This is a genomic window from Klebsiella sp. PK01 (assembly GCF_057624675.1).
This window is the reverse complement of record NZ_JBYEZM010000009.1, coordinates 1-166,119: the sequence shown is the minus strand read 5'-3', so window position 1 is coordinate 166,119 and position 166,119 is coordinate 1. Positions and strand designations below refer to the sequence as shown.

Here is a 166,119-nt window from a genome sequence, read left to right as displayed (position 1 = left end):
CGCGCTTTAGCGCTCTGTCGCGAGGTGGCGTATATTACGCTTTCCTCTTTCAGAGTCAACCCTGAATTTCAGAATTTTTCTCTTCAACCGAACCGGCTGTTTGTGTGAAGTGATTCACATCCGCCGTGTCGATGGAGGCGCATTATAGGGAGCCCGCCGGGAATGACAAGCGGAAAAATACATTTTTATTTCAACCGCTCATCTTTTATACGTAACGCTTATTTTTGCTGCTTTTTGATAGCCGCAGGCAGGTCCGCCAGGCTATTTAGCACCCAATCCGCGGCGCTTTCCGCTTCTGCGGTAACCGGCTTACCGGTACGCACCAGCACTTTCGTTCCGACATTCGCCGCCGCAGCCGCCTGCATGTCTTCGAGTTTATCGCCCACCATATAAGAAGCAGCCATATCAATATGCAGGAAATCGCGTGCGGAAATGAGCATCCCCGGATGCGGCTTGCGGCAATCGCAGGTCTGGCGGAACTCTTCAACGCTCCCCTGCGGGTGATGCGGACAATAATAGATACCGTCGAGATCCACGCCGCGGTCTGCCAGCGACCAGTCCATCCATTCGGTGAGGGTCTCAAATTGCGCTTCCGTGAATTTACCGCGCGCGATGCCTGACTGGTTGGTCACCAGCACTAACGCAAATCCCATCGCTTTTAGTTCACGCATGGCATCAATGACGCCGTCGATAAACTCAAAGTTGTCGATTTCGTGGACGTAACCATGATCGATATTAATCGTGCCGTCACGGTCGAGAAAAATTGCGGGTACAGACTTTGCCACCGGTTTGCTCCTGATAAAGGCTAATGCCGTTAGTATCGCATGTTTCGCCATGCAAGAAAGTGCTCATTATAAAGAGTCAGATTGATTTAGACGTCTGGATGCCTTAACATCCATTTCATTGACAGGCATCGCCTGCACACGGCAGAAGAAAATGCCACGGCAAACGGCTAAACGATAATAAATAACTGATGATTAAACTTTCGAATATTACCAAAGTGTTCCAGCAGGGGAACCGCACCATACAGGCGCTGAACAATGTCAGCCTGCATGTCCCTGCCGGGCAAATTTACGGCGTGATCGGCGCTTCCGGCGCAGGTAAAAGTACGCTGATTCGCTGCGTTAACCTGCTGGAACGCCCAACCGAAGGCAGCGTGCAGGTAGATAACCAGGAACTCACCGCGCTGACTGAAAAAGAACTGACTCGCGCGCGCCGTCAGATTGGCATGATCTTCCAGCACTTTAATCTGCTCGCTTCACGTACCGTTTTCGGCAACGTGGCGCTGCCGCTTGAGCTGGATAACACACCGCCGGCGGAAATCAAACGCCGTGTTAATGAACTGCTTGACCTGGTTGGTCTTGGCGATAAGCATGACAGCTATCCGGCAAACCTCTCCGGCGGCCAGAAACAGCGCGTGGCGATTGCCCGCGCGCTGGCCAGCAATCCAAAGGTGCTGCTGTGCGATGAAGCCACCAGCGCGCTGGACCCGGCAACGACCCGTTCGATCCTCGAACTGCTGAAAGACATTAACCGTCGTCTGGGGCTGACCATTCTGTTGATCACCCATGAAATGGACGTAGTTAAACGTATCTGCGACTGTGTGGCGGTCATTAGCAATGGTCAACTGATCGAGCAGGACACCGTGAGCGAAGTCTTCTCCCATCCTAAGACGCCGCTCGCCCAACAGTTCATTCAATCTACCCTGCATCTGGATATTCCGGATGACTATCAGGCGCGCCTGAAGCCCACGCAGCTGCCTGACAGCGTGCCGATGCTGCGTATGGAGTTTACCGGCCATTCCGTCGATGCGCCGCTGCTGTCGGAAACCGCCCGCCGCTTTAATGTGAATAACAACATTATTAGCGCGCAGATGGATTACGCCGGCGGAGTGAAGTTCGGCATCATGCTGACCGAAATGCACGGCACACAGGAAGATACCCAGGCGGCGATCGCCTGGCTGCAGGAACATCATGTAAAAGTAGAGGTACTGGGATATGTCTGAACCAATGATCTGGCTGCTGGTTCGCGGCGTGTGGGAAACGCTGGCTATGACGTTTGTCTCCGGCTTCTTTGGCTTTGTGCTCGGCCTGCCGGTCGGCGTACTGCTGTACGTTACCCGTCCGGGGCAGATTGCCGCCAGCGCCCGGCTGTATCGTACGCTATCGGCGCTGGTTAATATCTTCCGCTCGATTCCATTTATTATTCTGCTGGTGTGGATGATTCCATTTACCCGCGTGATCGTCGGTACCTCTATCGGCCTACAGGCAGCGATTGTGCCATTAACGGTTGGCGCCGCGCCGTTTATCGCACGTATGGTGGAAAACGCGCTGTTGGAGATCCCGACCGGGCTTATCGAAGCCTCACGCGCGATGGGCGCAACGCCAATGCAGATCGTGCGTAAAGTCCTGCTCCCTGAAGCGCTGCCGGGTCTGGTGAACGCCGCCACTATTACGCTCATCACCCTGGTGGGTTATTCCGCAATGGGCGGTGCGGTCGGTGCCGGTGGCTTGGGTCAGATTGGCTATCAGTACGGCTACATCGGCTATAACGCGACAGTAATGAACACCGTACTGGTATTGCTGGTTATTCTGGTTTATTTAATTCAATTCTCTGGCGATCGTATCGTCCGGGCTGTGACTCACAAATAACGTTATTGACACACAACACTAATTCTTACAGGAAGGAAATAACATGGCCTTTAATTTCAAAACCTTTGCGGCAGTTGGCGCATTAATCGGTTCTCTGGCTCTGGTGGGTTGCGGTCAGGATGAAAAAGATCCTAACCATATTAAAGTCGGCGTGATCGTCGGTGCGGAACAGCAGGTTGCTGAAGTCGCGCAGAAAGTGGCAAAAGAGAAGTATGGCCTTGACGTTGAGCTGGTGACCTTCAACGACTACGTGTTGCCGAACGAAGCGCTGAGCAAAGGCGACATCGACGTTAACGCCTTCCAGCACAAACCGTATCTCGACCAGCAGATTAAAGACCGCGGTTATAAGCTGGTTTCCGTCGGCAACACCTTCGTCTATCCGATTGCAGGCTACTCGAAGAAAATCAAATCTCTGGACGAACTGCAGCCGGGCTCACAGATTGCCGTACCGAACGATCCGACCAACCTCGGCCGTTCCCTGCTGCTGCTGCAGCAAGTGGGTCTGATTAAACTGAAAGAAGGCGTAGGTCTGCTGCCGACATCTCTGGATGTGGTTGAGAACCCGAAAAACCTGAAGATCGTTGAGCTGGAAGCACCGCAGCTGCCGCGTTCTCTGGACGACGCGCAGATCGCTCTGGCAGTCATCAACACCACCTACGCCAGCCAGATTGGCCTGACGCCGGCGAAAGACGGTATCTTTGTTGAAGACAAAAACTCGCCGTACGTAAACCTGATCGTCGCCCGCGAAGATAATAAAGACGCGGAAAATGTTAAGAAATTTGTTCAGGCTTACCAAAGCGATGAAGTTTACGAAGCCGCTAACAAAATCTTTAACGGCGGCGCAGTGAAAGGCTGGTAATCTGCTTTCAGCGTAATATCATTCAGGACGGGCTTTATGCCCGTCTTGTCATTTTTGCAAGCACCTGATTCAATAGCGCCCTGTTTTATAATTCATTGAGGAAATACTATGCGTGCTTTACCGGTCTGTTTGTTAGCACTCATGTTAAGCGGTTGTTCTATGCTAAGCAGATCCCCCGTTGAGCCTGTTAAAAGCACCGCAACCACGCCAGTCCAGACGGAAACGGCTAAACCAAAAGTCTCACGTCCCGCGCCGGTCAGAATCTATACCGATGCCGCCGCGCTGGTTGGAAAACCCTTCCGCGATCTGGGTGAAGTGAGCGGCGAATCATGTCAGGCTTCAAACCAGGACTCCCCGCCGAATATCCCGACCGCCCGTAAACGCATGCAAATCAACGCGGCCAAAATGAAGGCCAACGCCGTGCTGCTGCACAGCTGCGAAGTGACCAGCGGTACGCCAGGCTGCTACCGTCAGGCCGTTTGCCTGGGTTCAGCGCTTAACGTCTCGGCACAATGAGTGCATTTCAGTTCGCGCAGATAGGCGTCATCCGCTCGCCGTATAAAGAGAAGTTTGCCGTTCCTCGCCAGCCAGGCCTGGTTGAACACGGCGGCGGAGAGCTGCATCTGCTCGCGCCTTATAACCAGGCTGACGCCGTGCGTGGGCTGGAAAACTTCAGCCATCTGTGGGTCCTGTTTGTCTTTCATCAGACCATGGCTGGCGGCTGGCGTCCGACCGTGCGCCCTCCCCGCCTTGGCGGCAACGCGCGCATGGGCGTCTTTGCAACCCGCTCGACGTTTCGCCCCAACCCTATCGGCATGTCGCTGGTTGAACTAAAAGGCGTTCGCTGCCAGAAGGATCAGGTGATACTGGAACTTGGCAGCCTCGATCTCGTAGACGGTACGCCGGTGGTTGATATCAAACCTTATCTTCCCTTTGCCGAAGCCCTGCCGGACGCCAGCGCCAGCTATGCGCAGCAGGCGCCGCTGGCTGGCATGAATGTCAGCTTTACGCCGGAAATAGAAGCACAGTTACTGACGCTGGAAAAACGCTACCCGCATATCAAAGCGTTTATCCGTGAAGTACTGGCGCAGGATCCGCGTCCGGCTTATCGCAAAGAGGAAGAAGCAGGGAAAACCTACGCCGTCTGGCTGCTCGATTTCAACGTGCGCTGGCGGGTAATCCCCTACGGTTTTGAAGTCTTTTCTCTCGAACCGCGCTAATTTTATTTTCCTCTCTTTTGGCATCTTTGCCACACTGGTAAACTAAACCACTTTTTTTGTTTCAGGCTGGCTCTCCAGCCTGTTCCGATCGTCCAAATGGAACCGTAACAACATGCGTACTAGCCAATATCTGCTCTCCACTCTGAAGGAGACACCTGCCGACGCCGAAGTCATCAGCCATCAGCTGATGCTGCGCGCCGGGATGATCCGCAAGCTGGCCTCAGGGTTGTACACCTGGCTGCCGACCGGCGTGCGCGTTCTGAAAAAAGTCGAGAACATCGTGCGTGAAGAGATGAACAACGCCGGTGCTATCGAGGTGTTAATGCCGGTAGTTCAGCCTTCTGAACTGTGGCAGGAGAGCGGTCGCTGGGAGCAATATGGCCCTGAGCTGCTGCGCATTGCCGATCGTGGCGATCGCCCGTTCGTTCTCGGCCCGACTCACGAAGAGGTCATTACCGACCTGATTCGCAACGAGCTGAACTCTTATAAACAGCTGCCGCTGAACTTCTATCAGATTCAGACCAAGTTCCGCGATGAAGTCCGCCCGCGTTTCGGCGTGATGCGCTCCCGTGAGTTCCTGATGAAAGATGCTTACTCTTTCCATACCTCTCAGGAATCGCTGCAGGAAACCTACGACGCGATGTATACCGCTTACAGCAAAATCTTCAGCCGTATGGGGCTGGATTTCCGCGCGGTACAGGCTGACACCGGTTCGATCGGCGGTAGCGCTTCCCATGAGTTCCAGGTGCTGGCGCAGAGCGGCGAAGATGACGTGATCTTCTCTGACAGCTCCGACTACGCGGCGAACATTGAGTTTGCCGAAGCCGTCGCGCCGAAAGAGCCGCGCGCCGCCGCGACGCAAGAAATGACGCTGGTAGACACGCCGAACGCGAAAACCATCGCCGAGCTGGTTGAGCAGTTCAATCTGCCAATCGAAAAAACCGTGAAGACCCTGCTGGTGAAAGCGGTGGAAGATAGCAGCTACCCGCTGGTCGCCCTGCTGGTACGCGGCGATCACGAGCTCAACGAAGTGAAAGCGGAAAAACTGCCGCAGGTCGCGAGCCCGCTGACCTTCGCCAGCGAAGAAGAGATCCGCGCTATCGTTAACGCGGGACCTGGTTCTCTCGGTCCGGTTAACATGCCGATTCCGGTGGTTATCGACCGTACCGTCGCGGCCATGAGCGATTTCGCCGCCGGCGCTAACATCGATGGCAAACACTATTTCGGCATTAACTGGGATCGCGACGTCGCCACTCCGGAAGTTGCTGATATTCGTAATGTCGTTGCCGGCGACCCGAGCCCGGACGGCAAAGGTACCCTGCTTATCAAACGCGGTATCGAAGTCGGCCACATCTTCCAGCTGGGCACCAAGTACTCTCAGGCAATGAATGCCGCGGTGCAGGGCGAAGATGGCCGTAACCAGATTCTGACCATGGGTTGCTACGGTATTGGGGTGACCCGCGTAGTGGCCGCCGCTATTGAGCAGAACTTTGACGATCGCGGGATTATCTGGCCGGACGCCATCGCGCCGTTCCAGGTCGCTATTCTGCCGATGAACATGCACAAGTCCTATCGCGTGCAGGAGCTGGCCGAGAAGCTGTACGCCGAGCTGCGTGCGCATGGCATCGACGTGCTGATGGACGACCGTAAAGAGCGTCCGGGCGTGATGTTCGCCGATATGGAGCTGATCGGTATTCCTCACACCATCGTGCTCGGCGACCGTAACCTCGACAACGATGATATCGAATACAAACATCGTCGCAACGGCGAGAAGCAGCTGATTAAGACCGGGGATATCGTGAATTACCTGGTGCAGCAGATTAAGGGTTAATTTCCCCTTAAAAGCTAAAAGGCCTCGCAATAGCGAGGCCTTTTTTATAGCAACTGCAAGAATTAATTACCGCAGTCTTTACCCGGAATAAATTTACTGTCTTTATCCGTCATTAGCGTTTTCATCATCTCGCCGGTATCCGGGTTTGCTTCGAGAGTGAAGTGCCCTTCTACCACCAGCAGGACCGGACGAGTATCGGTACCGCGCGCGGCGGCATAATCGCGTTCAAGCTGGGCGTTATTCGCGACCGCGATCGTTTTACCGGTCACGCAATCGGTAAAGGTTGCCGCATCCGCCATATAGAAATACATCCCGCGCATCGCCATTGGCGTCGTCGGCAGGCTGGCCTTCACAGGCTCAAGCGTATAATTTAGCGTTGAATTAATCGGATTGCCGTCGCGATCGAGCATTTCCAGCTTGTCGCCTTTCGCCCGATAGTAAGATTTCTCGCCTTTGCTGTTGGTCAATACCAGTTTATCGGCGGTACGCGCCCAGGTACCATATGAAGCGAAAGATGACGGCTCGCGGCTAACGCCCTGATAACGTTCGTTCATAACCCAGGTGCCATCTTTCTCAAGGAACAAAGAGGTCTCAATCCCTTCGCAATCCGCGCAAGGCAAAATACCGCGCCAGCTTTGCTGCATCGGTTTCAGCTCTTCCATCGCCGCCGGCTGAACCGTCTCCATCTCAGCGCGATGATTGCAGCCAAACAGCGCAAAGAGCGAACAGGCCGCTGCGAGCGAAAATACAATTTTCTTCACTGTGAATTCCTTATAATCCATTCCACCCGTCCGCCACGCCGCTCAATGGCGAACCTTCCCACGCAGCGCTTTGACTGAGGACTTTTGCGCCTTGGAGGCAAGTCGTCGCTCTTTTGACGCCCGAGTCGGTCGCGTCTCCCGGCGGCTTTTTTGCACTGCGGTTAATTCTTTTATCAGCGTAACCAGCCGCGAGATCGCCGCTTCGCGGTTCATCTCCTGGCTACGATATTCCTGAGCCTTAATGATAACCACACCGTCAGCAGAAATTAAGTGGTGACTGGCGGCGAGCAGGCGTTCTTTATAAAACTCAGGCAGGCTCGATGCTTTAATATCAAAACGTAAGTGAATCGCCGTCGAGGCCTTATTCACATGCTGACCGCCCGCCCCCTGTGCGCGGACCCCGGTAAGCGAGATCTCCTCATCCGGGATGGAAACGCTGCGGCTAATCGTTATCATGCCGGCTGCTGCCAGGCCGTTAAATGAATTTCCAGATTATTCCGATCGTCAGATAACCAGATACCGCCGTCCTGCAGGGTTGCCTGCAGCGTCATAGTGCGATCGGCAAAAGCGCTTAGCTGCGCCAGCTGCGTATCATCAAGATACCAGATAGTCAGCTTCGGATACGCCGCAAGCTTGTTCTGATTTTGCTGCCACCAGATTTCAGCCGCCCGGCTATTATAGGCAAACAGCGCCACCTCCTGCGCCCGCGAGCAGGCTTTCTTGAGGCGCTTCTCGTCCGGCAGCCCCAGCTCAATCCACAGATCAACACCCAAATGGTCGTTCAACTGCCACAGCTCCGGTTCATCATCCGAGGACAACCCGCGGGTAAACTGCAGACGTTCGTTGGCATATTTAATCCACGCCAGCAGACGCAGCATCATACGCTCCTGGGTTTCTGAGGGATGTTGCGCCAGCGTCAGGTTAGCATCCAGAAACTGGTTGCGATCTAAATCGGCAACATTAACCACAGCTTTATAAATCGTCGCTTTCAGCGCCATGAATAAACTCCTGAAAAAAATGGCGTACATTGTAGCGAAACTGGCGACAAAAGACTGTCGGCAATCGCAGGTACTCCTTTCATCCTGCTGATATTGCTTAGATGACTATGGTATAGTCACCTTGCTAAACAGAGTTTATCTTCGTAGGCTTAAACTTGCATCCCACGGTTAAGTCAGAACGCTGACAGGAGGGCATGTGGATCAATATTGTGAGTTAATACGCAAGCGGTATGCGGAAATAGCCAGCGGAGACTTAGGGTATATCCCGGATGCGCTGGGCTGCGTGTTGAAAGTATTAAATGAGGTTGCGGCGGATCAGGCCCTTTCGGAGTCAGTCAGGGAAAAGGCCGCTTATGCGGCGGCAAACTTATTGGTGAGCGATTATGTCAATGAATGATACTTATCAACCCATTAACTGCGATGATTATGACAACCTCGAACTTGCCTGCCAGCATCACCTGGTGCTGGCGCTGGCCCTGAAAGATGGTGAACAGCTACAGGCCAAAGCGAGCGATCTTATCTCGCGTAAAAATGTCGAGTATCTGGTGGTAGAACTTGCCGGTAACGTCCGCGAGCTACGCCTGGATAAAATCGCCAGTTTCAGCCACCCGGAAATCGGCACCGTGGTGGTCAGCGAATCCTGAAGCCCACCGGGCGGCTTAGCCGCCCGTTTTCCGCCATATCAGCTGTAACCCTTCGCCTTCCTGTACTTGCCCCTCTCTGGTGACAAACAGCCCATCGGCTGCGGCAATCAAGGTTTCGCCATAAAACAGCAGCGGCGTGGCGTCGCGACGCCAGGGCGCGACCGCCATTTCCTGCCAGATTTTCTTAAGCTTACGGCCACCCTGACGCCCAACAATGTGCAGATTACCGCTGGCGCGAAAACGTATCGATACCGGCTCATCCGCGCGTGGCGCGCGTAGCGGCCCGCCGGACTGCAATGCCAGTTCTCCCAGCGCTTCCGGTAGCGTCAGCGCTTTAGTCGCATCGCCCCAGGGTATTTCCCGTTCCGCCAGGCTTGCCAGATGCTTTACCCAAAACAGGCGCTGCTGGTAGCGCCGGACGGCAAAACCGCCTAACCGCAGGCAAGGCGCGGCGTCTTCACGCGCCAGCGCCACTTCCTGCCAGATGCGCTCCGGCATTTCGCGCGACGGCATCGGCGCCTGTTGGGATGCCAGCCAGCGGCGCAGCAACGCCGCACGACGCGGCGCGCTCATCGCGCTCAGCGGTTCTATCGCCAGAGAACCACGCTCATCAACCAGCGCGGCAAGTTCTGCCGACAGCATTTCATCGAGCAACTGTTCCTGTTCGCCACATAAGCTGGCACTGCGGGCGACAGCCTCGGCAAAATGCGGCCAGCGCTCGCTCAGCAGCGGTACCACCCGCAGACGCAGAAAGTTACGATCGTACGCATCGTCCTGATTACTTTCGTCTTCAATCCACCGCAGTTGATGAGTCAGCGCCCATTGATGCAGGGATTCACGGCTCTCACTGAGCAGCGGACGCAGCAATTTTCCGCCAGCGAACTCGCTACTGGCGGCCATCGCCGACAAGCCGGTCGGGCCGCTACCGCGCTTAAGCGCCAGCAGGAAGGTCTCGCATTGGTCGTCGAGATGTTGTGCCGTCAATAACGCCTCGCCTGGCAGCAGCGCCTCACGGAAAGCCTGATAGCGCGCCTGGCGAGCATGCGCTTCGATCCCCAACCCCTCATCCGCCAGCGTCACGCGCACCACCTGTAACGGTACCTGCCATTGCTGGCAAATCTGTTCGCAATGCTCAACCCAATGGTCAGCGTTGGCACTCAGGCCGTGGTGAATGTGAATCGCGCGCAGCTGAATCGCTGGCTCGCGCTGGCGCCAGCGTACCAGTCGGTGCAGTAGGACGGTTGAGTCCAGGCCGCCGCTGAAGGCCAGCAGAAACTGACGATGTGGTCGAAGCGATGAGGCAATATCCGGCATCATGATCGTGCGTACGCAGCTAAGAAGAGATAGCCCGGCACGTTACGCGCCAGGGCTGGTTCTGGCAAGTATTACTGTTGGTAAATCTCCAGCGGCAGGCCGTCGGGATCGTTGAAGAAGGTGAAGCGCTTATCGGTAAACGGATCGATGCGGATAGCCTCGCAGGCGACGCCGTGCGCCTGCAGATGCGCAACCGCGGCATCAATATCGTCGACGCTAAACGCCAGGTGGCGCAGACCACAGGCCTCCGGACGGCTGGGGCGCGCAGGAGGGAACGGGAACGAAAACAGCTCGATGACATACTCGCCGTTCAGCGCCAGGTCGCCCTTCCACGAATCACGCTCGGCGCGGTAGAACTCGCTCTGCAGCGTAAACCCGAGGATGTCGCAATAGAACGCTTTGCTCTTCGCGTAGTCTGTCGCGATGATGGCAATATGGTGAACTCGTTTTAAACCCAGCATGGTTGCTCTCCTCCTGTTGAAGCCCAACACGTTACTCGCGCCGCCCGCCGCCGCGCAAGCCCCTAATTATTTTTTAAGACTCGTACACGGTAGACGCCGTCTTCGTCGCGTTTGGCCCCGTGGATATCGGTTTCAAAACCTGGGTAGTGGCGACCGATCGAACAGAGCATCAACAGGAAGTCGAGCACCGCGCGGCTCTCTTCGGTGATCATCTCCCCCGGCATCAGCAGCGGCACGCCAGGCGGATACGGCAGGATCATGTTTGCCGAAATACGCCCCACCAGATTCTCCAGTTCGATGGTTTCGACTTCGCCCTTAATCTGTCGCTGCCAGGCCTGATGCGGAGTCATTTTCATCTCCGGCAGCACGTCAAAGGCCCGCAGCATCAGCTGTGAGAGCTGATGCTGGCGGATCAGGCGGTGGATCCCCTGCGCCAGATCCTGGATGCGCATATTGCGGTAGAAGTCCGGATCCTCAGCATAGAGATCCGGCAACATATTTTTCACCCGCAGGTTGAGATCGTAGGCGCGTTTAAACTCGGTCAGGCCGCGCAGCAGGCCCATCGCCCGGGTTTTATCGATACCGATACTGAACAAGAACAGCAGATTGTACGGCCCGGTTTTCTCCACCACTACGCCGCGCTCGTCGAGGAATTTCGCCACCAGCGCCGCCGGGATCCCCTCTTCCGCCATATTGCCCTGCTCGTCCATCCCCGGCGTAAGAATGGTAACTTTGACCGGATCGAGGAACATATGGTCGGCATCGGCGTCCTGGAAACCGTGCCACGTTTCTCCCGGCGAAACCGGCCAGCACTGCGCCTCCTCAACCTCTTCCGGTTGCCAGATATCAAAGAACCAGCCGTCGGCCTCTTCACGCAGGCGCTGCACCTCCTTACGGAAGTGCAGCGCACGCTCGATGGAGCGCTGAATCAGGCGTTTTCCGGAGTTACCGCGCAGCATCGCCGCCGCGGTCTCTATCGAGGCGACGATCGGATAGCTTGGCGAGGTAGAGGTATGCATCATAAAGGCTTCATTGAAGGTATCTTCATCGTAGCTGCCTTTAATATGGATAAGCGAAGCCTGCGACAGCGCCGCCAGCATTTTATGCGTCGACTGGGTTTCGAAGATCACTTTCCCCGGTACGCGGTCGCCGCTCATGCCGCTTTTGCCCTGATAAATCGGGTGGAAGTGAGTGTAAGGCACCCAGGCGGAATCAAAGTGGATCGACGGCACGTCGAGAGTCTGTTTAATCCAGGTGGTGTTATACAACAGGCCGTCATAGGTGGAGTTGGTGATCACCGCATGCACCGGCCACTGCGCGCCGCGAGTTGTCTCTACTTTGCGCTGGACGCTGTCGCGGGTAAATTCCCGTTTCGGAATACCGCCGAGGATCCCCAGCGCGTTACGCGTCGGTTTTAGCCATAGCGGCACGATATCGCTCATCATCAGCAGATGCGCCAGCGATTTATGACAGTTACGATCGATAAGCAGCGTACTGCCGGCAGGCGCCGAATACATGCCGACAATTTTATTTGAAGTCGAGGTACCGTTGGTCACCATGTAGCTCTGCTCGGCGCCAAAGGCGCGGGCGATATACTCTTCCGCTTCCAGATGCGGGCCGGTATGGTCCAGCAGCGACCCCAGTTCGGTAACGGAGATAGAGACATCGGCCTTCAGCGTATTACCGCCGAAGAAATCATAAAACAGGCAGCCGACCGGGCTTTTCTGGTAGGCGGTTCCCGCCATGTGTCCGGGAGTGCAAAAGGTATATTTCCCCTCCTGCACATAGTTAAATAACGCTTTGGTAAATGGCGGCGTGATGTTGTCCAGATACTCGTTGGTATACTGACGAATACGAGTAGCGATATCTTCCGCCAGCCCCAGCGCATATTCAAAGAACCATAGCGCCATGCGCAGGTCCTGGCTGCTGACGTCCATCGTCGAGTGCGTATTAATAAAAGCATACAGCGGCAGGTATTCGTTCAGACGATTGATATCGCTACATAAATCAACGCTGTACTCATCCCAATCGAAGATAACGCCGCAGATGCGCGGATTGTGTTCGATAAACTGCAGCAGGTCGGCGCTGTTTTGCGGCCAGATAGTCTGAAATCCTTGCTTCCGCAGAGCGGCTTCCAGCTCTTTGATCGGTTCGTCTTTATGGTAGACGCCGTGGGGCCCCATGATGGCGATGATATTCACGCTTTCCTCCTGGATTTACCTAAGGTAAGCATAATATCAATCGCGCCAGTGCTTAGCACTGGCGGATTTATCTTAGTCCAGAATCAGAGTAAAACGATAATTACAGCGCCTTCCACGCATCCCCCCAGGCCAGACCTGCGCCCGGTTCGTAGTAGGTTGGCGCCACGTTGCACCAGGCCCCTTCCGGCAGCGGTTTACACTGGAAAAGCGCGCCGTGGTTATTGACGATATCACCCGGTTTCCAGCTCTGGCTGGCGCTCCATGCCGGATAACTGATGGCGCCGCTGTCGCCAGCCGGCTCATCCTTCGCTTCATCCGCCGCCTTCGCCTTCACATTGAGAGTATAGGTGGCCGTACTGGATAAACTGCCATCGCTAACGGTCAGGCTAACCACATACTGGGCATCTTTATCGCTCTGTGGGGCGCTGAAATTGATCACCGCTTTATCCGCGCCGCTTAACGTCTGTCCATCCTGCGACATCCAGCGATAGTTCAGCTTGTCGCCGTTAGCATCGGTAGACCCTTCCCCGCTCAGCGACACCAGGCTGCCAGCTTCAACAGCGCCCACCGGGCCGGCAATACGCGCCACCGGCGCGACGTTCACTTGAGGCGCTGGTGTCGTGTCATCTGTCTTATCAGACGCGCCATCGCTGCCCGCATCATCAACCACGGTCACGTTGAAGTAATGCTGAACGCATTTGCTGTAATCCCCCTCTTTGAACGCGCTGTACGGTGTCTGATAGCTCACCAGCTGGCAGGCATTGGTTTTGCCGTCTGCGCTGTTCGGATCCCATCCCCAATCCTGTTCCCAGTAGATGGGCAGCGCGCCGGCTCCGCCTTCATCAAACTGCTTCATGTTCTTACAACCCAGCACTTCATCATCGGCAATAGGCACTTTGAGGTAGTTGGCGAACTCTTTGTAATAGGCAATACGGTTAAGCGACTGGGCGTTTTCCGTTGCGCCGCCGCACTCGACGCCGCCGTTGATGATCTGGATGCTCACGCCAAACCCCGGCACCAGGCCATTGCTCTTATCACGATCGTTCGGCTGCCAGGTGCCGTCAATGACGTGCAGCATGGAAGGTTTCGGCGGCTGCGGATAAACAAAGAAAAAGACCGCGCTGGCGAGGTTCATCCATGAGTCCGCCACCAGCTCAGGTTTATCCAGCAACGGGCGGACGTCGCCATACATTGCCTCGGAGAACGGGCCGTAGTTGTAGTTATAGGAGAGCTGTTTAGCCCCTCGGCCAAAGTAGCTGAGGAAATCACCATCGGCATCTTTACCGCAAGGCCAGGTCTGTCCCTGCCAGACATCCGGGTTACATTCGCCGTTATAGCCGCCTTTTTGTCCTTCGGTCCAGCCAACTTCGCGCAGATAGACCAGCGCCTGCCGCCATTCCGGGATATCGCGCCAGCTTTCGTGGCCGCCGGTTTCCTGGGCGAAGTGGGCAAACATGGTGGCCAGCGATTTACGACAGATAGCATCGCTGTCACGGCCATCGGTGTAGGTGCCGCAGACCGCCGGGAATTTACCGATCGCCTTCAGGAAGTTGCTGTAGGTATATTCCGGCGCGCGCATCGGGAACAGATAATCCCAATCCTGCTCGCTGAGCATGCCTTCGACGCGTTTAACGTTTTCCGGGTTAGCCGCCCTGCCAGGCTCAATCTTTTCGACTGAATCGTTATCGAGGGTACGAATGGAAGACTTCACCGCATCCATTAACGGAAAATCGGTTAATGCTTTTTCTTTCGCCGCCAGCTCGCTGGCTGTCATGGTGGTGGCTTCAGTGGCGCTGAGCAGCGGCGCGGCCTGTGCGGCGCTTAGACTTAACATGATCCCTGCGGCCACGGCGCTCAAGGCGACAGTTTTATGAATTGCCATAATATTATTCTCCTTTTCCTTGTGAACGGTCTGCCCAGGCGTTGTCCCCGGCAGTTAGCGCAGTGTCGCGGGAGAAGGACATCATCGGCTAATCACATCACCTCATTGGCGCATCATCTTGCCTCAGTAAAAAAATGATAAAAAAAGGGGCCGGAAATCCGGCCCCTTAGAGAAAATATGATGCTGAATAATCAGGCGTAGCCGTAGCTCATCAGACGCTGATAGCGGCGGTTACGCAGCTCTTCTTCGCTGAGAGTATCCAGGTCAGCCAGGTCGGCCAACAGCTGTGCCTTCAGGCTCGCCGCCATCGCTTCCGGGTTACGGTGGGCGCCGCCCAGCGGTTCCGGAATGATGGAATCAATCAGCTTCAGCTCTTTGAGGCGCGGCGCAACGATACCCATCGCTTCCGCGGCCAGCGGCGCTTTATCCGCGCTTTTCCACAGAATAGACGCGCAGCCTTCCGGCGAGATAACCGAATAGGTGCTGTACTGCAGCATGTTGACCTTATCACCTACGCCAATCGCCAGCGCGCCGCCGGAGCCGCCTTCGCCGATGACGGTGCAGATAACCGGCACGCTCAGACGCGACATTTCACGCAGGTTGCGGGCAATCGCTTCCGACTGGCCGCGCTCTTCCGCGCCAACGCCCGGATAGGCGCCAGGGGTGTCGATGAAGGTAATGATCGGCATTTTGAAACGCTCAGCCATTTCCATCAGACGCAGCGCTTTGCGGTAGCCTTCCGGTGCCGGCATACCAAAGTTACGACGGATCTTCTCTTTGGTCTCACGGCCTTTCTGATGGCCGATGATCATCACCGGGCGACCATCAAGACGCGCAATACCGCCAACGATAGCTTTATCGTCAGCGTAGGCGCGATCGCCTGCCAGCTCGTCAAACTCGTCGAAAGCCAGGCGGACATAATCCAGGGTATAGGGACGACGTGGATGGCGCGCCAGCTGGGCTACCTGCCATGCGCCAAGATCGGCGAAGATTTTGCGCGTCAGCTCTACGCTTTTTTCGCGCAGACGATGCACTTCTTCATCGATGTTAATATCCAGTTTCTCATCCTGACGGCTTACTGCAGTCAGGGAATCGATTTTCGCTTCCAGCTCTGCGATAGGCTGTTCAAAATCTAGGAAATTCAGACTCATAGTATTCCTGTATTAGTCAAACTCCAGTTCCACCTGCTCCGAGCCGATAAGGCCACGCAGATCGTTGAGTAAACGATCGCTCGGAGAGACGCGCCATGTTGCGCCAAAACGCAACCGCGCGCGCGCATCCGCCCTCTGATAATAGAGGTGTACTGGAATGGTTCCCGAACGGTGGGGTTCCAGAGACTGACGGAGTCGGTTTAAAAGCTGGTCATCAATTTGCCTGTCCGTCAGCGAGATAGCAAGCCCGCGAGCATATTTTTCCCGGGCTTCGTCAATATCCATGACTTCACGGGCGGTCATTTTAAGGCCCCCGCTGAAGTCATCAAAGCTGACCTGTCCGCTGACGATAAGTATGCGGTCTTTTTCCAGCAACTGCTGGTATTTATCCAGCGCGTCGGTGAATAACATCACCTCCAGACGCCCGGAACGGTCATCCAGCGTACAGATGCCGATACGATTGCCGCGCTTGGTGACCATTACCCGCGCAGCAATAACCAGACCCGCCGCCGTGGTCACTTTACCACGATCGGTCGGGTGCATGTCTTTGAGTCTCACGCCGCCAACGTAGCGTTCGATCTCTTTCAGGTATTGGTTAATCGGGTGGCCGGTCAGATACAGCCCCAGCGTTTCCCTTTCACCATCCAGCACCACCTGCTCCGGCCACGGCTGGCAGCTGGCGTAGGATTGCTCAATTTGTTCCGGCTCTTCCGCCAGCACGCCGAACATATCCGCCTGGCCGATGGCTTCGGCTTTGGCGTGCTGATCGGCGGCTTTCAGCGCATCGTTCAGCGAGTTCATCAGCGCCGCGCGATGCGGGCCGAGGCGGTCGAACGCCCCGGACATAATCAGCTTTTCCAGTACCCGGCGATTGAGTTTTTTAATATCGGTACGGGCGCACAGATCAAACAGCTCGCGGAAATAGCCGCCATTGTTACGTGCTTCAATGATCGCTTCAATCGGGCCTTCGCCGACACCTTTAATGGCGCCGATACCATACACGATTTCCCCGTCATCATTGACGTGGAAATGATACAGGCCGGAGTTAATGTCCGGCGGCAGGATTTTCAGGCCCATCCGCCAGCATTCATCGACCAGACCCACCACCTTCTCGGTGTTGTCCATATCGGCGGTCATCACCGCCGCCATAAACTCGGCCGGATAGTGCGCCTTCAGCCACAGCGTCTGGTAGGAGACCAGCGCATAGGCGGCGGAGTGAGACTTGTTAAATCCGTAACCGGCGAATTTTTCCACCAGGTCAAAGATTTTCATCGCCAGTTCGCCGTCAACGCCGCGCTTTTTCGCCCCTTCTTCGAAGGTGCCGCGCTGCTTGGCCATCTCTTCCGGCTTTTTCTTACCCATCGCACGACGCAGCATATCCGCGCCGCCGAGGGTATAACCGGAGAGCTCCTGGGCTATCTGCATGACCTGTTCCTGGTACAGGATGATGCCGTAAGTCGGCTCCAGTACAGGTTTCAGACATTCATGCTGCCACTGGACGTCCGGGTAGGAAATCTCTTCACGGCCGTGCTTACGGTCGATAAAGTTATCTACCATCCCCGACTGCAGCGGGCCCGGACGGAACAGCGCCACCAGCGCGATCATATCTTCGAAGCAGTCAGGCTGCAGACGCTTAATCAGATCTTTCATGCCGCGCGATTCAAGCTGGAAGACCGCGGTGGTTTCCGAGCGCTGCAGCATGTCGAAGCTTTTCTTGTCATCCAGCGGGATCGCGGCGATGTCCAGCGGCCCTTCGCCGTTCTTCGCCCGCCGCTTGTTGATCATCTCCAGCGCCCAGTTGATGATGGTCAGCGTACGCAGGCCGAGGAAGTCGAATTTTACCAGCCCGGCGTATTCGACGTCGTTCTTATCAAACTGGGTAACCGGGTGTAGCCCCTGCTCATCGCAGTACAGCGGCGCGAAATCGGTGATTTTGGTCGGCGCGATAACCACGCCGCCCGCGTGCTTACCGGCGTTACGCGTCACGCCTTCCAGCTTACGCGCCATATCAATCAGCGCTTTAACTTCTTCGTCCGCTTCGTAGATTTCCGGCAGCTGTGGTTCCGCTTCAAAGGCTTTCGCCAGCGTCATGCCAGGATCCGGCGGCACCAGCTTGGAGATACGGTCAACAAAGCCGTACGGGTGACCCAGCACGCGGCCCACGTCGCGAATAACCGCCTTCGCCGCCATGGTACCGAAGGTGATGATCTGCGAGACCGCGTCGCGGCCATACATATCCGCAACGTGCTCAATAACCTGGTCGCGTTTCTCCATGCAGAAGTCGACGTCGAAGTCGGGCATCGACACACGTTCCGGGTTAAGGAAACGTTCGAACAGCAGGTCAAACTCCAGCGGGTCAAGGTCGGTAATTTTCAGCGCGTAGGCCACCAGCGAGCCGGCGCCGGAACCACGTCCCGGCCCTACCGGCACGCCGTTATCCTTCGACCACTGGATAAATTCCATGACGATCAGGAAGTAGCCCGGGAACCCCATCTGGTTGATAACCTGCAGTTCGACATCCAGACGTTGGTCATATTCCGGGCGACGCTTAGCGCGCTCTTCGGGATCCGGGAACAGGAATTCGAGACGTTCCTCCAGCCCCTCTTTCGACTTCATTACCAGGAAGTCTTCGGTGGTCATGTCGCCAGTCGGGAACTGCGGCAGGAAGTATTCGCCAAGGCGCACGGTAACGTTGCAGCGTTTGGCGATCTCAACGGTGTTTTCCAGCGCTTCCGGGATATCGGCAAATAGCTCGCACATCTCCTCTTCGCTACGCATATATTGCTGCGGCGAGTAGTTGCGCGGTCGCTTCGGATCGTCGAGGGTGAAGCCATCGTGAATGGCGACGCGAATTTCATGGGCGTCGAAGTCGCCGGTTTCCAGGAAACGCACATCGTTGGTCGCCACTACCGGCAAACCATGCTCCTCCGCCAGTTGAACCGCGGCGTGAAGATAGCTTTCTTCGTCCTGACGACCAGTACGGATCAGCTCCAGATAGTAGCGATCCGGGAAATGTTGTTCATAGAAGGCGAGACACTGCTCCACCAGCGGCATATTTCCGCGGATCAGGCTGACGCCAACATCGCCTTTACGGCCGCCGGACAGCAGAATCAGCCCTTCCTGATGCTCAACCAGCCAGTCGCGATCGATCCACGGCCCCAGCGCGCCATAGCCGCGCTGATAGGCGCGAGAAATGAGCAGAGTCAGATTCTGATAGCCGGTATTGTTGGCCGCTAAAACCGTCAGTTCGGTGAATTCATCGCCCAGCAGATCGCACTGAACATGGAAGTCAGCGCCGACAATGGGCTTAATCCCGGCGCCATGGCCCGTTCCGTAGAACTTAACCAGACCGCAGAGGTTGGTAAAATCGGTGATCGCCAGCGCAGGCATGCCCAAAGCGGCCGCCTTTTTCACCAGCGGCCCGGTTTTCGCCAGCCCATCGATCATGGAATAGTCGCTGTGCACCCGCAGGTGTACGAAACGTGGTTCAGACATCTTTAGATCCCAGTGACTTAGTTGGACGCCAGACCCAGCGCGCGTTTCACCGGGCCGAAGCTACGCCGGTGGTGCTCTGTTGCGCCGTGTTCCTGCAGCTTTTGCAGATGTACAACGGTAGGATAGCCTTTGTGCTGGGCAAAGCCGTATTGCGGAAATGCGATATCCAGCGTAGCCATTTCGGCGTCGCGTGTGACTTTAGCCAGAATAGACGCTGCGCTGATTTCCGCCACCCGGCTATCACCTTTCACCACCGCCTGCGACGGCATCGGTAGCGATGGACAGCGATTGCCATCGATAAGCACGAACTCGGGGGTAATACTCAGGCCAGCGACGGCGCGCTGCATTGCCAGCATCGTGGCATGCAGGATGTTCAGCTCGTCAATTTCATGCGGCTCGGCGCGGCCCAGGCTCCAGCATAGCGCTTTGTCTTTGATTTCATCGAACAGCGCCAGGCGGCGCTTTTCGCTCAATTTCTTTGAGTCATTCAGCCCAACAATCGGCTTGCGCGGATCAAGGATCACCGCCGCAGTGACCACTGCGCCGACCAGCGGCCCACGGCCAACCTCATCGACGCCGGCGACCAGATGGGTATGTGGATAGACGAACTCCATCATTTTGCTAACTCCAGTACTGCGTCCGCCGCCTGCTCATCCGCGTTGCAGCGGATCTGCTGATGCAGCGCGCGGAAAGTATCATGCATATCGTGGCTGGTTTTGCCGTCGGCCAGCAGCGGCTTCAACGCGGCGGCCAGCGCCTGCGGCTCGCATTCATCCTGCAGCAGCTCTTTCACCAGCTCGCGCCCGGCCAGCAGATTTGGCAAGGAGACATAATCGGTTTTCACCAGCCGCTTCGCCAGCCAGAAGGTAAACGGCTTCATGCGGTAGCCAACGACCATCGGGCATTTCGCCAGCATGCACTCCAGCGCCGCCGTCCCCGAGGCCAGCAGCGCGGCATCGCTGGCGATCATCGCATCGCGCGCCTGACCATCCAGCATATGCACCGTCATGTCGGGCGCCGTTTCAGCTTTAATTCGCTCAAACTGTTCCCGCCGTTTGGCGTTGACCAGCGGCACCACGACCTGCAGGTCGGGATAGGTGTTACGCAGAAGCTGCGCGGTTTTCAGGAAGTCGGCGCTGAGCATTTCGACCTCCGCGCCGCGGCTACCGGGCAGTAAAGCCAGACACTGAACGTCATGCGGGATGCCCAGACGATCGCGCGCCGCGCCTTTATCAGGATCCAGCGGCATCGCATCCGCCATGGTATGGCCGATAAAGCGGCAGGGGACGTTAAATCTGTCGTAAAACGCTTTTTCGAAAGGCAGGAATGCCAGAACCAGATCGGTGGATCTGCCAATTTTGAAAACGCGTTTTTGTCGCCATGCCCAAACGGACGGGCTGACGTAATGAATGGTTTTGATGCCCTGCTTTTTCAGATTACCTTCGAGGGTAATATTGAAATCAGGGGCGTCGATGCCAACGAAGACATCGGGACGCAGCTCGCCGAAGCGGCGCGTTAAATCGGCGCGAATATGCAGTAAGCGGCGCAGGCGACCAAGCACTTCAACAATGCCCATCACCGCCAGCTCTTCCATTTCGTACCAGGCTTCACATCCTTCCGCCTGCATCAGCGGCCCCGCCACGCCGACAAAGCGCGCATCAGGGATGCGAGCTTTGAGGGCGCGAATGAGACCAGCGCCAAGAATATCGCCGGAAGTTTCTCCGGCGACCAGGGCAATCGTCAGGGGACGCTGTTCGGCCATTAACGAATCAAGCCGCGAGTTGAACGGGCGAAGAAATCGACAAACGGCTGAACTTCAGGGTGCTGAGCCGCCAGTTCGGCAATTTCCGGTTTGGCTTCGTCCAGCGTTTTGCCGCTGCGGTACAGCAGTTTATAGGCGTTACGAATCGCGGTAATCGCTTCACGGCTAAAGCCGCGGCGTTTCAGCCCTTCGATGTTGACGCCAAACGGCGTGGCGTGGTTGCCCTGGGCAATCACGAACGGCGGAACGTCCTGAGCGACGCCGGAGCAGCCGCCAACCATTACGTGCGCGCCGATGATGCAGAACTGATGTACTGCAGTCATGCCGCCGATGATGACGAAATCATCCAGAGATACGTGACCGGCCAGCGTCGCGTTGTTGGCCAGAATACAGCGGTCGCCAAGCGTGCAATCATGCGCCACGTGGGCGTTGATCATCAGCAGGTTATCGCTGCCCACCTTCGTTAATCCACCGCCCTGTACTGTACCGCGATGAATGGTCACGCTTTCGCGAATGCGGTTGCGATCGCCAATTTCCACTCGGGTCGGCTCGCCAGCATATTTCAGATCCTGGTTGACTTCGCCGATAGAAGCGAACTGATAGATCTCATTGTCGCGACCAATTTTAGTGTGGCCATTCACAACGACATGAGACTTCAGTACGGTGCCCTCGCCAATTTCGACGTTGGCGCCCACGATACAAAACGGACCAATGTGAACGTTAGCGCCAATAACGGCGCCTTCTTCTACAATGGCGGTAGGATGAATAAAGGCGGTTTTATCAATCACGTATCAGGCCTCCCGGCTACGCGCACACATCATCGTCGCTTCGCAAACCACTTTACCGTCAACCAGCGCAACGCCTTTGAAACGGGTCAGGCCGCGGCGGGTTTTCTCGAAAGTGACTTCCATAATCATCTGATCGCCTGGTACTACCGGACGTTTGAAACGCGCTTCATCGATACCCGCGAAGTAGTACAACTCGCCCGGCTCAAGTTTTCCAACGCTTTTAAATGCCAGAATACCGGTGGCCTGCGCCATCGCTTCCAGAATCAGAACGCCAGGTAAAATCGGCTTACCAGGGAAATGCCCCTGGAAAAACGGCTCGTTTACGGAAACATTTTTTACTGCGCGCAGAAAACGACCTTCTTCAAAATCCAGCACGCGGTCTACCAGCAGGAACGGGTAACGGTGAGGCAGAAGTTCCAGAATCTCTTCAATGTGCAGAGTATGAGTGTCAGTAGTCAAAATACTCTTCCTGTCTAAATATACTAAAAGGCAATAATAACACGGCCTGCGGCAATCTTATTAACGAATGCAACAGGCCGGGAATGTACGTGACCAAATGAGAAATTAGTCTTGTTGATTAACCTTGCGCTCAACGGCTTTCAGGCGCTTGCTCATCTCGTCAATATTCATCACCAGCGCCGCGGTTTTACGCCACGCCTTGTTCGGCTGTAGCGGAATACCTGAGGAATAGACGCCAGGTTCAGAGATAGGACGCATAACCATCCCCATCCCGGTAACGGTGACTTTATCGCAGATTTCCATATGGCCGTTAATCACGCTGGCGCCGCCAATCATGCAGTAACGGCCAATTTTCAGGCTGCCGGCCATAATCACGCCGCCAGCGACGGCGGTATTGTCGCCAATCACCACGTTATGCGCAATCTGACACTGGTTATCAATGATAACGCCGTTACCGATCACGGTATCGTCCAGCGCGCCGCGATCGATAGTGGTACAGGCGCCGATCTCCACGTGATCGCCAATAATAACGCGACCAAGCTGCGGGATCTTCACCCAGTTACCGCGATCGTTAGCGTAACCGAAACCGTCCGCGCCGATCACCGTACTGGACTGGATCAGGCAATTTTCACCGATCTCAATCTCATGGTAAACGGCAACGTTAGCCCACAAACGCGAGCCGGCGCCGATTTTACTATTTTTGCCAACGAAGCAGCCCGCGCCGATAACCACGTTATCGCCCAGCACCACGCCGGATTCGATAACGGCGTTCGCGCCAACGGAGACGTTGTTACCCAGCTTCGCCGTGGGATCGATCACCGCGCTTGGCGCGATGTCTTTCGCCGGCTGCGGCGTGGTATCTAAAATTTGAGCCATGCGCGCGTAGGTCAGGTAGGGATTACGCACTACCAGCGCGGCGCTATGGGCAAAGGGTAAATCGTCCGGCGTCATCACAACGGCGGAGGCCTGGCAAGCGGCCAGGTGTTCACGGTATTTAGGATTTACCATGAAAGTAATTTGGCCTGCTTTAGCGCTCTGCATGGACGCAACGCCGGTGATGACGATATCGCCATCACCGTGTAACTCTGCATCCAACTGCTGTGCTAAGTCAGCCAGTCGAATTGAAGGCATTACTTATTTAACCTGTTTCAGTACATCAGCGGTAATGTCTTTAACATCGCTGCTGTTGTATGCCACGGCATTAGAGTCAACAACCAGATCGATGCTCTGATCTTTCGCTACGCTCTGAACGGCGGTCTGGATACGGGTAACCAGTTTGCCACGTTCTTCGTTGGAACGACGTGCGCGATCCTGCTCAAAAGCCTGTGCTTTCTGCGCGAAGGACTGACGCTGAGACATCACGTCTTTTTCCAGCTTGCTACGATCTGCGCCCGGTTTCATAGACTGCAGACGCTGCATTTTGGACTGCAGATCGCCTTCCATACGCTGCAGTTCGCTAGCGCGGCCTTTGAACTCGTTTTCCAGCGTGTTGGAAACGCCAGTTTTCTGGGCTACCTGTTGGAACAGGTTGTTCATGTTAACCATTGCAATTTTATCTGCCGCCTGAGCGGAAGTTACCATTGCTAAACCCAGACCTGCAGCTAATAACCACTTTTTCACAATTGACTCCTTACCATCCCATGAGTACCCAGGGGTACCGTTATTTGCGTGGCCAGGCGATAGCATCCGCTATCGCCTACAGTCAGCGCTATACTGCACTTACATTCCGTTGTTGCCAACAATTACCAGGTTTTACCAATGTTAAACTGGAACTGCTCGGCTTTGTCTCCATCGTACTTTTTAAACGGTTGGGCGTAGGAGAAGACCAACGGCCCCAACGGCGACATCCACTGTACCGCGATACCCGCAGACATACGAATGTTGTTCGGATCGCTGTAGTCAGGCACGCCTGCTGCTCGAGTCGCCGCAGTATTTTCCCAGTTTGTATCCCATACGGTACCCATATCCCAGAAAATGGAGGTACGTACCGAGTTCGCGTATTTATCACTGATAAACGGCGTCGGGGTAATCAGCTCAAGACTGGCGACCGCCATGGCGTTACCGCCGACCGCATCGTCTGATTTACAGTATGAACCGTCAGAGTTGGAACATTCTTCGTAGTCGTTATTATCTCCGGCATAAGCCCCGGATTTATAGACCGCTTTCGGACCGATGGTGTTCGACTGGAAGCCACGCACGGTACTTGAACCACCGGCGTAGAAGTTCTCATAGAACGGCATCTCTTTGCTGCCGATACCATCGCCATAACCCAGTCGGGTACGTCCCAGCACAACCCACTGGTGATCGTCATCGATCGGCACGTACGTCGCGGTATCCAACGTCGCTTTGTAGTATTCGTTGTCAGACCCCGGAATGGTCACTTTGCCGTTCAGGTTGACGCGCGAACCTTCCGTCGGGAAGTAACCACGGTCCAGCTTGTTATAGGTCCAGCCGTAGTTAAAGGTGAAGTCATTCGCGGTAAAGCTGCCGGTGCTGTCTGAACCTACAGAGTCAAGGTAACGATCCATCGCCACCTGCGGCTGCATGTTGGACAGGGAGTTATGAACATAACCTAAGCCTGCGCGCAGCGAGTTGTATTCGTTGATCGGGAAGCCGAGGGTGACGTCTGTACCATAGCTTTTGTTGGTATAGTCAGACAGATCCGCGTCATTCGCATCAAAGTCGTTATAGAAGAGGCGGCCGCCGAGGCTCACGCCGTCTACGGTGAAGTACGGGTTGGTGACCGACAGTTCAGCGTAGGTCTGGTAGTCGTTTTTGGTCCCGTTGATGCCGACGGAGTAGCCGGTACCTAACCAGTTATCCTGCTGTACGCCCGCCTGGAAGCTGACGCCGCTTTCGGTACCGTAACCGATACCGAAGTTCAGGCTACCGGTGTTACGCTCTTTCACCTTGTAAACGACATCGACCTGATCCGGGCTACCCGGCACGCGCTGGGTATCGGTATCGACGGTTTCGAAATAACCTAAACGGTTAAGACGGTCTTTACCCTGGTCAACCAGGTCGCTGCCCAGCCACGCCCCTTCCATCTGGCGCATTTCGCGGCGCAGAACGGAATCTTTGGAGGTGTCGTTACCTTCGAAGCGAATTTTACGCACGTAGTAACGGTTACCAGCATCAACGTTAATGTGCAGCTTCACGGTTTTATCCGTGTCGTTGATTTCCGGCTGCGACTGGACGCGTGGATAAGCGTAACCATAGCGACCGAGGAGTTTCTTAATGTCATTCTCCATTTTGGTCACTTTGGTGCCGTTATACAGCTCGCCCGGCTCAATTTTGGTCAGCGATTCGATTTCCGCAGAATGGCCCGCCAAATCGCCCGTTATCTGCACGCCGGAGAGCTTGTACTGCTCGCCTTCGGTGATGTTAACGGTGATGTAGATGCCTTTCTTGTCCGGCGTCAGGCTAACCTGCGTCGAATCGATGTTGAAACGCGCGTAACCGCGATCCAGATAGTAGCTGCGCAGGGTTTCAAGGTCGCCCGCCAGTTTCTGTTTCTGGTATTTGCGATCGCCGACCACGTTCCACCACGGCACTTCATCGCGCAGTTGGAAGTGAGAGATCAGTTCGTCAGTGGTGAACGCGTGGTTACCGACAATGTTAATCTGCTGGATTTTCGCCGAGACGCCTTCCTGGAACACCAGTTTCAGGTCGACGCGGTTCCGCGGCAGCGGCGTCACGACAGCTTTTACGCTGGCGCTATATTTACCGACGCTGTAGTAGAAATCTTCCAGCCCTTTTTCGATATCGGCAAGCTTGGTGCGATCGAGAGATTCCCCAACGCGAACGCCGGATGCCTCAAGGTTTTGCTTGAGCATGTCATCCTTCACCGACTTGTTGCCGGAGAAGGTAATGCTCGCAATTGTTGGGCGCTCTTTCACCTGCACCAGCAGGGTATCACCATCGCGCAGGACGCGGACGTCCTCAAAGTTGCCAGTGGCAAACAGAGCGCGAATGGTGTTACTGATATCATCATCGGTCACCGTATCGCCAGGACGCACTGGCATGCTGAGGAGGGCCGCACCAACAGCGACACGCTGCAAGCCTTCGAAATGAATGTCCTTCACCACGAACCCTTCAGCACCGTATACAGTCGCGCTGCTAAACAGCAGCGACGCTATGAGCAACTTTTTCATCGCCATCGTTATTATGCGTTCTTCCTAACAAACTCTCTTACAACCGAGAGAAATCATTGAAAAGTGCAAGCCCCATTAACAGCACCAGCAGTATTGAGCCAATGCGATAACTAAAGTCTTGAACTCGCTCGGATACCGGCCCGCCCTTCAGCTTTTCAATCGCCAAAAACAGCAGATGCCCCCCGTCGAGGACGGGTAACGGGAACAAGTTGATTATTCCAAGGTTCACGCTAATCAGCGCAAGGAACATCAGATAGTAAATCAACCCAAATTCCGCTGACATTCCAGCCCCCTGAGCGATAGAAATCGGCCCACTGAGGTTGTTCAGTTTGACATCACCGGTTATCAATTTGCCCAGCATCCTGACCGTTAACGACATCAGTTGCCAGGTTTTATCCGTGGCTTCGGCGATGGCGGCAAACGGCCCGTACTGACGCACTGTCTTGTATTCATCAGGTAGCGGGATAACTTTTGGCACTACCCCTGCAAACCCTTCAGCCTTGCCTTTCACCGACTTCGTATCCGGAGTCAGGGTCAACGACAGCGGCGTACCTTGTCTGTCGACCTCCAGAGCCAGCGCCTTGCCCGGATTATCACGCACCAGATTAACAAACGTCATCCACTGCGTTAACGGTTGACCATCGACTTTAACGATCCTGTCTCCCGCTTGCAAACCTGCTTTCTGCGCGGCCGACTGAGATTGAACCTCAGCCAGCGCGGTATCAATCTGCGCGCTACGCGGCTTGATGCCTAACGAGGCCACCGGATCTTGCTTATCCGGCTCAAACGCCCAGTGCCGCAGATCGAGGATTTTATCCTGACGTTGGTTCGTCCCGAAAGGGGCGACGGTAAGTATTGTTTGTTGGTCGCCAATCTTCGCGACTAACGCCATACGTACTGCATCCCAATCAGGCGTTTCGATGCCATCTATCGCTTTAAGTTCCATTCCTTTTGCAATTTGTGCTTGCGCAGCGATGGAATTGGGCGATATTTCATCAACAACCGGACGCACGCCAGGGACGCCGATGATAAACACCAGCCAGTAGGCAAAGATGGCAAAAATGAAGTTGGCAATAGGGCCTGCGGCGATGATGGCCGCGCGCTGACCGACGGTTTTATTATTGAAAGCGTAGTGACGCATTTCCGGCGCCACCGGTTCGACGCGTTCGTCGAGCATCTTCACATAACCGCCGAGCGGGATCAGCGCGATAACAAACTCGGTCCCCTGCTTATCCACGCGGCGCCACAGCGCTTTACCAAAACCAATGGAGAATCGTTCAACGCGCACGCCGCAGCGACGAGCCACCCAGAAATGGCCGAACTCGTGCACGGTGATCAGTACGCCAAGCGCAATAATAAAAGCGGCCAAATTCCAGAGAACGCTCAGCATAAAACCTTCCGTCAAATCGTCCTGAAGACTAACAACAGCAGACAAGCGAACACCGGTACCGCAGCCGTCAGGCTGTCGATACGGTCTAAAATACCGCCATGTCCAGGGATCAGATGCCCGCTATCCTTGATGCCGGCTTCACGCTTAAACATACTTTCCGTCAAATCACCCAGCACTGAAGCCAGCGCCGCCACCACCGAGCAGATCAGCAACACGGTTGGGGTGACATCAAGATGAGCCCACACGCCATAAGCCCAGGAGATAACAGCTGCCGTCAACAGGCCGCCGAAGAAACCCTGCCAGGTTTTACCCGGAGAAACCTTCGGCGCCAGCTTATGCTTACCGAACATTTTACCAAACATGTAGGCGCCGGAATCCGCGCCCCACACCAGAATCATGACGTACAGCAGCCACACCGCGCCGCTGTAGTGGTTATCGGCATAATGCCATGCGCGCAGCGCCAGCATGCCCCAGAAAAACGGGACGATAGTCAGCAGGCCGAAGATCAGACGTAACGCTTTGGAATGACGCCACAGCGCCGCCGAGGCCGGATAAGAGAGCACCAGCAACAGCGCGACAATCCACCAGCCAAATGAGGCCCATAACGATCCTTCAACCATCGGTTGATGCGCGTCATAGTGGTATTCAGGCAACATAAAGAGCATCAGCGCCAGCAGCAGGCCGCAAAGCACCGCAAGCCACACGCGCTGCGTCGTTGAGGTAAAACCGCTTAATTGCCCCCACTCCCACGCGGCGAGCATACAAACGACCAGGGTGACGATGGCAAAACCCGCGGGCGGCAATAGAAAAAGCGCCGCAATAACGACGGGAATTAAAACGAAAGCGGAAATCAGGCGATACTTCAGCAAAAGTGACCCCCATCAGGCATGACTGCCACCCGGCTCTTCTGTGCCGCCAAAACGACGCTCTCGACTAACGAATGCATGGAGTGCACCTTCAAAGTCCTGTTCAGCAAAATCGGGCCAAAGAACATCCGTAAAGTAAAGTTCGGCATAGGCAATTTGCCAAATCAAAAAGTTACTTATTCGGTGCTCTCCCCCGGTCCTAATAACTAAATCAACGGGAGCCAGTTCATGCATACACACCCGCTGGCTAAGCATCTCTTCCGTGATCTCTTCAGGTTTTAACAACCCGTTTTGTACCTGTTCGGCCAGTTGACGCGCGCCCTGGACAATATCCCAGCGGCCGCCGTAATTAGCGGCGATATTCAGCGTTAACCCGGTATTGTTTGCCGTTAGCGCTTCCGCCTTACGGATACGCTCCTGCAGCCGAGCATTAAAGCGCGTCGTCTCGCCGATAATCCGCAGGCGGACATTGTGACGATGCAGGCTTTTGACTTCGCTATCCAGCGCCCAGACAAACAGTTCCATCAGCGCGCTCACTTCCTGCGCCGGACGGTTCCAGTTTTCACTACTGAATGCGTAAAGCGTTAATGCTTCAATACCATTATTCGCCGCGAAGGAGACCGCGCGACGAACAGATTTCGCTCCAGCTTTATGGCCAAAGGCGCGAATTTTACCTTGTTGTTTCGCCCAACGACCGTTGCCGTCCATGATAATGGCGACATGGCGACAACCATGTGCAGGCGACATTTTGCTGACAGTTTGATTAGCAGACAACATAACGCGTTTTAAGTCCATAATAAGGATTAGCTAAGCCACATCACACACGCCGCCGGGCAGCGCTGAATACGCATTTTTATCCGGCGCCGGAGCTACAGCCAATCGCAGAGAACAACCAAAAGCTTTACGCAAAAAAGCCGTGTCTTGCCACGGCCACCGTAATCTTTCACAACAAAATGCAACGATCGGGTGGCGCAGACTATATCACTGAAGCCCAGCGCCCACAAATATCACAACGCGTTGTAGGGGCTCCCCTGCGCCATGTGTTATCGAAGTTGTCGCTGTGCGGCGACGCGCGCTTCGGCATCAATTGCAACCACTTCATCAATACTTTGCGGTTCATTGAGCGCCATACTATCCAGCACTGCCTGGTTCACCGCCGCAATATCGGTAAAGCGGATTTCACTATTCAGAAACGCCGCCACTGAGACTTCGTTAGCGGCATTCAACGCCGTCGTCGCCGCCTGGCCGACATCAAAAGCGTCCATCGCCAGCTTGAGGCACGGATAGCGGTCGTAATCCGGCGCCGAGAAGCTCAGGTTGCTCAACTGGCAGAAATCCAGCGGTTTAACGCCAGAGTTCAGGCGCTGCGGCCAGCCCATGGTATGGGCGATCGGCGTGCGCATATCCGGCTCGCCCAATTGCGCCAGCACGCTGCCGTCTTGATAGCGAACCATGGAGTGAATCACCGATTGCGGATGAATTATGACTTCCATCTGCCGAGCAGAAGCATTAAACAGCCAGCGGGCTTCGATATACTCCAGCCCTTTATTCATCATCGTGGCGGAATCAACGGAAATTTTGCGTCCCATTGACCAGTTCGGATGGCGGCAAGCCTGATCCGGCGTCATTGCCGCCAGCTCAGAAATCGCCGTTTCCCGGAAAGGACCACCGGAACCGGTCAGCAGAATCGACGAGACGCCGTTCTGCGTCAGGTCAGCGTATCCCAGATGATTTTGAATTGTTTCCGGCATACTCTGAAAAATCGCGTTATGTTCGCTATCAACCGGCAACAGGCGAGCGCCATACTGCTGAACCGCATCCATAAACAGGCGGCCGCAGGTCACCAGAGACTCTTTGTTCGCCAGCAATACCGTTTTGCCGGCGCGAATTGCCGCCAGCGTCGGCGCCAGGCCTGCCGCGCCAACGATGGCCGCCATCACCTGATCGACCTCATCCAGCGCCGCGACGTCGGCCGCCGCCTGCTTGCCGCTCAGCACTTCCGTGCGGCAGCCCTGTTCGCGCAGCAGCGTACGTAAACGCTCAGCGCTTTGCGCGTCATCCATCACCGCGAATCGGGGGGAAAATTCCAGACATTGTTCAACCATACGGTCGACATTTTTCCCCGCGACCAGCGCGGCGACGGAAAAGCTTTCGGGATTATGGCGCACCACGTCCAGCGTGCTGCAGCCGATTGAACCGGTCGAACCGAGAACGGTTAATTGCTTCATGAGACGTCCAGAAGAATTGTGACAGGATAAAAAGCAAAACGCCGCCAGCAAGCCCTTTACGCATCAATTCTCGGGGCTAAAACGGCGGCGAATGACCTTCGGTATAAACCTGAAGGCTACAAGGCCAGCTATTTTAACGCAATCCCAAATATTGAGCGTACGGTCTTCTGTACAGCGTTTCAGACTTTACGCAGCCCCGAATGCCCCGGGCCTGCGTAGCGGCAGAAAATCAGAACTGCATCAGTTCCGCTTCTTTCTCTGCCAGCGCCGCATCAACTTTCTTAATGGCGGCGTCAGTCATTTTCTGCACGTCGTCCTGAGAACGGCGATCGTCATCTTCGCTGATCTCTTTCTCTTTGAGCAGAGCTTTAACTTTGTCGTTCGCGTCACGACGAACGTTACGCACGGCAACACGCGCCTGCTCAGCTTCGCCACGCACGATCTTAGTCAGATCTTTACGACGTTCTTCAGTCAGCGGCGGCAGCGGAACGCGGATATCGCTACCCGCAGAGCTCGGGTTCAGACCCAGGTCAGACGCCATAATCGCTTTTTCAACGGCCGGGCTCATGGAGCGGTCGAAGACGTTGATTTTCAGCGTACGGGAATCTTCTACCGTAACGCTTGCCAGCTGGCGCAGCGGGGTCGGCGTGCCGTAGTATTCCACGATGATGCCATCCAGCAGGCTTGGAGAAGCACGGCCCGTGCGAATTTTGCTGATTTGGTTTTTGAATGCTTCTACGCATTTTTCCATGCGTACTTCAGCATCTTTTCTGATATCGCTAATCACGTTACGAATCCTTGAAAACTTGTCTCAGACAGACCACACGGTCGCCCACTGCAAAAGTGAGCTAAGTATAGTCCGGATTAATTCTATTAACCGGGCAACTTCCCCGCTAAAGTAAAGCGGAATATTACCCGGAATTAGCGCCGACGGGAATTATTCCGTAATCAATGTGCCTTCTTTTTCGCCCATGACCACGCGACGCAGCGCGCCTGGCTTGTTCATGTTAAATACGCGAATCGGCAGTTTGTGGTCGCGCGCCAGGGTAAAGGCGGCAAGATCCATCACTTTCAGCTCTTTATCCAGCACTTCGCTGTAGGTGAGCTGATCGTACATGGTAGCGGAAGGATCTTTCGCCGGGTCAGCGGTAAACACACCGTCAACCTTGGTCGCTTTCAGTACCACGTCGGCTTCGATTTCAATACCGCGCAGGCAGGCTGCGGAGTCGGTGGTAAAGAATGGGTTGCCGGTACCCGCGGAGAGGATCACCACGCGATTGTTACGCAGCAGGCTAATCGCCTCCGCCCAGCTGTAGTTGTCGCACACGCCGTTCAGCGGGATTGCGGACATCAGGCGAGCGTTCACATAGGCGCGATGGAGCGCATCACGCATTGCCAGGCCGTTCATGACCGTTGCCAGCATGCCCATGTGGTCGCCCACAACGCGGTTCATACCCGCTTTCGCCAGACCAGCACCACGGAACAGGTTACCGCCACCAATCACTACGCCAACCTGAATACCCAGTTCAACCAGTTCTTTGATTTCCTGAGCCATACGGTCAAGTATGCTTGCATCAATACCGAAGCCTTCTGAACCCTGCAGAGCTTCGCCACTTAACTTCAGCAGAATACGTTTGTAGACGGGTTTTGCATTGGTAGCCATGTTTCTTTCCTGAGACTGTCAACGATTGAGATGAGTTAATTCTGACGACATTGTATGTCATCGTTCAGCGCAGTCACTATAAGCGATTGGCTGATTTTACAAGAGAGGCGCAAAAAGAAGCCGCCCTCAGGCGGCTCCTTTTTTTAAAAATTAAGACTGCTTGGACATCGCAGCAACTTCTGCTGCAAAGTCAGTCTCAACTTTCTCAATGCCTTCGCCCACTTCAAAGCGGATGAAGCCAGTAACGTCGGCGTTGTGCTCTTTCAGCAGCTGACCAACAGATTTGCTCGGTTCCATAACGAAAGGCTGACCAGTCAGAGAAACTTCGCCGGTGAATTTCTTCATGCGGCCTTCAACCATTTTCTCTGCGATTTCTTTCGGCTTACCGGACTGCATCGCGATGTCCAGCTGAACCTGGTACTCTTTTTCTACTACTTCAGCAGAAACGTCTTCCGGCTTAACGAATTCCGGCTTGCTTGCAGCAACGTGCATTGCCAGCTGCTTAACCAGCTCTTCGTCAGCGCCTTTAGCGGCAACCAGAACGCCGATGCGAGCACCGTGCTGGTAGCTGCCCAGAACGTCGCCTTCCAGGATAGCGATACGACGGATGTTGATGTTCTCGCCGATTTTAGCAACCAGGGCAACACGTTCTTCTTCGAACTGCGCTTTCAGAACTTCAACGTCGGAGATTTTACCAGCAACAGCGGCGTCCAGTACTTTGTCAGCAAATGCCTGGAAACCACCATCTTTAGCAACGAAGTCAGTCTGGCAGTTAACTTCCAGGATGTAACCGTAGTTGCCGTCGATTTTGGTTTTGATCACGCCGTCAGCAGCAACGTTGCCTGCTTTTTTCGCCGCTTTGATCGCGCCGGATTTACGCATGTTTTCGATTGCCAGCTCGATGTCGCCATTAGCTTCAGTCAGTGCTTTTTTGCAATCCATCATGCCTGCGCCAGTACGTTCGCGCAGCTCTTTTACCAGGGAAGCGGTAATTTCAGCCATTCTAAAATCCTCGGGAGATGTGGAAACTGCCCGGCCTGCGGCCAAACAGCATAAATTGAAAAAAGGGGCCTAAAATTGGCCCCTATTCATACACGGTACTAATAAGGGCTTAAACCTTATTATTCAGCTTCTACGAAGCTTTCTTCCGCCTGAGAAGCCAGGTCCTGAGAGCGACCTTCACGAACGGTAGCAGCAACAGCGCCCAGGTACAGGCTAACTGCGCGGATTGCATCGTCGTTACCCGGGATAACGAAGTCTACGCCGTCCGGATCAGAGTTGGTATCAACGATAGCAAATACCGGGATACCCAGGTTGTTTGCTTCTTTGATAGCGATGTGCTCGTGGTCAGCGTCGATAACGAACAGTGCGTCCGGCAGGCCGCCCATGTCTTTGATACCGCCCAGGCTGTTTTCCAGCTTGTCCAGCTCACGAGTGCGCATCAGCGCTTCTTTCTTGGTCAGCTTCTCGAAAGTACCGTCCTGGGACTGAGTTTCCAGGTCTTTCAGACGTTTGATGGACTGACGAACGGTTTTCCAGTTAGTCAGCATACCGCCCAGCCAGCGATGGTTCACGAAGAACTGGTCGCAGCTGTTAGCAGCTTCTTTTACCGCTTCGCTTGCAGCGCGCTTAGTACCAACGAACAGGATCTTGCCTTTACGGGCAGAGATTTTGTTCAGCTCAGCCAGAGCTTCGTTGAACATCGGTACAGTTTTCTCAAGGTTGATGATGTGAACTTTGTTACGCGCGCCGAAGATGAAAGGCTTCATTTTCGGGTTCCAGTAACGGGTCTGGTGACCGAAGTGAACACCAGCCTTGAGCATGTCGCGCATGGAAACAGTTGCCATGTTTAAAACCTCTATAGATTAAATTGGGGTTATGCCTCCACGTATCCCATATTACCGACCCCAAAGGGCACCCCGGAATATGTGCCGATACGTGTGTGTTATTTACACAATATGAGTATGTCGCTTACGTCCATCCTTGTGTATCTGAGATGGAACGGAAGTCCGGCGCGCTTTATACCACAAAACCTGGCCAGACACCAACTCTTGTTGACGTCGCGTGCTGTTAATGATTCTCAATTTGGCACCAGCGTACCCGGACTGTTACCATTGACAGGACTTAATCTATTATTGTCGAAAAAATCGACACTGCTGGACATATTCCATGGCTATCTCTATCAAGACATCTGAAGACATCGAAAAAATGCGCGTTGCCGGCCGCCTGGCCGCCGAAGTGCTGGAAATGATCGAACCCTACGTTAAACCGGGCGTCAGCACCGGCGAACTGGATCGCATCTGCAACGACTACATCGTTAATGAACAGAAAGCGGTCTCCGCCTGCCTTGGCTATCACGGCTTCCCGAAATCGGTCTGTATCTCTATTAATGAAGTGGTGTGCCACGGCATCCCGGATGACGGCAAACTGCTGAAAGACGGCGACATCGTCAATATCGACGTAACCGTGATTAAAGATGAATTCCACGGCGATACCTCAAAAATGTTCATCGTCGGCAAACCGACTATCCTCGGCGAGCGCCTGTGCCGCATCACCCAGGAAAGCCTCTATCTGGCGCTGAAGATGGTCAAGCCGGGGATTAACCTGCGCGCGATCGGCGCGGCGATCCAGAAATTCGTCGAAGCGGAAGGTTTTTCCGTGGTACGTGAATACTGTGGCCACGGTATCGGCCGCGGCTTCCATGAGGAACCACAGGTACTGCACTATGATTCGCCGGAAACCGACGTGGTGCTCAAGCCGGGTATGACCTTCACTATCGAACCGATGGTCAACGCCGGTAAGAAAGAGATCCGCAGCATGAAGGACGGCTGGACGGTGAAAACCAAAGACCGTAGCTTGTCTGCGCAGTATGAGCATACTATTGTGGTAACTGATAACGGCTGCGAAATTCTGACGCTACGCAAGGATGACACCATCCCGGCGATAATCTCGCACGAAGCATAATGAAAAGCCGGCGCCCGCCGGCTTTTTTATTAGATAGTTTTTTCTTATGGTGACGCGATGAGCAACTCTTTACCTGACACAGCCTCCCCTCTTCTGCCCATCCCGCCGGAACATCCCGTGAGCTGGCCGCAGGGCGATCTGAACTGTGCCGCCATCAAGACGCATCTCGATACCTTCCAACACTGGCTGGGCGAGGCTTTCGATCGCGGTATCGCCGCGGAACGGCTGATAGCAGCACGCACCGAGTTTATCGACCAGTTGCTGCAGCGGCTGTGGGTCGACTACGGTTTTGGCGCGCAGAGCGATATGGCGCTGGTAGCCGTCGGCGGCTATGGGCGCGGCGAGCTGCACCCGCTCTCCGACGTCGACCTGCTGATTCTGAGCCGTAAAAAGCTGCCGGACGAGCAGGCGCAAAAGGTCGGCGAACTGCTGACGCTATTGTGGGACGTCAAGCTGGAGGTGGGCCATAGCGTGCGCACCCTCGAAGAGTGTCTGCTAGAAGGGCTTTCGGATCTCACCGTCGCCACCAACTTAATCGAATCCCGCCTGCTGATCGGCGACGTCGCGCTGTTCCTTGAACTGCAAAAACATATTTTTAGCGACGGCTTCTGGCCGTCGGAGAAGTTCTTCGCCGCCAAGGTTGAAGAGCAGAATGTCCGCCACCAGCGCTACCACGGCACCAGTTACAACCTGGAGCCGGACGTCAAAAGCAGCCCCGGCGGCCTGCGCGATATACATACCCTGCAGTGGGTGGCTCGCCGCCACTTCGGCGCAACCTCGCTTGATGAAATGGTCGGTTTCGGCTTCCTCACCGAAGCCGAGCGCAACGAGCTTAACGAGTGCCTGCACCAGCTCTGGCGCATCCGTTTTGCCCTGCATCTTGAAGTGAATCGCTACGATAACCGCCTGCTTTTCGATCGTCAGCTGAATGTCGCCCATCGCCTCGGCTATGAAGGCGAAGGCAATCAGCCGATCGAACATATGATGAAGGATTTCTTCCGCGTTACCCGTCGGGTAAGCGAACTCAACAATATGCTGCTGCAGCTGTTTGATGAGGCGATCCTCGCTCTCACCGAGAATGAAAAGCCGCGGCCTATTGATGATGATTTCCAACTGCGCGGTACTCTGATAGACCTGCGCGACGACACCCTGTTTATTCGCGAGCCGCAGGCGATTCTGCGGATGTTCTTTATCATGGTGCGTAACAGCAGCATCACCGGTATTTACTCCACCACCCTGCGCCACCTGCGCCACGCGCGCCGCCACCTGACGCAGCCGCTGTGCTATATCCCGGAGGCACGAACCCTCTTCCTCAGCATGCTCCGTCATCAGGGCGCGGTGAGTCGTGGTCTGCTGCCGATGCATCGCCACAGCGTACTGTGGGCCTATATGCCGCAGTGGTCGCATATTGTCGGTCAGATGCAGTTCGACCTGTTTCACGCCTATACCGTCGACGAACACACCATACGGGTCTTGTTAAAACTGGAAAGCTTCGCGAAAGAAGAGACCCGCAGCCGCCATCCGCTGTGCGTTGAGCTGTGGCCGCGGCTGGCCCATCCTGAACTTATCCTCATCGCCGCCTTGTTTCACGATATCGCTAAAGGCCGCGGCGGCGACCATTCGATTCTCGGCGCCGAAGACGTGCTGAAATTCGCCGAGCTCCACGGGCTCAATTCGCGTGAGACGCAGCTGGTCGCCTGGCTGGTACGCCAGCATCTATTGATGTCGGTAACCGCCCAGCGCCGCGACATTCAGGACCCGGAGGTCATTAAGCAGTTCGCCGAAGAGGTACAGACGGAAAATCGCCTGCGCTATCTGGTATGCCTGACCGTCGCCGATATCTGCGCCACCAACGAAACGCTGTGGAATAGCTGGAAGCAAAGCCTGCTACGCGAGCTCTATTTCGCCACCGAAAAACAGCTGCGTCGCGGTATGCAGAGCACGCCGGATATGCGCGAACGCGTACGCCACCATCAGCTGCAGGCGCTGGCGCTGTTGCGCATGGACAATATCAATGAAGAGGCGCTGCATCAGATCTGGAACCGCTGCCGGGCGAACTACTTTGTGCGGCATACGCCGAATCAGCTCGCCTGGCACGCCCGCAACCTGCTGAAACACGATCTCAGTAAACCGATGATCCTGCTGAGTTCGCGGGCCACCCGCGGCGGCACCGAGATCTTCATCTGGAGCCCGGACCGCCCTTACCTGTTCGCCGCCGTCTGCGGCGAACTGGACCGCCGCAACCTCAGCGTTCATGATGCGCAGATATTTACTACCCGCGACGGCATGGCGATGGATACCTTTATCGTCCTTGAACCCGACGGCAGCCCGCTTTCCGCCGATCGCCACGAGGCTATTCGCCACGGTCTGGAGCAGACGATAACGCAGCGCAGCTGGGAGCCGCCGGCCCCGCGTCGTCAGGCGGCGAAACTGCGTCACTTTTCTGTCGCTACTGAGGTGAATTTCCTGCCGACCCACACCGACCGGAAATCATTTCTTGAGCTCATTGCGCTCGATCAGCCGGGGCTGCTCGCCCGCGTCGGTCAGGTGTTCGCCGACCTCGGAATATCGCTTCACGGAGCGCGAATTACGACAATTGGTGAGCGAGTAGAAGATTTATTTATAATCGCCACCGCCGACCGGCGTGCCCTTAATAATGAGCTGCAACAAGAAGTGCAACAACGGTTGACAGAGGCCCTCAATCCAAACGATAAAGGGTAACGTATTTTTTTTAAGTGAATGGAAAGAAACAATGCAGCAGTTACAGAACGTTATTGAGTCCGCCTTTGAGCGTCGCGCCGACATCACGCCGGCAAATGTGGATACCGTCACCCGCGAAGCGGTGAACCAGGTTATTGCCCTGCTGGATTCCGGCGCGCTGCGCGTCGCTGAGAAGATCGATGGTCAATGGGTGACGCATCAATGGCTGAAGAAAGCGGTACTGCTCTCTTTCCGTATTAACGATAACCAGGTTATCGATGGTGCGGAAAGCCGCTACTTCGATAAAGTTCCGATGAAATTCGCCGACTACGACGAAGCGCGCTTCCAGAAAGAAGGCTTCCGCGTAGTGCCGCCGGCGGCCGTTCGCCAGGGCGCGTTCATCGCGCGCAATACCGTGCTGATGCCGTCCTACGTCAACATCGGCGCTTACGTTGATGAAGGCACCATGGTTGATACCTGGGCCACCGTCGGTTCTTGCGCGCAGATCGGTAAAAACGTTCACCTGTCCGGCGGCGTCGGCATCGGCGGCGTTCTCGAACCGCTGCAGGCTAACCCGACCATCATCGAAGATAACTGCTTCATCGGCGCGCGCTCTGAAATCGTTGAAGGCGTTATCGTTGAAGAAGGCGCGGTGATCTCCATGGGCGTGTACATCGGCCAGAGCACCAAAATTTACGATCGCGAAACCGGCGAAGTCCATTACGGCCGCGTGCCGGCGGGCTCGGTTGTCGTTTCCGGCAACCTGCCGTCGAAAGATGGCAAATACAGCCTGTACTGTGCGGTGATCGTGAAAAAGGTTGATGCGAAGACCCGCGGTAAGGTCGGCATCAACGAACTGCTGCGTACCATCGACTAAGCAGAACAAAAAGCGGGAGATATCCCGCTTTTTTTATATCTGACGCTGGCGAAGATGGATTTTTTCGTTAATTATTCAATGGTTATGATGATATCAAAGGTACCGTTATGTACGATAATCTGAAAAGTCTTGGCATTACCAATCCTGATGAAATCGATCGCTATAGCCTGCGCCAGGAAGCTAACAACGACATCCTGAAGATCTATTTCCAGAAAGATAAGGGCGAGTTCTTCGCCAAAAGCGTGAAGTTTAAATACCCACGCCAGCGTAAAACCGTGGTCGCCGACGGCGTCGGTCAGGGTTACAAAGAAGTGCAGGAGATAAGCCCAAACCTGCGCTATGTGATCGACGAGCTGGACCAGCTCTGCCAGCGCGACCGTACCGAAATCGACCTCAAGCGTAAGATCCTTGACGATTTACGCCATCTGGAAAGCGTCGTCACCAATAAGATCAGCGAAATTGAAGCCGATCTGGAAAAACTGACGCGTAAATAACCCAGACTGCTACGGGCCAGCTACTGGCCCTCTTCCCCTGCCCCAACCTCTATTTCCTCAGCCATAGATCATCTTCGCCATCAGCAAACCTCAGTTATCCCTCACTGATATCATTTCACATCACAACCCTATCCATATGAATTACTTACTATTTTATTTCGTTTATGTTCAGTTTCCGCGAAAAAGGAGATAGCTCTATGACACAGGAAATTGAACAAAAATGTTATACCCTGCAATCCGCAACCTGGCTGGATAACGCAGGCTTTGAAAAAGGACGAAAACACGATCGTCAGGCGCTTGGCTTTATTCTGCCCGCCAACACGGTGCTGAAAATTCGGCAAACGGACCTCAGTAACGGCATCTCGACCCTGCGCCTGATGTGTGATGATAGCGCTCTGGAGAAAACCAGCGCTCTGACCACCTCCTGGACAACGATTAGCACCACCGTCGATTCTGTGCCGTTTGTCGATACGTTGTTTACCGACAGCCCCTGCGAGTTCTCCGTGATTTACCAACAACCTGCGGCGACGAAACCGCTCCCCTGCTGGAAATCAGGACAGTCTGAAGAAACGTTTTTCCTCGACTGGGAGAATAATAAATCGTCGTTCGCACTGGTGGATCTGGATGTTATCAACCTGCTGCTGCCTTATGCCGACCGCGACAATGCGATGAAAGCGGGATTAGCGTCGTTACACCGTTTTTATAACCACCTTTTCACCTGCTATAACGATTGGGCCGGATTAAGCGATAATTCAGATTCGCAATGGAATCAGAATGTTGCAAACCGTTATTTTCTACGGCCGGATAAACATGGCGTCGGATCAGCTTATTACAATAGCACCTGGTGCGCGCAAACTGCCGCCACGGTTGGCGAAGGCTGGCTGGATAACGTTGCCACGCAGTGGGTTATCCTGCATGAAATTGGCCACGGTTATCAGGGTAAATTTATGCAGGACTCCACCCTGTCCGTCAGCGAAGTGTGGAACAATATCTACGCCTCTTTCTATCAGCAGCTCACGCTAAGCCAGGATAATCATCTGTATACCGATGGCTGGTTATACAACTATGGCAAGCTGGCCGCCCAGGAAGCACAGCTGGTAAACTACATTACCGAGCAGACGCCGGTCACCAGCTGGGGTTTACGTCCTCGCCTGCAATTCCTGATGCTGATGTTATTGAAAGCTGGTGTCGCATCCTTCCGCGTCTTTAACCAGAATTATCGCCAACTCGCCAATAGCGAGGGCTTCCAGCCGACCGATCATCAGCTTGCCGATATGCTGGCAACCGCTATTGCTACCTCTGCGGGATATGACGTCACGCCGTTTATCGAGCTCTGCGGCTTAACGCTGAAACATGCCACCCGGGAAAATATCGTCTCGCTGACGACAAAACCACTCTATCCACTGTATCGTTTTCTGCCACAAAGCGAATGGGATAGCGCGCGCCAGCAGTTAGGGCTGGATTCCTTCTTCTGGCTGGTGGATAACAGCGAACTGGCGAAATTGAACAAAACGGGTAACCTGACCCTGACGTTGAATATCGACCAGCTGCAACAAATTTACGGACAAACGCTGACTATTCAGGATAATTGCGGTACGCATTATTCACTGATTGTTGATGGTGACACTTTTGTCCTGAATAACATGCCAATGGGTGTATACCAGCTCGTACTGCCTAAAGGTCGTTCGCAAAAATATCGCCCGGATATCAACTATATCACCGTAAAAGAAGGCGCCAATGCGGTTGCCGTTAACTACGCTCGGCAAAACGATACCAGCGAACGTAACGTGACGATCACCTTTTTAGGGCTGAATGATGCGCCTTTCGCGCGCCTTGATATCGACTACGAAAATCAGCAGCTTATTCTTAATGTCACCAGCGCCACGCCGCACACCTACTACCCAGGCGCGTTGTATGCCGCAGTAAACGTACTTTCCGCCAGTGGGGAAAAAGTATTTGAACGCAAAATGACCGGCACCAATTGCGCTACCGGAAAAGTGGTCATTCCATTCAGCCCCCACTATCACCTATACATCACTCACGTGGAGCCTGGCCGGCTGAAAGCCTCTCTCGGATATTTAACGTTAGTCGCACGTGAGAAATACCAGCTGATGCGCATTGATGATAATGGCGTGTATAACTTTATCCTCAATAATAATCCGGCGGCTGATTTACAGGCTATTTTCGAGCATAACGCTCAGGCGATCCGTAACCAACCCTCGCTGCTTGCGCAGGAAGAGTGCGTCTGTAAAAACGACCTCTGGCTGATGCTCCCCCATATTGAAGAAGCCCAACGCAGCAGCTTGCTGAAAACCTATGCCGATGTCCTGCCTCAGGATAATAGCGATCCGGGGGAGTTGACGGGCAAGAGCGTAACCCTCAATCTCCGCGGTCAGGGCAATAACGAGTTTTGCCAGATCGTTATTGATAATCAACAACGTGCGATGACGGTCGCCACGCGCGCCGGCACGCCGCACTCGTATTACACCTCCCATACCTACGCCAGCATTATGGTTACCGGCGCGGACGATACGGTTGTTTATCAACGCAGCTACGCCGGCGCCACCAGCAATCTGGCAAACAGTGAAACTATCGCCCTCGCAGAGGGAATGATCATCGATATCTTCCATGATGAACCATTCCGCTCCAGCGCCACGAATGGCACGAGCCAAAACGCCGTTCCCCTTAAGCAGCACAACCGCTGGCGCGTGGTGAAAACGGGCCTCGAAGCCTTTGCGCTCGCGCCTGATGAACCGGATGAGGAAGCCGCTGATACAGAAGAGGACACTCAGGAGGCCACCGCACTGTATGGCGATAGCTTCAGTTGGCAACTGCTTGGCGATGGCGATGTTCGCTTTGCCGCGATGGAGATGGATATTGGCAGCGGCGCGTTGACCTTTACCGCGAGTCCAGTGGTGCCGAACAAGCACTTCACGACCACTTACGCCACGGTCAATGTCTACAATACGCGTGGTTCGGTGGTGTATCGCCAGTCGATTAAAGGATCGTCGCAGCTTGGCGACTATATTGATACCGCTATCCTGGATGAGGGCTATACCATTGAAGTCTTCCATGCCGAAGCGGGGAATCGCTCCGTCATTATTAATCCGCTCAATGGCAATAGCTGGCACCAGCCCAATACTGTTACCTGGCAAGTGACCGCTCGCGGACTACAGCGCCTGTAGCCCGCCATTTCCTCTCCCGCCGCCTGCGGCGGGAGTTTTAGCGTTGCTCATCCAGCTGCAGCGCAATGTACAGCAACAAGCGGTCGTCAAAACTACCGAGGTCTAACCCGGTCAGTTCCGAAATCCGATTGAGCCGATACTCCAGCGTATTACGATGAATAAACAACGCCTTTGAGGTCGCCAGCGGCTGCACGTTATGGCGAAACCACGCCTGCAGAGTACGCCGTAGCAGACCATTGTTATCCATCGCCTTTAGCCGCGTCAGCGGGCGCGCCAGCTCGTTAGCCTGCCAGCCGCCCCGTAGACTATCCAGCAGCACAGGCAGCATCAGATCCTGATAAAAATAGCAGCGGCTCTCCGGCATCCGCTGCTTACCAACCATCATTGTCGTACGCGCGGTCCGGTAAGAACGCGCAATACTGCCGGGGCCGGTGAAGAAATTGCCTAACGCAACGCGGAACTGCAGTTGGCCATTCTCTTTCATACGGGCAATCAGTTGCTCAACGCGTCTGCAGTGGTCATCGGCATCCCAGCGACCAAAGGCGTTTAACGCCGGTTTCAGCACCACCATTTCGGTCAACGAGACAATCGCCACCAGGTTGTTGCGATCCGGCGTGGTCAGCGCCGTCTGCAGCTGCTGCAGCTCCGCCATCGCGCTATCGACGCCGAGCTGACCGCTATCGACCTCAATCATCGCCACCACCCGCGGTTGATTGAGATCGATACCCAGTCGCTGCGCCCATTCGTTCAGCGCCGGGGTATTCTCTTCCGCCTGAATCAGGTTCATAACCAGTTCTTCACGCAGGCGGCTATCCTGGGCCAGCAAATGCATCAGCCGCGACTGCTCGAGCATCATCTCAGCGGTCATACACACCAGCTCACCGTACTTGCGCAGCGATTCGGGCTCGCCGGTTAACCCGATTACGCCGACGATTTCCCCTTCGAGACGCAGCGGCAGGTTGATCCCCTGGCGCACGCCGTGCAGATGGCGAGCAACCGCATCATCGATATCAACCACCCGTCCCTGCGACAGCACCAGCAGCGCGCCTTCGTGCAATTCACCAATACGCTCACGATCGCCGCTGCCGATAATGCGCCCGCGGGCATCCATTACGTTAATATTGGTATCAATGATGCGCATCGTACGCGCCACGATATCCTGCGCCATTTTGGTATCAAGATGCCAGCCAGCCATAAACCCCTCCCCTGAGCAGGGCATCAGCATAAAAGAGTGACGAAGAGGACGCACTGTGCATATGCACAAAGCATGACAAAGAAGTATGGAGTTGTGGCGGGAATCACAGAACCGGCGGGCAGAATAAAAAAGCCCCCTTCCCTTACCGGGAAAGGGGCATTCACGCTAGTATCAGTTATTGCATCAGCAGATAGATAGAAGTATCACCACGCTGAATATTCAGCGCCAGCACGGACGGTTTCGCGTCGAAGATTTTGCGCAGGTCGGCGATATTTTTCACCGGCTGCTGGTTAGCGCCGACAATAATGTCGCCTTTCTTCAGACCAATTTGCGCCGCCGGGGTGCCCGCTTTCACGTTGCTCACCACGACGCCTTTATCCTGGCCTTTATTGCTCATTTCCGCGCCTTCAATACCGTTAAAGATGCTGCTGGAGTCAACCTGGTTCTGGTTGCTCTGCTGTAGTTCAACGGTAACGTTAACCGGCTTGCCGTCGCGCAGCAGTCCCAGCTCGACTTTGCTGCCGATAGGCATCGTACCAACCTGCGCACGCAGCGCCGCAAAGCTACTGATCGCCTTACCGTTGAGGGTAGTAATCACGTCGCCGGCTTTAATACCCGCTTTCGCCGCCGCCGAGCCCGGCATCACCTGGCTTACGAACGCGCCGCGCTGGGCATCGACTTTCATCGCCTTCGCCAGCTCGGAGTTCAGCTCGGTACCCATGATCCCCAGTTCGCCGCGTTTCACCTGGCCGAACTTGACCATCTGCTCGGTCAGGTTTTTCACCATGTTGCTCGGAATAGCAAAACCGATACCGATGTTGCCGCCGTCCGGAGCAAGGATCGCGGTGTTGATACCGATCAACTCACCGTTGAGATTCACCAGCGCGCCGCCGGAGTTACCGCGGTTAATAGCCGCATCGGTCTGGATAAAGTTTTCATAGTTTTCCACGTTCAGGCCGCTGCGGCCCAATGCGGAGACGATACCAGAAGTCACGGTTTCGCCGAGGCCGAACGGGTTACCGATCGCCACGGTATAGTCGCCGACGCGCAGCGCGTCAGAGTCGGCAAGCTTAATCGCCGTCAGGTTTTTCGGATCCTGAATTTGAATCAGCGCGATATCGGAGCGCGGATCTTTACCTACGACTTTCGCGTCAAACTTACGACCATCGCTCAGTTGAACTTTAATCGTGGTGGCATTATCGACCACGTGGTTGTTGGTCACTACGTAGCCTTTGGCCGCATCAATGATGACCCCGGAACCGAGCGCCATAAATTTCTGCTGCTGCGCATTATCGCCAGGCGCGCCCTGGCCGCCGCCCTGACAGAATGGGGAGCTCTGGAATGGCGAACCGTCCTGGCAGAACGGCGAGTTGTCACCGAAGAACTGCTGGAAGTTACGCGGCATCCGCGGCGTGTTAACAGTCGTGCTGCCTTCAACGTTGATGCTCACCACCGACGGCATCACTTTTTCCAGCATCGGCGCCAGGCTCGGCATCTGCTGCGCAGTGGTCGCCGAGGAAGCCGTTTCAGCCGCGCTCGCAGAGAGCGGGGACAACGCCAGACCTAAACTCAGAGCCAGAGCACTCATTGCTAACGTGGTTTTTTTCATAGGTTTCAATCTCAATTTCAAATTTCGGATAACGAAAAAGTTGCTGTGTACGCACTCTCAGAGTCATTTTATAGCGCGAAGTTCCAGAGTTAAGTTTCGGTAAAAGTAAAAATTTATTGTCCGTCTTTACAAAACTCAGACTTATTCCACCGCCATCAGACGACGATATTCATCCCACGCATACAAATCCGTCATTCCGCTGATATAGTCCTGAATCAATCGACAACGGTAATAATACTCCAGCACGGGATATTCTTCGGTATCGCGCGAAAGCTTATTTACCGCCTCCACATAGGCCAACCGATGTCGGGTCGAGAGTTTCTGGAACAACCTCGAGGCAATAGGTAAACTGCGTACCCGCTCTTGTTCCACCAATTGGCTGAACTCCTCCAGCGATAATTTCAGTAGCGGCTCGTAGATATCAAGCAGCCCGCTGATAACGCGGTAACCCTGCAATTCCAGCTGTTCAACATCAGGATGGCTAAACACCTGTTTTATGGCGACGTTTTTATAAAGTTCAAGTAGCTGACTACAATCGCTATCATCCTCTAACAGCGCGTGATTAAAGTCGCCGCTAAAAATGGCCGGTAAGTTTTCGATAAATCGATGCGCCGCATAAGGCACCAGTTTATTCAGCGTATTGACCCGTAAATACATAAAGAACTGATCTTCAGTGCTGCGGCTGAGTGAATTAGCGCGCGATTTCTCCCAGGCATTTTCTACGACTTGAGCGAACAACGATCCTTTTTCATGAGCGCCCCATGCGTCATACAGATGCTGATACAATTGTTCCGCGCTGAATATCCGTTTTTCTACCGCATCTTCGAGGTCAGCAACGCAATATGAGATATCATCGGCAGCTTCCATAATCCACGTTAATGGAAAGCGATTGTAAGGCGCCAGATCCAATTCTTTACGCAGCCGCGCGATATACTCTTCTTCGGCTAAATAATAACCAGGCTTTTTCATTAAATAGCTATGGCTGGCTGGCGTCTCTCCCCGCCACCACGCCGGTCGCGTATATTTCAGAATGCAGCCGACCTGGGTCCAGGTCAGGTTCATACGCATCAGCGTGTGCACCAGACGGATCCCCTGCGCATTGCCTTCAAAGCAGCACAAATCCTGACGCACTTTACGCCGCAGTTCGTTGAGCAACCCTTCGCCATCGTGCAGACGCAGCGCGTCAACCTGGCAGCGATCCTGACTTAACGGCTGGCTGGCGGCATCTTTCGGCGCCAGCCGTTTGCTGAACCAATCGTTAATTGCCGCTTCGCCAAAATGGCCAAATGGCGGATTGCCGATATCGTGCATCAGGCAGGCCATCTCCACGACGCTTTCAAACGGGCCGCTCAGTTCATCCAGTCCGTAGCGTTCCAGCAGCTTTTGCTCCTTTAGACGGCTTAACACCTCTTTGGCGATGTAGCGCCCGACCTGCTGGACTTCGAGCGAATGGGTGAGCCGGGTGCGGACCGCCGCGTTGCGCTCAAGTGGAAAGACCTGGGTTTTTTGCTGCAGGCGGCGGATGGCCGGTGAATTGATAATGCGTCCGCGATCGCTTTCAAACACCCGCAGGATCTCGCGTTCCGTCTCTACCCCCTGCGGCGAACGGTAGCGCCGACGCCAGTGAATCTTGTTGCGAAAATCAATATTTGCCATAGCCTCTCCCGCGCGAGCAATACGCTTCCCCTTAAGCGCATGATAGACTATGCAGCTAATCCTGACACATCGCGAGTAAATCTATGAAAATTGGCATTATTGGCGCCATGGAAGAAGAAGTTACCCTTCTGCGCGACAAAATCGAGAACCGCCAGACTATCTCTATCGGCGGTAGCGAAATCTATACCGGCCAACTTCACGGTACCGAGGTTGCTCTGCTGAAATCCGGCATTGGTAAAGTGGCCGCCGCCATGGGTGCCACCCTGTTGCTGGAGCGCTGCAAGCCGGATGTGATTATCAATACCGGTTCCGCCGGCGGGCTGGCGCCGACGCTGAAAGTCGGCGACATCGTGGTCTCTGACGAAGCGCGCTACCACGATGCCGACGTCACCGCGTTTGGCTACGAATACGGCCAACTGCCGGGCTGTCCGGCCGGTTTCAAAGCTGACGACAAACTGATTGCCGCGGCGGAAACCTGCATCAAAGCGCTGAACCTCAACGCCGTTCGCGGCCTGATCGTCAGCGGCGACGCTTTCATCAACGGCTCGGTAGGGCTGGCGAAAATTCGCCATAACTTCCCGCAGGCCGTTGCCGTTGAAATGGAAGCCACCGCCATCGCCCACGTCTGCCATAACTTCAGCATTCCTTTTGTGGTGGTGCGCGCAATCTCTGACGTCGCTGACCAGCAGTCGCATCTCAGCTTCGACGAGTTCCTCGCCGTCGCCGCCAAGCAGTCCACCCTGATGGTGGAAAATCTGGTGCAGAACCTGGCGCGTGGCTAAGTCGTTACAGAAGGCGTTAACCGCCCTGCTGTTGCTCGCCCCGGCGTGGCTTTTCGCCGCGCCGCGGGTGGTGACGCTCTCCCCGGCCAACACTGAATTGGCCTTTGCTGCCGGCATTACGCCGGTCGGCGTCAGCAGTTATTCCGATTACCCTCCCGCCGCGGCTAAAATCGAACAAGTCGCCAGCTGGCAGGGAATGAACCTTGAACGTATCGTCGCCCTGAAACCCGATCTGGTACTGGCGTGGCGCGGCGGCAATGCCGAACGCCAGGTGAATCAGCTCAGCTCGCTGGGAATCAAGGTTATCTGGGTTGAAACCGGTTCGATTGAGCAAATCATCCATGCTTTGCAGATGCTTGCGCCGTGGAGCCCGCAGCCGGAAACAGCCCGGCAGGCTGCGCAGGCGATGCAAGACGATTACGAGGCGCTAAAAGCCCGCTATGCCAACGCGCCAAAAAAACGCGTATTTCTGCAGTTTGGCGCCAACCCGCTGTTCACCAGCAACAGCGCCTCGATCCAGAATCAAGTATTACGCCTGTGCGGCGGAGAGAATATTTTTGCCGCCAGCCGCGTTCCCTGGCCGCAGGTTAGCCGCGAACAGGTGCTGTCACGGCATCCGCAGGCAATCGTCATCACCGGCGATCCGGATAAAATTCCCGCCGTGGACCGCTATTGGCAAAATCAGCTCACAATTTCGCTCATCGCCTTACATAGCGACTGGTTTGAACGCGCGGGCCCACGTATTATCCTTGCCGCAAAACAACTCTGTACTGCGCTTGAGCAGGTAAAATAACCGCCTGGCAGCAGGCTTTTAGCGGGAACTGACGATGCTTGTCTATTGGCTGGATATTATTGGCACAGCCGTATTTGCTATCTCCGGCGTATTGCTGGCGGGGAAATTACGCATGGACCCTTTCGGCGTGCTGGTATTAGGCGTAGTGACCGCCGTGGGCGGCGGGACGATTCGCGATATGGCGCTGGCCAACGGCCCGGTGTTCTGGGTTAAGGACCCTACCGATTTGGTCGTGGCGATGGTCACCAGTATGTTAACGATTCTGCTGGTCCGCCAACCGCGGCGCATGCCGAAATGGGTACTGCTGGTACTGGATGCCGTCGGCCTGGCGGTGTTTGTCGGCATCGGCGTGAATAAAGCCTTTATTGCCCATACCGGCCCGCTGGTGGCTATTTGCATGGGCGTGGTCACCGGCGTCGGCGGCGGGATTATCCGCGACGTGCTGGCGCGAGAAGTACCGATGATTCTGCGCACCGAAATCTACGCCACCGCCTGCATTGTCGGCGGTATCGTGCACGCAACGGCGCACTACACCTTTCAGCTGTCGCTGGAAAACTCGGCGATGTTAGGCATGGTGGTGACGCTGGGGATACGCCTGGCGGCGATTCGCTGGCACCTGAAGCTGCCTACCTTTGCGTTGGATGATAACGGACGGTCATAAAAGCAAAACGGTAACCCTGAGGTTACCGTTTTTCGTGTTTGCCGCTCTCTTTGTGGAAGAGGGCTGGAGTCGCTTGCGTTAAACGCTGAACGAGGAGCCGCAGCCGCAGGTGCTTTTCGCGTTCGGGTTAGTCACGATGAAACGTGACCCTTCCAGGCCTTCGGTATAATCGACGGCGCCGCCAACCAGATACTGCAGGCTCATTGGGTCAACCACCAGGCCGACGCCCTGTTTCTCGATGGTCATATCGCCTTCGTTGACCTGATCGTCAAAGGTGAAGCCATACTGGAAACCGCTGCAACCGCCGCCGGTGATGTACACGCGCAGTTTCAGGTTCGGATTGTCTTCATCCGCAATCAGATGTTTTACTTTGTTCGCTGCGGCTTCGGTGAACTCCAGCGGCAACGCTACGTCATCACTCATTTTTTGCTCCCATTGATACTTCCGGCCGATTAAAGAATAACCGGACCTTTTGAGCCATTATCTAATACCCTGGTAAATCGTTCAAGTATTCTCCCGGGGTACCTGCTGCGCTTTCGCCGCCTCTTCGGCCTTCTGCTTTGCCAGGGTACGCTGCAGAATGGTCGAATACAAAGGTTTACCGCCGAGGAACTGTGCCAATAGTGTTGCCCCAAGGCAGGTAATAATCATTGGCAAAATGAGCTGATAGTTATCGGTCATCTCCAGCACCAGCACAATCCCGGTGAGCGGCGCGCGCACCGAAGCCGCCAGCAGCGCCCCCATCCCGGCGATAGCGAAGGTACCGGCATCCAGATGATAGGACGGAAACAGCGGAATGGCAGCCATGCCGAATGCCGTCCCCAGCAGCGTGCCGAGCGCCAGCATCGGGGCAAAAATCCCCCCCGGCGCGCCGGAAGAGAAGCACAGCAGCGTGGTGATGACGCGGGCAATAAAAATGAACAGCAGCAGCCCAACCGAGAAGTTGCCGGCAGCGGCGATCGGGATAAGGTTAAAACCGCCGCCCACCGCGGTCGGCTGCATCAGACCCAGCAGGCCGCACAGCCCGCCGATAAGCCCGCCAATCAACACCCATTTTTTGATATTGCCGCCGTGGAGGCGCTGGAACATATCCTGCGTCCGCAGCACCAGGGTATTAAACAATGGCCCGAAACAGCCGAAAATCATGCCCAGCACCAGGTACAACCACAGGGTATTCACCGGCGCATTGCTCAGCTTGCCGACTTCGATAATCGCCCCTTCGCCGTTAAAAATACGGAACACGATGCTCGACATGATCACGCCGGTAAACACGGCTTTAATCGAAATCAGGTTGTAGCGGAACTGCGGGCGCATCTCTTCGATGATAAACAGAATGCCCGCCAGCGGCGCGTTGAAGGCAGCGGAGAGGCCCGATGCCGCACCGGTGGCCAACAGTGTATGCCGCGCTTCCGGGCTACGCAGACGAAACACATCCACCACCATGCGCCCGATATTACCGCCAAGCTGTACCATCGGCCCTTCGCGCCCCAGCACCATCCCGGCGCCCAGCGTCCCCATGCCGCCGATGAATTTTACCGGCAGCACGCGCCACCAGCGTACCGGACGCAGCTCTTCCAGCGCGCCTTCGATTTCCGGGATCCCGGAACCGCCGGCTTCCGGCGCAAAGCGGCGCACCAGAAAATAGCCGACCATCGCCAGCAGCGCCGACAGGATGAAGGCCAGCGGCCAGACGAGATACCAGTGGTCCGCCACCTGCACCAGGGCGCCAATTCGCTGGTTCTGCACCCAGTTCACGCTCTTTTCAAACGCCACGCCCACCAGCCCGGCCAGCGTGCCGACCACCGCCGCCATCAACAATACCGCCAGCGGCGTTTTATCGCGTTGAATTAAACGGCGGACCGCATCGCTACGGCGCACGCGAACGAACTGATGTGCTTCAAAAGAGGGAGTTTCTGATTTCATGCCATTATCATTTATTGGTAATACAAATGAGAAGAGAGGCATTCTAGCCGCCTCCGCGCCGCGCGTCGTCAAAAAATTGTTTCGTCTGCTTAATGTTTCAATTGGGCAAAACTTTCATAACCTTCATGGAATAACTTAGAATAGCCCGATAACTTTATTCACGAACCAGGATCCTGGCCATGAGCAAATCTGAAAATCTGTATAACGCCGCCCGCGAACTTATCCCCGGCGGCGTCAACTCGCCGGTCCGCGCCTTTACGGGCGTCGGCGGCACCCCGCTGTTTATTGAACGTGCGGATGGCGCCTACCTGTACGATGTCGATGGTAAAGCTTATATCGATTATGTCGGTTCCTGGGGGCCAATGGTGCTGGGTCACAACCATCCGGCCATTCGTAACGCGGTGATTGAAGCGGCAGAGCGCGGGTTAAGCTTCGGCGCGCCAACCGAAATGGAAGTCAAAATGGCGGAACTGGTTACTGAACTGGTACCGACCATGGATATGGTGCGCATGGTGAACTCCGGCACCGAAGCCACCATGAGCGCCATTCGCCTGGCGCGCGGCTTCACCGGCCGCGACAAAATCATCAAGTTCGAAGGATGCTACCACGGTCACGCCGACTGCCTGCTGGTGAAAGCCGGTTCCGGCGCGCTGACTCTCGGCCAGCCGAACTCGCCGGGCGTACCGGCCGATTTCGCGAAGCATACCCTGACCTGCACCTATAACGATCTTGCCTCGGTACGCGCGGCGTTTGAACAGTATCCGCAGGATATCGCCTGTATCATCGTCGAACCGGTGGCCGGCAATATGAACTGCATTCCGCCACAGCCGGAGTTCCTGCCGGGCCTGCGCGCGCTGTGCGACGAGTTTGGCGCGCTGCTGATTATTGACGAAGTGATGACCGGCTTCCGCGTCGCGCTGGCGGGCGCTCAGTCCTATTACGGCGTGGAGCCGGATCTGACCTGTCTGGGTAAAATCATCGGCGGCGGTATGCCGGTGGGCGCTTTCGGTGGTCGCCGCGAGGTCATGGACGCGCTGGCGCCGACTGGTCCGGTGTACCAGGCCGGTACGCTGTCAGGCAACCCTATCGCCATGGCCGCAGGCTTCGCCTGCTTAAGCGAAGTGGCGCAGCCGGGCGTGCATGAAACCCTGACCGAGCTGACCAATCAACTGGCGGATGGCCTGCTGAACGCGGCGCGCGAAACCGGGATCCCGCTGGTGGTGAATAATGTCGGCGGCATGTTCGGTATCTTCTTTACCGATGCCGAAACCGTCACCTGCTATCAGGACGTGGTGAAGTGCGATGTTGAACGTTTCAAGCGTTTCTTCCACCTGATGCTGGAAGAAGGGGTTTACCTCGCCCCGTCGGCGTTTGAAGCCGGCTTTATGTCCGTCGCCCATAGCGAAGAGGATATCAACAACACTATCGACGCCGCGCGTCGGGTGTTTGCCAAACTGTAAGGTACTTGAATGCCTGGTGGCGCAGGGATTTTCCCGGAGGCGGCGCATTGCGCCTTGTCCGGGCTAGCAAATCGCGCAGCCTTGTAGCCCCGGTAAGCGCTAGCGCCACCGGGGATTTTCCCGGAGGCGGCGCATTGCGCCTTGTCCGGGCTACCAAATCGCGCGGCGCTGTAGCCCCGGTAAGCGCTGGCGCCACCGGGGATTTTCCCGGTGGCGGCGCATTGCGCCTTGTCCGGGCTAGCAAATCGAGCAGCACTGTAGCCCCGGTAAGCGCTGGCGCCACCGGGGATTTTCCCGGAGGCGGCGCATTGCGCCTTGTCCGGGCTACCAAATCGCACAGCCTTGTAGCCCCGGTAAGCGCTGGCGCCACCGGGGATTTTCCCGGAGGCGGCGCATTGCGCCTTATCCGGGCTAGCAAATCGAGCAGCACTGTAGCCCCGGTAAGCGCTGGCGCCACCGGGGATTTTCCCGGAGGCGGCGCGCTGCGCCTTGTCCGGGCTACCAAATCGCGCAGCCTTGTAGCCCCGGTAAGCGCTGGCGCCACCGGGGATTTTCCCGGAGGCGGCGCATTGCGCCTTGTCCGGGCTACCAAATCGCACAGCCTTGTAGCCCCGGTAAGCGCTAGCGCCACCGGGGATTTTCCCTGAGGCGGCGCATTGCGCCTTGTCCGGGCTAGCAAATCGCGCAGCCTTGTAGCCCCGGTAAGCGCTAGCGCCACCGGGGATGTTGAGGCCATCCGGGATCGTTAGCGGCTCTGCTTTCTCAGCAAATAGATAAAGTACGGCGCGCCGATAAACGTCGATAACAGCCCCGCCGGGATTTGGTAGGGGAACATGATCATTCGCCCGCACCAGTCGGCGAACACCAGCAGCATCCCGCCAATTAGTCCGGAAATGACCATATGCGGCATCGTCCGGCGGAATCCCATCATCCTCGCAATATGCGGCGCCATTAAACCAACGAAACTTAACGGCCCAATGGTTAGCGTCGCCGTTGCCGTCAGGCTCGCCGCCAGCAGCAGCAACCCAATACGCGATGGCGTTAATGCCATTCCCACCGCCCGCGCCGCCTCGCCGCCGAGCGGCAGGATGGTCAGCCAGCGGCGACAGAGCGGCGCCAGCGCCAATAGCGCCAACATTACCACCCCGCTACGCAGCACCATCTCCGGCGTCGCGCTATAGGTCGAACCGGACATCCACGTCAGGATTTGCGCCATTCGCGGATCGCCGCTGGCCTGTAGCATCATCAATAGCATGGTGAAAGCGGTGCTCAGCGCCATCCCCGCCAGCAGCATCCGGTGCGGCGAGAACCCCCCGCGCCCGGCGGCGACCAGGATGACCAGCAGCGTCGCCGCCGCGCCAAGACTGCCGGCTGGCAGCAGCCAGACAAAAGCGTTGCCCGGTACGAAGAATAGCATCAACACCACGCCGAACGCCGCGCCAGAGCTGATACCCAGCACTTCCGGGCTGGCCATCGGGTTACCGGTCAGGCGTTGAATAATGCAACCCGCGACGGCCAGCATCACCCCGGCGAACAGCGCCGAGAGCACCCGCGGCCAGCGCCATGGCATTAATTGCTCCAGCAGATCGCCGCTGGCCCATTGCCACCCCTGCGCATCACGGCCAAAGGTCAGCGCGGCGGTTACCGCCAACAACATCAGCGCCAGTCCGCCCAGCGCGAACCACTGCACGTTGCGGCGCTCAATCAACGCCTTATCGCCGCCGTTCATCACCGGCGCGCTGATACTACGCAGCCGCGGCAGTAGCCACAGTAATAAAGGCGCGCCAATCAGCGCGGTGACTGACCCGGTCGACACTTCCCGCCATACCCGGCTGAGCCAGAGAATAATTTGGTCGGAAAGCCACAGGATCAGCGCGCCAAGTAGCGCCGCCAGTACCAGCCGCGATAGCAGGCGGCGGGCGCCGAGCATTTTCGCCAGCAGCGGCGCGAACAGACCGATAAAGCCGATAATGCCGACCGCGTTGACCAGCAGCGCGCTTATTACTATCGCCAGAGTCAAGACGCCAAGGCGCGCCAGAGAAAGCGCCAGCCCGAGATTTCGCGCCACGCCATCATCCAGCCCCATCAACGTTAACGGGCGTAGCAACAGCAGCGTCAATATTGCGCCGCCAAGCAGCTGCGGCCACAGGCGCTGCGCCACGCTCCAGTCGGTCTGCGTCAACGTCCCGGTACTCCACAGGAACATGCTTTGCAGCTGGTCGTGATGGAAAATCACCATCAGCTGATTGACCGCGCCGCAATAGAGACTCACCACCAGACCGGCCAGGATCAGCGTCACCGGCGACAGACGTTTGCCCCACGAGACGCCGAACACCAGCGCGCCGACCAGACAAGCGCCTGCCAGCGCGGCAAACTGCGACGCCAGCACGCCGGGAATCGCCCATAGCGTCGTCACCGTCATTCCGAGCTGCGCGCCGGTGGCAACGCCGAGCGTGGTCGGCTCCGCCAGCGGGTTACGCAGCACCTGCTGGAACAGTACGCCGACGAGCCCCAGCCCGGCGCCGACCAGCAACGATACAGCCAGCCTCGGCAGCAAGCTGTAATGGAACAACATCTGGGCGATATTATCGCTATCCGGCTGCCACAGCGCCTGACGCCACTGCGCGTAAGGTAAAGCAACCTGAAGGTTGATGATGCTCAGCGCGAAAGCGGCAACCAGCAACACGACCAACAGGATAATGGCTAACGGCGAGAAACGCGCGTTCATACCGCCCTCCCCTGCGCATCGGCCAGTACGCGGGCGAAATGCATCGCCGACAGCGTCGCGCCATAGAACCATACCGCCGGAAGGCGCTGGAAACGCCCGGCGCGCACGAAAGGCATCGCCTGCCACAGCGGGGTCGCCATCATCTGGGCCATCTCCCGATCGTTGCCGTGATCGAAACAGATAACATCGGCCTCTTTAAATTCCGCCAGCCGATCGATGCCTACGGTGATACTGCCCCAGAATGCCGCTTCACCGCGCCAGGCGTTTTTGATGCCAAAACGATCGAGCACTTCCTGGAACAGGCAGTTCTCGCCGAAGACCAGCACATGGCGAGCATCAAGTAGCGAAATCATCAGCAGCGGGCGATCGCCACGCTCGGCAAATCGCGGACGCAGGCTTTCCATCAACGCGTCGAACTCCGCCAGATGGCGCTTCGCCTGCTGTTGCTTACCCAGCAGGTCGGCCATTTCCAGCAGCGAACGCTGGGCCATCGCCAGCGGCCGTTTGCCGTCGCTGAAGGTGAAGCCGCGACCGGGCGCAATGCGCGCCAGCTTTTCCGGCGACGGGCCATAGCCTGCCGACCAGACGATAAACGACGGTTTCATCTGCGTCAGTAATTCAAGATTGGGTTCAGTGCGCAGGCCGACATCAATCACCGAAGCGGGTAACGCCGGCTCATTGACCCACAGGTTGTAGTTGGGAATATCGGCTACGCCGTAGGGCGTAACGCCGAGCGCCAGCAGCAGCTCGGCCGGTAGCCACTCCAGCGCGACGACGCGCTGCGGGTCAACGTTCGCCGCCTGCGCGCCGCGCATCTGCCACAGCAGCGGCGACAGCGCCATTGCCGTCAACAGGCGTCGGCGTGAGAAGAAGTTCGAATTTTCCATCAATAGACAAAACTTACCGGCGCTGCGCCCGCCGGATGCGGCAGGATCCCCATCGGGATGCCGTAGATTTGTTCCAGCGTTTCGCTGCGCATCAGTTCCGCCGGCGTCCCCTGGGCGATCATTTCGCCGCCGCGCAGCGCCACCAGATAATCGCAATAGCGGGCGGCCATATTAATATCGTGCAGGACCGCGATCACCGTCAGGCCACGCTGCTGGCTGAGACGATGCACCAGCGCCAGCACATCGACCTGGTGGGCGATATCCAGCGCCGACGTCGGTTCATCGAGCAGCAGACAGCGGCTATCCTGCGCCACCAGCATGGCGATCCACGCGCGCTGGCGTTCGCCGCCGGAAAGGCTGTCCACCAGCCGATGCGCCAGCGGTTTCAGCCCCACCAGCGCAATGGCCTCTTCTACTTTTTCGCGATCCGCCACGCCGAAGCGCCCCAGCGCGCCGTGCCACGGATAGCGGCCAATCGCCACCAGTTCGCGCACCGTCATCCCTTCCGCCGCCGGCAGTTGTTGCGGCAGATAGGCCACTTTGCGGGCAAACGCCTTGCTGCTCCAGCTGTCCAGCGGCTGGCCGTCCAGCAGCACATCGCCTTCGGAAGGCGGCTGATGGCGGCCAAGCATTTTGAGTAACGTGGATTTGCCGGAACCGTTATGGCCAATCAGGCCAGTGACTTTTCCTGCCGGGAAGGTCAACGAGAGGGGATGAAGCAGCGTGCGGCCAGGCACGCGAAAGGTCACGCGATTTAACGCAAACGTCGTCTCAGAATGCGGAGTCTGTTCCTGCATAGCAACAACCTGATATTGGGCGCGGCGAACCGCGCCCGTGAGTAGTTAGAAGCGGAAGGTTGCGGTAGCAACAACCTGACGTTCCGCCCCCCAGTAGCATGCGTACTCGCTATAGCAGCTGGAGACATATTCGCGGTCAAACAGGTTGTTGACGTTGACGCCGACCGAGGACCCCGGCAGGCCAAAGCGCGCCAGATCGTATTTCACCGTCGCATCCATCAGCGCATAACCGGCCACATTGAAGGAGTCATTCTTCTTACCGGTACTGGTGTCATTTTTGTAGTAGCTGACCGTCGAACCGATATAACGCGCGCCCGCGCCAATGGTCAGCCCGCTAAGCGCGGTTTCGTGGAAGGTGTAATCCGCCCACAGTGACGCCATGTTACGCGGCACTTCCGCCGGACGCTTGCCTTCGAAGACGGTGTCGTGAGTGTATTCGGCATCGGTATAGCTGTATGCCGCGGTCAGGTTGATATTGGCATTGACCGCCGCCTTCGCCTCCAGCTCAAAGCCGCGGGAGCGGATTTCGCCGGTTTGTACGCTGAACAGTCCGGTCGGATCGTTCGGGTCTGCCGTCAGGTTCTTATCTTTAGTCAGCTGATAGACCGCCGCGGTCACCACCACCGGCATATCTTTCGGCACGTATTTCACGCCGGCTTCATACTGCTTACCGCGCGACGGATCGAACGGCTTGCCGGTGCTATTGGAACCCGATACCGGTTCGAACGATTCGCTGTAGCTGAAGTACGGGGAGATACCGTTATCGAACAGATAGTTGATCCCGCCGCGCCAGCTGAACTGCTGGTCGTGATTTTCCGCCATGCTGCTGGTGGAACGGGTGAAGGTAGACGTGGTGGCGTAATCGTAGCGGCCGCCTAAGGTCATCACCCATTTGTCCCACTCCATCTGATCCTGCGCGTACAGGCCCGTCTGCTCCATACGGTTAAGGACCGCGTACGGGAAGTTGACGTTCACGTTCGGGTTGCCGTACTGCGGATTGGTCATGCTAATGGCATCGGCTGTACCGTAGTCCGCATCAACGTCGTTACGCATCCGCGAGTAGTCCACGCCGGTCAGCAGCGTGTGGTTCACCGCGCCGGTAGCAAAATCAGACTGCAGTTGCGTATCAACGGTAAAGGTATTCAGGTGCTCATCGGAACGCACGTAGGCACGATTGATTTTCCCCGGCTCCTGGTAACCATTGCCGTAGACCGAACGATACAGCGTATGCACATCGGCATAGCGCAGGTTCTGACGCACGGTAAAGGTGTCATCGAACTGATGGGAGAAGCTATAGCCAACCATCTGCTGGCGACGCGACATCTTGTTATCGGACTCGCCTTCGTTGAAGTCGGTTGGCAGCTTGTGGGCCTTGCCGTTGGCATCGTAATACGGCACCACGGTGCCTTCGCGCGGCAGCCAGCCGTAGTAACCCGCATCCGGGTCATTCTGGAAGTTGCTCAGGAAGGTGAAATCGGTTTTATCATCCGGACGCCAGCTGAAGGACGGAGCGACGGCGTAACGGGTCGATTTCGCCATCTGCTGCTGCGCATCCTGGCTGCGGCCTAAACCGGTCAGACGGTATGACCACACGCCGTCATCATCAATGGCGTCGCTGAAGTCGAAACCGGTTTGCCACAGGTTATCGGTGCCCATTTTAAACTGTACTTCTTTCAGCGGCTCGGTGGTCGGACGCTTGCTGACCATGCTGACGATACCGCCCGGGTTGCTGTTGCCGTACAGTACCGAGGTTGGCCCGCGCATCACTTCCACGCGTTCCAGGAAATACGGGTCCATCGAGACTTCAGAGTAGTTGTTACCCTGCAGCTTCATGCCATCCAGATACTGGTTGGTGTTCACCGTGCTGGAGGTGGTGAATCCACGAATGGTGACCACATCATAGGTGGTCGAGCTACCGCGAGTGGAGAAAACGCTCGGCGTGTAAGAGAGCGCTTCTTTGACCGTTGTCGGCTGCTTCATGTCCATCTCTTCGCGGGTCACCACGGAGATAGACTGCGGCGTTTTTTCAATGGGAGTATCGGTTTTGGTGGCCGTGGCGGAACGCTTCGCGGCGATAGTCGGTGCCGGTCCCCAGGCGCTCTCCTGGCTGGCTGGCGCCGCGGTAACGACGAGGGTTTCTTCTTTCGGTTGTTCCGCAGCCTGTGCATAAACAGACATGCCGCTAACCGCCGTGGCTACTACGACTGCGATTTTACGCAGCGAGTGATTTGGCTGAGCAGTTTTAAGACGCGCCATTGGTATATCTCTGATGAAAGTGAATGATAACGTAAACGAGAATTATTATTATGACGGGTGACATAATAGGCGAAACGCGGAATCCAAGGCAAGCGCTATGCCGAACAGGAAGCGCCAAGGGATTAATAAATAACCAGACGGTTATTAAGGAGTTATCACCGTGTTAAGCAGATACCCTAAATAAAAAAGCCCCCTAATACCTTCGTATTAAGGGGCTGTTCAGACGTTCAGCTTAAACGGTTTTAGTTGCCGCCAAACATATCTTTAATCCAGCCGGCCACGCCATCGCTCTTTTCCTGCTTCGCAGGCTGCTGCTGTTGCTGCTGCGGTTGGTTAGCAGGCTGCTGCTGCCCGGACTGGTTGAACGGGTTATTGGCTTCCTGCTGCTGTTGCTGCTGTTGCTGCAGGGCTTCGCCCTGGCGGCACAGCGCATCCGGCGAGGTAGTCCACACCGGCAGCGTACGCATACCGCCGCTACACTGGAAGTAACCGTTGCTGTCCACGCCCATATCCACGACGTCTTCCGGCGGCGTCAGCGCCAGCGGCGTCGGGGTCTGGTTAGCCAGGTAGCGCTGATAAATCGACATCGCGCCGCTGGCCCCGTACAGCTTGGTCGGCTGGTTGTTATCGCGGCCAACCCAGGTAATCGTCACCTGGCTGCCATCGATACCGGCAAACCAGGTATCCACATTGTTGTTGGTGGTCCCGGTTTTACCCGCCAGATGCAGGCCAGGATACTTGGCGCCAAGCTGACGGCCGGTACCGCGCTGCACCACCTGCTGCATGGTCCACAGGGTCATATAGGCTGCCTGCGCCGGAACGGCGCGTTCCGCCTGCGGGTAGCTCTGGTACAGCACCGTACCATCTTCAGCAATAACGGAACGCAGCGCCGACAGCGTTGCGCGGTTACCGCCGCTGGCGATGGTCTGGAATGCCTGCGCGACTTCAATTGGCGTCAGGTTAAGGGCGCCAAGGATCATCGCAGGAACCGCATTCAACTGGTCTTTCGGCACGCCCAGCTTCTGCCAGGTATCGGTGATCGCCGGCAGACCCAGCGACATCCCGAGGTTAACCGTCGGCACGTTCATCGAACGGGTCAGGGCATCCACCAGCATCACCTGACCGCTAAAGCGACGATCGTCGTTCTGCGGCGACCAGGTCTGGCCGTTCGACAAGCGAATCGTCACCGGCGCATCGGCAATCCACGTATTCAACCGATACTGATTCGGCTGGCTCAGCGCGGTCAGATAAGTGGCCGGTTTTGCCAACGAACCAATCGAACGACGCGCCTGCATCGCGCGGTTGTAGCCGGCAAACTGCGGCTCCGCGCCGCCGACCATCGCCCGGACTTCGCCGGTGAAGCGATCGACCACCACCATGGCGGTTTCCAGATCCGGCAGCTTACGCTGTTTCTTCAGTGCCGGGATACCTTCGATGGCCGCTTTTTCCGCCGCATCCTGAGCCACCGGGTCAAAGGTGGTGAAGATCTTCACGCCGGAGAGATCTTTTACTTTATCGCCCAGTTTCGCCTGCAGCTCCTGGCGCACCATCTGCATGAACGCCGGCTGCGGAGAAATCACCCCGCCGCGCGGCTGCACGCCCAGCGGACGGGCGCTCAGCATATCGTACAGCTCCTGGTCGATAATGTTCTGCTGCTGCAGCAGACGCAGCACCAGGTTACGCCGCTCCAGCGCCAGTTTCGGGTTACGCCACGGGTTATAGATTGACGCCCCTTTGACCATCCCGACCAGCAGCGCCTGCTGATCGAGGCTCAGCTCTTCTACCGGGCGGCCAAAGTAGTACAGGCTCGCCAGCGGGAAGCCGCGGATTTCGTTGTCGCCGCTCTGGCCGAGATACACTTCGTTCATGTACAGCTCAAGGATACGATCCTTGCTGTAACGGGCGTCAACGATCAGCGCCATATAGGCTTCGTTGGCCTTACGCCAGTAGGAACGCTCGCTGGACAGGAACAGGTTCTTCACCAGCTGCTGGGTCAGGGTACTTGCCCCCTGCACCGTACGCCCCGCCGTCAGGTTCGCCAGCACCGCACGGCCCATTGAGTACAGGCTGATACCGTCATGCTCATAGAAGTGGCGGTCTTCGGTCGCCAGCAGCGTATCCACCAGCAGATCCGGGAAACCGCTACGCTTAACGAACAGGCGCTGCTCGCCGTTCGCCGACTGCAGCATGGTGATCAGGCGCGGATCAAGACGGAAGAAACCGAACTGACGGTTGTTATCCATATTCTCGATGGTATCCAGATGATCGCCATCGAAGGTCAGACGCGCGCGCACCTGCCCCTCTTTGCTATCCGGGAAATCGAACGGACGACGGATCATCTCGATGCTGTTAGCCTGTACGGTGTATTCGCCAGGACGCGTCATTGCGCTGACCTGACGGTACTGGGTCGCATTAAGCAGGCGCACCATCTCGTTTTTGCTGATCTGCATATCCGGCTCAAGGTTGACCATCCGGCCATACACTGCCGCCGGCAGTTCCCAGACTTTACCGTCAATGCGGCTGCGAATTTTCTGGTCGAGGTAGACGCCATAGGCGGCGATAATTACCGCAAAGACAATCCCCAGCTTAACCAGCAGCCACAGCCAGCTGCGCTTACGACGAGGCTTATTGCCTTTGCCCTTTCCTTTCTTCGGCATCGGTCGTTCATCCTCATAATCGTCATCGTAATCATCGTCGTAGTCCTCTTCCCGGACCCGGCGACGGGTGACTTTTTGTTTTGCCGGGCGTGAAGGTCTCCCTTTACGTCCGATAGGCTCGCGGTCATCTCCCGCCATGCTTTTTCTCCGCAACTTTCAGGCGTAAAGGCCTGATTCTCAATACTTCCTCTTGAAGGAGGAAGAAGATATCTCTCAATTTAACACCCGCCGCGCTGCCGCGGCCGACGTCTTTCATATCATCTTCGAAGAATAATTCATTAAACAAATCATATAATTATCTGTTTAAGCTGAAGAATATCTCCGGACATAGCACGAATTGTCCAGGCCACAGAGAATAGCACTAATCCGCGACATTCTTAACCAGCATTTTACAACCGCAAAACGCGATAAACGGTAAAATATGATGTTTTTTAATAACATAAATATTGCGCCGTGTGACTCAGGCCGCCGATTTTCAGAACTGCCTCGGCCGGCGCTGCATCTCAGGAATATTTTTTCGTCCGCCGGGTCGGCGCGGTATTCGCCGGGTCATCCGGCCAGACATGTTTCGGGTAGCGCCCCTTCATCTCTTTTTGCACCTCGCGGTACGCCCCTTGCCAGAAGGCGCTCAAATCGCGGGTAATTTGTAACGGTCGCTGCGCCGGCGAAAGTAATTCCAGCACCAGGGGAACCCGCCCTTCGGCAATGCGCGGCGTCGTCGCCTCGCCAAACATCTCCTGCATCCGTACCGCCAGCGCCGGCGGGTTATCTTCATGATAGCGAATAGCGATACGGCTGCCGGTCGGCACCGTGTAATGGGTCGGCAGCTCGCTATCCAGCTTCTGGCGTAACGTCCACGACAGCCAGTTTTGCAACGCCTGTCGCAGGTCTACCGCCTTGAGCGCCCGAAGCGAATGCACCCCGGTCATCTGCGGCAACAGCCACGCCTCCAGCGAAGCTAACAGCGATGCGTCATCAACGGCGGGCCAGTCCGCTTCCGGCAGCCACTGCGCGGCGCAGTGCAGCCGCAGGCGCAGTTGTTCAGCCTCCGGCGTCCAGTTCAATACCCCGAGCCCCTTATCGCGGATACCGTTGAGCATCGCCTGGTGCAGCTCCGCCTCCGACGGTTTCGCCAACGGCTGAGTTTTTATCACCAGCTGGCCAATGCAGCTACGCCGCCAGGCTTTTAGCGTCCCCTGCGCTTCATCCCACTCCACGGTATCGGAGCGTTGTATCAGCTCAGGACGCTGCGCCACCAGTTGGTCAATATCCAGCGGCAGCGCCAGCAAAATTCGCGCATCGGGCGCCGAACTGCCCTGTAGTAGCAGCGGCGCAATTAGCCATTCGTGACGGCCGAGCGCGTCATCGGCATCCAGCATCGCCCCCATGCCGTTAGCCAACTGATAGCGCCCTTCCTGGCCGCGTCGACGGGCGATCCGGTCGGCAAACGCTGGGGCCAGCAACGCCGCCATCCGCTCAGCATCAGGCTGACCGCCGCGGCTGGCCAGCCGCTTCAATAACTGCTGCGCCCGCTGCTGCCAGTTGCCCTGCTGGCGCGCAAACGCGGCGCCTAAGTCACTATTGCCGCCGCGCGGCGGCTCCTCAAGAATAGCCGCCAGTTTCGCCGCCGTCGCCGCGTCATCCGCGGAATCGGCCGCCGTCAGCATGGCTGCCAGACGCGGGTCGTTACCCAGCGCCGCCATTTGGCGCCCGTGAGCCGAAAGGCGTTCGCCCTCCAGCGCCGATAGCGCCGTCAACAGACGCCGCGCCGCCGCCAGATTGATCGCCGGCGGTAGGTCCAGCCAGCGAAGCTCGGCCGGATCGCGGCAGCCCCACTGCAACAACTCCAGCAGCAGAGCCGATAGATCGCTTTGCAGAATTTCCGGATCGCTCTGCGCCGCCGCGCGCTCCGCCTGCTCTTTCGCCAGCAGATGCAGGCAGATCCCCGGCTCCAGACGCCCGGCACGACCGGCGCGCTGGGTCATTGACGCCTGGCTTATCCGCTGGGTGATTAGCCGGGTCAGGCCGGTGCGCGGATCGAAGCGCGCGACCCGCTCCTGAGCGCTGTCGACCACCAGGCGAATGCCTTCGATCGTCAAACTGGTTTCAGCGATATTGGTCGCCAGCACCACTTTGCGCATCCCGGCGGGCGCCGGGAGAATCGCTTTGCGCTGTTCGCTCAGCGGCAGCGCGCCGTACAGCGGGCATAACAGCACATCGCTGGCCACACGCTCGCTTAATTGTTCCTGTACGCGCTGAATTTCGCCAACGCCCGGCAGGAATAACAGCATCGAGCCCTGCTCCTCACGCAGCAGATCCGCGGCGGCGATCGCTACCGCTTCGGCAAAACGCTGATGGCTCGCCAGCGGCGTAAAGCGACGTTCAACCGGGAATGCACGCCCTTCGGAAACTACCACCGGCGCTTCCGGCAACAGGCGCTGCAGACGATCGTTATCCAAGGTCGCCGACATGATCAATAACTTGAGATCGTCACGCAGCCCCTGCTGAACGTCCAACAACAACGCCAGCGCCAGATCGGCCTGCAGGCTACGTTCATGAAATTCATCGAGGATCACCAGTCCCACGCCGGAAAGTTCCGGATCGTGCTGCAAAGTACGGGTTAAGATCCCTTCGGTGACCACTTCCAGACGGGTATTTGGCCCAACGCAGCTTTCGGCGCGCATCCGGTAGCCTACCGTTTCTCCCGGTTTTTCTCCCAGCAGCTCCGCCAGACGCTGAGCGACGTTACGCGCCGCCAGCCGCCGCGGCTCCAGCAGAATAATCCGGCCATCAATGTTGCCATCGGCGAGGATCTGTAGCGGCAGCCAGGTTGATTTACCCGCGCCGGTAGGCGCGTTAAGCAGCACCTGCGGCGCCTGCTGCAGGGCGGAAAGAAGTTCGGGAAGAATTGCGGCAACCGGCAATGAGGACACGAAAGGCTCCGGAGGTTAACATTCGAGGGCAAGCATTGTAGCATCCCCGTAATTCATTACCGAGTCTCTATCATGTCCGAGCCGAAACGGCTGTTTTTCGCTCTTGAACTGCCGAAAGCGATACAGAAACAGATTATTCACTGGCGCGCCGCCCATTTTGCCGACGATGCCGGAAGGCCGGTCGCCGCCGATAACCTACATCTGACGCTGGCGTTTCTCGGCGACGTCAGCGCTGAAAAACAGCGCGCGCTGTCGGCAATGGCCGGACGCATTCAACAACCGCCCTTTACCCTGACGCTCGACGACGCCGGCCAGTGGCTGCGTTCGCGCGTAGTGTGGCTCGGTACCCGCCAGCCGCCGCGCGGCATGCTGCAGCTGGCAAATATGCTGCGCGCTCAGGCAGCGCGCAGCGGCTGCTATCAAAGCCCGCAGCCGTTTCATCCGCATATCACCCTCCTGCGCGACGCCCGCCACGCGGTGCCAATCCCGCCGCCGGGTTTTTGCTGGCAGGTGCCGCTCAACGAATTTGTGCTTTATGAGTCCAGCTTTCTCCGCGGACGCACCCGCTACAACGTGCTGGAACGTTATCCATTTACCAGGGAACTCTGATGCTGTTCACTCCGCCTTTGCAGTCCGCCACTTTAATTAAACGTTACAAACGGTTTCTGGCCGATGTCGTCACGCCGGAGGGCCAGGAGCTGACGCTGCACTGCCCGAATACTGGCGCCATGACCGGCTGCGCCGCGCCGGGCGATACCGTCTGGTATTCCACTTCCGATAATCCTAAACGTAAATATGCGCATACCTGGGAATTAACTGAAACCCAACAGGGCGCGGTCATCTGCGTCAACACGCTGCGGGCCAATACCCTCGCGAAAGAGGCGGTACTCGCCGGAAATATCCCTGAGCTTGCCGGGTATAACATTCTGAAAAGCGAAGTAAAATATGGCGAAGAAAATAGCCGAATCGACCTTATGTTACAGGCAGAAGGCCGCCGTAACTGCTATATTGAAGTGAAATCGGTTACGTTGGCGGAAAAAGAGTACGGTTATTTTCCCGATGCCGTTACCGCACGCGGTCAGAAGCACCTGCGGGAACTCATGAGCGTCGCGGCCGCGGGCCATCGGGCCGTGATTTTATTCGCCGTGCTGCATTCGGCGATAGACCGTTTCTCACCCGCGCATCATATTGATGCCAAATACGCACAGCTGTTGATAGAGGCGCAGGAAAAGGGGGTAGAAATTCTCGCCTGGAAAGCGGAACTTTCTACCAAAATGATGACTCTGAATAAGCCGATTGCCGTGGCGTTAACCCCCGGTAATTAAAAGGCTAAATTGTGTCCGGTTCGCGAGCGCAAATACGCTTTTCTTCACAGCGTTGTCAAGTGTAACGTTTAGATAATTGCTATCCGGAAAAGCATCTGCTATTTATAGCGGCCTGATTTTTCCCCCACATGGGGATCGATAGTGCGTGTTAAGGAGAAGCAACATGCAAGAAGGGCAAAACCGTAAAACATCGTCCCTGAGTATTCTCGCCATCGCTGGGGTGGAGCCGTACCAAGAGAAGCCGGGCGAAGAGTATATGAACGAAGCCCAGCTGGCGCACTTCAAGCGCATTCTTGAAGCATGGCGTAATCAACTCAGGGATGAAGTGGATCGCACCGTAACGCATATGCAGGATGAAGCAGCTAACTTCCCGGACCCGGTCGACCGTGCCGCGCAGGAAGAAGAGTTCAGCCTGGAGCTGCGTAACCGCGACCGCGAACGTAAACTCATCAAGAAGATTGAGAAAACACTGAAAAAAGTCGAAGACGAAGACTTCGGCTTCTGCGAATCCTGTGGCGTGGAGATTGGCATTCGCCGTCTGGAAGCGCGTCCAACAGCTGACCTGTGCATCGACTGCAAGACGCTGGCGGAAATTCGCGAAAAACAGATGGCGGGTTAATTCCCAGCTACCTCACTCTCTGGCGGGAGTTTCTCCCGCCTGATTCCCCTTGTGTTTAACATGACCGACTCAGACTATATCGGGCGCTTTGCTCCCTCACCTTCCGGCGAACTCCACTTCGGCTCATTAATCGCCGCCCTCGGCAGCTATCTACAGGCGCGGGCGAAAGGCGGTATCTGGCGCGTACGCATTGAAGATATCGACCCGCCGCGGGAAGTTCCCGGCGCCGCCGACACTATTTTGCGACAGCTCGATCGCTACGGTCTGCACTGGGACGGCGAGGTACTGTGGCAATCCCAGCGGCACGAAGCCTATCGCGAGCGCCTCGCCTGGCTGCGCGATCGGGATCTCTGCTACTACTGCACCTGCACCCGCGCGCGCATTCATAGCGTCGGCGGGATCTACGACGGCCACTGTCGCGATTTGCGCCTTGGCGGCGAAAACGCCGCGCTGCGCCTGCGTCAGACCCGTCCGGTACTGGAATTTTATGACCAGTTGCGCGGAACCATCGTCGCCGACGAACCGCTGGCGCGGGAAGATTTCATCATCCATCGTCGCGACGGGCTGTTCGCCTATAACCTGGCGGTAGTGGTTGACGACCATTTTCAGGGGGTCAGCGAAATCGTCCGCGGCGCCGATCTCATCGAGCCAACGGTACGACAAATTTCATTGTATCAGCACTTTGGCTGGCCTGTGCCAGACTACGTGCACCTGCCGCTGGCGCTGAATGCCGAAGGTAATAAGCTCTCAAAACAAAACCACGCCCCGGCCCTGCCGGAGGGCGATCCGCGCCCGGAAATTGTGCGGGCATTAACATTTTTGAATCAGGATGTCGTCGAGGATTGGCAAGCGCTGAGTATTGAAGATTTACTCAAACAAGCGGTAGCCAACTGGCAGCCTGCAAAAATCCAGCATTCTCAAATGGCTCCCGCTGAGCTATGATTAGCCGCTATTTTTGCTCGTCGCCCTTCAGGTTGCCCCTGAATTTGCCGTTTAAATGCAACCTGAAGCCCATAGAGTAATGTTTTATCCGAAGTTCGTCTGACACTACGAGGTGCACCATTTTTACCCGAGTCGCTAATTTTTGCCGCAAGGTGCTAAGCCGTGAAGAGCGCGAGGCAGAGGCTGCCGCCGTCGAACAAACGCATATGACGGTGATCCCGCGTGAACAGCATGCAATTTCCCGCAAAGATATCAGTGAAAACGCGCTCAAGGTGCTCTATCGACTGAACAAGGCGGGCTACGAAGCTTACCTGGTTGGCGGCGGCGTTCGCGACCTGCTGCTGGGCAAGAAGCCAAAAGATTTTGACGTCACCACCAGCGCGACCCCGGACCAGGTACGTAAACTGTTCCGCAACTGCCGCCTGGTTGGCCGTCGCTTCCGCCTGGCGCACGTGATGTTCGGGCCGGAAATCATTGAGGTCGCCACCTTCCGCGGCCATCACGAAGGCCACACCAACGACCGCGTCACCTCCCAGCGCGGCCAGAACGGCATGCTGCTGCGCGATAACATCTTCGGTTCTATCGAAGAAGATGCCCAGCGCCGCGACTTCACCATCAATAGCCTTTATTACAGCGTGGCGGACTTCACCGTACGCGACTACGTTGGTGGAATGCGCGATCTGCAGGAAGGGGTGATTCGCCTGATTGGCGACCCGGAAACCCGTTACCGTGAAGATCCGGTGCGCATGCTGCGCGCGGTACGTTTCGCCGCCAAACTCCATATGCGCATCAGCGCCGAAAGTGCCGAGCCAATTCCGCGTCTGGCCCCCCTTCTTCACGACGTCCCCCCGGCGCGTCTGTTTGAAGAAGTGCTGAAACTGCTGCAGGCGGGTTATGGTTATGAAACCTACCAGCTGCTGCGCGAATACAGCCTGTTCCAGCCGCTGTTCCCGACGATCACCCGCTACTTCACCGAGCGCGGCGATAGCCCGATGGAACGTATCATTATCCAGGTGCTGAAGAATACCGATAACCGCCTGCATAACGACATGCGCGTTAACCCGGCGTTCCTGTTCGCGGTCATGTTCTGGTATCCGCTGCTGGAAATGGCGCAGAAAATCGCGCAGGAGAGCGGGCTGGCCTATTACGACGCCTTCGCGCTGGCAATGAATGACGTGCTGGATGAAGCCTGCCGGACGCTGGCGATCCCTAAACGCATCACCACCCTGGTGCGCGATATCTGGCAGCTGCAGTTGCGCATGTCCCGTCGTCAGGGCAAACGCGCGTGGAAACTCATGGAGCATCCGAAGTTCCGCGCCGCCTATGACCTGCTTGAACTGCGCGCAGGCGCCGAGAACAATCACGAACTGCAGCGCCTGACCAAATGGTGGGGCGAGTTCCAGGTAGCCGCGCCGCCGGAACAGAAAGATATGCTCAACGACCTCGGCGACGATCCGGCTCCGCGCCGCCGCCATCGCCGCCCGCGTAAACGCGCGCCGCGTCAGGGTAACGCATGACCCTGGTCTATATCGCCATTGGCAGTAATCTCGCCTCGCCGCTCGAGCAGGTGAATGCGGCTATCCGCGCGCTGGCCGACATTCCGGACAGCCGCGTGGCGAGCGTGTCTTCGCTGTACCGTACGCCGCCGCTGGGGCCGCAGGATCAGCCCGACTATCTCAATGCCGCCGTCGCGCTTGAAACCGCGCTCGCGCCGGAAGCGCTGCTCGATCACACTCAGCGCATCGAACTGCAGCAGGGACGGGAGCGGAAAGCCGAACGCTGGGGACCGCGAACGCTGGACCTCGATATTATGTTGTTTGGCGATGCGGTCATTAACAGCGAGCGTCTGACGGTGCCGCACTACGATATGAAAAATCGCGGTTTTATGCTCTGGCCGCTGTTTGAAATCGCCCCACAGCTTCACTTCCCCGATGGCCTCGCCCTTCGCGCCGCGCTGGAAAATCTGGGCGCCGAAAAACCCGCTCTCTGGTAACCCCTACTCCCTTTTTTAGCATTTCCGGCGATAGTGGTAATCGGTTGCCCAAAATCATTGCCCCCCTGAATGCTGCTGTTAGAATGCCGGTTAATATGACTTTCATCATCAGGAAACGTTATGAAACCGACCACCATTGCCCTGCTGCAGAAATGCAAACAGGAGAAAAAGCGCTTCGCCACTATCACCGCCTACGACTACAGTTTCGCTAAGCTTTTTGCCGACGAAGGCATTAACGTTCTGCTGGTGGGCGATTCGCTGGGGATGACGGTACAGGGCCACGACTCCACGCTACCGGTGACCGTTGACGATATCGCTTACCACACCCGCGCGGTGCGCCGCGGCGCGCCGAACAGTCTGCTGCTCGCCGACCTGCCGTTTATGGCCTACGCCACGCCGGAACAAACCTTCGAAAATGCCGCCGTCGTGATGCGCGCCGGCGCCAATATGGTCAAGCTCGAAGGCGGCGCCTGGCTGGCTGATACCGTCAGGATGCTGGCGGAGCGTGCGGTACCGGTTTGCGGTCACCTCGGTCTGACGCCGCAATCGGTGAACGTGTTCGGCGGCTATAAAGTACAAGGTCGCGGCGATGCGGCGCAGGCGCTGTTTGATGACGCATTAGCCCTGGAAGCCGCCGGCGCCCAGCTGCTGGTGCTGGAGTGCGTGCCGGTAGAGCTGGCAAAACGCATTACCGAAGCGCTGACGATCCCGGTTATCGGCATCGGCGCAGGCAACGTGACCGACGGGCAAATTCTGGTGATGCATGACGCTTTCGGGATCACCGGCGGCCACATTCCTAAATTCGCGAAAAATTTCCTCGCAGAAGCGGGCGACATCCGCGCCGCGGTACGGCAGTATATTGCCGAAGTCGAATCCGGGACCTATCCGGGCGAAGAACATAGTTTCCATTAAGGAGTCTTGTTGTGCTGATAATTGAAACCCTGCCGCTGCTGCGCCAGCATATCCGTCGTTTACGCCAGGAAGGCAAGCGCATTGCGCTGGTTCCCACCATGGGCAACCTGCACGATGGTCATATGAAGCTGGTTGATGAAGCCAAAGCCTGCGCGGATGTCGTGGTGGTCAGTATCTTCGTGAATCCCATGCAATTTGACCGTCCGGACGATCTGGCGCGCTATCCGCGTACCCTGCAGGAAGATTGCGAAAAGCTGAACAAGCGCAAGGTCGATTTTGTCTTTGCTCCGGCGCCGGCGGAAATTTATCCGCAGGGTACCGAAGGGCAAACCTTCGTTGATGTCCCGGGCCTGTCGACCATGCTGGAAGGCGCCAGCCGCCCTGGCCACTTCCGCGGCGTCTCGACCATTGTCAGCAAGCTGTTCAACCTGGTGCAGCCGGATGTCGCCTGCTTCGGCGAGAAAGATTTCCAGCAGTTGGCGCTGATCCGCAAAATGGTCGCCGATATGGGTTATGACATCGAGATCGTCGGCGTGCCGATTATCCGCGCGAAAGACGGCCTGGCGCTGAGTTCGCGTAATGGTTATCTGACCGCCGAGCAGCGTAAAATCGCCCCGGGTCTGTATAAAGTGCTGAGCTCGGTGGCGGAAAAACTTGCCGCGGGCGAACGTCATCTTGAGGAAATCATCGCCATCGCCGAGCAGGAGCTCAACGAATCAGGTTTTCGCGCCGACGATATCCAGATCCGCGATGCCGACACCCTGCTGGAGCTCACGGATGCCAGCAAACGCGCGGTGATCCTGATGGCGGCATGGCTGGGCCAGGCGCGTCTGATTGATAACAAAATCGTCGAGCTGGGCCAGTAGTCCGGAACGAAAAATCGGGTTATTTTCTCAAAGCGGATGCCGTGTCCGCTTTGCTACTTAAAGGTTGGAAGGTAGAAGTTATGATGCGTAATATGCTGCAGGGCAAGCTCCACCGCGTTAAAGTCACGCAGGCTGACCTGCATTACGAAGGTTCCTGCGCTATTGACCAGGATTTCCTCGAAGCGGCCGGTATTCTGGAAAATGAAGCCATTCATCTGTGGAACGTGACCAACGGAAACCGTTTCTCGACTTATGCGATCGCCGCCGAGCGTGGTTCGAAGATTATCTCCGTCAACGGCGCTGCGGCGCACTGCGCTAGCGTCGGCGATATCCTCATTATCGCCAGCTTCGTGACCATGTCTGACGAAGAAGCCCGCACCTGGCAGCCGAAAGTGGCCTATTTCGAAGGCGATAACGAAATGAAGCGCCAGGCGAAAGCCATCCCGGTGCAGGTCGCCTGATTCTTACGGCGCTGCGCTCAGCCGCAGCGCCGGTTTATCCCTGCGGCTGGTTGCTGATAAGCCGCGACATCGTCTCCAGCGAATCGGTGCGTAAGATATACAACCGCTTCAGCAAGAACGGATTATCCCCCGGTTTCACCTTCCCTCTCACCGTCGTTACCGCCAGATGAAAACCGGCATCGTTCGCCGCTTTGACCGCCGTGGCGTTATAGCCGCCGAATGGATACGAAAGATACAGCACATGTGGATTAAACTGGCTCAGCGCCCGCCGTGAACGCTCGAAATCAAAGAGAATATTGTGGTAATTACGGCTAAGTAATATCGGGTGACGGGCGGCATCGACCCGGTGCAGAAAATGGGTATGCGACTGCACATCAAACACGTCCTGAATCTGTCTGAGCTCAGAGATACTCATAAACTGCAGCGATTTCGGATCCCACTTTTGCGGATGACGTTTGATCCGCGATGAGATAATAAATGCCGTAGCGTGGAAGCCGTACTGCTTGAGGATCGGATAAGCGTAGCGATTCACCGACTTGAGGCCGTCATCAAAGGTAATCACCACCGAGCGCGCAGGCAGATTAACCTTGTTACGTAAATACCCTTCCAGTTGATACATCGTCAGCGTGGTATAGCCCTGGTCACGCAGCCAGGTCATCTGGTTACTGAAAGCGCGCACCGAGGTGGTGGTCGAGGTATGGCGGAAACGGCTATTTTCTTCATCACGCAGAATATGGTGATAAGTCAGTACCGGAATGCCGTTATCTTCCTGCGCGTCCAGGCTGCTTACCCACGCCAGCCGGTTGCCGATACGAATTTGATACCAGGTCTGATTAAGACGGTCTTTCAGCTTGCTGATAATGGGATAGCGCAGGTTATTGGCTAATGTGCCAAACGGCGGGCTGCCCGCTGACGGCGCATCGTAAACCGGCGTATCTTTCCAGGTCAGCAGGTTCTGGTTGCTCAATGGCTGGTGTAAATCGCCCAGGTTATCCTCAACCCGCTTTGCGCCCTGCACCGGCCCCAGGTGCCCTTTATCAATAAAGCCGGTACCGAAACCAAAATTGAATTCGTAATAGTCTGCGGTAGTCGGTACCACGGCAAGGATTTGCCCGGCGCGAACGTTGCCGACGCTCACTACATGGTTGCCGACCTGCGCCCAGATATCGGCATCTTCCGTGATTTGCATATAGCGTGCGGGGACGCCCTGTTGGCTGAGCAGGCTGGCGGAAACGCTGACTGACGTCAGCAAAAGGAATAGTGTTATGACTCGGGCAAACATGCGCATCGAACCGGTAAACCTGAATGCCGCCATTGTAACAAAAGCGGCATCAATGCTAATGCCTAATTTCCGAACGTGTCATGCAGGAGACGAAAAGGCGGATTTTTTTGCTGCTGATGCCACAGGCTGCTCACCGTGGGGCCTCCAGCGCGAACAATAGCATTACGGAAGGCGTCGCTGCTGAGGGTATAGCGCTGTAAATACATTTCTTCCAGCAATGGATAGCGAATGCCGGAAATGACTTCACAGTGAGTATGCTTGTGGCTCATCAGCGCGGCGGCGCGATACGGCGCGGCACCGGTTTTATCGGTGAGAAAAATCACCCCATCGCCGCAGTCTGTGGCATGCAGCGCGTCGCACATCATGCGGCTCAGCATATTGACGCTCAGATTACGCCAGTAATTCACCGCCCGGCATTGCGCCAGCGGGCCAAACTTTTTCTCCAGACGATCCAGCATCTCCTGCGCCAGCTCATCATGGCAGGTAATTACCCAACCTAACATCGCCTACCTCCTTAGCAGGCAAACAATTTAGCAGGGCAAGCGTTGAGGTAGGGTGATGGGTATCAAAAATTACCGCATAGCGCCCCGGCAAAGTGAAATTAGCGGGGGCGCTAACAGAGAGGATTAGCTACGCAGGCCGCGCCCGCGCTGGATCAGGTACCAGCACAGAATATAGAAGACCACGATGAACACCACCAGTACGCCAAAGGTGGTCGCCAGCGGGACGTCATGAATGCCGAGGAAACCAAAACGGAAGCCGCTAATCATGTAGACGATGGGGTTGAGATGCGACAGCGCTTGCCAGAACGGCGGCAGCAGCGTCAACGAATAGAACACCCCGCCAAGGTAGGTCAGCGGCGTCAGCACGAAAGTCGGGATCAGGCTGATATCGTCGAAGGTTTTCGCAAACACCGCATTGAGCAGGCCCGCCAGCGAGAACAGAATTGCCGTCAAAATCAGCGTCAGGGCGACAAACAGCCAGGAATGAACCTGGAACGGGACGAAGAACAGCGAGATTGCCGTCACCAGAATCCCGACACACAGCCCGCGCGCCACCCCGCCGCCGACGTAACCGGCGATCACCACGTGGGTTGGCACCGGCGCCACCAGCAGTTCCTCAATATTGCGCTGGAACTTGGCGCTAAAGAATGACGAGGCGACGTTGGCGTAGGCGTTGGTGATCACCGCCATCATAATCAGCCCCGGCACGATAAACTGCATGTAGGTAAAACCGTGCATCTCGCCGATCCGCGAGCCGATCAGGTTGCCAAAGATGACGAAATAGAGGGTCATGGTGATCACCGGCGGCACCAGCGTCTGAACCCAGATACGCATAAACCGGTGGATCTCTTTGGTCCAGATGCTTTTCAGCGCGACCCAGTAAAGCTGCATCATGCTGATTCTCCTTTTTTGTCGTGCACCAGCGTGACAAACAACTCTTCCAGACGGTTGGCCTTGTTACGCATACTTAATACCTGCACGCCCTGGGCGCTTAGCTGGGCGAAAACGCTGTTAATCCCCTGCTCGCGCAACACTTCAACTTCCAGCGTCGAGGTATCAACCAGCCGGTACTGATACCCGTCGAGGGTTGGCAGCGGGCTTTTCGGCGCTAGATCGAGGATAAAGGTTTCCGATTTCAGCTTAGCCAACAGCGCCTTCATTGAGGTGTTTTCCACCAGCTCGCCGCTCTGGATAATACCGATATTACGACACAGCATTTCCGCCTCTTCCAGATAGTGGGTCGTGAGGATAATGGTGGTGCCTTTATCGTTCAGATCTTTGAGGAAACCCCACATCGAGCGACGTAGTTCAATATCAACGCCAGCGGTGGGTTCATCAAGAATGAGCAGCTTCGGCTCATGCATCAGCGCGCGGGCAATCATCAGGCGGCGCTTCATCCCGCCGGAGAGCATACGCGCGCGTTCATTGCGCTTTTCCCACAGATCGAGCTGTTTCAGATACTTTTCGCTACGCAAAATTGCTTCTTTACGCTCAACGCCATAGTAACCCGCCTGGTTAACCACGATCTGCTGTACGGTTTCGAATGGGTTGAAGTTGAACTCCTGCGGCACCAGCCCTAACTGGCGCTTGGCGTTCACCACATCTTTTTCCAGGTCGTAGCCAAATACGTTAACCTGGCCGGAGGTTTTATTAACCAGCGAACTAATGATGCCGATAGTCGTGGATTTCCCCGCGCCGTTAGGGCCCAGCAGCGCATAAAAGTCGCCGGCTTCAACCTGCAGGTCAATGCCTTTCAGCGCCTGAACCCCGCCGGGATAGGTTTTCTTGAGCTGTTTTAATTCCAGAGCAATGGTCATTAAATATCTCTTCTCGTGTCATCACACGTGATGTAATGTTTTCAAAAAGGTGAGCTTACCCTATATTAGCGCAACGCACTTACTTGGTTACAGGCCGTAAACGTCCATGAATGATATAGATACACTCATCAGCAATAATGCACTATGGTCAAAAATGCTGGTGGAAGAGGACCCCGGCTTCTTTGCGAAATTGTCGCAGGCGCAGAAACCGCGCTTTCTGTGGATTGGCTGCTCCGATAGCCGCGTCCCCGCGGAGCGCTTAACCGGCCTGGAACCCGGTGAGTTATTCGTACACCGTAACGTCGCCAATCTGGTGATCCATACCGACCTGAACTGCCTGTCGGTGGTGCAATACGCCGTCGACGTGCTGGAAGTCGAACACATTATTATCTGCGGCCACTACGGCTGCGGCGGCGTACAGGCGGCGGTCGAGAACCCGGAACTGGGGCTCATTGATAACTGGCTGCTGCACATTCGCGATATCTGGTTTAAACACAGCTCGCTGCTCGGTGAGATGCCGGAAGATCGGCGTCTGGATACGCTTTGCGAACTGAACGTGATGGAGCAGGTATACAACCTGGGACACTCGACGATCATGCAGTCGGCGTGGAAACGTGGCCAAAAGGTGACGATCCACGGCTGGGCTTATGGTATTCACGACGGACTGCTGCGCGATCTTGATGTCACCGCCGTCAGCCGGGAAACCCTCGAGCAGCGCTATCGCCACGGGATTTCCAATCTCAAGAGCAAGCACGCCAACCATAAATAGCCGCCGCGCTCACCGCCCCGGATAAGGCGCTCACCCTATCCGGGACCGCAACAATAATTACTCGTCCAGCAGGATCACTTTACCGACGTACGGCAGGTGGCGATAGCGCTGAGCGTAGTCGATGCCGTAGCCCACCACGAACTCATCCGGAATGGCAAAACCGACAAACTCAACCGGGACGTTCACTTCACGACGGCTTGGTTTATCCAGCAGCGTACAGATAGCCAGCGATTTCGGCTCGCGCAGGCTGAGGATTTCGCGCACTTTAGACAGGGTGTTGCCGGAATCGATGATGTCTTCGACGATCAATACGTCCTTACCGCGAATGTCTTCATCAAGATCTTTAAGGATTTTGACATCACGGGTGGTGGACATGCCGCTGCCATAGCTGGAGGCGGTCATAAAGTCGACCTCATGCGGCACCTGAACCTCACGGCACAGGTCAGCCATAAACATAAATGAACCGCGCAACAGACCCACCAGCACCATTTCGCTGCCGCTGTCTTTGTAGCGTTCATTAATTTGACGACCCAGTTCGGCGATACGCGCTTTGATCTCGGCTTCCGGGATCATCACTTCTACAGTATGTTTCATTAAACTAACCATTTGATTCTTAGGATAAATCTTCAAAGCCGCTGCTTTCACACCGACGTTGACCGGCAAGCGATACAGTATACCAGCAAAACGAAATCTTCGGTGCAGTGAATAATAAAGCCATATTTGTGATTCCGATCACAGTTGTTAAATCCTATAATTAATTGCAGTTAAAAAATTAACAACTGAAGAGTGTCTTTCTATGGCAGAAACAAAATCTCAACAATCACGGTTACTTGTCACGCTGACGGCGCTGTTTGCCGCCTTCTGTGGCCTGTATCTGTTAATCGGTGGGGTATGGCTGGCCGCTATCGGCGGTTCCTGGTACTACCCTATCGCAGGCCTGGTGATGCTGGCCGTCACCGTCATGCTGTTCCGCGGCAAGCGCGCAGCGCTGTGGCTGTATGCCGCCCTGTTGCTGGCAACCATGATTTGGGGGGTATGGGAAGTCGGCTTCGACTTCTGGGCGCTGACGCCGCGCAGCGACATCCTGGTCTTCTTCGGCATTTGGCTGATTCTGCCATTTGTCTGGCGTCGCCTGCCGGTACCCTCCGCTGGCGCCGTGGGCGGTCTGGTTATCGCCCTGTTGATTAGCGGCGGGATCCTGACCTGGGCCGGTTTCAACGATCCGCAGGAAGTGAACGGTACGTTGAGCGCTGACGCGACGCCGGCCGCGCCGATTTCTACCGTCGCCGATAGCGACTGGCCGGCCTATGGCCGTAACCAGGAAGGCCAGCGTTATTCGCCGCTGAAACAGATTAACGCTGACAACGTGAAGAACCTGAAGGAAGCCTGGGTATTCCGCACCGGCGACCTGAAGCAGCCGAACGATCCGGGTGAAATCACTAATGAAGTGACGCCGATTAAAGTTGGCGACACGCTGTATCTGTGTACCGCGCACCAGCGTCTGTTCGCGCTCGACGCGGCCACCGGTAAAGAGAAGTGGCATTTTGACCCGCAGCTGAACGCCGATCCGTCGTTCCAGCACGTGACCTGCCGTGGCGTCTCCTATCATGAAGCGAAAGCGGATAACGCCCCTGCCGACGTCGTCGCCGACTGCCCGCGCCGTATTATTCTGCCGGTCAACGATGGCCGTCTGTTCGCGGTGAACGCCGACAACGGTAAGCTGTGCGAAACCTTTGCTAATAAAGGCATTCTCAACCTGCAGACCAACATGCCGGTGACCACGCCGGGCATGTATGAACCGACGTCGCCGCCGATTATCACCGACAAGACTATCGTCATTGCCGGCGCGGTAACCGATAACTTCTCCACCCGCGAGCCATCAGGCGTGATCCGCGGCTTTGATGTGAATACCGGTAAACTGCTGTGGGCCTTCGACCCGGGTGCGAAAGACCCTAATGCGATCCCGAGCGATGAGCATCACTTCACACTCAATTCACCTAACTCCTGGGCGCCTGCCGCCTATGACGCGAAGCTGGATTTAGTCTATCTGCCGATGGGCGTTACCACGCCGGATATCTGGGGCGGCAACCGCACACCGGAACAGGAACGTTACGCCAGCTCTATCGTGGCGCTGAACGCAACCACCGGTAAACTGGCGTGGAGCTACCAAACCGTACACCACGATCTGTGGGATATGGATATGCCGTCGCAGCCGACATTGGCCGACATTGATGTGAACGGTAAAACCGTACCGGTGATTTACGCTCCGGCCAAAACCGGCAACATCTTCGTGCTGGATCGTCGTAATGGCGAACTGGTGGTCCCGGCGCCGGAAAAACCGGTTCCGCAGGGTGCGGCGAAAGGCGACTATGTTGCTAAAACCCAGCCGTTCTCCGAGCTGAGTTTCCGTCCGAAGAAAGACCTGACCGGCGCGGATATGTGGGGCGCCACCATGTTTGACCAGCTGGTGTGCCGCGTTATCTTCCATCAGATGCGCTATGAAGGTATCTTCACGCCGCCGTCCGAACAGGGCACGCTGGTATTCCCGGGTAACCTGGGGATGTTTGAGTGGGGCGGCATCTCCGTCGATCCTAACCGTCAGGTGGCTATCGCCAACCCGATGGCGCTGCCGTTCGTCTCTAAACTGATCCCACGCGGCCCGGGCAACCCGATGGAACCGCCAAAAGACGCGAAAGGCTCCGGTACCGAGTCCGGCGTTCAGCCGCAATATGGCGTGCCGTTCGGCGTTACGCTGAACCCGTTCCTGTCGCCGTTTGGCCTGCCGTGTAAACAACCGGCATGGGGTTATATCTCGGCGCTGGATCTGAAGACCAACGAAGTGGTGTGGAAAAAACGCATCGGTACGCCGCAGGATAGTCTGCCGTTCCCGCTGCCTGTCCCGCTGCCGTTCAATATGGGTATGCCGATGCTGGGCGGTCCGATCTCAACCGCCGGTAACGTGCTGTTTATCGCCGCCACCGCCGATAACTATCTGCGCGCTTACAACATGAGCAATGGCGAAAAACTGTGGCAGGCGCGTCTGCCGGCAGGTGGCCAGGCGACGCCGATGACCTATGAAGTGAATGGCAAGCAGTACGTTGTCATCTCTGCCGGCGGTCATGGCTCGTTCGGTACGAAAATGGGCGACTACATCGTTGCCTACGCGTTACCGGATGACGCGAAGTAAAACGCAAAACGGCAACGAAAGTTGCCGTTTTTTTTGCCCCTCTCCCCATGGGAGTGGGCGGCAGGCTGTACAGTCCTACACGGTGAACCCCAACATCATCCCGGTATCTTCATGCTCCAGCAGATGACAGTGTGCCATATAGGCGAACTCCTTTGGCGCCTGATGATCGAACTTCACCAGCACTTCGCTCACCCCGCCCTCCACTCTTACCGTATCCTTCCAGCCGCGCCGATGCGCCGCCGGCGCCTGGCCATTTTCACTCAGAATACGGAATTGCGTGCCATGAATATGGAAAGGATGCAGCATCATGTCGCCCTTACCGGAGATCAGCCAGCGCTCGTACTGCCCCCTGGCCGCGGCAAACATCGGCACATTCATATCAAAGGCCTTGCCGTTGATGCGGTTGGCGTTATGGAAATCAAAACCCTTGTCTGATGAAGCGCCATGCCCCATGCCGCCGCCGTGGTTCATATTCTTCATTTCACCATGATTCATATTTCCCATATTGTTCATGTCGCCATGCCCCATCATTCCATGATTCATACCGGACATCGCCTGGTCGCCATATTTCTTCATTAGCGCCTGCATACCCATCATGTCGAGCATAGGATCCATCGACAGCTGCAGCGTGCGCTGCGTCAGCCCCTCCAGTGACGGCAGCGCGGGTATCGCGGCCAAAGTATCGGGTAACTTACCGGAGGCCGGGATCAATAGCGGCTGTATACGGAGAACCGGCTGCGGCTTATCAAATGGCGCAATCGCCATCCCCATTTGGCTCACCGGCATCGTCAGGAGATCAAATGCCTTCCCGTCGCGGGTATCAATTAAAACCTCAAAGCGCTCGCCCATCAGCACCGGCAGTTCGCTCACTTTGACCGGTTCCGCCAACAGGCCGCCGTCGCTTGCTATTACGTACATTGGGCGGCGATCGCTGGTAGCGAAATTCAACGAGCGGGCATTACAGCCATTAAGCAGACGCAGGCGTAACCAACCGCGCGGCGGAGCGTGTTCGGGATACAGCGCGCCGTTCGTCAACAGGGTATCGCCAAACCAGCCAACGGCGGCGCTCATGATATCGAGCTGATAATCTATTTCGCCATTGGCATTGAATCTTTTGTCCTGCACGATCACCGGAACATCATCGATTCCCCACTGCTTCGGAAGCAGTAATTGCCCGCTTTCGACATCTTCAATCAGCACCAAACCCGCCAGCCCCATGGCAACCTGACGGCCGGTTTTACCATGCTGATGAGGATGGAACCAGCAGGTCGCCGCTCGCTGCGTCGGCGTAAAACTCACCGTCCTTGAGGCTCCTGCGGCGATGACGCCCTGCGGACCGCCATCGACTTCGCCTGGCACTTCCAGCCCGTGCCAGTGGACCGTGGTCTCCTCCGCCAGGCGGTTGTGAATATCTACCGTCACCGCTTCACCTTGCTTCAGCTTCAACGCGGGCCCGAGGAGGTTGCCGTTATAGCCCCAGGTCGTCGCAAGATGCGGGCCAAACTGCGTCTTTCCGGCTTGAATCGTCAGCGTAATGCGATTGCGCGCGTCAGCGGTCAATAAATCCGGAACCGGCAAAGCCGGACGGCCGGCAGCGAATACCGCACGGCTCCAGAGCGGTAAGGCGCTGACCGCGCCAAGCGCGGCGCCTAATTTGATAAACTCACGACGTTGCATTTTCACATCCTTTTATTCTGCTGGTGAATATTTAAGCTTAAACCCTCCCGCAACGGGAAGGTCAAGCAGAAGCTTGTGAATAAAGCTCTGCGTGGTGTAAAGAAGTATGCTAACTTTGATTGTCCGTGTTTCAATGGTAGAAAAAATGAAGACGTTTTTCAGAACAATGCTGTTTGGCAGCCTGCTCGCCCTCTCCGCCAATAGCTATGCATTAAGCGAGTCCGAAGCGGAAGATATGGCTGATTTAACGGCGGTATTTGTATTCCTGAAAAATGATTGCGGCTATCAAAATTTGCCAAATACGCAAATTCGCCGCGCGCTGGTCTTTTTTGCCCAGCAAAACCAATGGGACCTCAGCAACTACGATAGCTTTAATATGAAAGCATTAGGTGAGGACAGCTATCGCGATCTCAGCGGTATCAAAATCCCAACCGCCAAAAAGTGCAAAGCTCTGGCGCGTGACTCCCTTAGCCTGCTGGCCTATGTGAAGTAAACGTATCTGCAGCCGCCGCGATGCGGTTGCAGAATGCTATATTATTCTTTTCCCCTGTGATTCATTTACTATGAATTCATTGCGCGATACTTTTATTTCACATGCAGCTAATATGCTTTATATTCATTAATTAGACGACGGCTTAATTTATCAAAAAAAATCATATTCAGGAGAGAATAATTCAACTCATCGTTTATTGCAAAGACCTGCTGGCTAATTAAAATCGCCTGCAACCTCTCTTATTGCAATGGAATGACATTTTGAATATCTCACCTGTTTTTCGCTTACTTCCGTTCGCTGTTCTCATGTTAGCTGGCTGCCAGGCGCATCGTCAGGCTAACGCACCCATAACGCCACCAATCGCCATTGCCACCGACGCGCAACAGAATGAAAAGCTGCGACTGGCCGCTGAGCAGGAGCGACTTAATGCCTGTCGCCAGGCGTTGGATTCGTTAAAAGAAGTCAATCCGAAAGAAGCCTCAAGACTGGGTAGTGAATTCACCGCTCTGATAGGCGCGGCGTCGCAATATAACTCAGTGCGTACGAAAGTCGCCGATCCCACCCGTCAGGGCATAGATTCTATGTATCAATTTAAATCTATTAAGCTTTGCGCCGATATTGAAAAGTCGCTGATCGATAGCCTGGTCATGCGCGGCGATAATGCGGTGAAGTGACAGGCGCCATGATAAATCGCCTTAATATATTGACGCTGGCCTTCATTTTGCTGGCGTCCCTTTTTATTGCTTATGCGCAAGCGGATGACGATGCGCCTGCATTTCTCAACTATGTCCAGCAGCAGGAGAAAAAAGAGAAGAAAGAGATATCTCCGGCGCCGGAGGTCAGTAAACCCTCCAGAGCCCGCGAGAACAACACCGCAGCGCTGCAAAAAAAGCTGGCCGCGCAAAAAAGTCTCATCGCCGACAAAGATAAGATCATCCGCCAACTGCAGGCACAGCTGAAATCGCCACCTCCCGCCACGATGCCAGCGCCGGTAGATAATGCAGCGTTGAATAAAACCATCGCACAACTCCAGAGCCGGATCGTTGCTTTGGACACGGAAAACAAGCGGCTTGTGCAGCAAGTCGGTACCGTTCAGCAGGAAAAAGCCGACGGCGCGGATAATCTCAAACGCTCTGCCGCCGCTCTGCAGGCGCAAACGGTAAAGCTCAACGCGCTGGAGAGAGACAAGCAGGCCCTGAGCGATAAGCTGGCTGCGGCAATGGCGGAGCAGCAGAAACTGAGCGCCGAACTCACCGGCGTAAAAACCACCGCCGCCACGACAGCCAAATCACCCACGCTAAACCTCAGCAGCGCTCCACAGCAGCAGGCATATTCGGTTGGCGTGTCGATAGGGCAAGATGCGCTTAAAACGCTGTCCAGTCAGGCAGCGAAAGGGTTAAACCTGCAACAGGAAACCGTTCTTAAGGGGATTAACGATGTTTTTGCCGGTCAGCCGGCGCTGGATGAAAAAGCACGCAATAAGGCGCTTTTCGACGTCTCACAGCGGTTATACAAAAACATTGATAAGCTTGAGCAGCAAACTCTCCGTGAAGGTAAAAAGTATCAGCAGCAATTCGCCGCGCAGAAAGGCGCAGTGCTTAAAGAGGGTATTTATAGCCGTATAGACTACCCCGGTAAAGGTAAGGTCGCTGATAACGATATCGTCACCGTCGTTATCAAAGAAAGCTTGATCGACGGTACCGTGATAAACGATATGGAAGCCGAAGATAAGGTCTGGACCCAGGCGCTAAGTCAATATCCCGAAACCTTCCGTGAACCGCTTAAACGTCTTAGTAATCATGGCGCCATCACTATTGTTGTTCCGCCGGAGCGGGCCTACGGCAGCAAAGGAATCCCTGGAAAAATTCCGCCTGGCGCGACGATGGTGTATAGCGTGCGAATTGTTGACGCCAGACCCAACAGCGACCAACAATCCAGAGCATCTGCGCCGAAAACCTCACGCTAAGCGAGAGTTCATCTAAACAATAGAAGGTTTACTATTCGCCATATCAATCTCTATCTATAGTTGGCTATGATGTGGTGCCCGCGTTGCGGGCGCGACAGAAGTTAACAAAGGAGGAGTAAGCCATGGCCGAGAGTAATCACTGGCATGAGACGCTGCACGACCATTTTGGTCAATATTTTACCGTTGATAACGTGCTGTACCATGAGAAGACCGATCATCAGGATTTAATCATCTTCGAAAATGCGGCATTTGGCCGCGTGATGGCGCTTGATGGCGTGGTGCAAACCACCGAGCGCGATGAGTTTATTTATCATGAAATGATGACCCACGTTCCGCTGCTGGCGCATGGTCACGCAAAGCACGTGCTGATCATCGGCGGCGGCGATGGCGCGATGCTGCGTGAAGTCTCCCGCCACCAACATATCGAAACCATTACCATGGTGGAAATCGACGCCGGGGTGGTCTCGTTCTGCCGTCAGTATCTACCAAACCATAACGCCGGCGCCTATGACGACCCGCGCTTTACGCTGGTGATTGATGACGGCGTGAACTTCGTCAACCAAACGTCACAAACCTTTGATGTCATTATCTCCGACTGTACCGACCCGATCGGCCCCGGTGAGAGCCTGTTTACCTCGGCGTTTTATGCCGGTTGTAAACGTTGCCTGAATCCCGGCGGAATTTTCGTTGCCCAGAACGGCGTAAGCTTCCTGCAGCAGGATGAAGCGGTCGGCAGCCATCGCAAGCTCAGCCACTATTTCACCGATGTCAGTTTCTACCAGGCGGCGATCCCGACCTACTATGGCGGCATCATGACCTTTGCCTGGGCGACCGATAATGAAGCACTGCGTCATTTGTCGACGGAAATTATTCAGGCCCGCTTCCATAGCGCCGGGCTGAAATGCCGTTATTACAATCCGGCAATTCATACCGCGGCTTTCGCGCTACCGCAGTACCTGCTGGATGCGCTGACCGCCAGCTAACCTGAAACGAGGAGGTGAACCAAATTGAAAAAGCTTAAGCTGCACGGCTTCAACAACCTGACTAAAAGCCTGAGTTTTTGTATTTACGATATCTGCTACGCTAAAACCGCCGAAGAGCGCGATGGCTATATCGCCTATATCGATGAACTCTATAATGCCAATCGCCTGACGGAAATCCTTTCCGAGACCTGTTCAATCATTGGCGCCAACATACTCAACATCGCACGCCAGGATTATGAACCGCAGGGCGCAAGCGTCACCATTTTGGTTAGCGAAGAGCCTATCGACCCGCAGCTTATCGATCAGAGCGAGCATCCGGGCCCGTTGCCTGAGACCGTGGTCGCACATCTCGATAAAAGCCACATCTGCGTACATACCTATCCGGAAAGCCATCCGGAAGGCGGCCTGTGCACCTTCCGCGCCGATATTGAAGTCTCCACCTGTGGCGTGATTTCACCGCTGAAGGCGCTGAACTACCTGATTCACCAACTGGAATCCGATATCGTAACCATTGATTATCGCGTGCGTGGGTTCACTCGTGATATCAACGGCATGAAGCATTTTATCGATCATGAGATCAACTCTATTCAGAACTTCATGTCAGAAGATATGAAGTCGCTCTATGACATGGTGGACGTGAACGTCTATCAGGAAAATATGTTCCATACCAAAATGATGCTGAAAGAGTTCGATCTGAAGCACTACATGTTCCATACCAAACCGGAAGAGTTAAGCGAACAAGAGCGCAAGGTGATTACCGACCTGTTGTGGAAAGAGATGCGGGAAATTTATTACGCCCGCAATATACCTGCGGTGTAACATCTGAAATGCCCGGCGGCGCTTTTGCCTGCCGGGCCTACGGTTCCGCGCCGCCCGGCACAAAACGAATCATTAACGCTGCTGCATAAATTCACGGTATGCGGCAACCACCTGCAGGAAATCCTCCACGCCGCAAAGAGAGAGGCTCTCTTCGTCGTAGTAGTTCATCCCCTCTTCCATTTCATCGCCGGAAAATTCCAGTTGGTTGGCGCGGATCATCACTTCTTCGCCATCCAGCCACAACGTATATTCATGGCCGGCCCGCTGCCAGGAACGTTCACTGCCTTTCACGGTGCGCGCTGCCTGCTCCACTTCATCCAGAAGGGCCAGGTTATCTTTCACCTCTTCGTTGAACCAGTGACCAATCGCCTCGTGGTCCATCGACATACGCACCTTTACCACACCGGTAATATCGCGCAGAAATTCGTAATCCATAATCTTTTCCTCTGCAAGGGCAATGCGTCACCGCTGCACTGTACCCATGGAGTAATTATCGCAGCAGACAGGAAGAAAAAAAGCGCAACGGGTGGGAGGTTTAAAAATAAAAATGCCCGCTGATGCAATGTTCAGCGGGCATTGGAGAGTTTGTAGCCAAACGGTCAGCCAGGCTGACCGAACGGATTACACAGCAGTCTGGAAGATCACGCCGTCAGCTTTTTCGGTGTACTGATCCAGCTGGTTAAAGTTCAGATAGCGATAGGTATCTTCCGCCGTCTTATCAACCTGAGCGACGAAGGTCTGGTACTCTTCCGGCGTCGGCAGTTTGCCCAGCAGAGAAGCGACCGCCGCCAGTTCGGCAGAGGCCAGATAAACGTTGGCGCCGGTACCTAAACGGTTCGGGAAGTTACGGGTAGAGGTCGACACGACGGTCGCGCCGTCAGCCACGCGCGCCTGGTTGCCCATACACAGGGAACAGCCAGGGATTTCGATACGCGCGCCGCTCTTACCAAACACGCTGTAGTAGCCTTCTTCAGTCAACTGCGCGGCATCCATACGGGTTGGCGGCGCCACCCACAGGCGAGTCGGCAGTTGGCCTTTGTGGCTGTCTAGCAGTTTACCTGCAGCACGGAAGTGGCCAATGTTGGTCATGCAGGAACCGATAAACACTTCGTCGATCTTCTCACCCTGCACGTCCGACAGCAGACGCGCATCGTCCGGATCGTTCGGCGCGCACAGAATAGGCTCTTTGATATCCGCCAGATCGATGTCGATCACTGCCGCGTATTCCGCATCAGCGTCGGCTTCCAGCAGCTGCGGATCCGCCAGCCATTTTTCCATGCCCTGGATACGGCGCTCCAGCGTACGGCGATCGCCGTAACCTTCCGCGATCATCCACTTCAGCAGGACGATGTTGGAGTTCAGATACTCAACGATCGGCTCTTTGTTCAGCTTGATGGTACAACCAGCAGCAGAACGCTCAGCGGAAGCATCGGTCAGTTCAAACGCCTGCTCGACTTTCAGATCCGGCAGACCTTCGATTTCAAGGATGCGGCCAGAGAAGATGTTTTTCTTACCTTTCTTCTCAACGGTCAGCAGGCCCTGCTTAATGGCATACAGCGGGATGGCGTGAACCAGGTCGCGCAGGGTAATACCCGGCTGCATTTTACCTTTGAAGCGCACCAGTACTGATTCCGGCATATCCAGCGGCATCACGCCGGTCGCGGCGGCGAAAGCCACCAGACCAGAACCCGCCGGGAAGGAGATACCGATTGGGAAACGGGTATGGGAGTCGCCGCCGGTACCTACGGTATCAGGCAGCAGCATACGGTTCAGCCAGGAGTGGATAACGCCATCGCCCGGACGCAGTGAAACACCGCCGCGGTTCATGATGAAGTCCGGCAGAGTGTGGTGCGTGGTGACGTCAACCGGCTTCGGATAAGCCGCAGTGTGGCAGAAGGACTGCATCACCAGGTCCGCGGAGAAGCCCAGGCACGCCAGGTCTTTCAGCTCATCGCGGGTCATTGGACCGGTGGTGTCCTGAGAACCGACGGAGGTCATTTTCGGCTCGCAATAAGCGCCCGGACGGATACCGGCAACGCCGCAGGCGCGGCCAACCATTTTCTGCGCCAGAGAGAAGCCGCGGTTGCTTTCCGCCACATCTTTCGCATGACGGAAAACGTCGCTGTGCGGCAGCCCCAGCGCTTCGCGCGCTTTGGTCGTCAGGCCGCGACCGATGATCAGCGGAATACGGCCGCCGGCGCGCACTTCGTCGATCAGTACATCGGTTTTCAGTTCAAAGCTTGCCAACAGCTCGTTGGTTTCGTGGTTACGCACTTCGCCTTTGAACGGGTAAACGTCAATGACGTCGCCCATGTTGAGGTTGCTCACGTCCACTTCGATAGGCAGCGCGCCCGCATCTTCCATGGTATTGAAGAAGATAGGCGCGATTTTGCCGCCCAGGCACAGGCCGCCGCCGCGCTTGTTCGGTACGTTCGGGATATCGTCGCCCATGAACCACAGCACCGAGTTGGTGGCGGATTTACGCGAAGAACCGGTACCAACAACGTCGCCAACGTAGGCCAGCGGGAAGCCTTTCTGCTGCAGCGCTTCAATTTGTTTAATCGGGCCGACCGCGCCCGGCTGATCCGGCTCAATTCCTTCGCGAGCGTTTTTCAGCATCGCCAGAGCGTGCAGTGGGATATCCGGACGGGACCAGGCATCAGGTGCCGGAGACAAGTCATCGGTATTGGTTTCGCCGGTAACTTTGAAGACGGTAACGGTGATTTTTTCCGCCAGTTGCGGACGGTTCAGGAACCACTCGGCATCAGCCCAGGATTGCATAACCTGTTTAGCGTACTCATTACCCGCTTTGGCTTTCTCTTCTACGTCATAGAAGTTATCGAACATCAGCAGGGTATGGGACAGCGCTTTCGCGGCAATCGGCGCCAGTTTGGCATCGTCCAGCGCTTCAATCAGGGGGTGAATATTGTAACCGCCCTGCATGGTGCCCAGCAGTTCAACGGCTTTTTCAGGGGTAACCAGTGGGGAGGTCGCTTCGCCTTTGGCGATAGCGGCAAGGAATCCGGCTTTAACATAGGCGGCTTCATCGACGCCCGGCGGTACACGGTTGGTAAGCAGATCTAACAGGAATTCATCTTCACCCGCTGGCGGGTTTTTCAGCAGTTCTACCAGCGCGGCCATTTGGGTTGCGTCTAAGGGTTTGGCAACAATCCCCATGGCGGCACGCTCAGCTACGTGCTTACGGTATTCTTCTAGCACGACGGTTCTCCTCGCTCTCATTGTAAAATGCGGTAGGCGATTTTCTTCACGCTCCTGTGAGACAGCAGTTTGTAGGGTAAATGCCCGATACCGCGAGGGCAGCATAGCAGGATTTTTGAAGGGTGTTAATCTGTTTACAAAAAAGCAACATTAAAATTTAGCTGAATCGTTAAGGGCAGGATATTGCAGGCTTTCTGTTCAAATGCTGGTAGATAAATTTATTTCTGTTACAGATTTAATGTCAGGATCCCAACAAAAATCAAAAAAAACAATATCGTCTTCATATACTCCCCTAACGTACCGTTTTCGCCGATACTTTAGCGAGATGGGTAACATTTCTGTGTCAGGAGCTTCCATGTCACTACCGTTCAAACCCCATATTATCGCCCTGCTCTGCAGCGCAGGCTTACTCGCAGCGGCAGGAACGCTCTATGTTAAAAGTCGTACCCCAGAGACTATCGCGGAAGCGCCGGTGACGGCACAGCCCACAACGGTACCCGCGCCGGCGTCCCCGACTGCGCCGGCGGCGGGACAAGCGGTCACAGCCACCTACACACAGGCGCAAATCGACCAATGGGTCGCGCCAATCGCGCTCTATCCGGACAGTTTACTCTCGCAGGTACTGATGGCCTCCACCTATCCGGACAACGTTATGCAGGCGGTACAGTGGTCGCAGGATAACCCGTCGATGAAAGGCGACGCGGCCGTTCAGGCCGTTGCCAGCCAGCCGTGGGATCCGAGCGTCAAATCCCTCGTCGCCTTTCCCGCCCTGCTGGCAATGATGGGCGAAAATCCGCCGTGGGTGGAAAACCTTGGCGACGCATTTTTAGCCCAGCCGCACGACGTCATGGACTCCGTACAGCGCCTGCGTGCCATTGCCCAGCAAACCGGGACATTAAAATCCACGCCGCAACAGAAAGTGACCGTCACGGCCGCGGCGCCAGCCTCTTCGAGGTCAACGAATAGCGGCGCGGTATCAACCTCGACAACCTCAACGGCTTCGCCAGCGCCTTCGCAGATCATCAAAATTGAACCGACCAACCCGCAAGTGGTATACGTTCCAAGCTATAACCCTTCGACCGTCTACGGCAGTTGGCCGAATAGCGCCTATCCCCCGGTCTATCTGCCGCCGCCTCCCGGAGAGCAGTTCACCGATAGCTTCGTCAAAGGTTTTGGCTACAGCCTTGGCGTCGCCACCACCTGGGCACTCTTCAGCAGCATCGACTGGGATGATGATGACCATCATCATGATGACGATTACCATCACGGCGGTTACCAGCATAATGGCGATAACATCAATATTAATGTGAATAATTTCAACCACATTACCGGTCAGAACCTACCGGGTAACCGCGTAAACTGGCAGCATAACCCCGCCTATCGCGGCAACGTGCCTTATCCGAATAATAATGTCGCCCAGCGCTATCATCAGACCAATGTTCCCGGCGGACTCAGCGCGACCCAGCATGCGCCGGTCGATCGCAGCGCTCAACGGCAAGCGGCGATGACGCAGCTTCAGCATCCCAACGCGCCAGCAGCCAGCGCAGGCACGCTGGCTGCCACTAGCGCCTCGCGCGATGCGCAGCGTCAGGCGGCTTCTCAACAATTGAAGCAGGCCACCCAGCGCAGCAGCTACCGTGGCTACGACAGCACGCCGACACCTGCCAAACAGCAGCGTCGCGAAGCGGCGAAAACGCAGTTGCAACACCCAACGCCGCAGCAGCAACAGCATCGCGAGGCCGTGAAGAGCCACGTGCAAAATCCTACGCCTCAGCAACAACAGCGCCGTCAGCAGATTCACTCCGCGACGCCGGCCCAGCGTCAGCAGGCGGTGAGCACGGCACGCGCCAATGCCTTAAGCGGCAACGAAAGTCGCTCCCCCTCCTGGCAATCGCAGCAGGCGCGCGGGCTGCAAAGCCGTAATATTTCCGGCTTGAGTAGCGAACAGCGCGGCGCCGCCAGAGAGCGCCTTTCCGAACACCATGAATTGCGTCGTCGCTGAGGATGAGCAGATGAGAAAACCATTACAGATCGCCCTATTAACGCTAATGCTGTCGCCGCTCGCCGCCTTCGCCCAGCAACAGTTTCCCACGCCGGAGAAAGCCGCAAGCGCGCTGGCCGATGCGCTCAATCATCGTGATAAAGCCGCGCTCAATAATCTGCTCGGCGATAACTGGCAGCAGTTTTTACCCACCAATGGTATTGATCCCAATGCCGTCGACCGCTTTCAGCGCGACTGGCAGGTGAAACACGTCATTGTGCAGCAGGGTAATAACGCCTGGCTTGATGTCGGCAGTGAAGCGTGGCGATTGCCAATTCCGATTGTCAAAGATGAACAGGGCTGGCGATTTGATATGGCGGCCGGGGAAGATGAAATTCTCACACGCGCCATCGGCCGCAATGAACTGTCGGCAATTGCCGCCATGCACGCCTACGTTGATGCCCAGCAGGATTACTATCAAATGAATCATCGCTGGGCGCAAAAAATCATCAGCAGCGAAGGCAAAAAAGATGGTCTGTACTGGCCAACCTCACCGGGCGAAACGCCAAGCCCGCTGGGGCCGGCCTTTAGCCCGACGGAGCCCGGCGCCGGTTATCATGGCTACCGTTTCCGCATTATCGCCGATAACGATAGCCAAGGCGTCGCCTTACTGGCATGGCCGGTAGAGTGGGGAGAAACCGGGGTGATGAGCTTTATGATCGATCAGAACGATAAGGTCTGGCAGGCGAACCTGGGCGAAGAGAGCGCGACGAAAGCGCAGGCAATTACGCATTTTGCCCCCGATTCAGCGGCGGGATGGCAGCCGGTCAATCAATAAAAAAATGCCCGGTTGCGCAATAGCAACCGGGCACTCTCTGGTGCTTAGCCCTGGTGCGGCATCAGCTCCGGATAACCGGCAAAAGCAGGTTTCTGACTGGTCAGCGCCGCTTCATCCGAGCTGATGCTCCCGGAATTCGCCGCCCACACCCCTTCATTGGTCTTTGTCACCAACTGATGCTGCGCATTCAGATCCTGACCCATCGCCGCAATATGGGTACTTTCGGTACCGCCGCTGTTCGCCGCCCATGGAATTGTCGCATCAGCCGCGCAGGCCATACCGGATACTAACGTCGTGGCTAACAGCGCCGTGGTCAATAAGCGTTTCATCTCACACCTCAGATACATAATTAACTACCTATTAGTTTACTGAGTGACTATTTTCAAAGTATGTATGAGGTGTAGCGGTTTGTGAACAGGGACATAGTTCTAAACATTAGCGATAAAAAAAGCGGCTCTTAGAGCCGCTTACGCATTTTTAGCTGAAAGAAAAAGTTACTTTTTCTTCGCTTTCGCGTTTGGCAGGTCGGTAATGCTACCTTCGAAGACTTCTGCCGCCAGGCCAACGGACTCGTGCAGAGTCGGGTGAGCGTGGATAGTCAGCGCGATGTCTTCCGCGTCGCAGCCCATTTCGATAGCCAGACCGATTTCACCCAGCAGCTCGCCGCCGTTGGTGCCGACAATCGCGCCGCCGATAACACGGTGGGTCTCTTTGTCGAAGATCAGTTTGGTCATACCGTCTGCGCAGTCGGAAGCGATAGCACGGCCGGAAGCAGCCCACGGGAAGGTGGCGGTTTCGTAGCTGATGCCTTTCTCTTTCGCTTCTTTCTCAGTCAGGCCAACCCATGCCACTTCTGGCTCGGTGTAGGCGATGGACGGGATCACTTTCGGATCGAAGTAGTGTTTCAGGCCGGAGATAACTTCTGCGGCAACGTGACCTTCGTGTACGCCTTTGTGCGCCAGCATCGGCTGACCGACGATATCGCCGATAGCAAAGATGTGCGGCACGTTGGTGCGCATTTGTTTGTCAACGCGAATGAAGCCGCGATCGTCAACTTCCACGCCGGCTTTGCCTGCGTCGAGGTTTTTACCGTTCGGCACGCGGCCGATAGCTACCAGCACCGCGTCGTAACGCTGCGCTTCCGCCGGGGCTTTTTTGCCTTCCATGGAAACGTAAATACCGTCTTCTTTTGCTTCAACGGCAGTCACTTTGGTTTCCAGCATCAGGTTGAATTTCTTGCTGATACGCTTGGTGAAGACTTTAACCACGTCTTTGTCGGCAGCCGGGATAACCTGGTCGAACATTTCAACCACGTCAATCTCTGAACCCAGCGCATGGTATACGGTACCCATTTCCAGACCGATGATACCGCCGCCCATAACCAGCATGCGTTTCGGTACAGATTTCAGTTCCAGAGCGTCGGTGGAATCCCAAACGCGCGGATCTTCATGCGGGATAAACGGCAGCTGAATCGGACGGGAGCCCGCCGCGATGATCGCGTTGTCGAAGTTAATCACGGTTTTGCCGTTTTCGCCTTCAACTTCCAGGGTGTTAGCGCCGGTGAATTTACCCAGACCGTTAACCACCTTCACTTTACGACCTTTGGCCATGCCAGCCAGACCACCGGTCAGCTGAGTGATGACTTTTTCTTTCCAGGTGCGGATCTTGTCAATGTCGGTTTTCGGTTCGCCGAAAACGATGCCGTGTTCGGCCAGCGCTTTCGCTTCTTCGATAACTTTTGCAACGTGCAGCAGTGCTTTAGAAGGGATACAACCCACGTTCAGGCAAACGCCGCCCAGCGAGCTGTAACGTTCTACGATGACGGTTTCCAGACCTAAATCAGCGCAACGGAAGGCTGCAGAGTAGCCTGCAGGACCTGCCCCAAGTACCACGACCTGAGTTTTGATTTCAGTACTCATCATGACCTCTGTAATTTATATCCGGCGGGTCTGACGCTTTTATTATTACGCCCAAGTCCACCGGGACGTTCTATCCGCGTGTATTTTACAAAATTGTTAACAATTTTTAAACAACAAACGGCAAACGATTTTGTCCTTTGTTGCTGATAATCCCCAACAGCCTGAGGTTATCAGAAAAAAGCCGGCCGTCAGGCCGGCTTTTTCGCTTACATCACCAGGCGGCGAATGTCGCTCAAGGTGTTGTTAATGATGGTAATGAAGCGGGCACCATCAGCACCGTCGATGACGCGGTGGTCGAAGGACAGAGAGATCGGCATCATCAGACGCGGAACGAACTCTTTACCATTCCATACCGGCTCCATCGCGGACTTAGACACGCCCAGGATGGCCACTTCCGGCGCGTTAACAATCGGCGCGAAGTGGGTAGTACCCAGGCCGCCGATGCTGGAGATGGTGAAGCAACCGCCCTGCATTTCGCCAGCAGTCAGCTTGCCATCGCGCGCTTTCTTCGAGATGGTGGTCAGCTCGCGAGACAGCTCGGTGATGCTCTTCTTGTTCACGTCTTTAAAGACCGGAACCACCAGACCGTTCGGAGTATCTACCGCCACACCGATGTTGATGTATTTCTTCAGCGTCAGGCGCTGACCGTCTTCGGACAGCGAGCTGTTGAAGCGCGGCATCTGCTCAAGCGCAGCGGCAACGGCTTTCATGATGAAGACCACTGGGGTGAATTTCACGTCCAGTTTGCGCTTCTCAGCTTCGGCATTCTGCTGCTTACGGAACGCTTCCAGATCGGTGATATCGGTTTTGTCGAAGTGCGTAACGTGCGGGATCATCACCCAGTTACGGCTCAGGTTAGCACCAGAGATTTTCTGGATACGACCCAGTTCCACTTCTTCGATTTCGCCAAACTTGCTGAAGTCAACTTTCGGCCATGGCAGCATGCCCGGCAGACCGCCGCCTGCGGCAGCAGCCGGTGCGGATTCAGCGCGTTTAACCGCTTCTTTCACGTAAGCCTGAACGTCTTCGCGCAGGATACGACCTTTACGGCCGGTCCCTTTCACTTTCGCCAGGTTTACGCCGAACTCGCGCGCCAGGCGGCGAATCAGCGGAGTCGCGTGAACGTAAGCTTCGTTTTCAGCGAATTCGGTTTTACCTTCTGCTTTCGCAGCCGGCGCGGCAGCTTTCTGAGCCGGTGCAGGTGCAGCAGCCGGTGCCGCAGCCTGAGCCGGAGCAGCAGCAGGCGCTGCGCCTTCCACTTCGAAGACCATGATCAGAGAGCCGGTAGACACTTTGTCACCGGTGCTGATTTTGATCTCTTTAACGGTACCCGCGAACGGCGCCGGAACTTCCATAGAAGCTTTGTCGCCTTCGACGGTGATCAGTGACTGCTCAGCGGCAACTTTATCGCCGACTTTTACCATCACTTCGGTGACTTCAACTTCGTCGCCGCCGATATCCGGTACGTTAACATCTTTCACGCCAGCCGCAGCAGCCGGTGCCGCTGCAGCCGGAGCGGCAGCCTGTGCCGGAGCGGCTGCAGGCGCAGCGCCCGCCACTTCGAAGATCATGATCAAGGAGCCGGTGGACACTTTGTCGCCGGTGTTGATTTTGATCTCTTTAACGGTACCCGCGAACGGCGCCGGAACTTCCATAGAAGCTTTGTCGCCTTCGACGGTGATCAGGGATTGCTCAGCGGCGATGGTGTCGCCCACTTTAACCATGATCTCGGTGACTTCAACTTCATCGCCGCCGATATCCGGTACGTGAACTTCTTTCGCTGCGCTTGCCGCCGGCGCTGCTGCCGGTGCCGGAGCAGCTGCTTTCTCTTCCTGCGCAGGTGCAGCGGCTGCTGCACCCTCGGCGGAATCGAAAATCATGATCAGTTTGCCAGTCTCGGTTTTGTCGCCGACGGAGACTTTAATCTCTTTCACGACGCCAGCCTGCGGAGACGGAACTTCCATAGAGGCCTTGTCGCCTTCTACGGTGATCAGCGACTGTTCAGCTTCCACTTTGTCGCCAACTTTGACCAGGATCTCGGTGATTTCAACTTCATCAGCCCCGATGTCCGGTACTTTGATTTCGATAGCCATTATTCTCTTACCTCTTACGCCAGACGCGGGTTAACTTTTTCTGCATCGATGTCGAATTTAGCAATGGCGTCAGCCACAACTTTCTTATCGATTTCACCACGTTTAGCCAGTTCGCCCAGCGCCGCAACGACCACATAGGAAGCATCGACTTCGAAGTGGTGACGCAGGTTTTCACGGCTGTCGGAACGACCGAAGCCATCGGTACCCAGTACGCGGTAGTCATCAGCCGGTACGTAAGTACGAACCTGCTCGGCGAACAGTTTCATATAGTCAGTGGATGCCACAGCCGGAGCGTCGTTCATCACCTGAGCGATGTACGGTACGCGCGGAGTTTCCAGCGGGTGCAGCATGTTCCAGCGTTCGCAATCCTGGCCATCACGCGCCAGTTCGGTGAAGGAAGTGACGCTATACACGTCAGAACCCACGCCGTAGTCTTTCGCCAGGATCTGCGCTGCTTCACGAACGTGACGCAGGATAGAACCGGAGCCCAGCAGCTGAACTTTACCTTTGCTACCTTCGAGGGTTTCGAGTTTGTAGATACCTTTACGGATACCTTCCTCGGCGCCTTCCGGCATGGCCGGCATGTGGTAGTTTTCGTTCAGCGTAGTGATGTAGTAGTAAACGTTCTCTTGCGCTTCGCCGTACATACGAACCAGACCGTCATGCATGATGACAGCGACTTCGTACGCGTAAGACGGGTCGTAGGAGATGCAGTTCGGGATAGTCAGCGACTGAATGTGGCTGTGACCATCTTCGTGCTGCAGACCTTCGCCGTTAAGCGTAGTACGACCGGAAGTCCCGCCGATCAGGAAGCCGCGAGCCTGCTGATCGCCAGCCGCCCAGCACAGATCGCCGATACGCTGGAAGCCGAACATCGAGTAGTAGATGTAGAACGGAATCATCGGCAGGTCGTTGGTGCTGTAGGAGGTCGCAGCAGCCAGCCAGGATGCGCCTGCGCCCAGCTCGTTAATACCTTCCTGCAGAATCTGGCCTTTCTCGTCTTCTTTGTAGTATGCAACCTGCTCACGGTCCTGTGGGGTGTACTGCTGGCCGTTCGGGCTGTAGATACCGATCTGACGGAACAGACCTTCCATACCGAAAGTACGCGCTTCATCGGCGATGATCGGCACCAGACGATCTTTGATCGACTTGTTCTTCAGCATCACGTTCAGGGCGCGAACGAAAGCGATAGTGGTAGAGATTTCTTTGTTTTGCTCTTCCAGCAGCGCGCTGAAGTCGGCCAGGGTCGGCAGCTCCAGTTTCTCAGTGAATTTCGGCTGACGAGTCGGCAGGTAGCCGTTCAGCTTTTCACGTTGAGCGTGCAGGTAAGTGTGCTCTTCGGAACCTTCCGGGAAGGTCACGTACGGCAGTTTTTCGATATCGGCATCAGCCACCGGCACGTTGAAACGATCGCGGACGTAGCGAACGCCGTCCATGTTCATTTTCTTAACCTGGTGCGCGATGTTTTTACCTTCCGCGGTGTCGCCCATACCATAACCTTTAATGGTATGCGCCAGAATCACGGTCGGCTGGCCTTTGGTTTCCTGCGCTTTTTTCAGTGCAGCGTAGACTTTCTTCGGATCGTGACCGCCACGGTTCAGGGCCCAGATCTGCTCGTCAGTCCAGTCGGCAACCAGTGCGGCGGTTTCCGGATATTTACCGAAGAAGTGCTCACGAACGTAGGCGCCGTCTTTGGATTTGAAGGTCTGGTAGTCGCCGTCAACGGTTTCGTTCATCAGCTGAATCAGCTTACCGCTGGTGTCTTTACGCAGCAGCTCATCCCAACGACCGCCCCAGATAACCTTGATAACGTTCCAGCCAGCACCACCGAAGATGCCTTCCAGTTCGTTAATGATTTTACCGTTACCGGTGACCGGGCCGTCCAGACGCTGCAGGTTGCAGTTGATGACGAAGACCAGGTTATCCAGTTTTTCACGGGTCGCGATGGTGATAGCGCCTTTAGATTCCGGCTCATCCATCTCGCCATCGCCCAGGAAGGCGTAAACAGTTTGCGCAGAGGTGTCTTTCAGACCACGGTGTTCCAGATATTTCAGGAATTTAGCCTGATAGATAGCGCCCAACGGCCCCAGACCCATCGATACGGTCGGGAACTGCCAGAATTCCGGCATCAGTTTCGGGTGCGGATAAGAGGACAGACCATTACCGTGAACTTCCTGACGGAAGTTGTTCATCTGCTCTTCAGTCAGACGACCTTCCAGGAAGGCACGTGCATATACGCCCGGAGAGATGTGGCCCTGGAAGTAAACCAGGTCGCCGCCGTCTTTCTCAGTGCGCGCACGGAAGAAGTGGTTGAAGCAGACTTCGTAGAAGGTAGCGGAAGACTGGTAGGATGCCATGTGGCCACCCAGTTCCAGATCTTTCTTCGATGCGCGCAGAACGGTCATGATGGCGTTCCAACGGATCGCTGAACGAATACGGCGTTCCAGCTCCAGATTGCCCGGGTATTCCGGTTCATCTTCAACGGCAATAGTGTTGACGTAATTATGCGCTGCCGCACCGGCCGCTACTTTCACGCCGCCTTTGCGGGCCTCAGAAAGAAGCTGGTCGATCAGATACTGAGCACGCTCAACACCTTCTTCACGGATGACCGATTCGATCGCCTGTTGCCAGTCGCGAGTTTCGATCGGATCCACGTCATTCTGGAAACGTTCTGACATGGGGGTATTCCTTATCTATCTAATCGTTGATTTAACTGGAACCTGTCCCATTGAACTCTTTAGCGTTTCACTCTGATGAACAACCAAAAATTCAATAAGACAGGTTCTGCGTTTAGTTGCCGCGCTCTAAAAAATGGCGCTTAAGAACCGGAGTTCTCGTCCTTTCGTTGCTGTAAACGACGCAATGAACGTTCTCTACGACTCTGTTCACGGCTACGATCCAGCAAAATTTCCTCAATGAACGCCAGGTGACGGTGCGACGCCTCACGCGCCTGCTCCGGCTCCCCGGCCATTATCGCCTCGAAAATGCGAGTACGATGGTTGCTGACCAACGGGAGCATTTCCCGGCGGGCATACAGCAATTCAAAGTTCTGACGAACGTTCTGTGCCAGCATCGGCTCCATACACCTTAGCAGATGGAGCAACACCACATTGTGCGCCGCTTCGGTGACGGCGATTTGGTACTGGACGACAGCGCCGGATTCGGCGTCGAGGTCGCCGGACTGTTGGGCCCGCTCAATGGCTTGATGCAGTTCGCGAATACGGTCGCGATCTTCATCATTGCTGCGCAGCGCCGCGTAATAAGCCGCGATGCCTTCCAGCGCGTGACGGGTTTCCAGCAAATCGAATTGGGATTCAGGGTGGTCGGACAGGAGCTCGACCAACGGGTCGCTAAAGCTCTGCCACAGGCTGCTTTGTACAAAGGTTCCACCGCCCTGGCGACGAAGCAACAGGCCCTTGGCTTCGAGGCGTTGAATCGCCTCACGGAGCGAGGGACGGGAAACGTCGAACTGTTTTGCCAGTTCGCGTTCAGGCGGGAGTTTTTCACCGGGGCGCAACGTCCCCTCAAGAATCAGAAACTCCAGCTGCTGCTCTATCACATCAGAAAGTTTTGGTTGGCGGATCTTGCTGTAGGCCATATTCCCTGTCTCTGCCATTCGCCCGGAGTCAATTGGTCTTACCAATTTAAAGTTCGTAGCGCTAAAGTAACAAAGTATTCACCTCCTGTCCATACAGGTTTTGATTGAAATCAGTAAACCTGGCCTTTTTTAACAACCTTACAGAAATAACGTTTCAGAAATGTAACCTTGCACAAAACTTACATTTACCCAGCAAGGGGTAGCATTAACTTTATATAAACGAAAAATTACGCTTTCTGAACCGATTCAAGAAGCAAAAAAGTGCATTTATAAACCAATAAAGTGAATAGATAACCAATTAAGGGTAGCGGCGGCGGTGGTAAGAAAAAATGACAAACGGTGTCTTTTTGTTCGTTCCGTCATCATCCCTTCATAAAGCAGGTGCATTCGCACGCCCTTACCATTATTCTTCATCAGGCGAAAGGTCTTTGAGGGAATTTCCGCTTTGCTTTCCGTAAAGAAATAAATACAAAAATGGAATTTCATAATTACACAAACACAACAATGTGTGCGTTGCGTCACTCGGGTAAAAACTGGCCTCAAACGCCTTGAAATTAGCTAACTATGCTATTTGGCAGAGACGGACAGCAAAGCAGCAACCTGAAGGATGAAGCGTATAAACATAATAACCACACACGAGGTTTCATGATGGAAGGTCAACAGCATGGCGATCGACTCAAGCGCGGCTTGAAGAACCGCCATATACAGCTCATTGCGCTAGGAGGCGCTATCGGTACGGGCTTATTCCTGGGTAGTGCGTCAGTGATTCAATCTGCAGGTCCTGGTATTATTCTCGGCTATGCTATCGCCGGGTTTATCGCCTTCCTGATCATGCGTCAACTCGGCGAAATGGTCGTCGAAGAACCGGTAGCCGGTTCATTCAGCCATTTTGCGTATAAGTACTGGGGCGGCTTTGCAGGCTTTGCCTCCGGCTGGAACTATTGGGTGCTGTATGTGCTTGTCGCCATGGCGGAGCTGACCGCCGTCGGCAAATATATCCAGTTCTGGTGGCCGGAAATCCCTACCTGGGCTTCGGCAGCAGTCTTCTTCATCGCTATTAACGCCATTAACCTGACCAACGTAAAAGTGTTCGGCGAAATGGAATTCTGGTTCGCGATTATTAAAGTCGTCGCGGTAGTGGCCATGATTCTGTTCGGCGCCTGGCTGCTGTTCAGCGGCAACGGCGGCCCGCAGGCGACGGTCAGTAACCTGTGGGATCAGGGCGGTTTCCTGCCGCACGGCTTCACCGGGCTGGTAATGATGATGGCGATCATTATGTTCTCCTTCGGTGGCCTGGAACTGGTGGGTATCACCGCGGCGGAAGCGGACAACCCGGAAAAGAGCATCCCGAAAGCCACCAACCAGGTTATCTACCGTATCCTTATTTTCTATGTAGGCTCCCTGGCCGTGCTGCTCTCACTGCTGCCGTGGACGCGCGTCACCGCCGATACCAGCCCGTTCGTCCTGATCTTCCACGAACTCGGCGACACGCTGGTGGCAAACGCCCTCAACATCGTGGTGCTGACCGCCGCGCTCTCGGTTTACAACAGCTGCGTATACTGTAACAGCCGTATGCTGTTCGGCCTGGCGCAGCAGGGTAATGCGCCGAAAGCGCTGCTGACTCTCGATAAACGCGGCGTACCAGTCAACACCATTATGGTATCCGCCGTAGTCACCGCGCTGTGCGTGCTGATCAACTACCTGGCGCCGGAATCGGCGTTCGGACTGCTGATGGCGCTGGTTGTCTCCGCGCTAGTGATTAACTGGGCGATGATTAGCCTCGCGCACATCAAATTCCGTCGCGCCAAGCAGCAGGAAGGCGTGAAAACACGTTTCCCGGCGCTGTTCTACCCCTTGGGTAACTGGGTATGCCTGCTGTTTATGGTCGCGGTACTGGCCATCATGCTGATGACCCCGGGGATGGCGATTTCGGTGTGGCTGATACCGGTATGGATTGCCGTTCTCGGCGTTGGCTATCTGTTTAAACAGAAAAGCGCCGGCGTCGTAAAAGCACAATAATACATCTCGTCACGCCGTGTCCGTCCTTTAGCGACGGGCACGGCGCATTGTTATCTGCTTCACACTTTCCTTCCTGTAACAGTTTTATCCATATCGATGACGGATTACTGCAACGTAATTCCCGACGCTAAGACCAATAATTCTCTCCAGACTGCAATGGAGAGTTCCAGGATGACAGGCAATAAACTTTCGCTGAAAGAAAAGATTGGCTACGGGATGGGCGATGCCGGATGTAACATTATCTTTGGCGCCATCATGTTGTTCGTTAACTATTTTTATACGGATATTTTTGGTCTTGCCCCGGCGCTGGTTGGGGTGTTGCTGCTTTCGGTGCGCGTCATCGACGCCGTCACCGACCCGATCATGGGGGCGATGGCCGACCGCACACGCAGTAAATATGGCCGCTTTCGCCCATGGCTGCTGTGGATGGCCTTCCCCTACGCCCTGTTCAGCGTGCTGATGTTCACCACCCCGGAATGGACCTACAACAGCAAGGTTATCTATGCCTTCGTCACCTACTTCCTGCTGTCGATAACCTATACCGCGATTAACATCCCCTACTGCTCTTTGGGGACGGTGATGACATCCGACCCGCAAGAACGTGTCGCCTGCCAGTCATACCGCTTTGTGCTGGTCGGTATCGCGACGCTTCTGCTCTCTCTGACTCTGCTGCCTATGGCGGAGTGGTTCGGCGGCGCTGATAAAGCCAAAGGTTATCAACTGGCGATGACCGTATTGGCATTCATCGGCATGTGTATGTTTTTGTTCTGCTTCGCCACCGTACGCGAGCGCATCCGCCCGGCGGTCCAAACCAACGACGAGCTGAAAAAAGATCTCAAAGACGTGTGGAAAAACGACCAGTGGGTTCGCATTTTGCTCTTAACCCTGTGCAACGTTTGCCCCGGCTTTATCCGCATGGCCGCCACCATGTACTACGTCACCTGGGTGATGGGGCAAACTACCCACTTCGCCACCCTGTTTATCAGCCTTGGCGTGGTCGGCATGATGATCGGCAGCATGCTGGCGAAAGTGCTGACCGACCGCTGGTGTAAACTGCAGGTCTTTTTCTGGACCAACATTGTACTGGCGGTCTTCTCCTGCGCGTTCTACTTCTTTAATCCGCATGCCACGACGCTGATTCTGGCACTCTACTTCCTGCTCAATATCCTGCATCAAATCCCGTCGCCGCTGCACTGGTCGCTGATGTCCGACGTTGATGACTACGGCGAGTGGAAAACCGGTAAACGGATCACCGGCATCAGCTTCTCCGGCAATCTGTTCTTCCTGAAAGTGGGGCTGGCGGTCGCCGGGGCCATGGTGGGTTTCCTGCTGTCGTGGTACGGCTACGATGCCGGCGCGAAGCAGCAAAGCGCCTCGGCGCTAAACGGTATCGTGCTGCTGTTCTCTGTGATCCCCGGCGTTGGCTACCTGATTACCGCAGGCGTCGTACGCCTGCTGAAAGTTGACCGCAATCTGATGCGCCAAATCCAGAGCGATCTGGAAAAACGCCGCAGTAACTACAGCGAACTGAATGAACTCCAGGAATTGAAAACCAGTGAACACGTAAGGAAAGCCTGATGAACAACTGGCCTAACCCCTTTATTGAACAACGCGCGGACCCTTTTATCCTGCGCCATCAAGACCACTACTATTTTATTGCCTCCGTACCGGAATACGATCGGCTGGAGATCCGCCGCGCCGCTACGCTGGAAGGCCTGCGTGAAGCCGAGCCGGTGACCGTCTGGCGCAAGCCGCAAAGCGGGCCGATGAGCCAGCTGATCTGGGCGCCGGAGCTCCACCCCATCGACGGCAAGTGGTATATCTATTTCGCCGCCGCCCCGACCCATGACCTCGACGCCCAGGGGATGTTCCAGCACCGGATGTTCGCCCTTGAGTGTACCGACAGCGATCCGCTCAGCGGCCGCTGGCAGGAAAAAGGACAAATCGTCACCCCGTTCGATACCTTCGCCCTCGACGCCACCACTTTCTGCCATCAAGGGAAACGCTGGTATTTATGGGCGCAGAAAGACCCGCAGATCGCCGGCAATACCAATCTCTATCTGGCGGAGCTGGAAAACCCGTGGACGCTAAAAGGCGCGCCGCTCATGCTGAGCAAGCCGGAGTTCGCCTGGGAATGCCGGGGATTTATGGTCAATGAGGGACCTGCGGTGCTGGTACACGGCGATAAGCTGTTTATCAGCTATTCCGCCAGCGCGACCGATGAAAACTACTGCATGGGATTATTATGGATCGACCGTGAAGCCGACCCGCGGATGCCTGAAAACTGGCATAAATCCCCACAGCCGGTATTTCGTACCAGCTATGAAAACCGCCAGTATGGTCCCGGCCATAATAGCTTTACGCAAACGCCGGAGGGGGAAGATGTGCTGGTGTACCACGCGCGCAACTACACCGAAATCGAAGGCGACCCGCTGTACGATCCTAACCGTCACACCCGGCTAAAGCTGGTACGTTGGCAAGAAAACGGGATGCCCGATTTCGGCATCCCGCCTGCTGATACGCTGTAGAGAATGAACAGCAAGCCGTCCGGGATCCAACGCCACCGCTGGGATTTTCCCTGCTTGCGCTGCGCTTAGCAGGGCTACCGCTTCTGGCTTACCGGGCCGCGGACCGTAGGCCGGATAAGCGCAGCGCCATCCGGCGACATGAGTGCGCCAAGCCCGGCAGCGCCTGGCTTCGGGCTGTTAAATCAAAGTCCCGTAGATGGTCAGCAGCGCCATAATCACCACCACCACCAGCGAAGTTTTCTTCGCCATGGAAACCGCCGCTTTTGGCGTCTCAACCGCATCGACGTGCGGCTCGCGGGCCAGCGAGAACTGGGCCAGACGAGTTAATACCTGATACTGTGAAGAGTGACGGTCGCCTAACGAGGCAAACCACGCTGGCAGCGCTTTTTCGCCGTGACCCAGCAGCGCGTATACCACGCCAACCAGGCGCACCGGCACCCAATCGATAATATGCAGAATACCGTCAATGCCGGACTGTAAACGATGGCGCGGCGTCTGATAGCGCGCAAGCCAGGTCTGCCAGGCGCGCAGGACGCTATAGGCCGTCAGCGTCAATAACCCCCACGGGCCGCCGACCACCAGCCAGAACAGCGGCGCGAGATAGTAGCGATAGTTGATCCATAGCAGCGCGTTCTGCAGTTCACGAAGATACTCCTGGCGATCGCAGCCCGGCGGCACGCCGTGAATCAGCGTTAGCTCGCTGGCCATCGAATCGCAGGCGTGGCTATCGTTGTTCGCCGCCGCCTTCAGATAGGCATGATAATGCAGGCGCACCTTACCCGCGCCAATACACAGCAGGCCAAGCAAAATCCAGAACACCAGCAGCGGTACGTTAAATAGCTGCCCTTGTAGCAGGCGTTGAATAACATATACCACCGCCACCGCGACGACGGTCATCAGCACGGTGCCGAACAGCGAGAAATGCTTCACGCGGCGGAACAGTACCTCCAGGCGATGATCGAGCTGCCAGTGCTCGCCAAGCTTGAACAGACGCTCGGCGATGAGAACCAGCAGCGTAGTAAACAACGTCATGGTATCTCCTTATGTGACGATGCGGCCAACATACCGCGATATTTTGCCCAATCAAAGGCCGGGCCGGGATCCGTTTTGCGTACCGGCGCGATATCGCAATGGCCGGTAATATTATCAGCAATACCAGGATAACGCTGGATAAGCCCCCGGGTAATCGCCGCTAGCTGCTGGTACTGCGCCTCGGTGTAGGCCTGAGTATCCGTCCCTTCCAGCTCAATGCCTATCGAAAAATCATTGCAGCGCTCGCGGCCGTGATAGCTTGAGACGCCAGCATGCCATGCGCGCTTATCAAAGGGCACATATTGGACTATTTCGCCATCGCGGCGAATCAGACAATGCGCCGAAACGCGCAGATGAGCAATCCCGGCGAAGTAAGGATGCGCGTCGGCATCCAACGTACCGGTAAATAGCGCGTCAATCCACGGGCCGCCAAACTCCCCCGGCGGCAGGCTGATATTGTGTACCACCAGTAAAGAAGGGTTTTCATCGTCCGGACGGCAATCGTGATGCGGCGAAGGCACCCGACGCGCGCCCACCAGCCATCCGCCATTCAACTGCATGGGGAATCTCCTTTCGCAAACGTGGATCCCGGCGGCCCCACAGGCGACGCGAAATCCATTGGGTATGTGTGGTACAGAAACGTGGTTCAGGTTAGCATGTTTCCCACTTCTGAATCTTATCTATCTGGAGCTTTATCATGACGCCTCGTCGCTACAGCCCCGACCGCCGCCGTGACGCGCTGCTGGAACGTATTAATCTCGATATTACCGACGCCGTCGCGCAATCACTACGCGAAGATCTGGGCGGCGAAGTTGACGCTAACAACGATATTAGCGCGCAATTATTGCCATCGGACGCGCGCTCTCACGCCGTCGTCATCACCCGCGAAGATGGGGTATTCTGCGGTAAGCGTTGGGTAGAAGAAGTTTTCATTCAGCTTGCCGGCGACGATGTCAGCATCACCTGGCACGTGGCTGACGGCGATACGGTTAAAGCCGATCAGCCGCTGTTCGAACTGGACGGCCCGTCGCGGGTGCTGCTGACCGGCGAGCGCACCGCGCTAAATTTCGTGCAGACCCTCTCTGGGGTAGCAAGCGAAGTGCGCCGCTACGTCGACCTGCTCAAAGGCACCAAAACGCAGCTGCTTGATACGCGTAAAACGTTACCAGGCCTGCGTACCGCGCTGAAGTATGCGGTGCTGTGCGGCGGCGGCGCGAACCACCGTCTGGGCCTCTTTGACGCCTTCCTGATCAAAGAAAACCACATCATCGCCTCCGGTTCGGTACGCCAGGCGGTGGAAAAAGCCTTCTGGCTGCACCCGGACGTACCGGTGGAAGTCGAAGTCGAAACGCTGGATGAGCTGGACGAAGCGTTAAAAGCCGGCGCTGATATCATCATGCTCGACAATTTCACCACCGACCTGATGCGCGAGGCGGTGAAACGTACCAACGGCCAGGCGGCGCTGGAAGTCTCCGGCAACGTCACCTTCGATACCATTCGCGAATTCGCGGAAACCGGCGTTGACTATATTTCCGTCGGCGCACTCACTAAGCACGTGCGGGCGCTCGACCTGTCCATGCGTTTTCGTTAATTCTCTCCCCGATATCCGCCGGGTATCGGGGCTATTTTTGCGAGACGCCTCGCACGCTTCGCATGCATCTTTGAAAGCACTACCGAAAAGCTGGATGCCTGCATCCTAAGCGTATTTTTCCTCCTCGCCGCCGCAACGTAATCGCGCCAAAGTCACCCCACAACCAACAAGGAGTGACTTATGGATAAGCAACGTGGTTTTACCCTGATCGAATTAATGGTGGTTATCGGCATTATCGCCATCCTCAGCGCCATCGGCATCCCTGCCTACCAGAACTACCTACGCAAAGCCGCCCTCACCGATATGCTGCAAACCTTTGTGCCCTACCGTACGGCAATAGAACTGTGCGCGTTGGACCACGGCGGACTAACCAGCTGCGATGGCGGCAGCAACGGTATCCCCTCGCCGTCGACTACCCGCTATGTATCGGCGATGAGCGTCGCCCAGGGCGTGGTCACCCTGACCGGGCAGGAGAGTCTGAACGGACTGGCCGTCACCCTGACCCCTTCCTGGGATAATGCCAACGGCATCACCGGCTGGCAGCGCGTCTGCGCCATCGGCGATGACAGCGCGCTAAAGCAGGCCTGCGAAGATGTCTTCCGCTTTAAATGAGGTGACAGCCATGAAAAGCGAACAGCTACTCTCACTCTGTCAGCGCCATCACGCCATTTTGTTGAAGAGCGATGGGCAGACCATCGTTATCGCCGTCGTGGATACGCCGGCGCCAGAACTGATGGAAGCGCTGCGCTTCGCTACCCAAAAGCGTATCGATATTGAATGCTGGAGCCAGGATCGAATGGATAAGCATCAGCACGAGGCGCAACAGTCAGCATCAGAGTCCGCCACGGGTAACACCCGGGGCGTAACCGATCTGCTGAATCAAATTCTGGAGCAGGCGCTGCGCCAGCGTGCCTCTGATATTCATATTGAGCCGGCGGAAAAACAGCTGCGGATACGCCTACGTGTCGATGGCGTGTTGCATGCCCTGCCGTTACTTGAGGCCGCGCTGGCTGCGCCAATGGCCGCACGGCTTAAGGTGCTGGGCAACCTCGATATTGCCGAGCATCGTCTCCCGCAGGATGGACAGTTCACTCTGACGCTGGCCGGGCGCACGGTCTCCTTTCGCATTGCAACCCTCCCCTGCCGCGGCGGGGAGAAAATCGTCCTGCGTTTATTACACCAGGTGGAACAGGCGCTGGATCTGGAAGCTCTGGGGCTCTCCTCTCGTCAGCTGGCTTTTTTCCGCGCCGCATTGAACCAGCCGCAGGGGTTGCTACTGGTTACCGGGCCGACAGGTAGCGGCAAAACCGTCACCCTGTATAGCGCGCTGCAGGCGCGGAATCGCGAAGAGGTTAATATCTGCAGCGTGGAAGATCCGCTGGAGATCCCGCTAATCGGTCTCAACCAAACGCAGATCAATCCGCGATCCGGCCTCACCTTCCAGAGCGTCCTGCGGGCGCTACTGCGTCAGGATCCGGACATCGTCATGGTTGGAGAAATTCGCGATGCCGAGACCGCGGAAATCGCCATTAAGGCCGCACAAACCGGGCATCTGGTGCTCTCTACATTACATACTAACTCCACCAGCGAAACGCTGATTCGCCTGCAACAAATGGGCGTGGCGCGCTGGATGATCTCCTCAGCGCTTTCGCTGGTGGTCGCCCAGCGGCTGGTGCGAAAACTGTGTCCCCACTGCCGGCGCGATGGCGGCCGCCCTACCGAAGTGCCGCACAGTCTTTGGCCACGCCCATTGCCCGGCTGGCTGGCGGTTGGCTGTCCGCAGTGCTACCACGGTTACTACGGCCGCCTGGCCTTATTCGAACTGCTGCCGGTGGATAGCGCGCTACGCGAGGCCATTAATCGCGATCTCAGCGCGGCGGAAATCGAAACGCTGGCCCGCGAAGCTGGCATGATGACGCTGTTTGAAAGCGGCTGTGAAGCGGTGGAGCGCGGGTTGACCAGCCTGGAAGAAGTCGTGCGCGTTCTGGGGATCCCACATGGCGACTAAGCAGCTTTGGCAGTGGCGCGGGATGGATAAGCAAGGAATGCCGTGCGAAGGGGCACTCTGGCAAGAGACGCGCGCACAGGCGCTGGCATCACTGGAACAGCAGCGGATACTGCTGCTGGCGCTGCGGCGCCAAACGGTACAGGGTTCACTGTGGCGTCCGCGCTATAGCTGCGAGATTATCCGCCAGCTTGCCACGCTGCTGCAGGCTGGCTTACCGTTGGCCGAAGGGCTGGAGCTGCTGGCCCAACAACAGCCGTACAAACAGTGGCAGGCGCTGCTGCGAATGCTGGCGCAGGAACTGGCGCAGGGTGTTTCTCTCTCCAGCGCCCTGACGCAATGGCCGCGGGTCTTTCCGCCGCTCTATCTGACGATGATCCGCACCGGCGAGCTCACCGGTAAGCTGGAACGTTGCTGCTTTCAGCTCGCGCTACAGCAGCAGGAACAGCAGCGTCTGACAGAAAAGGTAAAGAAGGCGCTGCGCTACCCAATGGTGATTCTGACTTTGGCGCTGGCGGTGGTCATGGCAATGTTGTTTTTCGTGCTGCCGGAATTCACCGCTATCTATCGGACCTTCAATACGCCGCTCCCCTTGCTGACGCAAATGGTCATTCACATCGGCGATGCATTGGCCCGCTACTGGCCGTTGCTGCCGCCGCTTTTTGCTATTCCGCTATTTCTCAACCGACTGGCCCGGCATCGGCCACGCTGGCTGCTGTTAAGGCAAAAGTTACTACACGCGATTCCGATTGCCGGTCGGCTAATCAACGGCCAACAGCTGAGCCAGATATTTACCATTCTTTCACTGACCCAAAGCGCGGGCATCAGCTTTGTACAAGGGCTGGAGAGCGTGGAGGAAACCATGGGGTGCCCGCTGTGGCGGCAGCGGATTGCACAGGCGCGCGCAGATATCATCCACGGCCAACCAATCTGGCAGGCGCTAACGAATTGCGGCGGATTCACCTTACTGTGTCTGCAGCTCATTCGTACCGGCGAGGCATCGGGATCGCTGGATACGATGCTCGATAACCTGGCGCGCCATCATAGCGAGCAAACTCATCAACAGGCGGATAATCTGGCGACGCTGCTGGAGCCATTACTGCTGGCGGTGACCGGAACGATCGTTGGCGTACTGGTGGTAGCGATGTATCTCCCCATTTTTCATTTGGGAGACGCGCTCGGCGGGATGGGAAGTTAATGGCTGGCGCTAAAGCGCCAGCCATCGTCCTTACAGGCTGTTGAACACGCGGTTCTCTTGTTCCTGGACGCGGATAAAGGTTGTGCGTTTGGTCAGCTCTTTCAGGCGGGAAGCGCCGACATAGGTGCATGCTGAACGCAGGCCGCCGAGGATGTCGCGCGCGGTATTATCAACCGGGCCGCGCAGCGGCAGCTTAACGGTTTTGCCTTCCGCCGCGCGGTACTTCGCGACGCCGCCGACGTGGCGAGTCATCGCCGATTCAGAGCTCATACCGTAAAACAGCATGAATTTTTCGCCGTTCTCTTCAACCACGGTACCGCCGCTCTCTTCGTGGCCCGCCAGCATCCCGCCGAGCATCACGAAATCGGCGCCGCCGCCAAAAGCTTTCGCGACATCGCCCGGCATAGTGCAGCCGCCATCGCTGATGATCTGGCCGCCGAGACCGTGCGCGGCATCGGCGCATTCAATCACCGCAGACAGCTGCGGGTAGCCAACGCCGGTTTTCACGCGGGTAGTACAGACGGAGCCAGGGCCGATGCCGACTTTAACGATATCAGCGCCGGAAAGAATCAGTTCCTCACACATCTCACCGGTCACTACGTTGCCGGCAATAATGGTTTTTTGCGGCCAGGCGGCGCGGGCTTTCGCCACGAACTGAACAAAGTGCTCAGAGTAGCCGTTAGCCACGTCGATGCATACGAAATTCAGTTGAGGGTTCTGTGTCAGGATCTGCTGAGTTTTTTCAAAGTCCGCGTCAGAGGTGCCGGTGGAAACCATCACATGCTGCAGCACTTCTGCGGATTCGCTCTGCGCAAACGCCTGCCATTCTTCAACGCTGTAGTGCTTGTGCACGGCGGTCAGGATTCCAAAAGCGGACAGGGCTTTCGCCATGCTGAAGGTGCCGACGGTATCCATGTTAGCGGCGATAATCGGTACGCCGGACCAGGTCTGGCCTGAATGCTTAAAGGTGAATTCACGTTCCAGCTGAACATCAGAACGGCTTTTGAGGGTAGAGCGCTTCGGGCGGATAAGAACGTCTTTAAAACCTAGCTTCAGATCTTCTTCAATACGCATGTGCGAATTCCTGGGGTTAATTGCATTAATGTGAGAGCACAACTCCAGTGACGCTATCATACGCACGAATCATAGCCGCGCAAGACTGCGATTTTCACTTTTTTTACGCTACAATCGTTTAAATTTACCTGGTGAATAGCGAAAAACACGCTCGTGTGCTTTCCTTACCAGTGCATCATTTTTAACCAATTGATTTTCATATATAAAGAAAGTAACGATTCACATTATGGATACTTTTTCGATTTAGCAAAATCTCGATTAAGCTATCCCCGGCGCCTGACGGGCGTGATGAATCGCCAGGGTTTTGAACAATAATGTGACATCGGGATTGAAGTGTATGGGGTATACGGTAGCGTTAACAGGCGGCATCGGTAGCGGTAAAAGTACCGTTGCCGACGAATTTGCTCACCTGGGCGTAACCGTTATCGACGCCGATATTATTGCGCGCCAGGTTGTAGAACCCGGTACACCTGCCCTGCTCGCCATCGCCGAAAGATTTGGTCCACAGATGATCAACGACGATGGCTGCCTGAATCGCCGCCGCTTGCGCGAGCGTATTTTTGCTCATAGCGAGGACAAGGCCTGGCTTAACGCGCTGCTGCATCCGCTGATTCAGCAAGAAACGCGCCGTCAGATGCAGGCCTCAACCTCGCCTTATCTCCTCTGGGTCGTACCCTTGCTGGTCGAAAACCGCCTGACCGATAAAGCCGATCGCGTGCTGGTTGTCGATGTGCCGAAAGAGACGCAAATCGAGCGCACCATGCGCCGCGATGGGGTCAGTCGCGAACACGCTGAACATATTCTTGCCGCCCAGGCGACGCGCGAACAGCGTCTTGCCGCAGCGGATGATGTTATTGAAAACATGGGCTCCGCGGATGCCGTCGCATCCCACGTCGCCCGCCTGCATGAAAAGTATTTAATGCTGGCATCGCAGGCCGCCTCACAGGAAAAATCGTAATGCATACCCCTGTTCTCTTCGAACATCCGCTCAATGAGAAAATGCGCACCTGGCTGCGCATTGAATTTTTATTTCAGCAGCTCTCTTCTCGCCCCACCATCGCCAGTTACGCGGACGCCCTCCATTTTTTCCGCAATACCGGCGATCTCCTGGACGTGCTGGAACGCGGTGAAGTGCGTACCGATCTGCTGAAAGAGCTGGAGCGACAACAGCGGAAATTACAAACCTGGGCCGAAGTGCCCGGTGTCGACCAGCAGCGTATTGATGCTCTGCGTCAGCAGCTTAAACAGTCCGGCAGCACCTTGATTTCCGCTCCGCGCATTGGCCAGTTTCTTCGTGAAGATCGATTGATTGGCCTGGTGCGCCAGCGTCTGAGCATCCCCGGCGGCTGTTGCGGCTTTGATTTACCAACGCTACATATCTGGCTGCATATGCCGCAGGAATATCGTGATGAGCAGGTGGCGAGATGGTTAGCGAGCCTGACGCCGCTGATGCAGTCGCTGGAGTTGATCCTTGATTTGATTCGTAACTCTGCGCCTTTCCGTAAGCAAACCAGCCTCAATGGCTTTTATCAGGATAACGGCGACGATGCCGATCTGCTGCGCCTGCGCCTGGATCTCGCAAGCCAGCTGTATCCGCAAATTTCCGGCCATAAAAGCCGCTTCGCTATCCGTTTCCTGCCGCTGGACAGCGAGCATGGCATCGTGCCGGAACGCTTTGATTTTGAACTGGCTTGTTGCTAAGGAGATACTATGTCAGAAGAGACTATCGTTAACTGCCCAACCTGCGGTAAAAACGTCGTCTGGAGCGAACAAAGCCCGTTTCGCCCGTTTTGCTCGAAGCGTTGCCAGCTTATCGATCTTGGCGAGTGGGCGGCGGAAGAGAAACGTATACCCAGTTCCGGCGACTTGTCTGATAGCGATGACTGGAGCGAGCCGCAGCAGTAACCTTCCCTATCGCTAATCCGGGACGATCCGGATTAGCATTTCAGGCCGGCGCCGGGTTGCACGGCGCTCAGGCAAGCGTAATAAGTTTATTGATAATCGGCTCGTTCGCCGGCGGAAATGCCTGCGGATCCAGCGCCTGCTGCGCCATCCACTGCCCCGGTTGCCCTTCTTTGCCCCACGGCTCGCCTTGCCAGTTTTCCACCAGGAAGAACCATAGCGTGATATGGCGGTCAGGGAACTGATAATCCAGTTTGTCGAACAACGTGGACGTCGTCACCGTAATCCCGACCTCTTCCTGCAGTTCACGTACCAGCGCCTGTTCCGGCGTCTCACCTGATTCTATTTTGCCGCCGGGGAATTCCAGTTTATTAGCCATATGCGCGTCTGCGGCACGCTGGGTAATAAAAATTTCGCCTTGCGGATTGCGAATTATCCCGACGGCGATTTGCAGTTTTTTCATTAAATCAGCTCCATAAAAAAGGCGCAGAAATCTGCGCCCTGGTTTGCTTTTTATCAGCCCTTAGCTCAGACGGCCGTGGCACTGTTTATATTTTTTACCGGAACCGCACGGGCACGGATCGTTGCGCCCAACTTTACGGTCGCCGGTCTGTTCCGCCAGCGAAGCGGCAGCCAGAGTATCGTCATCCTGGTGGCTCAGCTGCTGCATCTGCGCGAGACGCTCTGCCTCTTCGCGACGTTGCTGTTCCATCTCTTCGACTTCTTCCGGCATCCGCACCTGTACCTTGCTCAGGGTGCTGATGACTTCATACTTCAGCGATTCGAGCATGGCTGCGAACATTGAGAAGGATTCGCGCTTGTACTCCTGCTTCGGATCTTTCTGCGCATAGCCGCGCAGATGAATACCCTGGCGCAGGTAGTCCATCGCCGCCAGGTGCTCTTTCCACAGGGAATCCAGCGTTTGCAGCATGACGCCTTTCTCGAAGTGACGCATCATTTCGGCGCCGACCACTTCTTCTTTACGCTGGTAGGTTTCTACCGCGCTCTGCAGAATACGTTCGCGCAGGGTCTCTTCGTGCAGCTCCGGCTCTTTATCCAGCCACTCTTTGATTGGCAGATCAAGGTCGAAGTCGTTTTTCAGACGTTCCTGCAGGCCTTCGATATCCCACATCTCTTCCAGCGACTGCGGCGGAATGTGCGCATCGATAGTGGCTTTGAAGACATCTTCGCGGATGCTGTTGATGGTTTCGCTCACGTCGGAGATATCCAGCAGCTCGTTACGCTGGGTGTAAATAGCGCGACGCTGATCGTTGGCGACGTCATCATATTCCAGCAGCTGTTTACGGATATCGAAGTTGCGGCTTTCCACTTTACGCTGAGCGTTGGCAATCGCTTTGGTCACCCACGGGTGCTCGATAGCTTCGCCCGGCTTCATCCCCAGTTTACGCATCATGCCGGATACGCGATCGGAGGCGAAGATACGCATCAGGGCATCTTCCATCGACAGGTAGAAGCGGGAAGAACCGGCATCACCCTGACGGCCAGCACGGCCACGCAGCTGGTTATCGATACGGCGGGATTCATGACGCTCGGTACCAATGATGTGCAGACCGCCTGCGGCCAGTACCGCATCGTGGCGCACCTGCCAGTCAGCTTTGATTTTTTCAATCTGCTCCGGCGTTGGATTTTCCAGCGCGGCGACTTCTGCCTGCCAGCTACCGCCGAGCATAATATCGGTACCACGACCCGCCATGTTGGTAGCGATGGTGACCGCAGCCGGATAACCCGCCTGGGCGACGATATCCGCTTCGCTGGCGTGGAACTTGGCGTTCAGGACGTTGTGCTTGATGCCGGCTTTCGTCAGTTCGCGGGAAACCACTTCAGATTTTTCGATTGAGATAGTACCGACCAGCACCGGCTGACCGGCGGCGGTACGATCTTTAATATCTTCGATAATCGCCTGAATTTTTTCCGCTTCGGTCATATAGACCAGATCCGCCATATCCTTACGGATCATCGGACGGTTAGTCGGGACGACAACGGTATCCAGTTTATAGATTGAGCTGAATTCAAAGGCTTCGGTATCCGCGGTACCGGTCATCCCCGCCAGCTTCTCGTACAGACGGAAGTAGTTCTGGAAGGTGATGGATGCCAGAGTCTGGTTCTCGTTCTGGATCTCCACGCCTTCTTTGGCTTCTACCGCCTGGTGCAGGCCATCGGACCAGCGACGCCCCTGCATCGTACGGCCGGTGTGTTCATCGACGATGATGACTTCGCCATCTTTCACGATGTAGTCAACGTCGCGGGTAAACAGCGCGTGGGCGCGCAGCGCGGCGGTAACATGGTGCATCAGCATAATGTTGGTCGGAGAATACAGCGATTCGCCTTCCTCCATGATGCCTTCCTGCACCAGCAGCTCTTCGATCAGTACCAGACCGCGTTCGGTCAGGTTAACCTGGCGAGCTTTCTCATCCACGGAGAAGTGGCCTTCACCGGTAAAGGTGTCGGAGTCTTCCTTTTCCTGGCGGATCAGGTGCGGAATAATTTTGTTCACCTTGCGATACATTTCGGAGCTGTCTTCAGCCGGGCCGGAAATGATAAGCGGGGTACGCGCTTCGTCGATCAGGATGGAGTCCACCTCATCCACCAGCGCATAGTGCAGTTTACGCTGTACGCGCTCTTCCGGACTGAACGCCATGTTATCGCGCAGATAATCGAAGCCGTATTCGTTGTTGGTACCGTAGGTGATGTCGGCCGCGTAGGCTTCACGCTTCGCCGGCGCAGGCAGGCCGGACATATTGATGCCCACGCTCATACCGAGGAATTCGAACAGCGGACGGTTGTTTTCGGCGTCACGCTGCGCCAGATAGTCGTTGACGGTAACGACGTGAACGCCTTTACCGGTCAGCGCGTTAAGGTAGGCAGGCAGGGTCGCGGTCAGGGTTTTACCTTCACCAGTACGCATTTCCGCGATGCAGCGGTCGTTCAATACCATACCGCCCAGCAGCTGCACGTCGAAGTGACGCATACCGAAGACGCGTTTACTCGCTTCGCGCACCACGGCAAAAGCTTCCGGGATCAGGCTTTCCAGGCTTTCGCCTTTCTCCAGACGCGCGCGGAATTCTCCGGTTTTGGCTTTCAGCTCATCATCAGAGAGCTTTTCCATCGCCGGTTCCATACCGTTGATGATATTGACGACTTTGCGCATACGACGCAGCGTACGGTCGTTACGGCTACCGAACACCTTAGTTAACATTTTAATTAGCATAATAAAATCTCAAACGCCCCGCTGTGCGGAGTAAAAAAATAGGATGGTCCGTGTTTATTTTCAGCTGAGACGTTGAGGCCCTGCGCGGATCCCCGCTACCTGGCTTATCCAGGCGCTGACGCGGAAGACAGAATAAGAGGAAGGGATATAAGCTGCCTGGCGGATAACCACCGGCGGTCTGCTGTCCTGGGTCAGCAGCGCGCTGAGCGTATCGAGCAGGGCCAGATGCTGAGCCTGAAGCGGCGACGATTCTTCCGCCACCGGCAAAGCCTGCGGCGCCATCGCGAACGACAGATGGCGAATAACGGTGCGAATCGCATGCTGATGCCAGTAATCGACGGTAAAGTTCGGCCGACGGTTGGCCTCCAGCAGCGCCAGCTGGGAGAAGTTAACTTTATTCGGGTTATGGTTGCTGGCCGTGGCTTTCGCCGGCGTAGTGGTTTCGTGGCTGTTGTTAAGCGCAGGCAGGCCGAGGCTAGCCGCGACCATCCCCAACAGGAGATGCGGCCAAAAATACCGTCTGCCAAACTGTCGCCAACGCGTCAGCAATCCACTCACTTTCTTTACCTTTAGTTGGTATTCCTGCGTCCTTTCAGGCGGTCCATTTTATTGGCGGTCTTCGCAGTACAGCCTGAAATCGACAGGATAAAGCAACCCAGAGAAAAATTTTGCGCCCAAATACTAACATTAATACCGCGCCGAGACAGCAGGAATGAACGCTAATGCTGCGGTAAAACGCTTAATAAAGCAGCGAACGCGCACAGGTTATTGCCAGCGAAACGCAGTGAAAAGCGGTTTGGGGAGGCTAAAAAGAAAAACGACTGGTTCCCTGGACGGAGAGAGTACCAGGTTACCAGTCGAATTTACTGAATGGTCAGGCTTACGCCAGAACCATTGACGGTGCGCGGAATGCCAGCGGCAGTTTTGCGTCGTCTTCGAAGGTCACATACTCCCAGGCTTCCTGTTTTGCCAGAACAGCCTGCAGCAGTTTGTTATTTAACGCGTGACCGGATTTGAACGCCGTGAATGCGCCGATAATGTTGTGACCACACATAAACAGGTCACCGATCGCATCCAGCATTTTGTGGCGTACAAACTCATCTTCAAAGCGCAGACCGTCTTCGTTCAGTACGCGATAATCGTCAACAACGATGGCACAATCGAAGCTGCCGCCCAGGCACAGACCACGGGACTGCAGATATTCGATATCACGCATGAAACCGAAAGTACGAGCACGGCTAATCTGACGCATGAACGCATCGGCCGAGAAGTTCAGCGCATAGCGTTGGGTGCTGGAGTCAATCGCCGGATGGTTAAAGTCGATGGTAAAGTCCAACGAAAAACCATTGTACGGCTTAAACTCAGCCCATTTGTCGCCATCTTCAACGCGAACCGTCTCTTTGATACGCACAAATTTCTTGGCGCTGTTCAGTTCATCGATGCCGGCATCCAGCAACAGATAAACGAACGGAGCGGCGCTACCGTCCATAATCGGGATTTCCGGCGCATCGACTTCAACAATAATGTTGTCGATGCCCAGGCCAGCCAGTGCAGCATTTAAGTGCTCGACTGTAGAAATCCGCACGTCATGCTCGTTCACCAGGCAAGTACAGAGCATGGTATCACGCACAGATTTGGCATCAGCCGGAAAATCAACCGGTGGATTCAAGTCGGTGCGACGATAGATGACCCCGGTATTTGCCGGCGCAGGGCGTAAAGTCAGCGTGACTTTCTTGCCGGTATGCAAACCGACACCAGTCGCCTGAACAATACGTTTAAGAGTCCTTTGTTTGATCATCGTATAATCTCGCCAAGTTACCTATCCAACCGAAGTGTACTATACATTCGGCAGGGCAGTTTAGCACAAAGAGCGCAGATGCCCAACTTCCAGCCAATTCTTAATCGGCTTGCTTACGCAGGAAAGCTGGAATATCCAGATAATCCGGCTCTTTCGCGGTTTGCGGCGTATTGTCGTTCACCACTTTCGCGACCGGTTTCTGCTCTTGAGTTAATGGAGCCATACCGTGCTGCTGGTAGCGATCCATTACCGGCTGCTGTACCTGTTTGTTGGTCACCAGGGTAATTTCCGGACGCTTGTCCATACCGATACCGGTGGCAACAACGGTTACACGCAGTTCATCGTTCATATCCGGGTCCAGAGAGGTACCGATAACCACGGTCGCGTTATCCGAAGCAAAGGCGCGGATAGTGTTACCGACGGTCTCGAACTCATCCAGACGCAGGTCGAAGCCAGCGGTGATGTTGACCAGTACGCCACGCGCGCCGGACAGATCGATATCTTCCAGCAGCGGAGAAGAGATAGCCATTTCAGCCGCTTCTTCCGCACGGTCTTCACCGCTCGCCACGCCGGAGCCCATCATTGCGTAGCCCATTTCCGACATCACGGTACGAACGTCCGCGAAGTCGACGTTCATCAGACCCGGACGGGTAATCAGTTCGGCAATACCCTGCACCGCGCCTTTCAGTACGTCGTTTGCCGCGCCGAAAGCGTCGAGCAGAGAGATACCGCGACCCAGTACTTTCAGCAGCTTGTCGTTCGGGATGGTGATCAGTGAGTCAACGTGCTTGGACAGCTCGGTGATCCCCTGCTCAGCAAACGCCATGCGCTTCTTGCCTTCGAAATTAAATGGCTTAGTGACGACCGCAACGGTCAGGATACCCAGATCCTTCGCCACTTCCGCGACCACTGGCGCCGCACCGGTACCGGTACCGCCGCCCATACCCGCCGCGATAAAGACCATGTCCGCGCCATCAAGCGCAGCGCGCAGCGCTTCACGGTCTTCGTCAGCCGCATTGCGGCCAACTTCCGGGTTCGCGCCTGCACCCAGACCTTTGGTAATACCGCTACCGATCTGGATAGTCTGGCCAACAGCCGTTTTACGCAGCGCCTGCGCATCGGTGTTCACCGCGAAGAATTCAACACCCTCAATGCGCTCGCGCACCATGTGTTCAACGGCATTACCGCCGCCGCCACCGACGCCGATGACTTTAATCACCGCGTCGTTGGTCAGTTCCATAGGTTCAAACATAGTTTCTCTCCGTCTTGTGCCTGTCGCCTGAGAACGCTAATTGTCTGCGTTCTCTTAAAAAATTAAAACTCTTTTCGCAGCCAGCTGTTGAGTCGCTTAATCCACGAGCCCACTGACGCCGTCACGCGTTTTTCGACTTCTGCTTCACCACTGAGATGTGACTCTTTTCCGTAGTGCAGCAGCCCAACCGCCGTCGAATAATACGGCTCCTGAGCGTAATCCGTTAAACCGGTAATGTTCAGCGGCGCGCCAATGCGTACCTGCGTATGGAACACGCGCTGCGCGCAGGCCGCCAGGCCTTCGATTTGCGCGGCGCCGCCGGTTAAAACAATCCCCGCCGCCAGATGGTGTTTGACCCCTTGCTGACGGAGCTGTTCCTGCAGCTGCAGGATTTCTTCGTTAACCAGATTGAGCAGTTCGGTATAACGCGGTTCAATCACCTCTGCCAGCGTCTGACGCTGCAGGCTGCGCGGCGGACGTCCGCCCACGCTCGGTACTTCCACGTTTTCGTCTTTACCGACGATTGAACCTAATGCGCAACCGTGACGAACCTTGATGGCTTCGGCGTCGCTCGGCGGCGTACCGAAGGCATAGGCGATATCGCTGGTCACCACGTTGCCCGCGTAGGGGATCACTTTGGTGTGACGCAGCGCGCCGCCGGTATACACGGCGATATCCATTGTACCACCGCCGATGTCCACGACGCAGACACCCAGCTCACGTTCGTCTTCCGTTAATACGGAATAACTGGCCGCTAAACCGGCGAAAATAAGTTGGTCAACTTTCAAACCACAACGTTCAACCGCTTTAACAATGTTTTTCGCCATATCGTTATGGCAGGTAATCAGATGTACCTTCGCCTGCATACGCACGCCGGATAACCCTACCGGGTTTTTAATACCTTCCTGGTAGTCGATGGCGTATTCCTGCGGGATGACGTGCAGTACGCGATGTTCGTCGCGTACGCGTACCGATTTCGCGGTATGAACGACGTTTTCCACGTCATCCTGCGTCACCTCTTCTTCGGAGATAGGCACCATGCCAATCTCATTTTGACAGCTAATATGCTTACCTGAAAGCGCCAGATACACTGATGAGATCTGGCAATCGGCCATTAGTTCAGCCTGGTCGATAGCGCGCTGTACGCATTTCACTACCGACTCGAGGTCATTCACCCCGCCTTTATCCATGCCGCGCGATGGGCAACTGCCCACGCCAATGATATTAATCATACCGTCGGGCAGAACTTCCCCTACTAAAGCGGCAACCTTCGCGGTGCCAATCTCCAGTCCAACTACCAGTTTTCTGTCCGTCGCCTTGATCATCGTTGTTCTGCCTGTGCCTGATTCTGTTGTTGATTATTTTCCTCTACGGGAGCAGGTACCCAACCTACCGCCGCACCCGAGTCATAGCGCAAATCAACGTAGCTTATCCGTTTGCCGTCGGTCTGTGCCTGCTGCTGAAGAACCGGGTAGAGTTCCATAAAGCGCTGAAGCCGTTTCATGGTGTCGCCGCGGCCAAGGTTGAGCTTAATATCGTTATTAAGCGTCAACTGCCAGGAGCGACGCGCGGTCATTGCCGCTACTTTCAACGTGAACTTATTCTTTGCCAGCACCTGTCCCATGTCGCGGTATCCCTGCAGCACTTCATTTTCGCTGCCTTCCGGGCCGTATAACATCGGTAAGTTCTGTTTGCTGGTACGATCCGCCGGCACGCTGAAAGAATTTCCTTCGACGTCTACCATATGTTGATCATTCCAGCGCGCAATCGGCACATATTCAACCAGATGAATCTTCAATTCATCGGGCCATTGTTTTCTTACGCTCGCCTGTTTAATCCACGGCAGGCGCTCAATTTGACTCTGGATGATATTGACGTCCTGAGTCATAAAAGTGCCCGGCGAGCCCAACGCCAGAATAGCCTGACGGATATCATCGTTACGCGTGTAGTGACGTTCGCCGGTGACGACCATTTTCGACAACGGCAGACGCTGCGCATCTTCCATCCATCCAAGAACCATCCATCCGCTGACCAACACGGTACACAACACCGCCAGCAGGAAAACGATCCCTGCCAGCCGGGTTCCATTATTCCGACGCGAAGAAGCAATCGACTCTTCTTCCTGGTTCCGCGTATTCAGCGCCGCCTGCGACATATCACCCCGCCAGGTCCAGAATTCGTACAACAAGTTGCGAGAAGCTCATCCCCGCCTGGCGGGCCGCCATCGGCACCAGACTATGGCTGGTCATCCCCGGTGAGGTGTTCGCTTCCAGCAGATAAAACTGGCCATCGCTGTCCAGCATCACGTCAATACGTCCCCATCCATTGCAACCCAGAACATTCCAGGCTTTAAGCACCAGGCTCTGGATTTCTGTCTCGCGGGCAGGTTCCTCAAAACCAGGGCAGAAATATTGCGTCTCATCAGAGAGATACTTCGCCTCATAATCATAGAAGGTTCCAGCCGCCTGGATACGAATTGACGGTAAAATTTCTTCACCGACGATAGCGACGGTAAATTCCGGGCCACTAAGCCATTTCTCAATCAGAACTTCATCATCATGCTGAAAAGCCAGCGCCAATGCATCCTGCATTGCACAACTTTCGCTAACTTTCGACATGCCGACGCTGGACCCTTCGCGGCTCGGCTTGATGATAACCGGCAGCCCCAGCGCCGCAATCTGCTCACTAACGCCAGCAGAAAGTCCTGCGTTGAACTGGGCGCGGGTCAATGCAACCCACGGCGCGACCGGTAATCCCGCCCCCTGCCACAGTAATTTGCTGCGCAGTTTATCCATCGAAATGGCGGAAGCCATTACGCCACTACCGGTGTACGGCAGTTGAATGAGCTCAAGAAGGCCTTGCAGCGTGCCATCTTCGCCGCCGCGCCCGTGCAGGGCAATAAACGCTTTCTGAAAGCCCATGTTTTTTAGCTGGGTGATATCAACGTCGCGCGGATCGACCGGGTGGGCATCCACCCCGCCTTCACGCAGCCCGGCCAACACCGCCGCGCCTGAATTCAGCGAGACTTCACGTTCAGCGGAGGTTCCGCCGAAGAGAACCGCGATTTTATCAGCCATGGCGGTCCTCCTCCGTTTTTTGCGGTACCAGTTTGATTTCAGCCAGGTGACGTGCGATTTTTCCTATGTTGCCGGCGCCCTGCACCAGCACCAGATCGTCGCCGGTCAATACCGACGCCAGCATCTCCGCGGCCTGCGCCGGATCGGAAACCAGAATCGGGTCAACTTTGCCGCGACCGCGGATCGTACGGCACAGCGAGCGGCTATCGGCGCCTGGGATCGGCGCTTCGCCCGCCGGATACACATCCAGCATCAGCAGCGCATCGACCTGGGTCAGCACGTTGGCGAAATCATCGTACAGATCGCGAGTACGGGTATAACGGTGCGGCTGGAATACCATCACCAGATTTTTATCCGGCCAGCCGGCACGCGCCGCTTTGATAGTGGCGTCGACTTCCGTCGGGTGATGACCGTAATCGTCGATCAGCATCGCGCTACCGCTCTTGCCGTTGACTTCCGCCAGCGGATATTCGCCAAGGAAGTCGAAGCGGCGGCCGGTGCCCTGGAAACTTTCTAAGGCTCGCAGAATCGCCTCGTCTTCAATGCCCTCTTCCGTCGCGACGGCAACGGCCGCGGCAGCGTTAAGCGCATTGTGGCGACCCGGCGCGTTCAGCGTCACCTGCATGACCTCTTTGTCCTGGCGTACCAGGCGGAAATGGCCCTGCGCGCCGACCTGACGATACTCTTCAATGCGTACGTCGGCGTCATCGCTAAAACCATAGGTGGTGATTTGGCGGCCGACGCGCGGCAGCAGTTCACGAATCACCGGGTCATCCACGCACATCACCGCGCGCCCGTAGAACGGCAGGTTGTGCAGGAAGTTAATAAAGGTCTGCTTCAGGTTCTCGAAGTCGCCATGATAGGTATCCATATGGTCAGCTTCGATGTTGGTCACAATGGCGACCATCGGCTGCAGATGCAGGAACGACGCATCGCTCTCGTCCGCTTCCGCAATCAGATAGCGGCTATGGCCAAGACGGGCATGCACGCCCGCCGCCTTCACCAGCCCGCCGTTGACGAAGGTCGGATCGAGGCCGGCCTCGGCGTAAATGCTGGATACCATCGCGGTGGTGGTGGTTTTGCCGTGAGTACCGGCAATCGCAATCCCGTGACGGAAACGCATGAGTTCCGCCAGCATTTCCGCGCGGCGGATCACCGGAATGCGCGCTTCGTGCGCGGCGACGATTTCCGGGTTATCCGCGGAGATCGCGCTGGACACCACGACAACGCTGGCATCGCGCACGTTCTCCGGGCGATGGTTGAAATAAATGGTGGCGCCAAGCTGCGACAGCTGCTGAGTCACCGGATTCGGCGCAAGATCGGAGCCGCTAATCTGGTAGCCTTCATTCGCCAACACTTCGGCAATACCGCCCATACCGGCACCGCCGATGCCGACAAAGTGAATGTGCCGGACGCGACGCATCTCGGGCACTATGGAACGCAGTTTTGCCAAATCTTGTGTATTCATTCTTTACGCCATCAACTTCTTTATTCGGGCGGTGAAAATCACCGCGATTAGCGCGCCAAAGCTACGGCGCTGACCTCTTCCGCTACCCGCTCGGTAGCATCCGGAATCGAAGCGCCACGCGCTCGTTCCGCCATATCCATCAGGGTTTCCCGATCCCAACCGGCCAGAGTGGCCGCCACGGCATCCGCCGTGAACTCGGGTTGTTCGAGAATTTTCGCCGCGCCGGCTTTTTCCAGCGGCAGCGCATTCCAGTACTGCTGACGATCTTTGTGCTGGAACGGGACGAACAATGCCGGTAAACCTGCGGCAGCGATTTCGCTGACCGTCAGCGCGCCGGAACGACAAACAACCACATCGGCCCACGCATAGGCTGCCGCCATATCATCAATAAACTCAGTCACTTTATGCTGTGGCTGACCGGCGGCGGCGTACGCCTGGCGCACGGTATCCATGCCGCCTTTCCCGCTCTGATGCCAGATGGTCACCGCATCGCCGAGCTTCGCGGCCACCTGCGGCATAGTCTGGTTCAGCACGCGCGCGCCCTGAGAGCCGCCGACCACCAGCACGCGAATCGGCCCCTGCCGCCCCACCAGACGCTGTCCCGGCAGCGGTAGCGCGAGAACGTCAGTACGCACCGGATTCCCCACGACATCTGCGTGCGGGAAGGCGCCGGGAAACGCCTGCATCACTTTCTTCGCAATCTTCGCCAGCCATTTATTGGTCAGGCCGGCAATCCCGTTTTGTTCATGCAGCACCACAGGGATCCCGAGCGACCATGCCGCCAGACCGCCAGGCCCGGAAACATAACCGCCCATGCCCAGCACCACATCCGGCTGGAAACGCTTCATGATCGCCCGCGCCTGTCGCCAGGCGTTGAAGATCCGCACCGGCGCTAACAGTTGCGCTTTTAACCCTTTGCCGCGCAGGCCGGAGATGCGAATAAAATCGATATCAATGCCGTGTTTCGGCACTAAATCCGCTTCCATACGATCGGCGGTGCCGAGCCAGCGAACCTGCCAGCCCTGGTCCATTAAATGGTGCGCGACCGCCAGCCCCGGGAACACATGTCCGCCAGTGCCGCCCGCCATCACCATTAACCGCTTTTCCTGACCGCTCATCGAACACCCCGTGTAAACGCCTGCGCTTTCTCGAGGCGCGTTTCATAATCTATTCGCAATAAAAACATAATGGCCGTCGACATAATCAGCAGACTGGAGCCACCATAACTAATCAACGGCAGGGTCAGACCTTTGGTCGGCAGCATCCCCGCCGCCGCTCCGACGTTAACCAACGCCTGGAAGCTAAACCACACGCCGATAGCACAGGCCAAAAAGCCGGAGAAGCGGTGGTCAATCTCCAGCGCTTTGCGGCCAATCGACATGGCGCGAAAGGCGACGAAGAATACCATTAAAAGCGCGAGTACCACACCGATATAACCGAGTTCTTCGCCGATAATGGCGAAGATAAAGTCGGTGTGCGCTTCCGGCAAATACTCCAGTTTCTGCACCGAGTTGCCGAGGCCCTGCCCCCACATCTCGCCGCGGCCAAAGGCCATCAGCGATTGGGTCAGCTGATAGCCGCTGCCAAACGGGTCTTCCCACGGGTTCCAGAAGGAGGTGACGCGGCGAATACGATACGGTTCGGCGAGGATCAGCAGCACCACCGCCGAGATCCCCATGCCGATAATAGCGATGAACTGCCAGAGTTTCGCGCCGGCCAGGAACAGCATCGCCAGCGTGGTCACGAACAGTACGACTACCGTACCGAGGTCAGGCTGCGCCAGCAGCAAAATCGCCAGTACGAAAATCACGCCCATCGGTTTTAAGAAGCCGCGCAGGTTGTTACGCACCTCATCCGCTTTACGCACCAGATAGTTGGCGATGTAGCAGAACAGCGATAGCTTGGTAAACTCCGCTGGCTGAATGCGCAGCGGCCCGAGCGCGATCCAACGCGAGGCGCCGTTAACCGAGCTCCCCACCACCAGTACGATCAGCAGCATCACAATCGAGGCGATCAGCATCGCGGTACTGTGGCGCTGCCAGAACTCCATCGGCAGACGGAGCGTAATCATCGCCAGCGCGAAGGCCAGCACAATATACAAACCATCACGCTTAGCAAACAGGAACGGATCGTTCGCCAGGCGCTGTCCGACCGGCATCGAGGCCGAGGTCACCATGATAAAACCGATAGCCGCCAGGCCGAAGGTCAGCCACAGCAGCATCCGGTCATACATGACCAGGCTATCGTTATCTTTCGGGCGCGAGCCCATCACCCAACCTTTCAGCGCGGCGAACAGCCAGGCGAAAATAAACATCCCCGGCAGTCGCGGCAGCTTCAACCGGGGCAGGCCCAGCTGTGGCATTCTCAGGCGTGGGAGAGAGAAACGCATCAACCTAACTCCTTCGCCAGACGGGTAAAGACATCACCCCGTTGTTCAAAGTTTTTAAACTGGTCCAGGCTCGCGCAGGCCGGCGACAGTAAAACCATATCGCCTGATTTAACCTGCGAAGCGATCTGCCGCATCGCCTGTTCCATGGTTTCGGTTTGTACCGCGATTTCCGGACGCAGCGCCGCCAGTTGAGCGCCGTCGCGGCCGAAGCAGTACAGACGAACGTTATCGCCGCCAAGATAGCGTTTCAGCGGCGTGAAGTCGGCGGATTTACCGTCGCCGCCCAACAGCAGATACAGCGTACCGTCGAGATGCAGGCCGTTCAGCGCCGCCTCGGTACTGCCGACGTTGGTCGCCTTGGAGTCATTGATCCAACGCACGCCGTTATGCTCCAGCGCCAGCTGGAAGCGGTGCGCCAGGCCGGTGAAGGTAGTCAGCGCCTTCAGGCTACTGGCGCGCGGCAAGCCCGCGGCATCCGCCAGCGCCAGCGCCGCCAGGGCATTGCTGTAGTTGTGCTGGCCGCTAATGGTCATTTCTTTCACGTTCAGCACTTTCTCACCCTTCACCCGCAGCCAGGTTTCGCCCTGCTGGCGGTTAAGGTGATAGTCGCCAACATCGACGCCGAAGCTGACGCAGCGTTCGTCAGCGCCGCGTACCGGCATGGTCAGCGCGTCATCGGCATTCACCACGCAGGTTTTAGCATTTTCATAGACCCGCAGTTTCGCCGCGCGGTACTGCTGCAGCCCCAGCGGATAGCGGTCCATATGATCCTCAGTCACGTTGAGGATGGTGGCCGCGACGGCTTTCAGGCTGGAGGTCGTCTCCAGCTGGAAGCTGGAAAGTTCAAGCACGTACAGTTCGCGCGCCGGATCCAGCAGCATCAGCGCCGGCAGGCCGATATTGCCGCCAACGCCGACATTCACGCCCGCCGCCTTCGCCATCTCGCCCACCAGGGTAGTAACAGTGCTTTTTCCGTTAGAGCCGGTAATGGCGATAATCGGCGCCTGCGCCTCGCGGCAAAACAGCTCGATATCGCCGACGATTTCCACGCCGGCATCCGCCGCCGCGCTCAGTGAAGGGTGCGCCAGAGCAATCCCCGGGCTTGCGACAATCAGATCCGCCGCCAGCAGCCAGTCGTCGTTAAGGCCGCCCACGTGGCGCTCAACGGCTTCCGGCAGCTTATCAAGCCCGGCAGGGGCGACGCGGGTATCCATCACGCGCGGAATTACGCCGCGCGCCATGAAAAAGTCCACGCATGACAGGCCGGTCATGCCCAGCCCAATAATGACGACTTTTTTACCCTGATAATCTGCCATGATTAACGTACCTTCAGCGTCGCCAGGCCAATCAGCACCAGCATCAGCGAAATAATCCAGAAGCGCACGATAACGCGTGGTTCCGGCCAGCCTTTCAGTTCATAGTGGTGGTGAATCGGCGCCATACGGAAGATGCGCTGGCCGCGCAGCTTGAACGAGCCGACCTGCAGGATCACCGACAAGGTTTCCACGACGAAAACGCCGCCCATAATCACCAGCAGGAACTCCTGACGCAGCAGTACGGCGATAATGCCCAGCGCGCCGCCGAGCGCCAGTGAACCGACGTCGCCCATAAAGACCTGCGCCGGGTAGGTGTTGAACCACAAGAAGCCCAGGCCCGCGCCGACAATCGCCGTGCAGACGATAACCAGCTCGCCGGCGTGACGCAGATAAGGAATATGCAGGTAGTTGGCGAAGTTCATGTTACCGGTGGCCCACGCTACCAGCGCAAAGCCGGCGGCGACGAAGACGGTAGGCATAATCGCCAGGCCGTCGAGGCCGTCGGTGAGGTTGACCGCATTGCCGGTACCGACGATAACGAAGTAAGCCAGCAGGATGTAGAACAGTCCCAGCTGCGGCATCACATCTTTAAAGAACGGCACTACCAGCTCGGTCGCCGGGGTGTCTTTCCCCGCCAGATACAGCGCGAACGCCACGCCCAGCGCGATTACCGACATCCAGAAATACTTCCAGCGGGCAATCAGGCCCTTGGTGTCTTTACGCACGACTTTACGGTAATCATCGACAAACCCGATGATGCCGTAGCCGATTAATACCGTCAGCACGCACCAGACGTATGGATTTGACGGATAAGCCCACAGCAGGACGGAAACGGTAATCGCGGTGAGGATCATAATCCCGCCCATGGTCGGGGTCCCGCGTTTGCTGAAGTGGGACTCCGGGCCGTCGTTACGAACGACCTGACCGAAGGACAGTTTTTGCAGACGGGCGATCATACGCGGGCCCATCCACAACGAGATGAACAGCGCGGTCAGCAGGCTGACGATGGCGCGAAACGTCAGATAGGAAAAGACGTTAAAGCCGGAATAATATTTGACCAGATGTTCGGCCAGCCATACTAACATGTCGCAATCTCCTGTAATGCGCGTACTACCTCTTCCATAGCGGCACTACGTGAACCCTTCACTAAAATGGTCATGATTTTATGCTCTGCCAGCAGCTCGCGCAGGCGAGCTACCACGGCGGCTTTATCGTTAAAATGTTCGCCCACGCCGCTGGCGCTGCTGATATCCGCGCTCAGTGAACCGACGCTGAGCACGCAATCCAGGCCCGCCGCTTTCGCCGCTTCGCCCACTTCGCGATGACAGGCCGCGCTTTCCGCGCCGAGTTCAGCCATATCGCCGACCACCATCGCCCGGAAGCCCGGCATTTCCGCCAGCACCTGTACCGCGGCGGTCATCGAACCGACGTTGGCGTTGTAGGAGTCATCCAGCAGCAGCTGGTTTTCCGCCAGTTGGATCGGGAACAGACGTCCCGGCACCGCTTGCAGCTGCGCCAGCCCAGCTTTCACCGCGGCCAGATCGGCGCCTACCGCCATCGCCAGAGAAGTTGCCGCCAGCGCGTTAGCGATGTTATGGCGCCCCGGCAGCGGCAGCAGTACGTCGACGTTGCCGAACGGGGTCTGCAGCGTAAATTCGGTGCCATGACTGGTGATATGAACATTGGTCGCCGTGAAGTCGCTGTTCGCCGCGTTCGGCGAGAAGCGCCACACTTTGCGATCGCCAATCACGCTCTGCCAGTTCAGCCAGTCGTTATTGTCGGCATTCAAAATCGCGATGCCGTTTTGCGGCAGGCCGGTGAAGATTTCGCCCTTGGCTTTTGCCACGCCCGCCAGCGAGCCGAAGCCTTCGAGGTGCGCGGCGGCGAGGTTGTTGACCAGCGCCGCTTCCGGACGCGTCAGGCTGACGGTCCAGGCGATTTCGCCCTGGTGGTTGGCGCCAAGTTCAATCACCGCATACTGGTGATCTTTGTTCAGACGCAGCAGCGTCATCGGTACCCCGATATCGTTATTCAGGTTACCGGCGGTATACAGCGTATTACCGCACTGGCTGAGGATCGCCGCGGTCATCTCTTTGACCGAGGTCTTACCGGACGAACCGGTGAGCGCCACCACGCGGGTCGGCACCTGCTGACGCACCCAGGCCGCTAACTCGCCAAAAGCCAGGCGGGTATCTTTCACTACGACCTGCGGTAAATCGCAGGCCAGTTGGCGGCTAACCAGCAGCGCGCCAGCGCCCGCCGCTTTCGCTTGTTCGGCAAAATCATGCGCGTCGAAACGTTCGCCTTTCAGCGCCACAAACAGGCAACCCGCCGTGACTTTGCGGGTATCGGACGTCACGTCATCGATAGCGATATCGCTACCCTGCAGTTCGCCGCGGGTGATATCGGCGAGCTGGCTTAATGTAAAGCGAATCATGCTACCGCTCCCAGCAGACGCGCGACGGTAACGCGGTCGGAGTAATCCAGACGGCGGTTGCCGACTATCTGATAGTCTTCGTGGCCTTTGCCCGCGACCAGCACAACGTCGTTCGCTTTCGCCTGCATCACCGCGCTGGTCACCGCTTCCGCGCGGCCTTCCATCACCTTCACCTGCCCGGCATCAAGCATGCCGGCCAGAATGTCGTTAATAATCGCCCGCGGCTCTTCGGTACGCGGGTTATCGTCGGTAACGACCACGATATCGGCAAACTCTTCCGCGATAGCGCCCATCAGCGGGCGTTTGCCCTTGTCGCGGTCGCCGCCGCAGCCGAAGACGCACCACAGCTTGCCGCTACAGTGCAGACGCGCGGCCTGCAGCGCCTTTTCCAGCGCGTCAGGCGTATGGGCGTAATCGACCACCACGGTCGGTTTGCCCGGCGCGCTGAACACTTCCATGCGGCCGCACACCGGCTGTAAACGCGAAGAGGTTTTCAACAGGTCCGCCAGCGGATAGCCCAGCGCCAGCAGCGTCGCCAACGCCAGCAGCAGGTTGCTGACGTTAAAAGCGCCCATCAGGCGGCTTTCGATTTCGCCCTTGCCCCAGCTCGAGTCAAACTGAATGGTCGCGCCGCTGTCGTGATAGTTGACCGCGGTCGCCTTCAGCCAGCGGCCGTGGCAGTTCGGATTGATATGATCTTCCATCGACACCGCCACCGCATCCGGCAGTTTCGCCAGCCAGCGACGCCCCACTTCATCGTCAGCGTTGACGATGGCCTGGCCGCAATGGTGGGTGGAATAGAGCAGCCATTTCGCCGCTTCGTAATGTTCCATGTCGCCATGGTAGTCGAGGTGGTCACGGCTCAGGTTGGTAAACACCGAGGCGGCAAACTGCAGCGCCGCCACGCGGTGCTGAACCAGCCCGTGAGAAGAGACTTCCATCGCGCCGAAAGTCGCCCCCTGCCCTACCAGACCGGAAAGCACGTGCTGAACATCAACCGCAGAGCCGGTGGTGTTTTCGGTTGGCACCACTTTATCCAGCAGGCCGTTACCGACGGTACCCATCACCGCGCTGGTTTCGCCGAGCAGTTTCGCCCACTGCGCAAGCAGTTGAGTCGTGGTGGTTTTACCGTTAGTACCGGTGACGCCCACCAGGCGCATCTGCTGCGAAGGTTGATGATAAAAACGCCCGGCCAGCGCGGATAACCGCTCGTTCAGTTGGCTAAGGTAGATGACCGGCACGCCGTGCATCTCGCGAACTTCGCCGTCTGCGGCCTCGCCCTGCGCCTCAGCAATAATGGCAGCAACACCTTGCGCTATCGCCTGCGGGATATAACGACGCCCGTCCGCCTGATGACCCTGTACCGCGACAAAGAGGTCGCCGGACGCCGCCACGCGGCTGTCCAGCGTCATCTCTCGCAGAATTCGCTCCGGCGCATTTGGCACCCACGGAGCGAGAAGGTCGCGCAAATTACGATCTGCCACCTGTTCCCTCGCCTTGATTAATCACAAATTCACTTTTTTCGCCCGTTGCCAGCGCATCCGGTTCGATGTTCATGGTGCGCAGTACGCCGCCCATGATGGCACCGAATACCGGCGCGGAAACGGCGCCACCGTAGTATTTACCTGCCTGCGGGTCGTTGATCACCACCACCAGCGCGAAACGCGGGTGGCTGGCGGGTGCAACGCCTGCGGTGTAAGCAATATATTTGTTGATGTAGCGGCCATCCGGCCCCACTTTTTTCGCCGTACCGGTTTTAATGGCGATGCGATAGCCTTTAATCGCCGCTTTCACGCCGCCGCCGCCGGGAAGCGCTACGCTTTCCATCATGTGAACGACGGTACGAACGAGCGAGTCCGGGAACACGCGCTCGCCCGGAACCGGTGGATCAACTTTGGTAATCGACAGCGGGCGATAGATGCCATAGCTGCCAATCGTTGCGTAGACTCGCGCTAACTGTAACGGAGTTACCATTAGCCCGTAGCCGAAAGAAAAGGTGGCCCTCTCTATGTCAGACCACCGTTGTTTTTGAGGATATAAGCCACTGCGTTCTCCGACCAACCCCAAATTGGTCGCCTTTCCAAGCCCAAAACGTGAGTAAGTATCTACTAACGCTGAGGACGGCATCGCTAACGCCAGCTTAGAAACGCCGACGTTACTCGACTTCTGTAGCACCCCGGTCAGGGTCAATTCGCTGTAGCGCGCCACGTCTTTGATTTCGTGGCCGTTAATTCGATATGGAATGGTATTCAGCACGGTATTTTCATTGACGATGCCGCGCTGCAGCGCCGTCATCACCACCATCGGCTTCACCGTTGAACCCGGTTCAAATACGTCGGTGATGGCGCGGTTACGCATGGTATCTTTGGAGGTACCCGCGAAATTATTTGGGTTGTACGACGGGCTATTCGCCATCGCCAGCACTTCACCGGTGTTGACGTCAACCAAAACGGCGGTGCCTGATTCCGCTTTGTTGAACGCCACCGCATTATTCAGTTCGCGATATACCAGCGCCTGCAGGCGCTCGTCGATGCTCAACGCGAGGTTATGCGCCGCCTGGCTGTCGGTGGAAGAAATGTCTTCAATCACGCGGCCATAGCGGTCTTTACGCACGATACGTTCGCCCGGCTGACCGGTCAGCCATTTATCAAAGCTTTTCTCAACCCCTTCAATCCCCTGGCTATCGACGTTGGTGAAGCCAATGAGGTGAGCGGTTACTTCGCCTGACGGATAATAACGGCGAGACTCCTCGCGCAGATGGATCCCCGGCAGCTTCAGTTTTCTGATGTAGTCGGCCATGTCAGGGTTCACCTGACGCGCCAGATAGATAAAACGCATCCGCGGGTTGCTGTTGATGCGCGATGCCAGCTGATCCAGCGGCATATTCAGCGCATCGGCTAGCGCTTTCCAGCGGTTATCGAGCGTCACACCGCCCGCATCATGCAGCTCTTTCGGGTCGGCCCAAATCGCTTTTACCGGAACGCTGACCGCCAGCGGGCGGCCGGAGCGGTCGGTAATCATGCCGCGCGCGGTGGAGACTTCCTGTACGCGCAGGGAACGCATATCCCCCTGACGCACCAGCATGTCCGGGCTGACAACCTGCAGCCACGCGACGCGGCCAAGCAGGAAGGCGAGAGCGATTAAAATACATCCGCACAGCAACGCAAAACGCCAACTGATAAAGTTGGCCTGTTCTTCCTGACGTTTTGCTTTTGGCGTTTTCGGCGCTGCTTTCATGCGTCGCAATAATCCTTATTTCTGTACCACTATATTTTCTTGTGATGGATCAACGTGTTGCATCTGCAACTTCTCTGTCGCGATCCGTTCAACCCGACTGTGATCGCCAAGGGCGTTCTCTTCGAGGATCAGGTTGCGCCATTCAATATCCAGAGCGTCACGCTCCAGAACTAATTGTTCACGCTGCGCGGTTAACAGACGGGTATGGTGCGCCGTCGTCACCACGGTCACTGCCGTTATGATGATGCAAATGAACAGGCAGAGTGGCAGCTTCCCAAACCGCAGAAGATCGTCCCCGATGACGCCAGGCAAGGCATGGCGCTCGTTGCTTCCTAACGATCCTTTAACTTTGCTTAAGGCTACTGTCACTCTGCCGATCATGCGTTCGTCCTCTCTGCGATACGCAGCACTGAACTACGGGCGCGTGGATTCTCTGCCACCTCTTCTTCGCCCGGCATCAACTTGCCTAGTGCTCGCAACTGACGGCCGCCCAGTTTCCTGAGCTGCTCTTCAGTCATCGGGATCCCTGCTGGAACCTGCGGACCGCGGCTTTGCTCACGCATAAAGCGCTTCACAATGCGGTCTTCCAGCGAATGGAAACTGATAATCGACAGCCGACCACCGGGGGCCAGCACGCCGAGCGAGCTTTTTAGCGCCTGCTCTATCTCCTCCAGTTCACTGTTCACCCAGATGCGCACCGCCTGGAAGGTACGGGTCGCGGGATGTTTGTGCTTATCTTTCACCGGCGTTGCCGCCGCGATAACTTCCGCCAGCTCTTTGGTACGGGTCATCGGCTCAATGCGGTTACGCTCAACGATCGCGCGCGCGATACGTTTACCGAAACGCTCCTCGCCAAAGGTTTTGATGACCCAGGCGATATCGGCTTCTTCGGCAGTCTGTAACCATTCGGCGGCGGACTGACCGCGAGTCGGATCCATGCGCATGTCCAGCGGACCATCGCGCATAAAGGAGAACCCGCGTTCCGCGTCGTCCAGCTGCGGTGAAGAAACGCCAAGATCGAGAAGAATACCGTCGATCTTGCCGGTAAGATTGCGCTCGGCGACGTAGTCAGCCAGCTGCGAGAAAGGACCATGTACGATGGAAAAGCGTGGGTCATCGATGGTTTGCGCAACGGCAATAGCCGTCGGGTCGCGATCGATTGCCAGCAGGCGCCCTTCCGCCCCCAGTTGGGAGAGGATCAGACGCGAGTGACCACCGCGGCCAAAGGTTCCATCAATGTAGATACCATTTGGACGAATATTCAGGCCGTTAACGGCTTCATCCAGAAGTACCGTAGTGTGTTTAAAATTTTCCATCATTTTATAAAGACAAATCCTGCAGGCGCTCCGACAGTTCACCGGTAGCGGACTGCTCAGCGTCGATATCTTCCTTGACCCGTTGATACCAGGTCGTTTCATCCCACAGTTCAAATTTATTAAACTGTCCGACCAGCATCACTTCTTTTGTCAGCCCGGCATGTTGCCGCAGCACCGGCGCGATTAGCAATCGTCCGGCGCTATCCATCTGACATTCGCTGGCATGCCCCAAAAGCAGGCGCTGTACGCGCCGCTCAACGGGATTCATGCTCGACAAACGCGACAATTTTTGCTCGATGATTTCCCATTCAGGCAAGGGATAAAGCAGCAGGCACGGGTGATGAATGTCAATGGTGCACACCATTTGACCAGAAGCATCCTCGATCAGCCCGTCGCGGTAGCGCGTCGGTACGGCCAAACGGCCTTTACTGTCGAGATTGACTAACGTTGCTCCACGGAACATGCCAGCCTCACCCCTTTTCGCCACTTTACCCCACAAATTCCCACCTAAAGGAGTTTACGGAGCGGAGGAAAAGCTTGTCAAGCCAGCACTAATGCCAACGGAGCGCAAAAACCCATTATTTACAGCCGATATTAGCCCTGATGAATAAATCACCAACAAACGAGGCAAATTAACGTTATGAATACGTGTAAGAAAATAACCAACAAACTCGTAACAGTTAAAAGCGACAAAATATCTTCAGCGGGAAAATATAAAGTGTCAGTTTGCGACGCGAGCGGCATTTTAGGCCATTCTGATGTCCGTTAACAGTGCCTGTTGTGGACGGAGAAGCACTTGTGCCGCGGCCTGACGCTCTCAGATGCGATGAAGGTAGGATAAAGCGATTGTTAATTCAGCAATTATTCCGATGAATGTAACAAAATAATACTAACAAGGGGTATTGCGCATTTTCTTGCACCATTTGGATACAAAAAAATCTTTCTCAGGAATAAAACAAAATAAGGCGTAAAGAAGTTTAGGGATTTGTCTGAAAGCGAATAGATTTACGAATCTCTACGTAAATTGTATGGAATATCGCCAGATGCTGATCCATCTGGCGAATAACCTACGAAGAATCTTAACCTTTTTTCGCTAATGAATCAGCGACGATTCAAACTTCCGCGATGATAGAGGTTACGACGTATACGACTTAAGCCTGGTTTCGGCTTACGTGGTTCATCCAGGCTTGCCAGTACAATCTCTAACACGCGCTCGGCAACGTCGCGATGACGCTGCGCGACCGCCAGCACCGGGCACTGCAGGAAGTCGAGCAGTTCGTTATCACCGAAGGTGGCGATGGCCAGCTCAGATGGCAGTTTGCCCTCACGGCGCAGCGTGACATCCATCACCCCCTGCAGCAGCGGGAAAGAGGTGGTGAACAGCAGTTGCGGCATCGGATGCGTTTCCAGCCACTTTTCAAACAGCTGGGCCGCGGCTTCGCGTTCATAGCTGTTGGCATAGAGGAAGTTCACCTCGCGCGGGTCGTCTTTCCAGGCTGAACGGAAACCCTGCTCGCGCAGGAAGCTCACCGACAGCTCCGGCAGCGCTCCCAGATAGAGCACTCGGTCACCGGGGAATTTGCGCAGCTCGGCGGCAAGCATTTCGGCGTCGTCCTGGTCCGCACCGACGACGCTGGTAAAGTGTTCACGATCGAGCGCGCGGTCAAGCGCGACAATTGGGAAGGGATCGTTCGCCCAGCGCTGATAAAACGGGTGCTCCGGCGGCAGCGAAGTCGATACAATAATCGCGTCCACCTGACGCTGCAGCAGATGCTCAATGCAGCGCATTTCGTTGTCCGGCTGATCTTCCGAGCAGGCGATCAGCAACTGGTAGCCGCGCTGACGCGCCTGACGCTCCAGGTAGTTCGCAATACGGGTATAACTGGTATTTTCGAGATCCGGGATTACCAGACCGATTGAACGCGTGCGTCCTGCGCGCAGGCCAGCAGCGACCGCATTCGGGTGGTAGTTGTGCTCGCGCACCACCGCCATCACCTTCTCGACCGTTTTATCGCTGACGCGATACTGCTTCGCTTTGCCATTAATCACATAGCTCGCGGTGGTTCTTGAAACACCGGCCAGCCGGGCGATTTCATCCAGTTTCACAATTGCCCCTTGGGTAAGAAGTACAAAAAACAACCATTAAATAGATATACTCATTAGAGTATAGAGATCCATTTTTATAACATCTAAACGCAGAATAGTTAGCGCGGCAACCGCTTTCGTCCACAGTTCCTACGGAATTCGCAAAAAAATAACCCGACAGTTTGTGTCGGGCTATTTTTACGTCATTTTTTCAGCGTTTAGCGCATAATTTTATCGCCACGCGACAGGCCGACGACACCGGAGCGCGCCACTTCAACAATGCGCGCGACGTCGCGCAAGGAGGCCAGGAAGGCATCCAGCTTATCGCTGGTTCCTGCCAGCTGCACGGTATAGATAGAAGGCGTCACATCAATAATCTGCCCGCGAAATATCTCGGTGTTGCGTTTCACCTCTTCACGGCCATAACCGCTGGCCTGCACTTTCACCAGCATGATTTCACGCTCGACGTGGGATCCCTGGCCCAGTTCGCTGACCCGCAGCACATCCACCAGCTTATGTAACTGCTTTTCGATCTGCTCAATCGCTTTCTCGTCGCCCACCGTCTGGATGGTCATGCGGGACAGCGTCGGATCGTCGGTTGGCGCTACCGTCAGGCTTTCAATATTGTAGCCGCGTTGGGAAAACAGGCCGATCACCCGGGATAATGCCCCCGATTCGTTCTCCAGTAATACAGATAATATCCGGCGCATAATCAGGTTCTCTCCGTTTTGCTCAACCACATTTCGTCCATGCCGCCGCCGCGGATCTGCATGGGGTAAACATGCTCGCTACCATCAACCGTAACATCAACGAACACCAGACGGTTATTACGTACCTGCTCCAGCGCTTCCGCCAGTTTAGCTTCCAGCTCTTGCGGCTCGCTGATGCGAATACCGACGTGGCCATACGCCTCGGCGACGCGCACGAAGTCCGGCAGCGATTCCATGTAGGACTGCGAATGGCGGCCGGAATAGAGCATATCCTGCCACTGCTTTACCATTCCGAGGTAGCGGTTATTCAGGTTCAGCACCAGCACCGGCAGTTCATACTGCAGGGCGGTGGAAAGCTCCTGAATGTTCATCTGGATGCTGCCATCGCCGGTCACGCAGATAACGGTTTCTTGCGGTAGCGCCATCTTCACGCCCAGCGCCGCAGGCAGGCCAAAGCCCATCGTGCCGAGGCCGCCGGAATTAATCCAACGTCTTGGTTTATCGAATGGATAATAGAGCGCGGCGAACATTTGATGCTGGCCAACGTCGGAGGTCACGTAAGCATCACCGTTGGTCAGGCGCCAGATAGCCTCGATTACCGCCTGTGGTTTAATCTTGCCGCTTTGCGTGTCGTATTGCAGACAATGACGGGAACGCCACTGTTCGATCTGCTGCCACCAGTCGCGGATCTCATCCAGCGGCTGCTGGCTCTCTTCCTGCTCAAGCAGATCAAACATCTGGTCGAGCACCTGCCGCGCATCGCCAACGATCGGCACATCCGCAGGGACGGTCTTGGAGATCGACGTGGGATCGATATCAATATGCAGCACCGTGGCGTTCGGGCAATACTTAGCCAAATTGTTGGTGGTGCGATCGTCAAAGCGTACGCCGACTGCAAAAATAACGTCGGAATGATGCATGGTCATGTTGGCTTCATAGGTGCCGTGCATCCCCAGCATGCCAAGCGCCTGCTGATGAGTCGCCGGAAAAGCGCCTAAGCCCATTAATGAAGAGACAACCGGTAACTTCAGCTTTTCGACCAAGGTACGCAGCTGTGCTTCGCACTGCGAATTGATCGCCCCGCCACCGACGTATACGACCGGTTTTTTCGCCGCCACCAGCGTTTGCAACGCACGTTTGATCTGACCTTTATGCCCGCTGGTTGTCGGGTTATAAGAACGCATGCTAACCGCATCCGGCCAAACGTAAGGCAGCTTTTTCGCCGGATTGAGAATATCCTTCGGCAAATCGACCACCACCGGCCCCGGCCGGCCGCTGGCCGCCAGCCAGAACGCTTTCTTTAAAATGCCGGGAATATCTTCAGTCTGTTTCACCAGGAAGCTGTGTTTGACCACCGGGCGCGAGATACCGACCATATCGCACTCCTGGAAGGCATCGTAGCCAATCAGCGAGGTGGCGACCTGCCCGGAAAGAATGACCAGCGGAATAGAATCCATGTAAGCCGTTGCGATACCGGTAATAGCGTTAGTCGCTCCCGGGCCGGAGGTCACCAACACCACCCCGACTTCGCCGGTCGCGCGCGCCAGCCCGTCAGCCATATGCACCGCCGCCTGCTCATGGCGCACCAGCACATGGTCTATGCCACCGAGGGTATGTAATGCATCGTAGATATCGAGGACCGCGCCTCCGGGATAGCCGAATACTTGCTTGACGCCCTGATCGACAAGCGATTGGACGACCATCTCGGCTCCTGACAACATCTCCATGGTTTGCCTCCAGGCTTTTTGTTTTCACGACGGCGGAAGTCATTTTCCGCGCGCGTCGTATGATGCGCCGCCATCGGCAGCGCATTGAAGTGAACAACTTGCTGTGCATTACCATAACTGCTCGCCAACAGGCAGGCAATTCGCCTGGCGGCGTCTGGAGCGGGTCTCAAAAGCAGAAAAGAAAGCATATGGAGAAATATATGGAGGATTGCTTCAGGAATAGAAAAATGAGACAGCCAATACTCGGGGAAAATGGCTTACGGCAGAAAATCATCCATTTTTCACCGTCGGGTTGCGAGAACCCGCGGTGATAAACAGAATAATATTCTGCTTTTTTAATGTTTACTCAGATAAGCTGGAACTTCCGCTCCCCTTTGTGGATGAGGACAATTAGCGCTGGCAGATATTCGCCAGTAACTCTTCCATCCATTGATGGCCTTTATCACGACCGGCCGCTTCGTGCCATGAAAGGAAGCAGGTGCGGCTATTTACCTTCAGCGGCAGCGGTAATATCTGCAGGTCTAATTTATCCGCGAATTCATTGGCTAACCAGCGTGGCGCTATCGCCACCATGTGGGTTTGCGAAACCACGTTTAATACGCTAACCATGGCATTACCCTGATAGGCAATGCAGGATTGTTTATCCACGGAGTCATACCACGGCTGGCTAAATGAAGCATAACGATCCAATGCGACGACCGCGTGCTCTTCCTGATAAATATCCGCTTCCGTTAACGGCCCGGAAATACGCGGATGTTTACGGCTGGCAACCAGAACCATTTCATCTTTGAATAAAGGTATGCAGGCGAATTCCGGACGACGGAACTCTTCATAGCCGATAACAAATTCAATTTCCTGATAACGCAGCTGATGTTCGGTGTTTTGATGTAGCGCTGATTTAAAGACCAGATGAATATTTGGCGCGATTTCACCAACTTTATTAAATATTAGCGAGGTTAAGTAATTATCCAATGGGCTACAAACGCAGAGGTTAAATACGCGCTCGCTGCTCAGTGGTTCAAAGCCGGAACCCGGCAGCTCATTTTGCACCAGTTGCAATGCCTGGCGTACCGAGCCGAACAGCTGATAGGCCCGCGCCGTTGGCTGAATGCCGCGCCCATAGCGAACAAACAGTTCATCATTAAACATCACCTTAAGGCGAGAGACCGCGTTACTCACCGCCGGTTGGGACATCCCGAGAGTATGGGCCGCACGGGTAATATTTTGTTCCTGCATCACCGCATCAAAGACGGTCAGCAGGTTGAGATCCACCATCCGCAGTTGTGGTTTGACGACTTCCTGTCCCGGGGCTGATTTATATTCAGTATTTTCAATTAACATATCTAACTCCACCGTCACGCTAAATTCCTTTTACCAAAGTGCAGTAATTAATTAAGACAATATCATTTATCATGCATATTAAATCTGCAAAAGGGCAAAATGGAATTTTAGGAATATATCAAGGTTATGAGTAGCGACGAAAAACCTCACTGGATATCACCGGAACCCGCCTAAAACATATCATTTACTTGATGATATAAAGTGTACCCATAGATCACAGGAATAAACAACACCACCAATAGTTAATTGCAATTTAAGTATTAATTAACTATCTAGTTTATCCCTGCGATTAATTAACACTTTGTTATCCTTTCTTTTGTCTAACCCCCTCAAAATCAGCAATGAGAATGCCATTAATCTCTTATCTTTCATTAAGATAACAATGGAACCCTCTCTCATATTTTTCATCCCCTTTATGATAAAAAATTTTTCTAATTGTTTTATTTTTCCAGGGGCAGATGAATGTCTCAAATAGGATCGTCGGTAAAACAAGGGATAATCCAGCACAATTAGCTAATTCACCAGGCTGGTGAAAAACAGTTTTTATCTTGCCTGGGGTTGACATCAAAACCGCTATCCAGTAACTCTAAAAGCATATCGATTTCAACTGGAGTATGACGCATGATTCGCACCACTCGTTTCACCAGCCTACTACTACTAAACGCATCCATTGTGCGCGGTAGGCTGTTGGGCGACGTTCAGCGTTAAGTCATCTTCCAGCAAGACACTAAACCCGCGCCATTGCGCGGGTTTTTTTATGCTCGAAGCAAGGCGCCAGGCAACAGATTAAGGATCTAAACCATGAGCCAGCAAGTCATTATTTTCGATACGACCTTACGTGATGGGGAACAAGCGTTACAGGCCAGCCTGAGCGTGAAAGAGAAGCTGCAGATAGCCATGGCCCTCGAACGTATGGGCGTCGATGTGATGGAAGTCGGTTTCCCGGTTTCTTCCCCAGGCGATTTTGAATCGGTGCAGACCATCGCTCGCACCATCAAAAATAGCCGCGTGTGCGCGCTGGCTCGCTGCGTTGAGAAAGATATCGACGTGGCGGCGGAATCCTTAAAAGTGGCCGAAGCGTTCCGCATCCACACCTTCATCGCAACGTCTCCGATGCATATCGCCACCAAGTTGCGCAGTACGCTGGATGAAGTCATTGAGCGCGCTATTTACATGGTGAAACGCGCACGTAACTATACCGATGACGTCGAATTTTCCTGTGAAGACGCAGGTCGTACGCCGATCGACGATCTGGCTCGCGTCGTCGAAGCGGCTATCCGCGCCGGCGCCACGACCATTAATATCCCGGATACCGTTGGCTACACCATGCCGTTCGAATACGCCAACATCATCAGCGGTCTGTATGAACGCGTACCAAACATTGATAAAGCGATTATTTCAGTCCACACCCATGATGATTTAGGCATCGCCGTCGGTAACGCCCTCGCCGCCGTCCACGCTGGCGCGCGTCAGGTAGAAGGCGCGATGAACGGTATCGGCGAACGCGCCGGTAACTGCGCGCTGGAAGAGGTGATCATGGCGATCAAAGTGCGCAAAGACATTATGAACGTGCACACCAACATCAATCACCACGAAATCTGGCGTACCAGCCAGACCGTCAGCCAAATCTGCAATATGCCTATCCCGGCTAACAAAGCCATCGTCGGCACCGGCGCCTTCGCCCACTCTTCCGGTATTCATCAGGATGGCGTGCTGAAGAACCGCGAAAACTACGAAATCATGACCCCGGAATCCATCGGTCTGAACCAGGTACAGCTGAACCTGACCTCACGCTCCGGTCGCGCGGCGGTGAAACACCGTATGGAAGAGATGGGCTATAAAGAGAGCGACTACAACCTGGATCATCTGTATGACGCGTTCCTGAAGCTGGCGGATAAAAAAGGCCAGGTCTTCGACTACGACCTGGAAGCGCTGGCGTTCATCAATAAGCAGCAGGAAGAGCCAGAGCATTTCCGTCTCGACTACTTCAGCGTCCAGTCTGGCTCGAGCGATATCGCTACCGCCTCTATCAAGCTGGCCTGCGGTGATGACATCAAAACCGAAGCCGCCAACGGCAACGGCCCGGTTGACGCTATCTACCAGGCTATTAACCGCGTGACGGACTACAACATCGACTTAGTGAAGTATGGCTTAAGCGCCAAAGGTCACGGCAAAGATGCGCTGGGTCAGGTTGATATCGTCGTGGAATACAACGGTCGCCGCTTCCACGGCGTCGGCCTGGCGACCGATATCGTCGAATCGTCAGCAAAAGCGATGGTACACGTGCTGAACAACATCTGGCGCGCCGCCGAAGTCGAAAAAGAATTGCAACGCCAAGCTCAGAATAAAGAGAACAATAAGGAAACCGTGTAATGTCGAAGAATTATCATATTGCCGTTTTGCCGGGTGATGGAATTGGCCCGGAAGTGATGAATCAGGCGATGAAAGTACTGGAAGCCGTTCGTAACCGTTTTTCAATGCGTATCACCACCAGCCAGTACGACGTTGGCGGCATCGCCATCGACCGTCAGGGCATGCCGCTGCCGCAAGCCACCGTTGATGGCTGCGAGCAGGCAGACGCGATTCTGTTCGGTTCCGTCGGCGGTCCGAAGTGGGAACATCTGCCGCCGGCCGAACAGCCGGAACGCGGCGCGCTGCTGCCGCTGCGTAAGCACTTCAAATTATTCAGCAACCTGCGCCCGGCTAAACTGTATCAGGGGCTGGAAGCGTTCTGCCCGCTGCGCGCCGATATCGCCGCCAACGGCTTCGACATTCTGTGCGTGCGCGAACTGACCGGCGGCATCTACTTCGGTCAGCCGAAGGGCCGCGAAGGCAGCGGCCAGCATGAAAAAGCTTTCGATACTGAGGTATACCACCGCTTTGAAATCGAGCGTATCGCGCGTATTGCCTTTGAATCAGCGCGCAAGCGTCGTCATAAAGTGACGTCAATCGATAAAGCCAACGTCCTGCAGTCTTCTATCTTGTGGCGCGAAATCGTCAACGAGATTGGCAAAGAGTATCCGGATGTCGAGCTGGCGCATATGTATATCGATAATGCCACCATGCAGCTTATCAAAGATCCGTCGCAGTTCGACGTCCTGCTGTGCTCGAACCTGTTTGGCGACATCCTGTCCGACGAGTGCGCGATGATCACCGGCTCTATGGGCATGTTGCCGTCCGCCAGCCTCAACGAGCAAGGTTTTGGCCTGTATGAACCAGCGGGCGGCTCGGCGCCGGACATCGCGGGCAAAAATATCGCCAACCCGATTGCGCAAATCCTGTCGCTGGCGCTGCTGCTGCGCTATAGCCTGGATGCCGGCGACGCGGCGAGCGCCATTGAACGCGCTATCAACCGCGCGTTAGAAGAAGGCATTCGTACCGGCGACTTAGCGCGCGGTACGGCGGCGGTCAGTACAGATGAAATGGGCGATATCATTGCCCGCTATGTCGCGGAAGGGGTGTAATCATGGCGAAGACGTTATACGAAAAATTGTTTGATGCGCATGTGGTATACGAAGCGCAGAACGAAACCCCGTTGCTGTATATTGACCGCCATCTGGTGCACGAAGTCACCTCTCCGCAGGCGTTTGACGGCCTGCGCGCGCACGGTCGTCCGGTACGCCAGCCGGGCAAAACGTTCGCCACCATGGATCACAACGTCTCAACGCAGACCAAAGATATCAACGCCTCCGGCGAAATGGCCCGTATTCAGATGCAGGAGCTGATTAAGAACTGCAAAGAGTTTGGAGTTGAGCTGTATGACTTAAATCACCCGTTCCAGGGCATCGTACACGTCATGGGCCCGGAACAGGGCGTCACCCTGCCGGGGATGACCATCGTGTGCGGCGATTCCCATACCGCGACCCACGGCGCATTCGGCGCGCTGGCGTTCGGTATCGGCACCTCCGAAGTGGAACACGTATTGGCGACCCAGACCCTGAAACAGGGTCGCGCGAAGACGATGAAAATCGAGGTTCGTGGCAAAGCAGCGCCGGGCATTACCGCCAAAGACATTGTGCTGGCGATCATCGGCAAAACCGGTAGCGCCGGCGGTACCGGTCACGTGGTCGAATTCTGCGGCGAAGCCATTCGCGACCTGAGCATGGAAGGCCGTATGACTCTGTGCAATATGGCAATCGAAATGGGCGCCAAAGCGGGTCTGGTCGCGCCGGACGAGACGACCTTCAATTATGTGCAGGGCCGCCTGCACGCGCCGAAGGGCCAGGATTTCGCCGACGCGGTGGAATACTGGAAAACGCTGAAAACCGACGATGAGGCCACCTTCGATACCGTAGTCACGCTGCAGGCGGAAGAGATTGCGCCGCAGGTTACCTGGGGCACCAATCCAGGCCAGGTCATCTCGGTCACCGATATTATCCCGGATCCGGCATCGTTCAGCGATCCGGTCGAACGCGCCAGCGCCGAGAAAGCGCTGGCCTATATGGGGCTGAAATCCGGCGTGCCGTTGACCGAGGTCGCGATCGATAAAGTCTTTATCGGTTCCTGCACTAACTCGCGAATCGAAGATTTACGCGCGGCGGCGGAAATCGCCAAAGGGCGTAAAGTTGCGCCGGGCGTACAGGCGCTGGTGGTTCCCGGTTCCGGCCCGGTGAAAGCGCAGGCGGAAGCAGAAGGTCTGGATAAGATTTTCATCGACGCCGGTTTTGAATGGCGCTTACCGGGCTGCTCCATGTGCCTGGCGATGAACAACGACCGCCTGAATCCCGGCGAACGTTGCGCCTCTACCAGCAACCGTAACTTTGAAGGCCGTCAAGGCCGCGGCGGACGCACCCATTTAGTCAGCCCGGCGATGGCCGCGGCGGCAGCGGTGACCGGCCATTTCGCCGATATCCGTAACTTGAAATAAGGAGACCATCATGGCAGAGAAATTTACCCAACATACTGGCCTGGTGGTTCCGCTGGATGCCGCAAACGTCGATACCGATGCGATCATTCCTAAGCAGTTCCTGCAGAAAGTGACGCGTACCGGCTTTGGCGCGCACCTGTTTAACGACTGGCGTTTCCTCGACGACCAGGGGCAGCAACCGAACCCGGAGTTCGTGCTGAACTTCCCGCAATATAAAGGGGCGTCTATCCTGCTGGCGCGTGAAAACTTCGGCTGCGGCTCCTCGCGCGAGCACGCGCCGTGGGCGTTGACCGATTACGGTTTCAAAGTGGTGATTGCGCCAAGCTTTGCCGATATCTTTTACGGCAACAGCTTTAATAACCAACTGCTGCCGGTGACGCTCAGCGATGAGCAGGTGGACGAGCTGTTCAAGCTGGTACAGGCGAGCCCGGGCATTAGCTTTGAAGTAGATCTTGAAGCGCAGGTGGTTAAAGCCGGGGATAAAACCTACAGCTTTAAAATCGACGACTTCCGCCGCCACTGCATGCTCAACGGTCTGGATAGCATCGGCCTGACGCTGCAGCATGAAGAAGCGATTTCTGCCTACGAGCGTCAACAGCCCGCCTTTATGAACTAACCTTTAAGCCCGGCGAGCAAGCCGGGCTTTCTCTTTATGCTCCTCTCTGGCGCACATGACTACGTATAATTTATAGATAAATTTATTCTTCCCGTCCTTTATCGTGCATTTATAACGGCGTAACCGGGCTATTTTTGTTTATATCCACAATGACAAGTAAATAATCAGCAGAAGTATTTAAAACAAACCGCCCAATATGTGAATTAACGGTTAACTCCATAGAAAACCCCTATAGCTCAGCACAAAAAAAAGCATTATTTTTCCCCTCCCCGGCTCGTTATCTTTCCTGACAGAGAAATATTAACTTTAGATACGTCACGTCGCCTGCCTCACATCGTGGGCCGCCTGCCGTTCTTGTGGAGAGCCTAAATGAGCCACTATCCTCATCTATTCAGCCCGCTAACCATCAACGGGATGACCATAAAAAATCGCATTATCATGCCGCCGATGGGTACCAATATGGCCACCCTGAATGGCGAAGTCTCGCAGGAGCAGCTTGAATACTACGAACTGCGGGCGAAAGGCGGCACCGGGCTCATTACCGTGGAAAATATCTGCATTGATTTTCCCTTCGCCTCCAATGGCACGACGCAGTTACGTATCGATAACGATCAATATATTCCGCGCCTGTTTAAATTAACCGAAACCCTCCATAAACACGGCGCTTGCGTAGCGATTCAGCTAAATCACGCGGGCGCTTCGGCTTATGCTTATCGCCTGAATGGGCAGACGCCGCTTTCGGCATCCAGCACGCCGTCGAAAAAGCACGGTAATATTCCGCGGCCAATGACTCACGAGGAAATTTATCACGCGGTAGACAAATTTGGCGACGCCGCTGAGCGCGTACGCCGCGCCGGTTTTGACTGCGTAGAAATTCATGGCGGCCATTCCTATTTAATTAGCCAGTTTTTGTCGCCGCTATTTAATAAACGTACCGACGAATTCGGCGGCAGTATCGAAAACCGCACCCGCATATTAAGCCTGATTATCGATAAGGTTCGCGCCTGCGTTGGACCACGTTTCCCGATAAGCCTGCGCATCAGCGCCGACGATTTCTTAAAGGGCGGCAACACGCTGGAAGATTCGCTGCGCATCCTCGAGCTGTGCCAGGATAAGGTCGACATTATTAACGTCTCTGCCGCGCAGAACGATAACCTGAATTTACAAATCGACCAGATGTCGCTGGAAGACGGCTGGAAGCGCTACCTCTCTCGCGCGGTACGCGATAAATTCCATAAGCCGACGGTCATCGCCGGCAACATTCGTTCGCCAAAAATCGCCGAAGATATCCTCGCCAGCGGCGATGCCGATCTGATCGCCATTGGTCGTGGTTTGATTGCCGAGCCTGAATGGGTACAGAAAGTACAAAGCGGCAATGAGCGTCTGATGCGTAAATGCATCTCCTGCAATATCGGCTGCGCGGATCACCGCATCGCCCGTTCTCGTCCGCTGCGCTGCTCGATCAACCCGGACATCATCCACGGCGACGCTTACAAGCAGCAGCGTGTTTCGCGCGAAACCAACGTTGTGGTAATCGGCGCCGGCACTGCAGGAATGGAAGCCGCCTGCACCGCCGCGGAAGTCGGCTGTAACACCTGGCTGCTGGAAGAGAAAAGCCACGTCGGCGGACTGGCCAGCACCATTGCGCTGCTGCCGGAGAAAAAGCGCATCGCCGATTTCCCGCAGTTTATGAAAAACCGCCTTTCCGGGCTCAGTAATCTGATGCTGCAGGTCGGTAAACGCGCCGATGTCGCTTCAGTCGCCGCGCTGCATCCACAGCTCATCGTCAACGCCACCGGCTCGGTTCCTCTGCTGCCGCCTATCGAAGGCCTGCGCGAGAACATTGACGCCGAAGGTGGCCGCCTGTTTTCAATAACCGGCATGATTGAACACCTTGACGCCTTTGCCGATGCCGCAGGTAAACGCATCGTCGTGGTTGGCGGCGGCGCCGTCGGCCTGGACGTCATTGAATACTTCTCAGCGCGCGGCGCCGAGACGGTGCTGATTGAAATGCAGGACGCGCCGGGACAGGACCTCGACATTATTACCAAAAACGCGATGTTGACCATGCTGGAAGAACACCAGGTGGAGCAACACATGCAGACCCGATTAACCGCCGTCGCTCCAGACCATTTCACCGTTAATACCGTCAACGGCACGTTCGACATTCCCTTCGACTATGGCTTTGTATGCCTGGGAATGCGCGCCAACCGCGCAGGTCTCGACGATATCGCCCAGTGGGCCGCCGCCAACAACGTAAAAATCATGAATATCGGCGACAGCCTGTCGGCCCGGAGAATTATCGACGGCGTGCGCGAAGGCCGCAACGTGCTGGAGATACTCGAAGACATGGGCGTACTCGGCAATCGCGAAGCGCAACAGATTCCATTTTTAACATATTGAGGATATTTATCATGGCAGAACGTCTTACCGGTCATACCGAACTGATTGGCCTAATCGCTACCCCGATTCGTCACAGCATGTCGCCGACCATGCACAACGAAGCCTTTGCCCATCTTGGCCTCGATTACGCCTACCTGGCGTTCGAGGTCGATAACCAGGAGCTAAAAGATGTCGTGCAGGGTTTCCGCGCGCTAAAACTGCGTGGTTACAACGTCTCGATGCCGAATAAAACCGAAATTTGCCAGTATCTCGACAAGCTTTCGCCGGCGGCGCAGCTGGTCGGCGCGGTCAATACCGTCGTCAACGATAATGGCGTGTTAACCGGCCACATTACCGACGGCACCGGCTATATGCGCGCGCTGTCAGAAGCCGGTATCGATATCATTGGCAAGAAGATGACCATCCTCGGCGCAGGCGGCGCGGCTACCGCCATCAGCGTACAGGCCGCGCTCGACGGCGTGAAGGCCATCTCGATCTTCAACCGTAAAGACAAGTTCTTCGCCAATGCCGAGCAGACCGTCGCCAAGATCCGCGACAACACCGACTGCGAGATCCATCTCTTCGATCTCGACGATCATGACAAGCTGCGCGCCGAAATCGACAGCAGCGTGATCCTCACCAACGCCACCGGCGTCGGTATGAAACCATTCGAAGGCCAGATGCTGCTGCCAAACGACAGCTTCCTGCGCCCGGACCTGATTGTCTCCGACGTCGTCTATAACCCGCGTAAAACCCATCTGCTGGAAGTGGCGGAGAAAAAAGGCTGCCGGACCCTCAACGGCCTGGGAATGATGCTGTGGCAAGGCGCGCGCGCGTTCGAAATCTGGACGGGCAAAGAGATGCCGGTTGACTACGTCAAGAGCATTCTGTTCTAAGAGGCAAGAGATGAAAAACAAATACATCCCTACTGCGGCAGGGCTGTATCTCAACTATCTGATCCACGGCATGGGGGTGCTTTTAATCACCCTCAACATGGCCCATCTTCAGGAACAGTGGGGAACAGACGCCGCTGGCGTATCGATCGTTATCTCCTCATTAGGTATCGGTAAGCTGGCGACGATCGTGACCGGCTTTTTGTCGGATCGCTTTGGTCGTAAGCCCTTTATCTATCTTGGGATCCTCAGCTACCTGATCTTTTTCGTCGGCATTCTGCTGACCAAAAATATCTATCTGGCCTACGTGTTTGGCATCATGGCCGGTCTGGCGAACAGCTTCCTCGACTCCGGAACCTATCCGGCGCTGATGGAGTCGTTCCCGCACTCCGCCAGCCGCGCTAACGTACTCATCAAAGCCTTCGTTTCCGCAGGGCAGTTCCTGCTGCCGTTCATTATCAGCCTGCTGATATGGGCGAATCTGTGGTTCGGTTGGTCGTTTGTGATCGCGGCGGTTCTGTTTGTACTGAGCGCAATTTATCTGCTCAAGATGCCGTTCCCCGACAGCCAGGCGGCCAAAAAGGAAGAGACTCCAACGGCGCAGACAGAAGCTTCCGCTAAGCCGCAAGCCAACAAACTGGATATGGTTGTCTTTACCCTGTACGGCTATATCGGCATGGCAACCTTTTACCTGGTCAGTCAATGGCTGGCGCAATATGGTCAGTTCGTGGTCGGCATGCCTTATGCCTCGGCGATCAAGCTGCTGAGCATCTACACCGTCGGTTCGCTGGTCTGCGTCTTCGTGACCGCCGCCTTTGTCAAAGAGGTGTTCAGCTCAGCGGTGGCCATGATCATCTATACCTGTCTGTCGATGGTCTCGCTGCTGTTAGTGTGCCTGTTCCCGACACCGGTGATGGTGACCGGCTTCGCCTTCGTCATCGGCTTTGCCGCTGCCGGCGGGGTACTGCAGTTGGGAGCGACCATCATGGCGATGAGCTTTCCGAATGGCAAAGGCAAGGCGACGGGGATCTTCTACACCGCTGGCAGCATCGCGAGCTTCACGATCCCGCTTATCACCGCCAGGCTTTCGCAGATTAGCATTGCCAGCATTATGTGGTTTGATTTCCTGATCGCCGTCATCGGCTTTGTGATCGCCCTGTACATCGGCTATCGTCAACTTCAGGCGCGCGCGGCGCAAAGAGTGTCCCGCACCAGCGTCACCGCCTGAGGTTCAACGACAACAATAATGGATACCTACATGACAACTGCAGTAACCGTAAAGAACATCACCTTCAAGGAAGGCGAAACCTTAATTTGCGTACCGCTGATCGGAAAAACGCTGGATGAGCTGCTGACTAATGCTCAGGGCCTGGTTGACGCCGGCGCTGATATTATCGAATGGCGCGTTGACCATTTTACCCACGTCCGGGAAATCCCCCAGGTGCTGGCCGCGCTGGCGGAAATCCGCCATACGCTGAAAGCTCTGCCGCTGCTGTTCACCTTCCGCAGTAAGAAAGAAGGCGGCGAAACGGAAATCAGTGACGAAGCGTACTTTGAACTTAACCGCCAGGCGGCGCTAAGCGGATTCGCCGATGTTATCGACATCGAGCTGTTTAACGATGAAGCGCAAATTCGCGCGCTGGTGAACGACGCCCATCAGGCCGGCGTAAAAGTGATCATGAGCAACCATGATTTCCATAAAACGCCGGCACAGGAAGATATTATCTATCGCCTGCGTCGAATGCAGGATCTGGGTGCCGATCTGCCGAAGATCGCGGTGATGCCGCAGTCGCCTCAGGACGTACTCACTCTGCTTTCCGCCACGCTGACCATGAAAGAGAAATATGCGACGCGCCCGCTGATCACCATGTCGATGGGCAAATCCGGCGGCGTGAGCCGGGTAACCGGTCGCTTGTTCGGTTCAGCGATGACCTTTGGCACCGTCGGCCAGGCCTCCGCGCCGGGCCAGATTGCCATTGCAAAGCTGCGTGAGCTGATGGACATACTGTCCTGATAACCATGCCGCCCGGAGCCAGTCTCCGGGCGCTTACTCAGTTGATTCTCTGGCTATCATTAATAATGACGTTTTTAAATGATTGAATCGCTGAGGAAAGTACCCTTTCCTTCATCGTTGCCAGGTAGATATAACGAGGGGGAATCTCATTTTTTATTTTCAGAATGTGCACGTTATAATTTGCCAGCGCGGAGATCCTCGGCATAATCGCAATGCCATAATCGATGCTAACTAACCCCGCCATCGCGGTATCTTCATCGACGTAGCAGGCGATATCCGGCACCAGTTTTTGCTGCATGAAGACATTATCAATAAAAGGCCGCAGACCGCTGTTTTCTGAGAAGTAGATATAGGGATAGTGAATCGTCTCAACCAAATCGACCTCATTTTCATACAATCGGGCAAGCGGGTGATCTTTCGCCGTCACCACCACCAGCTCCTGCTGAATGATGGGAATAAAATCGATGTCTGGTTCATCGGCAATATATGAGCAAATCGCCAGATCGGTTTTTCCTGCCTTTAATGCTTGTAATAACGAAAGTGAAGTGCCTTGCGTGAAGGAAAAAGTCACCTTGTGACTGGATGGTGAATTAGTGTATTTATTAATTAACTGCGGAACAACAAATTCACCCATCGTATAAATAAAGGCGATACGAATATTCTCTTTCTTTTCACTATCATTGTTTTGCAGCGTCAGGCGCCCATTCTCTAAAGAAGCGAGCGCATCTTCCACATAGGGTAAAAAACGTTTACCGCTTTGCGTAATTTTGACGTTGCGGCCTTTTCTGGCGAACAGCGCCACACCCAACTCCTTCTCCAGCTCAGATATGGCGTGGCTTAACGAGGGTTGAGTGATGAACAGGCTGGATGCCGCCTCGGTGTAATGTTCCGTCTCGCTCAATCGCTTAAAATAATAAAGTTGCTTCAGGTTCATTATTTTTGTCCGTATAATATAAGAATAAAACCACTGCGCCTAATATACCATGCGGCAGGTGGATAATACGCTACAACGAGCCAATATCAGATTCCCATCAAATATTATTTGATATTTTCTTTTGTGCGTAACAAGGCGTTGTCATTCATAGACACAGTCTATGAATCATTAGAGTATTTCTGCATGCATTAATACATGCAAAAATATTTTAAACTTTAAAGGAAATCTATATGTGTATACCTGACTCTCAGGGTAGCCTGGCGTCATCGCCCGGCGCGCTAAAAAGAAGCAGAACGCGTATTTTTATTTTATCGCTCTTATCGCTGGGTACGATGATTAATTATCTCGATCGTACCATTCTTGGAATCGTTGCTCCAAAATTAACCACTGAAATCCATATCGATCCGGCGATGATGGGCATTGTTTTTTCCGCTTTTGCCTGGACTTATGCGCTGGCGCAAATTCCTGGCGGCATGTTTTTAGACCGTTTCGGTAATAAATTGACCTACGCCCTGTCCATCTTCTTTTGGTCGCTGTTTACCCTGCTGCAAAGCTTCTCGCTGGGGCTGAAATCATTGCTCCTTCTGCGTCTGGGGCTAGGCGTCAGCGAGGCACCCTGCTTTCCGGCCAATAGCCGCATCGTCAGCAAATGGTTCCCCCAGCATGAACGGGCCAGAGCCACCGCTACCTATACAGTAGGCGAATACATTGGGTTAGCCGCCTTCTCGCCATTGTTATTTTTAATCCTGGAACATCATGGCTGGCGCACCTTATTTTTTCTAACCGGCGGGCTAGGAATTTTATTCACCTTCGTATGGTGGCGTTTTTATCATGAGCCGCATGAATCGAAAACGGCAAATAAAGCAGAACTGGATTATATTGGCGCCGACCAGGTTGCCAAAAAGAGTGAAAACATTCCATTTAACTGGCGTGATGCCAGGCGGCTACTGTGCTGCCGACAAATTATCGGCGCCAGTCTGGGGCAGTTTGCTGGTAACACTACGCTGGTCTTTTTCCTTACCTGGTTCCCTACTTATCTGGCCAACGAACGCCACTTGCCGTGGCTTCACGTGGGCTTTTTCGCCACCTGGCCATTCCTGGCCGCCGCGGTTGGCATCATCTTCGGCGGCTGGCTTTCCGATAGGCTACTTAAGCGTACGGGCTCAGCCAATATAAGCCGAAAACTTCCAATAATTTCTGGATTATTGCTTTCCAGTTGCATTATCGCCGCCAATTGGGTGAGCGCGAATTCGACGGTAATTATTATTATGTCGATCGCTTTCTTTGGTCAGGGAATGGTTGGTCTGGGCTGGACGTTAATATCTGATATTGCCCCGGATAATATGGCTGGGTTGACCGGCGGTATATTTAATTTCTGCGCCAACCTGGCATCAATTATCGCGCCACTCATCATTGGCGTGATTATATCAGCCACCGGTAACTTCTTTTACGCCCTCATTTACGTTGGAGTGACCGCCCTGATCGGGGTGATTGCCTACATCTTTATCATCGGCGACATCAAGCGAATCGTACTGAAGTAACGCTCTCTCCGCGCCGGGCCAGCATGGCCGGCGCGGAAGATTGACTTAAATATCTTTCACCCGGCTGGTCAAAAACAGCGTCAGCAGCGAAATCGCCGCGATTGTCCAGTAGACGCTGGCGTGACCATAGCTTTGCGACAGCGCCCCCTGAATCACCCCGGCCAGAATAACCCCGGTGGAGATACTGTTGGTAAACAGCGTGGTCGCCGCCCCGGCGCGCCCCGGCATCAGGTCCTGGAACCACAACATGCCGATCCCCGCGATGATACCAATAAAGATGGCGTTGAATAGCTGCAGCGCCAGCAGCGCCGTGCGGCCATGGAACATAATCAGCCCCACATAGAACAACACGCCGGCGGCGACTGCCGCCACCATCATTTTGCGTTTACCCCAACGCTTAACGTAGTAGCCGGCCAGGATCATCGCCGGAATTTCAAGACCGGCGGCCGTGCCCATCAGTATCCCCGCCAGGCTATCCGGCAGGCCAAGATCGCTACTGATCCACAACGGCATATCGATGATATACATGGTGTTGCAGGTCCACATCAGCGTTGAGGCGATAAATAGCATGCGGACGTTTTTATCGCGCCAGCCGCCTTCCAGTTCCGGCAGGCTGCTGCCTTCCTGCAGTTGCGTCACTCGCGCCACCGAAGGCAGCTTAAAGGCAATCAGCGCCAGGCTGATGACAAAAATCCCGGCGGCGATGGAAAACATGGTCGTAAAGCCATAATTCAACGCCAGCATAAAAGCCAGCGGCGGGCCAATGACCCACGCCAGCGACAGCTGGGCGCGCATCACCGAGCTGAACATCACCACTTCGCGAGCAGAGCTATCAGCGTATTCGCGGGCAAGAGCAAACAGCTGCGGCATTGCCGCATTGGCGACCGACGCCAGCATCACGCCACAGGTGATAAGCGTCAGATAATGGCGGTTGAAAGCGAACAGCAGCGCGTTACCCACCGCCATCAGGCAGCAGAACATAATTAACCGCCGACGATCGCCGCGGCTATCGGATCGTTTGGCCAGCGCCAGGCTCACCAGGATACCGGCAATCGCATTCACCGTATAAAACAGGCCGACCCAGAACGGCTGCGCGCCGACTTCACGACTAAGAAATAGACTGAGCGTCGGCGCCTGCAGCGCCCCGGCCACGCCCATCATAAAAGCCACCAGCATAAAGGCGGCGTAGACGCCGTTTAACCGTCGCCCCATCGTCATCAACCACAGCATGAAATATCCTTAACACACGCGAAGTAAACGAAAAAAGCCAGCAGAAGCAATCTGCTGGCGGGTGATTCTATACTCTGTGGATTTCGAGTTGCAGCCAATGCGCTTGCAGCCTGAAAGACGGCGAGTATAACACCAATACTCAGTCACACATGATGTCGGCAAGTCAACGATCGGAGGTCGGCGACGTAACTCCCCACTGCATCAATTCCTCCAGCATTTTCTGCTGCCTTCCTGCTAACTGGCGGGCCAGCCAGGACGCGCCCTGCGTCGCAGAAAAGTACCGTTGATAGAACTGCTTAGTGGTTGACCTCGTCATATTCATCTCCTTACTTCATCGAGGTTCATTATTGGCTTAATATAGGAACTCATAAATTGCTGAGTTTTCGTCAGGAGTTCCTCTTTTATGCCTTCCAGCCGTCTGCAACAACAGTTCATACGCCTGTGGCAATGCTGCGATGGCAGGTCGCAACAGACCACCCTCAACGAACTGGCGGAAATGCTCAGTTGTTCGCGCCGCCATATGCGCACCTTGCTCAATCTGATGGAAGCGCGCGGCTGGCTTGCCTGGGAATCCGAAGCCGGGCGCGGCAAGCGCTCCAGGTTGACCTTCCTTTATACCGGTCTGGCGCTACAGCAGCAGCGCGCCGAGGATCTACTGGAGCAGGATCGCATCGATCAGTTGGTGCAACTGGTTGGCGATAAAACCGCGGTCAGACAGATGTTGATCTCCCATCTTGGCCGCAGCTTCCGCCAGGGGCGCCACATCCTGCGCGTGCTCTACTATCGGCCGATGAAGAATCTGCTGCCCGGCAGCGCGTTGCGCCGTTCGGAGACCCACATCGCACGGCAAATTTTTAGCGCGCTGACGCGGGTAAATGAGGAAAATGGGGAACTGGAGGCCGATATCGCCCACCACTGGCAGCAAATTTCGCCTAACCACTGGCGCTTTTTTCTGCGTCCCGGCATTCATTTCCATCATGGCCGGGAGCTGGAGATGGCCGACGTTATCTCCTCGCTACAGCGCAGCAGCGAACTGCCGCTATTTTCCCATATTGAGCGCATCGTCTCGCCGACCGCCTGGACGCTGGATATTCACCTCAGCCAGCCGGACCGCTGGCTGCCCTGGCTGTTAGGGCAGGTCCCGGCAATGGTGCTGCCGCAGGAATGGCGCACGATGGATAATTTTTCCAGTCTCCCCATCGGTACCGGCCCTTACGCGGTCGCGCGCAATAATCAAAATCAGTTGAAAATCCATGCCTTCGAAGAATACTTCGGCTACCGGGCGCTGATCGATGAGGTTAACGTCTGGGTGCTGCCGGAAATTAGCGAAGAACCCAACGGCGGTTTAACCCTGCAGGGCAATACCGAAAGCGAAAAAGCCGTAGAGAGCCGCCTGGAAGAGGGGTGCTATTACCTGCTCTTTGATAGCCGCAGCCCGCTGGGCGGCAATGATGACGTGCGCCGCTGGTTAAGTTATCTGTTCCAGCCCGCCAACCTGCTGTATCACGCCGGCGAACACTATCAAGGCAACTGGTTTCCGGCCTACGGTCTGCTGCCGCGCTGGCACCACGCCCGCAGCCATGCCTGTGAAAAACCTGCCGGCCTCGAGTCAGTTACCCTCACCTACTATCGCGATCACGTGGAACATCGGGTCATTGGCGGGATCATGCTGGCGCTGCTGGCGGAACATCAGGTAAAGCTGAACATTCAGGAGCTGGAGTACGATGACTGGCATCGCGGCGAAACGGTGAGCGATATCTGGCTCAACAGCGTCAATTTCACGTTGCCAATCGATTTTTCCCTGTTCGCCTATTTATATGAAGTGCCGCTGATGCATCACTGCATTCCCATCGACTGGGAGGCTGACGCCAACCGCTGGCGCGCGGGCGAGTTCAACCCGGCGACCTGGAGCCAGCAACTGCTGGAGAAACAGCATATTGTTCCGCTGATCCACCACTGGCTAATGATTCAGGGCCAGCGCAGTATGCGCGGCGTGCGCATGAACACCCTCGGCTGGTTCGACTTTAAATCGGCGTGGTTCGCCCCGCCGGAACCCTGAATGCTTTGCGTCATCTAACAAAATCATTACACTATCGCCGTTCTCAACGGGGTGCTAATAAACATACGCAATATCATTCAAGTTGCATCAAGGCAGCAAGCGGGTGAATCCCCTGGAGCATAGATAACTATGTGACTGGGGTGAACGCGCGAAGCTAACGCAGATGCGGCTTGAAGGATGAAGCGTATGGGCTGAGAAAATACCCGTCGAACCTGATCCGGATAACGCCGGCGAAGGGATTTGAGGCCTACTCAAAATCCTTTGCCTCCCCATATACTGAGGTGCAAAGTGTTGAAAAAACTGCTTCCCCTGCTGGCGCTGGTCGCCGCCCCGGTCTTTGCTAAACCGATCCTGACCGTTTACACCTACGATTCGTTCTCCGCCGACTGGGGTCCTGGCCCGGCGGTGAAAAAGGCCTTCGAGGCCGACTGCGGCTGCGAGCTGAAATACGTCGCCCTCGAAGATGGCGTATCGCTGCTTAACCGGTTGCGAATGGAAGGCAAAAACAGCAAAGCTGATGTCGTGCTCGGCCTTGATAACAATCTGCTGGCAGCCGCGGCGCAGAGCAAACTGTTTGCCAAAAGCGGCGTTCCAGGCAGCGCGGTCACCGTACCTGGCGGCTGGGATAACGACACCTTCGTGCCTTACGACTACGGCTACTTCGCCTTCGTGTATGACAAAAACAAGCTGAAAAACCCGCCGAAAAGCCTGAAAGAGCTGGTCGAGAGCCCGCAGAAATGGCGCGTGATTTATGAAGACCCGCGCACCAGTACGCCGGGGCTCGGCCTGCTGCTGTGGATGCAAAAGGTGTATGGCGATAAGGCGCCGGAAGCCTGGCAGAAGTTGGCGGCCAAAACCGTCACCGTCACCAAGGGCTGGAGCGAAGCCTACGGCCTGTTCCTGAAAGGCGAAAGCGACCTGGTGTTGAGCTATACCACCTCGCCGGCTTATCACCTCATCGAAGAGAAAAAAGATAATTATGCGGCGGCGGACTTTACCGAAGGCCACTATCTGCAGGTTGAAGTCGCCGCGCGTACCGCCGCCAGCAAGCAGCCGGAACTGGCGGAGAAGTTCCTGAAATTTATGGTCTCGCCTGGCTTCCAGAACGCGATCCCCACCGGCAACTGGATGTACCCGGTAACTCAGGTCGCGCTGCCGGCCGACTTCAATAAGCTAACCAAACCGCAAACCACGCTGCAGTTCACCCCGCAGCAGGTCGCCGCTGAACGTCAAAACTGGATCGGTTCATGGCAACGCGCCGTCAGCCGCTAAGTTTCGGCTGGCTGATCCCCGGCGCCGCGGCGGCCTGCTTACTGGTCATCGTGGCGCTGGCGGCGTTTCTGGCGCTGTGGCTGGAAGCGCCGCAGGCCCCCTGGCAGACGATCCTCAGCGATAGCTATCTCTGGCACGTCGTTCGTTTCTCTTTCTGGCAGGCTTTTTTGTCGGCGCTATTTTCGGTGGTGCCGGCGATATTCCTTGCCCGCGCCCTGTATCGCCGCCACTTTCCGGGGCGCACGCTGCTGCTGCGCCTGTGCGCGATGACGTTGATCCTGCCGGTTCTGGTGGCGGTGTTCGGCATCCTCAGCGTCTATGGCCGCCAGGGGTGGCTCGCCGCGCTGTTCCACGCGCTCGGCTGGCAGTGGGATTTCTCGCCATACGGCTTACAGGGCATCCTGTTGGCCCATGTGTTCTTTAATATGCCGATGGCGACCCGCCTGCTGCTGCAGGCGCTGGAAAACATTCCCGGCGAACAGCGGCAGATCGCCGCACAGCTCGGGATGCGCGGTTTCGTCTTCTTCCGGCTGGTGGAATGGCCGTGGCTGCGTCGGCAGATCCTGCCGGTGGCTACGCTGATTTTTATGTTGTGCTTCGCAAGCTTCGCCACCGTGCTGTCACTTGGCGGCGGGCCGCGGGCCACCACCATTGAGCTGGCTATCTATCAGGCGCTAAGTTTTGATTACGACCCGGCGCGGGCGGCGCTATTAGCGATTATTCAAATGGTCTGCTGTCTTGGGCTGGTGCTGCTGAGCCAGCGCCTGAGCAAAGCCGTGGCGATCGGCGCCAACCAACTGCAGGGCTGGCGCGACCCCGATGACCGTCTGCATAGCCGCCTGTGCGATTTCGCGCTGATCGCGCTTGCTCTATTGTTGTTGCTGCCGCCGTTGTTAGCGGTAATCGTCGATGGCCTCAACGTCAATCTGCCGAAGGTGCTCGGCCAAGCCGCGCTATGGCAGGCGCTGTGGACCTCGCTGCGTATCGCCCTCGCCGCCGGTCTGCTTAGCGTTATCCTGACCATGATGCTGCTATGGAGCAGCCGCGAACTGCGGGCCCGCAATCTGCCGCTGGCCGGGCAGACGCTGGAGCTCAGCGGCATGCTCATCCTCGCCATGCCGGGGATTGTGCTGGCAACCGGATTTTTCCTGCTGCTCAATAACAGCGTCGGCCTGCCGGAATCCGCCGACGGCATCGTCATCTTTACCAACGCGCTGATGGCAATCCCCTATGCCCTGAAGGTGCTGGAAAACCCGATGCGCGATATTGCCGCCCGCTACGGCGCTTTGTGTCAGTCGTTGGGGCTACAAGGTTTTAACCGGCTGCGGGTAGTGGAGCTACGGGCGCTGAAACGGCCGCTGGCGCAGGCTTTGGCTTTCGCCTGCGTGCTGTCTATCGGCGACTTCGGCGTGGTGGCGCTGTTCGGCAATGAATCCTTCCGCACGCTGCCTTTCTATTTGTATCAACAAATAGGCTCCTACCGCAGCCAGGACGGCGCGGTCACCGCGCTTCTGCTACTGTTGCTGTGCTTTATCCTTTTTACCTTGATCGAGAAACTACCGGGACGCGATGCTAAAACTCAATGATGTCACCTGGCTGTATCAGCATTTGCCGATGCGCTTTACGCTCAGCGTCGAGCGCGGAGAACGCATCGCCGTGCTCGGTCCCAGCGGCGCCGGCAAAAGCACGCTGCTGAATCTGATCGCCGGTTTTCTGCCGCCGGCCAGCGGCAGCCTGCTGATCGACGGCGAGAAGCATAACGCCACGCCGCCGGCGCAGCGTCCGGTTTCCATGCTGTTTCAGGAGAACAACCTGTTTAACCATCTCACCGTCCGGCAGAATATTGGCCTAGGCATCCACCCCGGCCTGAAGCTGAACCGCGAGCAGCACGCGCAGGTCACGGCGATAGCCGGGCAGATGGGAATGGATACGCTGCTGGATCGTCTACCGGGCGAGCTTTCCGGCGGTCAGCGGCAGCGAGCGGCGCTGGCCCGCTGTCTGATACGCCAACAGCCGGTGCTGCTGCTTGATGAACCCTTCTCGGCGCTCGATCCGGCGCTGCGTCAGGAGATGCTGACGCTGGTCGCCGATGTCTGTCAGCGGCAACAGTTGACGCTGTTGATGGTGTCGCACAGCGTGGAGGATGCGGCGCGCATTGCGCCTCGTTCCATCGTAGTGGCCGAAGGGCGCATTGCCTGGGACGGCGCCACTGACGATCTGTTGAGCGGCAACAGCAGCGCCTCGGCGCTGTTGGGAATTAACGCGAAATGACCTTATGCAGGATCTCAAGGTAGACCGGCATCAGGGGATGGCGGAAAACAAACGTTAGCGCCGCTACCGCCAGCGCCGCCATCAACGGCGCCAGCCACAGCAGGCGTCCGCGCGGTAGCCAACGGGTCAGACGATCGCCGGAGGTTTTCGCGCTCCGCCACAGTCGCCAGCACAGCCAGCCCGCCAGCCACGCCAGCAGCGCCGCGCCCAGCAGCAGCCATTTGAAGCTGGCGCTGTTTTCATCGGCAGGAATATCAATCGCCGCCCCCGCCAGAATACCGGGGAGGAAATAGAGCGGCGGCCAGAGCAGGCAGCCAATAATATTCGGCAGCACAAACTTCGCCACCGGCAGGTCGAGCATCCCGGCGACCATTGGCACCAGCGGCCGCGTCGGCCCGACAAAGCGGCCGATCAGTATCGTCACCATGCTGTGCTGGTGCAGCGCGTGTTCGGTTTTCTCCAGCAGCGCGCGATTTTTTTTCATAAACGACCAGCGGTGTAACGGCTTTTTAAAGCGCCAGCCGAGCCAGAATGAGATCCAGTCTCCCAACAGGCAGCCGACAATCCCCGCCAGCCACGCCTGCCAGAAGTTAACTTCGCCGCTGCCGATGAGCGCCCCCAGGCCAGCCATCATGACCGTGCCGGGTAAAATAAGCCCCACCAGCGCCAGCGACTCAAGAAATGCCACCAGCATCACGGCTATCAACGAGTAGACCGTGGATTGGGTGATAAAGTGTTCCAGCAATGCCTGCATAATGTACCCGGTTAAAAAACGAAGCCCGGATTCTCCGGAGCCGTCACGTCGCCGTCAAGCCACCAATTGTCTTAATAGTTTACTGGCTGTGACATTTAAGCGGGTCATCATTTCACTTTCTTTACTTTTTATTCACATCCTGCGCGAAATTCACTGGGGCTGGCGCCGGTACATTTTTTAAAGACACGCGAAAAATAGAGCTGATCTTCGAAGCCAACGTTGCGGCCAACGCTGGCAATCGGCATCCGGGTGGTACTCAACAGCAGTTTGGCCTGGCTAATTCGCTGATCTTCCCGCCAGCCAAGTACGCTTATCCCCAACTGCTGGCGAAACAGGTGCGACAGACGCGAAGGCGACAGACAGACGTGCTGGGCGACGCTGGCGATATCGAAATGGCTGTCCGCCAGATGGTCGCTGATGTACTGGCAGGCATCGCGCACCCGGTTATCCAGCGGCGGATGCAGCGATTCGTTAATCGCCTCCATGCGCCGCAGTAGCAACTGTTCCAGCAGGTTAATCGCCAACAGTTCGGAATAACGTCCCGCCCCCTGACCGGCATCGACAATCTGCCCGAACAGCTCGCCAAACCGCGCCTGCCACTGTTCATCCGGGCGGAAGAAACCGGTCTGAGCGAAGATCGTCGGCCAGTTAAGCCATTCGTGCCAGTAGGCGCGTGGGCGGAAATAGACCCACTGGTGATACCACTCGCTGGCGTCGGGATGGCGGCCATAGTGATGAATCTCCCCCGGCGGAAACAGCAGCATATCGCCGGGGCGACAAACGAACTGTTCGCCGTGGTTGTTAATCACCCCCTCGCCGCGGATCGTCAGGTTGAGAATATAGCCTTTCATGCCCAGCGGGCGGTCGATAAAGAAATCGAGATAACCCTGCGCCTCAATCGGCGTCAGGCCGGTGACCAGATGAGCGTTAAAGGAATAGCCCGGAAGCAGCGGATCGTTTTGCGTTTCGGCCATAAGCGTCGTTCTCCACGAGGTATTTTTGACACCAATTGTCCATATTCATCATTTTATCGCCATCCGCGCCGTTGCGACTGCGATACCGGTGGGAATTTAGACAAAAACCCGCACAGTGAGCGAAAAAAGCGCTACCAGCACGCATTTCGCGTTGATCCAGCGCATAACAAAAGTGTCTATAAATACGGCAGGAAAGTCCACATCGAATATTTGCACGGCGTCACACTTTGCGAGGTGACAGCAATATAGTCCATAAGATTAGCGAATACGGCCTGACGGATTTGGCCGGGGATATCTACTGTTGCTGCATGAATGATTTCAGCATGGAGTAACAAGATGGCAATTGCGATTGGCCTCGATTTTGGTAGTGACTCAGTACGCGCGCTGGCGGTGGAATGCGCTACCGGCGCGGAGCTGGCCGCGAGCGTAGAGTGGTATCCACGCTGGCAGGAAGGGCTGTTCTGCGATGGGCCGAATAACCGCTTCCGCCATCACCCGCGCGATTATATTGAATCGATGGAATCGGCGCTAAAAAGCGTCCTGGCGGCATTAAGCGCAGAACAACGAGCGATGGTGGTCGGTATCGGCGTCGACAGCACCGGTTCAACCCCGGCGCCGATTGATGCTGACGGTAACGTGCTGGCGCTGCGCGAAGAGTTCGCCGACAACCCGAACGCCATGTTCGTACTGTGGAAAGACCATACCGCGGTGGAAGAGGCGGAAGCCATCACCCGCCTGTGCCACACGCCGGGTAAAGAAGATTACTCGCGCTATATCGGCGGCATCTACTCCAGCGAATGGTTCTGGGCCAAGATCCTCCACGTCACTCGCGAAGATAGCGCCGTCGCGCAGGCCGCGGCATCGTGGATTGAGCTTTGTGACTGGGTGCCCGCCCTGCTCTCCGGCACCACCCGCCCGCAGGATATCCGCCGTGGTCGCTGCAGCGCCGGGCACAAATCGTTGTGGCACGAGAGCTGGGGCGGACTGCCGCCCGCCAGCTTCTTCGACGAACTCGACCCGATTATCAACCGCCACCTTGCCTGGCCGCTATTCCGCGACACCTGGACTGCGGATCTCCCCGTCGGCAACCTGACCGCCGAATGGGCGCAGCGCCTCGGCCTGCCGGAGACAGTGGTGATTTCCGGCGGCGCCTTCGATTGCCATATGGGCGCGGTCGGCGCCGGCGCACAGCCTAACGCATTGGTTAAAGTTATCGGCACCTCCACCTGCGACATCCTGATCGCCGATAAACAGAGCGTGGGCAACCGCACGGTGAAAGGTATCTGCGGCCAGGTGGACGGCAGCGTGGTGCCGGATTTCATCGGTATGGAGGCCGGTCAGTCCGCCTTCGGCGATATCTATGCCTGGTTTGGCCGTATCCTCGGCTGGCCGCTGGAACAGCTGGCCCAACAGCACCCTGAATTGCGCGAGCCAATCAAAGCCAGTCAAAAACAGCTGCTGCCTGCGCTCACCGAAGCCTGGGCCAATAATCCGTCCCTCGATCACCTGCCGGTGGTGCTGGACTGGTTCAACGGCCGCCGCACGCCGAACGCCAACCAGCGGCTGAAAGGCGTTATTACCGATTTAAATCTGGCCACCGACGCCCCGGCGCTGTTTGGCGGGCTCATTGCCGCCACCGCCTTCGGCGCCCGCGCCATTATGGAGTGCTTCACCGATCAGGGCATTCCGGTCAATAACGTGATGGCGCTCGGCGGCATTGCGCGTAAGAACCAGGTCATCATGCAGGCCTGCTGCGACGTCCTGAACCGCCCGCTGCAGATTGTCGCCTCCGATCAGTGCTGCGCGTTAGGCGCCGCCATCTTCGCCGCCGTCGCCGCGGGCGTCTATCCGGATATCCCCGCCGCGCAGCGCAACATGGCAAGCGAGGTGGAAAACACCCTGCAGCCGCGCGCGCAGCAGGCGCAACGTTTCGAACAACTGTATCAGCGCTACCAGCAGTGGTCGGCTAGCTCGGAACAACACTATCTCCCTTCGGCTGCAAAGGCGGAAAACGCCCCGCAATCTCCGGCAGCGCTCACCCATTAAGGATACGAAAATGACGATTTTTGATAACTATGAAGTGTGGTTCGTAATTGGCAGCCAGCACCTGTATGGCCAGGAGACCCTACGCCAGGTGACGAAACATGCCGAACATGTGGTGAATAGCCTGAATGCGGAAGCAAAACTGCCGTGCAAGCTGGTGCTGAAACCGCTCGGCACCACGCCGGATGAAATCACGCATATTTGCCGCGACGCCAACTACGATGATAAATGCGCCGGATTAGTGGTCTGGCTGCATACCTTCTCACCGGCGAAAATGTGGATTAACGGCCTGACGCTCCTCAACAAGCCGCTGCTGCAATTCCATACCCAGTTCAACGCCTCTCTGCCGTGGGACAGCATTGATATGGACTTTATGAACCTCAACCAGACCGCGCACGGCGGCCGCGAATTTGGCTTTATCGGCGCGCGCATGCGCCAGCAGCACAGCGTCGTCACCGGTCACTGGCAGGATAAAGAAGCGCACCAGCGCATCGGCGCGTGGATGCGCCAGGCGGTTTCGAAGCAGGATACCCGCCATCTGAAAGTGTGCCGCTTCGGCGATAACATGCGCGAAGTGGCGGTAACCGATGGCGATAAAGTGGCGGCGCAGATTAAGTTCGGCTTCTCGGTCAACACCTGGGCGGTCGGCGATCTGGTGCAGGTGGTGAATAGCATCAGCGACGGCGATATCAACGCGCTGGTCGATGAGTATGAAAGCAGCTACCGCCTGACGCCAGCGGCGCAGGTGCACGGCGATAAACGCCAGAACGTACTGGACGCCGCGCGCATCGAACTGGGGATGAAGCGCTTCCTTGAGCAAGGCGGTTTCCACGCCTTTACCACCACCTTTGAAGACCTTCACGGCCTGAAGCAGCTGCCGGGTCTCGCCGTACAGCGCCTGATGCAGCAGGGCTACGGCTTTGCCGGCGAAGGCGACTGGAAAACCGCCGCTCTGCTACGCATCATGAAAGTGATGTCGACCGGTCTGCAGGGCGGCACCTCTTTTATGGAGGATTACACCTATCACTTCGACAACGGCAACGATCTGGTGCTGGGCTCGCACATGCTGGAAGTGTGCCCGACTATCGCTACCGCCGAGAAACCGATCCTCGACGTCCAGCCGCTGGGAATTGGCGGTAAGGCCGATCCGGCGCGTCTGATCTTCAACACCCAAACCGGCCCGGCGATCGTCGCCAGCCTGATTGATTTAGGCGATCGCTTCCGCCTGCTGGTCAACACCATCGAAACCGTCGCGACGCCGCACGATCTGCCGAAGCTGCCGGTGGCCAACGCGCTGTGGCAGGCACAGCCGGATCTGCGTACCGCGTCGGAAGCCTGGATCATCGCCGGCGGCGCGCACCATACCGTCTTCAGCCATGCGCTAACCCTCGACGATATGCGCCAGTTTGCCGAGCTGCAGGATATTGAGCTGACCGTCATCGACAACGATACCCGCCTGCCGTCGTTCAAAGACGCGCTGCGCTGGAATGAAGTCTATTACGGTTCAAAACGCTAAGAGGCCGCCCCTCACCCTAACCCTCTCCCCAGCGGGGAGAGGGAACCGACCGAGCGCGGTGTCGCCTTTATCCCACTCCCTTTGGGAGAGGGTCGGGGCGAGGGAACCGACCCTCGCGGTGTCAACTTTCTCCCTCTCCCTTTGGGAGAGGGTCGGGGTGAGGGAACCGACCGGCGCGGTGTCAACTTTTTCCCTCTCTCTTTGGGAGAGGAGTGGGGAGAAGGAACCGACCGGCGCGGTGTCATCTTACTCCCTCTCCCTTTGGGAGAGGGTCGGGGTAAGGGAACCGACCGGCGCGGTGTCATCTTTCTCCCTCTCCCTTTGGGAGAGGGTCGGGGTAAGGGAACCGACCGGCGCGGTGTCATCTTTCTCCCTCTCCCTTTGGGAGAGGGTCGGGGTGAGGGAACCGACCGGCGCGGTGTCAA

General features: G+C 56.0%; 143 protein-coding genes. 62 read left to right on the top strand and 81 right to left on the bottom strand.

Translation table 11 applies throughout. The features are described 5' to 3' along the window. Window positions 1–218: 218 nt before the first annotated feature. On the bottom strand, window positions 219–785 hold the full coding sequence (gene gmhB / locus AC22LX_RS22725; RefSeq protein WP_045376647.1) for a D-glycero-beta-D-manno-heptose 1,7-bisphosphate 7-phosphatase: 567 nt from the start codon (window positions 783–785) through the stop codon (window positions 219–221). Window positions 786–973: 188 nt separating this feature from the next. Between gmhB and metN the strand changes: the two genes are divergently transcribed. From metN to proS, 6 genes are all read left to right on the top strand, one after another. After that, window positions 974–2,005, top strand: coding sequence for a methionine ABC transporter ATP-binding protein MetN (gene metN / locus AC22LX_RS22720; protein ID WP_015368136.1), 1,032 nt, complete (start codon window positions 974–976; stop codon window positions 2,003–2,005). Beyond that, window positions 1,998–2,651, top strand: a complete 654-nt coding sequence (locus AC22LX_RS22715; RefSeq protein ID WP_015368137.1) for a methionine ABC transporter permease MetI — start codon at window positions 1,998–2,000, stop codon at window positions 2,649–2,651. The genes metN and AC22LX_RS22715 overlap by 8 nt, the downstream gene beginning before the upstream one ends. A gap of 43 nt (window positions 2,652–2,694) precedes the next feature. Further along, window positions 2,695–3,510: a methionine ABC transporter substrate-binding lipoprotein MetQ gene (gene metQ / locus AC22LX_RS22710; RefSeq protein WP_015368138.1), complete on the top strand. Its 816-nt coding sequence runs from the start codon at window positions 2,695–2,697 to the stop codon at window positions 3,508–3,510. 108 nt (window positions 3,511–3,618) lie between these two features. Further along, on the top strand, window positions 3,619–4,026 hold the full coding sequence (gene rcsF, locus AC22LX_RS22705; RefSeq protein WP_015704458.1) for an Rcs stress response system protein RcsF: 408 nt from the start codon (window positions 3,619–3,621) through the stop codon (window positions 4,024–4,026). After that, window positions 4,023–4,730: a tRNA (N6-threonylcarbamoyladenosine(37)-N6)-methyltransferase TrmO gene (gene tsaA, locus AC22LX_RS22700; RefSeq protein WP_047065174.1), complete on the top strand. Its 708-nt coding sequence runs from the start codon at window positions 4,023–4,025 to the stop codon at window positions 4,728–4,730. The genes rcsF and tsaA overlap by 4 nt, the downstream gene beginning before the upstream one ends. Window positions 4,731–4,842: 112 nt before the next feature. Further along, window positions 4,843–6,561, top strand: coding sequence for a proline--tRNA ligase (proS, locus tag AC22LX_RS22695; RefSeq protein ID WP_047065175.1), 1,719 nt, complete (start codon window positions 4,843–4,845; stop codon window positions 6,559–6,561). 62 nt (window positions 6,562–6,623) lie between these two features. Here the strand turns inward: proS and nlpE are convergent, their stop codons facing one another. The 3 genes from nlpE to AC22LX_RS22680 are packed head-to-tail and all read right to left on the bottom strand — an operon-like array spanning window position 6,624 to window position 8,320. Further along, window positions 6,624–7,322: an envelope stress response activation lipoprotein NlpE gene (gene nlpE, locus AC22LX_RS22690; protein ID WP_487334227.1), complete on the bottom strand. Its 699-nt coding sequence runs from the start codon at window positions 7,320–7,322 to the stop codon at window positions 6,624–6,626. Between the two features lie 42 nt (window positions 7,323–7,364). Further along, entirely contained in the window at window positions 7,365–7,778 is a 414-nt protein-coding gene (gene arfB, locus AC22LX_RS22685; RefSeq protein WP_045390167.1) for an alternative ribosome rescue aminoacyl-tRNA hydrolase ArfB, read from the bottom strand. Then, window positions 7,775–8,320 carry a YaeQ family protein gene (locus tag AC22LX_RS22680; RefSeq protein WP_045390165.1) on the bottom strand — a complete coding sequence of 182 codons (546 nt, stop codon included), beginning with the start codon at window positions 8,318–8,320 and terminating at the stop codon, window positions 7,775–7,777. The genes arfB and AC22LX_RS22680 overlap by 4 nt, the downstream gene beginning before the upstream one ends. A 196-nt stretch (window positions 8,321–8,516) precedes the next feature. On the opposite strand from AC22LX_RS22680, the gene AC22LX_RS22675 reads away from it, so the two are divergent. Both AC22LX_RS22675 and rof read left to right on the top strand, forming a co-directional pair. Beyond that, window positions 8,517–8,717: a YaeP family protein gene (locus AC22LX_RS22675; RefSeq protein ID WP_015368145.1), complete on the top strand. Its 201-nt coding sequence runs from the start codon at window positions 8,517–8,519 to the stop codon at window positions 8,715–8,717. Continuing rightward, complete coding sequence (gene rof / locus AC22LX_RS22670) at window positions 8,704–8,964, top strand: Rho-binding antiterminator (RefSeq protein ID WP_045390162.1); 261 nt, start codon at window positions 8,704–8,706, stop codon at window positions 8,962–8,964. The genes AC22LX_RS22675 and rof overlap by 14 nt, the downstream gene beginning before the upstream one ends. A gap of 15 nt (window positions 8,965–8,979) precedes the next feature. Here rof and tilS read toward each other — a convergent pair whose 3' ends face one another. The 21 genes from tilS to rpsB form a co-directional block, all read right to left on the bottom strand. Beyond that, window positions 8,980–10,281, bottom strand: coding sequence for a tRNA lysidine(34) synthetase TilS (gene tilS / locus AC22LX_RS22665; protein WP_487334226.1), 1,302 nt, complete (start codon window positions 10,279–10,281; stop codon window positions 8,980–8,982). Window positions 10,282–10,349: 68 nt separating this feature from the next. Then, entirely contained in the window at window positions 10,350–10,739 is a 390-nt protein-coding gene (locus tag AC22LX_RS22660) for a VOC family protein (RefSeq protein ID WP_015704453.1), read from the bottom strand. Between the two features lie 62 nt (window positions 10,740–10,801). Further along, window positions 10,802–12,940 carry a lysine decarboxylase LdcC gene (locus AC22LX_RS22655; protein WP_063447728.1) on the bottom strand — a complete coding sequence of 713 codons (2,139 nt, stop codon included), beginning with the start codon at window positions 12,938–12,940 and terminating at the stop codon, window positions 10,802–10,804. Window positions 12,941–13,040: 100 nt separating this feature from the next. Further along, window positions 13,041–14,822: a chitinase gene (locus AC22LX_RS22650; RefSeq protein WP_045390155.1), complete on the bottom strand. Its 1,782-nt coding sequence runs from the start codon at window positions 14,820–14,822 to the stop codon at window positions 13,041–13,043. A 191-nt stretch (window positions 14,823–15,013) separates the two neighbouring features. Then, window positions 15,014–15,973: an acetyl-CoA carboxylase carboxyl transferase subunit alpha gene (gene accA / locus AC22LX_RS22645; protein ID WP_045390153.1), complete on the bottom strand. Its 960-nt coding sequence runs from the start codon at window positions 15,971–15,973 to the stop codon at window positions 15,014–15,016. Between the two features lie 12 nt (window positions 15,974–15,985). After that, on the bottom strand, window positions 15,986–19,468 hold the full coding sequence (gene dnaE / locus AC22LX_RS22640) for a DNA polymerase III subunit alpha (RefSeq protein ID WP_045390151.1): 3,483 nt from the start codon (window positions 19,466–19,468) through the stop codon (window positions 15,986–15,988). A gap of 17 nt (window positions 19,469–19,485) precedes the next feature. Beyond that, a complete protein-coding gene (gene rnhB, locus AC22LX_RS22635; protein ID WP_015368153.1) occupies window positions 19,486–20,085 on the bottom strand; it encodes a ribonuclease HII in 600 nt (199 codons plus the stop codon). Then, window positions 20,082–21,230 carry a lipid-A-disaccharide synthase gene (lpxB, locus tag AC22LX_RS22630; protein ID WP_487334225.1) on the bottom strand — a complete coding sequence of 383 codons (1,149 nt, stop codon included), beginning with the start codon at window positions 21,228–21,230 and terminating at the stop codon, window positions 20,082–20,084. The genes rnhB and lpxB overlap by 4 nt, the downstream gene beginning before the upstream one ends. Then, entirely contained in the window at window positions 21,230–22,018 is a 789-nt protein-coding gene (gene lpxA / locus AC22LX_RS22625) for an acyl-ACP--UDP-N-acetylglucosamine O-acyltransferase (protein WP_015368155.1), read from the bottom strand. The genes lpxB and lpxA overlap by 1 nt, the downstream gene beginning before the upstream one ends. A gap of 3 nt (window positions 22,019–22,021) precedes the next feature. Next, entirely contained in the window at window positions 22,022–22,477 is a 456-nt protein-coding gene (gene fabZ / locus AC22LX_RS22620) for a 3-hydroxyacyl-ACP dehydratase FabZ (protein ID WP_004145858.1), read from the bottom strand. A gap of 105 nt (window positions 22,478–22,582) precedes the next feature. Continuing rightward, window positions 22,583–23,608, bottom strand: coding sequence for a UDP-3-O-(3-hydroxymyristoyl)glucosamine N-acyltransferase (gene lpxD / locus AC22LX_RS22615; RefSeq protein WP_213292759.1), 1,026 nt, complete (start codon window positions 23,606–23,608; stop codon window positions 22,583–22,585). 3 nt (window positions 23,609–23,611) lie between these two features. Next, window positions 23,612–24,097 carry a molecular chaperone Skp gene (skp, locus tag AC22LX_RS22610; protein WP_045390145.1) on the bottom strand — a complete coding sequence of 162 codons (486 nt, stop codon included), beginning with the start codon at window positions 24,095–24,097 and terminating at the stop codon, window positions 23,612–23,614. A gap of 122 nt (window positions 24,098–24,219) precedes the next feature. After that, window positions 24,220–26,637, bottom strand: a complete 2,418-nt coding sequence (gene bamA / locus AC22LX_RS22605) for an outer membrane protein assembly factor BamA (protein ID WP_045390143.1) — start codon at window positions 26,635–26,637, stop codon at window positions 24,220–24,222. Window positions 26,638–26,668: 31 nt separating this feature from the next. Continuing rightward, on the bottom strand, window positions 26,669–28,021 hold the full coding sequence (gene rseP / locus AC22LX_RS22600) for a sigma E protease regulator RseP (RefSeq protein WP_045390141.1): 1,353 nt from the start codon (window positions 28,019–28,021) through the stop codon (window positions 26,669–26,671). A gap of 11 nt (window positions 28,022–28,032) precedes the next feature. Further along, a complete protein-coding gene (cdsA, locus tag AC22LX_RS22595) occupies window positions 28,033–28,890 on the bottom strand; it encodes a phosphatidate cytidylyltransferase (protein WP_045390139.1) in 858 nt (285 codons plus the stop codon). A gap of 12 nt (window positions 28,891–28,902) precedes the next feature. Further along, window positions 28,903–29,664, bottom strand: a complete 762-nt coding sequence (gene ispU, locus AC22LX_RS22590) for a (2E,6E)-farnesyl-diphosphate-specific ditrans,polycis-undecaprenyl-diphosphate synthase (protein ID WP_045390181.1) — start codon at window positions 29,662–29,664, stop codon at window positions 28,903–28,905. 266 nt (window positions 29,665–29,930) lie between these two features. After that, on the bottom strand, window positions 29,931–31,115 hold the full coding sequence (ispC, locus tag AC22LX_RS22585; RefSeq protein WP_045390136.1) for a 1-deoxy-D-xylulose-5-phosphate reductoisomerase: 1,185 nt from the start codon (window positions 31,113–31,115) through the stop codon (window positions 29,931–29,933). Window positions 31,116–31,344: 229 nt separating this feature from the next. Further along, window positions 31,345–31,902 (bottom strand): ribosome recycling factor, encoded by a 558-nt coding sequence (frr, locus tag AC22LX_RS22580; RefSeq protein WP_015368165.1) that lies wholly within the window; start codon window positions 31,900–31,902, stop codon window positions 31,345–31,347. Between the two features lie 150 nt (window positions 31,903–32,052). After that, window positions 32,053–32,778, bottom strand: a complete 726-nt coding sequence (pyrH, locus tag AC22LX_RS22575) for a UMP kinase (RefSeq protein WP_004098747.1) — start codon at window positions 32,776–32,778, stop codon at window positions 32,053–32,055. Between the two features lie 150 nt (window positions 32,779–32,928). Next, window positions 32,929–33,780 (bottom strand): translation elongation factor Ts, encoded by an 852-nt coding sequence (tsf, locus tag AC22LX_RS22570; protein WP_015368168.1) that lies wholly within the window; start codon window positions 33,778–33,780, stop codon window positions 32,929–32,931. A gap of 119 nt (window positions 33,781–33,899) precedes the next feature. Continuing rightward, complete coding sequence (rpsB, locus tag AC22LX_RS22565; RefSeq protein WP_004858107.1) at window positions 33,900–34,625, bottom strand: 30S ribosomal protein S2; 726 nt, start codon at window positions 34,623–34,625, stop codon at window positions 33,900–33,902. 322 nt (window positions 34,626–34,947) lie between these two features. On the opposite strand from rpsB, the gene map reads away from it, so the two are divergent. The 5 genes from map to AC22LX_RS22540 all read left to right on the top strand — a co-directional run bounded on the left by map (window position 34,948) and on the right by AC22LX_RS22540 (window position 42,998). Then, window positions 34,948–35,742 carry a type I methionyl aminopeptidase gene (map, locus tag AC22LX_RS22560; RefSeq protein ID WP_045390135.1) on the top strand — a complete coding sequence of 265 codons (795 nt, stop codon included), beginning with the start codon at window positions 34,948–34,950 and terminating at the stop codon, window positions 35,740–35,742. Between the two features lie 57 nt (window positions 35,743–35,799). After that, window positions 35,800–38,463, top strand: a complete 2,664-nt coding sequence (gene glnD, locus AC22LX_RS22555; RefSeq protein WP_045390133.1) for a bifunctional uridylyltransferase/uridylyl-removing protein GlnD — start codon at window positions 35,800–35,802, stop codon at window positions 38,461–38,463. Window positions 38,464–38,494: 31 nt separating this feature from the next. Further along, the gene (gene dapD / locus AC22LX_RS22550; RefSeq protein ID WP_015368172.1) at window positions 38,495–39,319 is read left to right on the top strand and encodes a 2,3,4,5-tetrahydropyridine-2,6-dicarboxylate N-succinyltransferase; all 825 of its coding nucleotides are present in this window, start codon (window positions 38,495–38,497) and stop codon (window positions 39,317–39,319) included. Between the two features lie 107 nt (window positions 39,320–39,426). Further along, on the top strand, window positions 39,427–39,813 hold the full coding sequence (locus AC22LX_RS22545) for a DUF3461 family protein (RefSeq protein WP_015368173.1): 387 nt from the start codon (window positions 39,427–39,429) through the stop codon (window positions 39,811–39,813). A 197-nt stretch (window positions 39,814–40,010) separates the two neighbouring features. After that, complete coding sequence (locus AC22LX_RS22540; RefSeq protein WP_045390131.1) at window positions 40,011–42,998, top strand: putative mucin/carbohydrate-binding domain-containing protein; 2,988 nt, start codon at window positions 40,011–40,013, stop codon at window positions 42,996–42,998. Window positions 42,999–43,035: 37 nt separating this feature from the next. Here AC22LX_RS22540 and AC22LX_RS22535 read toward each other — a convergent pair whose 3' ends face one another. From AC22LX_RS22535 to dgt, 3 genes are all read right to left on the bottom strand, one after another. After that, on the bottom strand, window positions 43,036–44,193 hold the full coding sequence (locus tag AC22LX_RS22535) for a CdaR family transcriptional regulator (protein WP_045390129.1): 1,158 nt from the start codon (window positions 44,191–44,193) through the stop codon (window positions 43,036–43,038). Window positions 44,194–44,368: 175 nt separating this feature from the next. After that, window positions 44,369–45,802: a serine endoprotease DegP gene (gene degP / locus AC22LX_RS22530; protein ID WP_045390127.1), complete on the bottom strand. Its 1,434-nt coding sequence runs from the start codon at window positions 45,800–45,802 to the stop codon at window positions 44,369–44,371. Between the two features lie 141 nt (window positions 45,803–45,943). Further along, complete coding sequence (gene dgt / locus AC22LX_RS22525) at window positions 45,944–47,458, bottom strand: dGTPase (protein WP_045390125.1); 1,515 nt, start codon at window positions 47,456–47,458, stop codon at window positions 45,944–45,946. An 83-nt stretch (window positions 47,459–47,541) separates the two neighbouring features. On the opposite strand from dgt, the gene mtnN reads away from it, so the two are divergent. From mtnN to AC22LX_RS22510, 3 genes are read left to right on the top strand one after another with little or no spacing between them, the layout of a single operon-like run. After that, window positions 47,542–48,240 (top strand): 5'-methylthioadenosine/S-adenosylhomocysteine nucleosidase, encoded by a 699-nt coding sequence (gene mtnN, locus AC22LX_RS22520; protein WP_015704439.1) that lies wholly within the window; start codon window positions 47,542–47,544, stop codon window positions 48,238–48,240. Then, entirely contained in the window at window positions 48,233–49,033 is an 801-nt protein-coding gene (btuF, locus tag AC22LX_RS22515) for a vitamin B12 ABC transporter substrate-binding protein BtuF (RefSeq protein ID WP_045390123.1), read from the top strand. The genes mtnN and btuF overlap by 8 nt, the downstream gene beginning before the upstream one ends. Before the next feature lie 34 nt (window positions 49,034–49,067). Then, complete coding sequence (locus AC22LX_RS22510) at window positions 49,068–49,694, top strand: TRIC cation channel family protein (RefSeq protein WP_046883568.1); 627 nt, start codon at window positions 49,068–49,070, stop codon at window positions 49,692–49,694. Between the two features lie 78 nt (window positions 49,695–49,772). Here the strand turns inward: AC22LX_RS22510 and erpA are convergent, their stop codons facing one another. Together erpA and clcA are read right to left on the bottom strand one after the other, a co-directional pair. Continuing rightward, entirely contained in the window at window positions 49,773–50,117 is a 345-nt protein-coding gene (gene erpA, locus AC22LX_RS22505; RefSeq protein WP_008807363.1) for an iron-sulfur cluster insertion protein ErpA, read from the bottom strand. Window positions 50,118–50,198: 81 nt separating this feature from the next. After that, a complete protein-coding gene (gene clcA / locus AC22LX_RS22500) occupies window positions 50,199–51,617 on the bottom strand; it encodes a H(+)/Cl(-) exchange transporter ClcA (RefSeq protein ID WP_072251481.1) in 1,419 nt (472 codons plus the stop codon). 179 nt (window positions 51,618–51,796) lie between these two features. On the opposite strand from clcA, the gene hemL reads away from it, so the two are divergent. After that, window positions 51,797–53,077 (top strand): glutamate-1-semialdehyde 2,1-aminomutase, encoded by a 1,281-nt coding sequence (gene hemL, locus AC22LX_RS22495; protein WP_045376565.1) that lies wholly within the window; start codon window positions 51,797–51,799, stop codon window positions 53,075–53,077. Window positions 53,078–53,822: 745 nt separating this feature from the next. Here hemL and fhuB read toward each other — a convergent pair. The 6 genes from fhuB to hrpB all read right to left on the bottom strand — a co-directional run bounded on the left by fhuB (window position 53,823) and on the right by hrpB (window position 65,335). Continuing rightward, on the bottom strand, window positions 53,823–55,805 hold the full coding sequence (fhuB, locus tag AC22LX_RS22490) for a Fe(3+)-hydroxamate ABC transporter permease FhuB (protein ID WP_047050155.1): 1,983 nt from the start codon (window positions 55,803–55,805) through the stop codon (window positions 53,823–53,825). After that, on the bottom strand, window positions 55,802–56,692 hold the full coding sequence (gene fhuD / locus AC22LX_RS22485; protein WP_045390115.1) for a Fe(3+)-hydroxamate ABC transporter substrate-binding protein FhuD: 891 nt from the start codon (window positions 56,690–56,692) through the stop codon (window positions 55,802–55,804). Before fhuD ends, fhuB begins: the two co-directional genes overlap by 4 nt. After that, entirely contained in the window at window positions 56,692–57,489 is a 798-nt protein-coding gene (gene fhuC, locus AC22LX_RS22480) for a Fe3+-hydroxamate ABC transporter ATP-binding protein FhuC (protein WP_045390112.1), read from the bottom strand. The genes fhuD and fhuC overlap by 1 nt, the downstream gene beginning before the upstream one ends. A gap of 45 nt (window positions 57,490–57,534) precedes the next feature. Beyond that, the gene (gene fhuA, locus AC22LX_RS22475) at window positions 57,535–59,745 is read right to left on the bottom strand and encodes a ferrichrome porin FhuA (protein WP_045390109.1); all 2,211 of its coding nucleotides are present in this window, start codon (window positions 59,743–59,745) and stop codon (window positions 57,535–57,537) included. 242 nt (window positions 59,746–59,987) lie between these two features. Beyond that, window positions 59,988–62,540: a bifunctional glycosyl transferase/transpeptidase gene (gene mrcB, locus AC22LX_RS22470; RefSeq protein WP_045390106.1), complete on the bottom strand. Its 2,553-nt coding sequence runs from the start codon at window positions 62,538–62,540 to the stop codon at window positions 59,988–59,990. Window positions 62,541–62,905: 365 nt separating this feature from the next. Then, complete coding sequence (gene hrpB, locus AC22LX_RS22465) at window positions 62,906–65,335, bottom strand: ATP-dependent helicase HrpB (protein WP_045390103.1); 2,430 nt, start codon at window positions 65,333–65,335, stop codon at window positions 62,906–62,908. 72 nt (window positions 65,336–65,407) lie between these two features. Here hrpB and thpR point away from each other — a divergent pair, with 72 nt between their 5' ends. From thpR to panD, 9 genes are all read left to right on the top strand, one after another. Continuing rightward, complete coding sequence (thpR, locus tag AC22LX_RS22460; RefSeq protein WP_045390100.1) at window positions 65,408–65,944, top strand: RNA 2',3'-cyclic phosphodiesterase; 537 nt, start codon at window positions 65,408–65,410, stop codon at window positions 65,942–65,944. After that, window positions 65,944–66,660: a DNA/RNA nuclease SfsA gene (gene sfsA, locus AC22LX_RS22455; RefSeq protein WP_045390098.1), complete on the top strand. Its 717-nt coding sequence runs from the start codon at window positions 65,944–65,946 to the stop codon at window positions 66,658–66,660. The genes thpR and sfsA overlap by 1 nt, the downstream gene beginning before the upstream one ends. Window positions 66,661–66,823: 163 nt before the next feature. Continuing rightward, on the top strand, window positions 66,824–67,279 hold the full coding sequence (gene dksA, locus AC22LX_RS22450) for an RNA polymerase-binding protein DksA (protein ID WP_007373199.1): 456 nt from the start codon (window positions 66,824–66,826) through the stop codon (window positions 67,277–67,279). Window positions 67,280–67,339: 60 nt separating this feature from the next. Then, a complete protein-coding gene (gene gluQRS, locus AC22LX_RS22445) occupies window positions 67,340–68,221 on the top strand; it encodes a tRNA glutamyl-Q(34) synthetase GluQRS (RefSeq protein WP_047050158.1) in 882 nt (293 codons plus the stop codon). Between the two features lie 119 nt (window positions 68,222–68,340). Continuing rightward, on the top strand, window positions 68,341–69,738 hold the full coding sequence (gene pcnB, locus AC22LX_RS22440) for a polynucleotide adenylyltransferase PcnB (RefSeq protein ID WP_072047944.1): 1,398 nt from the start codon (window positions 68,341–68,343) through the stop codon (window positions 69,736–69,738). Continuing rightward, complete coding sequence (gene folK / locus AC22LX_RS22435; RefSeq protein ID WP_045390092.1) at window positions 69,735–70,214, top strand: 2-amino-4-hydroxy-6-hydroxymethyldihydropteridine diphosphokinase; 480 nt, start codon at window positions 69,735–69,737, stop codon at window positions 70,212–70,214. The genes pcnB and folK overlap by 4 nt, the downstream gene beginning before the upstream one ends. 120 nt (window positions 70,215–70,334) lie before the next feature. Continuing rightward, on the top strand, window positions 70,335–71,126 hold the full coding sequence (gene panB, locus AC22LX_RS22430; protein ID WP_047042642.1) for a 3-methyl-2-oxobutanoate hydroxymethyltransferase: 792 nt from the start codon (window positions 70,335–70,337) through the stop codon (window positions 71,124–71,126). Between the two features lie 11 nt (window positions 71,127–71,137). Next, window positions 71,138–71,992 carry a pantoate--beta-alanine ligase gene (panC, locus tag AC22LX_RS22425; protein WP_045390090.1) on the top strand — a complete coding sequence of 285 codons (855 nt, stop codon included), beginning with the start codon at window positions 71,138–71,140 and terminating at the stop codon, window positions 71,990–71,992. 80 nt (window positions 71,993–72,072) lie between these two features. Further along, a complete protein-coding gene (gene panD / locus AC22LX_RS22420; protein WP_015368200.1) occupies window positions 72,073–72,453 on the top strand; it encodes an aspartate 1-decarboxylase in 381 nt (126 codons plus the stop codon). Between the two features lie 34 nt (window positions 72,454–72,487). On the opposite strand, the gene AC22LX_RS22415 is transcribed toward panD, so the two are convergent. From AC22LX_RS22415 to AC22LX_RS22400, 4 genes are all read right to left on the bottom strand, one after another. Further along, a complete protein-coding gene (locus tag AC22LX_RS22415) occupies window positions 72,488–73,741 on the bottom strand; it encodes a polysaccharide deacetylase family protein (RefSeq protein ID WP_045390088.1) in 1,254 nt (417 codons plus the stop codon). Between the two features lie 56 nt (window positions 73,742–73,797). Continuing rightward, window positions 73,798–74,238 (bottom strand): PTS sugar transporter subunit IIA, encoded by a 441-nt coding sequence (locus AC22LX_RS22410; RefSeq protein WP_047050160.1) that lies wholly within the window; start codon window positions 74,236–74,238, stop codon window positions 73,798–73,800. A 123-nt stretch (window positions 74,239–74,361) separates the two neighbouring features. Beyond that, on the bottom strand, window positions 74,362–75,132 hold the full coding sequence (locus AC22LX_RS22405; protein ID WP_045390083.1) for an ABC transporter permease: 771 nt from the start codon (window positions 75,130–75,132) through the stop codon (window positions 74,362–74,364). Next, on the bottom strand, window positions 75,129–76,055 hold the full coding sequence (locus tag AC22LX_RS22400) for an ABC transporter ATP-binding protein (protein WP_015368204.1): 927 nt from the start codon (window positions 76,053–76,055) through the stop codon (window positions 75,129–75,131). The genes AC22LX_RS22405 and AC22LX_RS22400 overlap by 4 nt, the downstream gene beginning before the upstream one ends. 106 nt (window positions 76,056–76,161) lie before the next feature. Between AC22LX_RS22400 and can the strand changes: the two genes are divergently transcribed. Further along, window positions 76,162–76,824 (top strand): carbonate dehydratase, encoded by a 663-nt coding sequence (can, locus tag AC22LX_RS22395; protein ID WP_045390077.1) that lies wholly within the window; start codon window positions 76,162–76,164, stop codon window positions 76,822–76,824. 57 nt (window positions 76,825–76,881) lie between these two features. Here the strand turns inward: can and hpt are convergent, their stop codons facing one another. Then, the gene (gene hpt / locus AC22LX_RS22390; protein WP_015368206.1) at window positions 76,882–77,418 is read right to left on the bottom strand and encodes a hypoxanthine phosphoribosyltransferase; all 537 of its coding nucleotides are present in this window, start codon (window positions 77,416–77,418) and stop codon (window positions 76,882–76,884) included. Between the two features lie 19 nt (window positions 77,419–77,437). Further along, window positions 77,438–77,542, bottom strand: coding sequence for a hypothetical protein (locus AC22LX_RS22385; protein WP_161801955.1), 105 nt, complete (start codon window positions 77,540–77,542; stop codon window positions 77,438–77,440). A 78-nt stretch (window positions 77,543–77,620) separates the two neighbouring features. On the opposite strand from AC22LX_RS22385, the gene AC22LX_RS22380 reads away from it, so the two are divergent. Beyond that, window positions 77,621–80,011, top strand: coding sequence for a glucose/quinate/shikimate family membrane-bound PQQ-dependent dehydrogenase (locus AC22LX_RS22380; protein WP_045390074.1), 2,391 nt, complete (start codon window positions 77,621–77,623; stop codon window positions 80,009–80,011). A 75-nt stretch (window positions 80,012–80,086) separates the two neighbouring features. On the opposite strand, the gene cueO is transcribed toward AC22LX_RS22380, so the two are convergent. Next, window positions 80,087–81,688 carry a multicopper oxidase CueO gene (cueO, locus tag AC22LX_RS22375; protein WP_045390071.1) on the bottom strand — a complete coding sequence of 534 codons (1,602 nt, stop codon included), beginning with the start codon at window positions 81,686–81,688 and terminating at the stop codon, window positions 80,087–80,089. A gap of 145 nt (window positions 81,689–81,833) precedes the next feature. Here cueO and AC22LX_RS22370 point away from each other — a divergent pair, with 145 nt between their 5' ends. From AC22LX_RS22370 to speD, 5 genes are all read left to right on the top strand, one after another. After that, a complete protein-coding gene (locus AC22LX_RS22370) occupies window positions 81,834–82,181 on the top strand; it encodes a YacC family pilotin-like protein (protein WP_015704423.1) in 348 nt (115 codons plus the stop codon). A 260-nt stretch (window positions 82,182–82,441) separates the two neighbouring features. Continuing rightward, entirely contained in the window at window positions 82,442–82,855 is a 414-nt protein-coding gene (locus AC22LX_RS22365; RefSeq protein WP_045390068.1) for a hypothetical protein, read from the top strand. A gap of 8 nt (window positions 82,856–82,863) precedes the next feature. Continuing rightward, a complete protein-coding gene (locus tag AC22LX_RS22360) occupies window positions 82,864–84,147 on the top strand; it encodes an FKBP-type peptidyl-prolyl cis-trans isomerase (RefSeq protein WP_045390065.1) in 1,284 nt (427 codons plus the stop codon). Between the two features lie 122 nt (window positions 84,148–84,269). Continuing rightward, window positions 84,270–85,130, top strand: a complete 861-nt coding sequence (gene speE, locus AC22LX_RS22355) for a polyamine aminopropyltransferase (protein ID WP_045390062.1) — start codon at window positions 84,270–84,272, stop codon at window positions 85,128–85,130. Between the two features lie 24 nt (window positions 85,131–85,154). After that, window positions 85,155–85,949, top strand: coding sequence for an adenosylmethionine decarboxylase (speD, locus tag AC22LX_RS22350; protein ID WP_015368213.1), 795 nt, complete (start codon window positions 85,155–85,157; stop codon window positions 85,947–85,949). A 72-nt stretch (window positions 85,950–86,021) separates the two neighbouring features. Here speD and yacL read toward each other — a convergent pair whose 3' ends face one another. Together yacL and acnB are read right to left on the bottom strand one after the other, a co-directional pair. Next, a complete protein-coding gene (gene yacL / locus AC22LX_RS22345; protein ID WP_015368214.1) occupies window positions 86,022–86,384 on the bottom strand; it encodes a protein YacL in 363 nt (120 codons plus the stop codon). Window positions 86,385–86,570: 186 nt separating this feature from the next. Further along, the gene (acnB, locus tag AC22LX_RS22340) at window positions 86,571–89,168 is read right to left on the bottom strand and encodes a bifunctional aconitate hydratase 2/2-methylisocitrate dehydratase (protein ID WP_072201386.1); all 2,598 of its coding nucleotides are present in this window, start codon (window positions 89,166–89,168) and stop codon (window positions 86,571–86,573) included. Window positions 89,169–89,523: 355 nt separating this feature from the next. Between acnB and AC22LX_RS22335 the strand changes: the two genes are divergently transcribed. Together AC22LX_RS22335 and AC22LX_RS22330 are read left to right on the top strand one after the other, a co-directional pair. Next, entirely contained in the window at window positions 89,524–91,170 is a 1,647-nt protein-coding gene (locus tag AC22LX_RS22335) for a DUF3300 domain-containing protein (protein ID WP_045390059.1), read from the top strand. A 10-nt stretch (window positions 91,171–91,180) separates the two neighbouring features. Next, window positions 91,181–91,987, top strand: a complete 807-nt coding sequence (locus AC22LX_RS22330; RefSeq protein ID WP_045390056.1) for a DUF2950 family protein — start codon at window positions 91,181–91,183, stop codon at window positions 91,985–91,987. Window positions 91,988–92,031: 44 nt separating this feature from the next. On the opposite strand, the gene AC22LX_RS22325 is transcribed toward AC22LX_RS22330, so the two are convergent. The 5 genes from AC22LX_RS22325 to pdhR all read right to left on the bottom strand — a co-directional run bounded on the left by AC22LX_RS22325 (window position 92,032) and on the right by pdhR (window position 99,597). Next, the gene (locus AC22LX_RS22325; protein WP_045390053.1) at window positions 92,032–92,316 is read right to left on the bottom strand and encodes a hypothetical protein; all 285 of its coding nucleotides are present in this window, start codon (window positions 92,314–92,316) and stop codon (window positions 92,032–92,034) included. Between the two features lie 165 nt (window positions 92,317–92,481). Continuing rightward, window positions 92,482–93,906, bottom strand: coding sequence for a dihydrolipoyl dehydrogenase (lpdA, locus tag AC22LX_RS22320; RefSeq protein WP_015368220.1), 1,425 nt, complete (start codon window positions 93,904–93,906; stop codon window positions 92,482–92,484). Window positions 93,907–94,112: 206 nt separating this feature from the next. Then, the gene (gene aceF / locus AC22LX_RS22315) at window positions 94,113–95,999 is read right to left on the bottom strand and encodes a pyruvate dehydrogenase complex dihydrolipoyllysine-residue acetyltransferase (RefSeq protein WP_047050165.1); all 1,887 of its coding nucleotides are present in this window, start codon (window positions 95,997–95,999) and stop codon (window positions 94,113–94,115) included. A gap of 14 nt (window positions 96,000–96,013) precedes the next feature. Next, the gene (gene aceE / locus AC22LX_RS22310) at window positions 96,014–98,677 is read right to left on the bottom strand and encodes a pyruvate dehydrogenase (acetyl-transferring), homodimeric type (protein ID WP_015368222.1); all 2,664 of its coding nucleotides are present in this window, start codon (window positions 98,675–98,677) and stop codon (window positions 96,014–96,016) included. Between the two features lie 140 nt (window positions 98,678–98,817). Beyond that, entirely contained in the window at window positions 98,818–99,597 is a 780-nt protein-coding gene (gene pdhR / locus AC22LX_RS22305) for a pyruvate dehydrogenase complex transcriptional repressor PdhR (RefSeq protein WP_015368223.1), read from the bottom strand. Between the two features lie 645 nt (window positions 99,598–100,242). On the opposite strand from pdhR, the gene aroP reads away from it, so the two are divergent. The 3 genes from aroP (at window position 100,243) to AC22LX_RS22290 (ending at window position 104,144) form a co-directional block, all read left to right on the top strand. Then, window positions 100,243–101,616, top strand: a complete 1,374-nt coding sequence (aroP, locus tag AC22LX_RS22300) for an aromatic amino acid transporter AroP (protein WP_161801884.1) — start codon at window positions 100,243–100,245, stop codon at window positions 101,614–101,616. A gap of 171 nt (window positions 101,617–101,787) precedes the next feature. Beyond that, the gene (locus AC22LX_RS22295) at window positions 101,788–103,194 is read left to right on the top strand and encodes a glycoside-pentoside-hexuronide (GPH):cation symporter (RefSeq protein WP_045390044.1); all 1,407 of its coding nucleotides are present in this window, start codon (window positions 101,788–101,790) and stop codon (window positions 103,192–103,194) included. Further along, a complete protein-coding gene (locus AC22LX_RS22290; protein ID WP_045390042.1) occupies window positions 103,194–104,144 on the top strand; it encodes a glycoside hydrolase family 43 protein in 951 nt (316 codons plus the stop codon). The genes AC22LX_RS22295 and AC22LX_RS22290 overlap by 1 nt, the downstream gene beginning before the upstream one ends. A gap of 177 nt (window positions 104,145–104,321) precedes the next feature. On the opposite strand, the gene ampE is transcribed toward AC22LX_RS22290, so the two are convergent. Both ampE and ampD read right to left on the bottom strand, forming a co-directional pair. Further along, the gene (gene ampE / locus AC22LX_RS22285; RefSeq protein WP_047050168.1) at window positions 104,322–105,176 is read right to left on the bottom strand and encodes a beta-lactamase regulator AmpE; all 855 of its coding nucleotides are present in this window, start codon (window positions 105,174–105,176) and stop codon (window positions 104,322–104,324) included. Beyond that, entirely contained in the window at window positions 105,173–105,736 is a 564-nt protein-coding gene (gene ampD / locus AC22LX_RS22280; RefSeq protein ID WP_045390037.1) for a 1,6-anhydro-N-acetylmuramyl-L-alanine amidase AmpD, read from the bottom strand. The genes ampE and ampD overlap by 4 nt, the downstream gene beginning before the upstream one ends. A gap of 137 nt (window positions 105,737–105,873) precedes the next feature. On the opposite strand from ampD, the gene nadC reads away from it, so the two are divergent. From nadC to hofC, 4 genes are all read left to right on the top strand, one after another. After that, window positions 105,874–106,767, top strand: coding sequence for a carboxylating nicotinate-nucleotide diphosphorylase (gene nadC / locus AC22LX_RS22275; protein ID WP_015368230.1), 894 nt, complete (start codon window positions 105,874–105,876; stop codon window positions 106,765–106,767). A gap of 180 nt (window positions 106,768–106,947) precedes the next feature. Next, on the top strand, window positions 106,948–107,379 hold the full coding sequence (gene ppdD, locus AC22LX_RS22270) for a prepilin peptidase-dependent pilin (RefSeq protein ID WP_045390034.1): 432 nt from the start codon (window positions 106,948–106,950) through the stop codon (window positions 107,377–107,379). A 10-nt stretch (window positions 107,380–107,389) separates the two neighbouring features. Next, window positions 107,390–108,775, top strand: a complete 1,386-nt coding sequence (gene gspE, locus AC22LX_RS22265) for a type II secretion system protein GspE (protein ID WP_045390031.1) — start codon at window positions 107,390–107,392, stop codon at window positions 108,773–108,775. After that, complete coding sequence (gene hofC / locus AC22LX_RS22260; protein ID WP_045390028.1) at window positions 108,765–109,970, top strand: protein transport protein HofC; 1,206 nt, start codon at window positions 108,765–108,767, stop codon at window positions 109,968–109,970. Before gspE ends, hofC begins: the two co-directional genes overlap by 11 nt. A gap of 30 nt (window positions 109,971–110,000) precedes the next feature. On the opposite strand, the gene AC22LX_RS22255 is transcribed toward hofC, so the two are convergent. Beyond that, window positions 110,001–111,044, bottom strand: coding sequence for a GMP reductase (locus AC22LX_RS22255; RefSeq protein WP_045390025.1), 1,044 nt, complete (start codon window positions 111,042–111,044; stop codon window positions 110,001–110,003). Window positions 111,045–111,381: 337 nt separating this feature from the next. Between AC22LX_RS22255 and coaE the strand changes: the two genes are divergently transcribed. From coaE to yacG, 3 genes are read left to right on the top strand one after another with little or no spacing between them, the layout of a single operon-like run. Continuing rightward, window positions 111,382–112,002, top strand: coding sequence for a dephospho-CoA kinase (gene coaE, locus AC22LX_RS22250; RefSeq protein WP_045390022.1), 621 nt, complete (start codon window positions 111,382–111,384; stop codon window positions 112,000–112,002). Further along, window positions 112,002–112,745, top strand: a complete 744-nt coding sequence (gene zapD, locus AC22LX_RS22245; RefSeq protein ID WP_032709885.1) for a cell division protein ZapD — start codon at window positions 112,002–112,004, stop codon at window positions 112,743–112,745. The genes coaE and zapD overlap by 1 nt, the downstream gene beginning before the upstream one ends. Before the next feature lie 9 nt (window positions 112,746–112,754). Beyond that, window positions 112,755–112,949: a DNA gyrase inhibitor YacG gene (gene yacG, locus AC22LX_RS22240; RefSeq protein ID WP_015368237.1), complete on the top strand. Its 195-nt coding sequence runs from the start codon at window positions 112,755–112,757 to the stop codon at window positions 112,947–112,949. A 67-nt stretch (window positions 112,950–113,016) separates the two neighbouring features. Here yacG and mutT read toward each other — a convergent pair whose 3' ends face one another. The 23 genes from mutT to leuO form a co-directional block, all read right to left on the bottom strand. Continuing rightward, on the bottom strand, window positions 113,017–113,409 hold the full coding sequence (mutT, locus tag AC22LX_RS22235) for an 8-oxo-dGTP diphosphatase MutT (protein ID WP_045390019.1): 393 nt from the start codon (window positions 113,407–113,409) through the stop codon (window positions 113,017–113,019). Window positions 113,410–113,469: 60 nt separating this feature from the next. Next, complete coding sequence (secA, locus tag AC22LX_RS22230; RefSeq protein ID WP_032709883.1) at window positions 113,470–116,175, bottom strand: preprotein translocase subunit SecA; 2,706 nt, start codon at window positions 116,173–116,175, stop codon at window positions 113,470–113,472. A 60-nt stretch (window positions 116,176–116,235) separates the two neighbouring features. Then, entirely contained in the window at window positions 116,236–116,733 is a 498-nt protein-coding gene (gene secM, locus AC22LX_RS22225; protein ID WP_020079609.1) for a secA translation cis-regulator SecM, read from the bottom strand. Between the two features lie 322 nt (window positions 116,734–117,055). Further along, window positions 117,056–117,973: a UDP-3-O-acyl-N-acetylglucosamine deacetylase gene (gene lpxC / locus AC22LX_RS22220; protein ID WP_015368241.1), complete on the bottom strand. Its 918-nt coding sequence runs from the start codon at window positions 117,971–117,973 to the stop codon at window positions 117,056–117,058. Window positions 117,974–118,073: 100 nt separating this feature from the next. Further along, window positions 118,074–119,225, bottom strand: coding sequence for a cell division protein FtsZ (gene ftsZ, locus AC22LX_RS22215; protein WP_004857884.1), 1,152 nt, complete (start codon window positions 119,223–119,225; stop codon window positions 118,074–118,076). A 62-nt stretch (window positions 119,226–119,287) separates the two neighbouring features. Further along, window positions 119,288–120,550: a cell division protein FtsA gene (gene ftsA / locus AC22LX_RS22210; RefSeq protein ID WP_002888625.1), complete on the bottom strand. Its 1,263-nt coding sequence runs from the start codon at window positions 120,548–120,550 to the stop codon at window positions 119,288–119,290. Beyond that, window positions 120,547–121,380 (bottom strand): cell division protein FtsQ, encoded by an 834-nt coding sequence (ftsQ, locus tag AC22LX_RS22205; RefSeq protein WP_015368242.1) that lies wholly within the window; start codon window positions 121,378–121,380, stop codon window positions 120,547–120,549. Before ftsQ ends, ftsA begins: the two co-directional genes overlap by 4 nt. A 1-nt stretch (window position 121,381) precedes the next feature. Further along, window positions 121,382–122,302: a D-alanine--D-alanine ligase gene (locus AC22LX_RS22200; protein WP_063447203.1), complete on the bottom strand. Its 921-nt coding sequence runs from the start codon at window positions 122,300–122,302 to the stop codon at window positions 121,382–121,384. Beyond that, the gene (gene murC, locus AC22LX_RS22195; RefSeq protein WP_020079611.1) at window positions 122,295–123,770 is read right to left on the bottom strand and encodes a UDP-N-acetylmuramate--L-alanine ligase; all 1,476 of its coding nucleotides are present in this window, start codon (window positions 123,768–123,770) and stop codon (window positions 122,295–122,297) included. The genes AC22LX_RS22200 and murC overlap by 8 nt, the downstream gene beginning before the upstream one ends. A 47-nt stretch (window positions 123,771–123,817) precedes the next feature. Then, on the bottom strand, window positions 123,818–124,888 hold the full coding sequence (gene murG / locus AC22LX_RS22190; protein WP_015368246.1) for an undecaprenyldiphospho-muramoylpentapeptide beta-N-acetylglucosaminyltransferase: 1,071 nt from the start codon (window positions 124,886–124,888) through the stop codon (window positions 123,818–123,820). Continuing rightward, window positions 124,885–126,159 carry a cell division protein FtsW gene (ftsW, locus tag AC22LX_RS22185; protein ID WP_045390013.1) on the bottom strand — a complete coding sequence of 425 codons (1,275 nt, stop codon included), beginning with the start codon at window positions 126,157–126,159 and terminating at the stop codon, window positions 124,885–124,887. The genes murG and ftsW overlap by 4 nt, the downstream gene beginning before the upstream one ends. Further along, complete coding sequence (gene murD / locus AC22LX_RS22180; RefSeq protein WP_049061086.1) at window positions 126,159–127,475, bottom strand: UDP-N-acetylmuramoyl-L-alanine--D-glutamate ligase; 1,317 nt, start codon at window positions 127,473–127,475, stop codon at window positions 126,159–126,161. The genes ftsW and murD overlap by 1 nt, the downstream gene beginning before the upstream one ends. Window positions 127,476–127,477: 2 nt before the next feature. Beyond that, window positions 127,478–128,560, bottom strand: coding sequence for a phospho-N-acetylmuramoyl-pentapeptide-transferase (gene mraY, locus AC22LX_RS22175; RefSeq protein WP_004204335.1), 1,083 nt, complete (start codon window positions 128,558–128,560; stop codon window positions 127,478–127,480). Then, complete coding sequence (murF, locus tag AC22LX_RS22170) at window positions 128,554–129,912, bottom strand: UDP-N-acetylmuramoyl-tripeptide--D-alanyl-D-alanine ligase (protein WP_045390007.1); 1,359 nt, start codon at window positions 129,910–129,912, stop codon at window positions 128,554–128,556. Before murF ends, mraY begins: the two co-directional genes overlap by 7 nt. Then, the gene (gene murE / locus AC22LX_RS22165; protein WP_045376465.1) at window positions 129,909–131,396 is read right to left on the bottom strand and encodes a UDP-N-acetylmuramoyl-L-alanyl-D-glutamate--2,6-diaminopimelate ligase; all 1,488 of its coding nucleotides are present in this window, start codon (window positions 131,394–131,396) and stop codon (window positions 129,909–129,911) included. The genes murF and murE overlap by 4 nt, the downstream gene beginning before the upstream one ends. Beyond that, window positions 131,383–133,149: a peptidoglycan glycosyltransferase FtsI gene (locus AC22LX_RS22160; RefSeq protein WP_045390005.1), complete on the bottom strand. Its 1,767-nt coding sequence runs from the start codon at window positions 133,147–133,149 to the stop codon at window positions 131,383–131,385. Before AC22LX_RS22160 ends, murE begins: the two co-directional genes overlap by 14 nt. A 15-nt stretch (window positions 133,150–133,164) precedes the next feature. Then, window positions 133,165–133,530 carry a cell division protein FtsL gene (gene ftsL / locus AC22LX_RS22155; protein WP_015704398.1) on the bottom strand — a complete coding sequence of 122 codons (366 nt, stop codon included), beginning with the start codon at window positions 133,528–133,530 and terminating at the stop codon, window positions 133,165–133,167. Next, the gene (gene rsmH / locus AC22LX_RS22150) at window positions 133,527–134,468 is read right to left on the bottom strand and encodes a 16S rRNA (cytosine(1402)-N(4))-methyltransferase RsmH (RefSeq protein WP_015368254.1); all 942 of its coding nucleotides are present in this window, start codon (window positions 134,466–134,468) and stop codon (window positions 133,527–133,529) included. Before rsmH ends, ftsL begins: the two co-directional genes overlap by 4 nt. Before the next feature lies 1 nt (window position 134,469). After that, on the bottom strand, window positions 134,470–134,928 hold the full coding sequence (gene mraZ, locus AC22LX_RS22145) for a division/cell wall cluster transcriptional repressor MraZ (RefSeq protein ID WP_015368255.1): 459 nt from the start codon (window positions 134,926–134,928) through the stop codon (window positions 134,470–134,472). Between the two features lie 638 nt (window positions 134,929–135,566). After that, entirely contained in the window at window positions 135,567–136,571 is a 1,005-nt protein-coding gene (cra, locus tag AC22LX_RS22140; protein WP_015368256.1) for a catabolite repressor/activator, read from the bottom strand. Window positions 136,572–136,768: 197 nt separating this feature from the next. After that, the gene (gene ilvN, locus AC22LX_RS22135; RefSeq protein WP_015368257.1) at window positions 136,769–137,260 is read right to left on the bottom strand and encodes an acetolactate synthase small subunit; all 492 of its coding nucleotides are present in this window, start codon (window positions 137,258–137,260) and stop codon (window positions 136,769–136,771) included. Between the two features lie 2 nt (window positions 137,261–137,262). Continuing rightward, a complete protein-coding gene (gene ilvI / locus AC22LX_RS22130) occupies window positions 137,263–138,987 on the bottom strand; it encodes an acetolactate synthase 3 large subunit (protein ID WP_032706640.1) in 1,725 nt (574 codons plus the stop codon). A 390-nt stretch (window positions 138,988–139,377) separates the two neighbouring features. After that, the gene (leuO, locus tag AC22LX_RS22125) at window positions 139,378–140,346 is read right to left on the bottom strand and encodes a transcriptional regulator LeuO (RefSeq protein WP_015368259.1); all 969 of its coding nucleotides are present in this window, start codon (window positions 140,344–140,346) and stop codon (window positions 139,378–139,380) included. Between the two features lie 603 nt (window positions 140,347–140,949). Between leuO and leuL the strand changes: the two genes are divergently transcribed. From leuL to aroD, 9 genes are all read left to right on the top strand, one after another. Further along, entirely contained in the window at window positions 140,950–141,036 is an 87-nt protein-coding gene (gene leuL, locus AC22LX_RS22120) for a leu operon leader peptide (protein ID WP_020079614.1), read from the top strand. Window positions 141,037–141,129: 93 nt separating this feature from the next. Then, window positions 141,130–142,701, top strand: a complete 1,572-nt coding sequence (gene leuA / locus AC22LX_RS22115) for a 2-isopropylmalate synthase (RefSeq protein ID WP_015368261.1) — start codon at window positions 141,130–141,132, stop codon at window positions 142,699–142,701. Then, on the top strand, window positions 142,701–143,792 hold the full coding sequence (gene leuB, locus AC22LX_RS22110) for a 3-isopropylmalate dehydrogenase (protein WP_015368262.1): 1,092 nt from the start codon (window positions 142,701–142,703) through the stop codon (window positions 143,790–143,792). Before leuA ends, leuB begins: the two co-directional genes overlap by 1 nt. Window positions 143,793–143,794: 2 nt before the next feature. After that, on the top strand, window positions 143,795–145,195 hold the full coding sequence (gene leuC, locus AC22LX_RS22105) for a 3-isopropylmalate dehydratase large subunit (RefSeq protein WP_045389997.1): 1,401 nt from the start codon (window positions 143,795–143,797) through the stop codon (window positions 145,193–145,195). 10 nt (window positions 145,196–145,205) lie between these two features. Next, a complete protein-coding gene (gene leuD, locus AC22LX_RS22100) occupies window positions 145,206–145,811 on the top strand; it encodes a 3-isopropylmalate dehydratase small subunit (RefSeq protein ID WP_045389996.1) in 606 nt (201 codons plus the stop codon). 369 nt (window positions 145,812–146,180) lie between these two features. Continuing rightward, window positions 146,181–148,214: an oxidoreductase gene (locus AC22LX_RS22095; protein ID WP_063413976.1), complete on the top strand. Its 2,034-nt coding sequence runs from the start codon at window positions 146,181–146,183 to the stop codon at window positions 148,212–148,214. A gap of 11 nt (window positions 148,215–148,225) precedes the next feature. After that, the gene (locus tag AC22LX_RS22090; RefSeq protein WP_045376448.1) at window positions 148,226–149,089 is read left to right on the top strand and encodes a shikimate dehydrogenase; all 864 of its coding nucleotides are present in this window, start codon (window positions 148,226–148,228) and stop codon (window positions 149,087–149,089) included. A gap of 10 nt (window positions 149,090–149,099) precedes the next feature. Next, window positions 149,100–150,314 (top strand): MFS transporter, encoded by a 1,215-nt coding sequence (locus AC22LX_RS22085; RefSeq protein ID WP_487334224.1) that lies wholly within the window; start codon window positions 149,100–149,102, stop codon window positions 150,312–150,314. A 30-nt stretch (window positions 150,315–150,344) separates the two neighbouring features. Continuing rightward, complete coding sequence (aroD, locus tag AC22LX_RS22080) at window positions 150,345–151,100, top strand: type I 3-dehydroquinate dehydratase (protein ID WP_045389987.1); 756 nt, start codon at window positions 150,345–150,347, stop codon at window positions 151,098–151,100. A 37-nt stretch (window positions 151,101–151,137) separates the two neighbouring features. On the opposite strand, the gene AC22LX_RS22075 is transcribed toward aroD, so the two are convergent. Further along, window positions 151,138–152,034, bottom strand: coding sequence for a LysR family transcriptional regulator (locus AC22LX_RS22075; protein WP_045389984.1), 897 nt, complete (start codon window positions 152,032–152,034; stop codon window positions 151,138–151,140). 230 nt (window positions 152,035–152,264) lie between these two features. Between AC22LX_RS22075 and AC22LX_RS22070 the strand changes: the two genes are divergently transcribed. Continuing rightward, a complete protein-coding gene (locus AC22LX_RS22070) occupies window positions 152,265–153,575 on the top strand; it encodes an MFS transporter (protein ID WP_487334223.1) in 1,311 nt (436 codons plus the stop codon). Between the two features lie 45 nt (window positions 153,576–153,620). Here AC22LX_RS22070 and AC22LX_RS22065 read toward each other — a convergent pair whose 3' ends face one another. Both AC22LX_RS22065 and sgrT read right to left on the bottom strand, forming a co-directional pair. Further along, complete coding sequence (locus AC22LX_RS22065) at window positions 153,621–154,805, bottom strand: sugar efflux transporter (protein WP_045389979.1); 1,185 nt, start codon at window positions 154,803–154,805, stop codon at window positions 153,621–153,623. Window positions 154,806–154,968: 163 nt separating this feature from the next. Next, the gene (sgrT, locus tag AC22LX_RS22060; protein ID WP_015704385.1) at window positions 154,969–155,121 is read right to left on the bottom strand and encodes a glucose uptake inhibitor SgrT; all 153 of its coding nucleotides are present in this window, start codon (window positions 155,119–155,121) and stop codon (window positions 154,969–154,971) included. A gap of 87 nt (window positions 155,122–155,208) precedes the next feature. Here sgrT and sgrR point away from each other — a divergent pair, with 87 nt between their 5' ends. The 4 genes from sgrR to thiQ all read left to right on the top strand — a co-directional run bounded on the left by sgrR (window position 155,209) and on the right by thiQ (window position 160,407). Beyond that, entirely contained in the window at window positions 155,209–156,864 is a 1,656-nt protein-coding gene (gene sgrR / locus AC22LX_RS22055; RefSeq protein WP_487334222.1) for an HTH-type transcriptional regulator SgrR, read from the top strand. A 288-nt stretch (window positions 156,865–157,152) separates the two neighbouring features. Next, complete coding sequence (gene thiB / locus AC22LX_RS22050; RefSeq protein WP_045389973.1) at window positions 157,153–158,136, top strand: thiamine ABC transporter substrate binding subunit; 984 nt, start codon at window positions 157,153–157,155, stop codon at window positions 158,134–158,136. Beyond that, on the top strand, window positions 158,112–159,722 hold the full coding sequence (gene thiP / locus AC22LX_RS22045; RefSeq protein ID WP_045389971.1) for a thiamine/thiamine pyrophosphate ABC transporter permease ThiP: 1,611 nt from the start codon (window positions 158,112–158,114) through the stop codon (window positions 159,720–159,722). The genes thiB and thiP overlap by 25 nt, the downstream gene beginning before the upstream one ends. Then, the gene (gene thiQ / locus AC22LX_RS22040; protein ID WP_045389969.1) at window positions 159,706–160,407 is read left to right on the top strand and encodes a thiamine ABC transporter ATP-binding protein ThiQ; all 702 of its coding nucleotides are present in this window, start codon (window positions 159,706–159,708) and stop codon (window positions 160,405–160,407) included. The genes thiP and thiQ overlap by 17 nt, the downstream gene beginning before the upstream one ends. Here thiQ and AC22LX_RS22035 read toward each other — a convergent pair. Both AC22LX_RS22035 and araC read right to left on the bottom strand, forming a co-directional pair. Then, a complete protein-coding gene (locus AC22LX_RS22035) occupies window positions 160,394–161,161 on the bottom strand; it encodes a DedA family protein (protein ID WP_047042724.1) in 768 nt (255 codons plus the stop codon). The two genes, thiQ and AC22LX_RS22035, sit on opposite strands and share 14 nt — an antisense overlap. Window positions 161,162–161,289: 128 nt before the next feature. Next, complete coding sequence (gene araC, locus AC22LX_RS22030; protein WP_045389966.1) at window positions 161,290–162,135, bottom strand: arabinose operon transcriptional regulator AraC; 846 nt, start codon at window positions 162,133–162,135, stop codon at window positions 161,290–161,292. 336 nt (window positions 162,136–162,471) lie between these two features. Between araC and araB the strand changes: the two genes are divergently transcribed. The 3 genes from araB to AC22LX_RS22015 form a co-directional block, all read left to right on the top strand. Next, the gene (araB, locus tag AC22LX_RS22025) at window positions 162,472–164,181 is read left to right on the top strand and encodes a ribulokinase (RefSeq protein WP_045389964.1); all 1,710 of its coding nucleotides are present in this window, start codon (window positions 162,472–162,474) and stop codon (window positions 164,179–164,181) included. A gap of 10 nt (window positions 164,182–164,191) precedes the next feature. Continuing rightward, window positions 164,192–165,694 carry an L-arabinose isomerase gene (gene araA / locus AC22LX_RS22020; protein WP_015368279.1) on the top strand — a complete coding sequence of 501 codons (1,503 nt, stop codon included), beginning with the start codon at window positions 164,192–164,194 and terminating at the stop codon, window positions 165,692–165,694. 118 nt (window positions 165,695–165,812) lie between these two features. Further along, window positions 165,813–166,119: hypothetical protein (locus AC22LX_RS22015; RefSeq protein ID WP_487334221.1), on the top strand; the 307-nt coding region annotated here is incomplete at its 3' end.

Excerpts from the sequence above, each read along its gene's own strand:
- metN (WP_015368136.1), top strand. The coding sequence starts at position 974 with ATGATTAAACTTTCGAATATTACCAAAGTGTTCCAGCAGGGGAACCGC.
- AC22LX_RS22715 (WP_015368137.1), top strand. The coding sequence starts at position 1,998 with ATGTCTGAACCAATGATCTGGCTGCTGGTTCGCGGCGTGTGGGAAACG.
- metQ (WP_015368138.1), top strand. The coding sequence starts at position 2,695 with ATGGCCTTTAATTTCAAAACCTTTGCGGCAGTTGGCGCATTAATCGGT.
- rcsF (WP_015704458.1), top strand. The coding sequence starts at position 3,619 with ATGCGTGCTTTACCGGTCTGTTTGTTAGCACTCATGTTAAGCGGTTGT.
- tsaA (WP_047065174.1), top strand. The coding sequence starts at position 4,023 with ATGAGTGCATTTCAGTTCGCGCAGATAGGCGTCATCCGCTCGCCGTAT.
- proS (WP_047065175.1), top strand. The coding sequence starts at position 4,843 with ATGCGTACTAGCCAATATCTGCTCTCCACTCTGAAGGAGACACCTGCC.
- arfB (WP_045390167.1), bottom strand. The coding sequence starts at position 7,778 with ATGATAACGATTAGCCGCAGCGTTTCCATCCCGGATGAGGAGATCTCG.
- AC22LX_RS22680 (WP_045390165.1), bottom strand. The coding sequence starts at position 8,320 with ATGGCGCTGAAAGCGACGATTTATAAAGCTGTGGTTAATGTTGCCGAT.
- rof (WP_045390162.1), top strand. The coding sequence starts at position 8,704 with ATGTCAATGAATGATACTTATCAACCCATTAACTGCGATGATTATGAC.
- tilS (WP_487334226.1), bottom strand. The coding sequence starts at position 10,281 with ATGATGCCGGATATTGCCTCATCGCTTCGACCACATCGTCAGTTTCTG.
- AC22LX_RS22660 (WP_015704453.1), bottom strand. The coding sequence starts at position 10,739 with ATGCTGGGTTTAAAACGAGTTCACCATATTGCCATCATCGCGACAGAC.
- AC22LX_RS22650 (WP_045390155.1), bottom strand. The coding sequence starts at position 14,822 with ATGGCAATTCATAAAACTGTCGCCTTGAGCGCCGTGGCCGCAGGGATC.
- accA (WP_045390153.1), bottom strand. The coding sequence starts at position 15,973 with ATGAGTCTGAATTTCCTAGATTTTGAACAGCCTATCGCAGAGCTGGAA.
- dnaE (WP_045390151.1), bottom strand. The coding sequence starts at position 19,468 with ATGTCTGAACCACGTTTCGTACACCTGCGGGTGCACAGCGACTATTCC.
- rnhB (WP_015368153.1), bottom strand. The coding sequence starts at position 20,085 with ATGATGGAGTTCGTCTATCCACATACCCATCTGGTCGCCGGCGTCGAT.
- lpxB (WP_487334225.1), bottom strand. The coding sequence starts at position 21,230 with ATGGCCGAACAGCGTCCCCTGACGATTGCCCTGGTCGCCGGAGAAACT.
- lpxD (WP_213292759.1), bottom strand. The coding sequence starts at position 23,608 with ATGCCTTCAATTCGACTGGCTGACTTAGCACAGCAGTTGGATGCAGAG.
- bamA (WP_045390143.1), bottom strand. The coding sequence starts at position 26,637 with ATGGCGATGAAAAAGTTGCTCATAGCGTCGCTGCTGTTTAGCAGCGCG.
- rseP (WP_045390141.1), bottom strand. The coding sequence starts at position 28,021 with ATGCTGAGCGTTCTCTGGAATTTGGCCGCTTTTATTATTGCGCTTGGC.
- ispU (WP_045390181.1), bottom strand. The coding sequence starts at position 29,664 with ATGTTGTCTGCTAATCAAACTGTCAGCAAAATGTCGCCTGCACATGGT.
- ispC (WP_045390136.1), bottom strand. The coding sequence starts at position 31,115 with ATGAAGCAATTAACCGTTCTCGGTTCGACCGGTTCAATCGGCTGCAGC.
- pyrH (WP_004098747.1), bottom strand. The coding sequence starts at position 32,778 with ATGGCTACCAATGCAAAACCCGTCTACAAACGTATTCTGCTGAAGTTA.
- tsf (WP_015368168.1), bottom strand. The coding sequence starts at position 33,780 with ATGGCTGAAATTACCGCTTCCCTGGTAAAAGAGCTGCGCGAACGTACT.
- rpsB (WP_004858107.1), bottom strand. The coding sequence starts at position 34,625 with ATGGCAACTGTTTCCATGCGCGACATGCTCAAGGCTGGTGTTCACTTC.
- map (WP_045390135.1), top strand. The coding sequence starts at position 34,948 with ATGGCTATCTCTATCAAGACATCTGAAGACATCGAAAAAATGCGCGTT.
- glnD (WP_045390133.1), top strand. The coding sequence starts at position 35,800 with ATGAGCAACTCTTTACCTGACACAGCCTCCCCTCTTCTGCCCATCCCG.
- dapD (WP_015368172.1), top strand. The coding sequence starts at position 38,495 with ATGCAGCAGTTACAGAACGTTATTGAGTCCGCCTTTGAGCGTCGCGCC.
- AC22LX_RS22545 (WP_015368173.1), top strand. The coding sequence starts at position 39,427 with ATGTACGATAATCTGAAAAGTCTTGGCATTACCAATCCTGATGAAATC.
- AC22LX_RS22540 (WP_045390131.1), top strand. The coding sequence starts at position 40,011 with ATGACACAGGAAATTGAACAAAAATGTTATACCCTGCAATCCGCAACC.
- AC22LX_RS22535 (WP_045390129.1), bottom strand. The coding sequence starts at position 44,193 with ATGGCTGGCTGGCATCTTGATACCAAAATGGCGCAGGATATCGTGGCG.
- degP (WP_045390127.1), bottom strand. The coding sequence starts at position 45,802 with ATGAAAAAAACCACGTTAGCAATGAGTGCTCTGGCTCTGAGTTTAGGT.
- dgt (WP_045390125.1), bottom strand. The coding sequence starts at position 47,458 with ATGGCAAATATTGATTTTCGCAACAAGATTCACTGGCGTCGGCGCTAC.
- mtnN (WP_015704439.1), top strand. The coding sequence starts at position 47,542 with ATGAAAATTGGCATTATTGGCGCCATGGAAGAAGAAGTTACCCTTCTG.
- AC22LX_RS22510 (WP_046883568.1), top strand. The coding sequence starts at position 49,068 with ATGCTTGTCTATTGGCTGGATATTATTGGCACAGCCGTATTTGCTATC.
- erpA (WP_008807363.1), bottom strand. The coding sequence starts at position 50,117 with ATGAGTGATGACGTAGCGTTGCCGCTGGAGTTCACCGAAGCCGCAGCG.
- clcA (WP_072251481.1), bottom strand. The coding sequence starts at position 51,617 with ATGAAATCAGAAACTCCCTCTTTTGAAGCACATCAGTTCGTTCGCGTG.
- hemL (WP_045376565.1), top strand. The coding sequence starts at position 51,797 with ATGAGCAAATCTGAAAATCTGTATAACGCCGCCCGCGAACTTATCCCC.
- fhuB (WP_047050155.1), bottom strand. The coding sequence starts at position 55,805 with ATGAACGCGCGTTTCTCGCCGTTAGCCATTATCCTGTTGGTCGTGTTG.
- fhuD (WP_045390115.1), bottom strand. The coding sequence starts at position 56,692 with ATGGAAAATTCGAACTTCTTCTCACGCCGACGCCTGTTGACGGCAATG.
- fhuC (WP_045390112.1), bottom strand. The coding sequence starts at position 57,489 with ATGCAGGAACAGACTCCGCATTCTGAGACGACGTTTGCGTTAAATCGC.
- fhuA (WP_045390109.1), bottom strand. The coding sequence starts at position 59,745 with ATGGCGCGTCTTAAAACTGCTCAGCCAAATCACTCGCTGCGTAAAATC.
- mrcB (WP_045390106.1), bottom strand. The coding sequence starts at position 62,540 with ATGGCGGGAGATGACCGCGAGCCTATCGGACGTAAAGGGAGACCTTCA.
- thpR (WP_045390100.1), top strand. The coding sequence starts at position 65,408 with ATGTCCGAGCCGAAACGGCTGTTTTTCGCTCTTGAACTGCCGAAAGCG.
- sfsA (WP_045390098.1), top strand. The coding sequence starts at position 65,944 with ATGCTGTTCACTCCGCCTTTGCAGTCCGCCACTTTAATTAAACGTTAC.
- dksA (WP_007373199.1), top strand. The coding sequence starts at position 66,824 with ATGCAAGAAGGGCAAAACCGTAAAACATCGTCCCTGAGTATTCTCGCC.
- gluQRS (WP_047050158.1), top strand. The coding sequence starts at position 67,340 with ATGACCGACTCAGACTATATCGGGCGCTTTGCTCCCTCACCTTCCGGC.
- folK (WP_045390092.1), top strand. The coding sequence starts at position 69,735 with ATGACCCTGGTCTATATCGCCATTGGCAGTAATCTCGCCTCGCCGCTC.
- panB (WP_047042642.1), top strand. The coding sequence starts at position 70,335 with ATGAAACCGACCACCATTGCCCTGCTGCAGAAATGCAAACAGGAGAAA.
- panD (WP_015368200.1), top strand. The coding sequence starts at position 72,073 with ATGATGCGTAATATGCTGCAGGGCAAGCTCCACCGCGTTAAAGTCACG.
- AC22LX_RS22415 (WP_045390088.1), bottom strand. The coding sequence starts at position 73,741 with ATGCGCATGTTTGCCCGAGTCATAACACTATTCCTTTTGCTGACGTCA.
- AC22LX_RS22410 (WP_047050160.1), bottom strand. The coding sequence starts at position 74,238 with ATGTTAGGTTGGGTAATTACCTGCCATGATGAGCTGGCGCAGGAGATG.
- AC22LX_RS22405 (WP_045390083.1), bottom strand. The coding sequence starts at position 75,132 with ATGATGCAGCTTTACTGGGTCGCGCTGAAAAGCATCTGGACCAAAGAG.
- AC22LX_RS22400 (WP_015368204.1), bottom strand. The coding sequence starts at position 76,055 with ATGACCATTGCTCTGGAATTAAAACAGCTCAAGAAAACCTATCCCGGC.
- can (WP_045390077.1), top strand. The coding sequence starts at position 76,162 with ATGAATGATATAGATACACTCATCAGCAATAATGCACTATGGTCAAAA.
- hpt (WP_015368206.1), bottom strand. The coding sequence starts at position 77,418 with ATGAAACATACTGTAGAAGTGATGATCCCGGAAGCCGAGATCAAAGCG.
- AC22LX_RS22385 (WP_161801955.1), bottom strand. The coding sequence starts at position 77,542 with ATGGCTTTATTATTCACTGCACCGAAGATTTCGTTTTGCTGGTATACT.
- AC22LX_RS22380 (WP_045390074.1), top strand. The coding sequence starts at position 77,621 with ATGGCAGAAACAAAATCTCAACAATCACGGTTACTTGTCACGCTGACG.
- cueO (WP_045390071.1), bottom strand. The coding sequence starts at position 81,688 with ATGCAACGTCGTGAGTTTATCAAATTAGGCGCCGCGCTTGGCGCGGTC.
- AC22LX_RS22370 (WP_015704423.1), top strand. The coding sequence starts at position 81,834 with ATGAAGACGTTTTTCAGAACAATGCTGTTTGGCAGCCTGCTCGCCCTC.
- AC22LX_RS22360 (WP_045390065.1), top strand. The coding sequence starts at position 82,864 with ATGATAAATCGCCTTAATATATTGACGCTGGCCTTCATTTTGCTGGCG.
- speE (WP_045390062.1), top strand. The coding sequence starts at position 84,270 with ATGGCCGAGAGTAATCACTGGCATGAGACGCTGCACGACCATTTTGGT.
- yacL (WP_015368214.1), bottom strand. The coding sequence starts at position 86,384 with ATGGATTACGAATTTCTGCGCGATATTACCGGTGTGGTAAAGGTGCGT.
- AC22LX_RS22335 (WP_045390059.1), top strand. The coding sequence starts at position 89,524 with ATGTCACTACCGTTCAAACCCCATATTATCGCCCTGCTCTGCAGCGCA.
- AC22LX_RS22330 (WP_045390056.1), top strand. The coding sequence starts at position 91,181 with ATGAGAAAACCATTACAGATCGCCCTATTAACGCTAATGCTGTCGCCG.
- AC22LX_RS22325 (WP_045390053.1), bottom strand. The coding sequence starts at position 92,316 with ATGAAACGCTTATTGACCACGGCGCTGTTAGCCACGACGTTAGTATCC.
- lpdA (WP_015368220.1), bottom strand. The coding sequence starts at position 93,906 with ATGAGTACTGAAATCAAAACTCAGGTCGTGGTACTTGGGGCAGGTCCT.
- aceF (WP_047050165.1), bottom strand. The coding sequence starts at position 95,999 with ATGGCTATCGAAATCAAAGTACCGGACATCGGGGCTGATGAAGTTGAA.
- aceE (WP_015368222.1), bottom strand. The coding sequence starts at position 98,677 with ATGTCAGAACGTTTCCAGAATGACGTGGATCCGATCGAAACTCGCGAC.
- pdhR (WP_015368223.1), bottom strand. The coding sequence starts at position 99,597 with ATGGCCTACAGCAAGATCCGCCAACCAAAACTTTCTGATGTGATAGAG.
- aroP (WP_161801884.1), top strand. The coding sequence starts at position 100,243 with ATGATGGAAGGTCAACAGCATGGCGATCGACTCAAGCGCGGCTTGAAG.
- AC22LX_RS22295 (WP_045390044.1), top strand. The coding sequence starts at position 101,788 with ATGACAGGCAATAAACTTTCGCTGAAAGAAAAGATTGGCTACGGGATG.
- AC22LX_RS22290 (WP_045390042.1), top strand. The coding sequence starts at position 103,194 with ATGAACAACTGGCCTAACCCCTTTATTGAACAACGCGCGGACCCTTTT.
- ampE (WP_047050168.1), bottom strand. The coding sequence starts at position 105,176 with ATGACGTTGTTTACTACGCTGCTGGTTCTCATCGCCGAGCGTCTGTTC.
- ampD (WP_045390037.1), bottom strand. The coding sequence starts at position 105,736 with ATGCAGTTGAATGGCGGATGGCTGGTGGGCGCGCGTCGGGTGCCTTCG.
- nadC (WP_015368230.1), top strand. The coding sequence starts at position 105,874 with ATGACGCCTCGTCGCTACAGCCCCGACCGCCGCCGTGACGCGCTGCTG.
- ppdD (WP_045390034.1), top strand. The coding sequence starts at position 106,948 with ATGGATAAGCAACGTGGTTTTACCCTGATCGAATTAATGGTGGTTATC.
- gspE (WP_045390031.1), top strand. The coding sequence starts at position 107,390 with ATGAAAAGCGAACAGCTACTCTCACTCTGTCAGCGCCATCACGCCATT.
- hofC (WP_045390028.1), top strand. The coding sequence starts at position 108,765 with ATGGCGACTAAGCAGCTTTGGCAGTGGCGCGGGATGGATAAGCAAGGA.
- AC22LX_RS22255 (WP_045390025.1), bottom strand. The coding sequence starts at position 111,044 with ATGCGTATTGAAGAAGATCTGAAGCTAGGTTTTAAAGACGTTCTTATC.
- coaE (WP_045390022.1), top strand. The coding sequence starts at position 111,382 with ATGGGGTATACGGTAGCGTTAACAGGCGGCATCGGTAGCGGTAAAAGT.
- zapD (WP_032709885.1), top strand. The coding sequence starts at position 112,002 with ATGCATACCCCTGTTCTCTTCGAACATCCGCTCAATGAGAAAATGCGC.
- yacG (WP_015368237.1), top strand. The coding sequence starts at position 112,755 with ATGTCAGAAGAGACTATCGTTAACTGCCCAACCTGCGGTAAAAACGTC.
- mutT (WP_045390019.1), bottom strand. The coding sequence starts at position 113,409 with ATGAAAAAACTGCAAATCGCCGTCGGGATAATTCGCAATCCGCAAGGC.
- secA (WP_032709883.1), bottom strand. The coding sequence starts at position 116,175 with ATGCTAATTAAAATGTTAACTAAGGTGTTCGGTAGCCGTAACGACCGT.
- lpxC (WP_015368241.1), bottom strand. The coding sequence starts at position 117,973 with ATGATCAAACAAAGGACTCTTAAACGTATTGTTCAGGCGACTGGTGTC.
- ftsZ (WP_004857884.1), bottom strand. The coding sequence starts at position 119,225 with ATGTTTGAACCTATGGAACTGACCAACGACGCGGTGATTAAAGTCATC.
- ftsA (WP_002888625.1), bottom strand. The coding sequence starts at position 120,550 with ATGATCAAGGCGACGGACAGAAAACTGGTAGTTGGACTGGAGATTGGC.
- ftsQ (WP_015368242.1), bottom strand. The coding sequence starts at position 121,380 with ATGTCGCAGGCGGCGCTGAATACGCGGAACCAGGAAGAAGAGTCGATT.
- AC22LX_RS22200 (WP_063447203.1), bottom strand. The coding sequence starts at position 122,302 with ATGGCTGATAAAATCGCGGTTCTCTTCGGCGGAACCTCCGCTGAACGT.
- murC (WP_020079611.1), bottom strand. The coding sequence starts at position 123,770 with ATGAATACACAAGATTTGGCAAAACTGCGTTCCATAGTGCCCGAGATG.
- murG (WP_015368246.1), bottom strand. The coding sequence starts at position 124,888 with ATGAGCGGTCAGGAAAAGCGGTTAATGGTGATGGCGGGCGGCACTGGC.
- ftsW (WP_045390013.1), bottom strand. The coding sequence starts at position 126,159 with ATGCGTTTCTCTCTCCCACGCCTGAGAATGCCACAGCTGGGCCTGCCC.
- murD (WP_049061086.1), bottom strand. The coding sequence starts at position 127,475 with ATGGCAGATTATCAGGGTAAAAAAGTCGTCATTATTGGGCTGGGCATG.
- mraY (WP_004204335.1), bottom strand. The coding sequence starts at position 128,560 with ATGTTAGTATGGCTGGCCGAACATCTGGTCAAATATTATTCCGGCTTT.
- murF (WP_045390007.1), bottom strand. The coding sequence starts at position 129,912 with ATGATTCGCTTTACATTAAGCCAGCTCGCCGATATCACCCGCGGCGAA.
- AC22LX_RS22160 (WP_045390005.1), bottom strand. The coding sequence starts at position 133,149 with ATGAAAGCAGCGCCGAAAACGCCAAAAGCAAAACGTCAGGAAGAACAG.
- ftsL (WP_015704398.1), bottom strand. The coding sequence starts at position 133,530 with ATGATCGGCAGAGTGACAGTAGCCTTAAGCAAAGTTAAAGGATCGTTA.
- rsmH (WP_015368254.1), bottom strand. The coding sequence starts at position 134,468 with ATGATGGAAAATTTTAAACACACTACGGTACTTCTGGATGAAGCCGTT.
- mraZ (WP_015368255.1), bottom strand. The coding sequence starts at position 134,928 with ATGTTCCGTGGAGCAACGTTAGTCAATCTCGACAGTAAAGGCCGTTTG.
- ilvN (WP_015368257.1), bottom strand. The coding sequence starts at position 137,260 with ATGCGCCGGATATTATCTGTATTACTGGAGAACGAATCGGGGGCATTA.
- ilvI (WP_032706640.1), bottom strand. The coding sequence starts at position 138,987 with ATGGAGATGTTGTCAGGAGCCGAGATGGTCGTCCAATCGCTTGTCGAT.
- leuL (WP_020079614.1), top strand. The coding sequence starts at position 140,950 with ATGATTCGCACCACTCGTTTCACCAGCCTACTACTACTAAACGCATCC.
- leuA (WP_015368261.1), top strand. The coding sequence starts at position 141,130 with ATGAGCCAGCAAGTCATTATTTTCGATACGACCTTACGTGATGGGGAA.
- leuB (WP_015368262.1), top strand. The coding sequence starts at position 142,701 with ATGTCGAAGAATTATCATATTGCCGTTTTGCCGGGTGATGGAATTGGC.
- leuC (WP_045389997.1), top strand. The coding sequence starts at position 143,795 with ATGGCGAAGACGTTATACGAAAAATTGTTTGATGCGCATGTGGTATAC.
- leuD (WP_045389996.1), top strand. The coding sequence starts at position 145,206 with ATGGCAGAGAAATTTACCCAACATACTGGCCTGGTGGTTCCGCTGGAT.
- AC22LX_RS22095 (WP_063413976.1), top strand. The coding sequence starts at position 146,181 with ATGAGCCACTATCCTCATCTATTCAGCCCGCTAACCATCAACGGGATG.
- AC22LX_RS22090 (WP_045376448.1), top strand. The coding sequence starts at position 148,226 with ATGGCAGAACGTCTTACCGGTCATACCGAACTGATTGGCCTAATCGCT.
- AC22LX_RS22085 (WP_487334224.1), top strand. The coding sequence starts at position 149,100 with ATGAAAAACAAATACATCCCTACTGCGGCAGGGCTGTATCTCAACTAT.
- aroD (WP_045389987.1), top strand. The coding sequence starts at position 150,345 with ATGACAACTGCAGTAACCGTAAAGAACATCACCTTCAAGGAAGGCGAA.
- AC22LX_RS22075 (WP_045389984.1), bottom strand. The coding sequence starts at position 152,034 with ATGAACCTGAAGCAACTTTATTATTTTAAGCGATTGAGCGAGACGGAA.
- AC22LX_RS22070 (WP_487334223.1), top strand. The coding sequence starts at position 152,265 with ATGTGTATACCTGACTCTCAGGGTAGCCTGGCGTCATCGCCCGGCGCG.
- AC22LX_RS22065 (WP_045389979.1), bottom strand. The coding sequence starts at position 154,805 with ATGCTGTGGTTGATGACGATGGGGCGACGGTTAAACGGCGTCTACGCC.
- sgrT (WP_015704385.1), bottom strand. The coding sequence starts at position 155,121 with ATGACGAGGTCAACCACTAAGCAGTTCTATCAACGGTACTTTTCTGCG.
- sgrR (WP_487334222.1), top strand. The coding sequence starts at position 155,209 with ATGCCTTCCAGCCGTCTGCAACAACAGTTCATACGCCTGTGGCAATGC.
- thiP (WP_045389971.1), top strand. The coding sequence starts at position 158,112 with ATGGCAACGCGCCGTCAGCCGCTAAGTTTCGGCTGGCTGATCCCCGGC.
- thiQ (WP_045389969.1), top strand. The coding sequence starts at position 159,706 with ATGCTAAAACTCAATGATGTCACCTGGCTGTATCAGCATTTGCCGATG.
- AC22LX_RS22035 (WP_047042724.1), bottom strand. The coding sequence starts at position 161,161 with ATGCAGGCATTGCTGGAACACTTTATCACCCAATCCACGGTCTACTCG.
- araC (WP_045389966.1), bottom strand. The coding sequence starts at position 162,135 with ATGGCCGAAACGCAAAACGATCCGCTGCTTCCGGGCTATTCCTTTAAC.
- araB (WP_045389964.1), top strand. The coding sequence starts at position 162,472 with ATGGCAATTGCGATTGGCCTCGATTTTGGTAGTGACTCAGTACGCGCG.
- araA (WP_015368279.1), top strand. The coding sequence starts at position 164,192 with ATGACGATTTTTGATAACTATGAAGTGTGGTTCGTAATTGGCAGCCAG.